The organism is Chryseobacterium sp. L12 (assembly GCF_056133985.1).
In genome coordinates, this window is the sequence record NZ_JBVYOF010000001.1 from 338,382 (window position 1) to 531,962 (window position 193,581).

The window sequence follows — 193,581 nt, forward strand, 5'->3', positions numbered from 1 at the left end:
CAGAAGTTCTTACATCAAACTAAAAATTAAGACAGGCTTTGTTTTTCTTCAAAAATTAAAGATTAAAAAGTTAGTGGGAAAATATTACTCATTACCAATTACTTATTACTCATGAAAAAAGGGAAGTACGCCGAAGCTGGAGAGTCGGGGCAGACTGTAAATCTGTTGCTTCATTGCTGAGTAGGTTCGAATCCTACTACTTCCACAACACCGCTGATAATGTAATGGCAGCATGCAGGAAATGTACTCTTGTTGTTCAGGTTCGACTCCTGGTCAGATGGTCAAAAAAAGTGAATGGTGAATTTTGCTCCGCAAGTGAATTTAAGAATTGACTACGAAGTAAATTGATGATTAACAATTCACAACAAAACGCTCTATTCGTCTAACGGTTCAGGACGCCTGCCTTTCGAGCAGAAAACAAGGGTTCGATTCCCTTATAGAGTACAGGAAAGTGAACAGGTAAGTGGTGAATTTGCTCCGCAAGTGAATTTAGGAATTGACTGCAAAGTAAATTGACGATTGACAATTCACAAATAAAAAAGTTAAATGGAAAGAGAAAAGTTTGTCGAGCGCAGAAGATCTTTAAAAAACATTACAGGCATAGTTTATAAATATAGACAGGCTTTTCTCGGACCTAATTTTATTAATGATGAATGATAGATTATAATTGATGAAAACATTATGTTTTAAATCATTTATCTCTTAATCAATTATCATTCATAAAAAATCCGCGGGAATGGTGGAATTGGCAGACACACTTGATTTAGGCTCAAGGTTTTGGGGGTTCGAATCCCTCTTCCCGTACAGAATATGAGTAATCGGTAATAAGCAATGGGTAATAAATTACAGGCAAAAGACATTACTGATTACCAATTACTCATTACCTATAAAATTGGAAGAGTGGTGTAGCAGGTCTGCACGTTAGTCTGAAAAACTAAAGGTACAGGTTCGATTCCTGTCTGTTCCACAAAAATATAATTGATAAATCATCAATGATAAATGATTAATCTGGGAAATAGAATCAATTATCACTCATCATTTATCAATAATAATTAAACTGATTCATAGTGTAATTGGTCAGCACACAAGACTTTGACTCTTATTGTTCAGGTTCGAGTCCTGATGAATCAACAAAAACTACTCCGATAGTGTAATGGCAGCATCTCAGTCTCCAAAACTGATGGTATTGGTTCGAGTCCGGTTCGGAGTGCAAGAATGTTAATGGTCAATGGTGAATTTGCTTCACAAGTGAATTTTAAATTGACAATACAATGAAGTGACAATTTACAATTGACGTAATTAATAAAATTTAAACAAAACAAAAAACATGTAGAAAAAATGGAAACGCAACAACAAGTATGGCAGAACATGACAGGAAAAATTTTCCAAAGCTCTATCACACAGCTGGTAGAAGAAGCCATCATCCGCGAACAGGCAAATGGACACCGACTGAAGGTTTGTGTAGGTTCAGACTCCCATGTATACGGGGATGCCATTAATTATGCTACGGCAGTAGTGTTTATTCGTGAGGGAAAAGGAGCGTTTACCTTTATCAGAAAAGAAAGAGAAATACAGACTATCAGTATCAAAGAGCGTATGCTGAACGAGGTAAACAAATCCGTAGAAATTGCTTACGCTATTTGCGCTGTTCTGGATGCTTATGGAGTGGAAATGGAGGTACACGCAGACATTAACACCGATCCGGATTTCAAATCCAATGTTGCCTTAAGAGACGCAATGGGATATATTCTGGGAATGGGATATGTGTTTAAAGCAAAACCTTACGCCTTCGCAAGTTCCAATTGTGCTGATATGATGGTGTGATAAAGCTGGAAGTGGAATGATAGGAGATGGAAGTTTTTTAATTTTCTACACTTATTTTAAAGCTTTCAGAAACCTCACAGGTTTTCAAAACCTGTGAGGTTTAATTAATAACAAATTAAAAATAAGCAATGGAAATAACAAAAAGATTGCTGTTTCTGGACGATATAAGATATCCGATTGAAGCGTATCATTATACTAAACAGGATATTTTCCTCAGAAAAGATTGGCATATCGTTCGAAATTACGAACAGTTTGTCAACAGAATTTTGGAAAAAGGACTTCCCGAAATGATCTCTTTTGACCACGACCTTGCCGATGAACATTATTTGGAACCGGATTCTCAGGAATTTGTTGAAAAAACAGGCTACGATTGTGCAAAATGGCTGGTAGAATATTGTATGGATAATTATTTGGATTTGCCAGAGTTCTATTGCCATTCCATGAATCCTGTCGGAAAAGAAAATATTGAAAGCCTTTTAAAAAACTTTAAAAATTTATCATGAACATTTTCATATTCATTCAGGACATAAAAATGCATTTGAAGCGCAGTTTTGATGAGGTTGACAAGTGGTTTGATAAAGACAATAAAACGTTGAATTTTCAGCCTTCAAATGAAGGTTGGACAGTTCTGCAGATTTTGGAACACATTTATCTCACGAACTTTTATCTGTTGATACTCATTGAAAAAGGCTCAAAAAAAGCAATGCGGAATTCTCTGCATCTTGATTTGAATCTTGAAATAAAAAATTACCGTTTCAATCAGGAAAAGTTTGAAAAAGTAGGTGAATACGAAGCTTTTGAATGGATAAGACCAGAACATATGGAGCCGAAAGGAGAATTAAATTTAACTGAAATAAGAAGTTTAATTACTCAGCAATATCATCAATGCTTAAGTTATTTAGACCTGATGAAAAACGGCGAAGGTCTTCTCTGCAAAACTACAATGACAGTAAATGAACTGGGGAAAATCAATGTATACGAATACATTTATTTCCTTTCTCTTCATGCTCGGAGACATCTTACTCAGATGAAAAATAATGAATTAGAAGCGATTTGAATACTTGGATTGTCTTTTTCAGACAGTAGTGAAACCTCACAGGTTTTCAAAATCTGTGAGGTTTAAGTAAAAACAAATTAAAAATTAAAAAAATGATTTTCAAAACATATAACTCAATAGAAAACGCTTATCAGATTCGCGTGATCGATCAGATCAGGATTCAGGGTTTTGGGGATGAGGTTTTCATCGTGCAGGAAAAAGTTCATGGGGCTAATTTCTCTTTCTTTACCAATGGAAAGGAAATTAAAATCGGGAAGAGAACCGCTTTCATCGAAAAGGATGAAAAATTCTTCAATGCACATCAGATTTTAGAACGTTACAGAAAAAATGTAATGGAAGTTTTCGAGAAAGTGAAAACTATTTTTCCCGATATGGAAACTGTAGTGATCTACGGTGAATTGTTCGGCGGCGGTTATAAACACAAACAAGTAGAACCTGTAAAAGATGCGGTAAAAGTGCAAAAAGGTATTGAATATGCACCTCACAACGAATTTTACGCATTCGACATCAAGCTAAACGGAACTACTTATCTGGATACCGATGTAGTTAACCAAATTTTCGAAGAAACCGGATTTTTCTATGCAAAAATTCTTTTTCAGGGAACTTTGGAAGAAGCTTTGAAGTTTCCGAATGTTTTCGATTCTAAAATTCCGGGCTGGCTTGGACTTCCTGAAATTGAGAACAATATGTGCGAAGGAACCATTGTGAAAACTTTGAAAACCAAATATTTTGGCAACGGCTCAAGAGTCATTTTGAAAAATAAAAATGAAAAATGGATCGAGAAATCTAAAGTGGTAAGAAAACAGGAAAAAACCGTTCAAAAGCAGATCAGCTTTAGCGAAAAAGCGCAGAATATTTGGGAAGAAATCCAAAAATATGCAACCGTAAACAGGCTAAACAACGTGGTCAGCAAAATTGGTGAATTTGAACCCAAAATGGTCGGTAAAGTCATTGGTCTTTTTGCGCAGGATATTTTAGAGGATTTTGAAAAAGATTTTCCGAATGTTTTCACTACCATTGAGAAAGAAGAACAGAAAAAATTAATAAAAAACTGAATTCTTTGGTGATTGATGTGATAAAAGAAGAGTTGATGATCGTTAAAGTCTAATATTAAAAGTTTTAATTCGGAACTTATTATGAACATTTAAAAAAATGAAACCAAAAATCTTGTTCATAGCAGACCGCCTTTTGTGCCGAGAAATTAATAAGCTGGAAGTCTGAAGTCGGGTACCGGAAGTATTTCCGTGCTCTTGAAACTTCCATCTTCAAACCTTTAAAACAAAAATCATGAAAACAACAAACAAAATATTAATTATAGACCTTGAAGCCACGTGTTGGGACGACCGCCCGCCGAGAGGACAGGAAAGTGAAATCATAGAAATTGGTGTTTGCATTATGGATGCAAAAACCGGAAAGATTTCCAGAAATGAGGGTGTTTTAGTAAAACCTCAATACTCAAAAGTGAGTCCGTTTTGTACGGAACTGACTTCCATTACGCAGGAAATGCTTGATGAGAAAGGCGTTTTGCTGGAAGATGCATTAGATATTCTGAGAGCTGAATATGATTCTGAAAATCTTACCTGGGCAAGTTACGGAAATTACGATCTGAATATGCTTCAGAATCAGGCAAGAAAATTCAAGGTTGATTATCCATTAAGTAATGATCACATCAATGTGAAAACATTATTCGGAGAACTTCATCCAATAAGAAAAAGTATAGGAATGGAAAGAGCTCTTAAAGAATTGAAACTCCCGCTGGAAGGAACCCATCACAGAGGAGTTGATGACGTAAAGAACATTGCCAAGATTCTATTTTGGTGTTTGCAGAGAATCTGATTGAAAAAAAAGAAAATTTATAGCAATTAATTTTACTACGCAAAAACATTGCGCAAAAGCATTCTTACTTTGCATCAGAAATCAGAGAGGAAGTGATAATCTTCCAAAAATGTTTAACAAAAAACAGTAACCATGAAATTTAATTTTTTAAGAAAAGAGAATAAAGTAGTAACGAACTACGAAGGTGCAAAAGCTTATACGATGACACCTGCAGAAGAATTGTACAGTGCTGTTGTTACAACAGGATTATCCAATACCACCTACGAAAAAGGAAATGAAAGACTCACAAGAATTCAGTCCCTGATTCAGAAAAATGATCCGGAATTCGTTGCAAAATTGGCAGTTTATGCAAGAAAAGATATGTACCTGCGTTCCATTCCGTTGGTTTTGACGACTGAATTGGCAAAACAGACTTCAGGTACAGATTTGGTAAGCAGAACCGTTGACGGTGTAATCCAAAGAGCAGACGAAATCACAGAATTGCTGGCTTATTACCAATTGGCAAATGAAAGAACAGATCTTAAAAAACTGAACAAATTGTCAAAGCAAATTCAGAAAGGTTTGGTAAAATCTTTCAATAAATTTGATGAATATCAATTCGCAAAATACAACAGAAAAGCTGAGGTTACCTTGAAAGACGCATTGTTTCTGGTTCATCCGAAAGCAAAAGACGAAAATCAGCAGTCAATTTTTAACAAAATTGTTAATGATTCATTGGAAACTCCATACACTTGGGAAGTAGAACTTTCGGTTTTGGGTCAGACCAAATTTGCTGATGATGCCGAAAGAAAATTGGCTTTCAAAAACAAATGGGAAGAACTGATTTTCAGCAACAAACTCGGTTATATGGCAACGTTGAGAAACCTGCGAAACATCTTAGAAGCCAACATTTCTTCAGATGCCATGCAGAAAGTTTGCAGATATTTGTCAGACGAAAAAGCCGTGAGAAACTCGAAACAATTGCCATTCAGATTTTTGGCTGCGTATAGAGAATTGAAAACAATCGATTCAAAATATATTTCATCAATTCTGGAAGCATTGGAAGATGCTGTTTTGGTGAGTGCCAAAAACATCAAAGGTTTTGGTTTCGATACTTCGGTGGTAATCGCGGCAGACGTTTCGGGTTCCATGCAACAGCCGGTTTCTCCGAAATCTAAAGTATTGTTGTACGATATTGGCTTGCTGATGTCGATGATGTTGCAGTCACAGTGCAAAAACGTGGTTTCAGGTATGTTTGGTGACCGTTGGAAAAGAGTTCCGATGCCTAAAAACGGTATTCTGAGAAACGTAGATGCGTTCTACAAAAGAGAAGGTGAGGTAGGTTACTCCACAAATGGTTATCTGGTAATCGAAGATTTACTGAAAAGACGTGAAAAAGTGGATAAAGTAATGTTGTTTACCGATACTCAAATGTGGGATAGCAACGGCGGTAGAAATTCCTTTGAAAACTCTTGGAATCAGTACAAAAGTATCAATCCAAACGCAAAATTGTATATTTTTGATTTGGCAGGTTACGGAAAACAACCGTTGGATGTGAGAAAAAATGATGTCTATCTTATCGCAGGTTGGTCCGACAAAATTTTCGATGTACTGAATGCTTTAGAAGACCGAAAATCTGCAGTAGAAATAATTAAAAAAGTAGTGCTGTAAAAGGCACTGCTTTTAAAAATAAAACTAATAACCAATTTTTTTAGGAGCTTAATCCCGCTTTCCGCTATATCTTTTTCGCCAACGCTTTTTTTCAAAGCCATTTTAGAAAAAGGATGCCGCTGCAATAGGGGCTAGGAATAAAAACTGCATAAAAATGATACAACTTTTTAACGTTATTGAAATTGATCCTTTTGGATTTTCAAAAGAAGGATATGAAATTCCTGAACTTTCATGTTCATCAAATCCTGAAGATCATTATGAAAGATGGCAAAAAGCTATTAAAACATTAAATCTAGATTTGAATCCAATTGAAAAAGGTTCTTATTTTGTGGATATTGAACACATAGATGATAAAAACTTAAAAATTATTTTAAAAGTTATTTTTGAAGATGTTGAGATAGAAGGAACTGATTTTCTGGCATCATTTAATGGAGGTCTTATTTTAATGGAAAACAATGAAATTTTAATTGAACCCACCTGCTGCTGCGATCTTGAAAATCTAAAAAACTGGGAATATGTTTTTGAGAATGACTCATCAGAATGGTCACAATTATGGATTGGTCATCCGTGGATTTTCTATAAAAAAGAAAATGGTAAAATTCAATTTTCCGATTATACCGAGAATCTGTTAAGTGAATTAGAAAGTATACAATCTGTTTGTGAAGTTGATGAATTAGCTTTGCAAATTGAAATTAATAAAATGAAAGAACGACAAGTACATTTCAATAATAGAGTTATTAAGCTTTTGACAGAAATATAATTTCAAATTTTGAGATTGTGCTTCGTCACTTCACTTCTTGCAATAACTAAAACAATAGTTGTGAAAACGACACAGGAAATGTAGATGTTAAGAAAATAAGCTATGCGAACGTTTAAAAAAATTCTACTATTCGAAGCGCATCACAAATTCAGAACCGAAGAACAAATATTGAATTCGCGCGAGTTTTAGAATTTTTAGAGAGTATAGATTATTTTTAGCCGGAGTTTCCAAGTCTTGAATTTTTGGTTCTTTTGCTTCAAGGCAAAAGAACAAATATAAAAATGAGATTGCTTCGTCATTTCCTTCCTCGCAATGATAAAAAAGATAAACCGGTGCCGTAAGAAAAGAATTCCTTCGACTTCCAATTGAAAAATGAGTCTTTTCGTTAGATTGCTCGGTTTTTATAACCAATGTCGTTTTTAAGAGTTCCATCGTCAAACTTAAAATTTGAACAGTATTCTAAAACTCTTATAACTTGTTACTTGGTTTAAAATAAATTTAACTGCGTAAAAAGAATGCGCACTAAGACGATAACTTTGCATCAACAAGACATATAACTATGAATTATTACAAAAAATGGCTTAAAGGAACATTGTATTGAAGTTAAATACTCAATACTTATGAAAAAATTTAAAACATTAAAAAAGTCTTTCGGAATCAATGAATATGGATTAATTGACCTTCCGAAGAAAATTTCAAATATCCGGATTTCCAGAATTTTATATGGAAATGAGATGGGATGCTCTTATTGTTTTCCGCATGGTTTTGAAACCATTAATTCAAAAGAAATTAAGTTTCAGAGAAACTGGAAAAAATACAGAAAAACCCAATGGAAAACTAAAAAAGTAAGTGTCGTAAAACAGGATTTCTTGGTTAAAGGGCGGTTTTGCGGGTTCGAGTTCTGCTTCCAAAGTGAATAGAGTAAATGGTAACGTACCGTACACAAGTTCTGTTTGAATTTTTCACCTTGCTTATAACTGATTCCGTAAGAAAGAGCTCCTTCGGCTTTCCATTGAAAAAAGACTCTTTTTGAAAATTGCTCAGTTTGTATTACACGCAAGTGCTGTAGATAAAAGTAACTTCGATTTTTTACAGAGGTTCGAAACCGAAGATTCGACGGAGTCAATCCTTTCGCCTGACAAAGGCTTGGTCGAGTGGCTAGACAAATTTTAAGACCGCTTTTATCAGAATTTGCCTTGTTTTTTTAAATATTAAACACAAAAATCAAGTGTCGTTTTAGAATCATACTTCGGTTATTAATCATTGGGACGCAGGTTCGAGTCCTGCCTTTTCCCAAAAGGAAAAGTAGCTCAGTTGGTAGAGCAAATGCACAGAAAGATTCTATATTTTTTACCTTGATTTAATAATAAAGAGTGTCGTAGAAAAGACTTACTTCTTGGTATAATTTTGGTTCGAGTCCAAACGATCTGAAAAAGATCGGGAAGTCTTTTGATTGTAACCTCTTTGAAAACAGAGTGCCGTTAGAGAAAACTTACTTCGGTTAATCTTATGATGTTGGTTCGACTCCAGAATAAATCTGAAAATGATTTATATAATGTTTTCTCGCTTTTTGCCTCTTTTTAAATGAGTATTACAAAATTTTAATGCCATATTTATTAATACAAAAGCCAAAAAAATGAACTTTTTTTGTTATTATTACATTCTTAAACATAAAAGATCAAAATAAAATGTCTACAAAAAAACTCGGTGAATGGTACGCTACAGCGATATGCGGAAATGATATTACCTCTTCTTGTCTTTACGTTTCTGCTTTGGCAATAGTCGCTGCAGGACAATATGCCTGGATTGCTCTTCTCATGGTTGCAGCAATACTTTTCTTGTTCCGTAAAATTTATGGTGAAGTGGTAGGAGCACTTCCTCTTAATGGTGGTGCTTACAATGTATTGCTCAATACAACAACAAAAAGCAATGCTTCAGTGGCAGCCTGCCTCACCATTCTCTCCTATATGGCAACAGCCGTTATTTCTTCAAGCGAGGCAATGCATTATCTGCACCACATTCTGCCATATTTTGATGTAAATATTGCAACCTTTGTTCTGTTGCTGATCTTTTTGGGACTTACTGTTTTGGGTATCTCAGAAAGTGCTGTTGTAGCATTGGTAATATTTATTTTCCACCTTACAACAATGGCATTATTGATAGGTTCCTGCATCTATTTCGTAATGAGTAATGGTTTTTCTATACTTACATCCAATTTTCACCTGCCGGTAAAAAACGGAAGCATTATGACGGCCATATTTTTTGGTTTTTCTGCTGCAATGCTCGGTATATCTGGGTTTGAGAGTTCATCAAATTTCGTAGAGGAACAAAAAAGAGGCGTTTTTGCGAAAACTCTCAGAAATATGTGGATTGCAGTTTCTATTCTCAATCCGCTGATTGCCTTTTTGGCAATTTGCATTATTCCGATTGCTGAGGTTGGTGAGCATCAGAATTCTTTTCTCAGCTATATCGGAAGTTTAACAGGTGGAAGCTGGTTGGCGACAATTGTTTCAATTAATGCTGTTACGGTTTTGAGCGGAGCAGTACTTACTTCGTTTGTTGGGGTTAATGGTCTTATCAAGAGAATGACCTTAGATAGGATTCTTCCAAATTATTTTCTCAAAGAAAACAAAAGAGGCAGTACATACAGAATCCTTATTCTGTTTTTTCTTCTGTGCTGTTCTGTTTTGCTGGTTACAAAAGGCAAATTAGGACCTTTAGCTGCAGTATATGCACTTTCATTTTTAACAGTAATGGCATCTTTTGCCTTAGGGAATATTTTATTAAAGTTAAGACGCTCCCGGCTTCCAAGACCGGAATATGCCAAACCCGGCGCTGTATTGATAGCACTTTTTGCTATTATTATTGCATTGTACGGAAATGTGAAAGCAAACCCGCAGTATCTGGTTACCTTTTTACAGTATTTTGTGCCTTCAGTTTTACTTATTCTGGGAATGCTGATGAGAAAAGATATTATGCACTTTATTGTAAATATTCTGGAATCGGTATCTAAAGGATATAAACGATACACCGTTACAAGACAGCGTTTCTTAAACAGAAGCCTGAAAAAACTGTATGAACAGAATTTTGTATTTTTTTCTAAAGGTGATGATATTTCTACCCTCAATAAAGTAATGATGTATCTGCACGAAAATGAGGTGACCAACAAAATGAAAATTGTTACTATTCTTGATAAAAATAAAGAACCCGATCCCAAATTTCTTTCAGATTTTGATACGTTGGACAGAGCTTATCCTGAGGTTGATATGGAATATATTACAATGGTAGGAGAGTTTACTCCTGAGCTGGTAGATCAGCTGAGCAAGGAATGGAATATTCCCAAAAATTTCATGTTCATCAGCAGTCCTGGTGAAAGATTCAGCTACAGGGTTGATGAGTTGGGCGGTGTAAGACTTATACTATAGCAATCTTTAAAACAGATTCAATCTAAACTTTTTTGCTGCGCTGTTTTCACTTTATTCAATCTTATTATAAGCCTGTTTAGTGAAAATGGTGCATTTGCCCTATTTTATTGCCTTGTTGTTTTAAATAATATTGCATAATATCAATTTAAAATAAACAGCAATGAAAACTAAATTACTACTTTCGATGGCGGTTTTAATGGGGATTTCTACCATTAATGCTCAAACTTTAGGCGATTTTAAGCCGGGAAAAGCCGGTCCTGCAAGTCTGGAAAAACCAAAATTAGATAACAAAAATGTGTATATCGCTGATTTTGCTGTGCATTATCAGGTATATAGCGAGAAATCTGCTTCCAAGAAAGGCGGTTCGGGAATATTTGGAGCGGTGATGGGTGCTGCAAAAGCCTCCTTGGCGGTTGGTTTGGATATTTCAGAAAAAACCCTGCAAAACATCACAAATGATGCGTATGCACAATTCATATCAGATTTAAAATCAAAAGGCTTTAATGTAATGGCAGCAGAAGAAGGAAAAAACACAGATTTCTATAAAGGATATCAGTACAGTACCAACTTAAACATGACTCCTTCAAATATTCTAGAAGGTGCTGTTACTGTCCATCCGCAAAACGTAGGTTTCTTCTACAAAGAAAAAGGCTCGACTGAAAATACCACAAAACTTTCTAAAGAGCTTAATGATGCAGCTGTGGTTCGTGTAGATTTATACGTAGAATTTGTAAACACCAGAGCTTCAAGCAAAAGCGGTATCGGAGCCAATGTAGTAGCAAAAACAAATCTGGTATTGTCAGAAGATAATACAATTGCCCATTTCATAGTTGGTCGTAATAAAATCGGAGGTTCTCCTTTGGCAGAATATCAGGGTGTCCTGAAAAAAGATTTAGATATTGACGGAGTAATTAAGGAAGAAAAAATCACCAATTACGTAGCTTCTGATTACGACAATTGGGGAACAAAAACGGCTTTTGGAACATTGTATTCGGCAAAAAACAAAGCCACAGCTAAAGCTGCAATAGTTCCGGCAGATGCTCAAAAATATCAAAAAGGAATTGAGCAGGCTATTGATGTATTCCTAAAACACCACCTCAACGAATTTCAATCCAAATATTATAAATAAAGTTTTGATTTCTTAAATTTAGGTTAAAAACTATTTATAATGTCATTGCAAGCTACCTTTCGTAATCAGATAAAAAACTATAGAAAGTGGGATTTTATCATCTTTTTAAGTCTTACTTTACTGTCTGTGCTGAATGGTCAAACCACGGTTTTTTATCTGATTTATTTCTTTTGGTGGAATGCTTTGGTACAGTTGGCAGTAGATTTTTACTTCAGAAACCGAAACGAAAATGCAATTTGCGAAAACAATGAGCGATTTGAATTTGGTAGTTTATTTCTGATGGGAATTTACTGGGTGTTTATCGTTGTGTTTTTCGGGTTCATCGCCGGATCAGGCAATCACGAAATCATCTTTACCAATATGGAAGTTTTGTTTTTTCAGAATTGGTTTTTCAATGGCAACCTTATTTTTATTTTAATTGAAAGAATACTTATTCATAAAACAAAGCAGCCGATACAAATTTATTTGAGTGCTTTCAGCCCAAATGCTGTTGTAATGCATATTTCAATTATTGTTGGAGGTGTTGTAATGTTTTTTGTAGTAAAAAATTATCCCGAAATATTTACACCAGAAAATCGTTGGGGTTCTGCACTAATAGTGCTTCCGTTTCTGCTGCTGAAAATAATGATACAGTCTTTAACAAAATCAGACAATCAAATTCAAAAAAACTAAAACAATGAAAACAACGATCATATTATTGCTGATTTTTTTCAATCTATATCTTTCAGCACAAACTATTGACTGGAAAAATGCCCCGCTCAATCCTGCCGCTGTTTTTTATACTACCAATCATTTCAACGTTAACGGACCTATCAAGGAACTTAGTGCTAAAAGCATAGGTGGTGAGATTTTTTATTTGCATTTTAATGAGTCAGGAAAATTGGTGGAAAAAATTACCTCGCAAGCTGCGGGAACAAGCAAAATACAATTCACTTATCAATATGATGCCAAAGGGAAACTGTTGAATGAAACCACAGCGTTTCTTGATAGTAAAGGGGCAAAAAGCTATGAAAGTACAACTTCAATTACAGTAAATGATAAAGGTTTGGTGACCAAAAAAGGTTCAATGATTTGCAGTTATGACAATAACGACCGTCTGATTTCAGTTATAAATAAAGACAAAACCGGTAAAGTAATTTACAAACAGGAATTTGTTTACAATTCACTCGGTCAGCTTATCTCCGAAAAAATTACTGAACCTCACGTTGCTACAGGCGTAATGGAAACCGAAGAGTTCAAGTTTACATATACAAAAAATAACCAAGGAGGTTGGGATGTTGCGATGCACATTTATAAAGAAGGAAAACTGGCAACTAAAGGAAGTATTCCGCTGATTACGTCTTCATTTGTGCGCCAAAAAAGAGAACAGATATCTAATAACCCGAAGAAGTTTTCTTTTGATGAAGCCGGTTTGGAGGCATTTGATCCGAATATTGTCAGAGTAATGGTCGATCAATATAATAATCTAAGAGGTCAGTTGGTCATTCGGTTGCGAAAGGATTTCTATCCGGTAAACGTCACATATTACAATAATATTCTGAGTCTTTCTAAGCCCAAGAAACCAAAGGGAAATAATACTCTTCAAACTTCTTCTACGATAAAAACGACAGAATTGCCTGGTCAGACTACCGAAACGAGATTGTATAACGGAAAATACAACCAGGAAACCGCTCTGCAAAAAGTAAATAATTACATTGATGTATTAAAAGTAGAAGGGAATTTTAGTTTTAAAAAAACAGATGAACTGTCGAAATATCATTTTACAGCAAATTGGCAGCAAAATTTAGGCGAACCGAATAAGAAGCTGGTAGTAGTAATAGAATATATCGTTGGTGATAAAGATCTCACATTGAAATTGAAAAATGCTACCTATTTTCAGTCCAAAGAAAAGTTTATTATTCTTACGAAAAATGATAACAACGAGTCGGTGAGAAAACTCTACAGTAACCAGGAAGGAATGTTTATCAATGCTTTGTTTGGCTATCTTGACATTAAAAACAATCTTAATCAAAATAATTATGTTGATAATAAGCCGGTTTACAACAAAGACGAAATGACTTCAATAACCAAAAATTATCAGGATCAACTCAAAAAAAGCAAAAGTGATGGGGATCAGGTAATTTATAAAGTTATCAAAGACCAAAAAGCAGTAAACAAAACCGAAGATCAGATAGCTGCATATTTCTATGAGATGTATAAAAGCTTGTATTCTAATGATAAAGAAAGCGCATTTATGTTAGTATATAGAATCGGAACGGTAAGCAGTTATTGGGGTATTCGGAAAAAAGTTAAGCAAATGATGACGCCGGAGCAATATAAGCATTTCATTAAACAGGCACATGATGTGATGGATAAAAACAACTAATAATTTGGTGAAAAGTCATCAACATTTTGGGGAAATGCAGAAAGAACTAAATCTACGATAATCTGAAATCATTGAAAAAATATATCAAATTTATTTTCACAATAATAGTCTTTTGTTGGCTGCTTTTACCGCAGAAAACCTTTGCCAATGCTGCGCAACCGGGCATTTGGAACGCCGGAGGAACGGTTTTTACGATGTTGTATCCCGAAGACAGCCTGAGTTTTAAGAAAGTGCAGATGCAGCAGGAACGCATTTACATTCAGCTTTACAAAGGTTTTGCCGTGGTGAAAGGAACCTATATTTTTAAGAATACGAGCAACAAAAACCTGCAATTTAAAATGGGTTATCCGGTAAACGGCATCTATTCGGGTGGCGAAAAGGATCTCAACCAAATTACCCTCGACAGTTTAAGTCAATTTAAAATCAAAGCCAAAGAACGTTGGTTAGATTTAATCAAAGAAAATCATCCGGAACTCAATCACAACGACCGAAATGTAAATCCGTTCAGCGACAATTGGATGGTTTGGCAAATGGCTTTTACACCGAATGAAATTCAGACAGTAGAGGTTTATTTCATCGTGAACACCAATGATGCGCAGGTACGTAAAGGCTATAATTTGGAAAACCGAAATGCGTTTATCTATCTTTTGGAAAGCGGCAGTGTTTGGCATCAACCCATAGAAAAGGGAGATTTTTATGTGCAGCTGAAAGACGGATTAACACTGGAACATCTACAAGGTTTGTCGGGTGGATTTAACTTTAAATTCAATGAAAAATACCAACTATTTGCCGGAAGCAAAAGCAATTTTTCACCCACTCCCGCCGATAATCTCGTGGCATCTTATTACGAAAAAATAGAGAATTTCGATTTTGCAAAACATACCGCTCAGTCTGAGAAACTATTCATTGCTATTGATGAAATGAGCCGAATTTCGTTCAATGAACTTACTTACACCGAAGCAGAATTAGGCAATCCATACGAAGTAAATAGCACCATTGGCGGAGCTTTGCCAGGTTTGCTCACGATATTTATGATTGTGGCGCCCATTCTTATCGTAATATTGTTTGTAGGCGTTTTAATTTGGGGATTTGTGAAATGGCGGAAAATAAAAAAGCAAAAAGGACAATAAAATGATGGCATTGGCTTTGTTTTTTATACTGATTATTGGGTTGATATTGCTGCTCATTCCTTTATTGAAAAAGGTTTTAAACGATTATGCGCTTACGCTAGAAAGTCGTTCAGAAAAATTTACAGAAGAAAGACCAAACGCGCTTCAACAAGCGATGAACCAATCGGTAGAACAACGTTGGCAAGAACTGGACGAACTTTTGACCCAATCAGAAAACCCGTCCTCCATTTCGCCAAATTCAATAGAAATACTGCAATCGCTTCAGATTTATTTGCAATCCATCCTGAAAATTTTCAAATCCGAAGAAAGTTCTACCTGATTTTTTTATTAATTTAACAGCTTATAATGAAAGGAGTGAATTTGATGAGCAATTCAATTCTTAATTAAGCTTTCGCAATATGAAACAAATTCTACTTTTAATACTGTGTTTTTATATTTTTTTGTTCAACAAAACATACGCCCAAACCCAAAAAACGGTTGACAGCATCCAGCAAATTGTGGCACAGCAAAAAGCCTATCCGAAGAAAATTTCGGTGTTGCAGGATCATTTGAAAAAGATTTACCAAAAAGATTTTGATGCAACCATTCAGCTTTCGAAATGGGGTTTGGAATTGGCAAAAGCCGAAAACGACAAAGTGAATCAGGGTGACTTTTTACGCTACATCGGGCTTTCTTATGGGAAAAAAGGGAAAATAGACAGTGCATCGGTTTATTATTACCAAGCACTTCCGTTGCTGGAAAAGTCGGACAACAGCGAAAAATTGGGCTTGCTCTATGATGATATGGCGAGAATGTACCGCAAATTAAAACAACCGAAAAGATCATTGGAATTTTACGACAAAGCTTTGAAATTGTATGAAGATGAAAACGATCTCGAAGGAATTGCCCGCATCAACAATGAAAGTGGCGTGGTTTTCAGGGATGACTTTCAGGATTATAAAGAAGCAAATATTCGGTTCGAAAAATCATTACGCATTCAGCAGCAGCGGAATGACAGCGTGGGAATTGGCTACGCATTGGAGTTTTTGGGTTACAATCAATTGCTGATTAAAGACTATAAAAAATCAGAAAATTATCTGAAACAGGCGCTCGAAATCCGTAAAAAACTGGACGATGATTTTGCCTTAATGTTGAATTATACGGCTTTGGGTGAATTTTACAAAGAAACCAAACAACACCAGCTTTCGAATGAATATTTTGAACAAAGCAATGTTTTAGCCCGAAAAATTAAATTTACCGACATTCAAAAATACAATTACGAACAGATTACCGGCAATTACGAAGCGCTGGGCAATTATCAAAAAGCTTTTGAGAGTTTGAAATCGTTTAACGTGCTGAATGACAGTTTGTACACGGCTCAAAAACTGAAAGATGTAGAAGAAATTTCCACCAAATACGAAACGGCAGAAAAAGAAAATCAAATCCTGCAACAACAGGCAAAATTGACCAACCGTAATTTCTGGATTTTTGGTTTGGCTGCTTTGGTAGTAATTATTGGGTTAATTGGTTTTTTATTGTATAAACAACAAGTACTGAAAAACCTCCGTGAAAAACAGGAAAACGAGATGAAATTGGCACTCCAAAAAATTGAAAATCAAAATAAATTGCAGGAGCAACGTTTATCGATTTCTCGGGATTTGCACGACAATATCGGGGCACAATTGAGCTTTATCATTTCCGCCATCGACACCATTAAATATTATGTGAAGGACAAAGACGAAAACCTGATCGGACGATTGAGTAACATTGGTTCCTTTGCCAAAGAAACCATTCAGGAGCTGCGGGATACCATTTGGGCGATGAACAAACAAGGCATTACCATCAAAGATTTAGAAAGCCGGATTGCTAATTTCATCGAAAAAGCGAAACAATCGCAAAGCGATACCCAGATTGAATTTCAGATTGCCAATGATGTGTCGGAAGAAGAAGTTTTTACGGGCATTCAGGGCTTGAATATTTTCAGGATTATTCAGGAAGCTACGAACAATGCATTTAAATATGCAGACGCAAACCGGATTGAAATTCTCATTTCCAAAGAAAATTCTGCCCTACAATTTCAGGTAAAAGATGACGGAAAAGGATTTGAAGAAAGTGAAATTGAACCCGGAAACGGCTTGTTAAATATGCGAAAACGAGCTCTGGAATTAAACAGCGAACTGGAACTGCAATCGGAAATTGGGAAAGGAACGAAGGTGTGGTTTAAAGTTCATAATAATTAAGAAATGTATGAAGACAAGAATCGCCATCATCGAAGACAATAATTTTCTTATCAAAAGTGTAAAAGATAAATTGTCACTTTTTGAAGATATACAACTTTCCTTCACGGCAAATGACGGCGTGCAATGTATAGAAAAATTGCAGACCGATAAACGTACCGACCTCATTTTGATGGACATCGAAATGCCCAATCAAAACGGCATTGAAACGACAAAATTGGTCAAACAAAAATATCCGCAGATCAAAATCATTATGCTGACGGTTTTTGACGATGACGAAAATATTTTCAATGCCATACAAGCCGGAGCCGATGGTTATTTATTGAAAGAAACACCGCCAAAAGACCTCTACGATGCCATTGTACAAACTTTGGAAGGTGGCGCAGTAATGACACCATCCATTGCGATGAAAACCTTAAAATTACTGCGCCATCCACTGATCACGCCACCCGAAAATCAAGAGGAAATTACGCTGACTGCTCGGGAAATTGAAGTATTGGAACAACTTTCCAAAGGGCTTCCTTACACCGCCATTGCTGAAAATTTATTCATTTCACCGTCCACCGTTCGGCGTCACACCGAAAATATTTACCAGAAACTGCAGGTACATTCAAAAATTGAAGCGGTGGAGATGGCAAAGAGAAATAGGTTGATTTAATTGCTTCAAAATATTTTTTTTCATTTTTTGAAGGTAAAATTGTCGGCTGTTGAGTAATCAACTTATCTTCTCATCTTTTAACACTTTTTTAATTTTACATATTTGTAAATAAGATTAAAGTTTGGTTACCTTTGCCATCAGAATGTCAAGTAGATTTTATCAGTTTTTATATAGTTCGCTGTTTGCTTTGCTTACCGTTTTAGGTATATATGACGGGCAACTGCAGCAGTATATTTCTCAGGATACATCTTTTGATCTTCAATATAGCAGTGGTTTAAGTCAAAATGAGCATCCGGTTTTTTACATTGGTAAAGAAGACCGGAAATTTTGTTTGTATACCGCTGATCATCCGCATTACATCAATATTTGCGCTGACTTCTCGGAAATTGATTCTGAAAATGACGATAATGTTGAGACTTCTCCAGAATTGCTTACGCTTTTCAAGGAAGATTTCCGGCATCTGATCTCAAATTTTGTTACGAAATTTCACGACAAAAAAGTTGCTGTTTCTCTGGCTCATTCAGAGCTTTTACATCCTTCTCAGGATGATCTGTATATTCAGTACAGGGTCATCCGGCTGTGATTTTATAATAATTTTTCCGGAAAAAATTAAAGCTTTCATTGGTTATCCTGAAAGCTGAAAAATCTATTTCAATTTTAAAAATTATTATAAAATATTATCATCATGGTCAAGAAAAGTCTCATGTATATCAGTCTGTGTCTTGTTTTTTGGAGTATAAGCTGCCAATCAGAGAAAAAGGAAAAGACAGAAGAGGCATCTTTTAATGTGACAAGTCCAATCGTAAAAGATACATTAATCAATAAAGATTATGTAGCTCAAATTCGTTCCATCAATCATATTGAGCTTCGTGCTCAGGAAAAAGGATATATTCAGTCTATCTATGTAGATGAGGGGCAGTATGTTCAGAAAGGACAGCTTTTATTCAAAATAATGCCCAATTTATATCAATCTGATGTAAATAAAGCTAAGGCTGAAGCCAGGTATGCCGAAATTGAATATCAGAATACCAAAAATCTTGCAGACAAAGATATCGTAGCTCCACAGGAAATGGCGATGGCAAAAGCCAGATATGAAAAAGCCAGAGCAGAGCTTTCTTCTACAAATATTCATTTAGGTTTTACTGAAATAAGGGCACCTTTTTCTGGAATTGTAGGAAGACTTCATGTGAGAAAAGGAAGTCTTGTGGATGATGGCGAATTAATCACAGAACTTTCGGATAACAGTAAAATGTGGGTATACTTCAACGTTCCGGAAGCTGAATATCTGAATCAGATGAGTGACAGAAAAACAAATGATCCTTTGCACGTTCGTCTCAGAATGGCAAACGGGAAAGAGTTTCCTCAGGACGGAATTGTAGAAACTATTGAGTCTGATTTTGATAATGAAACAGGAAATATCGCTTACAGAGCAACTTTTCCCAACCCAAAAGGTTTATTAAGATACGGTGAGACAGGAAATATAGTCATCACTTCACCTTACGCCAATGCATTAATAATTCCTCAGAAAGCAACTTTTGAAGAATTGGAGAAAAAATATGTATATGTAATTACAAAAGATAATAAAGTAAAAGCAAGAGAAATAAAAATTGCTGCTGAATTGCCGCATATTTATGTAGTAGCCTCAGGTCTTGGAAAGAATGAAAAAATTCTTCTTGACGGTCTTAGAATGGTTCAGGAAAACCAGAAGATTAATGTCAAATATCAAAAACCTGAAAAAGTGATGTCGAATCTGGATCTGTATGCCGAGTAATTTAAAAGCAGAATTATGTTTAAAAGAGTTATACACAGACCGGTTTTCGCTATTGTATTATCGGTAGTTATCTTATTTATCGGAGGTCTTGCCATTAAGCAGCTTCCTACCGAGCAGTTTCCCAAAATTGCTCCTACTACGGTTGCTGTTACCATTGCTTACCCGGGCGCAAGTGCAGATGTATTGGTAAAATCTTCTTTAATTACCATAGAAAATGCAATTAATGGTGTTCAGGGAATGCGGTATATCACAACCGATGCAACAAGTGCAGGAGAAGCCACAGTGAATGTAGTTTTTGATCCCGGAACCGATGCTAATGAGGCTGTTGTTCTGGTAAAAACAAGAGTAGATCAGGTAATGCCTCTGCTTCCCGAACTGGTACAGAAGGAAGGGGTTGTAGTAAATCCTATTCAGCCAAGTATGTTGATGTATGTAAATTTATACAGCACCAATAAAAGCATGGACGAAAAATTTCTGTACAATTATGCAACAGTTAATATTATTCCGGAAATCAACCGTATTCATGGGATTGCTAAATCTCAGATTCTGGGAAGCCGCAGATATGCAATGCGTATCTGGCTAAATCCGGACAGAATGCGAGCATACTCAATTTCTGTAGATGAGGTGATGAAAGCAATTGGTGAGCAAAGTATTATCGGCCGTCCCGGTAGAATAGGGCAAAGCTCTGGTATTGCAGCACAGTCGCTGGAATATGTGCTTACTTATAAGGGACAATACAATAAACCTGAAGAATACGAAAATATTATTGTTCGGTCCAATTCTGAAGGAGAAAATATCAAACTGAAAGATATTGCCAATATAGAATTGGGAAGTGAGTTTTTTGATATTTATTCGAATCTTGACGGTCACCCTTCGGCTTCTATTGTATTAAAACAGAACTATGGAAGTAATGCGAATGATGTAATTAAAGATGTGAAAGCCAAATTGGAAGAAATGAAAGGAAGCTTTCCTCCGGGAGTTGATTATAAAATCAGTTATGATGTTTCACAATTCCTTGATGCTTCTATTGAGCAGGTAATGCATACTTTAAGAGATGCTTTTATTTTGGTAGCGATTGTTGTATTTATATTCTTAGGAGATTGGCGGTCAACATTAATCCCGATTATTGCTGTCCCGGTTTCTTTGATCGGAACTTTTTTCGTCATTCAGCTTTTTGGGATGTCAATTAATCTGGTAACACTTTTTGCGTTGGTTTTAGCCATCGGAATTGTAGTAGATAATGCAATAGTGGTAATTGAAGCTGTTCACGCCAAGATGGAAGAAAATAGTACTATTACCCCTTATAAAGCGGTAAAAGAAGTAATGGGAGAAATTGCAGGTGCGATCATTGCCATTACTGCGGTAATGGTTGCAGTATTTATTCCGATTTCGTTTATGACGGGTCCTGTTGGTACTTTCTACCGCCAGTTTTCGATTACTATGGCAAGTTCGATTGTAATTTCAGCGGTTGTAGCTTTAACATTGACTCCGGTTTTGGCAGCTATGTTATTAAAAAATCACCATGGAAAACCAAAAAAATCTAACATTTTCGTTAAATCTTTAGATTCTTTCAATAAAGGATTTGATAAGATAACAGGAAAATATGCTTTATTCCTAAGAAAAATAGTAACCCGAAAAGTAGTTACCTGGGGAATTCTCGGCGCTTTCTGTGTAGGAATTTTTATTGTCAATAGATTGCTTCCGGGCGGTTTTATTCCCAACGAAGATCAGGGAACAATTTATGCGATTGTTCAGACTCCACCGGGATCAACGCTTGAGCAGACCAATAAAGTATCAAGAGAATTACAAAAAATCTGTGAAAACGTAGATGGTGTAGAATCGGTTTCATCATTGGCGGGTTACGAAATTATGACAGAAGGCCGTGGATCCAACGCCGGAACATGCTTAATTAATCTTAAAAGCTGGAATGACCGTGAGCATAACGTGAAAGAAATCATGGAGGAGCTTGAAGAAAAATCAAAAGATCTTGGAGCAACCATTGAATTTTTTGAACCGCCTGCAGTTCCGGGCTTCGGATCTTCGGGAGGTTTTTCTATGAGACTTCTTGATATGAACAGAACCACCAATTATCAGGATTTTGATAAAATAAATAAAGATTTTATCGCTCAACTAAAAAAACGTAAAGAACTTACCGGAGTGTTTACCTTTTTTGCAGCAAATTATCCGCAATACGAGTTGGTTTTCGATAATAATGCAGCGATGCAGAAGGGTGTATCTCTTGGTACTGCAATGGAAAATCTCAATATTTTAATCGGAAGTACTTACGAGCAGGGATTTATCCGTTTCGGGCAGTTTTTCAAAGTGTACGTGCAGTCATCACCGGAATTTAGGAGGCTTCCTACTGATATTTTAGGGTTGTACGTGAAAAATGACCATGGTGAAATGGTTCCCTATTCAGCATTTATGACCATGAAGAAGACTCAGGGTCCGAATGAGATTACACGGTATAATATGTACAATTCGGCGGCAATCCGTGGACTTCCGGCGGAAGGATATACAACAGCAGATGCCATTCAGGTAATCAACGAAGTAGCAGAAAAGACGCTTCCTCACGGTTACAAAGTAGCTTGGGAAGGACTGTCTTATGATGAAGCACAGCGTGGTAATGAAGCAATTTATGTCTTTCTTGTTGTTTTAGTATTTGTTTATCTGGTATTAGCAGCACAATATGAAAGTTTTATCATTCCGTTTGCGGTTTTATTCTCATTGCCGGTCGGAGTTTTTGGGTCATTTTTATTATTAAAAGCGATGGGACTGGAAAATGACATTTACGCACAGGTAGGATTAATTATGATCATCGGATTATTAGGTAAAAATGCTGTTCTTATTGTAGAAGTTGCGGTAAAAAGGCGGCAGGCAGGAGATTCTATTGTTGATGCTGCCATTGAAGGCTCAAGAGCACGTTTCAGACCTATTTTGATGACCTCATTTGCATTTATTGCAGGTTTGGTTCCGCTCGTTTTTGCAGGAGGAGCAGGTGCGGTGGGAAATCATACCATCGGAGCCTCTGCTTTAGGGGGAATGTTGGTAGGAACTCTGTTCGGAGTGATTGTAATTCCGGGGCTCTACTACATTTTTGCTAAATTATCGGACGGCAGAAAAATGATCAAAGACGAAGATGAATCACCATTAACTGAAGACATGATCCATTATGAATAAGAATAAATTATATCAATACGCAGGAGCGGTAGTCTTTTTTATAAGCCTTACTGCCTGCAAACCTGTAGAAATACAGCAGCGTGCCGAAAACAAAACAGTTCCTGAAATGTATGAAGCTGAGCAAGATGATTCTTCCAATTCAGGAAAAATAAAATGGAATGAATATTTTAACGATCAGAACCTTCAGACATTAATTAGCCAGGCACTTCAGAATAATCAGGAATTAAATATTGTTCTTCAGGAAATTGAAATTTCTAAAAATGAAATTAAAGCCAGAAAAGGAGAATATCTGCCGACAGTTGGGCTGAAAGCAGGAGCCGGAGTTGATAAAGTAAGCCGGTATACCAATATCGGTGCAATGGAAGCTAATACTGAAATTGAACCTGGAAAAGAAATGCCGGAGCCATTATTTGATTTCGGAATAGGAGCTCAGGCAAAATGGGAAACCGATATCTGGGGGAAACTTCACAATGCAACGAGAGCTCAGGTTCAGCGTTATTTAGCGACTGTAGAAGGTAAAAACTTTATGATTACCAATCTGATTTCTGAGATTGCGGATTCTTACTATGAGCTTCTTGCGCTGGATAATGAACTGGTCATTTTAAATCAAAATATTAAAATCCAGAATGATGCTCTGAATATTATAAAAGAACTGAAAAAAAATGCACGCTCTAATGAACTTGCTGTGAAAAGATTTCAGGCTCAGGTTCTGAGAACGCAGGGAATGCAGTATGAAATCCAGCAGAAAATTGTAGAAACCGAAAATAAAATAAATTTTCTGGTAGGAAGATTTCCTCAGCCGGTGGAAAGAAGTCATGGATTTGACTCTGTAATTCCACAAACGGTTTTTGCAGGAATTCCTTCTGAGCTTCTGGAAAACCGTCCTGATATTAAGCAGGCAGAGTATGAACTGGCTGCATCAAAGCTGGACGTTAAATCTGCAAAAGCAAGATTTTATCCTTCTCTTGATATTGGAGCAGGAATTGGTTTGCAGGCATTTAATCCGGTATATTTAATAAAACCTGAGTCGTTTTTGTTTTCTTTAGCCGGAGAACTTACTGCACCGCTGATTAACAGAAGTGCAATAAAAGCAGCATATAAAAATGCAAATGCAAAGCAGATTCAGGCAGTTTATCATTATGAACAAACGGTTTTAGGAGCTTACATTGAGGTGGCAAATCAACTTTCGAAGATCAAAAATCTGAATAATAGTGTCAGTATTAAAATGCAGGAAGTTGATGCTTTAACAAAATCTATTGATATTTCTAATGATCTTTTCAAATATGCAAGAGCAGATTATATGGAAGTTCTGCTTACACAAAGAGATGCTTTAGAATCAAGGTTTGAACTTGTTGAAAAGAAAGTTGATCAACTGAAAGCCAGTGTTGCTGTTTACAGAGCACTTGGCGGTGGATGGGATCAGAACCTAATAAATCAGGAAAATTTAATAAAGAAATAAGAATTGTTTAATTAATCAGAAAGAGACTTATCGGTTGGTAAGTCTCTTTTTGATTTGTGGTTGAAGATCTTGCGGCAATAATTCTTCTGAAAGAAGCAAAGACAAAATCAGATTAAGCTTTGAGTCAACTTTTAATTGATCTCTATGAATCTGAAAGTACTTTGTTACATCTTTTTTGACTGACTACAGCATTACTGCAACTACGGAATACAGAGACCAAAAAACTTTCAGATAAGTCCAAAAAAGAGGAATTTTGCAAACGGTAATTACAAACGAGATCATCCTGTTTTCATAAAAGTAAAGACTACTGCAACTACAGGATGAGAGGGTGAAAAAACTTTTATAAGAAAAAAATAATGATCAAATTTGAACTCTCAAAATTCGGATAGTTATTGACTGCAAAAAGTATTTAAGTTAAGAGATCAGAAAGAAGTTATTCAGATAAAATTTAAGTTTTGCTGTTGATCTCAAAATAATTTTTAAAAAACAGGGTTGCCTGATCATAACTCTGTAATTAATCCAAAACCATAAAGAAAAACTTTATTCATAGCGATTGGCTTATGAACAGGGAGAGAATTTTCTCAATTATCAATTTATCAAATCTAATTTTCAAAAAGCAAATGAGTACACCTACACCATTAAATACGATCTTCAGTTGGTTTGAAGAAGGCGATATGCCTACGGAATATCAATTTAAGCAGACCTTCTCTTCATTCCGTCATTTGGATGATAAAATTAAAATGACTGATGTGACAGGATTAAATGAAGCTTTTACTGCAATTTTTGCCAATCATCTAGAAGATCAGAACGCGCATCATTCGGTACTGGCAAAACTTAATGCATCAAATCTCACTGCAGCCAATGTAGAGGAATGGAAAGAAAAATTAAAAATACATTTAACAGCAACTGTTGATGGTGACCAAGAGACAGGAAATGTCTATACAAAAGAGCAGATCCGGGAAATTCTGAATACATTTCAAATAAAAGATGATGAAATGCTTGCCGATATTGCCAGAATTAATGCAATGCTGATTTCCAATGATGTAAATCTTGATGAATTACAAAAAATAGTAGACTATATCAAAGAAAATAGGCAGCAGATAGAATTGCTTAAAGAAACTGGGATCGGAAATAGTTCAGATGATACAATCAATCTTATTGGAAATTATTCAAACTGGGGTTCAGTTACTTATCAAAATCAGTTTAACGATTTGGTGTATGATAAGATTAAAAAAATAGAGACCGCAGATCCCGAAAAAATTAAACACGAAGAAAGAGTGAGGGGAGACTCCCGAATAAAACATGATCTCGATACATTAAGTTTTGTCATTGATGCTTACGATACCGTTACCATGTTTACAACACCTCTTAAAGTGAAAAGAATAGACACAAATACTATTGACGTGCTATTCGATTCTATCCCACCAAATATGATTCAGTTAACCATTAAAAAGATATAATTATGGACATTAAATACGCTTATTACAGCAGTTCTGTCGGTTACAAAATTGAAGGAAAAACAGACAGCGAAGTTTTAACAGCCGGCGGCGGCACAAAGTCAATCAGTACGTTTTGGCATGACGGAAATTTAAATCCGTCAGATTTTGTACCCAAAACACGAACATTAACCATTAACGGGACAGCTTATGATTTGTCGGCAAACAGATCATTCACAACGCCCGATACGATTACCCGTTTAAAAGGAGGTGCATCTGGTTCTCTGGTTTCGGGAGATGTTACGCTTGCTGCAGGTTCTAATATGGCAATAAGTCAGGCGGGGAATACCATTACTTTAGCTTCCACGGACACTACTTACAGCGCAGGAAATGGTTTGACATTGTCGGGAACCACATTCTCTTTGCCGGTTACCACTTCAGGGACAGGAAATGTAGTTACAGGAATTACTCAAACTGCTAACGGAATTACGGTATCTTTAGGCTCTTTGCCAACAGCTGCAGATCTGACAAATTATATTCCGGCATCGCAAAAGGGTACAGCGAATGGAGTGGCTACATTGGATGCATCGGGACAGGTTCCTGCAACGCAATTACCATCGTATGTAGATGACGTTTTAGAAGGATACTATAAAGTTGCAGACGGAAAATTTTATAAGGAAGCTGCGTATACAAACCTTCTTGCTGTTGAAACAGGCAAAATTTATGTTTCGCTCGATACCAACAAAACATACCGATGGACGGGAACTACGTTTGTTTATATCACTTCCGGAGCTGTAGATTCTGTAAACGGATTAACAGGTGTTGTGGTTTTAAATAAATCTCATGTAAGTTTAAGTAATGTTGATAACACGGCAGATGCAGCTAAAAGTGTTCTTTCTGCTACAAAATGGACTACAGTAAGAACCATTGCTATTTCGGGAATTACTTCCACAGCACAAAACATTGATGGATCCGGAAATGTTACCATTCCTGTCACTGCTGTTCCGGCAACATTATTAACGGGAACTGCAGCAATCAATACCACCGGATCATCTGCAAAACTAACCACTCCCAGAACAATTTCTGCTACAGGTGACGGAACTTGGAATGTTTCGTTTGACGGTTCTGCCAACGTTACTTCAGCTTTAACATTAGCTGCAACAGGTGTAACAGCCGGAACTTACGATGAGGTTACAGTAGATTCTAAAGGTAGAGTTATCGCCGGAAATAATTCTGTGAAATCATACAGTACTTCTATTTCAGGAACAGCATCTGTGATACACAATTTAGGTACCAGAAATGTAGATGTTGCAATGTACGATACAGTAACATTTTACAAAATCGACGGCAGAATAAAATTAACTGATCCGAATAAAATCGATATTGAATTTGATTCTGCTTTACCAAACACTGTAGCTATAACAGTAACCCGTAAACATATTTAAACATGGATATTAAATATGCATACTATAACACCTCGAAAGGCTATAGGGTATTGGGCGGTACTGCCGCCCAATTTTTAAAAGCGGATGGTAGTATTGACAGTAAAGAATATATTGATAGATATTCAGTACAAAATATAGACTCTACTAAAACTATTGGTTTTCAAAATACTATATATTCAGGATGGGACAGATCATCTGTGGTTAATCCACAGATGGGTCCTTTTTCTTTACTTAATATAGCATTGCAAGGAGCTTATCCTTTATATGGAGATGAAGAATTTAGAAATGGAACCAATGGAATAGGAATTTACAATAACTATGGTAACGGTAATGTTACTATGACTAGAGAAGCTGCTTCCAATCTTCCAAATAAATCTGGATTCCAGCTGAGATTCAATTATAATGGTAATGGTGCTACTCCTGGTTTAGGCGGATTTATACTAGGGTTTAACGCACGAGCTAATGCCGTTTTTATTCAAAAGTTTACAGCTAAACTTCCAGTTGGATATTCATTTTATAATGCTGAAAACTACATGGGAGAAAATGCTTCCGTTAACTGGTTAACGTCAAGAGCAGGAACAGGAAAGTGGGAAACTTATGTTCGTGCAGTTATGTGCGGAACGGGAACCAGTTTTGGAAATGGAGGTCATGTATATATTTCAGGTCCGAATACTGCAGTGGAATTTTATTTAGCTTTTGCTGAAATTTATGAAGTTAACAGTTCTGTATTTTCTAGAATAAAAGAAGCTTTTTATGCTAAGAACGAAACGATTCATTTTAATGGGGCAATATCTGATTTAATTACTGTTGGAGATTCATACACCCAGAAAAAATTACTTTCTACATCATGGGATGGAACTAATGGAGATCAGATTCTATTAAGAGTGCCGGGAAGTCAAAACAATGGAGCGTATCTCAGGTTTTCTCAGAACGGAACGTTAAATGGAAGTTTAGGATTATTAGGTTCGGACAATTTAACTGGAGGTCAGATATTAAATTCTCAAGGTGATACTCTGTATCTGGGAAATTCAACATTGCCTAATATAGCACTTCAAACTACTACTAATACTCATTTTAATTTTGCTGGAATTGGTAATCTCTATACATTTAACGTAAATGGAGCTTATTTAAATAGAAATATTAATTTTAATCAAGATAATTCTGGTGTTAATTTCTATGAAGGAGGTAAGATTTATAAGAAATCTGGGGGTGGAGTTTATATTAATAGAGGAACTAATGGACTTGATCCGAGAATTGAAAATGCTGACGGATCCCAATCATGGACGATATTTCATGAAGGAAATCACAATCCTTTTAAAAATTTAAAAACCGGCATTGCTTTAGAAGATGTTTCAGAATCAGGTATTTACAGACAGGAAAGCCCAACATCAGGATTTAATTATACTACTACTTTAAATCTAAACTCTTCTGATGGAAGACAGCAACTAACTATTGAAAGGGGTGGAAAAGGAATGAAATTCAGGGGGGCTACTACTGGCTCAGGTAATTCTGGCTGGTCGGGATGGAGAGAGATTTACCACACAGGAAACTTCAATCCGGCAAGTTATGTAACACAGTCATCTTTAAATTCTCAACTTACTGGAGTATATGCTACACTAAATGGTGTTCAGACTTTTAGCAATACAAACACTTTTCTTCAGAGCCCTGTAGTTCCAAACGGAACTTTAGGAACTCATGCGGTGAATGTCAATCAGCTAAGTGGAAAAGCTAATGGTCAGGAAAATGCTACAGCAGTTGGTTTTTCTTTAGGAAATACACCTACTGCAGATGGAAATTCGTTTCCATATATGTATCATAATTCCGGAGTATATGTAGCATTGGCAACACAGTCTTATGTGCAGTCAAACTTTTTAAGTACACCAAATGGTACATCTGTTATTATATCAGGTTCAAATTTAAATAATTACCTTAAAACAGGCTTTTACAGAGGTTCAGGATTAATTAATGCACCCTTAAATAATAGTGGTTGGTGGTATGTGACTATTGAAACTCACGATTCTACTTGGGTAAAACAAACGGCAACTTCATTTGGTTCAGGGAATACTCCTAATGTAACTTATCAAAGAACTATTAGTGGAGGAAATTGGTCAGCTTGGGCACAGGTTTGGACATCTCAGGATTTTAATATAGGAAGCATTCAGCAATGGAATTATATGGCTCAATATGGGTTGCAGCTTAATTCAGACTTTACTGTAAATACGGGCACAGGTTTACTCATTGCAGATGATTATTTCGGAGGTGAATCCGGGATGATCGATCGTAACAATGAAAGATTCGTCTCAGCCAAGCAAGAGAGTTTTTATAAATATGGTTCACGTTACGGTAATTTTGACGGGCTGAACTTTAATTTAGATACAAGACTCTTCGGAATGGGAAGAGAATCTAACAAGGAGGATAAATTGACAGTAGAAGGTTCGGTTAAAGCCAGTAAAAACTTCAAATCCGAAGAGGAAAGACCCGACACCATCTTTATTCCCAATGGTAATGTAGCAAGTCTCAGAGATGAAATTGTGAACGATGAATCTGAATATGCAATCAGATTAGATCCCCACGAATATGAGATTGATCCTTCTGGTTATCTGGATGTAGATGATAGAAACCGACTGATTCATATTGTTGGAGAGCAGGTGAAAATGGTTGTCAATTTCAAAGAAATTTATCCGAAACAACTGATCGTTATTTATAATTTTGATAAATATGGCGGGACAATGGCGGTTAAAATTTATGATAAAGATATTTATCATATTCCGGGAGGATCTTTTCTGAGGCTGTATGTAACGAAATCACGCAGAGTAATTGCAGAAAGAGATTTTCCATGTGAATTTGTCTGGTAAAAAAAATACTATTTTAATTTGATATAAACCCACAGTCGAAGAATGAAAGTCTTTTGATTGTGGGCTTATGTATTTCTGTAGATTTTTTTAAATTAATAACGATGTAAAATATATATTAATGATTTATTGTATGGCAAAAATTACAATGTACTGAAAATTAATAAAACCAGATGCTTCATTTTTAATAAATTGTGAGATGTTTTTCAAGGTATTAATTAATAAACATGTTAATATCATTAAAGACTGCAAATCACAGAATTAGATTCAGTTTTAGAGCATTGTTTTGAAAAGAAAATGCCTTAGATATAATAAAAATCCGCCTCACAATTGTAAGGCGGATTTCATAAATATTTTATCAGTCAGCACTATTTTTTTTCGACGATAGTATCTTTACGGCAACGGTAGTGACTACTGCTGCTGCAAAAATCTTTAGCAGAAAGTTCTTTCTATCGTGTTTCCATTCGGCTCCCCAACCACGTTCGGCAAAAATGTTTGGTAAATGACCTTTTTTTAAGTCGTCAATAATTCCTTCCAATGCACCCACACGGTCTGCCAGTACAAGAGGTAGCCATCTTCCGTAGCTGGATTCACTATATTTAAAGGCAAATTTTCTAATTTCTCCATTGAGACCTTTTGGTGGTGATGCAGTTCCGAAAGCAGCGGTTAGATTGGGGCGCTCTACGGACTTCAGAATCTCAACATTTTCAGATTGCTGTTCGGGTCTTTCCCAGGCATATCCTTCGTGTTCTTCATCAGTACGTTTTTTCATAGGGTAGACGGGATCATTTTCAGGATCGGCATCAATTCCCCAACCTTTTATATGACTGTAATCTGTCTCTTCACTTTTTTTAAAATCGGAGGGTTTTGTTTCGTCTGTAAGCATGTTGTTCAATTTTTAGTTAAAGTTTATTAAGCCGTTGGCGGAATAAGCACGGTCTTTATGCAGCCATCAAGTTTGCGTGAAAATATATGATAGGCTTCTGCTACTTCTTCCAGTGGAACCCTGTGAGTAATGATTTGCTTAGGGTCAAGAATACCGTTTTTTACATGCTCAATAAGCTTTGGCAGATTACGTTTCACAGCTGCTTGGTTAGCCCGGATCGTAATACCCTTATTTACTACGTTTCCTATCGGAACCAAAGCGTCTGTAGGACCGTAAACGCCTACAATAGAAACAATGCCGCCTTTCTTTACAGAATTAATTGCCCAATGAAGCGCCGTTGTAGAACCACCCTGTAAAAGTAACTTTGTTCCCAAAACTGTATTCATCAAATTTCCTTTTGCTTCACAGCCCACGGCATCTATGCAAACATCAGCACCCAAAGAATCCGTTTGTGTTTTTATAAAAACTACCGGATCGCCGATACTGTTAAAATTATACGCTTCACATTGGGCATATTTTGCTACGAAATCAAGTCTATATTCCAGATGATCGATGACAATTACTCTTCCTGCGCCAAAAAGCCATGAACATTTGGCGGCCATAATACCAATCGGTCCTGCACCGAAAATTACTACCGTATCTCCTTTTTGAATACCTGCCATTTCTGCTGCCTGATAGCCAGTAGGTACAACATCAGTAAGAAGTACTGCGTCATCGGGATCCATCCAGTCAGGAATTACGGTTGGGCCTACATCTGCGTAGGGAACACGTGCATATTCTGCCTGTCCGCCCTGATAGCCTCCTGCCGTGTGGGAATAACCAAAAATGCCGCCTACTGCTGTTGCCATTGGATTAGATTCATGACAGTTGCCATAAAGTTCCTGTTTACAAAAAGCACACTTACCACATGAAATGTTGAAAGGTACCATAACCTTGTCGCCTACTTTCAGTTTTTCTACTGACGAGCCAACTTCAACCACTTCTCCGATGAATTCATGTCCAAAGATAGTGCCTGTACGTGTATCAGGAACAAGCCCATGATAAAGATGGAGATCTGATCCGCAAATGCATGATCTTAATACCCGCACAATGGCATCTTCAGGATGTTCTATTTGAGGTTCGGGCACGCTACGGTCTGCGCGAACGCGGAAAGGTCCGCGGAAATTCATTGCTAACATATAATATTTTTATTTGGTGATGTTGTATATAAAGCAAAACAAATACCGATATAAAAAGGTTTAATACAATACATGCTTTTTTCTATAAAATAAACTGGAATTTGGAAGTCAATATAAAAGGTGTTTCTTTGTAATAGAAGCTAACACACATTAATTTATTTTGGTCAGAGTTTTTTTACTTTTTTTATCAATCATAGCAGGAATTTTAATTAAATATTTGAATTTCAATACCTTAAATATACTAATTTTTATGCTTTTTGTATCATGAATTTATTTATTCTTATCCCGAACTCATGTTAAATAAGATTATAAATTTTAGTTTTATCAAATAAAGATTTCTGATTTAATATCGTAATATTATTTTGAAATTCCAGCAAGACTGAAAGACTTTCCTTATGAATTTTTCGCTCTAAGGTTTCGGGATCGGGAATGTCCCAAAGTCCACTGTGATGCCAATTGCTCGGAAAATCCCAATCAGGACGGTCTATTATTGGATAAATGCAGCAACCGTATAATGGTAACCGCTTTTAAGAATGGTTAAGCATTCTTCTGTAATCATTTTCAGCCAATCGTATCTGTCATCTTCAGGAATGCTGGTTTCCGACAATACAATTGGTTTTTTGTAATTAATAAATACTTCTTCAATTAATGAATGAAGACTTCGCCAGTATGGGTTAGCCGGTGTTTCGTTCCACGGAATAAATTGATGGACTGGAAATGTCCACTGATTATTAAAATAAAAATTAACTCCAATAATATCCAGGTACTCTGGTTTTCCTCTCAGTTCAGGACATATTCTTCCTGTCAGAATCTCTAAAACCTGGAATTGTTCCTGATTTTTTTCGTTTGCTTTCAGCACTGAGATTAAATTTGACGGATCTTGCGAAGCAATATTAATTAAAGGCTCCGTTGTCATAATTTTAACTGTAGGATCTACTTCTTTCATCATCTCTATTCCTTCAATATAGGCTTTCATTAGCATATACTTCACTTCCCAACCTTGATTAACGCAGTAGGGACTTGTGCCATTGGCTTCACCACCCAGCCACGAAAGAAAACTGACCTCATTAATGGGCGTGATAATTAATTCGCCTTCAGGAACTAAACTTCGATATTTAATGACAAAAGCCCTGCACAAATGTGAGAATCTTCTGGCAAACATCGGATGCAAAGGGGTCAAATCGTCCGGAAAACCAAAATGGCAAATATCCCAAATAATCTGGATGCCGTTATTTTTGGAAGCGGCAATGATCTCTTCAACTTGTGTCCAATCATACTTGAATGGCATCTTTTCTATAAAACTCCATCGTATTCCTTCCCGAACCGTTTTAATATCAATCTTAGAAAGTCTTTGGTAGTCTTCGTGTATGAAACGGTTGTGACCTGTCAGTTCAATAAGGTCAATACGTTCACCAAAAGCATTTTGATGATCCGCACATTCAAAACCGCCCATAAGAAAGGATTGAAAAGGATTTCTAAAGTTGGTAGAATTACTGCTGTGCTGCATCTTCTTCTTTGATGATCTTTCGGAATAATGCCAATGATTGTGCTACAACCTGATCCATATTGTAGTATTTATAAGTTCCCAACCGACCTGTGAAATAAACATTCTCTGTTTCATCAGCCAATTTTTTGTACTGATTATAAATTTCTTGATTTTCTTTTCTTGGAATTGGGTAATAAGGATCACCATCCGCAGTCGGATATTCGTAAACAATAGCTGTTTTGTGATGTTTTTGTCCGGTCAGATGTTTGAACTCCGTTATTCTTGTGTAAAGATTGGATGTGGGATAATTGATGGTTCCGGTTTGCTGATAACCTTCCTGATCCAGAGTTTCAAATTTAAAATCAATTGATCGGTAAGGCAATTTCCCAAACCGATAATCAAAATAACCATCGATTGGTCCTGTATAGATCAGCTTTTTATGAGGTATAATATCCACAATGTCTTTATAGTTTGTATTCAACATAATGTGAATATTCTCGTGCAAAAGCATTGTTTGAAACATTTCAGTATAGCCGTTTTTTGGCATCGCCTGCAAAGAATCAGTAAAATAGCGGTCATCACTGTTAGTCCTTGTCGGAACTCGGGCGGTAACCGAAGCATCCAATTCTGAAGGATCCAGGTCCCATTGTTTTTTGGTGTAACCACGGAAGAATTTTTCATAAAGTTCTTTTCCGACAACATTCAGGACGACATCTTCTGAAGTCAAAACAGGTTTGCGTAATTCTGCTTTTGAAGCTAAGAAATCTACAACCTCATCAGACGTGAGATTTTTTCCGTAGAGCTTATTGATTGTTGTGAGATTGATCGGAATCGGGACGAGCTGTCCGTCAACACTTCCTAAAACCCGGTGTTCATACGGGCGCCATTCTGTGAATTTGCTTAGATATTTAAAGACATCTTCGGAATTAGTATGGAAAATATGCGGTCCGTACTTATGGATCAGTATGCCTTCTTTGTTATAATAATCGTACGCATTCCCTGCGATGTGATTCCTTTTGTCAACAATCAGAATCTTTTTTCCTTCGTTAGCTAATCTTTCTGCCAAGACCGAACCCGCAAAACCACAGCCAATAATTAGAAAATCATACATATATTCCGTTGTTTTTTTTAACATTGTTAATTAAATGATTCATTTTTTCAAATGTGCTATCCCAGGATTCATTCGCAAGAAAAAGGTCGACTTTTTTCATCCAATCTTTACGTGATGTTTTAGCCAATTCTTCCTCTCCGTAATTAATGAAAGTTTCAGCATCTTTGGCAATGTAAACCAGATTTTCTTCCCCGTATGGTTTTACAACATCTTTTATCGGGGTTGAGATCACAGGAAGTCCCGCTGCGAGATATTCTGGTGTTTTTGTAGGACTAATGAACTCGGTAGATTCATTGATGGCAAACATTATCATAGCAATATCCCATTGGCTGATATAATCTGGAAGCTGTCCGTATTTTTTTGATCCTAGATAATGAATGTTTTCTGCTCTCGGAAGATCGTTGGCATCAATTTTCACAACCGGACCAATGATCACAAATTGCCAGTCTGGTTTTTTTGTAGAAATTTCCCTTAACAATTCGATGTCGAACCTCTCATCAATGACGCCAAAAAAACCAAACCTGGGATTGGCAATGTGCTTCTGGTCGTCAGGATCTTCCGTATAATATCTTGCTGCTTTGAAATGCTGTTTGTCTATACTGCTTGGAAAAGGATGGATGTTGTGGTGGCGGTTTTTCTTTGCCTGATAAAGGGTATGACCTCCGGTAAACACCACATCAGCTTTTTTGAACAGTTTCTCTTCCAGATCCAGCAATTGAGGCGGTGCAAAACGGAATGCAGAAAGCTCGTCCATAGAGTCATAGATAGTTACTTGGGGTTTAAGATGTGACGTGTATTCCAAAGCCATAGGTGTGTAATACCAACACAAATATGTTTTAATGTTGTGATCTGTAAGAACTTGGCTAACCAGCTTTTCCAGGCGTAGATTAATATTGTCTCCTTCCTCGTTGAGAAAGATTTTAATTATCGAAACGCCATCCTGAAGATCTATTTCGTAAAAATCCGAATTTGCTTTTCTTGGTTCTTCAAAATAAAAAACCCGATTTTTCTTGGCAAATCTTGTTAACAGATGTTGAGGGCGCTGGTACACGAAATCCCAGTGTAAATGGCTGAAACATATAATATTTTGCATAAGTTTGGTCACAAATTGAAATGGAAAATTTTTCCAGCTCTACTAAAAGAAATATGATCTGATTGAATGATGAGCAGTTGTGATTTGTAAAGCTAGACTTAATAAAATAATATGGATATGATTTAAGTCATAACACATATAGTGCAGTCTGTTTTTACAAATTGGTTGCATATAGACAGGATTAATAATCTGTTGTTTGCACAATCATCAAAAATCAAGAGCAGTGTGTAACCTGTCAGAACAGTTACGGTAATTTAGTATCATTTTTGATAATGTTAATTAAATCTGAATAATCACCGTAGTATAAAGATATATGACAGAAAAAAAATTGAAACTCAGACAGCAAGCATTTGCATTAACGATCTGTACACTTACATTTATGGTTGTTTACAATTTTTCTACCTGGTATGCTGTTTCTTTAGATCAGGTTCCGTCATTTACTTTTTATTTTGAAAGGTTCATTCCTTTTGTGCCTCTGTCGATTATTCCTTATATGGCAAGCGGTTTGTTTTTCTGTGTTGTATTTTTTTCTTGTAAAAGTACATACCAGCTTAAAATATTAACATGGCGCATGCTATTTGTAACTTTTGTAGCAGGAATATTTTTTATAGCGTTGCCATTGCAATTTTCGTATGCGAAACCAGAGGTATCTAACCGCATTTTACAGCTGCCTTTTTCTTTCTTAAAGGCATTTGACTCCCCCTTTAACCAATCACCATCACTACATATTGCTTTTGCATTTATATTTTGGACGGTATTTAAAAATCTGTCCAAATGGCGAATTCACCTTATGATCTGGTTGATTCTTTTGGGAATTTCAACTCTGACTACCTATCAGCATCATTTTATTGATATTTTAACAGGTTCAATTCTTGCCCACATCAGTTTTATCGTTATTCCTTACAGAAAGAACGATCCTAAGTACAGAAATTTATATTTGGCAAATTATTACTTTCTATCCGGATGGATATTTTTTTCTGCTGCTTTATTGCTACAGTATTTTGTTGGTAAGGAAGGTCTTATCCTTTTTGTGCCTTCATTGGCAAGTATGATTCTTGGTTATTATTGTCAGCTTAATAAAAATTTTTTATTAAGGTATGTTTTAACAATACAACAGAAATACTTGTTATGGATTGATAGGAAGGAATCTGAAGTAATAAAATAAATGATTGATGAAGAAATTCCGATAAGTAGAAGTATAGTCAAAACTTTGGAAGTATTACCACAATAGTAAACATTTTCTTCAATTAAGCATTACGTAAAAGGTGTTGCTTAAAAGTGTACTTTTCCATTCAGCAAATTTAAAATAATGATGTTCTGTCGAGTTCGATCCAGACAGGTGCATGGTCACTGATTTTTTCCCAGCCACGAACTTCCTTATCAACACCTCCTCTGAGCAGGCTTGATTTCAAATAAGGACTCAACAAAATATGGTCAAGTCTGATTCCTGCATTTCTGTCGTAAGCTTTGTACAGATAGTCCCAAAATGTATAGATCGTTTCATCGGGAAATAAGGTACGGATAGAATCTGTCCACCCATTTTTCATAAGCTGGCTGTAAGCTTTTCTGACTTCCGGTTGAAAAAGTGCATCATCTTTCCATCGTTCAGGTTTATAAACATCTTTTTCAGTCGGAATAATATTAAAATCACCTATCAGAATGGCAGGAAGATCCATATCAAATAAATTGTTTTGTTCTTTTTTGTAAACGCTTGATCCATTCCATTTTGTATTCAAACTTTGGTCCCGGAAAAGGATTTCCATTCGGTAAGTAGAGACAGCAGATCACCATCTGGTCAATAATCGCTTCAAGATAGCGGCTTTGGGTATCGTCTGTATTACCAGGAAGTGAACGCTGAACTTCTGTCATATCAAGATCTTTAGACAGGATTGCTATTCCATTCCATTGCTTCTGACCATGCCATATTGCCTGATAGCCTGCCTGGTTAATTTCAGCAACAGGGAATTTTTCCTGTGACGCCTTTAATTCCTGAAGACATACGATATCGGGCTTTGCATTTCTCAGCCACTTTAGAAGCACGGGTAAACGGCTGTTGATGCCGTTCACATTGTATGTTGCTATTTTCATCAGTATGATCTGTATTTAAATTTTCTTTAAAGCTGAAGCTTTATGAACAGCACTTTTGCCCGTCTTTTCACTGATCACCTCATATTGCGGACTGTCATGAGAAGCTCTTCTCTGCCTGTTCATAAAAATAAAATCGCTGGTATGAATTTTTGTGATGATTCCATGGGTCTCTCCATAACGAAATTTCCATTTGACCTTATCTCCTTTTTCCAACATTATTTTTTATTTTACCGGTTTTCGATACTATCTGATCAACCGATATAAGACAAAAACCATACCTTATAAAAAGATTCTTTTTACTTTGAATAGAAGGATTAAGCTTGACGATAAAATCAATTGAGATATTTAAATGACGAAGAATATCATCCTATATCAGATCTAACTTCATGAAAAAGTTTTAACCCATAAAGTCAATAGTTTTGTACAGAAAAGAATTAGAAATAAAAAAACCGACAAAGAAGTAAAAAAACTTCAAATGTCGGTCTTGTGACCTCGACAGGATTCAAACCTGTAACCTTCTGAGCCGTAATCAGATGCGCTATTCAGTTGCGCCACGAGGCCGTTCCTTTCTCCTTGTTTAAAGGTTTGCAAATATAGCACTTTTTTCTTTTCTTTGAAAGATGAAAGCAAGATTTTTAATGCTCATTGCAATTTTTATTTTAATTGCCTGTAAGAGAGAAACAAAAAATATAAATACAAAAGCTGTTTCCATATCCAAATTAGTCAAATTTAAAGAAGAAGCAGATTTTTTACAATTATCATCAGGGAATTTTAATTATTCCATCAAAAAAGACCAGCTGCCATTTAAAAAAATTATTTTGCTAAATGCAAGTATGGCAGGGTATGTCACAGAACTGAATGCTGAAAATCTGATTACCGGAATTTCAAGTCCCGAATATATTTATTCAGAAAAGATTAGAAAACTTATTCAGCAGGAAAAAATACAGAATGTAGGAAGCGAACAAAAATATGATATTGAGAGAATCATTTCGCTGAAGCCGGATGCTGTTTTCACCAACTATGTCGCTAATTTTGAAAATGCCTATGAAGTTTTGAAAAACAATGGTATTCATGTGATTTTTTTAGATGAATTCAACGAAGAGAAACCATTGGAAAAAGCTGCGTATATTAAAGTTTTTGGAAAACTTTTGGATAAAGAGCAATTGGCTGATACAAAGTTTAAAGAAATAGAAAAAAACTACAATAACCTGAAAAAACTGGCACAAACTTCTAATTCAAAGCCAAAAGTTTTAGCTAACGAAATGTATGGTGATGTTTGGTATCTCCCGGGAGGAAAAACTTCTTTTGCCAATTTTATTTCTGATGCCAATGCGGAATATATTTTAAAAAATAATTCTGATACAAAAGCTGTAACAATGAGTTTTGAAGAAGTGTATATCAAATCAAAAAATATTCAGTTCTGGCTAAATGTTGGTAATCATCATTCAAAAAAAGAATTATTGTCAATCAATCCGTTTTATGCGCAGCTGGATGTTTTCAATCAGGGAAAAATATACAGTGTTTCGGGAAAGGAAAAACAAAAAGCCAACGATTTTTTTGAACAGGGAATTGTGCGCTGCGACTGGGTATTGAAGGATTACATTAAAATCCTTCACCCCGAACTTTTACCCGATGATAAAATTACTTATTTACATGAATTAAAGTAACTCGCAGTATTTTTATATTTTTGCATCAAGTTTATGCTTATGTGGAAAAAGATAAAACAATTTATTTTTATAATTCTTTTGCTGAATGTGGTTTTTATCGTTTGGGGAAGATTTTTTAATCCTCCAATTACCATTACACAGATCGGCGGCATTATAAAGTACGGAAAATTGCAGCGTGATTATATTTCCTATGATGAAATGGGAAATAATGTGAAAAAAGCGGTCATTGCCTCGGAAGACCAGAAATTTTTTATGCATAATGGCTTTGATTATACAGCGATTGAAAAAGCCATGAAATACAATGAAAAAGGTAAAAAAATCAGAGGCGGAAGCACAATTTCTCAGCAGACCGCTAAAAATGTATTTCTTTGGCAGGGTAGAAGCTGGATCAGGAAAGGACTGGAAGCAATTTATACTTTCATAATAGAAAAAGTCTGGAGTAAAGATATAATTCTTGAGCGTTATCTCAATTCTATAGAAATGGGACAAGGAGTTTTTGGAGTGGAAGCCGCAGCACAGTATTACTTCGGCAAATCCTCAAAAGATCTCAATACATCTGAAGCAGCGTGGATTGCAGCCGTTCTGCCCAATCCTAAAAAGTACGATCCCAAAAATCCGTCTGCGTATCTTAGAAAAAAACACAGCTGGATTATGAGACAAATGAGAAATGTGAGCCTGAAATAGTATCTTTGTACTAATGAAATTTTTTAGTTCAAATACGGGGAACTTTAAATCTGTTCTTAAAAAGTATTTTTCTTTTAAGAACGAAACTGCTTCTTTAGAACCTTTAGCCGATTTTTTGGAAGCAATAAAGAAGGCTGACTTTACGGATGTTCTCAATTTTTTTAAACAAAACCAACATTTTGCAGATAACTTCAACTACTATCTATACAGAGTTTTTTCTGAAAGACCTTTTAATCTTTCATTGACGGAGGCAAGTATTTTATCTGAAAATGCTTTTTTTCCCGAACTCAAAAAGAGAATTCTTAATAAAGTTTTACCTCCTGTAGAAAATGAAAATACGGTTTGGTATCTTATTGACAATGTAAGCTTCAGACCAAAGCAGGATTTGGAATATTTTCATAATCTGCCGGAAAATGAAGTCGATGAAATGATGCAGATTCTTGGAATTTCCGATTTTATTCAGAGTTCTAAGGTGAAAAATGAACTGATATTTTCTATGAACATTCTTTCCTGGAGGGTGACCGGGATGGCTCTTGAAGTGGAAGTGGTGAGAATGGCTCCCGAATACCGAAATTTTGATAATCCCTTTTTGGCACTGCAAAATGAGCTGGAATCATTACGGGAAGAGTTTGAAGAAGATTCTGCTATACAGCTTCATTCCAAAGACAGCAGATATAAACAGATTAAAATTTATCTGCAGCAATGTCAGGATTTTGTAGGAATTGCATTTAAAAATTCTTCGAAATACGGAATTTCCGGTAAAATAAATCAGTCTTTGCTTAAAATCCGCCAACAGACCAAACGGATTTCTGAGATTCTTAATTTACTAGTTATAGACAACGAAAGAGATATTATCGTAAAATCAAAACAGTTGATTTTTAATATTTTAAAATATAAATCTTCAAAAAATAATATTTCTGATCTTTTTAATGACAGTACCAGATTGCTTTCTCATCTGATTACCAATCATACTGCAGAAGCAGGAACGCATTACATTACTTCCAATAGGTATCAGTACGTTAAGATGTTTTATAAAGCAAGTGGCGGCGGAATTATCGTAGGTGCACTCTGTGTATTGAAAATGCTGTACGGCTTTATGCCCGGAAGCGACTTTTTTCATGCATTTTTGTACTCGCTCAATTATGCAATGGGATTTGTGATGATTTATCTTATGGGTTATACTTTGGCTACCAAACAGCCTGCAATGACAGCGGCAACAATGACAAAAGTATTGTCTGAACAGGAAAAATCAAACAGTAATTATACAGAATTTGCAGATCTGGTGTCTAAACTCTTCAGAAGTCAGTTTATAGCTTTTGTTGGAAATGTTTTGCTGGCTTTTCCGGTTGCTGTTGCGATTATTTACGGGCTGGATGTATTTTTCTCACAAAATCTTGCCGTTGAAAGATCAGATAAGCTTTTAAGAGATTTAGATCCTTTTAAATCGAAAGCAATTCTGCATGCTTGTATTGCTGGTTTTTATCTTTTCATTTCCGGCATTATTTCAGGAAATATTGGGAATAATTCGGTTTTCTTTCAGATTCCGCAAAGGATTGCTAAAAATCAGTCAGTTAAAAGGTTATTCGGAGACCGGTTTGCTCAGAGTTTATCAAGATATTATGCTAAGAACTGGCCCGGAATAATTTCTAATTTTTGGTTTGGGGTTTTTCTTGGAGCAACAGCGCCTATAGGGCTTTTTTTCGGGTTAGATCTGGATATCCGTCACATTACTTTTGCCGCAGGGAATTTTGCTTTAGGCTTGTACGGAAAAGATTTTACCATAGATTCTTACACATTCTGGATTTCTCTGATTACTGTTTTTCTTATAGGATTTTTCAATTTCCTGGTGAGTTTTAGCTTATCTATGTTTTTAGCGTTTCGTTCAAGAAAAATGAATCTTGGTGAGGTGCGGGAGATTTACCGCGCTATTTTCAAGTATTTTCTGAGACATCCGCTGAAGTTTTTCCTGCCCATCCGTTCTAATTTTGATTCTAAAGTGACGGCAATGGTCAGAAGCAAAAGTTCTATAAAACCAGAAGGTCAGTAAATTTGTCTTCACCAAATTGATCCTGAAATTTTTTCAGGTAAAAGCTTTTACGCATTTTAAAATCATTTTTCAGTAGAGGTGAGTTGATTCTGATCTGAATAATTTTATTGTCCAGATTTACACTCTCAATTTCCTGAAATAGAGATTCGTCCAAATAGTCTTCCAGATAATCTTTAATTTCAAAAGCAACCAGTTTATCTTCAAATCCATAAATTCTGGCAAAAGATTTCACCAGTTCTGAAGATTGAAATTCACGTTTTTTATTTCGTTTCATGATGAGATATGGGTTTCGGGATTCGCATATTCGAGGTTTAAATAGGTTTTGAGTTTAAGATTTGTTTTCATTCCAATTTTCTTTCACCCATTTTTTGTAATTGTTAATTTTTCCACCTAACAAATCATATTGATGTTTCAAAACTTCAAATTCCGTAGAAAACTCAGGATATAAAACCATAATTTTTTCTAAATGATTGATTGTTTCATCATTACTTGCATGACTGAATACAAGAAATCTGTAATATTCATTTTTATAAATTGAACGTCCGTAACCTTCAACAATATTAGTAACAACTGAATCAGCAGACCTTCTCAATTGACTTCCTAATTCGTATAATTCAAATTTAGGAAGAAGAAAAGATGCTTTATGAACCTTTGGAAATAAATCAAAAGCCATTTTATAAATATCTAAATTTCTATAACTCATTGTATTTGTGTTTTTATAAAATTAAAAAAGAAATTTCAAACTCGTATACAAAATACCTATCCCAAAACCCGTATCCCAATTTCAAAACCCCGGATTCAGAATCCCGCACCTCGAATCCCGCATCTAAATCACACCTCAAAAATTATACTTTCCTCATTAATTTTTTTTACCACACTTTCTGTACGTTCTCGGTGAGTATCTGTAATGAAGATCTGCCCGAAGTTTTCCTGATTTACGAGTTTTATCAACTGCGCAACACGGGTATCATCTAATTTGTCAAAAATATCATCTAACAGAAGAATAGGAGTTTTCGCGGTAAGTTCTTTTACCAGACTCATCTGTGCTAGTTTTAATGAAATTAAAAATGATTTCTGTTGTCCCTGTGAACCTATTTTTTTGATCAGAACCGAATCCATATCAAACAAAAGATCATCTTTATGAATACCTTTCGAAGTGTAGGTAAGCATTCTGTCGCGATCCAGACTTTCTTTCAGTAAATTTTCAAATGAATCTTCCAGTAAGTGAGATTCATAAACAACAGATACGCTTTCTTTTCCGCCTGATATTATTTCATAAAAACTCTGTACAATCGGATTGAGTTTTTCAACAAAACTTTTTCTCTTCTTATAAATCTGAGTTCCGGATTTGGTGATGGGATCGTCATAAATTTCTAAAGAATCTTTGTCCCATGTCCTGTTTTTGGCGAAATATTTTAGCAAAGCATTTCTCTGCTGAATGGTTTTCTGATATTGTATTAACCCAAAAAGATACTCAGAATCGGTTTGTGAAATCATGGCATCCAGAAATTTTCTTCTGCTTTCTCCCGAATCTGAGATGAGGTTTGAGTCATAAGGCGAAATCATTACACTCGGCAGATAGCCAATATGATCTGCTAAACGATCATACGTTTTATCATTTTTTTTGATGATTTTCTTGGCTTCTTTCGGTTGGGAAATTTTAATAATATCCTCAGAATCATCATTTTGAATTTCTGCGTTGATGGAGAAAAAATCTTCATCTTTTTTGATGTTATTAAGGTCTGTATTTCCCAAAAAACTTTTCCCTACAGAAAGATAATGCAGAGCATCCAGTATATTGGTTTTTCCCACACCGTTGTTTCCCACAAAACAGTTGATTTGCGGAGAAAGATCAAACGTTTTTTCTGAATGATTTTTGAAATTGTAAAGGGAGAGCTTTTTGATGATCATAATCCCAAAAGTTTTTTCAGTTTTTCAGGATTTTGACGATTATCCCAAAAGGAAATGATATAAATGACTGATTCTGATTGTCTGTAAACAAGACTGTAGTTTCCTAGATGTAAAATTCTAAATGGTTTTATACTACCAAGTTTACCCATCAAAGGATTTATTTTTAAAAGATCTAAATTTTTATATATTTCTGTATTGATTTTTTTTGAATAGCTATTGCTTTTATTTCGGTGATTCCAATATTCAAAAACCTTATTTCTTTGTGAGATTGCGATGTTTGACCAAATGATTATTATCTCATCCATTCTTCATCAAGTTTTCTAAGTTCTTCATCGGTAGTCACTCTTCTATATTTAATATCCTCTTCTCCGATCATAAGAAGTTCTTTCTGAGATTCAGAAAAAATATATTCATCTTCATCTTTTGCTTTTACAGATTCTAATAAATCGTTTACAGCTTTCAAAACACCTATGTTTTTAGTAGAAAAAATTTTTTCCATCAACTGGCTTCTCAATATTTCAATATTTTCCATCTCTCAAAATTTTAAGTAAAGATAAATAATCCAAAATAAAAACGGCAAACCGCAGCAGGTTTCAACTCCGAAAGAAAAATAAGCATCATCCCGTTTGCTTTCAGAAAAGTAAATTAGAATAAAAGTAATGATTGCAGTTAGAAATATACTTAGTCCGTATTGAAATTTCAGATAAAAAAGAGATAAAAGGACAGATATAAAAACCAAAAGGTAAGCGAGGTATTTGGTGTTTTGTACCCCAATGAGTTTAGGAAAAGTCTGAATAGTATCGTTTTCCATATCTCTGATGTCAAAAGGTAAAACCATAGCTGTAATAAAAAAGAAGCTGATAAGAAATACAGGAATATTAAATTCTGGCAGCGTAAGCCAGCAATTCACCAATCCCCAAACCAATCCGACATAAAATACTTTCAGTAAGGGGATTTTCCGAATGTATGTTTCAAGAAAAAAACTGTTGTAAAGCAAGCCTAAAATCACAATAATAAACCATTTTAGCAATCGTATTTCATTATGATTAAAAATAATTAAAACAGCTGATACGATTCCCGCAAAAATGTTAAGAACAAGAATTTTGTAAAAATGCTTTGTTTTTTGATATTTGGTGTAAAGATAGCCGCTGAAATAGGTGATAAATATTAAAAGTACCGAAGGAAAACGGAATGTATTTTGCTCCAGCATGAAAAAAACCGCAAAAAAAGTTCCCATTAAAGAGACGTATAATTGGCTATCTATAACGGTTTTTTTCAGTACTTTTAAGCAATTCATTTAGTAAAAATAACACTTATGCAAAGATATTCCAAGATTTCGTTCTTATTCCTGCTTTTACTTAATTTTTCGACGGTTTTTTCACAAAATTACTACGATCAGCAATGGAAAAAAGTACAGGTAAATTCATCCAAAGGAAATTTTAAATCTAGTTTGCCTCTTATTTTAGAAATACAAAACCAGGCTATGAAAGAAAATAATGCGCTGCAGTTGATCCGTTCTTTGAAAGCGGAATTCAGTATCGTCAATCAGACTTCTGATGATGAAAAAAACGATTCAGCTTCAAAGTTTTTTGCAAAGCTTCAGAATTCAGAAAAAAAACTGAAAGGTGAGGATCTTTTGGTTTATAAAGTTCTGTTATCGGGATTTATGTTAGATTATTATAATGAGCATTCATGGGAAATAAACGGAAGAACCAATATGAATTCTCAGGATGTTTCACAAATTGAAACGTGGAGCAAACTTGATTTTAAAAATTATTTAAATAAAAATTTTAAAGAGCTTGATCAGCAAAGCGAGGCGATGAAAAAAGTTTCTTTTGTGAAATATAAAGATGCTTTTTCAAATACAGATGATGTTTTTTATTTTCCTACGTTGAAGGATTGGTATTCTTTACGAAAAATTAGTTTTTTATACAATAACGAACTTTTTACCAAAAATGAATTGACGGAAAACAGAGCCGTAATCAATACAGTTTTTGACGAATTGATTGCTCAGAATTCAGGAAATTCTAAATTGTATTTCATGCATCAGAAATTGTCTGAAAACTGCGAGTTTACTCAATGCAAAGATAAACTGGAGCAACTTCAGGCAATTGTGAAATCTGATATTAACGGTGATTACAAAGTTCTTGTGATGGAAGAAATCATGAATGAATTAATCATTAAAAACAGACAAAAGGAAGCTTTAGAAATTGCCAATCTTGCAAAAACTCAATATCCGAAGTCTCTGTTTTTAGAAAATATTAAAAATAAAGAAAATCAGATTACCAATCCTTATTTGGGTTTGAAATATGAAGAGCAAACACAAAGTAACAGACCGATTCATCTGGTTGCAGAATATAAAAATGTTTCCGCTTTTTCGATTAATATTTACGAGGTGAAAGATGATTTGACATCGTTTTTACAATATGCAAAAAATTCTTACTCCAACAAATTTGATAAGATTAAAAAAAGCCTTGTTAAAAAAGAGGTTTACAAATTAAATGATCCTAAAGATTTTCAGAATCACAAAACATCTTTAGAAATAAAACCGCTTCCATCAGGAATTTATCTTGCCGAATATTCTGTTGTTGGAATCAGTGCCAAAGATGCCGAAGCAGAAAAAGATTTTTATTTTCTGGTTTCAGATAACAAAGTTATTTATCAGACTAAAACAGAAAGAGATCAATTATCAAATGAACTGAAATTGGTTAACAGTGAAAACGGAAAACCTGTTATCAATGAAAATCTTACATTTTATGAATTTGTTTCTAATAATACTTTAGCAAAAATAGAAGGTAAAACTAATGATAAAGGAATTTTTAAATTTCCCCAGTCAAAGAGTACAGATTATTACAGAACTTTCTTGATTCAACAGCCAAAAACGAACAACTTTCAGATGATGGAAGTCTACGGAAACAGAGGTTACAACAATAGTGAAAATAAACAAATCACACGCACTAAAGCCCAGATTTTCACAGACCGAGCAATTTACAGACCCGGACAAACTGTTTATTTTAAGGTAATCAATACCAGAATTGAAAAAGAAATTGAAGGAGTTGCTTTTGGATTAAAACAGAAAATTACTTTATACGATACAAATAATCAGGAAGTTTCTTCTCAAAATTTTACAACCAACGAATTTGGTTCCTATCACGGAAGTTTTATTTTGCCTAAAGGAAAATTAAATGGAAATTTCCGTTTTGTAACAGATGGCGGAACGGACGGATATAAATATTTTAGAGTTGAGGAATACAAACGTCCGAAATTTGAAGTGACTTTTGAGCCTGTAAAAGAAGAATATAAATACGGACAAACCATCGAGCTGAAAGGAAAAGCAATAATGTTTTCGGGAGTCGCCTTAAGCAACACCAATGTAAATTATGAGATCAAAAAACAAAATATAAGATGGAGATATTTTCCGTGGTATCCCAATGATAATGATAACGAGAACTCAATTTTAGGAGAAGTAAAAACCAACGAAAAAGGAGAGTTTACCATAAAATTAGATCTGAAAAAAGATGAAAAACTGGAAGGGATTCAGATTGACAATTATTCAATCAACGCCTCTGTAACCGATATTAATGGTGAAACACAATCTGCAGATACAAATCTGAAAGTTTCTTCAGTTTCACATTACATAAAAGCAGATCAGTTGAATAATGTATTTGCAGACGAAAACGTAAAACTGAAAGTAGAAACGAAAAATTATAACGAACAAAATTTAAAAAAATCTTATCAGGTTAAATTATCAAAGCTGGAAACTCCAGACAGGATTTTCAGAGATAATTTTAAATCGGAAGTTCAGAACTTACCACAACTTTCAAAAGAAGAATTCATCAGTAAGTTTCCGCATGATCGATTCGATAAAAATGATGAAGTTAAGAACTGGAAACCTTCAGTTGTTATTCTAAATGGAGCAAAACGAAATGAAGAATCTCTTGATTTAGGAAAACTGGAAGCAGGCAATTACCAGCTTGAGTTGTACAATATTGAAGGTAAAGACACAATCAAAACTTCTCAGAATTTTAGTGTTTGGGATAAAAAATCTCTGAAACCCAATCAGAAAACATTCTTAACTGTTTTAGAACCAAAAGATGAATTTTCAAGAGGTGAAAAAGCGAAAATCTATGCTTATACCGCAATTCCTGATGCATTGGTCAACGTTTTTGTTCAGGATGGTTCTGGCAAAACAGTTTTGGAAGTTCGTCAATTTCAAGGCGGAGTTTTAACATATGAAATTGATATTCCAAAAGAGAAAAATGTGAATAGTTTGAATATTCAGTTTCAGGTTGTTGCATTTAATGATGTTCAGACTCAAACTGTTAATTTAAACATAAAAAACTCCGAACAACCATTAAAGATAGAAACCACAACTTTCAGAGATAAAATTGAGCCTAATGCTAAAGAAAAATGGTCAGTAAAGATTTCAGGAAACGAAAAAGAAAAAATCAACGCAGAAGTTTTAGCCAATATGTATGATATGTCTTTGGATCAGTTTACTTTGAACAGTTTTAACTGGCAGAAATTATATACACCTTATGAATTTTTTAATTCTTATGATATAAGGGAAAATCTGGCTCAAAAATATTATCAGAAAAGAATGGAATATTCTAATGAAAAATATATTGATGTCCCCCAATTTAACTGGTTTGATCATTATGGTTTTTTAAATTCTATACAAGGAGAATTGGCTGGAGTTTTGGTTCAAGAAGGAGTAAAATCAGCAGAATATTCTGCGCCACCACCACCGCCAATTGCAGAATCAAAATCAAGTATGTTTAAAAGAGAAGCAATTGCAATTGCGGAAGATAAAGTTGAAGTTATTCAAAATGTTGTTCCTGAACCTGTAAAAGCTCCGAAAGTTGAGAATTTTCCTCCAGTTGAAGAAGCTTTGAAAAGTATTCAGGTTCGCCAAAATCTTAACGAAACCGCATTTTTCTACCCAGATTTAAAAACCGATTCCGAAGGAAATGTCAATTTTGAATTTACTTCTCCGGAAGCTTTGACAAAATGGAAACTGATGTTTTTAGCTCACACAAAAGACGCAAGAGCAGCAACATTGGAAAAAGAAGTGGTAACGCAAAAAGAATTTTCGGTAACACCAAATTATCCGAGATTTTTGAGAGAAGGCGATGAACTGAATCTGCAGTCAAAACTCTCTAATTTAACATCGAAAAAACTAAGCGGTTCTGCAAGTTTGCAGATTTTGGATGCTTTTACCAATGAAGATATTTCGCCTCAGTTTGGTTTACATTCAAACATTCAGAATTTTGATTTAGATGAAAACGGAAATTCGGCTTTAACCTGGAAAATAAAAGTTCCTAAGAATGTTTCTTCCATTATTTTGAAAGTCGTAGCAAAAGCCGGACAATATTCTGATGGCGAACAAAAAGCTGTTGCCGTTCTTCCCAACAGAATGTTGGTGACCGAAGCTGTTCCTGTTTTTGTGAAAGAAGGTGAAACGAAGACGTTTGTTTTAGATAATCTTAAAAATGCCAATTCTACAACAATTTCTAGTGTTTCAAATACGCTGGAACTGACAACCAATCCGATTTGGGAAATTATGTTTGCGCTTCCAAGCCTTAAAAACGATCAGAATAATTCTGCCGATGTTATCTTTAATAAATGGTTTGCTGATGTTCTGGCTTCAGAAATTTTTAAAGCCAATCCGAAATTGAAAACTGTTTTTGAAGAATATCAGAATAAAGGATTACTAACTTCAAATCTTGAAAAAAATCAGGAGTTGAAACAGCTTTTACTGGAAGAAACTCCGTGGGTTTTGGAAAGTAAAAATGAGACAGAACAAATGGAAAAATTAGCCTTGTTGTTTGATGCCAATACAATGAAAAATTCAATGAATCAGGATTGGGAAGATTTCAAAAAACTCCAGAATCCGGATGGTGGTTTTTCTTGGTACTCCGGTTACCCGAGTTCATATTCTACTTCGTTGTATATTCTTAAAAATTTAGGGAAAATCAATTCTTGGTTGAAAGATAATGTGAAGGATTATCAAAGTTCAGAACAGAAAGAATTGGTTGCCAATTTGGTGAAATATGTTGATAATGAAATTGATAAATATTATGATGTAAAAAAAGAAAACGTCTGGACAAACTGGAGTTTAGATTATCTAGATACAAGAAACTACTGGGAAAAACAATATCCTTTGAAAGGAAAAGGAGCTACCTTAAAAACATTGGTGGAACAGAAATCAAAAACTGCAAAAATAACCGATTTTACCTTCTTCGGATTGCATCGTGCAGCGTTATTGATGAATGATTATGGTTTAAATGATGTATCGAATAAATTATTAAATTATTTAAAAGAAACTTCTGTAGATTCAAAAACTCAGGGTGTTTACTGGAAGCAGAATCTGGATGATTGGGGTTGGTTCAGCTCAAAAGTAGTGAATCATGCAGGAGCTTTGGAAGCTTTCAATAAACTGAAACCAAACGATCAGGAATTTATTGAAGATATGAAAATCTGGTTGATTACGCAGAAAGAAGTCAATTCATGGGGAAGCTCAAGAGGAACTTCGGAAGTCATTTTTACAATTTTAAATTCAGGAAAATCGTGGACGACATCAGAAAGCGACAAAGCAACCATCATTTGGGGCGGAAAAGAACTGAAGCCGGAAACTCAGGCAACAGGTTATGTAAAATCTGCTGTAAAAACAGATGTTTTAGATAAAAATTTAGCGACTGTTACCGTAACAAAACCGGGTGCAGGAATTGTTCAGGGAGGTTTATTCTGGCAATATTATGAGGATTTGGATAAAATAAGATCTTCAGAAAATTACATTTCAGTTATTAAAGAATTATATAAAAAAATAAAAACTGTAAATGGTGAAGAACTGCAGAAAATATCTTCCGAAACACCATTGAAAGTGGGTGATAAAGTGACGGTAAGAATGATTCTGAATACCGACAGACCAATGGAATTTATTCATATCAAAGATATGAGAGCTGCAGGATTTGAACCTCTGGATGTTATTTCAGGTTATCAGTGGAAAAACAATCTGGGATATTACCAGTCTACAAAAGATGCATCTACCAATTTTTATATTCAATATATGCCGAAAGGAAAATATGTTTTTGAGTACGATTATGTGGCGAATGCTTCAGGAAAATTCTCTAACGGCATTACTACGATCCAAAACTATTATGCTCCGCAGATGAATAGTCATACAAAAGGAACAAATATTGAAATTGCGGAATAGTTTTTCCAGAATGAAAAAGCCGGCTCATGAATTCATGAACCGGCTTTTTTTATGATCTCTTTTATTCAATTACGACAGATTGGGTATAATTGGCAAAGGCCTCTTCAAGACTTGAAAATTTACCTTTAAATTCTTCAATATTAGAATCCTGAATGATATTTCCTTTATGAATAAGGATCACTCTTGTACAAAGTGCTTCAACTTCCTGCATAATGTGTGTTGAAAGCAAAACCGTCTTTTCTTTTCCAATTTCTTTTACTACATTTCGTATTTCAAGAATTTGGTTAGGATCCAGTCCGTTTGTTGGTTCATCCAGGATCAGCAAATCAGGCTGATGAATGATGGCCTGTGCCAAACCTACTCTCTGCTTGTAGCCTTTAGAAAGCTGACTTATTTTTTTGAATTTTTCAGGCGTAATTCCTACAAGGTCAATAACTTCATCTATTCTGGAATGGGGAATTTTATGAATATCAGCAACAAACTGCAGATATTCTTTTACATACATTTCCAGATAAAGCGGATTGTTTTCGGGAAGAAAACCTATACTTTTTTTAGATTCAATTTCATTGTCGGAGATGTTTTTTCCGTTAAAAATAATTTCACCTTCATCAATTTTCAATGCGCCAACAATAGATTTCATCAGGGTAGATTTACCTGCTCCGTTGGGACCCAGAAGACCAATGATTTCATTTTTGTCAATAGAAATATTAATATTGTTAAGAGCGGTCTGCTCACCAAATTTCTTTGTTAGATTGATAACCTGAAGTGACATATTGTAAAAATATTTTAGCAAAAATATAAATAAAAAAACTCATTCCGGCAGAATGAGCTTATTATACTGGGAACAAAAACTTTTATTTTCTTGTTTTTTTTGTTTTTACAGGGGTTTTTGCAGGCTGAGACTGCTCAGAAGCTGTATTCTGAACCGTATTATTAGGAGTACTGGTTACCGGATTTACAGCAGGTTGCTTTACAACAGCTTTTTTGTACATGTTTTCCTTTGAAGTACCGATACCGAAAATTTTATCTACTTGCTTTTTATTCAGAAACTGAGATTTGCCTACATACTTTTTATTCTTGTTAATATACTGTATAAACTGCATGGTGGGCTGTCCGTAATTTTTTTCAAAGTGCAGTTCGATAATATCATTAGGAAGTTCCAGAGTTATATTTCCGGTTGGCTCATCAATAAAACCATCGCTGATCATTTTATAGAGATCGCTCACATCGCCATTCACATCATTAAATGAAAAAGACCTGAAAGTATTAAGATTGCTGGTATTAATATCCTGATAATTGAATGTAAATCTATTTTCTTTTTTATAAAGACCTACAGAATTTTCTTTGCCAATCTCTACTAAAGTTTCATTTTTAAGTACTTTTATTTGAGAAAAAGCCAGAAACCCTATACAAAAAGTGAAAAGTAAAATTATTTTTTTCATGTGGTTTTAAATTTAATCGTTTGGTATATAATTGCCAATGTACATATAAAAACAGCAATCTACCAATTTTCTTGTTGCAAAAATAGTCTTTTTTTTAATTTAAATTTAAAACGAACCTTGACGCTAAAGTTAATTTTCAGTAAAAAAGTTGCAATAATATCTTAAATAAAGTGTGTAATTTAAATTTTCTTTAAATACAGTAAGTAATTTTTGTTTTTCTTCAAAATTGCATCTAAATACGCAACATCGTTTTATTGATGATCACCGGCTTTTATCATCTGTAGTGAAGATTTTATTTTTTTGTTTTGACTATTGCTGAAACCAAGCATATAGACAGTGATCTTAAAGTCTTTTTTTCTGCTTGTATTAATTCTTAAGGTAAGTTTTGTTATTCCGTAGTAAGAAGATACTTTGTAATTGCAGATACTTGATTGAGGCAGTTCGATATAAGGATGATAAAACTTCTTAAATGTAAACGGATGATATTTTCTTATCGTTAAACAACTTCCGGATACTTCATAGGTGACACTCTGAATACGCCATATTAAAAACATCATTGCTGCACAAAATGCCGCAATAATAATATACGAGGTTGATTCGCAAGAAATGAATACAACTGCTAATGAAAGCAAAAAAGTGAATAAAATCACAGCGCATACTAAACAACGGGTAAATCCGTAATTGGTAATTTTCATATTCAAGATCAGTTTTTTGGTTTAATTAAATAAATCAAATAATGAATTTAGGTTGAAATTATAAATTCACTTTAAGTTATTAGATGTACAAATTTAACTATTTGTTAACAATTTTGTTAATATGCGACTGTGAATTAATTATACGGTAGTAAAAATTTAAAAAATTTTACGTGATTATATTTTAAGTTATTGTTTATTAGGTGTTTGTTTTTTTTTATTTGTGTCTATAAATTTGTCATAAAATGTTTTTTGAAGCTTTATTATGATAGAAAAACTCCAAAATTCAATTTTTTGGAGTTTTAAAATTTATCCAAACACTTTCTTGGTATAAACTTTAAAATAACAAATTTTGAATCTTTTCTCTATTCCTTGTCATAGAAAGATTTCTGCTTCTGTTTTTGCGCCAATTCTTTTAAAGATGTTATAAACAAATATGCTGTCTCAGTTAGATCTCATTTTTGATAATGATCTAATTATTTGATAAATTTCGTGGGAATGGTTATTGGTTGGGAATATGGTATCAATGGGAAACGGCTTTGTGAAGGCGGAGCTTTGATTACCAAATGGTTATATAAAAACTACCCTGAGAAAAAACCATTTTCATTTTTCAAAAATGACAAAAAGTTCAACGAAAGGGAACTTCAACCCTGCTTTTGCAAAACCGATGCTATCTGCAGGCATATTTTTTATACTTTCGTAACAATTATGAAAATAAAAAATGTTTTTTGCGGATAAAAATGCGAAAATCTTTTAATTTATATCTTTACCACTGCTTTTGCAAACCGATGTTATGTGTAGTATTTTAATTCGGATTGAACTTAATATTAAAATTCTTTAAATAATCCTCTATTGGTTCCAATTCCATTTCTTTTCTTCTTTCGTTCACAGTTTTAGGATTTTCTAATTCATACAATTTACCATTTTTTATTTGTGAACCATATATTTGAGGCTTTCCTTCGTCCATTAACATCCTATCTTTCATCAATGTGTATTGTTGTTTAGATAAGTCTCCATTTTCAACCGCTTTCTCTATTTGTGGAAAATACTTTTTTCTGATTTCTTTAGTACTATGTTGCAGCCCCAGCCAGATTGCATCCATTTGTTTTTGACCTACCTGCTTTAATGTTGGCATACCACACTTTTCAATAATACTAATCACTAATTCTTGATTCCTATGATCTTCTTTAGCGTATTTGATGAAGTCATTTGATTTTCTTATACGTTGGTCACTTTCTAAAACTTCGCTCAAAATTTGAACTTTTTTGCTGCAATCGACTTCAATAATATCTACTGAACCTACATACACAAACTTATCCTTATTCATGTAAAGGAATATTGATATTATTAAAACAAGTGCGGTTAATATGTTAAATAAGATTTTTTTCATTAAATTTAAATTCTGAGTTTTTGTTTAGTTTTTATTATTGCTATGATTTTCAGTGTTTTATGTGGTTTTTTGGATGTGCTTGCAGGTAGCATCCAAATTTACGCATAGCGTCAATTTAATTTATATGACATTCGTCAATACAATCTGTGTCTTTTATTTTATTATAATTATTGTATATTGATTGTTAATGTTTTATGAAATGTTTTGAAGAAAATTTTTTGAATTAACGAATGTTGTAAGTTTTTGGTTATAATATACAGTGATGAATTATTCTCAAATTTTACCATAAGAAAATTCAAAGTCCCCTTGATTTTAAGCAAGGGGAACTTTAAATTTGTTTATCCAAATGCTCTCTTCAGGAGGCTCTCTACCTTCGGTTCGCTGCCTCTGAAATTCTTGTACAATTCCATCGGATCTTTGGTACCGCCAGAAGAAAGTAGAACTTTATATTTTGCAGCAATTTCCGGATTGAAAATTCCGTTTTCCTTAAAATATTGAAATGCATCTGCATCCAAAACTTCTGCCCATTTATAAGAGTAGTACCCTGCAGAATATCCACCCTGAAAAATATGTGAAAAACTTGGGCTCATTGCGGTTTCAGGATTTGCAGGATACAATTGGGTGGCTTTTGTATATTCATCCTCAAATTCTTTTACACTTTTATTCTCCAGCTCTTCAACTTTGGTGTGGTAATTCATGTCCAGCAATCCGAAGCCAAGCTGTCTTAATGTCTGATAACCTTCCATAAAGTTTTTCGACTGTGCGATTTTCTCAATTTTTTCGTCCGGCAAAACTTCTCCTGTTTTATAATGTTTTGCGAAGGCTTTTAAGAATTCAGGTTCGTAGCAGAAATTTTCTAAAAACTGCGAAGGCAGTTCCACAAAATCCCATTTTACAGAAGTTCCTGAGAGGGTAGGGTATTGTGTATCTGCCAACATTCCGTGAAGGGCGTGACCAAATTCATGAAATAAAGTTGTTACCTCCTGAAACGTCAATAAGCTTGGAGTGTCTTTTGTAGGTTTGCTGAAATTACAAACAATGGAAATATGAGGACGGGAATTTTCGCTGTCTTTCTGATACTGATTTTTGTAGCTCGTCATCCAGGCTCCGGCTCTTTTGCCTTTTCTCGGGAAATAATCTACATAAAGTAAAGCTTTGTAGATGGTTGATGATTGTTGGCTGTCAGTCTGAGCGGAGTCGAAGACTTCTTTCACTTCATACACCTTTACCTCTTCATGATATTTCGGGATGTCGTTTCTTTCTTCAAAAGTTAATCCGAAAAGTTGTTTTGACAATCCAAAAACAGCATCCTGAACCTGATCTAAAGGAAAGTAAGGTTTTAATTCCTCATCATTAAGATCATATTTTGCTTTACGCAGTTTTTCAGCATAAAAAGCGTGATCATAACCTTGCATTTCTTCAATTCCGTCTGCTTTTGCCAGAGATTTTAATTCTTCAATTTCTTTATCAGCATAAGGTTTTGCTTTGGTTAAAAGTTCGTTCAGAAAATCAATAACTTTTGTCGGAGATTTTGCCATTCTTTCTTCCAGAACATACTCTGCGTAGTTTTTGTAACCTAATAATTCAGCTTTTTGCTGCTTTAGATTCAGCAATTCTTTAATTAGATTCTGATTGTCAAATTCACCGCCGTCAAAAGATTTTTTTCCGTTTGCCAAAGCAATTTCCTTTCTCAGCTCACGGTTTTCAGCGTAGGTCATAAACGGAATATAACTTGGATATTGTAATGTTACAACCCAACCTTCCAGATTTCTTTCTTTGGCTTCTTCGGCATATTGTTCCAGAATGGCTTCCGGAATTCCTGCAAGATCTTCTTTGTTCGTAATATGTTTAAAATAGTTGTTGGTAGAAGCCAGAACATTCTGCCCGAACTGAAGTGATTTTAAAGACAAATCCATATTAATTTTCTTTAATTTTTCTTTGTCTTCTTCATTCAGTAAAGCACCGCTTCTTACAAAACCTTTATACGTTTCGTTCAAAAGCATTTGCTGTTCTCCGTTGAGGTTGTATTTTTCTCTTTCGTCGTATACTTTTTTGATTTTATTGAAAAGCGCTTCGTTTTGAGAAATTTTTGAAGAATACTCTGTTAAGATCGGGGAAATTTCCTGTGCGATCTGCTGTATCTCGTCGCTTGTTTCTGCCGAATTTAAATTGAAAAATATATTGGAAACCACATCCAGTTGTTCTCCTGAGTAAGCCAAAGCTTCGATTACATTTTCGAAAGTTGGTTCTTCCGGATTATTGATGATAGCATTGATTTCTTCTTCCGATTTCTGAATCAATTCCTTAAAAGCAGGAAGATATTTTTCGTTTTTAATCTGGTCAAATGGTGCTGATTGATATGGTGTGGTAAATTTTTCAGTTAAAATATTCATATGCTGAGTTTTATTTAATGTAAATGTAAAAATTCTGATGAATCGACAGCGATATTGTTCAAAAATAATACCCTAAAGATAAAATGTGACAAAAATGCTTTATCTTTAAAATCTTGTCATAAGCGAAGTGGAAATATGGCTGGAATGGCTAATTTTGAACAGATAAATGATAATGATTTAAAAATAAACTAAATTTCTATAACCATGAAAACAATTTTAAAGGTTTTTGGCATAATTGCTCTTTCAATCATTGTTTATGTCGTAATTGCTTTATTGGCTTTCGGCAATAACTATCATTATGAAAAATCTATGGTGATAAATGCACCCAAAGAAAAAGTGTGGCAGCAAGTCAGTTCTATGAAGGCTTTCAATCAGTGGAATCCGTGGATGAAGCTGGATCCGAATATGAAAATAGTATATTCGGGAAGTGAAGGTCAGGTTGGTGATAAATATTGTTGGGACAGCAAAAATGATGATGCAGGAGCAGGATGTCAGGAAATCAGAGACTTGATTGAAAATCAAAAGCAGAAAACAGAAATGATTTTCCAAAGACCCTTTGCGGGACAGGCAACATCAGAAATCATTCTGTCATCCGAAGGTAACGGAACCAAGGTAACTTGGACGATGGATACAGAACAGGAAATCTGGATGAAAATCATACGACCAATGATGGATTACCAAATGGGGAAATCTTACGAAGAAGGTTTGAATAACCTCAAAACCTTAGTCGAAAAATAAGATTAACATATTATTTCAAAGAACTGTTTTCAAATTCTAAAAGCAGTTTGTGTTTTCATTTAAATTAAAATATTATCTTTATGTAAAGATTACGATACATGGAGAAGACGGCATATGAAAAAAATAACATAAGAAATTATGTAAAAAATGTGATTGCTGAAAAGATTGAGAAACTAAAAAACTTTATAGAATTTACATTAGAAGCAAGTCGCGACATCAAAAAAACTCCGAAATATGACAGCATGAGAGAGGAAATGCAGGAAGAAATTTATCAGATGCAGCGTCAGTTGGGAGCTTTAAATGATTTAAAAAGAAATATGGCTAAGGTTCTGAACAATTCTACTGAAAGAGTTCAGCTGGGGTCTTTAGTGATTACCAATAAAGCAAGATTTTATATTTCTGTTTCTTTGGGGGAATTTTTCTTTGAGGGAGACCGTTTCTATGCGATTTCCTCCGAAAGTCCAATGGCAAAGAAAATGATGGGAATGAAATCCGGTGACGAATTTACATTGAATAAAATCCATCAGAAGATTGTTGAGGTTTTGTAGAGTGAAAAAGTAAGATGTGAAAGTAAGTTTTTAATAAACATCCGTATATAGTTTTCGTAATCTGGCTTTTTCGCTATTTTTGTTAGATGAATAAAGCAGAAGTTTTAAAACAAATCATAGAGCAAAGAAGAAGTATATTTCCGAAAGATTATTCAGATACGGCAATTTCGCAGGAAATTCTTAATGAGATTTTGCATTCCGCCACTCTGGCTCCGAATCATAAGCGTACCAAACCTTGGCGTTTCAAAATATTCCGTGGAGAAGAAAAAGCAAAACTGGCTTTGGAAATGCAGTCGATTTATAAGGTAACGCAGCCCGAACAACTTTTTTTAGAAAAAAAATACAATGATATTGGTTTTAAAATCAATAAAGCAGATGCTGTTTTTTCCATCGTTGTCAATTTCAGCGGAATAGTTCCGGAATGGGAAGAAATTGCCGCAGTTTCCATGGCGGTTCAGAATATGTATCTTACCTGTACAGCAAACAATATCGGCTGCTATTGGAGTTCTCCAAAGCTTGTTGACCACTTAAAAGAATCCTTAACAATTCAGGAGAATCAGAAATGTCTTGGGCTTTTTTATATGGGGAATTTAGATTAATCTATTCAGGCAATATTATTTTGCAAAAAATTACCTTTAAAATATTAAATTTGCCAATCAAAAGCGAATAGCCATTTGCTATGCGCCAAAAGCTATATACAATGACTTCACAAGAAATAAGACAGCAATTTTTAGACTTTTTTGAAAGCAAAGGACATTTGATTGTTCCATCTGCGCCCATCGTTTTGAAAGATGATCCGACACTGATGTTTTCCAATTCGGGGATGACGCAGTTCAAAGATTATTTTTTAGGATATAAAGAGCCAAAAGCCTCAAGAATTGCCGATACGCAGAAATGTCTCAGAGTTTCCGGAAAGCATAATGATCTGGATGATGTAGGTCGTGATACTTATCACCACACGATGTTTGAGATGCTGGGAAACTGGTCATTTGGTGATTATTTTAAAAAAGAAGCAATTGACTGGGCTTGGGAATTGCTGACGGAAGTCTATAAAATCCCAAAAGAAAATCTTTACGTGACCATCTTTGAAGGTGATGAAAAAGAGAATCTTGAACGTGATAACGAAGCCTATAATTACTGGAAAGCACACATTTCTGAAGACAGAATCATCAACGGAAATAAAAAAGATAATTTCTGGGAAATGGGAGCGAGCGGACCTTGCGGACCTTGCTCTGAGATTCACGTTGATCTGAGAAGTGAAGAAGAAAAAGCGAAAGTTTCAGGACTGGAGTTGGTAAATGATGATCATCCTCAGGTTGTAGAAATCTGGAATCTGGTTTTTATGCAGTTCAACAGAAAAGCAGACGGTTCGCTGGAGAATCTTCCTGCCAAACACATCGACACCGGAATGGGATTTGAGCGTCTTTGTATGGCGTTGCAGCAGAAAGAATCCAATTACGATACGGATGTTTTCACGCCTTTGATTGCTAAAGTTGAAGAACTTTCAGGTAAAAAATATACCGGAATTTTAACTGATGAGAAAGACATCGCCATTCGTGTGGTGGTAGATCACATCAGAGCAGTTTCTTTTGCGATTGCAGACGGACAGCTGCCTTCCAATGGAGGAGCAGGTTATGTGATCAGAAGAATTTTGCGAAGAGGAATTTCGTACGCTTATCGTTTTTTAGACCGGAAAGAGCCGTTCCTTTATCAATTGGTGGCTGTTCTTCAGGAGCAAATGGGGAAATTTTTCCCGGAATTGGAAAAGCAGGGAACTTTGGTTACGGAAGTGATTAAAAGTGAAGAAGAATCTTTTTTAAGAACCATTGAAACAGGTTTAATCAGAGTAGAGAAACTGATTCAGCAGACGATTGCTGATGGTAAAAAAGTATTGCCAACCGAAGAAGTTTTTGAATTATATGATACGTACGGTTTCCCGGATGATTTAACGAGAATTATTGCTGAGGAAAAAGGATTAACGATTGATGAAGCAGGATTTGAGCAGGCTTTGAACGAACAAAAACAGCGTTCAAAAGCAGATTCAGCTCAGAAAGTGTACGATTGGGTAACTTTGGAAGAAAAACCGGAAAACTTTGTGGGTTATGACAAAACGGAGTCTGAAACCTACATTACAAGATACAGAAAAGTAGAAAATAAAGACGGAGAATTTTATCAGGTCGTGTTGAGCGAGTCGCCTTTTTATCCTGAAGGTGGTGGACAAGTCGGAGATAAAGGCGTTCTTGAAAATGCCGTTGAAAGCTTTGAGGTTTTGGAAACCAAAAAGGAAAACGGATTGATTATCTCTTTAATCAACGGGCTTCCAAAAGATGCAGGTGCAATTTTTTATGCTAAAGTCAATGCTTCAGAGAGAAAAAATTCTCAGGCAAACCATTCAGTGACGCATTTATTGCACGAAGCTTTAAGAGAAGTTTTGGGAACCCATGTGGAGCAGAAAGGTTCATTTGTGGGTCCGGATTATCTTCGTTTCGATTTTTCACATTTCAGCAAAATGACGGAGGAAGAATTGAAGCTGGTTGAAGATAAAGTGAATGCGAAAATCAAGGAAAGTATTGCGTTGCAGGAATTCAGGAATATTCCGATTCAGGAAGCTTTGGACAGAGGGGCAATGGCTTTGTTTGGCGAAAAATACGGCGACAATGTAAGAATGATTCAGTTCGGAACTTCAATGGAATTGTGTGGCGGAACGCACGTAAAAAATACCAGCGAAATCGGTCATTTCAAAATTGTATCCGAAAGCTCTGCAGCAGCCGGAATCCGAAGAATTGAAGCGATTTCAGGAGATAAATCCGCTGAATATTTCAAAAACTTAGAAAAACAGATCACCGAACTTTCTCAGTTATTAAAATCTAAGGATATTGTTAAATCTATCGAGAAATTGATCGAAGAAAACACTTCACTGAAATCTGAAGTAGAAGCGTTCAAAAAAGAGAAAGCAAAAGGTGAAATCGGCGACTGGAAAAATGCTTACGAACAAAAAGGCGATAAGCAGCTTTTGGTTAAGAAAACGTCGCTGGATGCCGCTTCGGTAAAAGATATTGTCTTCCAGCTGAAAAGAGAGATCCCGACTTCGGTTACCGTGATTCTTTCTGATGCAGACGGAAAACCGATGATTACGGTGGGCGTTTCCGATGATTTGGCTGCGAATTACCAAGCCGGAACGATTGTAAAAGATCTGGCAAAAGAAATCCAGGGCGGTGGCGGCGGAAATCCGGGCTTCGCAACGGCAGGCGGAAAAAATCTTGACGGTCTGGAAAATGCGTATCAAAAAGCGTTGACTTTGTAGGTGTAGGAGAGATTTACAAGAAATTTATATACATAATCCCTTTCAGTTTTGGAAGGGATTTTTTGTTTATAAATTTTAGTGATTGTCTGTTTATTAGCCTAAGACTTGGATAGACTTAGCCTGACATCGTTAAAAATTAAACTCTGGGTATTAGAGTTGTCACACTGAGCTTGTCGAGATGGTGGAAATCGAAGCACAAATGTTCAGTTTTGCATAAAAGTTCAATCGAAGAACTGAACTTGAATGTAGCGCTGGACCCGCCATTTTGCCAAACTGCTGTTGTGTGACTGCCTTTATTTATTCGGTTAATATTTTCCATAATCCTAAAATAAAAATTATAATAAAAAAAGCTAAAACACGACTACTTGAACTTTTTTCACCTTCATTGAAATTGTCCTCATTGAATACGATGTCTGATTTATTGTTTTTTAAGTAATAGATCGGAATAACTTCATTTTCTTTATTTAATTTATTCTCGTTGCTTTCGTGAATTCTAATTTTTATTTTTGCGTTTTGCTGAAGTGTCTGTGTCACTTCAGTCCATCTTCCATAAATTCCACCAACATAAATCCCAAATCGATTAGAATACTCTTTAACATTAAAGTAGAGTTTTATTGGATTTCTATTTCCTCCACTTTTCCATTCTTTATCAACAGTAACACTTAATTCGACTAGTTCATTTTTCTCAATTTCAAATGGTGTATGTGTTATATAAAACAACCAACCGAAAAATGTAAAGAAACAAATTAGTTTAAACCACCTCTGTTCATAGAACTCTAATTTAATTTTCTTTTTATTATCCAAGTTTGTCATTTTAGCTTTTTCAAGGTATCGCATAACGGTTCTTTTATTATATAAGTATCTGATTTGTAGTTACTTACCTTTATTTTAGTGCTAAACTTCATTAGAAACCTGAATGTTCAACTTAGCACTGAACCCTCCATTTTGCCAAACGCCTGTTAGGTGCAGTTTATTTAAATATAGCGGATTCAAAATCATTTTCAGATATCATTTTATTATTCTCAATCATATAATTTACCAACTCCGAAAGTAATTTAAACGAACCTACCAAAGCATTTTCGATTTCAACTTCTTTAATGTTACTTCCATGAACTACTTTTGAGCGAAGATTATATAGTTTTTTAATTTCTTTAAATTTCTCAATTCTTTTCTCTCCTCTGTCGTGAAGTAATGAAGATATACTTAATGAAAGACGATAAGTAATTTCAGAAGAGACATCAACAATGCTTTCAATTGCTGCCCAAATTATTGCAATAGCACTTTTTAAATCAACGCAATATCGCCAAGAGTTTAAAACTTCCAATGAATATCTAAACTTTTCATGTTTAAAAGCTAAAATATTTGCTATTTCAAAATGTTTATTAAGCCATTTAATATCGTTGTCTTCAATTTTAAGTTCACTTAAGCTACTTATTTTTAACATTTTTATATGATAATCGCAAAGATTTGCTTTAACATCATTTATGTCTTTAAGATTATTCCATGATTGATTTAATAATGCAATTGAATTTATAGTTGTTTTGTTTCTTAAAACTAATAACGTATTTAACAACCAAGCACGGTTTAAAATGTCATAACCAAAAGTAGAATCATTTTCAGAACTAATAATTTCAAAGTTGTTTTCAAGATAACAAAAAGGTTCTATTAATGACCATTGTTGAAAACCCTTTGCTCCTAAACCAGCTAATTCGAAAACTGATAATTTATTTATTTTTCTTAGCTTTAAATATGGTAAAATTTCAACTTCATCTTTTTCAAAATAAATTCCATTTCCTAAAATAAACCATGTTTCTTTAATTGTCATTTGAAATTGAGTGTTGTTTTAAATTGCACCTAACATTTAGATTCACGCAATTCGTCAATCCAAACAATAGCTATGTTAAAAATAAATAAATATTTAATTTAAAACTAATCAAAAGTCTAAAGTTTCAACATTTTTAGCATAAAGTTATTCACTAATAATTTTGCAACAGGAGAAAACCTTAAAATCTCTTAAATAAAATTTAATTTATCAATTATTCGGGAATTGAATAAAGTGAAAATCAGCAGTATTCGATTGATAGCCAATAGATTTAATTTTTAACAAAAGTTTATATTTTCTGCTGTAGTATTGTAACTTTCTTATCAATAGTTTTGTCTTATTAATAAAAACTATATGACAAAACTTTTATCTCCATTATTTTTACTGTTGGGTATTGTGATCTTTGGTCAGAGTCAGATTAAAGTAATCAGCAAAAACAGTAAAAAGCCGGTAGAAAATGCAGCGATTTATTGTGAGGATGAGCTTTTGGGCAAAACCAACTACGAAGGCGTGCTGAATTTTAAAACCAAATGTAAAAAGGTTGAAATTTTAGCCAACAATTTTGAAGATGAAACAGCAGATGTAAAGAAAGCCATGGAAGTGATGCTCAAACCATCGTCCGAAAAAATGAGCAACATCGACAAAATCATTATTGCTGACAAAAGCGATCCTAAAGCGCTGAAAATTCTGGACGAATTCAATAAAAGAGAAAAAGAAAATTCTCCCAAATCATTAGATTCTTATCAGTTTAAATCGTACACCAAATTTTCTATTGATGTAGACAAAGATTCTGTAGATATTTTCAAGAATTTCATTGTCAGCCGGAAAGATTCTCTTTCAAAAGTTGAAAAGAAGCAGGAATTTAAAAAGAAAAGTGAAGAAAAAGATTCTTTAATTGGTGAAGATTTTCTGAATGCGGCAAAAGACAGCCAGATGTTTTTGTGGGAAAAAGCGACAGAATACAAATATTCTCAAAAGTTTGGTGATAAAACGAATATCATAGACAACAGAATGTCAGGTTTTAAAAATCCAATCTATGAAGCTTTGGCAATCAATATTTCTAACCTCAACAGAACGCCGAGGCAGCTGAGACCCGAAAACAGAAAGCTGTTTAATTTTTATGTTACAGACACGATCCAGATTGACGGACGAGATACTTTCGTGATCAAGTTCAAAGAAATTACCGACAAAAAAAGGCAGAACCCGAGAAAATTTAACGGGAAAATTTATATTGACAGTCAGACTTTTGCGCTCAAAAAATTTGAAAGCATCAGTAAGAAAATCAATGAAGGAAACATAGTCTCGGTATGGAAACCAATTAACAACAAATGGTTTCTTGCCTATGAAGATATGAAAGTAAAAATGGGTGACCAGACTTTTAATATTTCCAAAAAAGACAGCGTAAAAACCGATACTTTAAAGAAAGGTCAGTATCTGAGCGATAGGAAAAAATACCATCAAAAGACATTCGGAAATTATCTTTATGTAAAAAACAGGTTTTTTGATTACGAAATCAATCCCGAGCAAAAAGCTTCCGAATTTAAAGGTTATTCGCTGGAAATGAGAAATTCTGACGGCAGTCTTTTGCAGCAATACAGAACCGACAGTCTTACGGCAAGAGAATCCGCAACCTACACCAATATTGATAATTTTGTAGAAAAGCATGAGTTTGAGAAAAAATTAGGATTTTTAACTCAGCTGGTGCGTGGAAACATCCGCTATAAAATGATTGATTTTGATCTCACTAAACTTATTAGTTATGATAAATACCAAGGTCTGCGTTTAGGAGCAGGAGTAAAACTGAATGAAAAATTCAGCAAAACCTTTTCTCCGGACGGATATTTCGGATACGGTTTTAAAGATCACCGCTGGAAATACGGTTTGGGACTTGATGTAAAACTGTCTTCCAAAAGAACTTCAGTTTTCAGAGTAGATTATGTGGATGATGTTTTTGCAGCAGGCAGATTCAGCAATACGATGTGGGATATGATGATGAAACTTTCGGATATCAATCTGGATCTTCACAACGCCAATTTTTACAGAAATCAAAAATGGGGAGCATCTTATCTGTATGATATTTCCAATTCACTCACGATGAGAGTTGCTGTGAATAAAGAAAAACAGAAAGTGTTGTTTGATTATCAGTATAGAGACCTGGGAAACAGTTTTGATAATGTAAGCACGACGTTGTCTTTCAAGTATTCTCCTAATGATAAAAACATTATGACGCCTAGCGGAAAATATACCTATGAAAAAAGATTTCCGCAGTTTTTTGTGAATTTTGAAAAAGGATATAATGCTTTAGGCGGTGAGCTGGATTATCAGAAACTGGATGCCTTAATCGTTCATCAGTTCAGAACTAAATTAGGTTATACTAATTTGAAACTTTTCGGGGGAATATCATCTGGAACAGCTCCGATCTGGAAAAACTTTGAAATTGCGGGACAAACCGAAAGAGGTCTGGATCATTGGTATTCGAGCATCAGTACGCCATCCAACTTAGGATTTGCCACCATGCCTTCAGGAACTTTCTTTGCCGATAAATTTGTGGCGTTTAAAGTTTCCCAATATCTTCCTTTCAGATTCAGAACATTAGGAAAAAGATATTCTAATATTGAGCTGGAATATCAGGCGGCTATCGGAGATTTCAAAAACAGAGGAGATCATCAGTTCGATTTTATACCGCTGGATCATTACTATCAGGAAGTGGGACTGATTTGGAACCGGTTTTTGGGAAGAAATTTCGGAGTAGGCTTTTCTTACCGCTTAGGACATTATCAGACATCAGAATTTAAAGAGAATTTTGGCGTGAAACTACGCTTTAATGTTCTTAATTAAATGATAAAAACAGAGACTGCGGTTTCTGTTTTTTATACATGCTTTGAAGAAGTTCGGGTTTTTAAATCTGAAAAGAACGGATAAATTATTCTTGATTTGTAAGTCTAAATAATTTTAAGAAAGATTAATTAAAAAAAATAACAGGCTCTTAGTTTCGCTAAACTTTTATGACAATATAAATATTACTACTTTTGACAAGCATTTTTGTATGAAAAAGGGAATCTCTGTCATATTTCTGTTGATTTTTATTTTTGGTTTTTCACAATCAAGAATTACCGTTTTCAATGAAGATGATTATAAACCGATTGCTGATGCAGAAATTTTCTGTAACAATATTGTCTTAGGTAAAACTGATGCTCACGGATTTTTGGAGTTTAAAACAAAATGCAGAGATATACAGATCAAAGCCGACGGATTTTACACAGAAAATATTGAGGTAGAAAAATCAATGAGCGTTTCCCTGATCAGGAATTCATCCAGAATTACGGCAATAGAAACCGTGATACTTCACGATAAAAGTGATCCTGAAGCGCTGGAAATTTTAAGAAAAGTAGAAAAGCTTTTCAAAAGTAATTCTCCCGAAAGCTTAGATTCTTATGCCTATAAATCTTACGAAAAATTATCTTTCGATATAGATCAGGACAGTATTGCAGCCTACAGAAATATATTCAGCAGAAATCTCAGTTTTTTCAGAAAAAATAAAAATGGTGATTCCATTAGCGATCTGTCATCAAAGAAAATTCTTTCCCAAAGCAAACTTTTCCTGTGGGAAAGGGCTCAGGAATTTATTTATTCAAAAAAATATGGCGAAAAAATCAATATTCTGGACAATAAAATTTCCGGTCTGAAACAGCCAATTTATGAGCTGATCGCATTACAAAGCAACAGAAATAAGATTCCTGAACAGATCAAACAGCAAAACCGCGGTTTGTACCGATTTTTTCTTACAGACAGCGTTCAGATTGACGGACGGAAAACTCTGGTGATCAGATTCAGGGAAGCTAATTACAAGAAGCCGATGAAAAGGAGAAAATTCAGCGGATCTATTTATATTGATGTAGAAACTTTCGGAATCAAAAAAATTGAAAGCACCAGTAAAGAAAAAAATGAAGGATATATTACAAGCAGCTGGGCGTATTTCAATGGCAAATGGTTTTTGACGGAAGAAGATGTGAAACTCAGACTCAGCCGTCTGAAATTGGGGCAGGAATACACCAATAATGAAGAAAACAAAGAAGAAAAAAGAAATTTCGGAACGTATGCATTTCTGAGCTCAAAATATTTTGATTATATTTCTCCCATAGAAGAAAATTCAGCGGACTTTAAAGGATATACTTTTTCCGTAAAAAACACTTCAGGTCATACCTTGGATCTTTATCGTCAGGAACCGCTTTCTCTGAGAGAAGAGAATACGTATACAACCATCGACAGTTTAGGAAAAATATATAATATCGACAGAAAAGCCCGCGTTTTGACTGGTTTAATCAACGGTCAGGTTCGTGTAGGAAGTTTTGATTTTGATATTGGTGAGATTGTAAATTACAATTTATCAGAAGGTTTCAGAGTAGGTTTGAAGGGCAAGCTTAATGAAAATTTCAATGCGTATTTTTCACCGGATTACTATTTTGCTTACGGTTTTAAAGATGACCGATGGAAATACGGAATTGGTCTTGATATGAAAGCTTCTCTGGAAAAAAACAACTTTTTCAGGATTGAGTATTATGATGATGTCAATTCTTCGGGTGAATTTTACCGCAGGCTATGGACATTCAGAATGCGGATGATGAATTACGGAAACAATATCAACAATGACAAATTTTACCGGTACAAAGGCGTTTCTTTATCATATCTGAATGACATTAATAATGGTTTGACACTGGCTTTTGCTGCCCGAAGAAATTTTGAAGCGGCGCAGTTTGACTATGATTTCCGGGGAAGAGGAGATGCTTTTGAAAATTTTAATACGCTGGTTACTCTTAAATATTCTCCCAACTCTACCAATATTATGACGCCGCAGGGAAAGTCTTTAATTGACCAGAATTATCCAGAGCTTTATTTTAATTATGAGCAGAGTGTAAAAGTTTTTGGCGGAGATTTCAATTACACACGTTTTGATGCTCTTTTTGCACACAATTTCAAAACCAGATTGGGAAGAACAGGATTGCGCTTATACGGAGGTGTAGTTTTTGGCGAAGCACCTATATGGAAGCATTTTACAATGAACGGACTGGCTTCCCCGAGCCGTGATATTAATTTTAATCTGACTTCCTATCTTGGTTTTGCAACTCTGGAAGGCGGAAAATTTTATAATGACCGCTTTATTGCCTATTATTTGACCCATAAAATACCGTGGTACTTCAAAAGTATAGGGCAGAATGTATCCAGCTTTGATTTTGTGATCCGTGGAACCATTGGTGATATGAAACATCCGGAATACCATGATTTCAGATTCAGAAAACTGGATCGTCTGTATCAGGAAGTAGGTCTGGAATGGAGTAATTTTTTATCTTCGTACTTCAATCTCGGATTTTTTTACCGGGTAGGATATTATACAACCAATAATTTTAAACAGAACTTTGCTGTACAGTTTAAATTAAAACTTCTGGAGTTTTAAAATTCCCCTCCTTTTGACGGGGTGGTTAAAGCCAAACCATTAATCTTAAAATTAGTTTATGAAAAAAATAGAAATAAAAGCCGAGCAGTTTTTTGAATTATTAAGACTTAAAGATACTTCAATGTGGTCTGTATTTGCTCAAATGATTGATGGCGAAGAAAAAGAAATCATTTTTCTGGATGTTGAAGATAAAATTCTGTTCAATTATATACTTCCCGCAAATGCAGAACAGCTGGAAGAAGACAGGAAAGAATTTTCTAAACAGTTTGCCGATAAGATGGCACGTTTCAACTAGCGGTCTGTAATTCCTCATAAACCATATCATTTGCGGCACTTTTTTTGTCAGAAGAAACCTTTGTAAGCATGATGAATGTATGCTTATGAAAAAAGGTTTCTATGAAAAATATTTTTACAATCTTATTTTCTTTATTATTCAGTATCGTTTTTTCGCAGTCAAAAATTGTGGTGAAAAGTGCAGTTGATGAAAGTGCGGTTTCCGGAGCGGTGGTGAAATGCAACAATCAGTTGATTGGAAAAACCGATCAGTCGGGAACTTTAGTTTTCAAAACGAAATGTAAGAAAGTGGAAGTTTCTGCAGCAGGTTTTTACCATGATGATGCGGTAGTAGATAAACTGATGGAAGTTTTTATGACCAGAACAGATGTAAAAACCCGCGAAATTCAAACAGTGGTTCTTCAGGATAAAAGTGATCCGAGAGCATTGGAAATTCTAAGGAAAATCAATGATAATTATAAAGAAAATTCCCCACAAAGTTTAGATTCATATTCTTATAAATCTTATGAGAAAATATCTCTGGATTTTGATGAAGACAGCATTAAGGCATACAGTAATTATATTGCCAACCGGATAGATTCGTTAAAAAATTTACCTCAGCAAGCTATGAAAAAACAGGAGAGACAAGATTCTCTGCAATCAGTCGGGCTGATGAAACTGATGGGCGAAAGTAAAATGTTTCTTTGGGAAAGAGCATTGGAGAATTTATACTCAAAAAAATACGGCGAAAAAACCATTGTTCTGGACAATAAGATTGCCGGTCTGAAAGAGCCGATCTACGAATTGATGGCTTTCCGATCCAACAGAAATCATATTCCGAAAGAAATAAAAGAAGAAAACAGAAATCTTTACCGCTATTATCTCACAGATTCTATTGAGATTGACGGACGTGAAAATTATGTGATCCGTTTTCGTGAAGTTAATTACAAGCAGCCAGTCAATAAAAGAAAGTTTAACGGCTATCTCTATGTAGATAAAGATACCTACGCATTAAAAAAAATTGAAAGCAACAGTAAAATTAAAAGTGAGGGAAGCATCACCAGTATCTGGAAACCCATCAATAATAAATGGTTTCTGATAAAAGAAAATTACAAAATTAAATTAGGTGCAGCCTCGTTTGCAAACAAGGAAGAGTCTGGAAAGAAAACAAAAGAAGAAAAAGAAGCTGAAAAACAGACCAGAAGCCAATTTGGAACGTATGCTTTTGTAACAGCAGATTATTTCGATTTCAAAACTCCTATTGAAGAAAAGTCCCAGGATTTCAAAGGGTATTCTATGGAAGTCGAAAACTCCGACGGGAATATTATCAATCAATACAGAACAGAAAGTTTAACCCAAAGAGAAGAGACAACATACCTAAAAATCGACAGCCTGAGCAGCAGATACAAACTTGATCAGAAAGCAAAGGCATTAACAGGATTGCTGAAAGGTAAAATCAGACTGGGAATGCTGGATTTTGATCTTGCCAGAATTGTTGGATATAACAAATATGAGCATTTCCGTTTAGGTGCAGGCGTGAAACTGAATGAAAAATTCAGCAGATATATTTCCCCGGATGCATATTTTGCTTACGGTATTTATGATAAAAAATTCAAGTTTGGAGCAGGGGTTGATATCCGTACTACGACAGAGAAAAATTCTTTTTTTCGTGCAGAATATTTCAATGATGTAATGGCTGCAGGACGTTTCTCAGAAAATTTATGGAATTTCAGAATGAGAATCATGAATTCCGGTGTTGCACTCAACAACGGAGTATTTTACGGTTATGAAGGCTTTAAACTAAGTTATGAAAATGATCTTACCAACGGATTGACCCTGAATATTGCAGCCAGAAAGTCAAAAGAAGATGCAAAGTTTGATTATAATTATAAAGGTCTGGGTAATGAATTTGATATTACATCATCTATTATCACTCTAAAATATTCTCCTAACTCAAAAAATATTATGACTCAAAATGGTAAATATACTTATGAGCAAAATCTTCCTGAGTTTTATTTTAATTACGAGCAGGGATTCAGGTCTTTAGACGGAGATTTCAATTTCAGCAGGCTGGATGCACTTTTTGTACACAATTTTAAAACCAAATTAGGAGTTACAGGATTGCGTGCCTATGGAGGAATCGTGTTTGGAGACGCACCGTTATGGAAAAATTTTACAATGAACGGATTGGGAAAAGCAAATAGCAGACTCAATTTTAACCTTACTTCCTATCTTGGTTTTGCTACCATGGAAGGCGGAAAATATTATAATGACAAATTTGTGGGAGCGTATCTCACCCACAGATTACCGTGGTATTTTAAAAGTTTTGGCAAAAATGTTTCAAGTTTCGATTTGATCTATCGCGGAATTATCGGAGATATGAAAAACCCTGAATTTCATCAGTTTGATTTTAAAAAATTAAATCATCTTTACAATGAGGTGGGACTGGAGTGGAATAATTTTCTGTCATCCCAGTTCAATCTTGGTTTTTTCTACAGAGTAGGGCATTACAACACAGCCAAGTTCAAAGACAATTTTGCTATTCAGTTTAAACTGAAGTTATTGGGATTTTAGGTTAGAAGCCATTATAGAAACCTTTCGGATTAAGTTATAGTTTTTTTTACTTAAGTTTCAAGAACTCATCAACCGTTTTTCTTGCTTCTGCTACATCGTGTACCCGTAGAATTTTCGCACCTTGTTTTAAAACTTTTAGATGAAGTTTTTGAGTTTCTTCATTGATGTCTAAAGGGGATTTTCCCAATGGTTTATAAATGAAAGATTTTCTCGAAATCCCAATAAGCAAAGGGTACTGTCCGAAACCAAAAAACTGTGTTTCATCTATCATTTTCATCTGGTCTTCAACTTTTTTTCCGAAACCGAAGCCGGGATCCAAAATAATGTCTTTGATACCTCTTATTAGTAATTCCTGAATTTTTTTGGTGAAATATAGATTGATCCTCAATGCAATATCATCAAAAATAATTTTCTCGTGCATTGTCTCATAAGTAGGATTTATATGCATCAATATATATGGAAGTCGGGTTTCAGAAACAGCATCCAGCATATTTTCATCAAACTGACCGCCGGAAATATCGTTGACAATATCAATTCCTTCATCATGACCAAAACGTACGGTTTCGGCATAAAAAGTGTCCAATGAGATTAAAGCTTCCGGAAACTTTTTTTTGATTTCAGAAATCACTTTCCCGATTCTTTTTATTTCTTCACCACTGGTAAGAAATTCTGCTTTTGGTCTGGTAGACTGTGCGCCAATATCAATAATTTCTGCACCCTCTTTCAATAATTTTTCGGCGTGCAGCAAAGCAGATTTTTCATTATTAAACTTACCGCCGTCTGAAAAAGAATCAGGAGTGAGATTCAGAATTCCCATAATTTTTGGAGAAGTCAGATCCAGCAGTTTTCCATTGCAGTTGACGGAATGAAAATTAGAAGATAAAAAAGAATGATTATTGTGAGACATCAGTTCAGATGATTTTATTGAACAAAATTAAGCTAAATAAGGTTATCTCTCAACCAGCTTTTATATTTTAATATTTTTGATGAATTAATTTTAATTTAAAGATTAATTGTATACCACCCCGTCAAAAATTTCCTTGAAATTTTCGCCACCCCTCCAAAGGAGGGGAATTTTAAAAACTCCAAATGCTTAGGCTCTCAAATTTTAAATGATCTAACTCTGTAACCCAATCTCCTGTCTTGAAAAACAAAATTTTGTATCTTTGAAAGATTAAGGAAATGTATGTCAAAAACTTCAGAACAATTTGGTGAAATTATCTCGGAATGCAGAGATTTATTCAGTAAAAAACTTCAGGATTACGGTGCAGCATGGAGGGTTTTGCGCCCAAGCTCGATTACTGACCAGATTTATATTAAAGTCAACAGAATCCGTACTTTACAGATGACGGATGTGAAAATGATTGATGAAAGTGAGGAAGGGGAATTTGTTGCAATCGTCAATTATTCTATTATCGGGCTTATTCAGCTTGAAAAAGGGCTTTCGGATGATTTTAATGAAAATAAAGAAGAAATATTGCAGCTTTACGATAAATATGCCTTTGAAGCTAAATCTTTGATGGAAAAGAAAAATCACGACTACGGCGAAGCGTGGCGGGATATGAGAATTTCATCTATTACGGATTTAATTTATCAAAAAGTTTTACGAACCAAGCAGATAGAAGACAATAAGGGCAAAACTCTGGTTTCTGAAGGTCTGGATGCCAATTACTTTGATATGCTGAATTATGCAGTTTTCTGCCTGATTAAATTTTCGGAACAGACACAAAAACCTGAACCTAAAACCATTTAAAAATGATAAAAAATTTACTACGCTTTATTATTGCTGTTATTTTCATTCTTTCGGGATTTGTAAAAGCGGTAGATCTGGTTGGCTTTTCTTTTAAAATGGAAGAATATTTTTCGCCTTCTGTTTTCAATATGCCTTTTCTGGAAAAATTTGCACTTATTTTTTCTGTAATTGTTGTGGTTTTGGAACTTTTTCTGGGACTTATGCTTTTGTTGAAAATGAAGCTCAGATTTACACTCTCTGCATTGATTGCCTTATGTATTTTCTTCGGATTTCTCACCTTTTATTCAGCCTATTATAATGTAGTCACCGATTGCGGATGTTTTGGTGATGCTATAAAATTTACACCTTGGGAAAGTTTTGTGAAGGATATTGTTCTTTTAGCAGGCTTAATTGTTTTATTCGTGCTCTATAGAAAAGATTTCGTAAAAAAGGATTCATATGGTGCTTACACCGAAAAGCCTGAAAACAATAAGTTTAAATCTGTATTTTTCGGAATTTTCACAGGAATAATGATCTTCATTATGGCTCATGGAATTATCAATGAGCCAATTATTGACTTCAGAGATTACAAAGTAGGAACAGATCTGAAAGCTGAGAAAGAAAAAATCAGCAGGAACCAGTCGGTCTACAAAACTTTTTATTCCATGAAAAACACAAAGACAAATGAAATAATCAGAGTGAATCAGGATGATTATGTGAAAGAATCTAAATATTGGGAAGAGGGTACACCGTGGAAAATAGAAGAAGGGAAAAACGAATCGGTTTTGGTAAAAGAAGGTTACAAATCTGAAATAGCGAAATTTAAAATTGAAGATCCGACAGGAGTAGATTTAACACAGGAGATCATCAATGCTCCAAAAGCAATTCTTGTTTTTTCATATCATCCAAAAGAAGTATCTAAAGAGCTTTTGAATAAAGTAGAAACTAAGGTAAAAGCTCAGAAAGCCAATGTGGTCTACGGAATTTCTACCAATCCTGCTACTTTCAAAACGATCAAAAATACATTGATGGATGGTACGGCTATAAAAACCATTGCCAGAAGCAATCCGTTTGTAGTTGTCTTGGAAAATGGTAAAATTGTAGACAAACAGCCTGCAAAAAACTATGTTGACTAAACGGTGGCTGAATGATAAATTCTCAGTTTTAACTGCGTAAAAATATTAAACATAAAATTTAAGCTAAATATAAAACAATGCATAAATCAAATAAATCAATAGCCGGTTATCATTTGTTAATGATTCTATCTTCTGTAGACGGAGAATTTGCGCCGGAAGAAGGAATGATGGTTCAGCGTTATCTTGCTGATGAATTTCCTTTCAAAATGAATTTGGATAATGAGCTGGAAACAATAGCGTTGCTTCAGCCTGAAGAATGGAAAGACCATTTTGAATTTCATGCACGTTGTTTTCTGGAAGATTCTACGGAAAACGAACGTATTAAGTTTGCTGAGTTTGCAAAATCCTTAATAAAAGCAGATGAGATAGTAACAGATGAAGAACACACTTTCTACAGACTTCTGAAAAATCTTTGGAAATTGGATTAAAGAAAAAAGCAGGATTAATGTCATTTAAAACAACAATACAATAAACTATGAGAAGAAAAATAGTTGCAGGAAACTGGAAAATGAACAAAAACGTCATTGATGCTCAACAATTGATGATGCAGTTATTAAGCTATAAAAATAACAATGCTGCCAATTGCGAAGTTTGGATCGCACCGCCTTCTTTGTATCTGATGATGGCAAAAGATATTTTTGAAAAAGATGAAGTCGGAGTTTTTTCTCAGGATATGAGCGAACACGAAAGCGGAGCTTACACAGGCGAGATTTCTGCAGATATGCTTGAATCTATTGATGCAACAGGTTCTCTGATTGGTCATTCTGAAAGAAGACAATATCATGGCGAAACTGATGAAAGCTGCAATAAAAAAGTAAAATTGGCTTTAGATAAAGGTTTGATTCCTGTTTACTGCAATGGGGAAACTTTAGAGCAAAGAAAAGCAGGGCAGCATCTCAATGTGGTAAAAACCCAGACAGAAACTGCACTTTTCACACTTTCAGCTGAAGAAATCAAAAAAGTGGTGATCGCTTACGAACCGGTTTGGGCAATCGGAACCGGTGAAACAGCAACTCCGGAACAAGCACAGGAAATTCATGCACATATCAGAAACTGTATTGCTGAAAAATACGGACAGGAAGTTGCGGAAGAAATTTCCATTCTCTACGGAGGTTCTGTAAAACCGGATAATGCTAAAGAAATTTTCTCTCAACCGGATATTGACGGTGGTCTTATTGGTGGTGCAGCTCTTAAAGTAGAAGATTTCTCTAAAATTATTGAGGCTTTTAATTAATTCTAAAATAAAAATTACATCAGACAAAAGATGAAAAAATTTTCTCTGCTTTACCTCGCAATTCTTTTGTTTGATGTAATTTATTCTGTATTATATAACGCTTTTCTTACAGATTTTGAGAACGAATACCTTAGGTATCCGTTCTATTTCCTTCACTATATAATAAGCACTCCGGCAGTTTTTTTCAATAAGCTTCTGCCGTTTTATCTGCCTTTGCCTGTATATCAGCTGATTCTTATATTTCTGGGAAATGTCTTCTTTCAGACATTATTGATGTACAGTCTTTTTTTTAGAAAAAAGGATCAAAATATAATTAACTGATCAGTTTCATCACTTCAAGAGCTACTTTCAGAGCTTCGGTTCCGTCTTCCAGAGAAACTTCTACATTTTTATTTTCAGTAATAGCTTTCGCAAAAGAATTTAGTTCATCCAAAATAGCATTATTAGGCTGAATGTTTGGATATTCAAATAAAATCTGATTTTTTTCACCTTCCGCATTTTCAATAATCATATCAAATGGAGTTGGATTTTCGGGTGCTTCTTTCATGCGGATTACTTCAGATTTTTTTTCTAAAAAATCAACAGAAATATAAGCGTCTTTTTGAAAGAAGCGGCTTTTTCTCATGGCTTTCATAGAAATTCTGGAAGTAGTAAGGTTGGCTACGCAGCCATTTTCAAATTCAATTCTTGCATTCGCAATATCAGGTGTTTTGCTTACTACACATACGCCGCTTGCGTGAATGTTTTTCACAGGAGATTTTACAACACTCAGTAAAATATCCAAATCGTGAATCATGAGATCCAAAACCACAGAAACATCAGTTCCGCGAGGATTAAATTCAGCAAGACGGTGAATTTCAATAAACATCGGATTCTGAATATAATCTTTTGCACCAATAAAGGCAGGATTATATCTTTCAACATGTCCTACCTGAGCTTTAATAGCATTTTTTCTGCAAAGAGACACAATTTCCTGAGCCTGCTCCAGAGTTTGTGTAACCGGTTTTTCGATAAAAAAATGAAGACCTTTTTCAATAGCTTTTAATGCATAATCATAATGGTAGATTGTAGGAGTTACAATATCCAGCATTTCAATTTCATTCAGAAGATCATCAAAATTTTCAAAATACCTGTAGCCAAGTTCGGCTTCCAGTTTTCTTCCGTTTTCTGCATCTTTATCGTGAAATCCAATCAGTTGATATTCTGTAGACTCATTCAGAAGTCTTAAATGTATTTTTCCCAAATGTCCGGCTCCTACCAAACCTGCTTTTAACATAGTTTTCAAATTTTTGTAAAGATAATAATTTGTTGATTGTTGTTGGTTGACAGTTATCAGAAATTTGAAAACCGTCAACTAAGGGCAGTCAATAAATAACAAAATTTCTTATTTTTGTGATATGGTAGATTCATTTGTACACAAGGGAAAAAGAAAGAACTTGATTGAATATCTCAGACGGAAAATCGGGATTTCTGACGAAAATGTTCTTGCTGCAATGAATGCTGTTGCGAGGCATCTTTTTATCGAAAGTATTTTTGAAGATTTCGCATACGAAGATCGTGCTTTTCCTATTTTGGCGCATCAGACAATTTCACATCCTTCCACGGTGGCAGAGCAATCAGAACTTCTGCAGCTTAAACCTGGAGAAAAAGTCTTGGAAATCGGTACAGGTTGCGGTTATCAGACGGCAGTTTTAATTGCAATGGAAGCTTTGGTTTATACAGTGGAAAGACAAAAAGATTTGTTTGATTTTTCTAAAAATAAACTTCGTGAAATGAATTTTTACCCAAAGTTTCAGAGTTTTGGAGATGGTTTTGCTGGTCTTCCTACTTTTGCTCCTTTTGATAAAATTATTGTGACCTGCGGAGCTTCAGTTTTACCTACAGAGCTTTTAAAACAACTGAAAGTGGGCGGTAAAATGGTCATTCCTTTAGGACCTACAGATGAACAGGTTTTGTACAGATTTACCAAAATTTCGCCAACGGAAATTGAAAAAGAAGAATTCGGAGCTTATAAATTTGTTCCGATGCTCAATAATACGAATCAGTAGCGATGATAGATCCTGAAATTAATCAATATAACGAAGGTCAGCAAAGTTCAGACAAAGAGATTTGTTGTTTTCTTGCCGAATTGATTGGTGATGAGCTTCACGAAGCCGAAAGCAAAATCTGGCATTCGCATCCGGTCTGGTTTTTAGATGAAAATCCTATTGTCGGTTACAGTAAACAAAAAAATGGAGTTCGTCTCATGTTTTGGAGCGGAAAATCTTTTGATGAAGAACAATTGAATAGTAAAGGAAATAAATTTCAGGATGCATCAGTATTTTATAATGATCTGAATGAAATTAATAAAGAAGATGTTGTCCGCTGGCTTAGAAAATCAAAAGAAATTCAATGGGATTATAAAAATTTAGTGAAAAGAAAAGGAGAGCTGATTCGTTTAAAATAAAAACTTGTAGGTAATTGGAATCATTTTTGTCTTGTTACTTTCATACCAAAAAAATAGCATTATGGAAGATAATATTAATGAGCAAAACAGAAAACTAAAGGAAATGGATTATAATCCGGGAGAAGATATTTTCAACAGAGAAAAACACATTCCTTTAGATGGAAACGGTAATCCTATTACCAATCCCAATCATGTAAATGATGAAATGCCTTACGGATTGGATGTTCCGGGAGCCGAAGATGACGATAACTTTGAGCAGATCATCAGTCAGCTTCCTGATGAGGAAAACAAGCTGTACAGCAGAAGCGACAATGAAGATGATCATGAAGAAGAAAACGAAGAAATTATTTTTTAATATAATCCCGCAGTTGTAAGCGGGATTTTTCATTTATAGTTTTGTAATAAGTGATTTTTAGGTAGATTCCAGAAATTAAATTCATTTAAATACTCAAATAGCAGATTTGAAACGAATTTTCTATTTTCATTCGTATAGTTTTGTATTAAATATTAACTTTGGCAATCTTTGAATTTGTTAATTCAAAATCTAAAAAATGTATGTAATATGAAATTGAAACATAGTCTGCTGGCTTTGGCAGCTCCTCTTCTGATGAATGCACAACAAGTAATGACGCCCGAAATTCTTTGGACTTTAAAAAAAGTCGGAGTTCAGGCAGTTTCTCCGGATCATGCTGCGCTTATTTATAAAATAGGACAAACTGATTTAAAAACAGAAAAGACAAAAAATGAAAATTATTTTTTAAATATTGTTAATCATCAGTCAGCGAAAATTGATTTAGGAAAAAGATCTTTGATTCAATGGGATAAAAACGGACTTTATGCTCAGGAAGGCGAGAAAATTCATCTTTCAAAAGATAACGGAAAAACCTGGACCGAATTTTATACTATTGGTGAAGCTGATAATATTGTTGTTTCTCCGGACGGAAAGAAAATAGCTTTCAGCAAGCAGGTTTTGGTAGAAAAAGTAATGGGTAAAGACAAATATTCTGATACTCCAAAAACTACAGCGCAAGTTTATACCGATTTGAATCACAGACACTGGGATTATTTTAATGAAGGAAAATACAATCATGTTTTCGTGGTTGATGTTTCTTCAAATGTAGATTCGGCAAAAGATTTACTGGAAAATAAAATGTGGGATTCTCCGCAAAGACCTTTCGGAGGAGCAGAAGATTTTATCTTTAGCCCGGATTCTTCACAGCTTTTATTTGTTACAAAACCAAAAAGTGGGAAAGAATACTCAACAAGCACAAATACAGATATTTTTGCTTATGATTTAGCTTCAGGAACCACTAAAAACTTAACTGAATCTAACAAAGGCTATGATGTTAATCCAAAGTTTAGTCCGGACGGAAAGTCTTTGGTTTGGCAAAGTATGGAAAGAGACGGCTACGAAGCCGATAAAAATGACATTAAGCTGATGGACTGTAAGTCTGGTAAAACTTCAAATCTCACAAAAAACTGGGATGAAAGCGTTACCGGTGATGTATTCTGGAGCGGAGATTCTAAATCTATTTATTTTACGGCAGCTTTTAAAGGAACTAAACAATTATTTTCTTTAGATCCTAAAAGTTCAAAAATTCAGCAGATTACGAAAGGGAATTTTGATATCAATGAAATTTTTGCTGATCAGAAATCCTCACTTTTAGTCTCAAAAACAGACATTAATCATGCTTCAGAAATTTATTCTGTAAATCTGAAAAATGGTGAACTGAAGCAGGTTACCGATGCAAACGGAGATGTTTATGCGAAATTAGCTCAGGGAAAATCTGAGCTCAAAATGGTGAAAACTTCAGACGGAAAAGAAATGGGTGTATGGTTCCACTATCCGCCAAATTTTGATCCGAATAAAAAATATCCTACCCTTGTCTATTGTCAGGGTGGTCCTCAATCTGCATTAACGCAGTTTTTCAGCACAAGATGGAATTTCTCTTTGATGGCAGCAAACGGCTATATTGTAGTGGCGCCAAACAGAAGAGGTATGCCGGGTTGGGGAACAAAATGGAACGAAGAAATCTCAAGAGACTGGGGCGGACAACCCATGAGAGATTATTTGGCAGCTACAGATTTTGCAAAAACATTACCTTATGTAGATGGTGAACGAGTAGCGGCAGTAGGAGCGAGCTATGGTGGTTATAGCGTATTCATGTTGGCAGGAATTCATAACAACAGATTTAAAACATTTATTGCTCATGATGGATTATTTGATATGAAATCATGGTATTTAACGACGGAAGAGCTTTGGTTTGCCAACTGGGATTTGGGTTCACCTTGGGAAAAACCACTTCCAAAAGCTTATACAGAATTTAACCCAAGCAATTTTGTAGATCAATGGAATAAACCAATCATGATTATCCAGGGTGGAATTGATTTCAGAGTGGGCTATGAACAGGGACAGGAAGCTTTTCAGGCAGCAAAACTGAAAGGATTAAAATCTAAATTTGTGTATTTCCCGAACGAAAACCATTGGGTTTTACATCCTCAAAATGGTTTGGTTTGGCAAAGAGAATTTTTTGACTGGCTGAAAGAAACTTTATAATTAAAATTAAACGAAAATTCCCCTCCTTTGGAGGGGTGTCAAAAATTCGTAGAATTTTTGACGGGGTGGTTAAAACAATTCGAACAGGCAAATTAATATTAATAAGGCGGGCTTTAGCCCGCTTTTTGTTTTCAGAATTTCAGGTTTATACCAAATTTCGTATTAAATTATGCAAAACCGGATCTCATCATTTCCTCCAATTATAAACACTAGTTCTAAAATTTTAATTTTAGGATCAATTCCCGGGGTAAAATCTTTGGAAAAACAGCAATATTACGGTCATCCTCAAAATAAATTCTGGAAAATTATTTTTGAGTTGTTTAATGAAGAATTTACAGAAGATTATGTTCAAAGGATTAATGTTCTGAAGAAACATCACATTGCATTATGGGACGTTATTGATTCCTGCGAAAGAAAAGGCAGTTTGGATTCTGAAATTAAAAACGAGGAAGCCAATCAGATCCCGGAACTTCTTCAAGAATGTCCTAATATTCAAGCAATATTCTGTAACGGAGGCAAATCTTACAAAAATTTGCAGAAAATGCTAGGTAAAAGCCCTCTTATACCATTTTATTTACTGCCGTCAACAAGTCCGCTGCACACTATTTCTTTTGAAAAGAAATTAGATGACTGGAGGAAGATATTGGAATTTGTTTAGAACCCATTTATTCTCAAAAAACAAAAACTTGACAAACCCTTCAAAATATCGTATATTTGCACCTCCAAAAATTACAGTCTGTAATTTTACATAATTTTTAAACCGTAATTTAAAAAATGAAGACATCCGATTTTAATTTCGACCTTCCTGCTGAGTTGTTGGCAGAACATCCTTCAGAGCACAGAGATGAAGCAAGATTAATGGTTCTTAACAGAAAAACTGAAACCATTGAGCATAAACTTTTTAAAGATGTAGTTGATTATTTCGACGAAAAAGATTTGTTCATTTTCAATAATACCAAAGTTTTTCCTGCCCGTCTTTACGGAAACAAAGAAAAGACAGGAGCAAAAATTGAAGTTTTTCTTTTAAGAGAATTAGACAAAGAAACCCGTGTTTGGGACGTTTTGGTAGATCCTGCAAGAAAAATCAGAATTGGCAACAAATTATTCTTTACCGAAGATGAATCTTTGGTAGCTGAGGTAATTGACAATACTACTTCAAGAGGTAGAACATTAAGATTTTTATTTGATGGGTCTTACGAAGAATTCAGAGCTAAATTGAAAGAGCTGGGAGAAACTCCGCTTCCTAAATATATCAAAAGAGAGGTTGAGCCGGAAGATGCAGAAAGATATCAGACTATTTATGCAAAAATTGAAGGAGCTGTTGCGGCACCTACTGCAGGTCTGCATTTCTCAAAACATTTGATGAAAAGACTTGAGATAAAAGGAGTTGACTTTGCTGAAATTACTCTTCACGTTGGTTTGGGAACATTCAACCCAATTGAGGTTGAAGATCTTTCTAAGCACAAAATGGAATCTGAAGAAGTGATTATTGATGAGAAAAATGCTGAAATCATTAACAGAGCCGTGCAGGAAAACAGAAGAGTATGTGCTGTAGGAACTACAACAATGAGAGCTATTGAAACATCAGTTTCTTCAAATAAAAAAATATCTGCATTTCAAGGCTGGACAAATAAATTTATTTATCCTCCACATGATTTTGGAATTGCTAATTCTATGATTACAAATTTCCATACGCCAAAATCTACGTTAATCATGATGATTGCTGCGTTTGCAGGTAAAGATTTTGTTATGCATGCATACGAAGAAGCTGTAAAAGAAAAATATAAATTCTACTCTTACGGAGACGCAATGTTAATTCTATAAAAAGATAATAGGTACAGGTTGCAGGTATTAGTTTAGTTGCAACCTGTCATCTACAACCGATCAACTGAAATGAAAGACATAAGAACTTTATCACTAGATCAGCTCAAAGATTACTTTGTTTCTTTGGGAGAAAAACCTTTTCGTGCGAAACAGGTTTATGATTGGCTGTGGAGTAAAAATCTTCATTCAATTGATGAGATGACCAATCTTTCAAAACAGCTTCGGGATAGAATTTCTGAGGAATATATCATTAATCCTGTTTCAGTAGATTTACTGCAAAAAAGTACAGACGGAACCATAAAAAATGGTGTAAAACTTCATGACGGATTATTGGTAGAATCTGTTTTGATTCCGACGGAAACCAGGACAACAGCCTGCGTTTCTTCACAGGTAGGATGTTCTTTGAACTGCGAGTTCTGTGCTACAGCAAGACTCAAAAGAATGAGGAATCTAGAAGTTGCCGAAATTGTAGATCAGGTTGCTTTGATCGACAGTCAGAGCAAAATGTATTTCAACAGACCGCTTTCCAACATCGTTTTTATGGGAATGGGAGAGCCGATGATGAATTATAAAAATGTGGTGGAAGCCATTAGAAAAATTACCCAGCCTGAAGGTTTGGGAATGTCACCACGAAGAATTACCGTTTCTACATCCGGAATTCCTAAAATGATCAAAATGTTGGCAGATGAAGGACTGAAGGTGAAGTTAGCGTTGTCTCTTCATTCAGCCATTGAATCTAAGCGTAATGAAATTATGCCTTTCTCTGATAAATTTCCACTAACGGAAATTATGGAGGCTCTACAGTATTGGTATAAGCTGACAGGTTCTGTTGTTACCTTTGAATATTGTGTATGGAAAGGAATTAATGACGGCGATGAAGATATTAAAGCATTAATTAAATATTGCAGACAGGTTCCTTCAAAAGTTAATTTAATTCAGTATAATCCTATCGGTGACGGAAAATACGATCAGTGCAATAAACAGGCTGAAGAAAACTATATCCGTCAGCTTGAAAATGCAGGTATTGTCTGTGTAGTAAGAAAAAGCCGTGGTGGAGATATTGATGCTGCGTGCGGACAATTGGCAAATAAATCCGCAGAGTAATGACTTTCTTTTAGCTGTGCTTGTTCTATTTCAGCGTAGTTTTCATAATATTTTCATTTATATACTTTATTTACGACAAGATTAAAAAGAAAGACAGCTTAAAGAGTGTATTCTTTTTCTTAGGCTTTCCATTATTCTTTTTTGCTGACAACAGACTTTGTCATTCAATTGCTGATGAAATCTGTTCGGATTTGAAACATAACCGTCTTAAACTGGAGAAAAATAATTTTATCACTACATCTGATCTTTTAACTTTAACAGTTTCTTCTCAAAAATATTATTTTGAGGGAAAAACGTATGGAGTTACTGTTTTACCTTCTGGTGATGATCTGATATTTAAAAAGGATCGTATTACTGGAAAATATTGGGTTTTCTACACTAAATATCATCTTAGCACAAAGCGTGCAGTCGAATACATTGAGTCAAAGTAATATAAACTTTGAGAAACGTTAGGAATATTAATACATTTTGAAATCTCTTCGATCAATTTTCGATTAAATTTTCATTAAAATAGTAAAAAAGAATTTATGGTATTTCCATAAAATTCTACATTTGTAAAAATAGCGAATAATAATGATGGATTTTTTTATGGGAGAAGATGGTCTGGAAAGTGTTTATGCCTGGTCAATTCCCATTCTTGTTACTGTAATTTTGGCTGAGATGATTTATAGTCATTATTCTGAAGCTAAATTATACAACGGGAAAGATGTTGCAACAAGCGTTTGTCTTGCTGTGATGAATTTTGGGTTAGATCTTGTCATGAAAGTCTTCGCAATGACAGTGATGTTCTTTTTTTATAATCTAAGTTTTTTTACTTGGGAATTTACCATCTGGTATTGGCTGATCTGTTTTGTACTCACTGACTTTGCCTATTATGTATTGCATTATGTAGACCATCATTCGAGAGCCTTTTGGGCAGTTCATATTACTCATCACAATTCAGATTATTTCAATCTTACGACGGGTTTCCGAAGTCCGGTTTTACAGCCTTTATACAGATATTTATATTTTTGTCCGTTAGCGTTTTTGGGTTTTAATCCTTGGCATATCATGGTTGTTTATGCTATCGGTCAAGTATACGGAACATGGGTTCATACACAAACGGTAAAAAGTCTGGGAATCTTAGAGTATATTTTGGTAACACCTTCACATCACAGGGTTCATCACGCATGCAATATCAAATATCTCGACAGAAATATGGGAATGTGCCTTATTGTTTGGGATAAAATATTTGGAACTTTTGAGAAAGAAGATCCTCAAACTCCTGTAAAATTCGGGATTTATCCTAAAATGCCCGACAACAAGCCGGATACTGTTCTTTTTTATGAATGGCGCAAAATATGGAAAGATCTCAGACAGCCGGGATTAAAGTTTTCAGACAGAATTAATTACATTTTTAATGCTCCGGGATGGAGACATGACGGGAAAGGGAAGACGGTAAAGGAATATCAAAAAAATTACGGTCAGAAAAGTGCTTCAGGAAAATAAGTTTAAACAAAAATAAAAGAGACTGCAAAAGAACAGTCTCTTTTTTGTTTATTAACTTTAATCTAAGACTGTATCCGTCACAAGCTGAGATTAATTTGTTGCCTAAAATATTTACTTTAAAACATCTGCTTCAATCATGCTGTCTTCAAAAATCTTAACAAAAGCCTTTGTATAATCTTCTTTGGTAGCAAAATTTGGATTTTCCATAAACTTTTGCGGATTTATCGCAAATAAAGGAAACCATGTTGAGCTGATCTGAATCTGAATTTTATGCCCTTTTTTAAAGGTATGAACAACATCCTGTAACCTGAAATTAACGGCTGTTTTTTGGTTTGGAATAATTGCTTCTGCTTTTTCACGGGAGTTTCGGAATCTTGCAGGCATAATTTCACTTCTTACCATCTGATGGTAATTTCCATAGATAACACCTTCTTTCTTTTCCGCAGGTTTGAAATCTTCAGGATATACATCAATCAGTTTTACCGCAAAGTCTGCGTCTGTTGATGTAGAGGCAATATTCAGTTTTGCCATAATTTCTCCGGCAAAAGTGAGATCTTCTGTAAGAACATCAGTAGTAAAAGTGAGGACATCGGGTCTTCCCACAGCAAATCTTTGATCTTCAGACATGTAATTTTTCGGAGTGAAGCCATTGAAATCTTTTAGACTGACCGAGCTGAGAACAGGGTTTTCAGGATCACTGTAGTACTCTGAAAAACCTGTTCCGGATTTGTTTCCTAATGTTTTTCCCGCTAGATAAAACTGTAGTTTTTTTGATTCTTTTGGCGGATAAACCGAAAACTCACGCCATTCTTTTGCTCCGGTGTCATACATTAAAGCTTCAGGTAAACCCGCATCTTGTTTCGTATTTCCTTTCAGATAATGAGTGAAAAATTTTGTTTCGATGTTTTTCTGATAATAGGTTGCGATGCTGTCGCCAAAATAAATTTGATTATGAAAATGTTTTCCATCTTCTCTGGACCATCCTCCGTGAGAGAAGGGACCCATTACGATAGTGTTTTTGGCTTTTGGACTTGTTTTTTCAATGGTTTTATAAATATTCAGCGGTCCGGAAAGATCTTCGGCATCAAACCATCCTCCCACAGTCATCACCGCATGACTGATGTTTTTCAGGTGGGGCAGCAGATTTCTTTTTTGCCAGAAATCGTCGTAATTGGGATGATTCATAATTTCTGTCATGAAAAAATTATTTTTGTAATATTTTTCATATCCATCTTTTAAAGTTCCCATTTCTCTGTAAAATTTAAGACCGTCTTCAGAAAATGTTTTAATCATTGAATCGGTGTACCAGGCTTTATTTTCAGGTTTTGTTTTCTGAACTCCGAATACAGGGAAAGTCCTGAAATATCCCAGCATAAATCTGCCATTGTGAAGAAAATCATCATTCCAGAAATCAGAAATCGGAGCCTGAGGTGATGATGCCACCAAAGCAGGATGCTGAGAAAGAGTTCCTACGGCTGTATAAAAACCAGGATATGATGTTCCGTACTGACCAATTTTTCCGTTATTATCTTTAATGTTTTTTAAAAGGTATTCTATAGTATCGTAAGTATCTGTGCTTTCGTCAACATTTTTTTTAGATGTGCGATCTACCTGCGGAGTCATGTTGGTAAAAGTTCCTTCACTCATGTATCTTCCTCTTACATCCTGAAAAACAAAAATGTATTTATCTTTCATAAGAAATTGATTAGGACCCAGTTTTGTTTTGTATTCGTTTTCACCGTAAGGTGCAATGCTGTAACAAGTACGCTGCATCAAAAATGGATATTTGTTTTTATTTGAAATGTCTTTCGGGATGTATACTGAGGTAAAGAGCTTAACTCCGTCTCTCATTGGAATATAAAACTCTCTTTTAGTGAAATTATCCTTTACGAATGTATCGTTTTGGTTGTTTTTTATCTGAGATTTGCCAAGAAACCAGAGAAAAATAAATAGGATGGAAAATTGAATCTTCATAAAATCTTATTTCTAATTTTATATAATACAGTTAAGATTGCTGAAAAATGAAATTTATTATGCCTGAAATTGCAATATTAATTGATATTTAATTTTACTGGAGTTATTTAAAAAACGGATTGTACTCCTTCTCAAACCCGATTTTCGTAGGATTTCCATGTCCGGAAAAAACTTTTGTTTCGTCATCTAAAACAAAAAGTTTAGACTTGATGCCTTCAATAAGCTGTTCATAGTTACCCTTGTATAAATCTGTTCTTCCGATACTCCCTTCAAACAGAACATCACCGGAAATAATAAATTTCTGAATTTTGTTATGATAAACAATACTTCCCGGCGAATGTCCAGGAACGTGATACACCGTAAAAACTTCTCCTTCAAGCTCAAGCTCATCTCCTTCTTCAATGTATTGAAGATCTACATTGATGTGTTCAAGATCAATTCCGAATCTCATGCCGCTGATCTGAAACATATCCAGTACTTCTTTATCTTCTTTATGCATCAGAACAGGAACTTTATAAGTGTCAAAAGCCCACTGCAGTCCTAAAATATGATCAATATGAGCATGTGTAAGCAGAATTTTTTGAATATTCAGTCCGTTATCCAAAACGAATTTTTCAATTGTCTGAGTTTCTTTTGCATTCATATTTCCGGGATCAATCAACCATGCATTTTTATTATCATTATAAATAATGTATGTATTCTCACTGGCAAAATTGAAAACGAAACTTTGGATATTCAACATATTTTTTTATTTATTGCAAAAATAGAAACAAATTGATTTTATATAACGAACTTCTGTATAAATTTTTGTGATGTAATACAATATTGCTTTTTGAATGACCAATATTGGAATTACCATTTCTCCGTAAGATATTTCCAATATCTTTTCGGAACATGCTGAATGTGAAGCTTTGTATTTTTTCGTTCTTTAATATTCGTTTTAGTAAAATAACTTTGCCAAAGGGTTTGGTATTTTTTTTCTTCTTCGTGGAATTTTTGCTGGTATTGGTTTAAATCTAACCTTTCATCAGGATAAAAAAAATCGCAGTTTTCCAAATCGTAGAACAATCCGTAATGTCGTCGCAAATCATAAATCATCCATTTTTGATCCGCATATCGGTCTTTAAAATGTTTTCTGATTAAAGGTAATACATTAAAATCCGGATCAATTTTTGCGAAATAAATATCGTCTTGCATTTTCTCAAACCTAACGAAAGCAGTCATTCTGTGTCTTTCTCTGCTTACAGATTTGCAGATTTTAGCAATTTTCAAAATATCATCATTCGCAAAATTTTTCAGAACATTTTCTTCCGGGAATGTCACAGATTGCTTCACCACAGATAAAATTAATTTCTCTAATTCATTATCCTCAGAAAGGTAAACACGCAGCAAATCATTAATTCCCGATTTTCCGATACTTTTTTCCAGTTTATTGAGAACTCTTTCAGATTTTTCCTGCTGTGTTACAACCTCGTGGATCTCCGCAAACATATTTTCCTGAACAAAATTTTCCCGGTTTCGGATTTCCACGTCTTTATAACGATATTCAAAAACTTCAAATATCGCTGTAAAAAGTCCATCGAAACTGCCGTCGTAGAGAAGGGTTGTCATTGTTGAGTTGTAGAGTTGGAGGATTTGAGAGTTGTAGTGTTTGAAAGATTTAGCGCTGTCAGGCTAAGCGGAGCCGAAGCCTTCTGTCTAAGAAATCACATTATTAAAAATATTTTGGAACATCCCGGCTTCCGTGAAGCACTCTAACAATTCTGATATGACTATCCAAAATCCGATAAAAAATAATATGATTATCTTTTGGCAAACTGTATAAACCTTTTTTTATTTCATCCCGCTTTTTCCATAATTGCGGATTTAGAATTAACTTTTGAAAAATTTCTTCGATTTCTAAAATATATTTTTCCGCCTGGTCAAAACCGAATTCTTCCAAAGTATAATCAAAAATGTCTTCCAAATCTTTATCAGCAGCTTCAGATAAAATATAGAATTCTTTAGACATTACTTTTCTTTTGCTTTTTGGCTTGGATTATATCTTTTACAGAACGGGAACTCGATTCATTATTCCAGCCTTTTTCGATCTCAAGTTTCAAATCTTGAATTACTTTATGCCGATAAACTTCGTGAAGGCGTAAAGCATCCCGCACAACTTCACTTGCATTTTGAAAATCGCCCGATTCTATTTGTTTTGAAATATATTCTTCCTGCTTTTTTGTAAAACTGACATTCATTACAAAATCTTTTTTCGAAGTTACAAATTATGTCTAAATTTAGCAAATATGAACAATTGATTTGAACACTTCGACTAAGTTTACATTGAGCGAAGTAGAAACACTCAGTGTAACATTTCTAATACTATTTTTTTAATCTACGAATTGTCAGGCTGAGCGGAGTCGAAGCTTTTGTATTCTAAAATAAGGTCAATTGCTGAGAAAACTGATTCTGAAATTTGGACTGACTTCCGCCAATAATCAACTTTCTTAAATTTAAGTCCGTTAAATGCTTTAAAAATGGATTTCCGTAAGTGAAATCAATGAAATATTTTGCACGGTTAACGGCTGCTCCCAGTTTTTTAAGATGATCAATATTCAAAACCTGAAACTGTCTTGCGCTCACAATTTTTTGCGCAGTTTTTACACCAATTCCAGGAATCCTAAGAATCATTTTATAATCTGCTGTCTGCAAATTAACAGGAAATTGTTCTAAATGTCGCAACGCCCAACTTAATTTTGGATCTACTTCCAAATCCAGAAAAGGCATATTAAAATCCAGAATTTCATCTGCTTTAAAACCATAAAACCTCATCAGCCAATCTGATTGGTAAAGACGGTTTTCCCTCAAAACAGGAACTTCCGAAGTTATTGCAGGCAAACGATTATCAACCGTTACAGGAATATACCCCGAATAATAAACCCGTTTCATTCCGTAATTTTTATAAAAATGATCGGCAACTTTGATGATTTGCAAATCATTTTCGTTGGTTGCACCTACAATCATTTGTGTGGATTGTCCTGCCGGTGCAAATTTCGGAGCGCTACGGATAATTTTTTTCTCGTCTTTATATTGCTGGATGCCTTTTTGAACAATTCGCATTGGCTGAAGCATATCTTCGCGGTTTTTATCAGGAGCCAACAATTTCAATCCGGATTCTGTCGGAATTTCAAGATTGACAGACAGTCGGTCTGCATACAGAGCCGCTTCATTCATCAAATCATCACTTGCTCCGGGAATCGATTTCAAATGAATATAACCATTAAATTTATGTTCGGTTCTCAATTTTTTTGCCACCCGAACCAGACGTTCCATAGTTGTATCCGCATCTTTGAAAATCCCTGAACTCAAAAATAAGCCTTCTATGTAATTTCGCCGATAAAAACTGATGGTCAAATCCACAACTTCTTCTACTGTAAAAGCTGCACGTTTGATGTCATTTGATTTTCTGGAAACGCAATAAATGCAATCGTAAATGCAATGATTGGTCAATAAGATTTTCAGAAGCGAAACACAACGTCCGTCTTCAGTATAAGTATGACAGATTCCGCTTGCAGAACTGTCTCCCAGACCACCGTTATTTTTTCGTTTTCCACCGCTGGAAGAACACGAAACATCGTACTTGGCAGCATCTGCAAGTATTTCAAGTTTTTCTTTTATGCGGTCGAAATTCATAATGGCGTAAACGGATTTTAATTTTAATTACAATTTGTCAAATTTAGTTCCAAAATTGATAAATGTCAATCTTTTTTGATAGAAGTTATCAACGCTTTAAAGAGACAAATTAGTATATTTACACGTATCAATTTTATGTTATGAAATTGCGGGAGCATTTACATATTACTTATTAAGAAAAAACAAAAACAACATATGAATCATAAACCCGTTGAAGGTTTTTCCAAATTAACGAAGCAGGGAAAAATCGACTGGCTCATAAACGAGTATCTCGAAGGAAACAAAGAATATCAAAATATATTAAACCAATACTGGAACGAAAATGCTGATTTGCAGAAGCTCCACGACGAGTTTTCCGAAAATACCATTTCCAATTTTTATATGCCTTACGGAATTGCTCCGAATTTCCTGATTGACGGAAAGCTGTTTGCACTTCCGATGGCAGTTGAGGAAAGCTCCGTTGTAGCAGCAGCCTCAAAAGCAGCAAAATTCTGGATTGATAAAGGTGGTTTTAAAACAACGATCATCAACAATGAAAAACTGGGACATACCCACTTTATTTTTGATGTGGAAGCTCATAAACTTCTTCATTTTTTCAATTTTAAACTAAAGAAAAAACTGCTGCAAGCAACAGAAGATATCACCGCAAATATGAGAAAACGCGGCGGCGGGATTCTGGACATTAAGTTGGTTGATAAAACCTCCGAAATGCCAAACTATTATCAGCTGAAAGCAAGTTTTGATACGGTGGATTCGATGGGAGCTAATTTCATCAATTCCTGTCTGGAGCAGTTTGGTAAAACATTGAAACAGGAAGTGGCGGTAAGCGAAGATTTTTCTCAGGAAGAAAAAAATTCTTTGCAAATTGTGATGAATATTCTGTCCAATTTCACTCCGGATTGTATTGTAAGAGCTGAAGTTTCCTGCAAAATTGAAGATCTGAAAGATGACAGCGGAATTTCTAATGAAGAATTTGCCTGGAAATTTAAACAGGCAGTTACAATTGCTGAAATTGAACCTTTCCGTGCAACAACTCACAATAAAGGAATTATGAATGGAGTAGATGCCGTTGTCATTGCTACCGGAAATGATTTCCGAGCAACTGAAGCTTGCGCACACGCATACGCAGCGAGAAACGGAAAATATTCATCTCTCACACATTGTACCATTGATAACGGAATTTTCAGATTCTGGATTGATCTTCCGATTTCTGTTGGTGTTGTTGGCGGATTGACCAATCTTCATCCGTTGGTAAAATTTTCATTAGCACTTCTTGGAAAGCCTTCGGCTCAGGAGTTAATGAGTATTCTGGCGGTTTCCGGACTGGCTCAGAATTTTGGAGCATTACGTTCTTTGGTTACAACGGGAATTCAGAAAGGACATATGAAAATGCACCTTTTCAATATTCTGAATCAGTTTAACGCAACGGAAGAGGAAAAGCAATATTTTGTGACCTACTTTAAAGATAAAACGGTGAGTCATCACGAAGTGATTGCGGAATTGGAAAAGTTGAGAAGTAGATAATAACGTGAAAAGAATAATCATCATATTAGTTCCTGTTTTATTTAATTTTTCTTTTGCACAAAGTGATAAGGAAATATTGGATGTAAAAGGAGAAAGAGAAAAAATATACACTCAATTTCAGGAGAATAAATCGGAATTGTATAAAAAGTACATTCTTAAACACCCTGTTATATTCGAAAAACAAAGTAAAACTGAGAAAAAAGTACATGATTCCTTAGCGAGGTTAGATTACGGTAAGTACAAAAAAGAATTACAATTATGTAAAATAAAAAAAATAGAAGAACTGAAAAAATTGTTAAATACACTAAACAATCAGCATCCATTAATTGGAAAAAAAATGGCCTATTTGAAAGATTATCCAAACGAGGTTGAAAGAATAAATAAACTTAGAGATAGTGAAGATTTTTCTGGAATTGAATTTTTAGGAATTCCAAACGATCAAAGAGGTAGCTATGAAAATCTATCTGCCGGTAGAAATGAAATTAACCAGAATTTTCTTAGCTATTTTCAGTCACTTAAGTTAAAAGAGTTCAATGAAATTCCTTTGTCTGCAAAAATTTATTTTATTTTGGATACAGATGGATACTTAAAAAAAAATAAAACCAATATCTGGAGATGAGGAGTTTTCTTATCTGTCCGCTATAGTTTTATATGAAATGAATAAAAAATATTTTAATTACATTCTAATCACAGAACATATATTGCCAATAAAGACAAGTACAGAATAAAGAATTTAATAATGAAAACAATCACTTTAGTCTTCGGAGCTGTTTACGGAATGCTATCTGTCATTCTAGGCGCTTTCGGAGCACACGCTTTGAAAAAAATACTATCTGTGGAAAGACTGGAAAGTTTTGAAACAGGCGTAAGATACCAAATGTATGCTGCTTTTTTTCTATTAATTGTAGGCTACATTTTGAAATTTGAAACCAAAACCGAAAACTGGATTTCCTGGTTGATGATTTTCGGAACAATTCTCTTCTCTTTCAGTATTTACGGATTGAGCATGCAGGATTATTTCGGGATGAATCTGAAATTTCTCGGACCAATCACTCCGCTTGGAGGATTATTGATGATTCTGAGCTGGACGTTGCTGATTTTCTATTTTGTTAAAATGAAAATGTAATATTCTCAAGATAAATGAAGAATTTATGCGTTTCGGCGCGGCGGCTTTGCCGCCGCGCCGAAATTTTAGTCAAAGATCAAATTTAATTATATTTCTTCCATAGGATTCCAAAAAATATTTTTAAAATTCCTGATTTTTAAATTTTCCACTTCTATACCTTCTTTTTCCAATCTTGTTTGAAACTCAGGAACCGACAGTAAACCTGATGATGAAATGACCCGATGCGCCGGAACATCATCAGGGCATCCTCCCATTGCTTTTCCTACATGGCGGGAGTGATTTGGAAAACCAACAGCTTTTGCGATAGCGCCGTAGCTCGTTACTCTGCCTTTCGGAACCAGTTTTGTAATTTGCCATACCTGTTTTTTAAATATTTCGTTCATAATATTTATAGCATAATTTTTGGATAATTTTTATTCTAAGCAGTTATTCCGGCAATCAGACAATTTTGAATATTGTTTTCATTAAATGACTCTTTCATATCTTTAATTATAATTAAAGATATGAAATAAGCGTGATTTAAGATACACATACGGATGAAGATAGTTTTTTAAATAGAATAAAATTTACTTATGAAGAAATCAGTTTTTAAAATTTTAAATAAGATTAACAAAGCTATTCTGCCAAAACTAAGTGATAAGGATCCGGCCAAGCTGACCAAAATCCAGAAAGGAATATTGGCTTACCGCTACTTTGTATTGGTAAATTCATTAGACTGACTTAACGAGAAGTTTTTGTTAATTTATAGAGTATAAAAGCAAAATACAATTGCGTATCTTTGCAGCATGATACGTATTACAAAAATTTTTACATTCGAAACTGCTCATGTTTTATATAATTATGATGGTAAATGTAAAAATATGCATGGACATTCTTACAAACTTTTCGTAACGGTAAAAGGAAGACCAATTAATGATCTTGATCATCCTAAAAATGGAATGGTGGTAGATTTTGGAGATATAAAAACGATTGTAAAGTCTGAAATTGTAGATGTTTGGGATCATGCTGTACTCATCAACGGATTGTCTCCTCATAAGCAATTGGGTGAGGATCTCGAAGAAAAAGGGCATAAAGTAATTTATTGCACCTTTCAGCCAACCTGCGAAAATATGTTGTATGCTATTGCAGCCAAAATAAAATCTAAACTTCCGGAAGGAATTTCTCTTGCCTATCTTAAACTTCACGAAACCGAGAACTCCTACGGAGAATGGTTTGCTGAGGATAATTAATACGAAAGATTTAAAACGTTAAGTCGTGCTTAAAACAACCATTCATTTAGAGCCCGGAAAAAAAGTATATTTTGCTTCTGACCAGCATTTTGGAGCTCCTAATCCTAAAGAAAGTAAAATTCGCGAAGAAAAGTTTATCCGTTGGATGAATGAAATTAAAGAAGATGCGCAGGTTTTATTTCTCATGGGTGATCTGTTTGATTTCTGGCATGAATGGAACCACGTAATTCCTAAAGGTTATGTACGTGTTTTAGGAAAAATTGCTGAATTGAAGGATAGCGGAATCCAGATTTATTTTTTTGTCGGAAATCATGATTTGTGGATGAAAGATTATCTTGAAGATGAGATTGGCTGTACTGTTTTCTACAAAAAACAGTATTTTGAAATGGGAGGAAAGCAGTTTCTCTTGGCTCACGGAGACGGTTTGGGACCGGGAGATAAAGGTTATAAAAGGATGAAAAAGGTGTTTACCAATCCTGTCGCTCAGTGGTTTTTCAGATGGCTGCATCCGGATATTGCAATGAAAATTGCTTTGTATCTGTCTCAGAAAAACAAAATGATTTCGGGAGACGAAGATAAAGAGTTTTTAGGAGAGGATAAAGAGTTTTTAATTATCTACTCTAAAAAGAAACTGGAGAAGGAAGATATAGATTATTTTATCTATGGTCACCGTCATTTACCCATGGTTTTAAAATTGGAAAAGAATTCAAAATACATTAATTTGGGTGACTGGATATCTTATTTCACCTACGGAGTTTTTGAAAATGAATTTGAACTGAAAACTTTTGAGGCTGTAAAATAAAAAATTACCCCTAAAAGAGGTAATTCTCAATAAAGGCTATAAACCCCTTATTATTAATCCATATTCTGGTACGAATATACACAAAATATTAAACCAAATTTTTATTTACTTCTTAAAGTGTGAATTATTTTTGATTGGAAGATATAATTGCCTCAAAATGAGTAATTAAATTTATATAAAGCAGTGAATTAAGTTGAAAAATATATTTAATATAAAGAACGAACAGGATTTTTTGGAAGCTTCGTTGTCAGCGTTTACATTTCAGTATCATCATGTAGAGGTGTACAGGAAATTTGTAGATTATCTCAATATCAATCCTGAGAGTGTTGATTCTTTGGACAAAATTCCGTTTCTGCCGATAGAGATGTTTAAAAATCATAAAGTTCTCAATAAAAATATTTCTTCAGATCTGTATTTCCAGAGCTCAGGAACTACGATGATGAATCTTTCTAAGCATTATATTGCTGATGAGAGTATTTATCAGGAAAGTATTGTAAGGAGCTTTGAGCAATTTGTTGGCAAGCCGGAAGATTTTATTTTTCTCGGACTTTTGCCCAGTTATCTTGAACGCAAAAATTCATCTCTCATTTATATGGTAGACTATCTGATGAAGAAATCTGGTGAAAAAGAGAACGGATATTTTTTGTACAATCATGAAGACTTGCTTCATCTGTTGAATTTTCTGAAAGGTAAAAAAGTAATTCTTTTCGGAGTTTCTTTTGCACTTCTGGATTTTTTAGATTATTGTCTGCAAAGCACTCAGAACCTTGAGCATTCTGATACACTTACTGTGATTGAAACAGGAGGGATGAAAGGAAGAAAAGAAGAAATGACAAAAGATGAATTACTGAAAATTCTGCAAAATGGTTTTGGAACCGATAAAATATTTTCAGAATATTCTATGACCGAATTACTTTCTCAGGCATATTCTTTAGGAAATAATGAATACCAGTGTCCGGACTGGATGAAAATTTTAATCAGAAACACCGAAGATCCTTTCAGTTATGAAAAGGAGGGGAGAACAGGAGCAATTAATATTATTGATTTGGCAAATATTCATTCCTGCTCATTTATTGCAACTCAGGATTTAGGTAAAATAGAGAAAGATAAATTTCAGATATTGGGAAGGATTGATCATTCCGATATTCGCGGTTGCAGTCTGCTTGTAAGTTGATGACAATTGGTTTATTATATAAATTAAATCGTGTTAAAAATAGAAGAACTCGTTCATGCATTCATTTATTCTCAATGTGATTTTGAGAAAGAAATTGTTCTTACCAATCATTTTCAGGCAGATTGGGAAGCAGATATTCTAATCATTAATTCTGAGGGTTTTAGTCACGAAATAGAAATAAAACTTTCTAAAAGTGATTTCAAAAATGATTTTAAAAAATCGTACACCAATAATTCTACAGGAGAAAAATATCTGAAACATGACAAGATATGCTGCGGTGATTATATCTGCAACACATTCAGTTTTCTGCTTCCGATGGGAATGATAGAACACTCTTCAATACCTTCACATTGCGGAATTATTGAATTTTACCACAATGTAGATTCCTGGGAAACTGAATTTTATGAAATCCGCAAACCCCCGAGAGTGCATAATGATTCTTACTGGAAACTTACAGATAAGGATTTGTTCATCAGAAAAATGGCACTCAATCTTCTTTATCGTAAAATGGAAATTAAAGGAAAGCACGAAGAACTTATTTTTAAAAATCCTTTTGATTTAAAAAATAAAAAATAAAAAAAATCCTGCCTCAATAAAAAATGAAGCAGGATTTATCTCATAAAAAGCCGCTGATCTATAATACTTTATGTTCAGGCTTTTCAATCAGTAAATTGTAAGTGAAAGCGGCAACAATACCGCCCAAAACCGGAGCAACAATAAATAGCCAAAGCTGCGAAAGTGCTTCTCCACCTGCAAAAATAGCAGGACCAATACTTCTTGCAGGATTTACAGACACTCCTGTTATTTTTATGCCTACAATATGAATAAGGACTAAAGAAAAACCAATTGCTAAACCGGCAAATCCGCCATTGATGTTTTTCGTTGAGGTTGATCCTAAAATAACCATCAAAAAGATAAAAGTAAACACAAACTCTGCAACAAATGCAGCAGTCATATTGTAAGCATCCAGATAACCGGTTCCCCAACCGTTAGAACCCAATGCCCATTCTCCTATAACAGCACCGGGATGATTGGTGAAAATTATGTAAAGAACTCCTGCTCCTATTATCGCACCTGCGATTTGTGCAACAATATAAAGAATCGCTTCATCCAGTCTCATTCTTCCGGCGGCAACCATTGCTATTGAAATTGCAGGATTGATATGACACCCTGAAATATGTCCGATTGCGTATGCCATTGCGATTACACTCAGACCGAATGCAAAAGAAATTCCCAGAAGTCCGACTCCTGTTGTGCCATCTGCACCGGCAATTACTGCGCTTCCGCAGCCCATGAGAACAAGTACCATTGTGCCAATCATTTCGGCAGCAAATTTTGATGTTTTTGAAATCATTTTAATGTTTTTTAATTTATTAAATGCTAATGTACAAAAATTAATTATTCAATTAATTAGATTATTTGGTGGTTTTTAATAAATAATCTGATGTTAATTTTAAATTATTAACAAAAAATAACTATATTTAGACACATTTTCATTTTTCACGTACAATATCATGTATAATAATTCTAAAATAATTAATTATGAGTTTAAAATCTACTTTTTTCAAAATGCTGTTTTTTCTGACCGGAATATTTATCTCTGCTCAAAACAGTATTCTTTTGGTGTCTTCTGCTACAGGAGCTAAGAAAATTCTCCGTTTGAGTTCGTCAGACGGTTCAGTCATCAATGCGAACTTTATTGATATGACGGCACAAAATCCCGGAACGGTAAAAGGTATTGCTCAGGTAAATGATAGGATATGGGTTACAGATCAAACGGGTGATAAAATTTACATCTACGATTTATCAGGAGCTTATGTGTCTACAATCTCTTCAGGATTAGATAATTTACGCGGCATTAATGTCGTTAATAATGAGGTTTGGGTTACTAATGCTGGAAGTGCAAATGGTGCAACCGCAAACTCAATCGTCCGCTTCAGTTTAACGGGAACTCTTTTAGGAACTTATCCGGCTCCGAATACATCAATATTTGATGTGCTGGATAACAATAACGGGACGGTGTATGTTTCGGGTTTAGACATCAATGGCATTCAGAAAATTAACTATTCAGGAGTTTCGCAGGGAAATCTTGTTCCTTCGGGAGTTTTTCAGAATTTACAGCAAATAAATTTTACATCCAATGGAAATATTATTGCAGCGGTTTTCCAAAATAATTCTACCTCCGGAAATAATGCCGGAGTATATGTAATTTCATCAGCAAACGGAAGTATTCTGAATTATTATCCGGTAAGTAGTGGGAACCTTAGAGGTGTTATTCAGGCTGACAACGGAAATATTCTTTATACTACAGGAAGCGCATTATTTTCTATTAATACAGCAACTGGCGTTCAGACACAATTGGTTACTGGTCAGTTTCAGTATCTTACAAAAGCCACATTGCCCAATCTATCAGTGAATGATGTGCAGAAAGATTTTGCTAAATTTTTTCCAAATCCGGCAACCGATTTTATCATTATTAAAAGTGACAAGCCTTTACAGCAGATACATATTTTTGCGTCAGACGGAAGATTAGTAAGAAAACAAGCGGTAAATAATGAGACAAAATACAGGCTGAATATATCAGACTTATCCACAGGAAATTATTATCTCCAGATAGAATCAGAATCCAAAATGATGAGACATCAGTTCATCAAAAAATAGTTTCTGGTAAAAATTCAATCTTACAGGCTTTATATAATTAAAGCCTGTTTTTATGAGAGCTATAATGTATAAATGCTGAACTTGTTTAAAGTAAAAGAAAGAATGAAAACTTTATGAAAAAGTTGTTTCATTCTTTCAAAAAAAAGTTTGTTAAGCAAAGATATTATAAAAAAGAGATTTGTCCGTATTTATCATTAGGAGAAAAGAAAAATAACTCCAAAGTATTGTTGGAAGATGTTGTAAGAGCTATTCTATATCGTCTTAAAACAGGCTGTCAATGGCGGGAACTTCCTATGAAACAGTTTTTTGAAGTAGAATATAGCTGGAACAGTGTTTACCAGCATTTTGCAAGATGGAGTAAAAATGGAAGCTGGGAAATGATCAAACAAAGACTCTTAGAAAAGTACAAAACACTTTTGGACATGAGCTGTATTCAGTTGGACGGATCCCATACAATATCAAAAAGAGGAGGTGAGAATGTTGGCTGTCAGGGAAGAAAAAAAGCAAAGACGAGCAATATGCTTTTTATTTGTGATAATAATGGTCTTCCTTTAAGCTGTTCGGAAGTTACTTCCGGAAACCATCATGATGTTTTTGAAATCGAACAACAATTGCATATGATGTTGAAAGACATAAAGAAATCCGAAATTAGGACAGATTACCTTTTTCTAAATGCTGACGCAGGCTTTGATGCTTGGGAATTGAGAAACTTTTGTATAAAAAATGATCTGTTTGCCAATATTGATTTCAATAAAAGAAACGGCAATATCTCAGATAGAGAAGAAATTTTTGATAAAGAACTTTACAAAAGAAGAATCGTCATTGAGCGAATGAATGCATGGATAGACGGATTCAAAGCACTATTAATAAGATATGAGACTAAGGAAAAACATTGGAGAGACTTACACTTGTTAGCTTTTGTCTGCATTCTAATTAGGAAACTTTAAACAACTTCGCTAAAAAATATTAACTGAAAATTTGTTATATTTGAAAAGTTTACAGATTAAATGAAGTTTAAGTTGAAATTATTTTAATGAAAAAGCTGCTGTATTTTTTTCTTTTTTTATTAGGTCATGTTTTTTATTCTCAGTCATCACAGAAGATTAGTCCGTGCTACGATTTGAAAGAGGTGTTGAAAGTTCAGCCAACTTTTCTTTATCAGCCTCATCTGGACGCTTCAAGAAGTTTTAATGTGAAAATCCTGGAAACTACAGCTCACGTTCAGAGATATATCAATAAAGGTAAATTCCATACTGTTAAAAAAAGTGGTAAAGGTTTCAGAGTGCAAAAACTGGATTACAGTAGAGCATATTTGGTCTCAAAAGCGAAAATTACATTAGAAAACATCGGAGCAAAATTCAGCAAAGAGACCAAAGGTCAGACTTTTACCGTTTCGTCACTCACAAGAACGCTTGAGGATCAATGCAGATTGCGAAAAGTCAACAGCAATGCGTCGTTAGGCATCAGTTCCCATAATTATGGAAATTCTTTCGATATTTCTTATGTGAGATTTAATAATGTTCTTCGAACCAATCCTAAACTGGAAGCGGCATTAGAAAAAGTCTTAAAGCATTACGCCAATCTGGGGCGTATCTATTACATTAAAGAAAGGCAGCAAAGCTGTTTTCATATTACCGTAAGAAATTACTGATTAGATGAGGAGTATTTGATATTCTACAATTATCTTCAAGTATAAATAATTAAGACAGAAGTAAGCTGACTGAAAAGGTTACTATATTTATATGTTGCGGATAATCAATTTTCAGCCGTTAATTTGGAAATTATCAAGGGAAAGGCATTACAAAACACTACAAAACCACACTTTCTCCATCTTCCGGAACAAAAACTTTTTCCAGCAACTGATGATTTTTAAGTTCATTGCGAAGTTGAATTCTCGTGGTTGGGCAATGATTCAGCGCTTCCAAATGATTGGCAAAAACTTTTCCGGGTGCATTTTTGATGAATTTTAAAATATCATCCATCGTCATCAAAAGCGGTTTTCCAAAATCCAGTTGAGCGCTTCCGCACGCCAAAACCGAAATGTCGGGTTTCAGTTCCTGCAAAACCCGATCTACGTGTTCTGTATAAACAGTATCTGCACTGATGTAGATGGATTTTTCATTTGGAAATTCCACATAAAAACCCATCACATTTCCCATTGGTTTTGCAATAAATCCGTATCCGTGAATGGCAGGAATTCCGATGATTTTCCCGCCCAAAAAGCCGTATTCTTTCCAAAAATCTAGACTTTCAGCAATGTTTAATCCTCTTTTTTGGAGTGTTTTTTCATCATTTTTGGAGCAAATAACAGGAATGTTTTTCTCTTTCAAAAACGCTTCTGCGTCTTTGTCCAAATGATCGGGATGCAAATGCGTAATCAAACAATGCGTCACTTTTTCTAAAACGGAATCGCTGTTGGAAGGTAAATCTACCAAAGGATTTTTCCTCGGTTTGAAACGGAAAAGCGTGAAAGGCAAACTCGAACCTTTTTTGCCCAACATAGGATCGACTAAAATAAATTTTTCTTGTGTTTCTATAACCAAAGTGGCGTTACGAAGATGATGTAGTTTCATTTTTTTTAAAATTTTAAATTTTTGTAAATATGAAACGACGGAGCGATGCAAGTCATTGATTGGAATCAAGAAATTTCTTTTTTTCGAGTTTTTTTGCGTGAGGGATTGCAGTGGAAATCTTTTTTGTGAGGAACGAACAAAAAAATTGGAACGAAAAGCCCGACCTGACTGAAGAATGAAGGAAGGGCACGCCCAAATTTTAAAAAATCCGTTTCCGAATTCTACTCAATGTTTCGGGCGTTATTCCCAGATACGAAGCAATGTGATACTGCGGAATCTGTTGCAGCCAATTCGGTTGATGTTGCAACAAAATTTTGTAATTTTCTTCGGCGGTATTAATGAATTGGCTGAATTCATCTTGTTCTTTTTTCTCAATAATCCGTTGAAAAATTTCGTCCACAAAGAGTTTTCCGCAACTGTATTCCTTCAAAAAATGAAGGAATTTTTCTTTGGATAAGGTTCTGATCTGTACATCGGTCACACATTCCTGATTTTTGCGGGTCGGTTTTTCGGAAACAAAGGAATAGAAATCGGTTACAAATTCTTTGTCAAGAAAAAAATCAATGTTTTTCTCCTTTCCGTTGTTGGCATAAAATTCCCGAATAATTCCGCTGTCCAAAAAACGAAGTTCTTTTTCTGTTTCCCCAAAATGCAAAATGGGCTGGTTTTTTTTGTACATTTTGGTTTCAAAAGAATGCACAAAAAGCTCCAACTCTTCTTTGTTAAAAGGAAATTCGGTAATGAAAAACTGGTACAGTTGGTCGTTTTCGGGCTTCATCTTGCAGGCAAAATTAAGCAAAAAACAACCCCGAAAGCAACGTTTATCGATTGCCCACCAAAACTTTTTTCAAATCGCCTTTTTCTTTAATGAGCAATAGCAATACATAAGGTGCAAAAACAATAATCCCGATTACACCAGCAATAATGGCGATAACGATAGATGATCCAGAAAAATGATTACGCCACATAATCCACAAAGCCGAAAGGGTAAGGTAAGAACTAAAATCAAGGTTAAACTGCCCATTCCAATCTATGTTTTTGATGTTGGCGATAAAAACACTTAGTAAATCAGCGCCTTCTTTTTGAAACACCAAAATGGTGTACACCAAAACAGCCAAAGCTTGTAGAGCTAAAAGAACCTTTAGAAAATTAGAATTGTTCATTTTTTATTTTTTTTGAGTTAATTAAATTCCTAATACATTATTTAGTATGCTTTTCAGGCGAAAAATCGGCAGGAAAAGCTTGATGGTATATTTAGTTGTTTAAAGTGAGTTAAAATTTAAAATTCACTTTGCTGTAAACTCCTTCGGAGTTTTATCTGTGTAGTAATAATGTTCAAAATCATTCTGCGTTCCGTAGGAATGCTATCTATAAGTATTGAATTTGGAATATTTTTATTGCAATCCTACGGATTGCGCTTGGTCTAATTGCTATTATCTCTACACAGATTCTGCTCCTAAAGGAGCACTTATGATTTTTTGCAACGATTTTTTTACTTTAGACAAGCTTATTTTCGGGAAAAAACCTGTGAAAATCAGAGTTTTAAATGTGCAAAAATCTGCGTGAACACTTTTTTGCAGAAAATCAAATCTATGAATACCTTTTCAAGCTTTTGCAGCTTTCCAGAGCGGCCCAACTGCAATCAGCAACACCAAAATATTAATAAACGCATTACTCGTATTTCCCGATGCTACAGAACCCGCACTATCCAAGAAAAACCACGCCAAAAGTCCCGCTAAAACTGCTTTTCTTACTTCATTTGGTGCTTTATCGTAGACCCATTTTTGCAAAAACCAGATGCAAACACCCCAACCAAACAAAAATCCGCCCGTTAAAGCACTCAAAAATCGGGTGGTTGGTGCTTCGTAATTCTGCAATCCGTCCAGCGGAAGACTCAGCAAATCCAAAGACCAGCGTGCCGGTTCCGAAGTTGGCAACATTGTTCCCAAAAAGAAAATCGGACCAAAAGAACCCACGACAATTGCGGTAATTTTCAGGTAAAACTTGTGAAATTCTTGTGTCATTATCTAAATTTTTTGCAAAATTAGTCCTACAAAAGTTCAGATTGTAGACGCTTGCGTACAAAATGATAGATTAATTTTTTTGGGCGCCTTTTTCCGCCCTCTGTTCCCGCTTTTTTGTAAATCCCCCAAAGCTTTTGCCATTCCGGAATTTACAAAAAGAGCTCCACTCAGGTCGGGGCGCAACAGCAACAAAGTTTAGTACCTTGGGTATAAAACAGGAGATTATTGAAAATGTCACTCAAAATTTTTAGCAATTCTTTTCAAATTTTCAAAATAATGCGAAATCCATTCAAAACTAATATTCTCGGGGTTTATTTGAAGGAAAAAATTTTCCAAAGCCAGTTCAAAAATACTTTCCAACTGCTTTACCGAAAGTTTCAGTTGCAAATCGTTTGCCCAGACTTTTACAAATTCATTTCCTATAATTTGGTTCGATTTTTCCAGCGTTTCCCGAAATTCTTTTTTCTGTTGATTAAACCGAAGTTGGCGGTTAAAAAGTAAATCGGTTTTATGTTCCACCAAAATTTCTATCAACTCAGGTTGTATAGTTTGAGCCAATTTCTCTTTTTCGGCAATAATCTTAGATTGTTCCAAATGATAATTCAGGAGTTCTTCTACAAAGAGTTGCATATTCGCAAAATGATGATAAAAGGAAGACTTGCTAATCCCGATTTTTTTGGCAAGCGTTTCTATTTTCAAGGCATTTTCGCCCTGCAACGCCAATATTTCGTAGCCAGAGGTTATCCAAATGGATTTTGTTTGGGTCATTTTTTACTAGGTGTAATTCTTTTTTATAACTTATTCCTGATGATTTTCTGCGTGCATCGGAGAAAAATTCTGCGAAAATCTGTGGAAATTATTGCTCCCCAATCACTTTCTTTCGGTGTTCCAATCCCCATTCGATGATTTGATAAATCAGTTGTTTGATGGACGCTCCGTGATCCGTCATTCGGTATTCCACGGCAATCGGCGATTCTTGGATAACGACTCTTTCTATCATTTTCAGGTCTTCCAAATGGCGTAATTCTTTGGTTAAAGTAGAAGAAGTAATGTTTTTTAAATCCAATTTCAATTCGTTAAACCGTTTCGATCCATCGCAGAGTTTTGCCAAAATCAATCCACGCCATTTTCCACCAATAATTTCCAATACATCGGCAACTACTAATGCGCCTTGTTCTTTTGAAGTGACTTTCAGCATAGGTATCTTTTTATATACTTGTATTTTTTTACTACTAGGTAGCAAATATATACTTAATATTTATCTTTGCAAAAAAAATAAGACAATTATGAGCATTTTATTGAATCCTTTTTCGAAAGGAAACTTTACCCTAAAAAATCATATCGTAATGGCTCCAATGACCAGAAGCAGAGCCATTGATAATATTCCCAACGATTTGATGGCAACCTATTACGCCCAAAGAAGCGGCGCCGGACTCATCATTACCGAAGGAACGTCGCCATCGGCAAATGGTTTGGGTTACAGCAGAATCCCCGGAATTTTTAGCCCAGAACAAATAGAAGGTTGGAAGAAAACAACCGCTGCCGTTCACGAAAACAACAGCAAAATTTTTGTACAATTGATGCACACCGGTCGTGTTGCCCACGATATTAATTTACCAAAAGGCGGAAAAGTAATCGGCGTTTCGGACATTAAAGCAGCAGGAGAAATGTATTCCGATGGTGTAGGAATGAAGGAACATTCGCAACCAGTGGCTTTAACCACCGATGAAGTGTATGACGTGATGAACGAATACGTTTCGGCTGCGAAAAACGCTGTGGAAGCGGGTTTTGACGGTGTAGAACTGCACGCTGCAAATGGCTATTTGTTGGAACAATTCCTGAATCCGAACGTAAACAACCGAACCGATGAATTTGGCGGAAGCATCGAAAATAGAGTGAAATTTTTAATTGAAACGGCTCAAAAAGTCGCCAATGAAATTGGTAAAGAAAAAGTAGGATTGCGAATTTCGCCGTTTTCTACGTTCAACGATATGCAGCCGTACAGCGAAGAAGAAGTGAATGCAACCTACACCTATTTGGCGGCGGAACTGAACAAAATCGGGATTGCGTATTTGCATTTGAGTTATAATCCGCAAGTTTCTGAAACATTGATGAAGGGTTTAAAAGAAAATTTCGATGGTGTGATGATTCTTTGCAACGGACTTACTGCTGAAACCGCTGAAACGGCTTTGCAAGAAGGTTTTGCGGATTTGGTAGCGTTTGGAAGAAATTACATTGCTAATCCAGATTTCGATCAGCGTTTGGCAAAAGACGCTCCGCTAAACGAAATAGATTATAATACGCTGTACACACCGGGAGTGGAAGGTTTTACGGATTATCCTTTTTTGAATAACAATTAAAATGTGATGAACAGGTCGCTCCTACGGAGCTGAACTTGCGGTATGAATGAAAGTTCTATTAACAGTTTGCTCCTACGGAGCTAAATGGAAAATAAGTAGGATTTAGTTCGTTTATCAAATTGAAAATTACACAATCAAATGTATTGTAAAAATCCCGTAGGGATTTACTGTTAGTAGAAAAGATGAATTCGTGAAAAACGAAGCTCCGTAGGAGCGACCTGTTAAGAACGACAAGCAAACATTAATTTAGCATTGTTCTAAAAAAATCCTATAGGGATTTAATGTTAATAGAAAAGATAATTTTGTTAAAAGCGAAGCTCCGTAAGAGCGATCTTCTTTGTATAAAATAGAAATATTGAAAAGCTAATAAAGCAAAAAAATCGCGAAGGGATGCACTGTTAATAGAAAAAGTAAAATAGGCGAAGCGAAGCTCCGTAGGAGCGACCTATATATTGACGCTTCAAAAATTAATGTGTTTCGATTCTGATAATTTCTTCGAATGGTTGCAGCCCGACCTGAGTGGAGCTCTTTTTGTGAGGAGGAACGACGAACAAAAAAGCGGGAACGGAGGGCGGAAATAGCTGCCATAAAAAAATAAAAAACGTGCTATTCGATGAAATCAAATAGCTGCCCAAAAAAACAAGAAATAAAAATTTAAACAATGAAAGCAATACAATACACGGCATTTGGAAATGCAGACGTAGTAACAGAAAATGAAGTGCCAAAAGCGGCGATAACCCAAGAAAATCAGGTGTTGGTAAAGGTAAAAGCATTTACCATCAATCCTTTGGATATGAAAATCCGACAAGGTTATATGCAACAAGTATATCCGGTGCAATTTCCTTTCACACCAGGTTTGGATGCTGCGGGAATCGTAGAAGCGGTAGGAAGTGAAGTGAAAAACTTCAACATGGGCGATGAAGTAATGGTGTCGGCAATGGGCGGAACGTATGCCGAATATTGCGTAGTTCCGGAGCAAAATGTAGCGAAAAAACCTGCCGAAATTTCGTTTGAAGAAGCGGCTGCATTGGTGATTCCGATGGCAACGGCTCAGTCGCTTTTGGTGAATGTAGGAAACGTACAAGCTGGGCAAAAAGTGTTTGTTCAAGGAGCTTCTGGAGCGGTTGGTGCAGCGTTGATTCAACTGGCGAAAGCGTTGGGAGCGTATGCAATAGGTACAGCTTCGGGCGAAGGCGTGGATTTTATTAAAAATTTGGGTGCCGATGAAGCGATTGATTATAAAACGCAGGATTTTACGCAATTGGTAAAAGAAGCGGATTTGGTGATTGATTGTGCGGGTGGACCGTCGCAAAATGCCTTGTTTGAAGTGCTGAAAAAAGGCGGAACATTGTTGAGCATCACAATGCCGCCATCGCAAGAATTGGCGGAACAATTTGGCGTGAAAGCACAGTTCGTTTCATCGGATTTATCGGCAAAAAATATGCAATACGGTTTGCAATTGCTTGCCGAAGGAAAACTGAAACCTTCTGTAGCCCAAACTTTTACGATGAGTCAAGCTGCCGAAGCTCAAAATTTAGTTTCCGCAGGCGGCGTTAATGGGAAGGTGGTTTTGACGGTGGGATAAGTGATTTAATCTCCAAAAAAAAATTCCAAGAAGCAGATGTTTCTTGGAATTAATTATAAGAATCAGTTTCGTTTATATTTTTTTGAATAATATAAATGCATTTCTTTTATATATCCGTGACACTTATAAATTGCATTAGTGATTTCAAAAAGAACCAGAACACTTGTGAGCTTTGTAAATAATTATCTAGAAACGGAATAACTGATTTACAATTCTTTTATTTTGCTTACTTTTGCACCCGAAAAACATTCACATACATTATTCATCATTAATATTCATAAAAGATGCTTTCGGTTCAGGGTTTAGGTTTACATCATTCGGGAAATTATTTGTTTCAGAACGTTAATTTCACTATCAAAAAAGACGATAAAATTGGTCTTGTAGGAAAAAACGGAGCAGGGAAATCTACGCTGCTGAAAATGCTTTCAGGAGAAATTTCTTTTTATGAAGGAAATGTTGTGCCGGAAGGAAATATTACGATTGGCTTCCTTAAACAGGATCTTGATTTTGTAAAGGGAAGAACGGTCTGGAACGAGACCATGCAGGCTTTTGAGCAGATCAATGCCTGGAAAGAAGAATTGGAGGAAGTAAATCATCAGATGACGGTAAGAACGGACTACGAAAGTGATTCTTATACTGATCTTATCAATAAAATGACTGAACTGAATGATCTCCTGATGCATCACGATGCCTACAATCTGGAAGGAGATATGGAGAAAGTGCTTTTCGGTCTTGGCTTTAAAGCAGATGATTTTCAGAAAATAACAGATGAATTTTCCGGAGGATGGAGAATGAGAATTGAGCTGGCTAAGCTTCTTCTTCAAAAGAATGATATTATGCTTCTGGATGAGCCTACCAATCACCTGGATATGGAATCTATCATCTGGCTGGAAAACTTTTTGAAAGATTATCCGGGAGCAATTGTTTTGGTAAGTCACGATAAGCAGTTTATGACTGCGGTCTGCAACCGAACGTTTGATATTAATAATAAAAAGGTTGATGATTATAAAGCCAACTATTCCAAATATCTGGTGATGCGTGAAGACCGCCGTGAAAAGCTGATTCAGGCAAAAAAGAATCAGGATGCGGAGATCAAGCAGATGGAAGATAATATCAATAAATTCCGTGCAAGTGCTACAAAAGCTTCTTTTGCCCAGTCACTGATCAAAAAATTAGATAAAATCGAAAGAATTGAGGTGGATAATGAAGACGTTTCTAAATTTAATATCCGTTTCGTACAGTCTGTAGTTCCCGGAAAAGTTATTTTTGAGGCAGAAAACCTGGGGAAATCTTACGGAGAAAAGAAAATTTTTGATAATGTAGATTTTATGGTTCAGCGAGGAGACAGAATTGCGCTTCTCGGACAAAACGGACAGGGTAAAACTACATTAGCTAAAATTCTTGCAGGAGATATTAAAGATTATTCAGGAAGCTGGAATTTAGGACATAATGTCAATATTGGTTATTTTGCTCAGAATCAGGAAGAGGTTCTGACTCCGAATAAAACGGTGCAGGAAGAAGCAGAAGATGCGGCTACCGAAGAAACCAGACCGAGAGTAAGAGATTTATTAGGTTCATTCCTTTTTCAGGGTGAAGCGGTAAATAAGAAAACGAAAGTGCTTTCCGGAGGTGAAAGAAACCGTTTGGCGCTGTGTAAGTTATTGTTACGTCCGTTCAATACATTGATTATGGACGAACCTACCAATCACCTTGATATTCAGTCAAAAGAAATCATTAAGCTTGCTTTGCAGAAGTTTGAAGGAACGTTGATTGTGATCTCTCACGACAGAGAATTTTTACAGGGACTTTGTGATAAAATTTACGAGTTCCGGGACGGGAAAATGAAGGAGTTTTTGGGCGACATCAACGAATATCTTGAATACAGACAAAAAGAGTCCATCAGAGAAATTTCAGCCGAAAAAGCTAAACTTCATGGTGAAGAAGCTAAAGCTGAAGTAAGGGTAAAGAAAGAGGAAAAGACATCCGGCAATGGCAGCGAGCAATCAACATCAGGAACTCTAAGCAAAGAACAGAAAAATATTCAGAACAAGCTGAAAAAAGTGGAAGAGCAAATTGCAGAGCTTGAGACCGCTATAGAAAAGTTTGAGGCTTCTTTTACTAAAGAAAATCCTTCTGAGGAAACCCTCGAAAAATACAATAAAACCAAAGAAAATCTGGATCTTGCTTTGCAGGAATGGGAATATTTGGGAACACAGCTTGAATAATTTCAGCATAAGGATTAAGATGGACTTTTACAGTTCATCTTTTTTTAGCTCATTCCGTTACATCACCTTCTAAAGTGAGCGTTAAATTTTCCTGTTCAAAATTTCCTTTCACGAAAACGGTTACTTTATTTTTCCCTATGTCTTCTTTTGTAGGTTTAAATTTCGCTTTTATTGTCAAAAAATCTGCGGGTTGTATAATATTGTTTTTATATTCTAATGAAGTGCAATTGCAAGACGGTGAAATTTTGCTCAGTATAACGGGAGTTTCACCAACATTCATAATTCTGAAATCATACGCAACAGAATCTCTATAAGAAATTTCACCAAAGCTGTACTTAGATATAGGGATTTTTATAATACCATCGTTTTTAGTGATATTAATGGAAAATTTGTTGTTTGATAAAGTTTTAATAATCACAATTATTATAACGAATAGGGAAAACAATGTGATGAGAATTGTTTTTAATATCTGGTTCATTTGTGTTTTAAGATTTATTTGATGATGTCTAAAGTGTAGTAAAACTCTTTCATATCAGTTGTATGCTTCCAAGAGTTTTCTTTTGGAAAAAACCACCAGTAAAAGTTTTTTTTATTAGCTATTAAAAAAATATATTCAGACTTAGGTGCAACATATTCTATGACTATAAAAATACCCTTTTGTGGATATTTTAATTTTTTTGGAAACTCTATTTTTATTTTGGATAATAAGTAATTATTGAATTTTAAGTTAAAATCTGAAAGATTTTTCTCAAACTCCATCAGTAAATTATTATCATCAGGAAAATCTTCCTTATTTTCCAAAATTTGAATTTTAAGCTTACCTAAATTTTTGTCAAAGTTTTTTCTTTCATATACTGTAAGATTTATAGCTTTTATGAATGTATTATCCTTAGCATCAAATTTAATTGGAAAAGCGGTTCTACAGTTAGATAATAATGTAGTTATTCCATCCTTTTTATTATGGTTTTTATGAATCTTTAAATTATCTACTTTCTTTTTATTTCCTTCATCAATTACTACTTCATCAATTTCTTCGACTTTGTCAAAAAAAGTAAGAGTACCATTGTCGAAAACAAAATCTGATAGTTTATTATTATATAGTACTTTGCTATTTTTTTGAAAATGGGATTTGAAAATGTCGTTTTTGTGAATGACACTTTTTTTATCACCATCCACGATGACAATTGAGTCAAACTCTTTGTTGTCAGAAAATCGTGTAATTTTCTGAAAAAAATACAAATTGTTAATTAAAAAAGGAGGAAATATGACAATTGTTTTTAATATCTGGTTCATTTGTGTTTTAAGATTTATTTGATGATGTCTAAAGTATAATAAAATGAAGGATATTCTTTCATATATTTCCATTTGTTTTCATTTGGATAAAACCAAAAGAAATGTTCTTTCCCAGCACGTAACATTAAATATTTAGACTTAGGAGCAATATATTCCATCATAACAAAGAAACCATTTTTAGGATATTTTAATTTTCGGGGAAATTTAATTTTCATTTTTGCCAGTTGATAATTATTAAAATCTAAATCAAATTCGGAAAGGTTTTTCTCAAATTCCATCAATAAATTAGTATTATCTGGCAAATCGGTTTTATTTTCTAAAATCTGAATTTTAATTTTTCCCAAGTTTTTGTCAAAATCTGTCTTATCTTGAACGGTAAAATTAATTGAATTTATAAAAATTTTGTCTGAAGCTTTTAATTTAACTAAAAATGCTGTCTTGCAATTAGCTACTAATGCCATAGAGCTTATTTTTCGCTCATTTTTAACTGGCTTTTTTATTTTTTTACCATCTTCAATTACTACTTCATCTATTTCCTTAATCTGATCAAAAAAAGTAAGTGTATCGTTATTAATAACATATTCAAATGTCTGATTATCATGAAATACTCTGCTGTCTTCTGAAAAATGATAAGTGATAATTTCGTTTTTTTGAAGATTTTTTTTTTGGTTACTGTCTAATATCACAATAGAGTCAAACTCTTTGTTGTCGGAAAACCGTATAATTTTTTGAGAAAAAAATAAATTGCTGATGAATAATACGGAAAAGAGATAAACTCTTTTCCGCAATAATATTTTTCTTACCATTGTCCTGGAGATATTGGATTTTGTCCACAAGGCATAGATTCACGGCTCTCTCCTTCAAAACCTATCCAAAAAATATATTGTGTATAATGTTGTGTGCACATACACATTTGAGATCCATCTGGATTGGTACTACAAGGTGTACAGTCAGAAACATAAGTTTCAACCTTCCCAAACATAGGTCTTCTTGCATTTTCAGCATATTCATCTGTAGCAGAAGTCATTGCAAACACTGATGCTAATCCTAAAGCACCAATCAAAAATTTCTTTTTCATAATTGTTTAAGTTTTTAAAATTAATTAATATTTTTTAATCACGATGCTAAGATATTTTTGTTTTAAAAAAGTATCGGTACAAAATTTTACCATTTTTCTGCAACTGTTTACCCAAAATAAAATTTATTACATTTGTGGAAAAATCAGACTATGAGTGTAGGAACAACCATCAGAAGACTAAGGGAAAGCCAGGGCAAAACGCAAAAAGAAATTGCCGATCTGCTTAATGTAGACAGAAGAACGTACGCAAAGTGGGAAGAGGAAGCTACCGAAGTAAAAAGCAGTTTGGTGCCTAATTTGGCAGAAATTTTAGGGGTAGAAATAGCCGATCTGTACAAAAGTGACAAAAGCATCGAAATTAAAGACAGCTTTAAAGATAACAACAATAATAATACAAATACTGTTGTAATCATACTTACCGACAAAGAATTAACAGAAAAGTTTTTAGATTTGTTTAATAATTCAATTAAAAATAACAGCAAAGAATAATTTTTCTGCTTATCTTTGCACTATGATTTGTACTAAAAGCAGACATTTCAAAAATTTTATCTCCAGACTGATGTTTGGTGTATACTTTTTTGCGCTGTTTTCTCAGACATTTCATGAGCACGACTTTTCTGATACATTGAAAACATTCAATCTTAAAAAGTCAGAAAACACGCTTACAAAATCTGATGCTAAAGAATCTAAAGGAGACTGTTTGGCCTGTCATTTTATATCGACCGGAAACACACTTATGCCTGAAGAATTTACTTTCAAAGCAATTCAGCATTCAGAGAAAACAGAACAGATTTTTATTCTTCAGGAAAAAATTTGGGCTCAAACCAAATATTCTTTCCAGCTTCGCGGTCCGCCCGCAATTTCTTAATTCTTAATTATCTTTTTGGATTTTTTTGTTTAAATCTTAGGATTTAAATCATTGATTACTTTGAAATAACACTTTGAAGCTATTAAAACGGTCATAATCGGTTATTTTAATGTACTTGAATAATTCACGGCAATTATTATAATGATGTAAGTCAAAAATTGAAGCATTCCGGAATGAATTGTTTCATATTAAGTATTACATAAAAATCCAATCTAAATTTTTAACGACAGATATTTTTGATCTTTTACTGATAAAAGATTCAATGATATAGCTCAATGTATTTACAATGAAATTTATACTAAGTTTTTTATTGGTTCTTATGGAACTGGTAAATATCAATGCACAGAAAACCTACACCGTAAAAGGAAGTGTACAGGATTTTCATGATAAAACAATGCTGGAAAATGCGGAAATCCGAATAGGAAATTTTTCTGCGAAAACAGATAAAAAAGGTCAGTTTTCTCTGGCTGGAATTCCTGCTGGGAATTATGATCTTATTGCCAAACATCCCGAATGCAACGACTATACTGAAAATATACGGGTTGACAGAGATTTGCATTTAGCTATAAGACTGGAACATCATGTAGGTGAAATTCAGACCGTAACGATTCACGGAACTCACAAAGCAAAAGGTGCTGTCATCATGACAACGCTTGACAGAGCAGATATTGAAAGGAATTCTACCGAAAATCTTGGAAATCTTCTGTCGCAGCTCTCAGGAGTTACTGCTCTGAAAACCGGAAATAATATTACAAAGCCGGTAATTCATGGTTTATACGGAAGCCGTGTTTCAATCTTAAATAACGGAGTGAAAATGGCGGAACAGGAATGGGGAGTAGAACACGCGCCCAATGTGGATGTGAATGATTTTGAACATATTGATGTCATCAAAGGTGCATCTGCTCTGAAATATGGTAACGAAGGAGTGGGAGGAATCGTGATTTTAGAACCTGCACTTATTCCTAAAAAAGATACTTTGATGGGTAACGTAAAACTTTCCGGAATTTCCAATGGAAGAGGAGGAGAAATTTCTGCTAATCTTTTAAAATCATGGAAAAACCAATGGTTTGTAAAAGCAGGCGGAAGCTATAGGAAGCTGGGAGATTTGTACATTCCGCATCATATTTTGCAGAATACGGGTGCAGAAGTTAATTCTTTTAATTTCTCTTTCGGAAATCACAGTTTTCTACAGGGTTTTGATGTTTCTTATAGCGGAATCAGACAGGATTTTGGAATATATAAAGGTGCACATTTGGGAAGTCCTTCAGATTTTTACAAAGCAATCAATTTGGGACAGCCTTATTTTCTGGATGATTTCAGCTACGAAATTGGAAGCCCGAAACAGGAAGTTGAGCATCATATTGCTAAAATTTCAGCTTACAAACGGTTTGCAGATTTTGGAAAACTGACTTTTCAGTACAGCTTTCAATTAAATCAAAGAAAAGAATTTGATATCAGAAGAGGAGATTTGAATGCACTGCCTTCTATGGATTTGCGACTCATTACTCATTCTGCGAGTTTAGTTCATCTTATTGAGCGTACAGACTGGAGTTTAGAAAGTGGTATTTCCGGAGTTTTTCAGGATAATTACCCCAATCCTGCAACCAGAGCAAGACGTTTGATTCCCGATTATTACCGTTATGATGCAGGTGCTTTTTCTGTTTTTAAATACAGATTTAATTCAAAACTGAATGCTGAAGCAGCTGTAAGATATGATTTCAGCAGATATGACGCTTATAAATATTACGACGAATCTGACTGGAATAACAGATTTGCAAAGGTCTTCCCTGAATTTTTCATTCAGAAAAGCGACAGCAGAATTTTGGCAAGACCTATTTTAGATTATCATAATTTTTCGGCTAATCTGGGGTTAGATTATAAACCTTTTGATAATGTTGAAGTTAAATTTAATTTATCAAGAGCCGACAGAACTCCCAATCCTGCAGAATTATTTGCAGACGGACTGCATCACTCTGCAGCAATCGTGGAAGAGGGTGATATGAGAATTAAAAGAGAGACGCTTTATCAGGCAAATCTCTCTTTAGTTTCTAATTTTAATATACTGAAGGGACTTCGTATTGAAGCATCTCCATATATAATGATCTCTGATAATTTTATCAATCAGATTCCTACAGGGGTTGTGAATTCTAACCGAGGTGTTTTTCCGATTTGGAGTTATCAGCAGATTAAAGCCAGAATTTTTGGAATTGATGCAGATGCACAACTTAATATTCTTGATCGGTTGAAATGGAATACAGGATTCAGCGCATTGAAAGGAGATGATTTGTCTAATAACGAACCCCTGATTCTAATGATGCCATCCAATCTCAGAAATTCAGTAGAATGGAAAATCGATATTCCTAATAATTTCTATCTGCAACTGGAGAATGTAAGCGTATTTAGGCAAAATCGTTTTCCGATCAGAAATCAGACGGTTGACTTTATAGATAACGGTACTTTTTTCAGGGAAGAATTAGATTTGAGTACTCCTCCTCCTGCTTACTCGGTATTTAATGCTTCTGTAGGTGCAGATGTGGCTAAAAACTTTAATGTCAATTTCAGAATCAACAATATTTTCAATACAGAATATCGTGAGTATCTCAACAGACTCCGGTTTTTTATGCCTGAAAATGGCAGAAACTTTATTATAACTTTTAAATACAACTTTTAATTATTAATATTTTAAAATTTTAAAAAATGAAAAAATTCTTAAACATTACACTGGTAATTTTTGCAGCACTTTTAGTTTTCTCATGTAGAAATGATTCTACCGACATTCCGGAAGATATTCATGATCATGATGAAATAGAAAAAATGGTGGTGAGATTAACCAATGCAAATGATCCTACAGATGTACAGACGATTAGTTATATCGGTGGGGTTGCTGATAAACATATTCATGCAGAAGCAGGAGATGTGTTCAATGTTGATCTGGATTTTCAGGTAAAACATGATGACCATTACGACAGTGTAAATGGCGAAATTATGGAAGAGAAAGATGAGCATTTTATCACATTTGGTTTTTCAGGGGCAAATGTTATCGTAAAAAGAGCAGCTAATGATGTTGCAAGAACAGATGGTAATAAACTGGGGCTAAAAACTCAATGGACTGTTGTAAGCACAACTCCAACAGGAAAAGTAAACATTAAGCTGGTACACGCACCAACTTCAGTAAGCCAGAATTCTCCTTCAGCAGACAATCAGCTTGGAAGCACAACAGGCGGAGAATCTGATGTAGATGCATTGATTGATCTGCATTAATACCATTCTTCAACAAATTTTAATATTATAAAAAGACATCATTTTGGTGTCTTTTTATGTTTTTTACCTAAAAAAGATTAGTAAAAAGCAAAAGTAAGCAAAACGATTAAAACCTTTGCTATACAATGTTTTATAAAATAGTAGTCGTAGTTTGGAACTCTGTGTCTGATAAGTTTTGGGCTTAAAATGACAAGGTTAGGTTACTAATTCGTTACCGATTGATAAAGGTAATGATATATATTAACTTGTTATATTTCAGTCTTTTGCACCTCTTTTTACATTTCCTTGTAACTCAATGAAAGTTAATTTTAAACATTAAACATTTGAGTTATGGAGCAGACAAAAAAATCGACGTTCAAACTGCTTTTCTATTTGAAAAAGAACGAACTGAAAAAGAATGGTAACGCACCAATTATGGCACGTATTACCATTGACGGAACACCGAAAACTTTGGGGACAAAGTTAGAAATAAACCCTAATAATTGGAATTTAAAACACGGAAGAGTTGAGGGTAAAAGTGCCGTTGCATTGAATATTAACCAGAAACTGGATAACATACGTGGTCGTATCGACAAGATATACGAAGACATGCAGAAACATGAAGGTTTTGCCACCGCACAGAAAGTAAAGCTTTCTTTTCTTGGTGTCGGTGTGATGGATGATGCAATACTAAAAGTATTCAACGATCAAAACGAAGATTTTAAAAGATTGGTCGAAAAAGAAGAACGTTCACAAAGCACTTACAACAAGTATATCACGGTTTACAACCATCTTACCAATTTTATTAAAGAACGTTATCATCGTGATGATATGGCATTCCGGGAATTGACTGCCGAGTTTATCAGGGAATTTGATTTTTATCTCCGATACGATTTACAGTCTTCTCACAATACAGTTTGGGTTTACACGATGCCGGTGTTAAGTCTCGCTGAATTGGCTATCAAAAAAGGCTTGATACGTGATAATCCCTTTCAGGATTATGAGATAAATATGCAGGAAACCGACAGAGGTTACATTTTGAAAGAAGATGTTGAGAAGCTGATGAAATGCGTACCGTCACACCCAAGATATGAGCTTGTAAAAGATCTCTTTATCTTTAGTTGTTTCACCGGACTTGCTTATGCAGACATTAAGAAATTAACTCGGAATAATATCCAATCATTCTTTGATGGTCATCAATGGATCATCAGCAGGAGAAAGAAATCGGATATTGCGTCCAATGTTAGGTTGATGGAAATCCCAAAACGTATCATTGAAAAATATCAAGGTACGACGAGGAACGAAATTATCTTCCCGGTTCCTACAAATGTAACCTGTAACAATCACGTCAGTAAATTGATTGAAACAGCGGAGATCATTACAGAACAGAAAGTAACCTTTCATACGGCAAGACACACTTTTGGTACGATGTTCTTAACCGAAGGCGTACCGCTTGAAAGCCTTAGTAAAATGATGGGACACAAAAACATTTCCACCACACAGATTTATGCTAAAATAACCAGCCAGAAAATCAGTAAGGATATGGATTTGGTGGCTCCGAAATTTCAAGAAATGGAAGAAGCATTTTTAGCAATCGTCTGATTAGATTATTACACTTCCTTTTAACAGAGCAGAACTTTATAGGTTCTGCTTTTTTTATGCCCGTACTTTTTTACAGCCAAAGCACATTTATCTCCCTGCGTTTTGTTTCCCTCTCTCATAAAAGAGCTTTTTAAGGCTGTTTTCTAAATAGAAAATTGAAAAACTAACTCCTTATCCATTCCCTTTCAGTTTCATTTTTCAAATCTCTCTTATAGGCTTTAATAGCCTGGTCAATTACAACAAAAATTTAGGACAGAATATTTCCATAATCAACCGGTAAAAAGGCAGCCAAAGTACGGCGGTCACCCCAAGCTCAATCCCAGCCAAAAGACTACGGCATAAACGGTTTCCTCCCTAAAGGTACCCTCCAATTATTCCGTTTCCTTTTGGCTTTTCCTCTTGACCGCCTTGATAGTCTGCTTTCTTTTTTCCGGTTTTTCTTTTGGAAAAAATTATGCGAAGCGAAGCGGAGCAAACCACAACAGGAAGCAGGAAACGAGAAAAGCGAACGTAACAAAATGTAAAACTTTTAAAACAGGAACGATTATGAACATCATCGGAAGACTGACAAGGGATGCGGAAGTACGCACAACGTCACAGGACAAACAAGTAGTAAACTTTTCAGTAGCGACCAACGAAAGCTACAAGAACAAACAGGGCGAACGCATTGAGCAAACAACCTACTTCGACTGTGCCTATTGGCTGTCTGCAAAGGTAGCATCACTACTGACCAAAGGCACTTTGGTAGAACTCACAGGCAGGGTAAGCACAAGAGCGTGGACAGGCAAAGACGGAGAGCCGAAAGCAGGTCTGAATTTCCATACCTCAAACATCAAGTTTCACGGAGGTATCAAAAGAACCGAAACCGCACAGGCTACTGCACAATCTGAAAACAACGGATTTACAGCACAGGGAACAGAGGACGACCTCCCATTTTAATCAAGAACATTCAATCATTTTTTAACATCAAAATTTTATCAAAATGGCACATAATATCAATTTCAACGAGCAAACAGGAAAGCACAGTTTCTTTTCAGTACAGCAAAAAGCGTGGCACGGTTTAGGGCAAATCGTGGAGCAATACCCAACGAGTGAGGAAGCTATCCGACACGCAGGGTTAGATTACGAAGTCATAAAATCCCCACTGTTTACCAAAGGTTCGGGTATTATCGAAACAGCCAACGGCATCGAGATAGGCAGTAGCGAATTGGAAGTACCTAACTATTTCGCCAACATACGCACTGATAACAATGCAGTTTTGGGCGTAGTCGGTAAGGATTACCACATTGTACAGAACCGTGAAGCCTTTAATTTCTTTGATGCCATTGTAGGTGGTGGCGAGGGTATTCTCTACGAAACCGCAGGAGCATTGGGTAACGGAGAACGCATTTTTATCACAGCCAAACTACCCGATTATATCCGAGTGGGCAATGGCGATGATGTTACGGAAAAGTACATTTTCCTAACCACTTCGCACGATGGTAGCGGAAGTATTACCGCAGCGTTTACACCTATCCGTATCGTGTGCCAAAACACCTTAAACGCTTCGTTACGCAATATGACCAATGTAGTCCGTATCAAACATACTTCGGGAGCAAAACAGCGTATTGAGAACGCTCACAAGATTATGGGACTTGCCAATACGTTGAGTAACCAATTAGAGAACATTTTCAACAATTGGACAAAGGTAAAAGTATCAGACCGAGAAGTAAGAAAGCTAATCCAATTGGCACTTTGCCCGAACAAGGAAACTTTAGAGCTAATCAACAAAGGTGCGGAAGATGAAATTTCCACCGTGTTCAAAAACGTGGTTGATAATGCTTTTACCTATGCGATGATAAGCGACACACAGCAAATGGACACGACCAAAGGTACATTGTTCGGGGCATATAATGCCGTAACAGGCTACTATCAGAACGTAAGAAATTACAAAGATGATGAAGCCAAGTTGCAGAGCATTGTATTAGGTGGAACGGCTCAACAGAAAACGCAGAAAGCATTTGAATTGTGTACCGCCTTTGCAACAGACGGTGCGGAAATCCTAAACCTTAATTAAATAACAACAGGCTACCGCCTTAATCGGTGGTAGCCTACTATAAACAACAGTTATGACAATAGAGATATATGAAGCAACGCTAAAGCACGACACAGGTACAACAATGCTAAGAGTAATATCACTAAGCGGAAAGCAGGGAGCAATACAGCAGATAACAACCGTAGAGGGTTGTCCCGAATGTGCCATTGTGGATATAGTAGAAATTTTTAACGATACAAGACAGCAGGATATGAAAGCAAAAACCATAGAGGAAGCAAAAGAATTGGCTAAAGGCAAGAGCCTTAAAAAAAAGCACAAGGACGAAACAGTACATATTATCTACTGCAATCGTACAGAGTATTTCTACATAGACACGGACGGTTTAATACGCCTTTGGGAGCAGTCATTCGGCTACTATGTGAATGGCGTTTATACCGCTGAAAAATCACATTCATAACCTTAAACAATAAACGATTATGACAAATTGGTGCAGTAATACGGTTGTTTTCGAGGGCAAACCCGAAGCAATCGAACAGATACAACAGCTATTCAAATCAATGGTTGAAAAGGAACAGAAAGAAGAATGCGGACAGTTACCCGAATTTGTTTCGGAGCATAACGGTGGTTATTTCTTTGAAATCTATCAAAACGATGATGTAACAGGCGTATTCCAATATGAAACAAAATGGTCGCCCAATATTGTAGAAGTACAAAAGATAGCAGAACACTATAACGTGAATTTCACACAGGACTATCTGGAATTGGGTAACTGTGTATGTGGCAGGGCAACATCTGCTGACAAGCTACTCACAGATGTTTTTTTGGAGTACGAAGATTTTGAACAGTTCGAGTTTGACGAAGAAACTGACACCTACCATTTTGAGGGCGAAGATTACGACAGCGAGTACGAAATTTTAGAAACCTTATTGGAACGTAAAATCGAAAATCAATTTACCAACACTAACATTCAGAACGATGAAATTATCAGATAAACCAACAGCATACGTACTGCTCAAAGCAGGAACCAACAGCGAATGGGACAATTGCAATTTTGCCATTGTCCACATTACCGAAGATTGGAAAAAGGAGCAGCAAAAAAGGCTTGAAATGGTTAAGCCGTTTGAAGAAGATTACTTTTTACAATCACTGAACTATTACGATACGGCAGTAGATTTTTATACCGCTGACGAAGACGATAACCCCGATTTATACAAATGGCTTGAAAATAAGCCTATGGCATACGTGGATATTGACAAAGAAGAACTCCAAACATTATCCGTACCCGAAAATCGCTTGGACTGTTACAGGCTTGTACTATATAAGACAGGAACAGCAATGTATAAAGCCTACGGAAAGCACACGAGCGAAGAATTTTGGTCAGAGGAATTTCCATTATCACAATTAATTACAGAGGTATGTATATAACCGATTTGAACGGTTGTGAAATTGAAATAACCGACTTAAAAGAAGCTATCAAAATAGCCAAAAGAAATACAGGGTACAGCCACGAGGACAAAAGTTTCTCGGAGTTTGACAAACGACAAAAAGCCTATTGGGTGGACATACACGAGAAACTCACAGCAATCAAAAAACGAATAGTTAACAATTAAAATTTCAGAACGATGAATACCAATTTTTTCAATCAGATACAAGCTTTGGACTTTACAGGGGTACTGCAACTCAACATTTCCAAAGGAGCAGAAAACAACCTTATCGTATCGGTATTGCTCAACAACGAACAATGTGGAGATAGTGCCAAAAATCTAATTCCCCCCTTAACGTTTAACGCCACTCCGCAGGAATTTGACGAGGGATTTTTTGAGCAGATAAAAGCACCTGTTAAAACCGTTTCGGGCGTAATGGTGGATATGGAAAAATTCTTAAAACAAATGGAGGAAGTCAAAAAGCAATCGGCAATGGAAAAAGAAAAGACCGAGAAAGCCAAAAAGGAAAAAGAAGCCAAAGACAAAAAATTTAAAGACGGAATGGCAAAGGCTGACGAACTCGAAAAAGAGGGCAAATTCCGTGAAGCGTGGATGAAAGTTCCCGAGATAACCGAATTTCCCGAAAAAGCGGACGAGATACGCAAACGCAAAACATCATTGTCAGACAAATTCGCCACACCGAGCCTTTTTGGAACAATTGAGGAAACAGCACCCGAACTGCCACAAGCAGAAGAAGTTATATCCGACTATCCCATTGATGAAACGGACGAAGAAGAAACAGAGTATTAACCATTAAAAACGAGCATTATGTTATTAGCAACGCAATTGGAAAGAGTTTTTATACTCAAAGATAAAGGACAGGACATCAGACTGACCGACCCCGAACCACGTTGGAGCGTGGAAGCGGTAATGAATTTTTACGCCAATATGTACCCCATACTGACTACCGCAAAAGCATCTGCACCGCAGATAAAGGACGATGCAGTCGAGTACAGATTTGAGAGCGTAATGGGAACGAAAGGGTAAACCAAAATTTTAAAGCGATGAACTATGCACAGACATATCCTATCGGGAACGATTACAATACCCGAACAGCAACGACAAAGACAATTGCACCGCCAGTTAAACGAGTTCGCCAATTGGATGCAAAAGCCAAAGGATGCAAACGAAGTACGGAAAGACAAACGCAAATCAGTACCAACAGCGATGTTGCCAATGGTTTTCTAAAATGTTCGTTTCTGCCTAAACTGAAAGAAACGAAAACCGTACAGGCTTGCAGTAAATCAGACAAAACGGAAAGGGATTTTTTTCAGTCCCTTTCCAAATTGGCAGAACATTACAATATTGAACCTGCACAGACCAAACAATTTGACTATCCCTATAATATGGCATTGGCTATGACTGATGTAGAGGAAAAGTTAAAGAGCAAGGTTTTGGATTGGGAAGAAATCCGTTTGGTACAGGACAGTAAGAAAACCTATTTCGTAAGTGAAGAACGCTACAATACAGGAGCAACACTTTTTTACATTCCTGTTTCGCCATTGTACCGCCTTTTGCACGATAAAAAGAGAAAATCCAACGCACATTTATTATTGTCTGTTTGTGCTTATCTGTATCATATAGCCGACATTCCGTATTACAGGCAGGAAGCAAGCTATCTCTATTGGATGTACGAAATGATGAACGATTGGGTTGAACAGGACGATTATACCGAAGAAACCGAAGTTTATTTATCAGAAATCAAACAAGCCGAATTTATCGGTGATTTTATTGAACAACGGATTTATAACCGTATCAATCTGACCGTATTTGAACAGCGTATTGAAAAGTTCAAAGTAAGAAATGTTTTTGACAAGGAATGTTTAACCGTAGCAAAAGAAGCCTTTTCCCTGTATAAAACCTATCCGAATGAAAATGTACTCCGCAATGCCAAACTCAATGGAGAAGCATCTGGAGACGATATGGAAAATGTTATCGGAATGGAAAAGTACATTTCATTTTACGCAGACCATAAAGGTTGGCTGAATGAAACCTTGATAGAATCCGTAAACACCGATATACAGGAATACGGACAAATGGAAGAACCCATTATACTAAAACAGTTTGACGGCAGGGATATAACCGCCAACAATCTTTGTTTTGAAAAGAGGTTATTTCAATTATTACACAACCTAAGCGATATTTTACACCAATGTTAAACACAAGAATATGGAAACGATTAACGATATAACACAGGACTTCGGGACATTATACCACCCCAAATCGGCTTTGGTATTCTACGAAACCAAAGAACGGACAACCGATGTGTATGTAGAGCATTTTGATATGGATAAAAACGGAAATCCAATCAATGCCCACCCATTGACCGTGAGAGAAGCAAATATATTGGCAAAGTCACTTCGCACCGAAAAAGACAAGGACAAAGCCTTTTTAAAACCAAACGGAATTTTACCGACAAACATTTTGCACCTTAATCCGAGTGCAGAAAAAGCCACGGTAATCTGGTACACCAAAGCACAGCAAAGAAAGTTGTTTTTTGTGGACGGTCTGAAAATTCCCAATGGTAAAGCCTTTGTACCGCCAATGCTTTGGAAAGCAAGCAAAAACAGTCTTGCCGTTTATTCCCTTTCGAGTGACAGAAGACCGAACGATAAGACTAAACTGCATTACGCTCCGTTTTTCAATATTTACGAAGATGGTAAAGTTTGTATGGGTACAGTAAGCGTTGATATTAAAAAATCGGCTTCGGTGGAAGAATTTATACAGGCTTGGGAACACTACTTTTTCAATAGTTATTTCAGCCACTTATTGGGCAAACACAATCCCATAAAAGGCGATTGCGTAAAAGTTTGGAAAGACCTTATCAATACAGATAAACCCTTTCCGAAAGAAGTATTGAAACCGTATAACAAAACCCTTAAAAATCTATTGTAATGGAAACAGTAAAAACAGCCGTTCATTTTACGGACAACTATTTGATAAGCCCTACTAACCCGATTGAAGTCAATTTGATTGGTGCAGGTGGCACAGGTTCAAAGGTGCTGACCGCCTTAATGGAAATGAACCACAGTTTAACAGAATTGGGACACGCAGGATTGCATGTTCGTTTGTGGGATGATGATATTATCACGGAAGCCAATTTAGGCAGACAGCGATTTGCACCGAGTGAAACAGGCTTGTACAAATCGGTAGCACTCATAAACCGTGTTAATCGGTTTATGGGAACAAATTGGAAAGCAGAAACCCAAAAGTTTGAACGCAATTCTTTAGGAGGACTGCCCGAAAATGCGAAAGCTACGATTTATATTACTTGTGTGGATAATGTAAAGACAAGGTTTGATATTGCAGAAATGCTCAAAGCAATGAGTAAACAACGCAGAGCCAACCGTGATGAACCAAAATATTGGTTGGATTTTGGAAACAGCCAACATACAGGGCAAGTGTTACTATCTACCATCGGAAGTATCAAACAACCCGACTCTGAAAAGTATGAAACGGTGGCAAGCCTGCCAATGGTTACAGATGAATTTGGAGAACTGCTAAACCAGTCCGAACAAACGGACGATACGCCAAGTTGCAGTTTGGCAGAAGCTTTAGAAAAACAGGATTTGTATATCAATGCAACATTGGCTCAAATGGGTTGTTCGCTGTTGTGGAATATGTTTCGCTACGGAATGACCGAAAACAGGGGATTTTTCATTAATCTGAAAAATTTCCACACCCAACCCCTGAAAGTCGCCTGACCCCAAAAGGTCGGGCGGCGAAAAGACGCATCCTTCCTTTGGTCGGAACCGCCTTTTCGCATTTAAAAAGGTGCAACCACTTTACTAAAATGCACCGCTATGCAGTTCCCTTTCTCTACATTTTACCAAACAGGTTGCGACATTCTTTTCATGGGATATTCATTATCCCATTTGTTGTTTTTGGAAATGACTTCTTTTCTTTTCACATCTGCGACCAAAGAAAAGAAGCAAAAGAACGTCGCTTGATTAGAAATAATACTTTGAAAGCAATTTATTATACAATACCATTTTTTTTATAAATTAGCCAAAGGCTTGAAGTATTGTTTGTTGCTCAACGAGATTGTAAAACTTATTTTCAATTTAATTGATTCTATACATACCATTATAGCTTTGTTTATTTATTTCTAACCAAGAAAAGCAAATGTATTTATCCTATATAAAAGTTGAGAATTACAAAGGAATCGAAGCAATTGAAACAGAATTTGACCCCAAATTAAATATAATTATTGGTGAAAATGGGTGTGGAAAATCAGCAATCATTGACGCTATACGTCTGTTATATAATATTGGAGAGCCTATCAGAGAGATTTCTGTTACATCTGATGACTTTCATCAAAAAACAGTAGAGAACGGAGGAATCAAAACTATTCAAAAGTCTTCACTCATTACTATAACATATGTTTTCAAAGGGCTATCTACAGCGCAAAAAGGAGCTTTTTATGAATATATGGTAATCGATCCTAATAAAATCGAAGAAGATTATGCTAAAATATCGATTTCTTACGAAGAGAAAGATGGGAAATATCCGAACTTCTCATATAATACAGGAAATATTGATGGGCAAAAAGCCGATTATAAAACATTTGAACTTTTTCAACATTACTATTTAGGGGCATTGAGAGATAGTACTAAAGATCTACTGAGCACTCGGAATAATATTCTTGGAAAAGTTATAAGACGATTTGTAAAGAGAGAAAAGTCTGAGTCTGAAATTGAACAAATTATTAAAGATGCTAATTCTCAATTGTTGAGCCGTGATGAGGTAAAAAATACCAGAGACGGGGTGAATACAAATCTCGAAAGTATTTTTAAGAAAGTTATTGATAATAAAATTGGGGTTAGAATTGAAGAAGCAAAAACAGAATATATTGTTAATGCTATTAAACCCTATCTTCCACATGATAGATCAACCCTAACGGATGAAGGATTTCATTTATGGCAAAATAGTTTAGGGTTAAACAATCTGATATACATAGCAGTAGTTCTTGGTGATATAAAAGAGCAAATTAAAGATAATGGTCTTCCTCATTTCGCCTTATTAATTGAAGAGCCTGAATCTCATCTGCATCCCCAATTGCAACTAAGCCTTTATAACTTTCTCAACAATGCAAATGCTACCGAAAATAGTCAGCTATTTATAACTACTCATTCACCGACTTTAACTTCAAAAGTCCCCCTAAAGAATCTTATCCTTTTGGATTGTGGCAAAGCGACAAAACTTGATAAACAATTTCAAAATAGAGAGTCTGAAAAATTAATCGAAGATACCACCAAAAATAAGGAATTGTTAGATCCTGATTTGGAAAATAGAATGAAGAAGCTTCAGAGATATATAGACGTGACCAAATCTCAACTTTTATTTGCAAAATCAATTTTGTTCATTGAAGGTATTTCAGAAGAACTATTGATTTCAGCGTTTACTCTTTTGGAGGACTATAAATTGGAGGATTACAGAACCGAAATTGTTAACGTAAAAGGAACATCTTTCTATCCATTCCTCTATCTTTTTAATCATTCAAATCTATTAGAGAGAATTAACAAACCTATTTCCATCATCACAGATGATGATAGATTTACAGATTCGAAAAAAACTGAATATAGTTTTGATAGTTTGATAAATGATACCACTATTCTCGATCTGTTAGATGATTCTATTCAAAAAGGTAATGCAGTATCGAGAATAAAAAACTTGAATTCTGTAAAGAATAATGCAGATAACATTCAAATCTTTGAGTCATTCAAAACATTAGAATACGAAATTGCATTGCATAACATAAATGATGATAGGAGAAATTTTAAAAGCAACTTTTTAGTACAATATTTAGACCTTGTAGAAAGTGCTAAAATCATTAAAATTGTTGCTTATATGGCGACATTTGCTACAGATTTAATGACAGATGAGCAAAGAAGGAAAGTTGCAATTCTCCTATGGAAAACTTTTCCCGCTAAAGCTGAATTTGCACAGGACTTCTCAATTCATTTGCTGGATAATTTGGAAGATGCAAAAGCATCATTTATGGTTCCAAAGTATATATTAAATGCATTAACTCATTTAAAAAACGGATTATAATGTATTTTGAAAATGAGGAAAGATTAGCTTATCTACAAGCTAGGGGGAAAGTTATTCTAAGTGCCTGCCCAGGTAGTGGAAAAACAACCACTATTGCGAAGAAGATTTTAAATTTAGAAACTTCAAAAGAAATCGGAGGTCATTCTGGTGTAGCTTGTTTATCGTTCACTAATTCTGCTAAAGACGAAATTAATGAAGCATATAGAAAGCTAAGCGGTAAATCACTTCAGTTTCCTAACCACGTATCAACCATTGATAGTTTTATAAATAAATTTATTACACTTCCTTTTTATAATTTGCTTAATCGTGATTTCAATAGACCAAAGATACTTGATCATACAAATATCTTAGATGACATGTGGAAAACGACCTACGTAAAAAATGGAAAGACACTAGATGGTTTGTTACGACCTTTGAATAACGCAGAATATAAAGCAAAAAATAATCGCAGTATTTTTCATTTATATCCTCCGAGCGAAATAAGAATTGAGCCTGATGGTACATTTTCAATAAATGGCAATCAACCATCTCTGGATAAAGTAGATAGAGAGAATTTTAATAAGTATTGTCAGCTAATAAAAAATAGACAATTTACAAAAGGTCTTATATCAACTGGAGACTCTGCATATATTGCACTACATTTATTAAGAAATAACCCCAAAATTTGCCAATGGCTTAGTCTAAGATTCCCTTTTGTTATAATTGATGAGGCTCAGGACAATTCTTTAATACAGCACGCCATATTTGAGGAATTGGTGAACCAAGGCCTGAAAAACATTGAATTAATTGGAGACCCTTATCAAAGCCTGTATGAATGGAGAGACGCAAAACCTGATGAATTCTTAAGAAAATATGAAAGCGATCAAACTTGGCAATCTTATGACTTGACCGACAATAGACGTTCGCCTCAAAGTATCATTGATGTTTTTTCTAAAGTTAGACGTTCAGACGACTTAGCAATTAATAGTGTTGACTGTGAGGAGCAAAATAACTCTGTTAAAGTGTACAAATATTCAAGCAATAATCACCAATTAATAATTAAACATTATGACGATTATTGTTCAACAAAGAAACACCTTAATAGCTGTATTGTAGTTAGGGGAAATTCGTTAAAAGATTCGTTGCTGGGAAAAAAACTAGAACAAAGACCTTGGGGTACAGAACTACCTAAAGATATCATTTATGCTAAAAATCTCTACATCAGCGGTGATATTAAAAATGCAATAAAAGAAATACGAGCAATAAGTATTCAGCTCATTTATACTGATACATCTGATTATCATATACTAAAGGAAATTGAAAAAGAAAAGAGTGTTGATGCTCATTTTAATTCTTTAATGATTACCATCTTAAATGAATTACCTGATTTTAGCAAAACTGTACAAGACTGGACAACAGAAACTCAGCTTTTTCTAAAAAACAGATTGAAACTTAATTATGACGTTGACTTTAATTTACGAAATAGAAAATCAAAATACTTCGAAAAAACTACATTATTGGAAACCGTAAGCCAGCATTTCAAGAAGTCTTTTTCTGCTTTTAATATTCCCATTACAACAATACACCAAGTCAAAGGTCAAACCTTGGATTCAATTCTTGTTTTCTTCAATGAAAGAAAGCATAAGGATAACATCTTATTTGAAAACATATCAAACAGCGGAAATATTTTTCCTGATGAAACGAGGAGATTAATATATGTAGCCCTATCCAGACCAAAATATCTATTAGCAATGGCATTTCCGGATAGTATAAAAGATATTGATCTCAAAAAGAAATTTGGTGAAGCCATAAAGATAGTAACACAAGAAGAATTGATATAACTGCTGACGTTTCGAAAAGATTGTGAAAGGGATAGTCAAAGAATATATTTACAAAAAAAGTATGCACCAAAATGGTGCTTAAAAATTAGTAAAAGCAAATGCTAACCTATAACGAACTTATAGAACTAAGAGACCAATTAGTAAATAGCGAAATTCAGTTGGAACTTGCAAAAGCACAGTATTGGAATGGGTCCAAAGAGGAACAGCGCTCCTGGCATACAAAAGACTGGAAAGAAAGGAGGTCAGAATTTATTAAAGATAAATGCGAAATTTGCAGTAGTACTGATACATTAACTATACAACATAATTCTCATCCAAGAAAATATTCCGATTATTTAAGAGAACTAATAAGAGGATATACTAAAGACTACATAGATAGCAATCAAGAAGTTAGTAAGTCTGATTTTACAGATTATGTGCTAAAAAAATATAATTATGAACCCGTTCCACTTTGTTCAAATTGCAATAACAAAAATCCAAGCGTAAGGGTAAGGAAAACTCCAAAATATCGCTGTGCAGATTGTAAGCATGAATTTGATGAAGCAATTTTCAGAACGGCAAATGAACTCATTTCTATATTTTACGAAAATGAAGATGCTTACGAGGTTCAAGATAAATGTTTTGTTTCAAAGGATAAATGGGCAAATAAGAACAATCTATCTAATATCCGATATTGGTTACAAAGAGAACGTGCTAAAAATAAGGATGCAGAGCAGATTGAGAAAGAAGCTTTTTTACTTCATGTAAATGACTGTATCAAATATCTTTCCTTTGAAGATGCAATAACTGCGTGCAGAAAATGCGCTTATAATCTTGATATCAAAAAGATGGAACTATGTCCTCAATGTAAGCAAAATTATAAAGGACTTCAGTATCCAACCTGTATCGATTGTTTGCCCGAAGAAAAGCGAAAAGCTGCACTAAAAAGTATACAATTCGGAAAAGAATGGCATGAAATGCATAAAGGGTTGGGGATTGACTAAATATAATAATTAATTTTCTACAACTTTTTCAATCGCTTTTTTAAAATCAGCAACATCACTGCCAACCAATAAACAACTCGAAAAACCAATATTTAAAAGAGCCTTGCCAACTTTCTCATCATCAATATCACTATGGGCAATCAATTTAATACGTGGATATTTTTCTCTTAATTCCTGAAGCTGTACCAGCACATCATTATCGTAAAAATCTAAGTCTATGATACAGACTTCTGGAAGTGCTTTTAAAGCGGATAATTGAGTTATTCCATCTTCGACATGCTCCAAGCGGAAGAGTATTTCAAATCCTGAACCAGAGAGGTCATTGCAAATACTATCTAAGATGAGGCTTTTATCATTGATAAATGCCAGAGATTGTTTGGGTCTGTTTATTGTATCCATAATGCCATTTTTTCTTTTTCATGAACCCTACACAAAAAAAGAAAGCGTAGGCAATCACACTTACCGGCATTAAGGCACTGGTACGCCATCCCCCAAATAAGCGGACGCCCACGCCTATGACGTGAGCGTTCTTACTTATCTGTTCCGGGGATTTAAAAATTACCAGTTTCTAATGCGGAACCTAAAGCAAAAACACTTTAAGTATTTTCTATCTTCTACAAAGATACAAAACTCATTTCGATATAGAAATATGCCCTAAACTAAATTTGATCATAGATTATTTGATTTTTTGGCTACAATAGTTTTGCTCCAATACACTCAATAAATCTGTTTCTTTATAAATGATTTTGCCTCCTATTTGAATATACGGCAGAATATTGTCATCACGATATTGTTGCAAAGTACGTTTACTGATGTGTAACAGCTTGCATACATCTTCGCCCGACAGGTATATTTCTCCGTTCATTACGGGGCGGTAGTTTTTTAATATTTCTTCAATACGGCTTCGCAACCGCATTATCATCTCCTGTTGTTCGATGATTTCTTCGGTTTCATTCGTCAGTAAATCCATTGTCATTGGTATTATACGAATGTTTGCCTTTTAGCAAAGCCTGCACATCCGAAAGTTTATAATAATTTTTGCGGTTGAGCTTGGAGTAAGGCAATAAGCCTTTATCCTTATAGGTCTGCAAAGTCCGTTTGGTAATGTTCATCATCAGGCACACTTCCTGGTTATCGAGCCATTTCTCTTCTTTGAAAATCGGGGTATATTTCCGAGTAGCGTTTTCGGTCAGTTCCAAAAGTGCTTTCAGCTCTTTTTTCATTCCATCCAGTAGGGATTTTTGTATTGCGATAACTTCCATATTCTGCTCAATTTTTCTGTGGAAGTCTAATTTATAATGGCTTATTACATAACTGGGAAATGTTGTAGTCATTGGCGTTGAGAGGCAGTGTTTGGCTGTTTTCTTTTGCCGTAAACAAAAAATCGGATAGCCTTTTGGGTTATCCGATTCGTTAATAAGTTTATAGGGAAATTTCTATCAACGTTTGGTAGGCTGTTCAATTTTAACTTCCTGTTGTTTTTTCTCCCTTTCTTTTTTCATCTGTGTATAAGACCAAAGAATAACAACGCCAAGAATAATTAAAGCATAGGCAATCCATTTACCAACACGTTCTATAAAACGGATAAATACAGATGCTTCAAAACTCGAAAAGCCCTCTGCACCCATCGCATTACGTCTGTAAAATTTCCTCCGGCTTATCCAGTAGATAAGACCTATACCGATAACAAGCGGAATAATTCCCATTACCAATTGAGAAGTAACTGCATCCATATTGTCAAAATTATATCAAATAAATTTAAACAAAACATCCTTGGTTGAAAATCAAAAGCAAAAAACCGACCTATAAAGTCGGTTTTGTCGTTGTCAAAGTTGTTGTTCTTAATCACTACTATTGAACTGAAAACTTAATTGCTTTTCATTCCCGAAGCTGTCCGAAATCCAAACCTCAAAAGATTGTGAAACAGCAGATGTTGAAGTGTAGTACAAGCGAAACTGCTCTGTTGGTAATGAATACAAATCGTTCGGGAGGTACGGTGGTTCATCGTAGTATTGCAATGTTCCTGTACCGTCAAACTGAAAATAGCGAAGAAAATACTGAGTGTTCGTGTAGTTTCCTGTTCGATGTATGGTAATGCGGATCTCTACCGTCTGCCCATCGGCAACATCTTTGGGTACCGGCATTACATTTACCTCAAAAGGAAAATCGTTCTGTATTTCGAGTTCATCATCTTTGCTACAAGATACCAAAGAAACCGAAGCTGCGAGAATTGCCAACATTAAGTATATCGGCAATAAGCCTATTCTGAATTTATTGAATATTGCTATCATTGTTTTTACATTTTAAAAGTTAAACCTTAATCCCACACCTGCGGAGGGGCGGAACTGTTTCATATCCGTACCCCATACGACCTTAGTACGTCCTTGCAGAACTAACACAAAACGATCTGACAGGTACGTTTCAAAAGTGAGCCTTCCACCGGCTCCGTAGATGAAGTTGTCTTCATTCAAAACCTTTGCTCCATCATACAACATTGTTTCGCCACGGTTGATTGTTTCATAACCCAGTACGCCTGTTATAGCTGCATTCAGCGTGATGTTTTTACGGGCATCGCCCAAAAGAAAGAAACTATAACCTCCCTCAGCTGTGTAGGTTTCCTGTGGTATGCGAAGATCTTTGTAGTTGTGGTATTGATGGGTATATTCCAACGCCCATAGCTGATAATTGCCGTTTTTGCCGTTTACAGTCATACCAAGGCTGATGTAATAATCGTTGCCGATTTTATCATCGGATAATACACCAACATTTACTTCCAATCCTTTTTGTTTAGGCAACATTCGTTGCGCTTGGCTGGTTGTGATGCCTATCAGTATAAGCATCACAGTATAGATATACTTTTTCATATTATTGCTTTAAAGGTTTATTAAAATTTCAGATGCATATCGTTGATCAATCGGGCTTTTATCAAATCCGAATTTTCTACCTGAAGTGTTTGATGACGACCACCGTTCTTCTCGAAAATCTCAACCAACAGTACCTTATCATCGGCAATAGTGAATTGGTCTAACAGGAAAACATTTTGTTCGGTGGTTTGTCCCGAAATTTCTGTAAGTGGTTTATAGGTACGAAGCGGTATCATCGGGCGTTCCTGTACTACGGTTCGTTTGGCAACCTTTTTATCAACTACCTTGAAATTCACAAAGTCGATATTGAACGGTACATTGCTGCGATTTCTCAATTCCGTATGGAAATAGTATTTACCATTGTGTATGTAAATTCCTTTCAGAATAAACTGAATGCCGAAACTCTTAGCCCCAATATGCTTTACAATGCGTTTGTCCTTTTTGTAAATAGTTTCCAAAAGCAAGCCCGCCAATGAGGGAGAATTGTTGCCCAATTCTTCAAAAAGCACATCGTTACCGTTGGCTTTGTCCACTGCTTTTTGCATTGTCAAAAGGTCATAGCTCAATGCTTCGGGATACCCGCTGTAATACACATTGAAACTGTAAAAACGTCCGTCATTCGTGATAACGGAAAAATTGGTTTCCGCTTCAAAATCCCTTACCGATGCTTTTACACGCAATACATTTTCGGCATCTTCCGCTTTTCCTGCAATTAGGTATTCACTTCCCAAATCCACGTAACGAATGGCAGTCGGGAAAATCAGGTGCGAAGTTTTATCGTAGGTCAATTCCATACGGTACGGTTCTATCTTGCCCAGGGCAAGCGGTGTTCTAATGCTGTCCTGTGCATAAGATTGTACGGCAAAGCCAAGTATGAGGGCAATTGCCCAAAAAGTTTTAAAATGATTTTTCATTGTTTTATTATTTGAATTCAACATTATTTTTTAGATACCAAGAAGACCTGATGTCCTGCTTTCAGTGTTACCTTTGGCGTTCTTACTTTTTTGGCGAAATAGCCCGAAATACCCTGTACTACGCCACGGCTAAGGTCTGCGGCAACTTGCTGTCCGGCATTTTGAGTAAGCATCAAGCTTGTTCCTGATTGTTGGCTCATATTGCCTGCCATTTCTGTAAGGGCATTCATTTCAGGCGAATACGGAACATACAATCCTTGCTGTCCGTCCAAATCGTAAATGGTAATATCCACAGGGATGATGTTGCCCTCCAGTTCTATCGAAGTAATCTTTAGCTGTAATCGCCCTCCCTGAAATTTGGCATTAGCTGTTACAATCGTTCCTTTGGGAATGGTTCGTTGTGGTGTTTGGGCTGGCTCCAATAAACGAAGACGTACACCTGTTTCGCCAACTATTGTTTGTGTTTCGTGTACGCTTGCTTTTATACTGTTTTTCGGTTGTACCACCTGCTCAATGGAACCTGCGGTATAAAAGCCACGATTTTTGGTCTGGCTCCAATCGGCTAAAAATGCACTATCGCTGGGTTCACGGTATAAGGCAGAAACAGTGTTTTTCCTCATAGACGTAAATGCTACAAAATGCTCTTTTTGATTAGTAGTAGCAGTTCCTGAAGCATTGCTGTTATTGACAGGTAGAGCTTCTGAAGTACTCGTACTACCTTGGGGAAGATACTTTGCTGCCATCTGATAGGATTTTTCCATCAGTGCAAGCTGGTCATCTATAGTTGCAGCTTTGGGTACATCTTTTTCAGCCAATTGCTCTTTCAGTTCGTCCAATTGCCTGCGGAGTTCTATTGTTTCCAAATTATCGTCCTGATAAAACGAACCCAATGTACTTTGTGCATTGCGGTAACTGTTTAAGATAGAATTTCCATATCTGCCGGAATTTCTTTCAGAACCATAACGATAGCTTTCCTCTTCTTCAGGTATTTCTTCTTCCATACTCTGGGAGCTGTCTGTATTCCAGTAATCTGAAAGCGTTGTCAGGGCATTTCGTTTTTCTTTATCCTTTTGTTCCAGCATTTCCTGTTCGTATGCCTTTTGCTTGTCCGACTGTAATCCTGCTTCAGTAGCCTGCGGAACTGCATCGTTCAGTCCAAGACTTTCGATTTCGTTCTTATCTTCCGATGGTTTAAATATGAGATACATACAGCCTACAAAGACAATTCCCATCAAGCCGAATATGAGTGGCTTTTTCAGTTTATCGGCTTTGCTCTGCGTACTGTCTTGCAGCACATCAGCGGTTTCTTTCGGATTACCCTCGGTTACCCGAACCACCGTCTTTTTATTTTCATTTTCTTTCATAAATCTTATTTTTAAAAATGGTTGATAATGTGTCCTGTAAGCTTGCAGGGCTTTCTCCTTTTCTGAGTACAGGGTTTTCCATATGCCTGATTTTCATATCGTTTTCAGACTTTCCCGTGTCGTACCAAACTTTGGCAATCACGCCTGCGGTAAGCATCAGATAACCCAAGAAAAAGTATAGGGTATATTTGTGCTGTTTGCGTACAGGCAGTTCACGCCAGCGATCATCCAATTGGTCAAAGTGCCTGTCCATCTTTGCTCTTAATTTTTTCATATTGTAATGATTATCGGTTATCGCATTCGGAACCGTCTGTTTTGGTTAGACAACTGTTCTCTGGGCTTTTCGGAAACTTGTGCAATCGCTTCTTTTCTTGTCGGAACCGAATTTGTAGTGAGATCCGTTAATTTCGATTGCTTCAATAATTGCCCATACTGGTCTATTCTGTCAATATTCATTTTCTGAACATCGAAAAGACCGTCTTTGTACTTTATCCACATATTGCATTCAACCTTTGGCTTATCATCGCCATTCCATTCCAGGTAGGTTTTCAGCATCAGAATGTTTGGCAACATCGGTTTGTCTGTTCCATTATTACAAGCCTCCAAAAATCTGCTGATGCTATCTTTGATTTTGTCGGCATAGGCCGCTTCTGTTTGGAAATAGCCGTCATACCCTTTGTTCGTGAGGGTTTGTGCGAATGTGTCTAAGTCAAGTAACTGTTTCATAACTTCTATTTTTAGCGTTCAATTACTTCAATGTCCCTGTTTTCCGTTACGGCAAACTTTTCGATATTAAAACCTTGTGGGTTATTATCGGAACGGACAGAGTTCACGAGATAGCAGGACGTGATCAGGTTCCGTCTGGTTACATTGCTCGAACGGATGATGAATTGTTTGGCATAGGTTCGCACGGCATACGGATAGGTATCGAAGTTGCAGACAACGCTATCCACCTCAATACGCTGCTGTACGTTTCCTGAAATGATACGGTTATAGTATCCTTTTTCCGAAAGGTCTTTGTAATAATCAAAGGCACTTTTGTCGGCAAGGTTGAACGCCCGTTTCATATTGCTTTCAATGGCATTCTTATCGGGAGCCAATGTGAAGAACAGTTCGTGAAAACGTCTTACGTGTTCCCTCGCTTCAACAGGTCGGTTAATACTTGCATCCTGCGATAAGGCAAGCATTAGCGATTTTCCGTTGTCCAATACATAAACCTTTTGGCGTTGTTCCTCCGCAAAACGGTAGGACTGCCATACGGCATATCCTACCACACTAATGCAGAGAACGGCAAATACGATGGCATAAAGCCTGATCTGTCTGAAGCTGTTTTCAATATTTCTTAGTGTTTTAAATTCCATTTTTTAGATGATTAATTATTTTACATTATTTCATTAGCTGACCACCTATATTACCTGTGGCAGAACCTGCTCCGGCACTTGCTACATTTCCGGCTTTCATTGCTGTCTGATTTACATTTCGTGTAAAGTTTCCTGCACCTCCGGCCTGGATAATCCAACCTGTTACGGTAGGTATCGTAAAGTATCCGATAATGCCGATGATCATAAATATGATGTACACGGTATTACTGGTGTCGGGGATATAACTCGGATCGGCGAGCATCTCAATATCCCGCTCCAATATGAGTGATTGTATCCTTGCAAGCATGGAACTGAACAGATCTGAAACCGGTAGCCAGAGATACACACTGACGTACCTAGTGAGCCACTGTGTGAGCGTACTCTGAAAGCCATCCCATACGGAAATCGCAAAGGCGATTGGTCCGAGTATGGAAAGGACGATCAGAAAAAACGTTCGGATGGTATCTATGACTAATGCGGCTGCCTGAAAGAGTATTTCCAACAGATTGCGAAACCAATCTTTAAGGGCTTTCTCTAGCTGATAAGCGGTTCTGTCCATATACATTCCTGCCATTGTTCCAATGTCGGAAGGCGACCAGCCCAATTCATCCAGTTTTTTATCAAACTCTTCGTCCGATACCATAAAAGCTGTTTCTGGATTTCTGACCATTGCTTCATATTCCAATTGGTCTTTCTGCTGTTGCAATTGGTTCAGGTCGAGTACCTGGTTTTCGAGTATGGCGTGGGTTCCCGTTACCACTGGACTTAGTACCGCATTGATGGTTCCCAATACAATTGTCGGGAAGAACATAATACATAGTCCTAAAGCAAACGGTCGTAGCAATGGGAACATATCTATAGGTTCGGCACGGCTCAGAGCCTGCCAAACCTTTAACGCCACATAGAATAATGCACCCAATCCCGCAAGACCTTTTGCCACTGCTGCCATATCGCCTGCAAGCGGCATCATATCATCGTAGAGCGACCGCAGGACTTCGTGAAGATTATTCCATTCCATAGCTTACCAGTATTTTTGGTTGGAAGTTCCGTAGAGATCAAGTACTCTTTTGGCATCATCTTTCTTTTTCGCTCTCAAATAGCTTACGGAAATGTTCTTGTTGGTGTAATAGCGTACAAGGCTGTGGTATTCCTTGACTTCTTTGTACACACGGTCGATAATGTCCATACGCTCTTTATCGTTCAGCGATAGGCTTGATGAGGTTATGATCTGCTTTAGTTCCTTCAGTAGCTCGGTACTTTCGCCCAGTAATGCCGAATAACCATTGCCAATTGCAGTCAACTCCTGAGCTGTGAAATTGGGATCGTTCATCATCTTGCCGAAATTCTGTACATACATTTCGGATACATCACCTACCAGCAAAACCGTTTGTTGCACTTTACGGGCGTCCTTTACTAAGTTGTTGATGGCTTTCAGTTTGTCGTAATACTCTTTGCCTTGCTTATAGACTTTTTCAACCTCCTTAAAATTCTTAACCACATTACTTACTGTGGAGGATGTTTGTACAATCTCATTGGCGGAGTTGAGAATACCGGATGCAAGATTTGCAGGATCGGTTACTACAAACTGTGCTTTTGCGGAGGGTGTAACGGCAAGCATAATTGCCGTACACACCAGTAACATTACTTTTTTCATTGTTTCTAAATTTTTAAATGATTAATAATTATTGATTTACTTGTTCACGCCTTTGCATAGCGATATGCTTGATGGCGAGTTCGACGTTGCCGTCGAGTTCCGATGCGAGCTGCATCACTTCCATTTTTTCGGTTTCTTCCGTGGTATATGCCAAATACTCTTCAAGACTAACTTCGGTGGCATAGACTGCCGAGTGCGTACCACCTAATCCAATCCACACTTCTTTATAAAGCCGTGACGGATCGTTGTTCATATTGATGGAGAGTACCTGTCCTTTTTCTTTATCGGTAAGCCCGAGCATTGCCTGTATATCATCAAACTTGTTCATATACTTGCGTTGGTCTAAAAGGATTTTACAATCACTGTTGTTAATGATACTTTCCTTAACAATGGGCGACTGGATGATATCATCCACCTCCTGCGTTACCACGATGGCTTCACCGAAAAACTTCCTAACTGTTTTAAACAAATACTTTATATATTCTGCCATACCTTCCTTCGCAATCGCTTTCCACGCTTCTTCAATCAGGATAAGCTTTCGGATACCTTTCAGCCTCCTCATCTTGTTGATAAAGACCTCCATAATGATAATCGTGACGATGGGAAAAAGAATTTTGTGATCCTTGATGGCATCAATTTCAAACACAATAAAGCGTTTGGAAAGCAAGTCTAATTGCTTGTCCGAGTTCAACAGATAATCATACTCTCCACCTTTGTAGTAAGGTTCTAACACATTGAGAAAATTAGCAATGTCAAAGTCTTTTTCACGAACCTGTTTTTCTTCGAGTACCTTGCGGTAATCACCTTGGACATATTCATAAAAACCGTTGAATGATGGGAAAATCCCTTCCGTTTTGATACGCTCAATGTATCCACTCACGGCATTGGAAAGGGCGACCTCTTCAGAACGTGTTGGCGGCTCATCATCACGTTTCCAAAGGGTCAATATCAAAGTCTTGACACTTTCACGTTTCTCGATGTCGAAAACGCCATCATCGGTATAGAAAGGATTAAAGGCAATGGGATTGTCTTCTGTGTACGTGAAATAAACCCCATCTTCGCCTTTGGTTTTTCCTTTAATCAGTTCGCATAATCCCTGATAGGAATTACCTGTATCCACGAGCAATACGTGAGCACCTTGCTCATAGTACTGCCGAACCATGTGATTTGTAAAAAAAGATTTACCACTTCCTGACGGACCAAGTATAAATTTGTTCCGATTTGTGATGATACCACGCTTCATTGGTAAATCCGATATATCCAAGTGGATAGGCTTTCCAGTAAGCCTGTCAGCCATCTTAATCCCGAATGGCGAAGGTGAATTATGATAATTCGTTTCTTCGGTAAAGAAGCATAAGGCAGGTTCAATGAACGTGTAAAAACTTTCCTCACTCGGAAAATCGCCTGCATTGCCCGGCATTCCTGCCCAGTACAAAGTAGCTACATCCGTAGTGTTGTGGCGGGGTTTACATTCCATCAATGCCAATGCACCACCACAATCGTTCTTCAACTGTTTCAGTTCCGCTGGATCTTCTGACCAGGCTATGATGTTGAAGTGTGCCCGTATAGATGAAAGACCGAAAGAATGGGCTTCGTTCAGATACCTTTCTATCCACTCCTTGTTGATCTGGTTGGCACGGCTGTACCGAGCCAGCGAGTGCATATTCCTTGCAGACTTCTCAAACTTTTGAAGATTAGCATCGCTGTTGTCTAAAAACAAGTATTGGTTGTAGATATGATTACAGCTTAACAGCAATCCTACGGGTGCGGCAAACGATAAACGACAGTCGCTTCGGTCGGTCGATAACTTTTCAAAACGTGTATCTGCCGATACCGTTCCCGGCAGATCGTCCGTATCGGACAAAGTATGCAATGATAATCTTTTGTTTCCGATACGTACTTCTTCAGACCCCAAACCGATGTCCTGCATCGGAGTTTCGGCTTCCCTCGAAAGGGTAAGGTATTGTTCCAGCAATCCTTGTTTTTCGTCCGTCCCTATGATGTCGTCTTCGGTCAGGCGTTGCAGGCTTATGAAACCGCTATCGTTTACGATACGCTCAAACTGGGCGACTGCCTCCATAAAGCGGTGTATCGTTTCCTTGTTCCTGATTTCCTTGGGTATCAGCGAACCTTTGCAAAGCGAACTGAAGTTGCTTTGCATACGCATTCTTTCCTTGGTAGTTTTGGTCAGGAACAGGTAGCAATAATGGTTCAGGAACGGTCGCTCATTAAAATGGCGCTGGTAGGATTTAGCCAAAAAGCTCTGGTCTTCCTTTGCCAAATCGGGAGCGTAGTTTTCCTTGATGTACCAATCCTGTTTGTGAACGATTGTAAAATCCGGTAAAGTTTTGATAGCCTTATGCCACGCTGCGTGAATGGCTTCATATTCCGCAGAAGCTACCGTAAACAGTTCCGGCAAACGAACGGCAAAGCAAGCAGTTATGTCTGCATCTTTGGAAAGAATGCAGTTGTTTTCTACTGCCAGCAGAGGGAATTTGCTTTCCAATGTAGTGGTCTTAGATACATTTCTCATACAGCACTCTTTTTAGGTGTGAATTTTAAATAGCGCCTTACGGGCTTGCGACAGATGATGTAATGGGGATGCCTTTTTATTGCGCCGATTTTCATCAATCCGTGTTCACCATACTTTTGATTGAGTGAAAAGGTCTGCCATACAATTAGCGAAGCACCACCAATTCCTAAAGACAGACAGATGTAAGAATTAACCCCAGCCATGTAAAGTATCATGACCAGGATCAATGTCCCAAGTAATCCGCCGGCGAAGATGAATAGGTACTGCGCTTTCAGTCCCTTAAATTCTACTGTTCTTCCAATGCCTTTGTTGATGTTGTAATTACTCATAGGGCAAAGGATTAAAGGAAAAATGAACGAAGAATGGTAGCAGCTACAATAAGGAAGATACAGGCACCGAACCACGATGCCGCCGTTTTACTGGTATCGGGATCTCCGCTACTGAACTTGTTGTACACTTTAACACCTCCGATGAGTCCTACTACGGCACCAATAGCATAGATAAGCTGTGTGGCGGGATCGAAATAAGAGGTGACCATTTGGGTAGCTTCTGTGATACCTGCTGTACCATTTCCCTGGGCGAATGCACCGATTCCTGAGAGCATCAATGTAGCTGCCAGCAAAACTTTTTTTCTTTGTTTTTTCATGATTAAACACATTAATTTGTTATTGTATTCCCACTTCTCGCGGGCTTTCTGAACAAAGGTGTTTCAGAAATCAAGGCGTTATAATAAAGTGACAGTCAAAGGAATGATTTGGCAGTGAGTGACGTTATAGTTGATAATGGAGCATGAAAAAATGCCAAACATTTCGATACAGAATAGCTGATAAAATTTCTCCCTTATGATTTTATAAGTTTTCCATTATCCTAAAAAGACACTGGGTATTTATTTATCCCCTTAACAAAGTCCCAAGAGACCCACCGCTTAAAAAAAAGATTTATTAAAATTATCATTTAAGTATTTGCTTAAATAAGAAAACTATTTGTATTTTTGCTGCGTTATTAAATCCTAAACAAGGAAATTATGGAAAACAATCAATCGTGTATCCGTGTGTTTGCCGACAAGGTTCAAATAGACAATTGTAGAGAAATACTTCAAACCAACGACAAGGCATTCAGTCAACTGAGTGGACTTTTAGCATTGGCAGGAAACGAAGTAAGGTTAAAAATCTTATTTCTCTTAGAAGAAGAAAACGAACTTTGTCCTTGCGACCTTTCAGACATTCTCGGAATGAGCATCCCTGCCGTTTCGCAACACCTCAGAAAACTAAAAGACGGAAACGTCATTGAAGGTAGAAGAGAAGGACAAACCATTTTCTACTCTTTGAAACAGGAGCAACTTACTTTACTTCGTCCATTTTTTAAACACATCATAAACAATTCAAAAAAGGAAACAGTATGAACAAGAAAAACAACAGACTTGTCGGAGCGGGTGTGCTTTCGGCAGTAGCAGCATCACTTTGCTGCATTACACCTGTATTGGCTCTTATTTCAGGAGCTTCAGGAGTGGCATCTACCTTTTCATGGATGGAACCAGCAAGACCTTATCTAATCGGTATCACCGTTTTGGTATTGGGCTTTGCTTGGTATCAGAAACTCAAACCACGAACAGCCGAAGAAATCCAATGTGATTGCGAAGAAGACGAAAAAAAACCCTTTATGCAGACCAAAACATTCTTGGGAATTGTAACCGTGTTTGCAGCCTTGATGCTCGCTTTTCCAAACTATGCACACATTTTCTATCCTTCAAACGACAACAAGGAAGTTGTAATCGTCAATGCTTCTGACATCCAAACGGTAACTTTTGATGTAAAAGGAATGACTTGCAATGGTTGTGCTTCACACGTAGAAAATGATGTGAACAAATTGCCAGGCATTGTTAAGGTAGATGCGATTTATGAAGAAGCGATTGCCAAAGTAGAATTTGACCAAACCAAAGTGAGTATCGCTCAAATTGAAGAAGCCATCAACGGTACAGGTTACAAAGTGGTTGGCAAGAAATAGTATTTTTTTGCCTTTTGTATTTAAGAACTTAATTAAATAATTACACAATGAAAAAGAATTTAATTCTATTGAGTGCTTTGTTCCTAATTGGAATTGCTCAGCTCAATGCACAATGTTGCAAACCGACTGACAATAAAGCACAAACAGCAAATACAACACAGCAAGAAGGTAAGACCCTGCAACTGAAAATCACGGGAATGACTTGTGCAGGTTGTTCCAACCATATTTCAAATGCCCTCAAAGAAGTGGACGGCATTATTGAACACAAAGTGGAATATCCGGGCGATTTGGCAACCATCCAATACGACCCAAAGAAAACAAATCCTGACGCTATCATCAAGGTTATTGAGCAGACAGGCTATAAAGCCGAAATCATTAAGGAAAATCAAAAAGAGAAATCATTATGAACAAAGAAATAATAAAACTTGACATCATAGGAATGACCTGCGACCATTGTGCAACAAGCATTGAAAAATTACTTTCCAAAAATGAAGGTGTAAAAGAAGCTAATGTGAGCTATCCAAAAGCTACTTGCGAATGTTCTTTTGACCCTACCAAAACCAGCAAAGAAGAAATCATTAATACCATCAACGGCACAAAAAACTATCGTGTAAAAAGTGAAATCCCTGATAATGGAAACAGCGGAATTAATCAATTTGATTTAATCATTATCGGTGGCGGTTCGGCTGCATTTTCGGCAGCAATCAAAGCCGAAAGTTTAGGATTATCGACCTTAATGGTAAACGGTGGTTTGGACTTTGGCGGTACTTGTGTCAACGTGGGTTGTGTGCCTTCTAAAAATCTTATTCGTGCAGGCGAGTCGGCTTATCACGCTACACATTCCAACTTTGAAGGCATCAAGCCAAAAGGAGTTGATATTGATTTCGCTCAAATCATCAAAGACAAGAAAAAATTAGTAGCCACACTTCAAGAGAAAAAATATATGGATGTGGTAAGCGATTTTGAAAACCTGACTATGCTAAAAGGTTGGGCAAAATTCAAAGACAACAAAACCATTTTGGTTGATGGCAAGGAATACAAAGCCTTCAAATTTTTAATTGCTGCGGGAGCTACGACCAACATTCCGACTATTGAAGGATTGGACAAAATTGACTACTTGACCAACGTTTCCCTTTTCGACTTGGAAGAAAAACCCGAAAGCTTGACCATTATGGGAGCAGGTTACATAGGTTTGGAAATTGCAATGGCGTACAATCGTTTAGGCGTTAAAGTCCGAATCATTGAATTTACCGACCGTGTTCTACGGACACAAACCCCAGACATCAGTGAAGCATTGGAAACCCAAATGCGAAAAGAAGGCATTGAAATCTTACCTAATTTCAGAGCCGTGAAATTCGAGAAACAAGCGAATGAAACCATCATTCACTGTAAATGTCCTGACGGTTCATTTACGCAAATTATAGAAAAAGGTAAGGTAGTAATTGCCACAGGCACAAAAGCCAATACAAGCCAATTAGGGTTAGATAACATTGGTTTGGAACTCACCAAAAGCGGACATATCGCTGTGAATGAAAAAATGGAAACCAATCTACCTAACATTTACGCAGCAGGTGACGTAACCAACACCCCTGCATTTGTTTATACAGCCGCTTTTGAAGGTAAAATTGCCGTTGAAAATGCGTTCTCAGGAACAGATAATAAAGCCGATTATTCTTCTTTACCTTGGGTGGTGTTTACTGACCCACAAATTGCAGGGGCAGGTTTAGATGAAGCACAGGCAGAATCAAAAGGCATTCCATTTGAAGTTTCAAAACTGGAACTTAAAGACGTACCGAGAGCCATTGCAGCAAACGACACAAGGGGTTTTATCAAACTCATTCGCAATACCGAAACTGACAAACTGATAGGTGCAAGAGTAGTTGCACCCGAAGGCGGGGAACTTATTCAACTATTAAGTATGGCTATCAAATACGGTATTACAGTAAGGGAATTGGCTGAGAGTTTCTATCCTTATTTGACATTAGGAGAAGGCATAAAATTAGCAGCCATAACATTTGGAAAGGACGTCTCAAAGTTGAGTTGTTGTGCGAGTTGATGAATAGGTTTGTGCTTTTAGCCCCTAATTTCCACCGTTTTCCAAAATTGATAGTGAGAGGAATTACTTGGCAGTGAGTGCCATTTTAATTGGTAGCTATTAGTAAGAAGCACATCGAACAAAATGATGTTCGACGTGCTTCTTACTAATCCTCTTTTAAAGAGGTTACATTTTTCGCCCTTTGCTTCCTTGCTCTTTTTTTGAAAAGGAAACAGACTTGTTTTGGAGTTTTTTCTTGATCGTTTTTTCTTTCAGCACCATCAGATTTTCTGTTATTATTTGTGGTAGGAATGTTTCCTTCCAGGGAATTGTCTTTGCTTCAAAATGAGATTTTAGACCTATACGCTTTAAATCTTCTTTGATATTCCAACCTCCGTTTCGGTTCCAACCAATTGGATCAAGATCTCTTTGAAAAGGAAATTGAACGGCGATAAGGTCTTTTGGAAATACCAGAATACTATCATAATCTAACTCTTGAAATTCGCGTGTTTTAGGGTTGTAGGGAATGATGTAAGCATTCGCTTCCTCGGAGAAATAATGATCTATTTCATCAAAGACAATTCCTTTTGACAAGAAATCATCTTTGGGGCGAAGCATATCCATGCGTATATCAACATAAAATGTATGACCTTGAATGTCGATTGTAGGAAGCATTCCCTTTTGGATTCTATCATTGAATGCCGTTTGATCGACCATTAAGTCGAAGTCTGTTTTGTTTTTCAGTTCTTCGAGACTTAGCTTATACTTTTCTGCCATTCCTGCTGGATCAAGCACAACTAGTTCGGATATCTTTATCAAAGTTTCTTCTCCGTTACTTATAAGGTTCGGAATGTTCTTCTCCTGTAAACTATAGTTAAAAGCGTAGCCATCTACTACATCTCTCATTTCGTAAATTGAAATGGTATTGACTGGATTCTCTTTTTCCCTTAATTCGACCTTATTTATATCGACCAAGAAATCTGTTCCCTCGATATTTATACTAGGCAATTCTCTTTCCATACTTCGTTATTTTAAAAAACAAAGGGAAGCCTATACAAACTCCCCAATATCAAAATCCTCTAAATCATTTTTCCGCAAAATGGAAGAACTGGTTTCCGTTTCAGATGAGAGCGAACTATCCAATAGCTCAGCTATTTTTTGAGAAGCACCCTCTATGGAATTTTCCAGCAGGCTGAATAATTCAGTTCCTTGTATTTTCTGAACTATGGCTATCGCTGTTTCCTTTTGGGCTGGTTCCAATTCTTCTTTTTGGAGCAACACCCCCACGGAGTTTAGTTCTTCAAAGGTAACCCCTTGGGCAAAACCGTCATCACCACCGGATATTCCGTACCTGTTCCATTCTTCTTCCTCTTCTTCCAAATCAGGTATCTTTCTGAAAACTTCGTCCAGCTCTTCCTGCGGAATTTGAATACCTACGTTTTCATTTTCGTCGTATTCAATGTCTAAATTAGCAGGGTTTATCTCCGGTTCCTGAATTTGGCGTTCAGTGGCAGTGTTTGGCACTGAAAGGCGTTCTACGGGTTTTGGTTGGCCCATAATATCGGGCAGGTTCGGATTGATTTTTTCCTGTTTTGGTTTTTGTTCCGACCTTTTTTTAATGACAATCTTGTCCTGTAAAAGCAGGGCGATGACTATCAGCAGGCATATCACAATAATTATTTCCATAACCTCTAATTTTTAAAACAGTCCTTTGTATTTTTCTTTGAACTCCTTTGTAATGGCATCCTCATACACGTTAAAATGATGTTCGAGGATTTTATTGAGATAGGCAAACAAGGGTATCTTATCGTTGCCAATGATTTGAACTATTCGTGTTAGTCGTTCGTGATATTCAGGACTTAGGTATATGCTTTTACTGCCTCTTTTCTGCTCAATATCCATTTGCAGAAATGCCTGTTCATAGCTGTTTTGCGCTTGATCTCTCATTACTTCGGGAATACCATTGTCTGTAACAACATTCCTTTTTTTATTATTTTTCTTCATTATAAAATGGGTTTAAAACGTTCATTGAAATAATCGGTAATATCATCCCCAAATTCTCTGAAGTGATGTTCAAGAATATTATCGATGTACGAGTAGAGTGTTGTTTTTTCTTCCCTCGTTAATTGCACAATGCGGAGCAATCTCTCGTGGTATTCAGGACGTATGTAAACTACCTTACCGTTACGCCCCGATGGAAACCGATTGACCAAAAATGTTTCCTCGTAGTCCGCTTTCTTTGATGAACTGTTACGGGCTTTTTCCCTGGGCTTTGTTTCCTTTGGTACATCCTGCTTTTTGTTATTGCTCGGTGGAGCAACAGGCTCATCGCCGCTTATGACGTTCATAAGGTATTCCTCATCAACATTGGGCTTTTCAAAATCGTTGTTTTTGTTATCTGAAGCCATACTTTACTATTTTTATAGATGAGTGATTTTTAAAAATTCCTCGACAAACAAATCCATTTTAGTTGCTTTCATTAACTGTGGTTCGGCAGGCAGCAAACTTGACCGGAATACATAACTACCTGTATCGTCTGTTTCCTTTCGGAAACGCTTGCTATCCATTATCCTTGTTTCCATTATGGGCAGGTTGAGTTCCTTGATGACACTTTGATACGCATCATACAAACCTGTTTTTTCCCTGCCGTCCACCTGGTTCCAAAACAGCCACATCTCTTGTTCGGGATTGCCCTCGTCCGTTTGGGGAAGTCCGAGAAAGGCTTTGGTAAAGCCCAATGTACTTTCCACTACCAAACGGTCGGCAGTAATGGGCGAAAAGATGAAGTCCATTTTTTTTAAAGTGGTCAAAACGCCTTTAGTATTGGCTGTTCCCGGCAGGTCGAAGAAGATCACATCTGGCACAACCGCCGACTGGCTTCTGTATTCCGATGCTTTCTCCAGAGCCGTTTCAGCTTTACATTTAATAATCGGGTACGCTTTTTTGTTGATTGCTTGAAACTGCTTCATTGCCGCTTTTTTATGGTAGTCGTTCTGCATTATGGTTCTCTTATCCCGTTCACGCATATTGGTCAGGCTGTGTTGCGGAAAGTCGCAGTCCATCACCAGCACATTAAAACCTAAACGGTAGTGAAGCACACTTGCCAGTAAAGTGGTCATTGTAGATTTTCCCACACCGCCTTTTTGGGTGGAGAAGCTGATTTTTAAAGTTTTCTTTGTTGTTTCCATTATTTAAAAATTTATTGTTACACACTTTATTTGTTTGCAGGATTGAATATTGGTTTATCTGATTATTACCTCATTCCTATATTCCTGCATTCCCTTTTGGGTACTTTCCTGCACAGGTATCTGCTTTCATTTTTGCCTTGTAAGGCACATTCTTTAGCAAGTGGCAAAACTTGCAACAGGTAAATTGCTTTACCGCTTTTATGCTTTTACACTTTTATTGTTTTATGCTTTTAAAACCCTATGCTTTTATTCCAAACCGCTTGTTTGCAAACCTGATTTTCTTCTTTGTTTAGATACATTTTTTACTACCTGCACTAAAATTATACGGCAAATAAAGCGATTGATTTGCCCGCTGATTGCGGTGTGGCAGTGTTTGGCGTTCAAAGGCAGTGTTTGGCACTGCTATACAGTACAATGCTTTCGTAAACAGGGCTTTACTTTGTACAATGATTTTTATTAATGGATTTATGCAAAATTCTTTTGACAAATCGGAGGGCAACGGGAACGGCATCGAGCCGTTTTTCCCTGTTACATTTAATCCGTCCCGCAGGGCGGATTTTTGTGTTCGACAGAACACGGCAAGTTGTGTTTTGAGGCACTCTAAACCGAGTTTAGTGCCTCAAAACAACTTGCCCTTTGCAGGGGGCAGAAAAAGCCTCCGAAGTCGGCTTTTCGTGTAGATTATAAATGGATTAGTGATGAACGAGAACAATAACAGTAAACAGAACAAAGGCGGGCGTAAGCCGAAGCTTGATCCCAGCACGCACCGCCACGTATTCCGATTGACAGATAAGGAAAATGCCAAACTTTTATCGCTTTTTGAAGCATCGGGAATGTCCAATAAAGCCAAGTTTATCATTTCACAGTTGTTCGGAAAGGAAATGAAGTCGGTTAAAATTGATAAGGGAACGGTTGATTTTTATATGCGATTGACTTCGTTTCACACTCAGTTCCGGGCAATAGGTGTAAACTATAACCAGATTGTGAAGCTGTTGTACCGCCATTTTTCGGAGAAAAAAGCCGCAGCATTTCTTTACAAACTGGAAAAACAGACGGCAGAAATGGCAATGTTGTGTCAAAAAATCATTCAGATAACCGAAGAATTTGAAGCCAAACATCTCAAAAATAGCCGTAGAAATGATAGCTAAAATCGGAAGAAGTGAAAATTTATACGGTGCGCTGGCGTATAATAACCTGAAAATCGAAAAGGAAAACGGACAAATTTTGTTCGCTAATAAGATGATTGAAACCGCAAACGGACAATATACCGTAGCACAATTAGCCCAATCTTTTGCACCTTATCTGTTGGCAAACCGCAATACGGAAAAACATACGTTGCATATTTCGCTCAATCCCGACCCGAATGATACTGTAAACGATGACAAATATCGGGAAATGGCAGAGCAGTATATGCGGGAGATGGGCTACGGCGAACAGCCTTTTGTAGTCTTCAAACACACGGATATTGACCGTTCACACATTCATATCGTTTCGGTTTGCGTGGATGAGCAGGGCAAAAAGATTTCGGACAAATTCGAGAAAATGCGGTCTATGAATGTATGTCGTGAACTGGAAAGAAAACACGGATTGATACCCGCAACGGACAAAGAGCGCAACCAAACGGATAAGGTTTTCCGTCCGGTAGATTATCGGGCAGGCGATGTAAAAAGTCAGATTGCTTCGGTCGTTCGCCACCTGCCGAACTATTACCGATATCAAACGTTGGGCGAATACAATGCTTTGCTTTCCCTGTTTAATATTACTATTGAAAAAGTGGAGGGCGAGTTACACGGTAAGGCACAGCAGGGCTTATTGTATATTCCCTTAAATGAAAAAGGAGAAAGAGCCGGACATCCGTTCAAGGCTTCGCTGTTCGGAAAGAGCGCAGGGCTTCCGGCTCTGGAAGTGCATTTTGCGAAATGCAAAACAAGCCTTAAAGATACCCCGACCAAACAGACCTTACAATCTGCCGTTACCATTGCCCTGCAATCTACGAACGATGAACAGGCTTTTAAAAAGCAGTTAGGGGAACAGGGCATTAATGTAGTGGTACGCCGGAACGATGCAGGACGGATTTACGGAATGACATTCATCGACCACAATTCTAAAACGGTATGGAACGGCTCACGCCTGGCAAAAGAACTTTCTGCCAACGTATTTAATGATTATTGGAACAACAACATAAAGCCCGACATTAAAGAGCCTGATGAGTTAAAACCAAAAACAGCAAGAACAAATGATGCAAGTCTTCCGCAGGAAAAACCACACCATTTGTTTGATTTTATTAATACCGATAAAAATGAAGACGGATTGGTTGAAGCATTGGGCGGTTTGCTTATTCCCGAAGCACAGGGCGAGGATTACGAGGAACAGGATTTTGCCAACCGGATGAAGAAGAAGCGCAAGCGCAAGCGAGGTCAGTAATAAGTTTTTATTTGCCTGTTATGTAGAAACTTTCAGCCCCAACGCATAGCTCCAGTGTAAAATCTTAGGTGCAGTAGGTGTTTTGAATTGGTTAATACCGTATATGTATAATGCAAAAAGTACGAACGCTCCCCAACTAAGCCCGATACACCAAATACTTTCCCGTTCTGCAATACTGAACATTCCGGCTACTATTGATTTAATAATAAATGCAGGAACAATACAGCATAATAGTACACAGATTGCCCAGGGCAATACCCATAGCTTGCGGTTCTTTCTCCGCAACCCGATAATGGTTCCTTTCAAAAAGTAAACGATGCAGAAAATAAAGTAGGCAAATAATAGGGAGAAGCCCCAAATCTTAAAGTTTTCGGTTCCTTTGCCCCACAACTTTTGCGACAGTAAAAATCCAGCATAAAAGAACACACCGAAAATCGCCCCGATTTTTAGGACGAAAAGAAGAAACTTTATTATCCCCGACATTAATCCGGTGGCAGCTTGGCTTTCTCCGCTTTTCCGAATTTCATATTCCTGTTCAGTTTCTCCGGGATACGCATCTGGATTATTCCAACTCATAGCATTCTCCTTTAAATCTTGCTTGTTCCAACTAAGAAAAGCAAAATGATTTTCACAACTATAAATTTATAAAAAATGATTGGATTATCTGCAAAGGATTAGAGCCACTTACAGCCAAACACTGCCACGTAACGCCGCTTACTGCCATTGTAATTTTAAAACCTAACTATTCATATCAAATGATGCAGATCTTCCTGCGGAAGAACCACACCATTTGTTCGACTTCTTAACTACGGAGAAACACGAAGACGGTTTGATTGAAGCATTGGGCGGCTTAATTCCTGAAGCACAGGGAGAAGATTACGAAGAACAGGACTTTGCCAATAAGATGAAAAGAAAAACAAAGATAGACTGTTCATTCAAACACGTTTTGTAATTTAAAGTGGTTAGAAATTTGATATAAATACCAAAGGTTAACGAACTAAAAAGTTTAAAGGATGAATAAAATTAGCTTTCAGGACACGCACATATATCCGGGATGTCTGGCAATATTTAATTTCAGGATTTCCTTGCAAAGTGCTATAATGTTAGCCGTAGCCGAGTTTAGCGATGGAGCTGTAACAAATGCCGAGATTGAGCCATTGAATGCCGAAGAAGTAGTAGTCTATATTGATGGATATACGACAACTAAAGGCACTAACATTTCAAAGAAAAACTGGCTGCTTAAATATGATAACGCACAGGATATTTGGAAAGTAGTTAAGAAAAAATAACACTTTTATTGTAGCAATCTGTAAAATTTTAAAGAGTGCTTTCATTTTGGAAGCACTCTTTTCATTTTAGAATGATTGGCATTCAGCCAAACACTGCCACAGAACGCCACAGGCTGCCATATTCTTACAGCCACTCCACACAGCCTTTAAATTCACGCCCGAACATTAAAACTGAAAAATAATGCAGGGAGAAGACGATTTAAGAGGCTTAGCCAAAATAATGGCTTTTATGCGGGCAGTGAGCATCATCATAGTGTTGATGCACTTGTATTGGTTCTGCTACGGTTTCTTTTTAGAACGTGGCTGGACGTTGGAAGTAATCAATAAGGTATTAGGCAATTTCGACCGAACGGCAGGGTTGTTTTCGCACACCTTATATACCAAAGTATTTGCTTTGGTTTTGTTGGCTTTAAGCTGCTTAGGCACAAAGGGCGTAAAGACCGAGAAGATAACCTGGTCTAAAATTTATGTGGCTTTGGGCGTTGGGTTTGTATTGTTTTTCCTCAACACGCCGTTTCTAAAACTACCTCCGGCAACAGGCACATTCCTTTATATGCTTACTATCTCGTTAGGTTATATCGCTTTGCTGATGGCGGGTGTATGGATGAGCAGGTTACTGAAAAACAATTTAATGGACGATGTTTTCAATAACGAAAATGAGAGTTTCCAACAGGAAACAAAACTGATGGAAAATGAATACTCCGTCAATCTGCCTACCAAATTTTACTACAAAGGGAAATGGAATAACGGCTGGATCAACATCGTAAATCCATTCAGGGCATCCATCGTGTTGGGTACACCAGGTTCTGGAAAATCTTATGCAATCGTAAACAACTACATCAAGCAGCAGATAGAGAAAGGTTTTTCAATGTACATCTACGATTTTAAGTTTGACGACCTTTCCACCATAGCATACAACCATTTGCTGAAGCACCGGGATAAGTACAAAGTACAGCCAAAATTTTACGTGATAAATTTTGACGACCCACGCAAGAGCCACCGTTGCAATCCACTCAATCCCGATTTTATGACGGATATATCCGATGCCTACGAAGCGGCATATACCATAATGCTAAATCTCAACAGAAGCTGGATCCAGAAACAGGGCGATTTTTTCGTGGAAAGCCCAATTATTCTTTTAGCTGCCATTATCTGGTTTCTGAAAATTTATGATAACGGTAAGCATTGTACATTCCCACACGCTATTGAATTGCTGAATAAAAAGTACGCCGACGTGTTTACGATACTTACTTCATATCCCGAATTGGAAAATTATTTGTCGCCCTTTATGGATGCTTGGCAAGGCGGCGCACAAGACCAATTACAGGGACAAATCGCATCGGCAAAAATTCCACTATCCCGTATGATTTCACCGCAGTTGTATTGGGTTATGACAGGCGATGATTTTTCGTTGGACATCAATAACCCGAAGGAACCAAAAATTTTATGTGTAGGCAACAACCCCGACCGTCAAAATATTTATTCCGCAGCTTTGGGTTTATACAACTCCCGGATTGTAAAGCTCATTAATAAAAAAGGGCAATTAAAGAGTTCCGTTATCATAGACGAATTGCCCACGATTTATTTTAGGGGGCTGGACAACCTTATCGCAACGGCGAGAAGTAATAAGGTGGCTGTATGTTTGGGCTTTCAGGATTTTAGTCAATTAATACGGGATTATGGCGACAAGGAAGCTAAGGTTATTCAGAATACAGTCGGTAATATTTTCAGTGGTCAGGTTGTAGGCGAAACCGCAAAGAGCCTTTCGGAACGCTTCGGGAAAGTATTGCAAAAACGCCAGAGTATGACCATTAACCGCAACGATAAATCTACTTCCATATCAACGCAATTAGATAGCTTAATACCTGCTTCCAAAATTTCAACGCTTACACAGGGTATGTTTGTCGGTTCTGTATCAGATAACTTTGATGAACGTATCGAGCAAAAGATTTTCCACGCCGAAATTGTAGTAAATAATGAAAAGGTAGCGGCTGAAACCAAAGCCTATCAAAAGATACCTCAAATCTTATCTTTTATAAATGAGCAGGGCGAGGATAAAATGAAGCAGGAAATTGAAAGCAATTACAAACAGATAAAATCCGACATCCTGGATATTGTTGTAAGTGAAATGGAGCGTATCAAGAATGATCCGAACTTACAGCATTTGGTACAAAATGAATAATTTCAAAATGACATAAGTTGCCTCAGAAATAAGGTAGCTTCTACTTCTTTTACCTAACTTTGATAAATGTTTTTTTAGAATGGAACAACTCGGACAAATTACAGAATTTAAGTCATCGCCCGAATTGGTGGAGAAACTTTATCAATACAGTATAACGAAAGAATACACCGCAGGAAGCGTTATACTGAATGAGAATTCATCTATACGCTCTATCCCTATTGTTACAAAAGGTATCCTTAAAGTTATCCGCACAGAAGAAGACGGCAGAGAAATTTTGCTGTATTATATCAAAGCCGGAGAAAGCTGCATTATGTCTTTTTTGGGTGGTATGCACAATGAAACCAGCAAGGTTAAAGCCGAAGTGGAAGAGGATGCAGAAATCCTTTTTCTGCCTATGGATAAAGTAGCCTTGTTTATCAAGGAATACCCGCAATGGCTGGATTATATTTTTCGTTTGTACCACAAGCGTTTTGAAGAATTGCTGGAAATAGTAAATGCCATTGCCTTTAAAAAAGTAGATGAACGTTTGTTGGATTTGCTACAAAAGAAAAGAAATTTAACAGACAATAATACCTTAAATATTACCCACGAGCAATTAGCCAACGAATTAGGAACAGCCCGTACCGTTGTATCACGCCTTTTAAAGCAGTTGGAAGAAAACGGAACAGTTAAGTTGGGCAGGAACAAAATCATCCTTATGTGACTAAAGTAGCTGTATAGGATTTGGAATTGATACAATTTTGCAGTATCAATTTCAGAAGTCAATGGACATAGCTGGTTATTTAGCATCAATTTTTATAGGCATAGCATTAGGCTTAATCGGTGGCGGTGGCAGTATCCTTACCGTCCCGGTATTGGTTTACCTGTTTAGCCTCGATGCAGTATTGGCAACCGCCTATTCTCTTTTTATCGTTGGCGCAACGAGCGTTGTCGGTTCATTTTCCTATTTCAAAAAAGGATTGGTCAATATCAAAACAGCTATTGTTTTCGGTATTCCGTCCATTGCCGCCATTTTTCTGACACGGGAGTATCTGCTTCCCGCAATCCCGCAGGAGATTTTCACAATTGGGAGTTATACGATAACCAAAAATATTTTCCTGATGCTGCTCTTTGCCGTACTAATGGTTGCAGCATCGTATAGTATGATAAAAGAAGAGAAACAGACTAATGATGAAGCCTTGCAAAATCGACAATTCAATTATTGGGAAATTCTCTTTCAGGGAATTATCGTAGGCGCTATTACAGGAATGGTTGGCGCAGGTGGCGGCTTTCTTATAATTCCTGTTTTGGTAAAACTATTGAAATTACCAATGAAAACAGCCGTAGGCACATCATTGGTTATTATTTCCATCAATTCTTTAATGGGATTTCTGTTTTCCTTATCCCACACCTCCATACAATGGGGCTTTTTACTAACCATTGCCGCTATCGCCATTATCGGCATACTGATAGGTAGTTATCTTTCTACTAAAATAAAGGCTTCCAAATTAAAACCAGCTTTCGGTTGGTTCGTTTTGGTAATGGGCATTTATATCATCATCAAAGAAACCCTACGAATATAAATAGCTCTTGTGTAACTAAAGTAGCTGTACGAAACAAATAAGTAACAGAAATTTGAAGTATTAATATGATTGATTTACGAAAACAGATAAGATAAATGTTAGAATTTTTGAAACAACCCTGGGCTTGGTACGTTGCAGGCCCATTAGTGGGGCTGACCGTACCCTTACTTTTAATCGTCGGTAACAAATCATTTGGTATCAGTTCCTCACTACGGCATATATGCGCATCCTGTATGCCTGCGGGTATCCCGTTCTTTAAATACGATTGGAAAAAAGAAGTATGGAACCTGTTTTTTGTGTTCGGGATATTCTTAGGTGGGTTAATTTCTATTAATCTGCTGTCAGATCCTGCGCCCATCGAAGTCAACCCAAAGTTAGCGCAGGAATTGGCAGGGTACAGTATTACCAATTACAACAATCTAATCCCTGAAGATATTATCAACTGGCAATCGTTGTTTACGCTGAAAGGATTTTTATTGATGGTTGTCGGCGGCTTTCTGGTAGGCTTCGGAACACGCTATGCGGGAGGCTGTACAAGTGGACACGCCATTATGGGCTTATCCAATTTGCAGTTGCCCTCACTTATTGCCACCATTTGCTTTATGATTGGCGGCTTCATTATGGCAAACCTGATTTTACCTATTATACTTTCACTTTAACCTCGACAAGAAATGCAACAAAATAAAGATACAGAAAAAGATTTACAGCTTCGTGAACTGGATGCGATGTGTGTCAACGAAAGCCGTTTAGAACACAAATGGTATCATAACATCAAATACCTGATAATCGGTATAATGTTCGGTATCGTATTCGTGAAATCGGAGGTTATAAGCTGGTTCCGCATACAGGAAATGTTTCGCCTGCAATCGTTCCATATGTACGGTATCATCGGGAGTGCGGTCGTAACAGGTATGATTTCCATTTTCCTGATAAAGAAATTCAACATCAAAACCATTTACGGCGAACCTATTAAGATTGCTCCCAAAACATTCCATAAAGGTCAAATCTATGGCGGTTTGATTTTCGGTTTAGGATGGGCAATGACAGGAGCCTGCCCCGGTCCCTTGTTTGCACAGATTGGGACGGGTGCAACCGTTATTGCCGTTACATTATTGAGTGCTGTTGCAGGAACTTGGGTTTACGGCTTGCTAAGAGAGAAGCTGCAACACTAAAAAACGGTTATCTATCGGTTTAAAAGATTGCCGATAACAGCACTTTTCTGAATTTAATCACTCAACAAAAATTACAGCAAGAAAAACATCAAATTAATCGGGTTATGTAACAAAAGTAACAGTACATAAAAACCGAATAGTTTAAATTTGCAGGTTGTGAACTTTTAAAAAGTGATTAATTATGTTGTCCAAAACAAACTTAACAATTTCAATAATATTCTTATTAATTATGTCAATATTACAAGGAAATAAACTACAAGCTCAAAGCTATTTTTTCGAGCGTGTGTATGATGAAACACTTTCACAGGCAAGTTTCGTAATAGGCGATTTGCATACCAAAGAAGCCATAGTTATTGACCCCAAACGGGATATAGATACTTATTTGGAAATAGCCAAAACCAACAACATCAAAATAACCAAAGTAGCCGAAACACATATACACGCAGATTTTTTAAGCGGTTCCCGTGAATTGGTAGCCGTTACCAATGCGGAGTTGCTACTGTCCAATGAGGGCGGAACGGATTGGCAGTACGAGTTTCCGCATACAGGACTGAAAGACGGGAACATTATCCAAATTGGGCAGGTAGAACTGAAAGTAATGCACACGCCTGGTCACACGCCAGAAAGCGTTACCTTTTTGGTAAGAGATACGAAAGTTCCTGCCACACCTCAAAGAGCTATTACGGGAGATTTTATTTTCGTGGGCGATGTCGGTCGTCCTGATTTATTGGAAAAATCAGCAGGACAAATCGGTTCGCAGGAGATTGGAGCAAAACAGCTTTATACCTCTATTCAAAAATTCTCCAAATTGCCCGATGATTTGGAAATATGGGCAGGACACGGAGCAGGCTCGTTTTGTGGCAAAAGTTTAAGCACTATTCCGCATTCTACATTAAAGGAAGAAAAGCAGAACAGCGAAGCATTTCAATTTACAAATGATGAAAAAGGCTTTATAAGGTTTATTCTTGACGGACAACCGACCCCGCCTAAATACTTTGCCGTGATGAAGCGGCTGAATAAGATTGACCGCCCTTTTTTAATAGAAGTTCCCATTCATCCGAAACTAAAACAGGCGGATTTACAAAAATCAATAGATAACAATCTTCTGATTATTGATACCCGAAAAAAAGGCGATGTTGCCAAAGGGCATATTGCAGGTAGTCTGCATATCGAAAACGGAAAAACATTTTCTACGTGGGCAGGCTCTTTAGTAGATTACCAACAGCAATTAATATTAATAACTGATGAAGCGCATACAGAAGATCTGACCCGTAAGCTGATGCGGATAGGAATGGATAATATTTACGGGTTTGTAACCGATTTGAATAAAATGAATATGGTACTGGAAAAATCAGACCTTGTTAGCATCGAAGAACTGAAAAAACATTTGGATAAAAAAGATGTACAGGTTATAGATGTCCGCACAGAAAGCGAATACAACAATGGACACATCAAAGGCGTGGAAAATATCGTTTTGACTTCTTTGGAAAACAACTTGGATAAAATCAGTAAGAACAAGCCTGTTATTGTCCATTGTCAGAGCGGTGTACGTGCTGCAATGGCATATTCTATTCTCAAAAGAAACGGCGTAAAGAACCTTAAAACATATTCAGGCGGCATCAATGAATGGGAAGAAAAAAAGAATGAATTGGTAAAATAAAAGACTTCTTAATTATTACAAAACTTGAGAAGAGATGTTTACAGCATCTCTTTTCGCTTTATTGCACAATTCATAGAAATGCTTGACCCTATCGGTAAAACATACCAGACTTCACATCTTTTCGTGTTAAAAAACACTAAAATACCCATTTCTTCTTGTATGCTTAAAGAATTAAAAGTATTTTTGTAAATTGATGAACAGGACTGTACCACATATTTCAGCAACTTACAGGCGATACTTCTTTGTATTCGCCACGTTCTTGTTGGTATTGCTTACATCCTGCCCAATCAAAAGCAGCATTAAAATTTTTGCAGGTCTGCCCACACAAACAGAAAGCGGCGTTCCTAAGACCAATCATAGTTTTCCGGCAAGCTCGCTGGAAAAATGTAGCAAGATTGAAACTGCCGACAACCAGATTGTCCAAAACTTTAATTTTAAGGCGAACGATTTATTACCCGTTCTTCTTTTTACGGCTTCGCTTCTTTTCCTTATCGGCTTCCGTCCGTTAAATAAAGAAAACAAGCATCCACTTTATAGCGGTAGCAACAAAATCCGTAGTTCTATTCCTATCTTTTTGGAATACCGGAAGCTCATCATCCACTTTGCCCGCTAATTCTTTTTTCCTATTGACTGTGATGCAGTTTCAATAGGCTTTCTATTGTTTTCATTTTAAAATAATCTTAGGTCGTATAAGCGACCTCTCCAAAATTGTATCGTAATATGATAAAACATATTATGGCAACCATATTATTATGGTTAGCCATTGTTGCTGCGCTTCCACTATATGCACAGCAACAACAGGAATATACTTTAGGCAGCTTGTGGTCTAAAGTCGAAGAAACCTATCCCGGCGTTGGGGTAAAAACATCGGCGATAGATGCCGCAAAGTTCAACCAACGGGCGGTTAAGGGCAATATGCTCCCACAGGTAAACGCACAGGCACAGAATACCTACGGAACGTATGAGGGAAGCGCAGGAGCGTTTTTTCCGCAGGCAGGCTTTTTCAATGTTAGCGGTTCGGCAGTACCACTGGACGGTAGTTCTACGGCTGCCAATACTTTTAGCTCCGCCATTGTTCAATGGGAAGTATTTTCTTTCGGAAAGTTGCGCAAGCAGAACGAGGCTGCGGGTGCTTTATATGATAAATCGGTAAGTGATAAAGATGCTTACATACTCAACCTTAAAAAGATACTATCAGAAAGATACATTACACTTTTGTACAACAATGCCAAGCTGGACTGGACAGCGAATAACGCAGGACGTTTGGATGATATTCGCAAAATAACTTCGGGCTTATCCGCTTCGGGTTTAAGACCGGCAGCAGACAGCCTGCTCGCTTCCTCATCCTATGTACAGGCATTGGGCGAAAATGATAAATGGAATGGATTTAAAAATGCTTCCCTTATCAAATTGCTGGAATTGTACGGTAATGACAGCGTTAATTATACTGCATCTGCCAACCGCTTCGGTAATCCCGCCGAAAATAATTTCAATAGAGTAAATAGTATAAGCCCATCGCATCCAATTTTAGATGCTTTGGATAAACAATCAGCCTATTATACGTTAAGCGGCGAAGCACAGAAAAGGTCATCCTTGCCATCCATTAACCTGTTAGGCGGTTACGCTTATCGGGGTACAGGTATCAACCCTAACGGAACAGTATCGGGAGCGTGGAAAAACGGGTTCAGCAATACGACCAATAACTTTTTGGCGGGCATTGGTATTACGTGGAATTTGACGAGCCTGCATACCAACCGTATGAAAGGGGAACAATTGTTCAAAGAAGCGGAAAGTACCAAATTGCTGCATTCACAATACGAACAGGCAATGCAGGCAGATCTATCTGCTTCGCAGGCAAAAATCATTCAGCAGTACGAGCAACTCAGGAAAACGAAACTTGCTGTACAGCAATCGCAGGACGCTTACAATATGTATCTGGCAAGGTACAAAAGCGGTCTGATCACTTTAAGCGAATTATTACAGATACGCATTTTGCTGGAACAGGCAGAGAATGCCCACATAGAGGCTTCCCGTGATTATTGGATGCTCCTTGCTTACGAGGCGGAACTGACCGCCAACTTCGATTTCTTGTTTAACAATCTTTAATTATTGCGTATGAACCTGATAAGATTTGCGTTAAGGAAACCGATTGCTATTATGGTAGCAGTGCTTACGATAGCTTTCTTTTCCTATAACACAGTAAAAAAAATAAACGTAGATATATTCCCCGAAGTGGAATTGCCTGCGATATATATTGCTATGCCTTATGGTGGTTTGTCGCCAGCCTATATGGACGGGTTTATGGCAAATGAGTTCCAAAAGGTACTCCTGTTTGTAAGCGGTGTAAAGAACATCGACTTCAAAAGCGTACAGGGATTAACACTGATGAAACTAACATTTTATCCCGGAACGGATATGGCACAGGCAGCCGGAGAGGTTTCTACCTTTACCAACCGGGCAATGGGCTTCCTGCCGCCCGGAGCCGTACCGCCAATGGTAGTACGGTTTGACGGTAGCTCACTCCCTGTCGGGCAATTGGTATTTGAAAGTGAACAGCGTTCGGTAAACGAATTGCAGACACTCGCCATTACGAAAATCAGACCGATGTTTACCGAAATTCCCGGTATCACTTCTCCAGCACCGTTTGGCGGTAATATTCGTTCGATTATCGTAAACATCAATCCCGAAGCAATGCAGGCGAGCGGGCTAAGCCCCGAAGAAATAACAGCCGCCATTACTAAAAACAGTCTGCCTTCGCCTGCCGGAAATATCCGCATAGGCGATGAAAACCTGATGGCTCCGATTAACTCCATTGCCAAAAATCCCGAAGAATTTTTGAACACGCCTGTAAAAACAAGTGATAACCGAACTATTTATGTGCGTGATGTGGCAAGCGTGTTGGACGGTGCAGATCAGACCGTGGGCTATGCGGTGGTTAATGGCAAACGGTCGGTTTACCTCCCTATCATCAAAAAAGCAGATGCCTCCACTTTAGATGCCGTAAAGAACTTAAAGGCTTCTATACCGATGCTCAAAAGCCAGTTGCCTGAAGATGTTGATGTCCGTTACGAATTTGACCAATCGACCTACATCGAACGTTCGCTTTCCAACCTGATACACGAGGGCATATTGGGAGCAGTTTTCACAGGCTTAGTGATATTGCTGTTTTTAGGCGATACTCGGGGAGCGATTATTGTGGTACTGACTATCCCGATTGCTATCCTATCAGCCGTTACAGCACTGCATCTTTTCGGGCAAACCATTAATATTATGACATTGAGCGGGCTTGCCCTTTCCATCGGTATCCTGGTCGACGAAGCCACGGTAACGATAGAGAACATACACCAGCATATGGAAATGGGCAAATCCAAACAGCGGGCAATCGTAGATGCCTTGCTCGAAATCTCTATTCCTAAATTACTGATATTGCTCTGTATCCTTGCGGTACTTACACCTGCCTTTATTATGACAGGTATTCCGAAAGATATGTTTATGCCTTTGTCTATGGCGGTGGCATTTGCAATGGTCGCTTCCTTTTTGGCTTCGCAAACCTTTGTGCCGATTTTGGCAAACTGGATGATGAAGAACAAGCATAATGATGAAGCCAGCACACCAAGAAAACGGGCATTCTTTGACAAGTTCCGTGTCAACTATTCCTACCGGATGCGTAAATGGTCAACAAAGGCAACCCCGCTTTTTATAGCATATGTTTTGGTTGCAGGATTGGTTACCGCTTTACTGCTCAACGTAGTGGGTACAGACGTAATGCCTGTTTCCAATAACGGCGATTTTCAGCTACGACTGCAAGCCCCGCAGGGAAGCAGGCTCGAAAAAACGGAGCAGCTTGTAAGAGATGTTACTGATGATATTCGTGAAATAATACCTGAAAACGGTATCAAACTGACTTCCGCATTTGTAGGAACACACGCCGCAGGAACGCCTATCAATCCGATATTCCTATTTACAAGTGCTTCACACGAAGCAGTATTGCAGGTATCGGTCAATCAGGATGTGTATGAGGGTTCTATGGAAGAACTGAAAGAAAACATACGCAAAAAGATTGCCGAAAAGCACCCGGGTGTCGCTTTCAATTTTGAGCCGATGGAACTTACCGAAAAGATTATGGGACAGGGTGCAATGACACCTATCGAAGTAAAAGTAGGAGCCAATCAGATAAAAGGAGCATTTGCACACGCATCAAAAATTGAAGCCAATCTTAAAAAAGTGCCTTACCTGCGTGATGTCCGCATTGCCGAAGCTATCGCTTATCCTACATTGGAAATAGATGTAAACCGTGACCTTGCAGGACAGTTCGGGCTTACGATGCAGGATGTTACCCGAAGCCTTGTTGCCGCTACTTCTTCTACACGATATACCGATAAGAACCTGTGGATAGACCCGAAATCGGGATTGGTATTCCAAACACAAGTGCAGATACCTGAAGCAATTATGCAATCCGAAGAAAAGCTGCGGTCGCTTCCGCTGAAAAAAGGAAGTCTTCGCCCTGTGTTGGAAGATGTGGCTACCATACGCAAAGTTACATCGCCTGCACAGGTAAACCGTAAGGGACCTAATCGATACGTTACCGTGGTTGCCAATGTATATGGCAAAGATTTGGGTACAGCTTCCAAAGCGGTTAAGCAAGCCATTAAAGATGCCGGAGAACCGCCACGTGGTACAAACGTTTGGACGGAGGGAACATTACAATTATTGGATGATACATTAGGAAGCCTGTTAGCTGGTTTGGGCGTAGCCATTATTGCCATATTCCTGATGCTTTCGGCTTATTACCAATCGTTCAAAGTACCGTTGATTATACTTTCTGTTTTACCAGCCGTGATTGCGGGAAGCCTTATCATCCTTTTTCTTACTGGAAGTACACTTAACCTGCAATCGTATATGGGTATCATTATGTCGCTCGGTGTATCGGTGTCCAATGCGGTATTACTGGTTAATCAGGCAGAGTTCTACCGCAAGAAATTAGGATTAAAACCGAAGAATGCGGCAAGGCTCGCAGCTTCATCCAGGTTAAGACCTGTAATAATGACTGCCGCAGCTATGCTGGCGGGTATGTTGCCAATGGCAATGGGCTTAGGCGATGGAGCCGAGCAGGTAGCACCATTGGGCAGAGCCGTTATCGGGGGGCTTATCGCTTCTACGGTAACTATCCTTTTGTTGGTTCCGCATTTCTTCTCTTCCCTGCTGTCGAGAACAAAAGTGATTAGCCCGTCATTAGATCCTGATGATTGCGAAAGCAGATATTACAAGGAGCCATCGGCACAACAAACTATATCATAACTCTTAAAATATTAAATACAATGTATCAAAGCATTTCAATAAATAAAAAATCAGGTATAGGACTGGCAATGGCGGCAGTGCTGACAATGGTTTTCGCTTCCTGTTCAAATAAAACGGAAGAAAAAGGACAGGGGCAAAAAAAGCAGGAAGTAAAGGCTGTTAACTATCCTGCCAAACCTGTGCAGTTCATCAATCCCGAATACGAAATATCTGTACCCGCAGAATTGAAACCGTATGAGCAGGTAGCCGTTTATGCAAAGGTTACAGGTTTTGTAAAACGAATGTACGTAGACAGAGGGGATCGTGTGCGTAGAGGTCAGCTTTTGGCGGTGCTGGAAGCTCCTGAAATGAACCAGCAATATCTTTCTGATAAGTCCACGGAGCAAAAAGTATATAGTGATTATCTGTACGCAAAACAGGCTTATGACAGATTGGTAACCGCTTCCAAAACAACAGGAGCGGTTGCGGATATTGAGCTGGACAGGGCAAAAAGCGCAATGCAAAGTGCCAAATCAGCTTATGATGCTTCTAAAGCAGGTACGGCGCATTCTTCGCAATTGCAGCAGTATCTCCGCATTACAGCACCGTTTGACGGCGTAATTACCGACAGGAATGTTTCGGTAGGTGCATTGGCAGGAACTGGAAGCAATACGCCCTTATTTATGATGGCTCAAAGCAATAAGCTAAGATTGACCTTATCGTTGCCTGAAAAACACGCTTCATCCGTAAAACAGGGTATGCCTGCCACCTTTACCGTCAGTTCACAACCAGGTAGAACATTTGATGCCGTACTTTCCCGTACATCGGGCTTGCTCCATCAGCAAGACCGCTCCCTTACATTGGAGTTTGATGTAAGCAACCCCTCCGGCGAATTGCAGGGCGGCGACTATGCGCAGGTAAAGCTAAAATTACAGCGCAAAAATCCTACTTATTGGGTGCAGAGCAAAAGCGTGTTGAACACGCAGTCGGGAACGTATGTGCTGACCTTAAACGACAATGAGGTAAAACGTATAGCTGTAAGTGAGGGCGTTCGTTTGGATACGCTGACCGAAGTGTTCGGTAATCTTTCGCAACAGGATAAAATTATTGTAAAGCCTTCGGAAGAAATCAAAGAGGGCAAAATTAAAAAATAGGGATTATGAAGTTGAACATAAAAAAAATAGCCCTGCTCCCGCTAATAGCGATTACGGGATGGGCATACGCAGCAATCAATAGCAATGGTATTGATGGAAGTATGAATAAAAATCAAAACACTAATGGCTTTTCGCCATTAGTGTCAAATGCGCAACCAACGCCTGATTTAAAGTTCAAGGACGAAAACGGAAAAACCATTTCGTTACACTCCTTAAAGGGCAAGGTTGTCTTTATCAATCTTTGGGCAACGTGGTGTCCGCCGTGTATTCACGAAATGCCCTCTATCAATGAACTGCGGAAGACCTTTAAGGATAACAAGGATCTGGTATTCCTGATGGTCGATGTGGACGGGAAAATAGAAAAGTCAAAAGAGTGGATGAAAAAGAAAAAATTTGACCTCCCTGTACACGTTCCCGACGGCGACATACCCCGTGAGCTATTTACGGGTTCTATCCCAACCACCATTATTGTAGATAAGCAAAACAACATCATCGGCAGGCAGGTGGGCGGCGCAGACTATTCGTCTAAAGAAGTCATTGACCTGATGACGAAACTTTTAAACGAAAAATAGTTGGTAATAAATAAGAAAAATATTCAGTAACAATTAAAAGATAAAAACAATGAAAAGGATAATATTTTTTGTCGCATTCTTATTCATAAGTGCCGCATCATTCGGACAAATACTAAAGCCTGTAAAATGGTCTTATGCTTCAAAACGTATCAACGATAAAGAAGCTGTACTGCTTTTAAAGGCAACCATAGAAGACGGCTGGCATATCTATTCGCAGACGGTTCCTAAAAACGGTCCGCAGCCGACAAGTTTTTCGTTCCAATCGTCGAAAGCCTACCAATTGAGCGGAAAGGTATTGGCAGCTAAACCTATTGTAAAGCACGACCCGACTTTTGATATGGAAGTGGGTTACTACAAAAAATCTGTGGTGTTCCAGCAAAAGGTAAAACTAACAGGAAATTCGCCTACGGTAAAAGGTACGCTTACCTATATGGTTTGTAACGACAAGCAATGCTTACCGCCTGAAGAAGTAGCGTTCAGCATTCCTGTAAAATAAAGGATATAATATGAGATTAATAGCGAAAATATTAATGGTACTATTCATCAGTGGTTTGATGGCTGTTACTGCAAATGCGCAGACGGACAGTCTTGTATCGTATGATGATGTGGAGTTTACAGAAATAACGGAGCAGCAGCCCGTTCAGCAGGATAGTATCGCAGCATCAAAAGAGCCGGAAACTTCGTTAACAAAAGAAAACGGGACTACCTTGCAAAAGAATGGAGCCAAAACGGATAAAGGTTCCTTATGGGCAATTTTTATTGCGGGTTTCATTGGCGGTTTTGCAGCACTTTTAATGCCCTGCATTTTCCCGATGCTGCCCTTAACCGTGAGTTTCTTTACCAAAAGCGGGCATACCAAAGGCAGAGCCGTAATGCAAGCAATGATGTATGGCTTATCCATCATACTCATTTATGTATTATTAGGCATTTTGATAACGGTTATTTTCGGGGCGGATGCACTTAATAGCCTGTCCACAAACGGGATTTTTAATTTCGCTTTCTTCGTTCTTTTAGTGGTTTTCGCTTTTTCATTTTTCGGTGCGTTTGAACTTTCTTTGCCCGCTTCGCTGGCGAACAAATTAGACCGTAAAGCAGACCGAGGCGGTTTGTTGGGGCTTTTCTTTATGGCGGCAACATTAGCGGTCGTGTCATTTTCCTGTACGGGTCCGATTATCGGAACCTTGCTGGTACAGGCTGCCACAATGGGCGAACTTTTAGGTCCCGCCATCGGGATGCTCGGCTTTGCATTGGCATTGGCAATACCGTTTACACTTTTTGCAATGTTCCCAAGCCTTTTAAAAAGCCTGCCGTCTTCGGGTGGCTGGCTGAACAGCGTTAAAATTACGCTCGGCTTTTTGGAACTGGCTCTTGCACTGAAATTTTTAAGCAACGTTGACCTTGCCTATCATTGGAATTGGTTTGACAGGGAGGTCTTTTTAGCACTGTGGATTATTATTTTCGGGTATTTGGGCTTTTACTTATTGGGCAAGCTACGCTTTCCCGGCGATAGTCCTGCGGTAGATATAAGCCTGCCAAGAATGGTGCTGTCAATGGTGGTGCTTGCATTTACCCTGTATATGGTTCCGGGATTATGGGGCGCACCCCTTAAATCCATTTCAGCATTTTTACCCCCACAGGCTACACAGGATTTTGACCTTTATACTTCGTCATTAGGCAGAACACAAGCAAGCTATTCAACGGATGGCAAAGCCCATAAATATTCCGATATATTCCACGCTCCGTTAAACCTGAACGTATTTTTTGATTACGACGAGGGAATGGAATATGCTAAAAAAGCGGGCAAGCCCGTGATGCTCGATTTTACAGGACACGCCTGCGTGAACTGCCGTAAGATGGAAGCATCGGTATGGTCAGACAAAGATGTACTCCGGCTATTGAACGAAGAGTTGGTTATCATACAGCTTTATGTGGATGACAAGACCGCCTTACCGGAGGCAGAGCAATTTGTATCATCGTTCAGTGGTAAAAATATCCGTACCATAGGCAACAAGTGGAGCGATTTTCAGGCGAGTAAATACAACGCCAATTCGCAACCCTTTTATATGCTTTTAAACCCCGCCAACGAAGAAATTTTGGTAAACCCTATCGGAGCAGATTATGACCCGAAAAGCTATTACAGCTTTTTGCAATCTGCGATAGACCGATACAAGAATAAAAAATAGAATTAGAAACAGTAAAAAATCACAGAATATGAAAACGCAGTTTAGAAATTTGGCAGTTCGTTCCGGGATTTTCATTATTACAGCTATCTCGCTGGCAGCTTGTGGAAATACGGATAAGAACAAAGAGAACAAGGTAGAAAGCGGAAATACCCCGACGGAAGAAGTTGCAACAACGGAAGCCCCTGCTCCGGCAGCTTCGGATATTTCTTTTAAGGACAAAAGCGGTAAAACGGTATTGTTAAGTTCCTTAAAAGGCAAGGTGGTATTCATCAACTTTTGGGCTACGTGGTGTCCGCCCTGCATCCACGAAATGCCCTCTATAAACAAACTCAAACAATCTTTTAAAGATAATGATGACATCGTGTTTTTAATGGTGGACGTGGATAACAAGATAGAGAAGTCCACTGCCTTTATGAAAGATAAAGGATATGATTTGCCTGTTTATGTTCCGGCAGGAGATATACCCCAAGACTATTTAGGCAGTGCTATCCCGACTACGGTTATACTCGATAAAAGCGGAGATATGATAGCCCGTATGGAGGGCGGCAGGGATTATACAAGCCCCGAAATTATCAAAGCCCTGAATGAATTGGTAGAAAGTAACTAACAGATAAAAATAGGATTATGCTGAACAATAAAGAGGTTTCCAAAAAAAAACCGCCTGCCAGTAAATGGCAGTACATCAAGAAAAATGCCTTTACCATTGTAATGGTCATTTTTGTAGGAATAATGTTTGTCAGCCCCGATGCAAAATCATTCGTGCTGCGGCAGCTAATGGCAACAGGGCTTTTTAATGCAAGTATGGATAAAAAAGATGCGGCTACGGCGAGCCAGGCGAACACGGATTTTGACTTTACGGATGAAAAAGGCAATGTACAAAATACCGCATCATTAAGAGGTAAAGTTGTGTTTATCAATTTTTGGGCATCGTGGTGTCCGCCTTGCAGGGCTGAATTTCCCTCAATCGAAACACTTTATACCCAATTCAAAAACAACCCTGATATGGTCTTTCTGACCATCAACGAAGACAATGACCCCGCAGCAGGAAAGGCGTATTTGGAAAAAGAGAAATTTTCAGTCCCGATGTATCAATCCAATGGTAATGTTCCGGCAGAAATTTACTCTGGTTCATTGCCTACTACCGTTGTATTGGATAAAAAAGGAAAAGTCAGATTGCACCACGCAGGATTTGCCAATTACGCCTCAGACAAGTTCGTAAAGCAGATAGAAGAGTTAATAAATGAATAACGAAACAAAAGGAGTTTTTAAAATGAAAAGATTACAAGCCTTGTTTATAGTGGTATTGTGTTTTACATCTGTCAGCATTTTTGCACAGCAAAAAACCGATGCAGTTTTTGAGCCTGCAAAAGCATATAAAAAACATTACAACGCTCTATACATCTTGAACGAAGCAGAAGATAAAAAAGTAAGGGGCATACTTCGCAATATAAATAATGTATTGACTGACCCACGACTGAAAGGCAAGCTACACATAGAAGTCATTGCATTTTCTGACGGGGTGGAAATGTATAAAAAAGCGAACAGCTATCAGGAATTATTGATTGCGCTAAAAGACAAGGGCGTAGTATTCGCTCAATGTTCAAAAACGATGGAGGAACGAAAAATTGAAAAAAAAGAACTGTTTGATTTCGTGAATTATGTTCCGAGCGGTAACGGAGAAATTATATTAAGGCAATATGAGGGTTGGGCGATTGTTCATCCTTAATCAAAAAATGTTTCAAACCCAAAATTCAATATTATGGAATTATCAATAGGATTTATAAACGATGTACACGGCTATCTCGAACCACATCCCGAACTGTTTTACAACAAAGACGGAGAATATATAAAAACAGCGGGCGGATATGCAAGGATTGCAACCATTTTTGAGAAGATAAAAAGCGAAAATGAACACGCTTTATTTTTCGATGGTGGCGACACCTTTCACGGAACCCTGCCAGTAGTATCTTCAAAAGGCGAAGCAATTGTACCTATTCTAAACCAGCTCGGTCTTAGTGGGATGGTTGGACATTGGGATTTCGCTTACACACCCGATCATCTGCTCTCGCTGGCAGAACAGCTCAATTACCCTGTACTGGCGATTAATGTTTTTAACGAGGACGGCACACTATTCCTAAAGCCCTATTCATTTATCGAAACTGGCAATATCAAAGTAGCCGTGATAGGTATTTGCGCCAACATTATAGATAAAACAATGCCCGATAAATTCAGCAAAGGAATATATGTAACCGATGCAATGCAGGAAATAAACGGCTACGTGGACGAAGTGAAAAATCAGGGTGCTGACCTTATTATACTTCTTTCACACAACGGCTTTCCGCAGGATATTGAGTTGCTGAAACACACCGTTGGGATTGATATTTGCCTTAGTGCGCATACCCATAACAGGCTGTATGAACCTGTAAAAGTGAATGATACTATTGTAATTCAATGCGGTTGCCACGGCTCTTTTGTGGGACATTTGAAGCTATCTGTTTCAGACAATAAAATCACACACCACGAATATGAGCTTATAGAAGTCAATGAGCAAGTTGCCAGCGACAGATCTGTGGAGCAGATGGTAAACGATATTATGGTTTCATACAGAAGCCTGCAAAAGCAGGTAGTCGCAAAGACAGACAACATTCTGCACCGATATTCTACGTTTTCATCGTCAATGGATGATTTATTATTAGAAGCTGTCCGTAAAGCGGCAGGTGTAGCTATTGCATTCTCAAACGGCTGGCGATATGGTGCGCCTATTGACAAGGGGGATATCACCGTGTGGGATTTGTACAATATGGTTCCGATGAACCCTGTAATTACCACCGTAGATATGACGGGGCAAGAAATAATTGATATGCTGGAAGAGAACTTTGAACGAACATTTGCAACTAATCCAATGCAGCAAATGGGCGGATATTGCAAAAGGCATATAGGCTTACAAATTAAATTCCATATCGAAAACCCCTGTGGCTACCGAATAGAAGAAATCTTATTCGAGGGCGTACATCTTAATAAGCAAAGCATCTATAAGGTTGCCTACATCACCCAACAAGGTGTTTCGGATAAATACGGCAGTAACAGAATAGATTTAGAAGTAACTACCGTACAAGCCCTAATTACTTACTTGAACGAAAGTAGCGTTGGCTCGGATGCCAATTTTTCGGGAGAATGATCCTGCGGGAATACGGGTTTTACTCGTAATTATTTTAACATTAAGCTGCAAGCTATGGATAAACAATATGAAAATTACGTACAAAACTTAGAACATAAGATTGAAGAATTGACAGCCGAAGCGGAGAACCCGATTGGCTTAGCTCATCAATTAATAGAACTCCTATTAGGTTGTATGGCTGAACTAAAATCTTATGTAATGGAAAATGGTTTTAAAAATGTTGACGAAGAGATCTATTTCTTCAAACATATAAAACCAGTTTTTCTTTCCAAGCTCATTTATCACAATGCCATCTATAAAATAGAAACTAAAAAGCCTTATGGCAATGGCAAAGCCATAAAGAAATATATCGGTAATGAACTTGCAAAGCTGAAAAGGTATTTTGATAACAACCTCGACTTTTACAAGTATTACAGAACAAACAATACCTATCTTGATGAAAAATATTTTATCAGGGGCAAGTACGATATAAAATTGAGCTTAGATACCTACTACTTTGAAACAGACCATAATTTTACCACTTCCCACGATTATAAAGTGGCTAAAATAATTGCCAATGATTTGATACAGGTCTATCTCGAAGACCAGCTTAATTGCAGCAATAAGAAAAAGGCTTCTGAAAAATCGCCGTTGAACTGGACGGGAAGCAAAACAGCATTAACCGAACTCATTTATGCGCTGTATGCACAAGGGATATTTGACAACGGAAATGCCGATATTAAAATAATCGCCAAAACCTTTGAAACCACCTTTAATATTGATTTAGGCGACTTCTACCATACATTTATGGAACTGAAAGCCCGAAAGATAAACCGCACCAAATTTCTTGACAGCCTGCGTGATGCGCTTATAAAACGGATGGATGAGCAGGAAGAAGAATAAGATTATAAATTCGAACAAAAAGAAAACGGGGATCTGCAGACCCCGTTTTCTTTTTGTTCGTTCTCATTACAATTATAGCGCACCCCTCGGAAAGTGAACACCTTTTGTGCGTACAATGCTTTCCGAAGCCTCGTGATTTTCTTGCTTTTTTTCGGCTTGTTCCGCAGGTTCTTCTTGTGTTTCGGGTTTTATAGATAAGTGTATTTTACGTTCAACAGAAGCCAGCTCTGTTTTGAGTTCGCTCAATCGGTTCTCTTTGCTCCACGTACCGTTCAGCACTTCCTGAAGAACAGGTACATCCTTTTGTATTTCGGCTATTTTCTTTTGCTCCTGTTCAATGTAGGCGGGTAGCTTCTCCAAAGCATTAAGAAAATTAGCAGATGCCAGCTTTTCATCTTTAGCGATAATACCGTTGTTATACGTGTATTTGATATTGCCCTCGCCCTGTATCAGAAAACGGTTTACCCGAATATCCACACCGTCTTTTTGCGACATTTCCGTTTTTACCAAAATCTGAAAACCGTAAAGGCTGCCAATTTCCTCATAATCTCCACCTGTACGGGAATTGTCCGCAAGCTGGTTGAGCTTTGCACCGATCTGTTTTATATCCGCATCGGGCGGTAAGCCGTCCAGCTTGATAAGGTTTGCAACAGTTCCGTCAGGCAGTTTTTGGATACGCCCTTGCAGGTTATTCCAGTCAAGGCTCATACAGTCAAAGCGGGATTGGGCTTTCTCCATATCTGCCGTGTAGTCGTCCAACTTGTATTTGGCACTATACTTAGAACGGTTGAACGATTGCCTTTCGCTTTCCAGCCCGGCAATCTGTTTTTCAATTTTGGCTTTATCCAAAAGGTCGGTATTTCCCATAAGGATAGCCACATATTCGGAGAAGTTCATACCCGATTTTTCGTCCATACTGCCCTCGTCAATCGTCCGTTTGCCGAGATTGTTGGACTTTAATTGGTTTATGAATAGCTGTTTGTTGTACAGCAGGTTGAACTTATAGCTGTCCAACGATTTTTCTACTGCATAGATAATTACGTCCACTTTGTTATTATTAAAATGTTTAGCGATTTCGTTGCCTTTTCGGATAGCCCGACCGTCCCTTTGGGCAAGGTCAGACGGTCGCCACGGCGTATCTAAATGATGTACAGCAATGGCTCTTTTCTGTGCGTTTACGCCTGTACCGAGCATACTTGTAGAGCCGAACAGCACACGGATTGTACCGTCGTTCATTCCATTGATAAGTGCCTTGCGCTGCTTATCGTTTTTGGCTTCCTGTATAAAGCGGATTTCGTGCGCAGGTATGCCGTGGTCTTCAACGAGCTTGCGTTTAATTTCAGAATACACATTCCATTCGTTTGGTTTGTACGTCCCCAAATCCGAGAAAACGAACTGTGTACCTTTCTGTGCATTAAACTTGTTGTAATACTTGGCGATGTTTGCTGCGCAATGTGAAGCCTTATTGTCAGGATGGTCTTTGTAATGGGGGCTTACCATTCGCATATCGAGCGACATCTTACGGGCATAGTCCGTAGCGATGAGCATCTTGGCTTTTTCTTCCTTTTTAGATAGCGGTTCTCTGCCTAACAATTCGCCCTTGCCAGTTTTGGCAAACTCCATCAGTTTTTGGATAAAAACTTCCTGGTCAGGCGTAGGCGGTATGTTATAGAATATCTCGTTCTTTTCGGGACGATCGATACCAATCATTTCCGCAGTACGGTAATCCGTGATTTCGGAATAGAATTGCGCCAGCTCAGGCACTTTGATAAAGTAGCGGAAACGCTCTTTTGCCACGATATTGTTAGCCACCGAAAACTCATAATCGGTTGTTTTCTTCGCATAGATTGCCGCCCACGCATCAAATGAATTGATGCCCTGTTTTGCCAACGCCCGTGGTCGCAGGTATTTAAAGAGCAGGTATAATTCGGTAAGCGAATTGCTGATAGTAGTACCCGAAAGAAAGGTTGCGCCCATATCCGCATCAATACGCTCCTGTATGGTACGGACGGCAAACAAAAGGTTCATTGCCTTTTGGCTTCCCTGCTGATTGCCCAATCCCGCAACCCTCGAATGCCTTGTATTAAACATCAAATTTTTGAACTGGTGGCTTTCGTCCACAAACAAATGGTCTATGCCCATCATCTTGAAATCCACTATATCATCTTTGCGGTTTTCAATATCGTGTTGCAGGGTTTTGAGCTTTACTTCGAGGTTTTCTTTCTGTTTTTCAACTCCTGTAAGCATCCATTTGGTTACATCATCGCCCTGGCTTCGTAATACATCGAGGTTTTCCTCTACACTGTCCAATTCTACTTGCAGAATTTCCTTTTGTATTTCGGGCGATTGGGGTATCATTCCGAATTGGTCGTGGGTCAATATCACACAGTCCCACTCGTTGTTTTTAATATCGCCGAAAATCCGCCTGCGTTTTTCGGGCGTAAAGTCATCTATGCCCGGATAGAGGATTTTAGCGTGGGGATAAGCGGTGCGGTAGGCTTCGGCTATTTCGGGTACATTCGCTTTCAGCCCGATAATCATCGGCTTGTGGGCTAAGCCCAACCGCTTCATTTCCTGTGCGCCTGTACACATAATCAACGTCTTTCCCGCACCCACTTCGTGGTCGCAGATAGCACCGTTATTCAGCTTTATCATCCAAACCGCATCCTTTTGGCTCGAATACAGGTCGTCAATCTTTAATCCCTTGCGATCTAATCCCGGAAACTCCTGATGTGTGCCATCATAATTCGGGCGGACAAAACAGTTAAAGGTATCGTTGTACTGGTCTGTAAGCCTTGTTTTGAATTCATCGTTCTGGGCGTGAAGCCAGTCGGTAAAGGCGGTTCGGATTTCGTCAATCTTGGTGTTCGCCATTTGTATGGCTTCCATATCCCGCACCTTGACATCTTTTCCATCTATCTCTACTGTTTTTGAAATGTCGGGTGTGGTATTGACAAGGGCGTGTTTGAGCAGGGCAATCCCGTCATACGTCCGGCTTTGGGCTTTTACCGCATATTTATCCCAAATATGTACGTTCTTCTGTTTACAGGTTACGGAAAAGTCATCGGCACTATCCGAATAATGTACACGTACTTCTGCATCGAAAAGGTGCGATGCAAACCGTGCATAAATGCCCGTGGGTATCCAGCGTTCGCCTAAATTGAAATCGAGTTCTTCAAATTCAATCTTTGTCGGTCGGGCTTCTTCCAAAACGCTAAGGCTTTCTTTGGCTTCGGCATTATCAGGATTATTTTCGAGGTAGCTTCTTACTTCCACCGCTTTTTCAACCACGTTGCCGGCAACCCAGCGTTCCGCTATTTCATATTCCTTTTGCAGTGGATTATAGTAAATGCGACCGTGTAAGGCTTCTTTCAAAGCATCGGTAGGCATACTACTTATTTCGGACATATAGCCCAAATCCACGCTTCCGTATTTGTTCAGCGAAGCCGATAACGCTTCTTCGGGGTTGTCCGTCGCTATGGTTGTGTTAGAAAAACTTACGGGACGGCTGAATATATCTGCCTTATGGATTACACCGCCAACGACACGCTCCAAATAGGGCATTTCTTTACCTGCACTGTCCGTTTTAATCAGCTTGATATTATCGGCACTGTTGAGGTTGCCGTATCTTTTGACAAAGGCATCGTACAGGCGGTTAAGGGTTTCCCTTTCTTCCTGATGTTCGGTTTGTTGCTCCGCTTCTTTGATATAAAGCTGCTGGTAAATATCACGTACCCCGATATACGCTTCGGCTCTTGCTTTTTGTAAAGTGGGTAATTGCAATGGGTGGAACGTTGCCTGCTTCTTGCCGTCGTCATCCTGGTAAAAATCTTTGAGATAGCCCACCCAACCATTATCCACCACAAGACAATCGTTTCGGTGGAACGATTGCAGTTTGCCACTGTACGGCGCAGGTTCGGGAATGGCATTAACAACGGTGTTAGGAATGGCTGGCTTATCAGCTTGGCCATTCCCGTTGGGTTGCGAAAATAAATCGCCAATTATTTCCTGTTTTTTGCCGTTGGATGATGTATTACCGTTGGCAGAACTGTTAGAAACAGGAGGCACATAAGGTTGTTGCATTACAGAAGTGAACAGGTCGGGCTGGCGACCAATAGGCATCCGTTTTTTTCGGGTGGTCTGCCTTTGCGTTGGTGTTGCTTTCTTTGGCAGGGTAAGAACAGCTACGGGTTCTTCCGCATTTTCAAACAGGTCGAAAATGCTTAGCTGTTTTAATTCCTGTGTACTTTCCTGATGAATTACCGGAGTTGCGGCGGGTTGCGGCTTTTGTTGGATGATAACAGGTTCAATAACCGGAGGCGGAAAAGGTGGTGTAACCGGAATTTTGATAACAGGCTCATCGTTCCGTTCGCCTTTGTATAAAGAAACATTCAGATGCTTGCTAAAATCAGCAGAAAGCATCTGCTTCAAATCTTTGGCGATACCGTCTAAACCGTCTTTATGCGTGTAGATGAATGAGGGTTTTCCGTAAGGGTCGGTGTCTATTTTTTTGTCGGTATGAACCACCCTTTCAAGGTTGCCCAACAATACATTAGTAGAGAAGTTTTCCGCTGTTATATATGTATCACAGAACTTATTTTCTCTCCAGGAATTTTTTTGCTTTTGTGTGTCTTTTTGTAATATAATTAAATCACTGCCAACCTCTGTGCCTGCATAATCTGTGAATAGGTTATTAGGTAAGCGGATGGCTGAAACCAGATTGTTATCCTGCATTAAAGCCCTGCGTATCGGCTCATTCTTTGGGCTGTTTAAAATTCCCTGTGAGGTAATGAAAACCTGTAAACCGCCCTCACGGAGCATATCATTACCTTTCAAAAAGAAATAATTATGGATGCTTCGGGCAGCCTGCTCTTTTGCAGGGTTGCGGCTTCGGGAATAAGAAAGGTCGAAAACCGAAGTATCGCCAAAGGGGATGTTACTGGCAACGACATCGTAGCTGTTTTGTTCCTTTTCGGGTATTTCCTCAAAACCGCTTATGCGGATATTGCTTTGCGGATAGAGCTGTTTTAAAATCTTACCTGTGAGCAGATCCTTTTCGTAAGCGGTTACACTTGCCTGTTGGTTTTTTGAAAAGGATTGTATGAACGAGCCGATACCTGCGGACGGTTCGAGGAATTTATCAATCTTCAGACCGCTGTCACGTAATGCGTTAGAAACAGCATCTATAACCTGCGGCGGTGTATAGAATGCCGTGAGTACAGAACTGCGCATACTGTCCACATAAAGTTTGTATTGCTTTTCGTCTGTGGCATTCTCTTTTAAGACCTGATGCAGTTCCTGTGTAATCGGGAAAAGGTCGTGTTCGGTTTTTCTCCAATTATTGATGTCTATTTCATTCTCTACGGGGTTCAGAACGAATTTAAGACCGCCAAATCCGCTGTATTGCATCATTAGCAGTCTTTCGCCTACGGTGGCTTGTCGGTTCTCCTTTTCCAGTTTAAAAGCAATTCGCAGGGCATCAATATTCTCTTGGAGATGTTGGCGTTTACTGAAGCCCATTTTCGGCTATCCATATTGCGATTGCTCCGGTTATTTCGGTATAGAGCAGGTCAAACTCTGTGGTATAAGCGAAATCATCAGTTAACTTGTATTTGGCAAAAACAGGTTCGATAACACGGAACATTTTCAGGGCAAATGGTCGCAGTTCCTCATCTGCCATCAGGGTATCAAACTCATTGCAGACCACTTGGAAAATGGTATCGAAACGGGAGAAATGCAAGCCCTCAAACAGAATGTAATTGGCTATCTCGTTGCACTGCTCAATAGCGTTTCCCGAACTGAAAGCACCCTCGTAAGCATTGGCAGCCCACGAAGAACGCTGGTCTATAAATTTCTGATCGCCTGCTTTTTCGGGAAAGCCGGAATTAAGGTGTTCTTGAAGTCGTAATCTGTAATACGACAAGTCTTTTTGCTGTGTACTCATACTATAATTTTGTTTAGAATTTTGCTTTAAGACTAAAATTATAGCGGTAGATAAGAGCCTTTAATAATGTGGCAGGGTTTGGCTTTGAGAGGCGGGATTTGGCGTAACGGGAAACAAAAACCCTCTGAAATTTCAGAGGGTTTATTTATTGTGTGTTTAAAATTTGTAGCATTATGCCGACTTCAATATCCATTCGGGAAAAGGCAAACCACTTTTTGCCCAAATCTTTGAGCGATGCCCCGATATGGTACAGTTCTGTATCGTCTATAATCAAAAAGCGGTCGTGGGCATCGGCGAAAAGCTCAACTTCAATCGGGGCATACTGGCTGTTGTACCTTTGCACATCCAGCCGTAGCTGGTTGCTGATAGTTTTGGTATAGATTGTTGCGGTTACATTGTCGCTGCGCTTGCCCAATAGGGTCAGTACCGTATCGTCCACATAATTATCAAGCAGGATAATGGAGCTTTCGGCACTTCGGATAATGTCGGCAACAAAAGTATAGGCATCGAAAACCTGACCCTTGTAAAAGATACCTTTTTCGCTGTGGAGCTTGTCGCTTTCCAAAGCCTTAAAGATTTGCTCAATTTTTTGGTCGGCTTGTAATTGCTTCAATTCGATGTTGTCCAAACGATGAAACAAGGAGGCGTTACTGATAAGCATACGCCGCATTTCTACGAAAGCATCTATTATCTCAATACTTACTTTTACGGCAACATCCGAGCGAAGCACCGCAGACAGCATCGCTATTCCCTGTTCGCAAAAAGCGTGGGGCAGGTAACGTCTTCCGCCTCGCCCCACGTTTGAGGTTCCAATTTGGAACCTCAAAAAATCACTTTCCTCATCGGTCAGTTGGAAGCAGAATTTTTCGGGAAACCTGTCTAAATTCCTTTTTACCGCTTTGTTCAGTATTTTAGTTTCCACTTGGTACAATGTAGCGAGGTCGCTGTCCAGCATTACCTGTTTACCACGAATGGTATAAATCAGGTTCCTGATTTCTTTAGGTATGATAGTGGGCTTATTTTCCATTACTTTTTGTAGCTTTTATTTTTGGCAAACTCAAAAGAGGTTTTAAAATCCTCGTTCAATACGATGTAGGCATCAAACTTTTTTCCTGCTTTGCTTTTCATTCCTTTGAGAAGATTAGTTTTTCCTTTGTTTACAAGGTTTTCAATATCGGCAACACTGATCTGTACTTCGCACACATTGCGGAACTGTACCCAATTACATTTTTCATCGGGACATTTGACAATCTTATCACGGATAATAAGTTGCTGGCTCTTACATTTAGGGCAGACCAATTTAGGCAGGTTGTTTTGGGCAATGGAAGTTTGCAGCAATTCATCAGTAATTGTTTTTGCATACACTTCCATTTCCTTTTGAAAACTTCCGGCATCTGCTTCGTTGTTTTCAATTTTCTGCAAAGCGAGTTCCCATTCGGCGGTCATTGCCACGTCTGCAATTTTTCGGTTTTTGACCAGCTCATAGACCTGCAATCCTTTTTCTGTTGGGATTAGGGATTTCTTTTCTCGTTGGATATAATTGCGGGTAAACAGGGTTTCGATAATCGCTGCTCTTGTGGCAGGTGTACCAATACCGATGTTTTGAAGGACTTTTCGTCCTTCCTCGTTTTCGATTTCTTTTCCTGCGGTTTCCATTGCCGACAAAAGCCCTGCTTCGCTATAAAGCACAGGCGGTTTGGTTTTCTTTTCGAGAATGGCAGCTTCTTTTATTTTGAGTTCATCGCCTTTTTTCAGTTCGGGCAAATCCTGTATGGGTTCTGTATCATCTTCCGAAAAGTTACCTTTAATCATACGCCAGCCAGCTTCTAAAATTTTACAGCCCTTTGCCGTAAAATCGTAGTGCAATGCCTGTAAGGAAACATCGGTTATTTCTTTGATGCAGGCTTGCGAAATGGCTTCGAGCAAGCGAAAGGCAATCATATCATACACCGCATTTTCGTCTGCACTCAATACGGACGGGATTTTATCTGTAATCAATAATCCGTGGTGGTCGGTAACACGCAAATCATTCACGATACGTTTATTGAAACGCCCCCATTTAATTTTGGATAAAGCAGTTTTGCAGGTTTCCCTGTTTTGTAACGCTCTAACAAGATTGGGAATTTCAGCCCACATATCTTCAGGAATGTACTTGCTCCCGGTACGTGGGTAGGTAATAAATTTCTTTTCGTAGAGGCTTTGGGCGATATTCAACGTTTTTTCGGCAGACAGGTTCAGCTTTTTGTTGGCTTCCTTTTGCAAGCCTGTAAGGTCAAAAAGCAGGGGTGGTTGCTCCGTTACGTTTTTACTTTCTACGGCGATAACAGTTATAGTATTTCCGTTTCTTTCAATAGAATTTAATGTATCGTCCGCCAGCTTTTTATCCTGCCATTTGGTAACGGAAATGCTTTTAAAATTAATCTGTTCTTTGTTATGCAAGAGCTGTATCTGCCAGAATTTCTGTATGGAGAAATTTTTGTTGTCGAGGTAGCGTTTACAGATCAAAGCCAATGTCGGCGTTTGCACCCGACCGAGCGAATAAATGCCGTTGCCTGCGGCTATGCTTAACGCCTGCGTAGCATTGATGCCTACGAGCCAATCGGCACGGCTTCTGCCTTGTGCCGCCTGATACAATCCGTCAAATTCCTTTCCGTCTTTCAGGTTGTCAAAGCCCTGTTTAATGGCTTTTTCGGTCAGCGAGCTTATCCAAAGACGTTCAAAAGGCTTACGGCATTTTAGGTACTCATAAATGTACCGGAAGATGAGTTCGCCCTCCCGACCTGCATCGGTGGCTACGATAAGGCTTTCACTTTGGTTAAACAGCTTTTCAATGACTTTTAACTGCTTCAATGCTCCTGCATCGGCTTGATAGCCTTTGTCCTTTTTCACTTTCCGGACGGTCAGCATAAAAGGGTTTGGAAGTATCGGCAATGATGCTTTGTCAAACCCCGAAATCCCGTAATCTTCGGGCATTCCCAATCCTATCAGATGTCCGAATGCCCACGTAACAAAATAGCCGTTACCTGTAAGGTAGCCGTCCTTTTTATCGGATGCTCCCACAAGTCCGGCTATTTCCCTTGCTACGCTTGGTTTTTCTGCAATAATTGTTTTCATATTGATTTACACTTTTCTGCCCTTGGATTTTGCAGGAGCTTTGGGTTTGTTCTGTTGCTCCTGCTGTTTTTCATTTTTCGGTCTTTGCTGTCCCGATTTCAAAGGCTCATTCACATTCTTAGTCGCTTCATTAGTTTTACCCTCCGAATTAACCGCAGTCTGCGTTTTGTGGCTTTCGGCAGTTTCTACCCGTGCTTTATACTGACCGGGAAACTCAAAATTGGTCTTTCCGGTATCTTTGTCAAAAGTGATATAACCCTTGTATGGCTGGTCTTTTTTATCTTTCAGCTCAACATAGATAGTTTGCCCGGCTTTGAACTTGTTGTACTGCTCATCATCCAGTTCTTTACCTCTGAAAGTTCTCGGAGCTTCCTGCGGTTGGCTTTGCTCATTACCTTGCTGATTGTTTTGTTGGGTGCTTTGGGCTTGCTGATTGTTGTTGCTTCTGTCAAACAGAAATTCAACATATCTTTTGTCCGCATTGAACTGAACATTCGCACTAAACTCATCGCCTTTTTTAGAAATCATCCCTTCTAAATAAAGCGGCTTGCCATCCATTAAGGTTTGCTTTTGCTCATCGTTCAGTTTCACGCCCTTAATCTCATCAGGAATTTTGATAAACTCGGTCTTTAGCGCAATCAGCTCATTGGTCAGCCTGTCCACGCTGATAATGGACGGCATCAGTTCGCCTGTTTTGGAATTTACCAAATTTACCACACGCCCCATATTGCCTGTTTCGAGCAGGTTTTTCTTGTCCTCATCGGTAAATTTGTGTCCGAAAAACTCAAAGTTCAGGTTAGGCTCTTTCCTGATGCCGTGTATTGCTGCCACAACGGTTCCGTCCGGTGCGGTCTGTAAAGATAAACGGGCATCCGTGCGTACAATAGCACCGCCGAGATTTACGCTTACAGGTACAAGGTCATTGGTTTTGTAACCCCTTAGCAACGGGTCTAAAAGGTTCAGTTTTTCAAGGCGTTCTTTGCCTATTCCCAGATTGTTCATTGTTTCCCAATCAATCTGTTCCGGCTTGAAGCGGTATTCGCTGTTGTCCGTGGTTGTCTGTGTTGTTGCCATATCATTTTTATTTTCTTGTTTCTGTTCACTTTGTTCATTTTTGGGTTCGGCTTTTACTTCGTTCTTTTTCATTTCCTTTTCGCCTTCAGGTGTGGGATTATCTACCTGCTTTTGCATTTCCTTAGCCTTTTCTATGGCTTCATCAGCAGATACTTTGAAGAATGAAAAATTGGTTGGATTTTTTAACTGTCTCCAAAAATTGGAGAAGAAATTGGAGAACAAATCGCCGTGCTTGTCCACCCGCATAAACTGGCTTTGGTTTTCCTTTGTAGGGTAGGAAGTTTTTAAGTTGCCGTTTTCATCTATGCCAGTTACCGCCTGTATTTTGTTCTTTTGCTTATCCAATACCAGCAATATATCCGATAGCTGTTCGGGGGTTACTTGTTTGTTTTCTGTTTCTTCGCTCATAATCTGAATATTTTAAAGTTCAAATGCCGAATGTATAGGTAGCGTTCGCTCCCTTGCCCGATGTGGCAGTCAAAGGCAGTGTTTGTCATCCATTGGCGTTCAGTTTAGGCAGAGGCGGATTAAAACTTTCCCTGATGAACTGATGCACGTCTGATAGTTTGTAATACAGTTTCCCGCTTATCGTGTAATAGGGCAGCTTGCCGATGGAGCGATAACGTTGCAGGGAACGGTTGCTGATTTTCAGCATTTGCAGTAAATCCTGATTGTCGAGCAATTCCTCTCCATCAATGCTGTTACGTTTCTTTTGTAAGCTGTCTATATTGTCGCCCAGCATATCGAGGCGTTCCATTAGGCGTTCCATCCACGCCAAAAATTCCATTCTGTCAATGTTCATAACCGCACGTTTTAAGATTTACCTGATTTCAGCTTTCTTCCTTTCTCGATATAGCTTTTGCCTTTTGCCATAAGCTCCTGTACATATTCATCACTGCTTTGTATGGCATTGGCATTGAGCATATCCTTGATTGCTCCAATTGTATAGAAGTATTGCCCGTAGAGTTTTGAATAAGCTATTTCGCCTTTGGTGCGCATACGCCACAAAGTCTTTTCGCTGATGTGCAGGTATTGGCATACCTCGTGGTTATTCAGCCACAGGTCATCATAGCTTGTATCATTTAATCTTTTGAGATAATCGGCAATCGCATTGATACGGCTGTTGATCTGTTGCCACGCTTCTTCTTCGATAGTGATTATTTTCATTGCATTGCTATTAATGTTCACAATGCAAAATTGCTAAGTGTGGCAGTGTTTGTCTGCCAATGCTTGCCAATTGGTTTGGCGGTTTTTTGAAAATTTTTGTAATTGAGTGAAACCCTTGTCTAATAAGGTTTTGAGGTTTTTAGCTTTACTTATTACATCATTTTGCTTCCATTTGCCAATGGGCGGATATGGGCAAAAAAAAGCAGTACACGGAAATGTACTGCTTTGAAAAATGTCTTTTGATAGTCAAAGGTCTTTATCCATATATTCTTCCAACGAAATTTTAAGCTGATCTAAAAATGTCGTTCTTGAACCTGCACGGGTTTTCATCCTATGAAAAGCGTGGTGTATATCGTTTACAGGAGTTCGGAACAGGATTTGGAAAATCAAAGCCAGTTTTCGGATGCCTATATTTCCGTTTGAAACAGAACTGGAGGCATACAGGGCGTATATCAGCTCAATAAGTGCGTTTTGTGAATTTGTCCACGAAATGTCCTTACTGATTTCATCATTCAGATTTAATAGAACCAGGTCAGGGTTTTCTTCGGGATTTATTTTGTTTAGTAAATAAGTATAGAGTAGTTCATTGGCAATAATATGGGCTATTTTGTTATCGTAATAAGTGGAAAAACTAAGGTCTATTTCAAAAACCCCGCTATTCAAACCATCGTGGTAGTTAATTTTCCCGAGCATAAAATAGCTGTGGTCACGGTCAGTTCTTCCTGCACGGTAATACCTGTAAAAATAGGTATTACAAATACTCTCCTTATATTCTGATTTGAGAGATTTTAATTCATTCTCGACAAAGCTCTGATGTATTTCGCCTATATTGACAGGGCAGGTCGTTTCTATGCGGAAAACTTTGTTATAGTAAATGAGCTTCCCTAAGATTTGTGGTTTGATGTTCTTGAAAAAGTCAATTTCCTGTTCCTCATTTTTAAATCCGTCTTTTAATACTTTGGCTTTTACATTTTGCATCATTTCATTTAGGAATAAGGTCATTTGGTATGCCTCTTCCGCTGTGGGCATTAATTCGGAAGCGAGTTTGTCTTCCTGATGCCTAATCTGCGATAATATTTTACTCAACAGGATTTCCATAGCACAATCGTTTTATAATTATCACTATCTTTCTTGGAATACATCTATTATTGATAATCCAAAATTTGGAAAATATAATGAGTTAAATATCACAGGTTCCCCACAGTGGGGGGATTTTTTTTGATATTTTTTGTATGGGAGGGAACAAAAAAAGGGTAACGCAGCAATGCACTTTACCCATTATTTTTTTATATTTGCAGTATTGATTTACAGGGTAATCAGATGAAAGCGAGTGCAATAAGCACCATTACTAAATCGTTACCGATTGGATTTTCCACTCTTGTAAACTACTCTTTATTAGCCACTTTGGGCTGTATTAATCTTTTTCTTAAAAAATAATTTCTAATAACTTAAAGAAAAAGCAAATGATCTGTATTGCATATCTGAAATAAAATTGTAATTTTGCACAACTTTTTGTGGGAGGGTTTGTAAAAAGTAAATTATTAATAATTAATGACTTCCGTATTTTTTAACGCCACAGTTATTCAAACCATTAAAAAAGAAGGAATACAAATTTTTAGAAAATGTCAAAAGAGACAAATTCAGCAGAGGTTTTATTAAACCAAAACGTAGCACCGGAACAATTTGATTGGGATTCTTTCGAATCTGGTCTTGATGCAGACGCAAGAAAAGAAAAAAGCGATCTTGAAGAAATCTACAACGGATCTTTAAACAACTTAGACGATAATGACGTATTGGTTGGGAAAGTTGTAAGATTGACTGACAAAGAAGCTATCGTAGACATCAACTTCAAATCTGAAGGTGTTATTTCTCTTAACGAATTCCGTTACAACCAAGGTTTGAGCGTAGGTGATGAGGTTGAAGTAATGGTTGACAGAAGAGAAGACAAAACTGGTCAGTTACAGTTATCTCACAGAAAAGCAAGAACATTGAAAGCTTGGGATAAAGTAAATGAACTTCACGAAACAGGTGAAATCGTAAACGGTTTTGTAAAATCTAGAACTAAAGGTGGTATGATCGTAGACGTACACGGAATCGAAGCATTCTTACCAGGTTCTCAGATCGACGTTAAGCCAATTAAAGATTACGATCAGTTTGTAGGAAAAACTATGGAGTTCAAAGTTGTGAAAATCAACCCTGAGTTCAAAAACGTAGTAGTATCTCACAAAGCATTGATCGAAGCAGATATCGAAGGTCAGAAAAAAGAAATCATCGCTCAGTTAGAAAAAGGACAGGTTCTTGAAGGTACTGTTAAGAATATTACTTCTTACGGTGTATTCATCGACCTTGGAGGTGTTGACGGATTGATTCACATTACAGATCTTTCTTGGTCTAGAGTGAACCACCCATCTGAAATCCTTGAGGACGGACAAACTGTAAAAGTGGTTATCCTTGACTTTGATGATGAGAAAACAAGAATCCAATTGGGTATGAAGCAATTAGAAGCTCATCCTTGGGATGCTCTTTCTGCTGACATGAAAGTTGGAGATAAAGTAAAAGGAAAAGTAGTAGTTCTTGCTGACTATGGTGCATTCGTAGAAATCGCTCCAGGTGTAGAAGGATTGATCCACGTTTCTGAAATGTCTTGGTCTACTCACTTGAGAAGTGCAGGAGATTTCGTAAAAGTTGGTGATGAAGTAGAAGCAGAAGTATTGACTTTAGATAGAGAAGACAGAAAGATCTCTTTAGGTATGAAACAATTATCTAAAGATCCATGGGAAAATATAGAAGCTAAGTATCCTGTAGGTTCTCAACACGTTGGAACTGTAAGAAACTTTACAAACTTCGGAGTTTTCGTAGAATTGGAAGAAGGTATTGATGGATTAATCTATATCTCTGATCTTTCTTGGACTAAGAAAATCAAGCATCCATCTGAATTCTGTGCAGTAGGTGATAAACTAGATGTTGTAGTTCTTGAGCTTGACATCCAGGCTAGAAGATTATCTTTAGGTCACAAGCAATTAACTGAAAACCCTTGGGATAAATTTGAAACTAAATATGCTGAAGGAACTGTACACGCTGGTAAAGCGGTAGAAGTACACGATAAAGGTGCTTCTGTACAATTTGAAGATGCTGAAGTAGAAGCTTTCTGCCCATCTAGATTATTAGAGAAAGAAGACGGATCTAAAATCAAGAAAGGTGAAGAGGCTGATTTCAAAGTAATTGAGTTCAACAAAGAATTCAAGAGAGTAGTAGTTTCCCATACAGGAATCTTCAGAGACGAAGAGAAAAAGAATGCAAAAGAAGCTTCTAACAGAAATGTATCTTCTTCTTCTAACAATGAAGAAAGATCAACTCTTGGAGATATTGATGCTTTAGCAGAATTGAAAAAGAAAATGGAAGGGAAATAATCCTGAACATTTTTTATATAGAACCACTCGAAAGAGTGGTTTTTTGTTTTATAAGTGTTTATCAACAATCCATAAAATAATTGCAGTCGTATATTAAAATTCAGCAATGAAATTAAGAAATAGTTAGTAAATTTATCAATCAAAACGATTAATCATGGATAGCAATACTGTTTTTTTTACTAAATCTAAAAAAAGAATTCTTTTGGCTGCATTTTTTGCTGTTCTTCCGATAAGTCTTTTTGCACAGGAGAATGAAAGATTGATAAAAGATTATATCCTGAAAAATAAAATCAGCGAATTTAAAAAAGCCGATCTGACGAATTTTAAAATAGATAATAAAGATTTTTCACAGTCTTTGAATGGAGAGATTATCAAAATACAGCAGACCTTTAAAGGGATTCCTGTTTACAATTCTTTAGCGACTGCTTTTATTAAAGACAGAAAGATTACTTATTTTAATGACAGTTTTGTAAAAAGTTTCACATCGTCTTCTGATGATGTAACGGTTTCTCCAAAGAATGCGTTAGAAAAAATTGCAGCTTCTTTTAGCAGAAATGAAATATCAGATTATATTATACTAAATGATTCAGATAAAGAGCCTGATCACAAAAACTTCGCAAAACAAAATTTTGTATATACTCTTTCAGGGTCTGATTTAAAATTATGTCATCAGTTTTTGTTCCATGATCCGGAAAATTCAAAATACTGGAATGTTTTAGTTGATGCATCTTCGGGAGAAATTATTTCAAAAGAAAACCTTACCTTAGAATGTCATTTTCATAAAGATGCGTATTCTCATGATTCCACGCATCAGAATAATATCATAAAAAATTCTCTAAAAAAATACCCATCAACATTTTTGGCTGATAATGCAAATTATAATATTTTTCGTTTACCGGTAGAAGCACCTACGTTTGGCAGCAGAACGCTGGTTTCAAATCCGTGGATCTTATCTTCATCTCCCCAAGGTTGGCATTCTACAGGAGCCGAAAAATATACGATTACCAGAGGTAATAACGTCTATGCATATGAAGACAGAAATGATAAAGATCAGCCGGGATATTCTCCGGATGGCGGATCTTCCTTAAATTTTAATTTTCCTTTTTCAATCAACGGGACTCCGGATTTCAATCAAAATGCAGCAATTACCAATTTGTTTTATACCGCAAACAGGGTACACGATATTTTCTATCAGTTTGGTTTTACAGAATCTGCAAGAAATTTTCAGCAGAATAATTTTGGAAAAGGCGGTATCGGAAATGATTATCTTCTGGCTGAATCTCAGGATGGAGGCGGATTAAATAATGCCAATTTTACTACTCCTTCTGATGGAAAAAAACCTGTAATGCAGATGTATCTTTGGTCAAGAGTCAACAGGTATTTTTATTATAACGCTCCTGTTTCTGCAATTCCGCGTGTTCCGCAGGCAAGCGCAGCTCAATTTGGACCGCAGCTGAATGGTATAGGTGTGACGGGAGATGTGATGCTGGCAAATGTGATTGATGGCTGTACTCCGTTAACTGCAAATTCTTTAACAGGAAAAATAGGTCTTATAGAAAGAGGAGGCGGAACCAACTGTACTTTTGCCCTGAAAGTGAAAAATGCTCAGGATGCAGGTGCAATTGCAACGATTATTTACAATAATCCGGGAGCTATTAATTTTCCTGCATCAATGGGCGGAACAGATGCTTCAATTACCATACCTTCAGTTTTGATTAATAATGCTGAAGGAGAATATATTAAAACACAGTTGAGTAATTCATTAACGGTAAATGTTACTCTCAAAAGTGATCCGGCAACTGCAGTAACTCCTGACGGAAGTTTTGATAACGGAATCATCACCCACGAATATGGTCACGGAATTACCAACAGATTGACGGGGAACGGATTTAGCTGCCTTTCCAAAGTTCAGAGTAAAGAACAAATGGGAGAGGGATGGTCAGATTTTTTTGCTTTAATGTTGACCAATACTCCAAATGCTGATGCTTCTGTTCCACGAAGTATAGGATCTTATGCGAGTGGTCAGTCTGCATCAGGTTTAGGATTCAGACCTGCAAAATATTCTCCGGATTTTTCTGTAAATGATTATACTTATGCAGATACTAACGGAATGGAGTTTGAGGAAGACGGTGAAATTGTTCCGGATGTGCACAGAATAGGATTTGTATGGGGATCAATGCTTTGGGATCTTCATTGGCAGTATGCTGCAAAATATGGATATTCTTCTGATGTTACCGCCAACAAAAACAGCGGAAGTGCAAGAGTTCTGCAACTGGTGACAGATGCTTTGAAATTACAAACCTGCAATCCTACATTTATTGACGGAAGAAATGCAGTGCTGAATGCCGAAATGCTTACCACTGGTGGCGAAAATCGTTGCATGATATGGAAAACTTTTGCTAAAAGAGGTTTAGGTTTAAATGCTTCCGCTGGAAGTAAAACAAATATTAACGATCAGGTAGAAGATTTTTATGTTCCGGCAGACTGTAGAGAAGGAAATGCAAATGCTGCAATAGATAGAAGTTTGATTAAAATTTATCCGAATCCTGCTAAAGATGAGTTCTTTATTTATCTGAAAGATAATACAATTGGAAAATTATTTGTTCAGATGTATGATATGTCAGGAAAATTAGTGCTTTCTGAAGATAGGTTTTCACCGGATGCAAGAATTCCTGTTTCTACAAAAGATCTGCAAAATGGAGTATATGTTGTAAGTGTTCAGGGAATAGGAGTAGATTTCAGAACAAAAATTATTATCAAAAAATAACTTCCATTTAAATATTTTATCAGGATAAAAGATGATTCGTTGAATATCAGTTATACTTTACTACTTTTTTGCAGACAATCAGAAATGATTTAAGTAAATTAAATAATAGCCTGAATGATTTCAAACAATCAATGTTTATATGGTAAATAAGTATTGAAACGGTACAAACTATCAGATTCATTGATAAAAAGGCACCCCTGTCAATGTAAAATATTGTATATTTGCCGGCTTTTTAAAAAATATGAAGAAGAATATTGTTAAAGGAATTTTATTTGTGGCATTGGGTGCAAGCGTTTACGGAATGTTGGCAACTTTCGTAAAAATGTCTTATAAAGAAGGATATACAACAGCGGAAGTCACAACATCACAATTTGTTTTGGGAATTATAGGACTTTTGATTCTCAATTTTGTTCAGACAATCACTTCAAAAAATAAACTTTCTTCGCCGTCATCGGGAGAAATGAGACGCTTGCTGATTGCAGGAACTTCTTTAGGCTGCACAAGTCTTTTTTATTATATTTCGGTACAGTATATTGCTGTTTCGGTTGCTATTGTCCTATTGATGCAGTCGGTTTGGTTTAGTGTTGTAGCAGAAAGCTTTTTGACAAGAAAATTACCAGGTTTAAGAAAAATTTTTGCCACAGGAATTGTATTGAGCGGAACAGTATTAGCAACCAACCTCATTAATTTAGATATAAATCTGGATTGGAAAGGAATCTTTTGGGGATTGTTGGCTGCAGCCTCATTCACCGTGACAATGTTTACTTCCAATACTATTGCAACTCACTTGCCTGTTTTACGCAAAAGTATGATCATGTTGAGCGGTGGCTCTGTAATAATCTTTCTTTTTCTGTTTTTTGCGCAGATTGGTCCGTTATATTCAGAGAGCCTAAAATCATTTTATCTGAATTTTACAGATAATACACAGCATATCAGACCCTTCGATATATCTATTTTTTGGACCTATGGTTTTATTTTAGCATTATTCGGAACCATTATTCCGCCAGTGTTATTTAATTTGGGTTTTCCAAATACGGGTTTAGGTTTAGGAAGTATTATTTCTTCTTTAGAACTTCCTGTTTCTGTGACGATGGCATTTTTTCTTTTAAACGAAAAAGTGGCTCTGATTCAGTGGATCGGGATCATATTGATTTTAATGGCAATTATTTTAATGAACTTACCTTCACGGAAAAAAGTTACTACTGTCGAATTAGATTTAAAATAAAAAAATAAAACCGTTTCTCTGAGACGGTTTTTTATTTACCATTGTTTCCGTCTTGCGTAGATAAATGTAATGATGACTATGGTAACCATTATGCCTATAGTTATAAAATAACCGTATTTTGTATGCAGTTCCGGCATATTGTCAAAATTCATTCCGTAAAGACCGGCAATAAAAGTGATAGGTAAAAAATAAACAGAGTATATTGCCAGAACTTTCATCACCTGATTGGCTTTTTGGTCAGATAGGGCGAGAAACATAGAAATCAGGTTGGTAATCTGTGCATTGAGATGATCAAAGTCAGCAATTACATCTTTGTGTTTGTCTTTCAGATCAACAAACTCAGCATCCTGGATATTAAGAAACTTAAATTTATCAATTGCATCGGTTGATATAGTCATTACTCGTGCGTTTAGACCAGATTTCCTTTTCAGACGGTAAAGTCTTCGTATTTCATTGGTATGATTAGTATTTTTCAGAAAAATTTCATTCTCAATATTATCCATGGTTTCAAATAAATTCAGAGATTCATCATCAAAACTTTTCATAATGAGTAAAGCAATCATTAAGGCAATTTTATCAGACGAACAGTCTTCCTGCTCTATAGAAAGCCGCTTTTTGGTTTCCGAAATACTTTTGGTTTTCATCCGGTGAACCGTTATAATTGTTTTTTCAAGAATGAAAATGCCGATTTTGGTACTGATGTCACTTATTGTATTAAGATTTTTACGTTCCAGTTCAGTACTTTCCCGAAGAAGAAAAAACTTTACGTTGCCATCTTCCTCATATTTTGGAAGGTGATTGGGATCCAGCGTGTCTTCCAGAAGAAGATTGTTAATCTGATATCTTTCATGAAGAAACTGTATGTCTTCGGAAGTTGGAGCTTCTACGTCTATCCATTCGCAGTTCGAATCTCTGTAAAATGTATTAATCGGCATAAAGTAAAAATACTGATATTTTAAAATAGTATGTATTCAATAAGTTTTATATTTGCCAAAATTAAACAAACTATATGATTAAAAGTACAATAAAAGGAATAGGTTTTCATGTCCCTGATCATGTTGTTACCAATGATGATTTAGCAAAATTAATGACCACCAATGATGAATGGATTACAGAACGTACAGGAATAAAAGAAAGAAGACACCGTATTAATAGAAATGATTCTCAGGAAACGTCGGCATATTTAGGATTTAAAGCCTCTGAAAAAGCTCTGCAAAATGCTGGTCTCACGGCAAAAGATATAGATTATATTGTTTTTGCTACGCTTTCACCAGATTATTATTTTCCGGGATGCGGAGTTTTGCTTCAGGATATGCTGGGCTGCGATACGATAGGAGCTTTAGATGTTAGAAACCAATGTTCCGGGTTTGTATATGCAATGAGTGTAGCCAATGCTTTTATCAAGTCAGGAACTTACAGAAACATTTTGGTCGTTGGAGCTGAGATCCATTCTTTCGGATTAGATTTTTCTGATGAAGGAAGAGGTGTATCAGTAATTTTTGGAGACGGAGCAGGTGCTGTCGTGCTCTCAGCAACCGAAGATGAAAATGCAGGAGACATTCTGGCAATGAATATGCATTCAGAAGGGAAATATGCAGATGAGCTGTGCACACAGTTTCCAGGATCTAAGTTCGGCTGGAGTGACAGGATGCGTAAAGAACCGGACAATGTTACCAACAAAGAAGTTTATCCTATTATGAATGGTAATTTTGTATTCAAGCATGCTGTAACAAGATTTCCGGAAACTATGCAGGAAGCTTTATCTAAAGCCGGAAAAACTATAGATGATCTGGATATGTTTATTCCACATCAGGCAAATTTAAGAATAGCGCAGTTTGTACAGCAGAAATTCGGGCTTCCTGATGATAAAATTTACAACAATATCCAAAGGTATGGAAATACAACTGCAGCTTCTATCCCTATTGCTTTAAGCGAAGCAATCGAAAAAGGAAAAATCAAAAGAGGAGATTTGGTTTTACTTTCCGCCTTTGGAAGTGGTTTCACTTGGGGAAGTATTTTGTTTAAATACTAATTCGTTTTAATAAGAAACAATTAGCCTCTGAAATATTTCGGAGGCTTTTCTTTTATCTCTCTTGCGTTTTAGGTTGTATCTTTTTGGGTGCTGCTTTTTAGGGTATTTGAGAAAATGATGCTGTTTCACTTGGGTCTATTTGGTGAGATGTCAGGAGTTAGGGGTTAGGAATTAGGAGTTAGTTAGAGTTATAAATAAGAAGGTAAGAGGTAGGAATTTCAATAACTGAGCTTGTTTGGATAAGTAATCATTAGGTGCCTTAAGTGTAAAGTAAATCAAATTGACATTTTCAATATAG

At 36.8% G+C, this 193,581-nt stretch carries 185 protein-coding genes, 7 tRNA genes and 1 pseudogene; 120 read left to right on the forward strand and 73 right to left on the reverse strand.

Translation table 11 applies throughout. The annotated features are described in order from the left end of the window. Positions 1 to 121 precede the first annotated feature (121 nt). From AC0NBN_RS01640 to AC0NBN_RS01780, 29 genes are all read left to right on the forward strand, one after another. Positions 122 to 205, forward strand: a tRNA-Tyr gene (locus AC0NBN_RS01640). 166 nt (positions 206 to 371) lie between these two features. Next, positions 372 to 444 (forward strand) — tRNA-Glu (locus AC0NBN_RS01645). 286 nt (positions 445 to 730) lie between these two features. Then, positions 731 to 804: transfer RNA gene (locus AC0NBN_RS01650), tRNA-Leu, on the forward strand. Between the two features lie 90 nt (positions 805 to 894). Next, positions 895 to 967 (forward strand) — tRNA-Phe (locus AC0NBN_RS01655). A 91-nt stretch (positions 968 to 1,058) separates the two neighbouring features. Continuing rightward, positions 1,059 to 1,131, forward strand: a tRNA-Gln gene (locus AC0NBN_RS01660). 8 nt (positions 1,132 to 1,139) lie between these two features. Continuing rightward, positions 1,140 to 1,210: transfer RNA gene (locus tag AC0NBN_RS01665), tRNA-Trp, on the forward strand. A gap of 128 nt (positions 1,211 to 1,338) precedes the next feature. Beyond that, the gene (locus AC0NBN_RS01670; RefSeq protein ID WP_160811819.1) at positions 1,339 to 1,824 is read left to right on the forward strand and encodes a ribonuclease H-like YkuK family protein; all 486 of its coding nucleotides are present in this window, start codon (positions 1,339 to 1,341) and stop codon (positions 1,822 to 1,824) included. Between the two features lie 128 nt (positions 1,825 to 1,952). Beyond that, positions 1,953 to 2,327, forward strand: coding sequence for a cyclic-phosphate processing receiver domain-containing protein (locus AC0NBN_RS01675; protein ID WP_160811818.1), 375 nt, complete (start codon positions 1,953 to 1,955; stop codon positions 2,325 to 2,327). Next, positions 2,324 to 2,881: a DinB family protein gene (locus AC0NBN_RS01680; RefSeq protein ID WP_160811817.1), complete on the forward strand. Its 558-nt coding sequence runs from the start codon at positions 2,324 to 2,326 to the stop codon at positions 2,879 to 2,881. The genes AC0NBN_RS01675 and AC0NBN_RS01680 overlap by 4 nt, the downstream gene beginning before the upstream one ends. A 92-nt stretch (positions 2,882 to 2,973) precedes the next feature. Further along, entirely contained in the window at positions 2,974 to 3,936 is a 963-nt protein-coding gene (locus AC0NBN_RS01685; protein WP_160811816.1) for an RNA ligase, Rnl2 family, read from the forward strand. A gap of 232 nt (positions 3,937 to 4,168) precedes the next feature. Continuing rightward, on the forward strand, positions 4,169 to 4,717 hold the full coding sequence (locus tag AC0NBN_RS01690; protein WP_160811815.1) for a 3'-5' exonuclease: 549 nt from the start codon (positions 4,169 to 4,171) through the stop codon (positions 4,715 to 4,717). 132 nt (positions 4,718 to 4,849) lie between these two features. Continuing rightward, the gene (locus AC0NBN_RS01695; protein ID WP_160811814.1) at positions 4,850 to 6,367 is read left to right on the forward strand and encodes a TROVE domain-containing protein; all 1,518 of its coding nucleotides are present in this window, start codon (positions 4,850 to 4,852) and stop codon (positions 6,365 to 6,367) included. Between the two features lie 154 nt (positions 6,368 to 6,521). Continuing rightward, positions 6,522 to 7,127, forward strand: a complete 606-nt coding sequence (locus tag AC0NBN_RS01700; protein WP_143883956.1) for a hypothetical protein — start codon at positions 6,522 to 6,524, stop codon at positions 7,125 to 7,127. Between the two features lie 620 nt (positions 7,128 to 7,747). Then, complete coding sequence (locus AC0NBN_RS01705) at positions 7,748 to 8,047, forward strand: phosphate ABC transporter substrate-binding protein (RefSeq protein ID WP_474466696.1); 300 nt, start codon at positions 7,748 to 7,750, stop codon at positions 8,045 to 8,047. Between the two features lie 768 nt (positions 8,048 to 8,815). Continuing rightward, a complete protein-coding gene (locus tag AC0NBN_RS01710; RefSeq protein WP_160811813.1) occupies positions 8,816 to 10,552 on the forward strand; it encodes an APC family permease in 1,737 nt (578 codons plus the stop codon). A gap of 160 nt (positions 10,553 to 10,712) precedes the next feature. Continuing rightward, positions 10,713 to 11,681, forward strand: a complete 969-nt coding sequence (locus tag AC0NBN_RS01715) for a hypothetical protein (protein WP_160811812.1) — start codon at positions 10,713 to 10,715, stop codon at positions 11,679 to 11,681. Between the two features lie 39 nt (positions 11,682 to 11,720). Continuing rightward, positions 11,721 to 12,353 carry a hypothetical protein gene (locus AC0NBN_RS01720; RefSeq protein ID WP_160811811.1) on the forward strand — a complete coding sequence of 211 codons (633 nt, stop codon included), beginning with the start codon at positions 11,721 to 11,723 and terminating at the stop codon, positions 12,351 to 12,353. Between the two features lie 4 nt (positions 12,354 to 12,357). After that, the gene (locus AC0NBN_RS01725; RefSeq protein ID WP_160811810.1) at positions 12,358 to 14,046 is read left to right on the forward strand and encodes a hypothetical protein; all 1,689 of its coding nucleotides are present in this window, start codon (positions 12,358 to 12,360) and stop codon (positions 14,044 to 14,046) included. A gap of 71 nt (positions 14,047 to 14,117) precedes the next feature. Beyond that, complete coding sequence (locus AC0NBN_RS01730) at positions 14,118 to 15,176, forward strand: hypothetical protein (RefSeq protein ID WP_160811809.1); 1,059 nt, start codon at positions 14,118 to 14,120, stop codon at positions 15,174 to 15,176. Between the two features lies 1 nt (position 15,177). Beyond that, positions 15,178 to 15,495: a hypothetical protein gene (locus AC0NBN_RS01735; RefSeq protein ID WP_160811808.1), complete on the forward strand. Its 318-nt coding sequence runs from the start codon at positions 15,178 to 15,180 to the stop codon at positions 15,493 to 15,495. Between the two features lie 79 nt (positions 15,496 to 15,574). Next, the gene (locus AC0NBN_RS01740; RefSeq protein ID WP_160811807.1) at positions 15,575 to 17,395 is read left to right on the forward strand and encodes an ATP-binding protein; all 1,821 of its coding nucleotides are present in this window, start codon (positions 15,575 to 15,577) and stop codon (positions 17,393 to 17,395) included. Between the two features lie 7 nt (positions 17,396 to 17,402). Then, the gene (locus AC0NBN_RS01745) at positions 17,403 to 18,050 is read left to right on the forward strand and encodes a response regulator transcription factor (protein WP_160811806.1); all 648 of its coding nucleotides are present in this window, start codon (positions 17,403 to 17,405) and stop codon (positions 18,048 to 18,050) included. 142 nt (positions 18,051 to 18,192) lie between these two features. Then, positions 18,193 to 18,633: a hypothetical protein gene (locus tag AC0NBN_RS01750; RefSeq protein WP_160811805.1), complete on the forward strand. Its 441-nt coding sequence runs from the start codon at positions 18,193 to 18,195 to the stop codon at positions 18,631 to 18,633. A gap of 102 nt (positions 18,634 to 18,735) precedes the next feature. After that, on the forward strand, positions 18,736 to 19,821 hold the full coding sequence (locus tag AC0NBN_RS01755; RefSeq protein ID WP_160811804.1) for an efflux RND transporter periplasmic adaptor subunit: 1,086 nt from the start codon (positions 18,736 to 18,738) through the stop codon (positions 19,819 to 19,821). A 15-nt stretch (positions 19,822 to 19,836) separates the two neighbouring features. Beyond that, positions 19,837 to 23,001 carry an efflux RND transporter permease subunit gene (locus AC0NBN_RS01760; protein WP_160811803.1) on the forward strand — a complete coding sequence of 1,055 codons (3,165 nt, stop codon included), beginning with the start codon at positions 19,837 to 19,839 and terminating at the stop codon, positions 22,999 to 23,001. Continuing rightward, positions 22,994 to 24,460, forward strand: coding sequence for a TolC family protein (locus tag AC0NBN_RS01765; protein WP_160811802.1), 1,467 nt, complete (start codon positions 22,994 to 22,996; stop codon positions 24,458 to 24,460). Before AC0NBN_RS01760 ends, AC0NBN_RS01765 begins: the two co-directional genes overlap by 8 nt. Positions 24,461 to 25,080: 620 nt before the next feature. Then, positions 25,081 to 25,920, forward strand: a complete 840-nt coding sequence (locus AC0NBN_RS01770; protein ID WP_160811801.1) for a hypothetical protein — start codon at positions 25,081 to 25,083, stop codon at positions 25,918 to 25,920. Positions 25,921 to 25,922: 2 nt separating this feature from the next. Continuing rightward, a complete protein-coding gene (locus AC0NBN_RS01775; RefSeq protein WP_160811800.1) occupies positions 25,923 to 27,341 on the forward strand; it encodes a phage tail protein in 1,419 nt (472 codons plus the stop codon). Positions 27,342 to 27,343: 2 nt separating this feature from the next. Beyond that, positions 27,344 to 30,196, forward strand: a complete 2,853-nt coding sequence (locus AC0NBN_RS01780) for a pyocin knob domain-containing protein (RefSeq protein WP_160811799.1) — start codon at positions 27,344 to 27,346, stop codon at positions 30,194 to 30,196. A gap of 355 nt (positions 30,197 to 30,551) precedes the next feature. Here AC0NBN_RS01780 and AC0NBN_RS01785 read toward each other — a convergent pair whose 3' ends face one another. The 5 genes from AC0NBN_RS01785 to AC0NBN_RS01805 all read right to left on the reverse strand — a co-directional run bounded on the left by AC0NBN_RS01785 (position 30,552) and on the right by AC0NBN_RS01805 (position 35,947). Beyond that, on the reverse strand, positions 30,552 to 31,079 hold the full coding sequence (locus AC0NBN_RS01785) for a hypothetical protein (protein WP_160811798.1): 528 nt from the start codon (positions 31,077 to 31,079) through the stop codon (positions 30,552 to 30,554). Between the two features lie 26 nt (positions 31,080 to 31,105). Next, a complete protein-coding gene (locus AC0NBN_RS01790; protein ID WP_474466715.1) occupies positions 31,106 to 32,206 on the reverse strand; it encodes a zinc-dependent alcohol dehydrogenase in 1,101 nt (366 codons plus the stop codon). A 538-nt stretch (positions 32,207 to 32,744) separates the two neighbouring features. Beyond that, complete coding sequence (locus AC0NBN_RS01795; protein WP_160811797.1) at positions 32,745 to 33,764, reverse strand: amine oxidase; 1,020 nt, start codon at positions 33,762 to 33,764, stop codon at positions 32,745 to 32,747. Continuing rightward, positions 33,748 to 34,878 (reverse strand): UDP-galactopyranose mutase, encoded by a 1,131-nt coding sequence (gene glf / locus AC0NBN_RS01800; protein ID WP_474466720.1) that lies wholly within the window; start codon positions 34,876 to 34,878, stop codon positions 33,748 to 33,750. The genes AC0NBN_RS01795 and glf overlap by 17 nt, the downstream gene beginning before the upstream one ends. After that, on the reverse strand, positions 34,847 to 35,947 hold the full coding sequence (locus AC0NBN_RS01805) for a glycosyltransferase (RefSeq protein WP_160811796.1): 1,101 nt from the start codon (positions 35,945 to 35,947) through the stop codon (positions 34,847 to 34,849). Before AC0NBN_RS01805 ends, glf begins: the two co-directional genes overlap by 32 nt. A gap of 313 nt (positions 35,948 to 36,260) precedes the next feature. Here AC0NBN_RS01805 and AC0NBN_RS01810 point away from each other — a divergent pair, with 313 nt between their 5' ends. Further along, positions 36,261 to 37,112 carry a phosphatase PAP2 family protein gene (locus AC0NBN_RS01810; protein ID WP_160811795.1) on the forward strand — a complete coding sequence of 284 codons (852 nt, stop codon included), beginning with the start codon at positions 36,261 to 36,263 and terminating at the stop codon, positions 37,110 to 37,112. Between the two features lie 136 nt (positions 37,113 to 37,248). Here the strand turns inward: AC0NBN_RS01810 and AC0NBN_RS01815 are convergent, their stop codons facing one another. From AC0NBN_RS01815 to AC0NBN_RS01830, 4 genes are all read right to left on the reverse strand, one after another. Continuing rightward, complete coding sequence (locus tag AC0NBN_RS01815) at positions 37,249 to 37,623, reverse strand: exodeoxyribonuclease III (RefSeq protein WP_474466727.1); 375 nt, start codon at positions 37,621 to 37,623, stop codon at positions 37,249 to 37,251. Position 37,624: 1 nt separating this feature from the next. Continuing rightward, entirely contained in the window at positions 37,625 to 38,035 is a 411-nt protein-coding gene (locus AC0NBN_RS01820; protein ID WP_474466731.1) for an exodeoxyribonuclease III, read from the reverse strand. A 15-nt stretch (positions 38,036 to 38,050) separates the two neighbouring features. After that, entirely contained in the window at positions 38,051 to 38,251 is a 201-nt protein-coding gene (locus tag AC0NBN_RS01825) for a hypervirulence associated TUDOR domain-containing protein (protein ID WP_160811794.1), read from the reverse strand. Positions 38,252 to 38,522: 271 nt separating this feature from the next. Then, positions 38,523 to 38,596 (reverse strand) — tRNA-Arg (locus AC0NBN_RS01830). Between the two features lie 59 nt (positions 38,597 to 38,655). On the opposite strand from AC0NBN_RS01830, the gene AC0NBN_RS01835 reads away from it, so the two are divergent. From AC0NBN_RS01835 to AC0NBN_RS01845, 3 genes are read left to right on the forward strand one after another with little or no spacing between them, the layout of a single operon-like run. After that, complete coding sequence (locus tag AC0NBN_RS01835) at positions 38,656 to 39,702, forward strand: ABC transporter substrate-binding protein (RefSeq protein WP_160811793.1); 1,047 nt, start codon at positions 38,656 to 38,658, stop codon at positions 39,700 to 39,702. Between the two features lie 39 nt (positions 39,703 to 39,741). Continuing rightward, positions 39,742 to 40,386, forward strand: a complete 645-nt coding sequence (gene mtgA / locus AC0NBN_RS01840) for a monofunctional biosynthetic peptidoglycan transglycosylase (RefSeq protein WP_160811792.1) — start codon at positions 39,742 to 39,744, stop codon at positions 40,384 to 40,386. 13 nt (positions 40,387 to 40,399) lie between these two features. Beyond that, complete coding sequence (locus AC0NBN_RS01845) at positions 40,400 to 42,433, forward strand: site-specific recombinase (RefSeq protein ID WP_160811791.1); 2,034 nt, start codon at positions 40,400 to 40,402, stop codon at positions 42,431 to 42,433. On the opposite strand, the gene AC0NBN_RS01850 is transcribed toward AC0NBN_RS01845, so the two are convergent. The 6 genes from AC0NBN_RS01850 to AC0NBN_RS01875 form a co-directional block, all read right to left on the reverse strand. Next, the gene (locus tag AC0NBN_RS01850; protein WP_143883898.1) at positions 42,411 to 42,707 is read right to left on the reverse strand and encodes a hypothetical protein; all 297 of its coding nucleotides are present in this window, start codon (positions 42,705 to 42,707) and stop codon (positions 42,411 to 42,413) included. The genes AC0NBN_RS01845 and AC0NBN_RS01850 overlap by 23 nt on opposite strands. Before the next feature lie 54 nt (positions 42,708 to 42,761). Further along, positions 42,762 to 43,136, reverse strand: coding sequence for a four helix bundle protein (locus tag AC0NBN_RS01855; RefSeq protein ID WP_160811790.1), 375 nt, complete (start codon positions 43,134 to 43,136; stop codon positions 42,762 to 42,764). A 128-nt stretch (positions 43,137 to 43,264) separates the two neighbouring features. After that, positions 43,265 to 44,344: a DNA replication/repair protein RecF gene (recF, locus tag AC0NBN_RS01860; protein WP_160811789.1), complete on the reverse strand. Its 1,080-nt coding sequence runs from the start codon at positions 44,342 to 44,344 to the stop codon at positions 43,265 to 43,267. Further along, entirely contained in the window at positions 44,341 to 44,649 is a 309-nt protein-coding gene (locus AC0NBN_RS01865; protein ID WP_160811788.1) for a type II toxin-antitoxin system RelE/ParE family toxin, read from the reverse strand. The genes recF and AC0NBN_RS01865 overlap by 4 nt, the downstream gene beginning before the upstream one ends. Then, positions 44,637 to 44,876, reverse strand: coding sequence for a hypothetical protein (locus AC0NBN_RS01870; RefSeq protein WP_160811787.1), 240 nt, complete (start codon positions 44,874 to 44,876; stop codon positions 44,637 to 44,639). Before AC0NBN_RS01870 ends, AC0NBN_RS01865 begins: the two co-directional genes overlap by 13 nt. A gap of 3 nt (positions 44,877 to 44,879) precedes the next feature. Then, complete coding sequence (locus AC0NBN_RS01875; RefSeq protein WP_160811786.1) at positions 44,880 to 45,641, reverse strand: UbiA prenyltransferase family protein; 762 nt, start codon at positions 45,639 to 45,641, stop codon at positions 44,880 to 44,882. An 18-nt stretch (positions 45,642 to 45,659) separates the two neighbouring features. Between AC0NBN_RS01875 and AC0NBN_RS01880 the strand changes: the two genes are divergently transcribed. After that, a complete protein-coding gene (locus AC0NBN_RS01880) occupies positions 45,660 to 51,560 on the forward strand; it encodes an alpha-2-macroglobulin family protein (RefSeq protein WP_160811785.1) in 5,901 nt (1,966 codons plus the stop codon). 61 nt (positions 51,561 to 51,621) lie between these two features. On the opposite strand, the gene AC0NBN_RS01885 is transcribed toward AC0NBN_RS01880, so the two are convergent. From AC0NBN_RS01885 to AC0NBN_RS01895, 3 genes are all read right to left on the reverse strand, one after another. Continuing rightward, positions 51,622 to 52,332: an ATP-binding cassette domain-containing protein gene (locus tag AC0NBN_RS01885; protein ID WP_160811784.1), complete on the reverse strand. Its 711-nt coding sequence runs from the start codon at positions 52,330 to 52,332 to the stop codon at positions 51,622 to 51,624. 82 nt (positions 52,333 to 52,414) lie between these two features. Further along, positions 52,415 to 53,002: a hypothetical protein gene (locus AC0NBN_RS01890; protein WP_312344823.1), complete on the reverse strand. Its 588-nt coding sequence runs from the start codon at positions 53,000 to 53,002 to the stop codon at positions 52,415 to 52,417. A gap of 251 nt (positions 53,003 to 53,253) precedes the next feature. Then, positions 53,254 to 53,697, reverse strand: coding sequence for a hypothetical protein (locus AC0NBN_RS01895; RefSeq protein ID WP_160811783.1), 444 nt, complete (start codon positions 53,695 to 53,697; stop codon positions 53,254 to 53,256). Between the two features lie 477 nt (positions 53,698 to 54,174). Between AC0NBN_RS01895 and AC0NBN_RS01900 the strand changes: the two genes are divergently transcribed. Continuing rightward, positions 54,175 to 54,432, forward strand: a complete 258-nt coding sequence (locus AC0NBN_RS01900) for a hypothetical protein (protein ID WP_160811782.1) — start codon at positions 54,175 to 54,177, stop codon at positions 54,430 to 54,432. Positions 54,433 to 54,499: 67 nt separating this feature from the next. On the opposite strand, the gene AC0NBN_RS01905 is transcribed toward AC0NBN_RS01900, so the two are convergent. Then, entirely contained in the window at positions 54,500 to 55,084 is a 585-nt protein-coding gene (locus tag AC0NBN_RS01905; RefSeq protein WP_160811781.1) for a DUF6624 domain-containing protein, read from the reverse strand. A 338-nt stretch (positions 55,085 to 55,422) separates the two neighbouring features. Next, positions 55,423 to 57,477: a M3 family metallopeptidase gene (locus tag AC0NBN_RS01910; RefSeq protein WP_160811780.1), complete on the reverse strand. Its 2,055-nt coding sequence runs from the start codon at positions 57,475 to 57,477 to the stop codon at positions 55,423 to 55,425. A gap of 204 nt (positions 57,478 to 57,681) precedes the next feature. Between AC0NBN_RS01910 and AC0NBN_RS01915 the strand changes: the two genes are divergently transcribed. The 4 genes from AC0NBN_RS01915 (at position 57,682) to alaS (ending at position 62,067) form a co-directional block, all read left to right on the forward strand. Then, positions 57,682 to 58,215, forward strand: coding sequence for an SRPBCC family protein (locus tag AC0NBN_RS01915; RefSeq protein WP_160811779.1), 534 nt, complete (start codon positions 57,682 to 57,684; stop codon positions 58,213 to 58,215). 98 nt (positions 58,216 to 58,313) lie between these two features. Next, positions 58,314 to 58,763, forward strand: coding sequence for a GreA/GreB family elongation factor (locus tag AC0NBN_RS01920; RefSeq protein WP_143883886.1), 450 nt, complete (start codon positions 58,314 to 58,316; stop codon positions 58,761 to 58,763). Between the two features lie 86 nt (positions 58,764 to 58,849). Then, the gene (locus AC0NBN_RS01925) at positions 58,850 to 59,362 is read left to right on the forward strand and encodes a nitroreductase family protein (protein ID WP_160811778.1); all 513 of its coding nucleotides are present in this window, start codon (positions 58,850 to 58,852) and stop codon (positions 59,360 to 59,362) included. A gap of 101 nt (positions 59,363 to 59,463) precedes the next feature. Next, complete coding sequence (gene alaS / locus AC0NBN_RS01930; protein ID WP_160811777.1) at positions 59,464 to 62,067, forward strand: alanine--tRNA ligase; 2,604 nt, start codon at positions 59,464 to 59,466, stop codon at positions 62,065 to 62,067. Between the two features lie 297 nt (positions 62,068 to 62,364). Here the strand turns inward: alaS and AC0NBN_RS01935 are convergent, their stop codons facing one another. Both AC0NBN_RS01935 and AC0NBN_RS01940 read right to left on the reverse strand, forming a co-directional pair. Then, entirely contained in the window at positions 62,365 to 62,904 is a 540-nt protein-coding gene (locus tag AC0NBN_RS01935; protein WP_160811776.1) for a hypothetical protein, read from the reverse strand. Between the two features lie 133 nt (positions 62,905 to 63,037). After that, positions 63,038 to 63,892 (reverse strand): HEPN domain-containing protein, encoded by an 855-nt coding sequence (locus AC0NBN_RS01940; RefSeq protein WP_160811775.1) that lies wholly within the window; start codon positions 63,890 to 63,892, stop codon positions 63,038 to 63,040. A 351-nt stretch (positions 63,893 to 64,243) separates the two neighbouring features. On the opposite strand from AC0NBN_RS01940, the gene AC0NBN_RS01945 reads away from it, so the two are divergent. The 4 genes from AC0NBN_RS01945 to AC0NBN_RS01960 all read left to right on the forward strand — a co-directional run bounded on the left by AC0NBN_RS01945 (position 64,244) and on the right by AC0NBN_RS01960 (position 72,188). Next, entirely contained in the window at positions 64,244 to 66,727 is a 2,484-nt protein-coding gene (locus AC0NBN_RS01945) for a DUF5686 family protein (protein WP_160811774.1), read from the forward strand. Positions 66,728 to 66,935: 208 nt separating this feature from the next. Beyond that, positions 66,936 to 69,341, forward strand: a complete 2,406-nt coding sequence (locus AC0NBN_RS01950; RefSeq protein ID WP_160811773.1) for a hypothetical protein — start codon at positions 66,936 to 66,938, stop codon at positions 69,339 to 69,341. Between the two features lie 58 nt (positions 69,342 to 69,399). Next, positions 69,400 to 69,636: a hypothetical protein gene (locus tag AC0NBN_RS01955; protein ID WP_143883879.1), complete on the forward strand. Its 237-nt coding sequence runs from the start codon at positions 69,400 to 69,402 to the stop codon at positions 69,634 to 69,636. A gap of 101 nt (positions 69,637 to 69,737) precedes the next feature. Next, on the forward strand, positions 69,738 to 72,188 hold the full coding sequence (locus AC0NBN_RS01960) for a DUF5686 family protein (protein WP_143883878.1): 2,451 nt from the start codon (positions 69,738 to 69,740) through the stop codon (positions 72,186 to 72,188). A 46-nt stretch (positions 72,189 to 72,234) separates the two neighbouring features. Here the strand turns inward: AC0NBN_RS01960 and folP are convergent, their stop codons facing one another. Further along, positions 72,235 to 73,095 carry a dihydropteroate synthase gene (folP, locus tag AC0NBN_RS01965; protein ID WP_474466789.1) on the reverse strand — a complete coding sequence of 287 codons (861 nt, stop codon included), beginning with the start codon at positions 73,093 to 73,095 and terminating at the stop codon, positions 72,235 to 72,237. A 279-nt stretch (positions 73,096 to 73,374) separates the two neighbouring features. Between folP and AC0NBN_RS01970 the strand changes: the two genes are divergently transcribed. The 4 genes from AC0NBN_RS01970 (at position 73,375) to tpiA (ending at position 76,290) form a co-directional block, all read left to right on the forward strand. Continuing rightward, on the forward strand, positions 73,375 to 73,941 hold the full coding sequence (locus tag AC0NBN_RS01970) for a DUF1599 domain-containing protein (protein WP_143883877.1): 567 nt from the start codon (positions 73,375 to 73,377) through the stop codon (positions 73,939 to 73,941). Between the two features lie 2 nt (positions 73,942 to 73,943). After that, positions 73,944 to 75,056 carry a BT_3928 family protein gene (locus AC0NBN_RS01975; RefSeq protein WP_160811772.1) on the forward strand — a complete coding sequence of 371 codons (1,113 nt, stop codon included), beginning with the start codon at positions 73,944 to 73,946 and terminating at the stop codon, positions 75,054 to 75,056. Positions 75,057 to 75,133: 77 nt separating this feature from the next. Further along, positions 75,134 to 75,484, forward strand: a complete 351-nt coding sequence (locus AC0NBN_RS01980) for a tellurite resistance TerB family protein (RefSeq protein ID WP_160811771.1) — start codon at positions 75,134 to 75,136, stop codon at positions 75,482 to 75,484. A gap of 47 nt (positions 75,485 to 75,531) precedes the next feature. Next, entirely contained in the window at positions 75,532 to 76,290 is a 759-nt protein-coding gene (gene tpiA / locus AC0NBN_RS01985; RefSeq protein WP_160811770.1) for a triose-phosphate isomerase, read from the forward strand. A gap of 313 nt (positions 76,291 to 76,603) precedes the next feature. Here tpiA and AC0NBN_RS01990 read toward each other — a convergent pair whose 3' ends face one another. Then, positions 76,604 to 77,566, reverse strand: coding sequence for a Gfo/Idh/MocA family protein (locus tag AC0NBN_RS01990; protein WP_089743228.1), 963 nt, complete (start codon positions 77,564 to 77,566; stop codon positions 76,604 to 76,606). Between the two features lie 121 nt (positions 77,567 to 77,687). Here AC0NBN_RS01990 and AC0NBN_RS01995 point away from each other — a divergent pair, with 121 nt between their 5' ends. From AC0NBN_RS01995 to AC0NBN_RS02035, 9 genes are all read left to right on the forward strand, one after another. Beyond that, positions 77,688 to 78,338, forward strand: coding sequence for a protein-L-isoaspartate(D-aspartate) O-methyltransferase (locus tag AC0NBN_RS01995; RefSeq protein WP_160811769.1), 651 nt, complete (start codon positions 77,688 to 77,690; stop codon positions 78,336 to 78,338). A gap of 2 nt (positions 78,339 to 78,340) precedes the next feature. After that, positions 78,341 to 78,736 (forward strand): DUF1801 domain-containing protein, encoded by a 396-nt coding sequence (locus AC0NBN_RS02000; RefSeq protein WP_160811768.1) that lies wholly within the window; start codon positions 78,341 to 78,343, stop codon positions 78,734 to 78,736. Positions 78,737 to 78,797: 61 nt separating this feature from the next. Continuing rightward, positions 78,798 to 79,091, forward strand: a complete 294-nt coding sequence (locus AC0NBN_RS02005) for a hypothetical protein (protein WP_160811767.1) — start codon at positions 78,798 to 78,800, stop codon at positions 79,089 to 79,091. Positions 79,092 to 79,298: 207 nt separating this feature from the next. Further along, a complete protein-coding gene (locus AC0NBN_RS02010) occupies positions 79,299 to 81,293 on the forward strand; it encodes an alpha/beta hydrolase family protein (RefSeq protein WP_160811766.1) in 1,995 nt (664 codons plus the stop codon). A gap of 169 nt (positions 81,294 to 81,462) precedes the next feature. Next, complete coding sequence (locus AC0NBN_RS02015; RefSeq protein ID WP_160811765.1) at positions 81,463 to 81,951, forward strand: DNA-deoxyinosine glycosylase; 489 nt, start codon at positions 81,463 to 81,465, stop codon at positions 81,949 to 81,951. Positions 81,952 to 82,067: 116 nt separating this feature from the next. After that, a complete protein-coding gene (gene queA / locus AC0NBN_RS02020; protein ID WP_143883868.1) occupies positions 82,068 to 83,117 on the forward strand; it encodes a tRNA preQ1(34) S-adenosylmethionine ribosyltransferase-isomerase QueA in 1,050 nt (349 codons plus the stop codon). 69 nt (positions 83,118 to 83,186) lie between these two features. Further along, positions 83,187 to 84,221: a dual-specificity RNA methyltransferase RlmN gene (rlmN, locus tag AC0NBN_RS02025; RefSeq protein ID WP_160811764.1), complete on the forward strand. Its 1,035-nt coding sequence runs from the start codon at positions 83,187 to 83,189 to the stop codon at positions 84,219 to 84,221. A 191-nt stretch (positions 84,222 to 84,412) separates the two neighbouring features. Continuing rightward, complete coding sequence (locus AC0NBN_RS02030) at positions 84,413 to 84,652, forward strand: hypothetical protein (RefSeq protein ID WP_143883866.1); 240 nt, start codon at positions 84,413 to 84,415, stop codon at positions 84,650 to 84,652. A gap of 142 nt (positions 84,653 to 84,794) precedes the next feature. Beyond that, complete coding sequence (locus tag AC0NBN_RS02035) at positions 84,795 to 85,709, forward strand: sterol desaturase family protein (protein WP_143883865.1); 915 nt, start codon at positions 84,795 to 84,797, stop codon at positions 85,707 to 85,709. Positions 85,710 to 85,820: 111 nt separating this feature from the next. On the opposite strand, the gene AC0NBN_RS02040 is transcribed toward AC0NBN_RS02035, so the two are convergent. The 6 genes from AC0NBN_RS02040 to AC0NBN_RS02065 all read right to left on the reverse strand — a co-directional run bounded on the left by AC0NBN_RS02040 (position 85,821) and on the right by AC0NBN_RS02065 (position 91,358). Beyond that, complete coding sequence (locus AC0NBN_RS02040; RefSeq protein WP_160811763.1) at positions 85,821 to 87,683, reverse strand: CocE/NonD family hydrolase; 1,863 nt, start codon at positions 87,681 to 87,683, stop codon at positions 85,821 to 85,823. Between the two features lie 103 nt (positions 87,684 to 87,786). Continuing rightward, entirely contained in the window at positions 87,787 to 88,425 is a 639-nt protein-coding gene (locus AC0NBN_RS02045) for an MBL fold metallo-hydrolase (protein ID WP_160811762.1), read from the reverse strand. A gap of 110 nt (positions 88,426 to 88,535) precedes the next feature. Beyond that, on the reverse strand, positions 88,536 to 89,294 hold the full coding sequence (locus AC0NBN_RS02050; protein WP_160811761.1) for a TIGR03915 family putative DNA repair protein: 759 nt from the start codon (positions 89,292 to 89,294) through the stop codon (positions 88,536 to 88,538). 103 nt (positions 89,295 to 89,397) lie between these two features. Continuing rightward, the gene (locus tag AC0NBN_RS02055) at positions 89,398 to 89,694 is read right to left on the reverse strand and encodes a type II toxin-antitoxin system RelE/ParE family toxin (protein ID WP_160811760.1); all 297 of its coding nucleotides are present in this window, start codon (positions 89,692 to 89,694) and stop codon (positions 89,398 to 89,400) included. Next, positions 89,687 to 89,923: a type II toxin-antitoxin system ParD family antitoxin gene (locus tag AC0NBN_RS02060; protein WP_160811759.1), complete on the reverse strand. Its 237-nt coding sequence runs from the start codon at positions 89,921 to 89,923 to the stop codon at positions 89,687 to 89,689. The genes AC0NBN_RS02055 and AC0NBN_RS02060 overlap by 8 nt, the downstream gene beginning before the upstream one ends. A gap of 178 nt (positions 89,924 to 90,101) precedes the next feature. After that, the gene (locus tag AC0NBN_RS02065) at positions 90,102 to 91,358 is read right to left on the reverse strand and encodes a putative DNA modification/repair radical SAM protein (protein WP_160811758.1); all 1,257 of its coding nucleotides are present in this window, start codon (positions 91,356 to 91,358) and stop codon (positions 90,102 to 90,104) included. Positions 91,359 to 91,553: 195 nt separating this feature from the next. On the opposite strand from AC0NBN_RS02065, the gene AC0NBN_RS02070 reads away from it, so the two are divergent. From AC0NBN_RS02070 to AC0NBN_RS02080, 3 genes are all read left to right on the forward strand, one after another. Then, positions 91,554 to 92,882, forward strand: a complete 1,329-nt coding sequence (locus tag AC0NBN_RS02070; protein ID WP_160811757.1) for a hydroxymethylglutaryl-CoA reductase, degradative — start codon at positions 91,554 to 91,556, stop codon at positions 92,880 to 92,882. A gap of 4 nt (positions 92,883 to 92,886) precedes the next feature. Continuing rightward, complete coding sequence (locus AC0NBN_RS02075; protein ID WP_143883857.1) at positions 92,887 to 93,501, forward strand: hypothetical protein; 615 nt, start codon at positions 92,887 to 92,889, stop codon at positions 93,499 to 93,501. A 120-nt stretch (positions 93,502 to 93,621) separates the two neighbouring features. Next, positions 93,622 to 94,008 carry a DUF423 domain-containing protein gene (locus AC0NBN_RS02080; RefSeq protein ID WP_160811756.1) on the forward strand — a complete coding sequence of 129 codons (387 nt, stop codon included), beginning with the start codon at positions 93,622 to 93,624 and terminating at the stop codon, positions 94,006 to 94,008. A gap of 86 nt (positions 94,009 to 94,094) precedes the next feature. Here AC0NBN_RS02080 and AC0NBN_RS02085 read toward each other — a convergent pair whose 3' ends face one another. Then, on the reverse strand, positions 94,095 to 94,391 hold the full coding sequence (locus AC0NBN_RS02085) for an MGMT family protein (RefSeq protein ID WP_160811755.1): 297 nt from the start codon (positions 94,389 to 94,391) through the stop codon (positions 94,095 to 94,097). Positions 94,392 to 94,580: 189 nt separating this feature from the next. Here AC0NBN_RS02085 and AC0NBN_RS02090 point away from each other — a divergent pair, with 189 nt between their 5' ends. The 5 genes from AC0NBN_RS02090 (at position 94,581) to AC0NBN_RS02110 (ending at position 97,789) form a co-directional block, all read left to right on the forward strand. Further along, on the forward strand, positions 94,581 to 94,727 hold the full coding sequence (locus tag AC0NBN_RS02090; RefSeq protein ID WP_474466819.1) for a hypothetical protein: 147 nt from the start codon (positions 94,581 to 94,583) through the stop codon (positions 94,725 to 94,727). Positions 94,728 to 94,793: 66 nt separating this feature from the next. Beyond that, positions 94,794 to 95,237: a 6-pyruvoyl trahydropterin synthase family protein gene (locus AC0NBN_RS02095; RefSeq protein WP_143883854.1), complete on the forward strand. Its 444-nt coding sequence runs from the start codon at positions 94,794 to 94,796 to the stop codon at positions 95,235 to 95,237. A 25-nt stretch (positions 95,238 to 95,262) separates the two neighbouring features. Beyond that, on the forward strand, positions 95,263 to 96,039 hold the full coding sequence (locus tag AC0NBN_RS02100; protein ID WP_160811754.1) for a UDP-2,3-diacylglucosamine diphosphatase: 777 nt from the start codon (positions 95,263 to 95,265) through the stop codon (positions 96,037 to 96,039). 193 nt (positions 96,040 to 96,232) lie between these two features. Beyond that, on the forward strand, positions 96,233 to 97,213 hold the full coding sequence (locus AC0NBN_RS02105) for a LuxE/PaaK family acyltransferase (protein WP_160811753.1): 981 nt from the start codon (positions 96,233 to 96,235) through the stop codon (positions 97,211 to 97,213). A gap of 30 nt (positions 97,214 to 97,243) precedes the next feature. Continuing rightward, a complete protein-coding gene (locus AC0NBN_RS02110) occupies positions 97,244 to 97,789 on the forward strand; it encodes a hypothetical protein (RefSeq protein ID WP_160811752.1) in 546 nt (181 codons plus the stop codon). A gap of 58 nt (positions 97,790 to 97,847) precedes the next feature. On the opposite strand, the gene aqpZ is transcribed toward AC0NBN_RS02110, so the two are convergent. Further along, positions 97,848 to 98,567 (reverse strand): aquaporin Z, encoded by a 720-nt coding sequence (gene aqpZ / locus AC0NBN_RS02115; RefSeq protein ID WP_160811751.1) that lies wholly within the window; start codon positions 98,565 to 98,567, stop codon positions 97,848 to 97,850. Between the two features lie 188 nt (positions 98,568 to 98,755). On the opposite strand from aqpZ, the gene AC0NBN_RS02120 reads away from it, so the two are divergent. The 3 genes from AC0NBN_RS02120 (at position 98,756) to AC0NBN_RS02130 (ending at position 101,525) form a co-directional block, all read left to right on the forward strand. Beyond that, positions 98,756 to 99,874, forward strand: a complete 1,119-nt coding sequence (locus AC0NBN_RS02120) for a T9SS type A sorting domain-containing protein (RefSeq protein WP_160811750.1) — start codon at positions 98,756 to 98,758, stop codon at positions 99,872 to 99,874. Between the two features lie 113 nt (positions 99,875 to 99,987). Then, positions 99,988 to 100,821 (forward strand): IS5 family transposase, encoded by an 834-nt coding sequence (locus AC0NBN_RS02125; protein WP_474466827.1) that lies wholly within the window; start codon positions 99,988 to 99,990, stop codon positions 100,819 to 100,821. A gap of 86 nt (positions 100,822 to 100,907) precedes the next feature. After that, positions 100,908 to 101,525, forward strand: coding sequence for a DUF5715 family protein (locus tag AC0NBN_RS02130; RefSeq protein WP_143883848.1), 618 nt, complete (start codon positions 100,908 to 100,910; stop codon positions 101,523 to 101,525). 157 nt (positions 101,526 to 101,682) lie between these two features. Here the strand turns inward: AC0NBN_RS02130 and AC0NBN_RS02135 are convergent, their stop codons facing one another. From AC0NBN_RS02135 to AC0NBN_RS02160, 6 genes are all read right to left on the reverse strand, one after another. Next, positions 101,683 to 102,447 carry an MBL fold metallo-hydrolase gene (locus AC0NBN_RS02135; RefSeq protein WP_160811749.1) on the reverse strand — a complete coding sequence of 255 codons (765 nt, stop codon included), beginning with the start codon at positions 102,445 to 102,447 and terminating at the stop codon, positions 101,683 to 101,685. Positions 102,448 to 102,646: 199 nt separating this feature from the next. After that, complete coding sequence (locus AC0NBN_RS02140; protein WP_160811748.1) at positions 102,647 to 103,225, reverse strand: Crp/Fnr family transcriptional regulator; 579 nt, start codon at positions 103,223 to 103,225, stop codon at positions 102,647 to 102,649. A 43-nt stretch (positions 103,226 to 103,268) separates the two neighbouring features. Next, positions 103,269 to 103,610 (reverse strand): hypothetical protein, encoded by a 342-nt coding sequence (locus AC0NBN_RS02145; RefSeq protein ID WP_160811747.1) that lies wholly within the window; start codon positions 103,608 to 103,610, stop codon positions 103,269 to 103,271. A 441-nt stretch (positions 103,611 to 104,051) separates the two neighbouring features. Continuing rightward, on the reverse strand, positions 104,052 to 104,471 hold the full coding sequence (locus AC0NBN_RS02150; protein ID WP_143883843.1) for a hypothetical protein: 420 nt from the start codon (positions 104,469 to 104,471) through the stop codon (positions 104,052 to 104,054). Positions 104,472 to 104,705: 234 nt separating this feature from the next. Beyond that, positions 104,706 to 105,239 carry a TetR/AcrR family transcriptional regulator gene (locus AC0NBN_RS02155; protein ID WP_160811746.1) on the reverse strand — a complete coding sequence of 178 codons (534 nt, stop codon included), beginning with the start codon at positions 105,237 to 105,239 and terminating at the stop codon, positions 104,706 to 104,708. Positions 105,240 to 105,327: 88 nt separating this feature from the next. Beyond that, the gene (locus AC0NBN_RS02160) at positions 105,328 to 105,669 is read right to left on the reverse strand and encodes a winged helix-turn-helix transcriptional regulator (RefSeq protein WP_143883841.1); all 342 of its coding nucleotides are present in this window, start codon (positions 105,667 to 105,669) and stop codon (positions 105,328 to 105,330) included. An 88-nt stretch (positions 105,670 to 105,757) separates the two neighbouring features. Between AC0NBN_RS02160 and AC0NBN_RS02165 the strand changes: the two genes are divergently transcribed. The 3 genes from AC0NBN_RS02165 (at position 105,758) to AC0NBN_RS02175 (ending at position 110,641) form a co-directional block, all read left to right on the forward strand. Beyond that, positions 105,758 to 106,831 (forward strand): alkene reductase, encoded by a 1,074-nt coding sequence (locus AC0NBN_RS02165; RefSeq protein WP_160811745.1) that lies wholly within the window; start codon positions 105,758 to 105,760, stop codon positions 106,829 to 106,831. Between the two features lie 661 nt (positions 106,832 to 107,492). Then, positions 107,493 to 108,416 carry an NADP-dependent oxidoreductase gene (locus AC0NBN_RS02170; RefSeq protein ID WP_160811744.1) on the forward strand — a complete coding sequence of 308 codons (924 nt, stop codon included), beginning with the start codon at positions 107,493 to 107,495 and terminating at the stop codon, positions 108,414 to 108,416. A gap of 284 nt (positions 108,417 to 108,700) precedes the next feature. After that, positions 108,701 to 110,641 (forward strand): ATP-binding cassette domain-containing protein, encoded by a 1,941-nt coding sequence (locus AC0NBN_RS02175; RefSeq protein ID WP_160811743.1) that lies wholly within the window; start codon positions 108,701 to 108,703, stop codon positions 110,639 to 110,641. A 49-nt stretch (positions 110,642 to 110,690) separates the two neighbouring features. On the opposite strand, the gene AC0NBN_RS02180 is transcribed toward AC0NBN_RS02175, so the two are convergent. The 4 genes from AC0NBN_RS02180 to AC0NBN_RS02195 are packed head-to-tail and all read right to left on the reverse strand — an operon-like array spanning position 110,691 to position 113,012. Further along, on the reverse strand, positions 110,691 to 111,119 hold the full coding sequence (locus AC0NBN_RS02180; protein ID WP_160811742.1) for a DUF1573 domain-containing protein: 429 nt from the start codon (positions 111,117 to 111,119) through the stop codon (positions 110,691 to 110,693). Between the two features lie 14 nt (positions 111,120 to 111,133). Next, entirely contained in the window at positions 111,134 to 111,934 is an 801-nt protein-coding gene (locus tag AC0NBN_RS02185) for a hypothetical protein (protein WP_160811741.1), read from the reverse strand. 14 nt (positions 111,935 to 111,948) lie between these two features. Next, entirely contained in the window at positions 111,949 to 112,740 is a 792-nt protein-coding gene (locus AC0NBN_RS02190) for a hypothetical protein (RefSeq protein WP_089743309.1), read from the reverse strand. Further along, positions 112,734 to 113,012: a hypothetical protein gene (locus AC0NBN_RS02195; protein ID WP_160811740.1), complete on the reverse strand. Its 279-nt coding sequence runs from the start codon at positions 113,010 to 113,012 to the stop codon at positions 112,734 to 112,736. Before AC0NBN_RS02195 ends, AC0NBN_RS02190 begins: the two co-directional genes overlap by 7 nt. 150 nt (positions 113,013 to 113,162) lie before the next feature. Between AC0NBN_RS02195 and AC0NBN_RS02200 the strand changes: the two genes are divergently transcribed. From AC0NBN_RS02200 to AC0NBN_RS02295, 20 genes are all read left to right on the forward strand, one after another. Then, positions 113,163 to 113,501, forward strand: a complete 339-nt coding sequence (locus AC0NBN_RS02200; protein ID WP_160811739.1) for a helix-turn-helix domain-containing protein — start codon at positions 113,163 to 113,165, stop codon at positions 113,499 to 113,501. 22 nt (positions 113,502 to 113,523) lie between these two features. Continuing rightward, positions 113,524 to 113,880 carry a hypothetical protein gene (locus AC0NBN_RS02205; protein WP_160811738.1) on the forward strand — a complete coding sequence of 119 codons (357 nt, stop codon included), beginning with the start codon at positions 113,524 to 113,526 and terminating at the stop codon, positions 113,878 to 113,880. Between the two features lie 286 nt (positions 113,881 to 114,166). After that, the gene (locus AC0NBN_RS02210; RefSeq protein ID WP_160811737.1) at positions 114,167 to 116,551 is read left to right on the forward strand and encodes a TonB-dependent receptor; all 2,385 of its coding nucleotides are present in this window, start codon (positions 114,167 to 114,169) and stop codon (positions 116,549 to 116,551) included. 26 nt (positions 116,552 to 116,577) lie between these two features. Next, positions 116,578 to 117,141 (forward strand): hypothetical protein, encoded by a 564-nt coding sequence (locus AC0NBN_RS02215; RefSeq protein WP_143883835.1) that lies wholly within the window; start codon positions 116,578 to 116,580, stop codon positions 117,139 to 117,141. Positions 117,142 to 117,471: 330 nt separating this feature from the next. Continuing rightward, complete coding sequence (locus AC0NBN_RS02220) at positions 117,472 to 118,722, forward strand: site-specific integrase (RefSeq protein ID WP_034871438.1); 1,251 nt, start codon at positions 117,472 to 117,474, stop codon at positions 118,720 to 118,722. Between the two features lie 546 nt (positions 118,723 to 119,268). After that, entirely contained in the window at positions 119,269 to 119,661 is a 393-nt protein-coding gene (locus tag AC0NBN_RS02225) for a single-stranded DNA-binding protein (protein ID WP_034871542.1), read from the forward strand. A 43-nt stretch (positions 119,662 to 119,704) separates the two neighbouring features. Then, positions 119,705 to 120,778 (forward strand): DUF932 domain-containing protein, encoded by a 1,074-nt coding sequence (locus AC0NBN_RS02230; protein ID WP_034871437.1) that lies wholly within the window; start codon positions 119,705 to 119,707, stop codon positions 120,776 to 120,778. Between the two features lie 52 nt (positions 120,779 to 120,830). Next, a complete protein-coding gene (locus AC0NBN_RS02235; RefSeq protein WP_223200182.1) occupies positions 120,831 to 121,214 on the forward strand; it encodes a hypothetical protein in 384 nt (127 codons plus the stop codon). A gap of 19 nt (positions 121,215 to 121,233) precedes the next feature. After that, positions 121,234 to 121,749 carry a DUF1281 family ferredoxin-like fold protein gene (locus AC0NBN_RS02240; RefSeq protein ID WP_034871436.1) on the forward strand — a complete coding sequence of 172 codons (516 nt, stop codon included), beginning with the start codon at positions 121,234 to 121,236 and terminating at the stop codon, positions 121,747 to 121,749. Next, the gene (locus AC0NBN_RS02245) at positions 121,733 to 122,182 is read left to right on the forward strand and encodes a hypothetical protein (protein ID WP_034871435.1); all 450 of its coding nucleotides are present in this window, start codon (positions 121,733 to 121,735) and stop codon (positions 122,180 to 122,182) included. Before AC0NBN_RS02240 ends, AC0NBN_RS02245 begins: the two co-directional genes overlap by 17 nt. Further along, positions 122,173 to 122,367: a hypothetical protein gene (locus tag AC0NBN_RS02250; protein WP_034871434.1), complete on the forward strand. Its 195-nt coding sequence runs from the start codon at positions 122,173 to 122,175 to the stop codon at positions 122,365 to 122,367. The genes AC0NBN_RS02245 and AC0NBN_RS02250 overlap by 10 nt, the downstream gene beginning before the upstream one ends. A 12-nt stretch (positions 122,368 to 122,379) precedes the next feature. Then, positions 122,380 to 122,991: a PRTRC system protein E gene (locus tag AC0NBN_RS02255; protein ID WP_059344610.1), complete on the forward strand. Its 612-nt coding sequence runs from the start codon at positions 122,380 to 122,382 to the stop codon at positions 122,989 to 122,991. A gap of 18 nt (positions 122,992 to 123,009) precedes the next feature. Beyond that, entirely contained in the window at positions 123,010 to 123,228 is a 219-nt protein-coding gene (locus AC0NBN_RS02260; RefSeq protein WP_019976352.1) for a PRTRC system protein C, read from the forward strand. 17 nt (positions 123,229 to 123,245) lie between these two features. Continuing rightward, positions 123,246 to 124,400: a hypothetical protein gene (locus AC0NBN_RS02265; protein WP_088161972.1), complete on the forward strand. Its 1,155-nt coding sequence runs from the start codon at positions 123,246 to 123,248 to the stop codon at positions 124,398 to 124,400. A 10-nt stretch (positions 124,401 to 124,410) separates the two neighbouring features. Further along, on the forward strand, positions 124,411 to 125,136 hold the full coding sequence (locus AC0NBN_RS02270; protein ID WP_034871431.1) for a PRTRC system protein B: 726 nt from the start codon (positions 124,411 to 124,413) through the stop codon (positions 125,134 to 125,136). Continuing rightward, on the forward strand, positions 125,136 to 125,945 hold the full coding sequence (locus AC0NBN_RS02275; RefSeq protein ID WP_034871430.1) for a PRTRC system ThiF family protein: 810 nt from the start codon (positions 125,136 to 125,138) through the stop codon (positions 125,943 to 125,945). Before AC0NBN_RS02270 ends, AC0NBN_RS02275 begins: the two co-directional genes overlap by 1 nt. A 99-nt stretch (positions 125,946 to 126,044) precedes the next feature. After that, complete coding sequence (locus AC0NBN_RS02280; RefSeq protein ID WP_160811736.1) at positions 126,045 to 126,191, forward strand: hypothetical protein; 147 nt, start codon at positions 126,045 to 126,047, stop codon at positions 126,189 to 126,191. A 175-nt stretch (positions 126,192 to 126,366) separates the two neighbouring features. Next, positions 126,367 to 128,295, forward strand: a complete 1,929-nt coding sequence (locus tag AC0NBN_RS02285; protein ID WP_059344612.1) for an ATP-dependent nuclease — start codon at positions 126,367 to 126,369, stop codon at positions 128,293 to 128,295. Further along, positions 128,295 to 130,115 carry a UvrD-helicase domain-containing protein gene (locus AC0NBN_RS02290; protein WP_160811735.1) on the forward strand — a complete coding sequence of 607 codons (1,821 nt, stop codon included), beginning with the start codon at positions 128,295 to 128,297 and terminating at the stop codon, positions 130,113 to 130,115. The genes AC0NBN_RS02285 and AC0NBN_RS02290 overlap by 1 nt, the downstream gene beginning before the upstream one ends. 98 nt (positions 130,116 to 130,213) lie before the next feature. Continuing rightward, entirely contained in the window at positions 130,214 to 131,098 is an 885-nt protein-coding gene (locus AC0NBN_RS02295; protein ID WP_034871425.1) for a hypothetical protein, read from the forward strand. Positions 131,099 to 131,107: 9 nt separating this feature from the next. Here the strand turns inward: AC0NBN_RS02295 and AC0NBN_RS02300 are convergent, their stop codons facing one another. From AC0NBN_RS02300 to AC0NBN_RS02375, 16 genes are all read right to left on the reverse strand, one after another. Beyond that, positions 131,108 to 131,497 (reverse strand): ANTAR domain-containing protein, encoded by a 390-nt coding sequence (locus tag AC0NBN_RS02300; protein WP_034871424.1) that lies wholly within the window; start codon positions 131,495 to 131,497, stop codon positions 131,108 to 131,110. A 277-nt stretch (positions 131,498 to 131,774) separates the two neighbouring features. Further along, on the reverse strand, positions 131,775 to 132,068 hold the full coding sequence (locus tag AC0NBN_RS02305) for a helix-turn-helix domain-containing protein (protein ID WP_034871423.1): 294 nt from the start codon (positions 132,066 to 132,068) through the stop codon (positions 131,775 to 131,777). Beyond that, on the reverse strand, positions 132,049 to 132,360 hold the full coding sequence (locus AC0NBN_RS02310; protein WP_034871538.1) for a helix-turn-helix domain-containing protein: 312 nt from the start codon (positions 132,358 to 132,360) through the stop codon (positions 132,049 to 132,051). The genes AC0NBN_RS02305 and AC0NBN_RS02310 overlap by 20 nt, the downstream gene beginning before the upstream one ends. 177 nt (positions 132,361 to 132,537) lie before the next feature. Beyond that, positions 132,538 to 132,831 carry a hypothetical protein gene (locus AC0NBN_RS02315; protein WP_019977033.1) on the reverse strand — a complete coding sequence of 98 codons (294 nt, stop codon included), beginning with the start codon at positions 132,829 to 132,831 and terminating at the stop codon, positions 132,538 to 132,540. Positions 132,832 to 132,939: 108 nt separating this feature from the next. Next, entirely contained in the window at positions 132,940 to 133,389 is a 450-nt protein-coding gene (locus AC0NBN_RS02320; RefSeq protein WP_034871422.1) for a DUF3872 domain-containing protein, read from the reverse strand. A 12-nt stretch (positions 133,390 to 133,401) separates the two neighbouring features. Further along, positions 133,402 to 133,962 carry a conjugal transfer protein TraO gene (locus AC0NBN_RS02325; RefSeq protein ID WP_019977031.1) on the reverse strand — a complete coding sequence of 187 codons (561 nt, stop codon included), beginning with the start codon at positions 133,960 to 133,962 and terminating at the stop codon, positions 133,402 to 133,404. Between the two features lie 20 nt (positions 133,963 to 133,982). Then, a complete protein-coding gene (gene traN, locus AC0NBN_RS02330) occupies positions 133,983 to 134,876 on the reverse strand; it encodes a conjugative transposon protein TraN (RefSeq protein ID WP_034871537.1) in 894 nt (297 codons plus the stop codon). A 23-nt stretch (positions 134,877 to 134,899) separates the two neighbouring features. Beyond that, the gene (traM, locus tag AC0NBN_RS02335) at positions 134,900 to 136,240 is read right to left on the reverse strand and encodes a conjugative transposon protein TraM (RefSeq protein WP_070562255.1); all 1,341 of its coding nucleotides are present in this window, start codon (positions 136,238 to 136,240) and stop codon (positions 134,900 to 134,902) included. Beyond that, entirely contained in the window at positions 136,227 to 136,514 is a 288-nt protein-coding gene (locus AC0NBN_RS02340; protein ID WP_034871420.1) for a hypothetical protein, read from the reverse strand. Before AC0NBN_RS02340 ends, traM begins: the two co-directional genes overlap by 14 nt. A 17-nt stretch (positions 136,515 to 136,531) precedes the next feature. Then, positions 136,532 to 136,966: a hypothetical protein gene (locus AC0NBN_RS02345; RefSeq protein ID WP_034871419.1), complete on the reverse strand. Its 435-nt coding sequence runs from the start codon at positions 136,964 to 136,966 to the stop codon at positions 136,532 to 136,534. An 11-nt stretch (positions 136,967 to 136,977) separates the two neighbouring features. After that, entirely contained in the window at positions 136,978 to 137,601 is a 624-nt protein-coding gene (gene traK / locus AC0NBN_RS02350) for a conjugative transposon protein TraK (RefSeq protein WP_026357722.1), read from the reverse strand. Between the two features lie 25 nt (positions 137,602 to 137,626). Then, positions 137,627 to 138,619 carry a conjugative transposon protein TraJ gene (gene traJ, locus AC0NBN_RS02355; protein WP_160811734.1) on the reverse strand — a complete coding sequence of 331 codons (993 nt, stop codon included), beginning with the start codon at positions 138,617 to 138,619 and terminating at the stop codon, positions 137,627 to 137,629. Between the two features lie 3 nt (positions 138,620 to 138,622). Next, positions 138,623 to 139,255 carry a DUF4141 domain-containing protein gene (locus tag AC0NBN_RS02360; protein WP_019977024.1) on the reverse strand — a complete coding sequence of 211 codons (633 nt, stop codon included), beginning with the start codon at positions 139,253 to 139,255 and terminating at the stop codon, positions 138,623 to 138,625. 28 nt (positions 139,256 to 139,283) lie between these two features. Next, positions 139,284 to 141,788: a TraG family conjugative transposon ATPase gene (locus tag AC0NBN_RS02365; protein ID WP_059344615.1), complete on the reverse strand. Its 2,505-nt coding sequence runs from the start codon at positions 141,786 to 141,788 to the stop codon at positions 139,284 to 139,286. Then, positions 141,785 to 142,117: a DUF4133 domain-containing protein gene (locus AC0NBN_RS02370; RefSeq protein ID WP_034871416.1), complete on the reverse strand. Its 333-nt coding sequence runs from the start codon at positions 142,115 to 142,117 to the stop codon at positions 141,785 to 141,787. Before AC0NBN_RS02370 ends, AC0NBN_RS02365 begins: the two co-directional genes overlap by 4 nt. Before the next feature lie 11 nt (positions 142,118 to 142,128). Next, positions 142,129 to 142,434 carry a DUF4134 domain-containing protein gene (locus AC0NBN_RS02375; RefSeq protein ID WP_034871415.1) on the reverse strand — a complete coding sequence of 102 codons (306 nt, stop codon included), beginning with the start codon at positions 142,432 to 142,434 and terminating at the stop codon, positions 142,129 to 142,131. Positions 142,435 to 142,812: 378 nt separating this feature from the next. Here AC0NBN_RS02375 and AC0NBN_RS02380 point away from each other — a divergent pair, with 378 nt between their 5' ends. Genes AC0NBN_RS02380 through merA form a run of 4 tightly spaced genes read left to right on the forward strand, consistent with a single transcriptional unit; the run spans position 142,813 to position 145,848 of the window. Then, positions 142,813 to 143,190, forward strand: coding sequence for an ArsR/SmtB family transcription factor (locus tag AC0NBN_RS02380; protein WP_027375684.1), 378 nt, complete (start codon positions 142,813 to 142,815; stop codon positions 143,188 to 143,190). After that, positions 143,187 to 143,792 carry a mercuric transport protein MerTP gene (gene merTP / locus AC0NBN_RS02385; protein WP_027375685.1) on the forward strand — a complete coding sequence of 202 codons (606 nt, stop codon included), beginning with the start codon at positions 143,187 to 143,189 and terminating at the stop codon, positions 143,790 to 143,792. Before AC0NBN_RS02380 ends, merTP begins: the two co-directional genes overlap by 4 nt. A gap of 47 nt (positions 143,793 to 143,839) precedes the next feature. Beyond that, positions 143,840 to 144,199, forward strand: coding sequence for a heavy-metal-associated domain-containing protein (locus AC0NBN_RS02390; RefSeq protein ID WP_027375686.1), 360 nt, complete (start codon positions 143,840 to 143,842; stop codon positions 144,197 to 144,199). Further along, positions 144,196 to 145,848 (forward strand): mercury(II) reductase, encoded by a 1,653-nt coding sequence (gene merA / locus AC0NBN_RS02395; RefSeq protein WP_160811733.1) that lies wholly within the window; start codon positions 144,196 to 144,198, stop codon positions 145,846 to 145,848. Before AC0NBN_RS02390 ends, merA begins: the two co-directional genes overlap by 4 nt. A gap of 165 nt (positions 145,849 to 146,013) precedes the next feature. Here the strand turns inward: merA and AC0NBN_RS02400 are convergent, their stop codons facing one another. From AC0NBN_RS02400 to AC0NBN_RS02420, 5 genes are read right to left on the reverse strand one after another with little or no spacing between them, the layout of a single operon-like run. Beyond that, entirely contained in the window at positions 146,014 to 146,847 is an 834-nt protein-coding gene (locus AC0NBN_RS02400) for a hypothetical protein (protein WP_034871413.1), read from the reverse strand. A 30-nt stretch (positions 146,848 to 146,877) separates the two neighbouring features. Continuing rightward, complete coding sequence (locus AC0NBN_RS02405) at positions 146,878 to 147,513, reverse strand: conjugal transfer protein TraD (RefSeq protein WP_160811732.1); 636 nt, start codon at positions 147,511 to 147,513, stop codon at positions 146,878 to 146,880. Positions 147,514 to 147,525: 12 nt separating this feature from the next. Beyond that, positions 147,526 to 147,831, reverse strand: a complete 306-nt coding sequence (locus tag AC0NBN_RS02410; RefSeq protein WP_059344617.1) for a DUF3408 domain-containing protein — start codon at positions 147,829 to 147,831, stop codon at positions 147,526 to 147,528. Continuing rightward, positions 147,831 to 148,235: a DUF3408 domain-containing protein gene (locus tag AC0NBN_RS02415; protein WP_059344618.1), complete on the reverse strand. Its 405-nt coding sequence runs from the start codon at positions 148,233 to 148,235 to the stop codon at positions 147,831 to 147,833. The genes AC0NBN_RS02410 and AC0NBN_RS02415 overlap by 1 nt, the downstream gene beginning before the upstream one ends. Before the next feature lie 12 nt (positions 148,236 to 148,247). Next, complete coding sequence (locus tag AC0NBN_RS02420; RefSeq protein ID WP_019974889.1) at positions 148,248 to 149,015, reverse strand: ParA family protein; 768 nt, start codon at positions 149,013 to 149,015, stop codon at positions 148,248 to 148,250. Between the two features lie 698 nt (positions 149,016 to 149,713). Here AC0NBN_RS02420 and mobA point away from each other — a divergent pair. Both mobA and mobB read left to right on the forward strand, forming a co-directional pair. Next, positions 149,714 to 150,163 carry a conjugal transfer protein MobA gene (gene mobA / locus AC0NBN_RS02425; RefSeq protein WP_160811731.1) on the forward strand — a complete coding sequence of 150 codons (450 nt, stop codon included), beginning with the start codon at positions 149,714 to 149,716 and terminating at the stop codon, positions 150,161 to 150,163. After that, positions 150,153 to 151,439 carry a conjugal transfer protein MobB gene (mobB, locus tag AC0NBN_RS02430; protein ID WP_160811730.1) on the forward strand — a complete coding sequence of 429 codons (1,287 nt, stop codon included), beginning with the start codon at positions 150,153 to 150,155 and terminating at the stop codon, positions 151,437 to 151,439. The genes mobA and mobB overlap by 11 nt, the downstream gene beginning before the upstream one ends. Before the next feature lie 18 nt (positions 151,440 to 151,457). On the opposite strand, the gene AC0NBN_RS02435 is transcribed toward mobB, so the two are convergent. Continuing rightward, complete coding sequence (locus AC0NBN_RS02435; RefSeq protein ID WP_160811729.1) at positions 151,458 to 152,015, reverse strand: hypothetical protein; 558 nt, start codon at positions 152,013 to 152,015, stop codon at positions 151,458 to 151,460. 175 nt (positions 152,016 to 152,190) lie between these two features. On the opposite strand from AC0NBN_RS02435, the pseudogene AC0NBN_RS02440 reads away from it, so the two are divergent. The 20 genes and pseudogenes from AC0NBN_RS02440 to AC0NBN_RS02535 form a co-directional block, all read left to right on the forward strand. Beyond that, a pseudogene (locus AC0NBN_RS02440) lies at positions 152,191 to 152,391 on the forward strand (hypothetical protein); the annotation flags it as partial. A gap of 61 nt (positions 152,392 to 152,452) precedes the next feature. Further along, a complete protein-coding gene (locus AC0NBN_RS02445; protein ID WP_160811728.1) occupies positions 152,453 to 152,728 on the forward strand; it encodes a hypothetical protein in 276 nt (91 codons plus the stop codon). Between the two features lie 181 nt (positions 152,729 to 152,909). After that, entirely contained in the window at positions 152,910 to 154,910 is a 2,001-nt protein-coding gene (gene mobC, locus AC0NBN_RS02450; protein ID WP_160811727.1) for a conjugal transfer protein MobC, read from the forward strand. Positions 154,911 to 154,989: 79 nt separating this feature from the next. Beyond that, positions 154,990 to 155,613, forward strand: a complete 624-nt coding sequence (locus tag AC0NBN_RS02455) for a Crp/Fnr family transcriptional regulator (RefSeq protein ID WP_160811726.1) — start codon at positions 154,990 to 154,992, stop codon at positions 155,611 to 155,613. Positions 155,614 to 155,674: 61 nt separating this feature from the next. Continuing rightward, positions 155,675 to 156,472 (forward strand): sulfite exporter TauE/SafE family protein, encoded by a 798-nt coding sequence (locus tag AC0NBN_RS02460; protein WP_160811725.1) that lies wholly within the window; start codon positions 155,675 to 155,677, stop codon positions 156,470 to 156,472. 95 nt (positions 156,473 to 156,567) lie between these two features. Continuing rightward, positions 156,568 to 157,131 (forward strand): YeeE/YedE thiosulfate transporter family protein, encoded by a 564-nt coding sequence (locus tag AC0NBN_RS02465; protein ID WP_160811724.1) that lies wholly within the window; start codon positions 156,568 to 156,570, stop codon positions 157,129 to 157,131. Between the two features lie 12 nt (positions 157,132 to 157,143). Then, positions 157,144 to 157,644 carry a DUF6691 family protein gene (locus AC0NBN_RS02470; RefSeq protein ID WP_160811723.1) on the forward strand — a complete coding sequence of 167 codons (501 nt, stop codon included), beginning with the start codon at positions 157,144 to 157,146 and terminating at the stop codon, positions 157,642 to 157,644. A 229-nt stretch (positions 157,645 to 157,873) separates the two neighbouring features. Next, positions 157,874 to 159,304: an MBL fold metallo-hydrolase gene (locus tag AC0NBN_RS02475; protein WP_160811722.1), complete on the forward strand. Its 1,431-nt coding sequence runs from the start codon at positions 157,874 to 157,876 to the stop codon at positions 159,302 to 159,304. Positions 159,305 to 159,572: 268 nt separating this feature from the next. Continuing rightward, on the forward strand, positions 159,573 to 159,917 hold the full coding sequence (locus AC0NBN_RS02480; RefSeq protein WP_474466889.1) for a hypothetical protein: 345 nt from the start codon (positions 159,573 to 159,575) through the stop codon (positions 159,915 to 159,917). A gap of 107 nt (positions 159,918 to 160,024) precedes the next feature. Continuing rightward, a complete protein-coding gene (locus tag AC0NBN_RS02485; RefSeq protein WP_160811721.1) occupies positions 160,025 to 161,410 on the forward strand; it encodes a TolC family protein in 1,386 nt (461 codons plus the stop codon). A 9-nt stretch (positions 161,411 to 161,419) separates the two neighbouring features. Beyond that, complete coding sequence (locus tag AC0NBN_RS02490; RefSeq protein WP_160811720.1) at positions 161,420 to 164,602, forward strand: efflux RND transporter permease subunit; 3,183 nt, start codon at positions 161,420 to 161,422, stop codon at positions 164,600 to 164,602. A 20-nt stretch (positions 164,603 to 164,622) separates the two neighbouring features. Then, a complete protein-coding gene (locus AC0NBN_RS02495) occupies positions 164,623 to 165,735 on the forward strand; it encodes an efflux RND transporter periplasmic adaptor subunit (RefSeq protein ID WP_160811719.1) in 1,113 nt (370 codons plus the stop codon). A 5-nt stretch (positions 165,736 to 165,740) separates the two neighbouring features. Further along, positions 165,741 to 166,307: a TlpA family protein disulfide reductase gene (locus AC0NBN_RS02500; RefSeq protein ID WP_160811718.1), complete on the forward strand. Its 567-nt coding sequence runs from the start codon at positions 165,741 to 165,743 to the stop codon at positions 166,305 to 166,307. 49 nt (positions 166,308 to 166,356) lie between these two features. Then, on the forward strand, positions 166,357 to 166,803 hold the full coding sequence (locus tag AC0NBN_RS02505) for a protein-disulfide reductase DsbD N-terminal domain-containing protein (RefSeq protein WP_160811717.1): 447 nt from the start codon (positions 166,357 to 166,359) through the stop codon (positions 166,801 to 166,803). Positions 166,804 to 166,813: 10 nt separating this feature from the next. Further along, positions 166,814 to 168,490, forward strand: coding sequence for a cytochrome c biogenesis protein CcdA (locus AC0NBN_RS02510; protein ID WP_160811716.1), 1,677 nt, complete (start codon positions 166,814 to 166,816; stop codon positions 168,488 to 168,490). 28 nt (positions 168,491 to 168,518) lie between these two features. Beyond that, positions 168,519 to 169,097, forward strand: a complete 579-nt coding sequence (locus AC0NBN_RS02515) for a TlpA disulfide reductase family protein (protein WP_160811715.1) — start codon at positions 168,519 to 168,521, stop codon at positions 169,095 to 169,097. Positions 169,098 to 169,114: 17 nt separating this feature from the next. Next, a complete protein-coding gene (locus tag AC0NBN_RS02520) occupies positions 169,115 to 169,738 on the forward strand; it encodes a TlpA family protein disulfide reductase (protein WP_141814661.1) in 624 nt (207 codons plus the stop codon). Then, a complete protein-coding gene (locus AC0NBN_RS02525) occupies positions 169,731 to 170,216 on the forward strand; it encodes a DsrE family protein (RefSeq protein ID WP_235904542.1) in 486 nt (161 codons plus the stop codon). The genes AC0NBN_RS02520 and AC0NBN_RS02525 overlap by 8 nt, the downstream gene beginning before the upstream one ends. Positions 170,217 to 170,249: 33 nt before the next feature. Next, entirely contained in the window at positions 170,250 to 171,668 is a 1,419-nt protein-coding gene (locus tag AC0NBN_RS02530; protein ID WP_160811714.1) for a bifunctional metallophosphatase/5'-nucleotidase, read from the forward strand. A 54-nt stretch (positions 171,669 to 171,722) separates the two neighbouring features. Further along, the gene (locus AC0NBN_RS02535; RefSeq protein ID WP_160811713.1) at positions 171,723 to 172,550 is read left to right on the forward strand and encodes an RteC domain-containing protein; all 828 of its coding nucleotides are present in this window, start codon (positions 171,723 to 171,725) and stop codon (positions 172,548 to 172,550) included. 72 nt (positions 172,551 to 172,622) lie between these two features. Here AC0NBN_RS02535 and AC0NBN_RS02540 read toward each other — a convergent pair whose 3' ends face one another. From AC0NBN_RS02540 to AC0NBN_RS02575, 8 genes are all read right to left on the reverse strand, one after another. Beyond that, entirely contained in the window at positions 172,623 to 178,070 is a 5,448-nt protein-coding gene (locus AC0NBN_RS02540; RefSeq protein ID WP_160811712.1) for an N-6 DNA methylase, read from the reverse strand. Beyond that, entirely contained in the window at positions 178,057 to 178,494 is a 438-nt protein-coding gene (locus AC0NBN_RS02545) for a DUF1896 domain-containing protein (RefSeq protein WP_160811711.1), read from the reverse strand. The genes AC0NBN_RS02540 and AC0NBN_RS02545 overlap by 14 nt, the downstream gene beginning before the upstream one ends. Before the next feature lie 145 nt (positions 178,495 to 178,639). After that, entirely contained in the window at positions 178,640 to 179,521 is an 882-nt protein-coding gene (locus AC0NBN_RS02550) for an ORF6N domain-containing protein (protein WP_160814106.1), read from the reverse strand. Then, positions 179,521 to 181,608, reverse strand: a complete 2,088-nt coding sequence (locus tag AC0NBN_RS02555) for a type IA DNA topoisomerase (RefSeq protein ID WP_160814107.1) — start codon at positions 181,606 to 181,608, stop codon at positions 179,521 to 179,523. Before AC0NBN_RS02555 ends, AC0NBN_RS02550 begins: the two co-directional genes overlap by 1 nt. A gap of 6 nt (positions 181,609 to 181,614) precedes the next feature. Further along, the gene (locus tag AC0NBN_RS02560) at positions 181,615 to 183,090 is read right to left on the reverse strand and encodes a DUF3945 domain-containing protein (RefSeq protein WP_160814108.1); all 1,476 of its coding nucleotides are present in this window, start codon (positions 183,088 to 183,090) and stop codon (positions 181,615 to 181,617) included. A gap of 85 nt (positions 183,091 to 183,175) precedes the next feature. After that, complete coding sequence (locus AC0NBN_RS02565) at positions 183,176 to 183,484, reverse strand: helix-turn-helix domain-containing protein (RefSeq protein ID WP_002996071.1); 309 nt, start codon at positions 183,482 to 183,484, stop codon at positions 183,176 to 183,178. Between the two features lie 11 nt (positions 183,485 to 183,495). Further along, complete coding sequence (locus AC0NBN_RS02570; protein WP_160814109.1) at positions 183,496 to 183,849, reverse strand: helix-turn-helix domain-containing protein; 354 nt, start codon at positions 183,847 to 183,849, stop codon at positions 183,496 to 183,498. A gap of 246 nt (positions 183,850 to 184,095) precedes the next feature. Further along, complete coding sequence (locus AC0NBN_RS02575) at positions 184,096 to 184,947, reverse strand: RteC domain-containing protein (protein WP_160814110.1); 852 nt, start codon at positions 184,945 to 184,947, stop codon at positions 184,096 to 184,098. A gap of 524 nt (positions 184,948 to 185,471) precedes the next feature. Here AC0NBN_RS02575 and rpsA point away from each other — a divergent pair. From rpsA to AC0NBN_RS02590, 3 genes are all read left to right on the forward strand, one after another. Beyond that, positions 185,472 to 187,259 (forward strand): 30S ribosomal protein S1, encoded by a 1,788-nt coding sequence (gene rpsA, locus AC0NBN_RS02580; protein ID WP_143883834.1) that lies wholly within the window; start codon positions 185,472 to 185,474, stop codon positions 187,257 to 187,259. A 154-nt stretch (positions 187,260 to 187,413) separates the two neighbouring features. Beyond that, positions 187,414 to 190,026 carry a T9SS-dependent M36 family metallopeptidase gene (locus AC0NBN_RS02585; RefSeq protein WP_160814111.1) on the forward strand — a complete coding sequence of 871 codons (2,613 nt, stop codon included), beginning with the start codon at positions 187,414 to 187,416 and terminating at the stop codon, positions 190,024 to 190,026. Positions 190,027 to 190,267: 241 nt separating this feature from the next. After that, complete coding sequence (locus tag AC0NBN_RS02590) at positions 190,268 to 191,251, forward strand: EamA family transporter (RefSeq protein ID WP_160814112.1); 984 nt, start codon at positions 190,268 to 190,270, stop codon at positions 191,249 to 191,251. A gap of 35 nt (positions 191,252 to 191,286) precedes the next feature. On the opposite strand, the gene AC0NBN_RS02595 is transcribed toward AC0NBN_RS02590, so the two are convergent. Next, complete coding sequence (locus AC0NBN_RS02595; RefSeq protein ID WP_160814113.1) at positions 191,287 to 192,186, reverse strand: magnesium transporter CorA family protein; 900 nt, start codon at positions 192,184 to 192,186, stop codon at positions 191,287 to 191,289. 74 nt (positions 192,187 to 192,260) lie between these two features. Between AC0NBN_RS02595 and AC0NBN_RS02600 the strand changes: the two genes are divergently transcribed. Beyond that, on the forward strand, positions 192,261 to 193,283 hold the full coding sequence (locus tag AC0NBN_RS02600; RefSeq protein WP_160814114.1) for a beta-ketoacyl-ACP synthase III: 1,023 nt from the start codon (positions 192,261 to 192,263) through the stop codon (positions 193,281 to 193,283). Positions 193,284 to 193,581: the final 298 nt, after the last annotated feature.

What these genes read in the sequence shown, in the direction of transcription:
- AC0NBN_RS01670 (WP_160811819.1), top strand. Translation starts at nt 1,339, where the DNA reads ATGGAAACGCAACAACAAGTATGGCAGAACATGACAGGAAAAATTTTC.
- AC0NBN_RS01675 (WP_160811818.1), top strand. Translation starts at nt 1,953, where the DNA reads ATGGAAATAACAAAAAGATTGCTGTTTCTGGACGATATAAGATATCCG.
- AC0NBN_RS01680 (WP_160811817.1), top strand. Translation starts at nt 2,324, where the DNA reads ATGAACATTTTCATATTCATTCAGGACATAAAAATGCATTTGAAGCGC.
- AC0NBN_RS01685 (WP_160811816.1), top strand. Translation starts at nt 2,974, where the DNA reads ATGATTTTCAAAACATATAACTCAATAGAAAACGCTTATCAGATTCGC.
- AC0NBN_RS01690 (WP_160811815.1), top strand. Translation starts at nt 4,169, where the DNA reads ATGAAAACAACAAACAAAATATTAATTATAGACCTTGAAGCCACGTGT.
- AC0NBN_RS01695 (WP_160811814.1), top strand. Translation starts at nt 4,850, where the DNA reads ATGAAATTTAATTTTTTAAGAAAAGAGAATAAAGTAGTAACGAACTAC.
- AC0NBN_RS01700 (WP_143883956.1), top strand. Translation starts at nt 6,522, where the DNA reads ATGATACAACTTTTTAACGTTATTGAAATTGATCCTTTTGGATTTTCA.
- AC0NBN_RS01705 (WP_474466696.1), top strand. Translation starts at nt 7,748, where the DNA reads ATGAAAAAATTTAAAACATTAAAAAAGTCTTTCGGAATCAATGAATAT.
- AC0NBN_RS01710 (WP_160811813.1), top strand. Translation starts at nt 8,816, where the DNA reads ATGTCTACAAAAAAACTCGGTGAATGGTACGCTACAGCGATATGCGGA.
- AC0NBN_RS01715 (WP_160811812.1), top strand. Translation starts at nt 10,713, where the DNA reads ATGAAAACTAAATTACTACTTTCGATGGCGGTTTTAATGGGGATTTCT.
- AC0NBN_RS01720 (WP_160811811.1), top strand. Translation starts at nt 11,721, where the DNA reads ATGTCATTGCAAGCTACCTTTCGTAATCAGATAAAAAACTATAGAAAG.
- AC0NBN_RS01725 (WP_160811810.1), top strand. Translation starts at nt 12,358, where the DNA reads ATGAAAACAACGATCATATTATTGCTGATTTTTTTCAATCTATATCTT.
- AC0NBN_RS01735 (WP_160811808.1), top strand. Translation starts at nt 15,178, where the DNA reads ATGATGGCATTGGCTTTGTTTTTTATACTGATTATTGGGTTGATATTG.
- AC0NBN_RS01740 (WP_160811807.1), top strand. Translation starts at nt 15,575, where the DNA reads ATGAAACAAATTCTACTTTTAATACTGTGTTTTTATATTTTTTTGTTC.
- AC0NBN_RS01745 (WP_160811806.1), top strand. Translation starts at nt 17,403, where the DNA reads ATGAAGACAAGAATCGCCATCATCGAAGACAATAATTTTCTTATCAAA.
- AC0NBN_RS01750 (WP_160811805.1), top strand. Translation starts at nt 18,193, where the DNA reads ATGTCAAGTAGATTTTATCAGTTTTTATATAGTTCGCTGTTTGCTTTG.
- AC0NBN_RS01755 (WP_160811804.1), top strand. Translation starts at nt 18,736, where the DNA reads ATGGTCAAGAAAAGTCTCATGTATATCAGTCTGTGTCTTGTTTTTTGG.
- AC0NBN_RS01760 (WP_160811803.1), top strand. Translation starts at nt 19,837, where the DNA reads ATGTTTAAAAGAGTTATACACAGACCGGTTTTCGCTATTGTATTATCG.
- AC0NBN_RS01765 (WP_160811802.1), top strand. Translation starts at nt 22,994, where the DNA reads ATGAATAAGAATAAATTATATCAATACGCAGGAGCGGTAGTCTTTTTT.
- AC0NBN_RS01770 (WP_160811801.1), top strand. Translation starts at nt 25,081, where the DNA reads ATGAGTACACCTACACCATTAAATACGATCTTCAGTTGGTTTGAAGAA.
- AC0NBN_RS01775 (WP_160811800.1), top strand. Translation starts at nt 25,923, where the DNA reads ATGGACATTAAATACGCTTATTACAGCAGTTCTGTCGGTTACAAAATT.
- AC0NBN_RS01780 (WP_160811799.1), top strand. Translation starts at nt 27,344, where the DNA reads ATGGATATTAAATATGCATACTATAACACCTCGAAAGGCTATAGGGTA.
- AC0NBN_RS01785 (WP_160811798.1), bottom strand. Translation starts at nt 31,079, where the DNA reads ATGCTTACAGACGAAACAAAACCCTCCGATTTTAAAAAAAGTGAAGAG.
- AC0NBN_RS01795 (WP_160811797.1), bottom strand. Translation starts at nt 33,764, where the DNA reads ATGCAGCACAGCAGTAATTCTACCAACTTTAGAAATCCTTTTCAATCC.
- glf (WP_474466720.1), bottom strand. Translation starts at nt 34,878, where the DNA reads ATGTTAAAAAAAACAACGGAATATATGTATGATTTTCTAATTATTGGC.
- AC0NBN_RS01805 (WP_160811796.1), bottom strand. Translation starts at nt 35,947, where the DNA reads ATGCAAAATATTATATGTTTCAGCCATTTACACTGGGATTTCGTGTAC.
- AC0NBN_RS01810 (WP_160811795.1), top strand. Translation starts at nt 36,261, where the DNA reads ATGACAGAAAAAAAATTGAAACTCAGACAGCAAGCATTTGCATTAACG.
- AC0NBN_RS01815 (WP_474466727.1), bottom strand. Translation starts at nt 37,623, where the DNA reads ATGGATCTTCCTGCCATTCTGATAGGTGATTTTAATATTATTCCGACT.
- AC0NBN_RS01820 (WP_474466731.1), bottom strand. Translation starts at nt 38,035, where the DNA reads ATGAAAATAGCAACATACAATGTGAACGGCATCAACAGCCGTTTACCC.
- AC0NBN_RS01825 (WP_160811794.1), bottom strand. Translation starts at nt 38,251, where the DNA reads ATGTTGGAAAAAGGAGATAAGGTCAAATGGAAATTTCGTTATGGAGAG.
- AC0NBN_RS01835 (WP_160811793.1), top strand. Translation starts at nt 38,656, where the DNA reads ATGAAAGCAAGATTTTTAATGCTCATTGCAATTTTTATTTTAATTGCC.
- mtgA (WP_160811792.1), top strand. Translation starts at nt 39,742, where the DNA reads ATGTGGAAAAAGATAAAACAATTTATTTTTATAATTCTTTTGCTGAAT.
- AC0NBN_RS01845 (WP_160811791.1), top strand. Translation starts at nt 40,400, where the DNA reads ATGAAATTTTTTAGTTCAAATACGGGGAACTTTAAATCTGTTCTTAAA.
- AC0NBN_RS01850 (WP_143883898.1), bottom strand. Translation starts at nt 42,707, where the DNA reads ATGAAACGAAATAAAAAACGTGAATTTCAATCTTCAGAACTGGTGAAA.
- AC0NBN_RS01855 (WP_160811790.1), bottom strand. Translation starts at nt 43,136, where the DNA reads ATGAGTTATAGAAATTTAGATATTTATAAAATGGCTTTTGATTTATTT.
- recF (WP_160811789.1), bottom strand. Translation starts at nt 44,344, where the DNA reads ATGATCATCAAAAAGCTCTCCCTTTACAATTTCAAAAATCATTCAGAA.
- AC0NBN_RS01865 (WP_160811788.1), bottom strand. Translation starts at nt 44,649, where the DNA reads ATGGATGAGATAATAATCATTTGGTCAAACATCGCAATCTCACAAAGA.
- AC0NBN_RS01870 (WP_160811787.1), bottom strand. Translation starts at nt 44,876, where the DNA reads ATGGAAAATATTGAAATATTGAGAAGCCAGTTGATGGAAAAAATTTTT.
- AC0NBN_RS01875 (WP_160811786.1), bottom strand. Translation starts at nt 45,641, where the DNA reads ATGAATTGCTTAAAAGTACTGAAAAAAACCGTTATAGATAGCCAATTA.
- AC0NBN_RS01880 (WP_160811785.1), top strand. Translation starts at nt 45,660, where the DNA reads ATGCAAAGATATTCCAAGATTTCGTTCTTATTCCTGCTTTTACTTAAT.
- AC0NBN_RS01885 (WP_160811784.1), bottom strand. Translation starts at nt 52,332, where the DNA reads ATGTCACTTCAGGTTATCAATCTAACAAAGAAATTTGGTGAGCAGACC.
- AC0NBN_RS01890 (WP_312344823.1), bottom strand. Translation starts at nt 53,002, where the DNA reads ATGAAAAAAATAATTTTACTTTTCACTTTTTGTATAGGGTTTCTGGCT.
- AC0NBN_RS01895 (WP_160811783.1), bottom strand. Translation starts at nt 53,697, where the DNA reads ATGAAAATTACCAATTACGGATTTACCCGTTGTTTAGTATGCGCTGTG.
- AC0NBN_RS01905 (WP_160811781.1), bottom strand. Translation starts at nt 55,084, where the DNA reads ATGAAAAAAATCTTATTTAACATATTAACCGCACTTGTTTTAATAATA.
- AC0NBN_RS01910 (WP_160811780.1), bottom strand. Translation starts at nt 57,477, where the DNA reads ATGAATATTTTAACTGAAAAATTTACCACACCATATCAATCAGCACCA.
- AC0NBN_RS01915 (WP_160811779.1), top strand. Translation starts at nt 57,682, where the DNA reads ATGAAAACAATTTTAAAGGTTTTTGGCATAATTGCTCTTTCAATCATT.
- AC0NBN_RS01920 (WP_143883886.1), top strand. Translation starts at nt 58,314, where the DNA reads ATGGAGAAGACGGCATATGAAAAAAATAACATAAGAAATTATGTAAAA.
- AC0NBN_RS01925 (WP_160811778.1), top strand. Translation starts at nt 58,850, where the DNA reads ATGAATAAAGCAGAAGTTTTAAAACAAATCATAGAGCAAAGAAGAAGT.
- alaS (WP_160811777.1), top strand. Translation starts at nt 59,464, where the DNA reads ATGACTTCACAAGAAATAAGACAGCAATTTTTAGACTTTTTTGAAAGC.
- AC0NBN_RS01935 (WP_160811776.1), bottom strand. Translation starts at nt 62,904, where the DNA reads ATGCGATACCTTGAAAAAGCTAAAATGACAAACTTGGATAATAAAAAG.
- AC0NBN_RS01940 (WP_160811775.1), bottom strand. Translation starts at nt 63,892, where the DNA reads ATGACAATTAAAGAAACATGGTTTATTTTAGGAAATGGAATTTATTTT.
- AC0NBN_RS01945 (WP_160811774.1), top strand. Translation starts at nt 64,244, where the DNA reads ATGACAAAACTTTTATCTCCATTATTTTTACTGTTGGGTATTGTGATC.
- AC0NBN_RS01950 (WP_160811773.1), top strand. Translation starts at nt 66,936, where the DNA reads ATGAAAAAGGGAATCTCTGTCATATTTCTGTTGATTTTTATTTTTGGT.
- AC0NBN_RS01955 (WP_143883879.1), top strand. Translation starts at nt 69,400, where the DNA reads ATGAAAAAAATAGAAATAAAAGCCGAGCAGTTTTTTGAATTATTAAGA.
- AC0NBN_RS01960 (WP_143883878.1), top strand. Translation starts at nt 69,738, where the DNA reads ATGAAAAATATTTTTACAATCTTATTTTCTTTATTATTCAGTATCGTT.
- folP (WP_474466789.1), bottom strand. Translation starts at nt 73,095, where the DNA reads ATGTCTCACAATAATCATTCTTTTTTATCTTCTAATTTTCATTCCGTC.
- AC0NBN_RS01970 (WP_143883877.1), top strand. Translation starts at nt 73,375, where the DNA reads ATGTCAAAAACTTCAGAACAATTTGGTGAAATTATCTCGGAATGCAGA.
- AC0NBN_RS01975 (WP_160811772.1), top strand. Translation starts at nt 73,944, where the DNA reads ATGATAAAAAATTTACTACGCTTTATTATTGCTGTTATTTTCATTCTT.
- AC0NBN_RS01980 (WP_160811771.1), top strand. Translation starts at nt 75,134, where the DNA reads ATGCATAAATCAAATAAATCAATAGCCGGTTATCATTTGTTAATGATT.
- tpiA (WP_160811770.1), top strand. Translation starts at nt 75,532, where the DNA reads ATGAGAAGAAAAATAGTTGCAGGAAACTGGAAAATGAACAAAAACGTC.
- AC0NBN_RS01990 (WP_089743228.1), bottom strand. Translation starts at nt 77,566, where the DNA reads ATGTTAAAAGCAGGTTTGGTAGGAGCCGGACATTTGGGAAAAATACAT.
- AC0NBN_RS01995 (WP_160811769.1), top strand. Translation starts at nt 77,688, where the DNA reads ATGGTAGATTCATTTGTACACAAGGGAAAAAGAAAGAACTTGATTGAA.
- AC0NBN_RS02000 (WP_160811768.1), top strand. Translation starts at nt 78,341, where the DNA reads ATGATAGATCCTGAAATTAATCAATATAACGAAGGTCAGCAAAGTTCA.
- AC0NBN_RS02005 (WP_160811767.1), top strand. Translation starts at nt 78,798, where the DNA reads ATGGAAGATAATATTAATGAGCAAAACAGAAAACTAAAGGAAATGGAT.
- AC0NBN_RS02010 (WP_160811766.1), top strand. Translation starts at nt 79,299, where the DNA reads ATGAAATTGAAACATAGTCTGCTGGCTTTGGCAGCTCCTCTTCTGATG.
- AC0NBN_RS02015 (WP_160811765.1), top strand. Translation starts at nt 81,463, where the DNA reads ATGCAAAACCGGATCTCATCATTTCCTCCAATTATAAACACTAGTTCT.
- queA (WP_143883868.1), top strand. Translation starts at nt 82,068, where the DNA reads ATGAAGACATCCGATTTTAATTTCGACCTTCCTGCTGAGTTGTTGGCA.
- rlmN (WP_160811764.1), top strand. Translation starts at nt 83,187, where the DNA reads ATGAAAGACATAAGAACTTTATCACTAGATCAGCTCAAAGATTACTTT.
- AC0NBN_RS02035 (WP_143883865.1), top strand. Translation starts at nt 84,795, where the DNA reads ATGATGGATTTTTTTATGGGAGAAGATGGTCTGGAAAGTGTTTATGCC.
- AC0NBN_RS02040 (WP_160811763.1), bottom strand. Translation starts at nt 87,683, where the DNA reads ATGAAGATTCAATTTTCCATCCTATTTATTTTTCTCTGGTTTCTTGGC.
- AC0NBN_RS02045 (WP_160811762.1), bottom strand. Translation starts at nt 88,425, where the DNA reads ATGTTGAATATCCAAAGTTTCGTTTTCAATTTTGCCAGTGAGAATACA.
- AC0NBN_RS02050 (WP_160811761.1), bottom strand. Translation starts at nt 89,294, where the DNA reads ATGACAACCCTTCTCTACGACGGCAGTTTCGATGGACTTTTTACAGCG.
- AC0NBN_RS02055 (WP_160811760.1), bottom strand. Translation starts at nt 89,694, where the DNA reads ATGTCTAAAGAATTCTATATTTTATCTGAAGCTGCTGATAAAGATTTG.
- AC0NBN_RS02060 (WP_160811759.1), bottom strand. Translation starts at nt 89,923, where the DNA reads ATGAATGTCAGTTTTACAAAAAAGCAGGAAGAATATATTTCAAAACAA.
- AC0NBN_RS02065 (WP_160811758.1), bottom strand. Translation starts at nt 91,358, where the DNA reads ATGAATTTCGACCGCATAAAAGAAAAACTTGAAATACTTGCAGATGCT.
- AC0NBN_RS02070 (WP_160811757.1), top strand. Translation starts at nt 91,554, where the DNA reads ATGAATCATAAACCCGTTGAAGGTTTTTCCAAATTAACGAAGCAGGGA.
- AC0NBN_RS02080 (WP_160811756.1), top strand. Translation starts at nt 93,622, where the DNA reads ATGAAAACAATCACTTTAGTCTTCGGAGCTGTTTACGGAATGCTATCT.
- AC0NBN_RS02085 (WP_160811755.1), bottom strand. Translation starts at nt 94,391, where the DNA reads ATGAACGAAATATTTAAAAAACAGGTATGGCAAATTACAAAACTGGTT.
- AC0NBN_RS02090 (WP_474466819.1), top strand. Translation starts at nt 94,581, where the DNA reads ATGAAGAAATCAGTTTTTAAAATTTTAAATAAGATTAACAAAGCTATT.
- AC0NBN_RS02095 (WP_143883854.1), top strand. Translation starts at nt 94,794, where the DNA reads ATGATACGTATTACAAAAATTTTTACATTCGAAACTGCTCATGTTTTA.
- aqpZ (WP_160811751.1), bottom strand. Translation starts at nt 98,567, where the DNA reads ATGATTTCAAAAACATCAAAATTTGCTGCCGAAATGATTGGCACAATG.
- AC0NBN_RS02120 (WP_160811750.1), top strand. Translation starts at nt 98,756, where the DNA reads ATGAGTTTAAAATCTACTTTTTTCAAAATGCTGTTTTTTCTGACCGGA.
- AC0NBN_RS02125 (WP_474466827.1), top strand. Translation starts at nt 99,988, where the DNA reads ATGAAAAAGTTGTTTCATTCTTTCAAAAAAAAGTTTGTTAAGCAAAGA.
- AC0NBN_RS02130 (WP_143883848.1), top strand. Translation starts at nt 100,908, where the DNA reads ATGAAAAAGCTGCTGTATTTTTTTCTTTTTTTATTAGGTCATGTTTTT.
- AC0NBN_RS02135 (WP_160811749.1), bottom strand. Translation starts at nt 102,447, where the DNA reads ATGAAACTACATCATCTTCGTAACGCCACTTTGGTTATAGAAACACAA.
- AC0NBN_RS02140 (WP_160811748.1), bottom strand. Translation starts at nt 103,225, where the DNA reads ATGAAGCCCGAAAACGACCAACTGTACCAGTTTTTCATTACCGAATTT.
- AC0NBN_RS02145 (WP_160811747.1), bottom strand. Translation starts at nt 103,610, where the DNA reads ATGAACAATTCTAATTTTCTAAAGGTTCTTTTAGCTCTACAAGCTTTG.
- AC0NBN_RS02150 (WP_143883843.1), bottom strand. Translation starts at nt 104,471, where the DNA reads ATGACACAAGAATTTCACAAGTTTTACCTGAAAATTACCGCAATTGTC.
- AC0NBN_RS02155 (WP_160811746.1), bottom strand. Translation starts at nt 105,239, where the DNA reads ATGACCCAAACAAAATCCATTTGGATAACCTCTGGCTACGAAATATTG.
- AC0NBN_RS02160 (WP_143883841.1), bottom strand. Translation starts at nt 105,669, where the DNA reads ATGCTGAAAGTCACTTCAAAAGAACAAGGCGCATTAGTAGTTGCCGAT.
- AC0NBN_RS02165 (WP_160811745.1), top strand. Translation starts at nt 105,758, where the DNA reads ATGAGCATTTTATTGAATCCTTTTTCGAAAGGAAACTTTACCCTAAAA.
- AC0NBN_RS02170 (WP_160811744.1), top strand. Translation starts at nt 107,493, where the DNA reads ATGAAAGCAATACAATACACGGCATTTGGAAATGCAGACGTAGTAACA.
- AC0NBN_RS02175 (WP_160811743.1), top strand. Translation starts at nt 108,701, where the DNA reads ATGCTTTCGGTTCAGGGTTTAGGTTTACATCATTCGGGAAATTATTTG.
- AC0NBN_RS02180 (WP_160811742.1), bottom strand. Translation starts at nt 111,119, where the DNA reads ATGAACCAGATATTAAAAACAATTCTCATCACATTGTTTTCCCTATTC.
- AC0NBN_RS02185 (WP_160811741.1), bottom strand. Translation starts at nt 111,934, where the DNA reads ATGAACCAGATATTAAAAACAATTGTCATATTTCCTCCTTTTTTAATT.
- AC0NBN_RS02190 (WP_089743309.1), bottom strand. Translation starts at nt 112,740, where the DNA reads ATGGTAAGAAAAATATTATTGCGGAAAAGAGTTTATCTCTTTTCCGTA.
- AC0NBN_RS02195 (WP_160811740.1), bottom strand. Translation starts at nt 113,012, where the DNA reads ATGAAAAAGAAATTTTTGATTGGTGCTTTAGGATTAGCATCAGTGTTT.
- AC0NBN_RS02200 (WP_160811739.1), top strand. Translation starts at nt 113,163, where the DNA reads ATGAGTGTAGGAACAACCATCAGAAGACTAAGGGAAAGCCAGGGCAAA.
- AC0NBN_RS02205 (WP_160811738.1), top strand. Translation starts at nt 113,524, where the DNA reads ATGATTTGTACTAAAAGCAGACATTTCAAAAATTTTATCTCCAGACTG.
- AC0NBN_RS02210 (WP_160811737.1), top strand. Translation starts at nt 114,167, where the DNA reads ATGAAATTTATACTAAGTTTTTTATTGGTTCTTATGGAACTGGTAAAT.
- AC0NBN_RS02215 (WP_143883835.1), top strand. Translation starts at nt 116,578, where the DNA reads ATGAAAAAATTCTTAAACATTACACTGGTAATTTTTGCAGCACTTTTA.
- AC0NBN_RS02220 (WP_034871438.1), top strand. Translation starts at nt 117,472, where the DNA reads ATGGAGCAGACAAAAAAATCGACGTTCAAACTGCTTTTCTATTTGAAA.
- AC0NBN_RS02225 (WP_034871542.1), top strand. Translation starts at nt 119,269, where the DNA reads ATGAACATCATCGGAAGACTGACAAGGGATGCGGAAGTACGCACAACG.
- AC0NBN_RS02230 (WP_034871437.1), top strand. Translation starts at nt 119,705, where the DNA reads ATGGCACATAATATCAATTTCAACGAGCAAACAGGAAAGCACAGTTTC.
- AC0NBN_RS02235 (WP_223200182.1), top strand. Translation starts at nt 120,831, where the DNA reads ATGACAATAGAGATATATGAAGCAACGCTAAAGCACGACACAGGTACA.
- AC0NBN_RS02240 (WP_034871436.1), top strand. Translation starts at nt 121,234, where the DNA reads ATGACAAATTGGTGCAGTAATACGGTTGTTTTCGAGGGCAAACCCGAA.
- AC0NBN_RS02245 (WP_034871435.1), top strand. Translation starts at nt 121,733, where the DNA reads ATGAAATTATCAGATAAACCAACAGCATACGTACTGCTCAAAGCAGGA.
- AC0NBN_RS02250 (WP_034871434.1), top strand. Translation starts at nt 122,173, where the DNA reads ATGTATATAACCGATTTGAACGGTTGTGAAATTGAAATAACCGACTTA.
- AC0NBN_RS02255 (WP_059344610.1), top strand. Translation starts at nt 122,380, where the DNA reads ATGAATACCAATTTTTTCAATCAGATACAAGCTTTGGACTTTACAGGG.
- AC0NBN_RS02260 (WP_019976352.1), top strand. Translation starts at nt 123,010, where the DNA reads ATGTTATTAGCAACGCAATTGGAAAGAGTTTTTATACTCAAAGATAAA.
- AC0NBN_RS02265 (WP_088161972.1), top strand. Translation starts at nt 123,246, where the DNA reads ATGAACTATGCACAGACATATCCTATCGGGAACGATTACAATACCCGA.
- AC0NBN_RS02270 (WP_034871431.1), top strand. Translation starts at nt 124,411, where the DNA reads ATGGAAACGATTAACGATATAACACAGGACTTCGGGACATTATACCAC.
- AC0NBN_RS02275 (WP_034871430.1), top strand. Translation starts at nt 125,136, where the DNA reads ATGGAAACAGTAAAAACAGCCGTTCATTTTACGGACAACTATTTGATA.
- AC0NBN_RS02280 (WP_160811736.1), top strand. Translation starts at nt 126,045, where the DNA reads ATGCAGTTCCCTTTCTCTACATTTTACCAAACAGGTTGCGACATTCTT.
- AC0NBN_RS02285 (WP_059344612.1), top strand. Translation starts at nt 126,367, where the DNA reads ATGTATTTATCCTATATAAAAGTTGAGAATTACAAAGGAATCGAAGCA.
- AC0NBN_RS02290 (WP_160811735.1), top strand. Translation starts at nt 128,295, where the DNA reads ATGTATTTTGAAAATGAGGAAAGATTAGCTTATCTACAAGCTAGGGGG.
- AC0NBN_RS02295 (WP_034871425.1), top strand. Translation starts at nt 130,214, where the DNA reads ATGCTAACCTATAACGAACTTATAGAACTAAGAGACCAATTAGTAAAT.
- AC0NBN_RS02300 (WP_034871424.1), bottom strand. Translation starts at nt 131,497, where the DNA reads ATGGATACAATAAACAGACCCAAACAATCTCTGGCATTTATCAATGAT.
- AC0NBN_RS02305 (WP_034871423.1), bottom strand. Translation starts at nt 132,068, where the DNA reads ATGGATTTACTGACGAATGAAACCGAAGAAATCATCGAACAACAGGAG.
- AC0NBN_RS02310 (WP_034871538.1), bottom strand. Translation starts at nt 132,360, where the DNA reads ATGGAAGTTATCGCAATACAAAAATCCCTACTGGATGGAATGAAAAAA.
- AC0NBN_RS02315 (WP_019977033.1), bottom strand. Translation starts at nt 132,831, where the DNA reads ATGGATGCAGTTACTTCTCAATTGGTAATGGGAATTATTCCGCTTGTT.
- AC0NBN_RS02320 (WP_034871422.1), bottom strand. Translation starts at nt 133,389, where the DNA reads ATGATAGCAATATTCAATAAATTCAGAATAGGCTTATTGCCGATATAC.
- AC0NBN_RS02325 (WP_019977031.1), bottom strand. Translation starts at nt 133,962, where the DNA reads ATGAAAAAGTATATCTATACTGTGATGCTTATACTGATAGGCATCACA.
- traN (WP_034871537.1), bottom strand. Translation starts at nt 134,876, where the DNA reads ATGAAAAATCATTTTAAAACTTTTTGGGCAATTGCCCTCATACTTGGC.
- traM (WP_070562255.1), bottom strand. Translation starts at nt 136,240, where the DNA reads ATGAAAGAAAATGAAAATAAAAAGACGGTGGTTCGGGTAACCGAGGGT.
- AC0NBN_RS02340 (WP_034871420.1), bottom strand. Translation starts at nt 136,514, where the DNA reads ATGAAAAAATTAAGAGCAAAGATGGACAGGCACTTTGACCAATTGGAT.
- AC0NBN_RS02345 (WP_034871419.1), bottom strand. Translation starts at nt 136,966, where the DNA reads ATGAAACAGTTACTTGACTTAGACACATTCGCACAAACCCTCACGAAC.
- traK (WP_026357722.1), bottom strand. Translation starts at nt 137,601, where the DNA reads ATGGAATTTAAAACACTAAGAAATATTGAAAACAGCTTCAGACAGATC.
- traJ (WP_160811734.1), bottom strand. Translation starts at nt 138,619, where the DNA reads ATGGAATGGAATAATCTTCACGAAGTCCTGCGGTCGCTCTACGATGAT.
- AC0NBN_RS02360 (WP_019977024.1), bottom strand. Translation starts at nt 139,255, where the DNA reads ATGAAAAAAGTAATGTTACTGGTGTGTACGGCAATTATGCTTGCCGTT.
- AC0NBN_RS02365 (WP_059344615.1), bottom strand. Translation starts at nt 141,788, where the DNA reads ATGAGAAATGTATCTAAGACCACTACATTGGAAAGCAAATTCCCTCTG.
- AC0NBN_RS02370 (WP_034871416.1), bottom strand. Translation starts at nt 142,117, where the DNA reads ATGAGTAATTACAACATCAACAAAGGCATTGGAAGAACAGTAGAATTT.
- AC0NBN_RS02375 (WP_034871415.1), bottom strand. Translation starts at nt 142,434, where the DNA reads ATGAAAAAACAAAGAAAAAAAGTTTTGCTGGCAGCTACATTGATGCTC.
- AC0NBN_RS02380 (WP_027375684.1), top strand. Translation starts at nt 142,813, where the DNA reads ATGGAAAACAATCAATCGTGTATCCGTGTGTTTGCCGACAAGGTTCAA.
- merTP (WP_027375685.1), top strand. Translation starts at nt 143,187, where the DNA reads ATGAACAAGAAAAACAACAGACTTGTCGGAGCGGGTGTGCTTTCGGCA.
- AC0NBN_RS02390 (WP_027375686.1), top strand. Translation starts at nt 143,840, where the DNA reads ATGAAAAAGAATTTAATTCTATTGAGTGCTTTGTTCCTAATTGGAATT.
- merA (WP_160811733.1), top strand. Translation starts at nt 144,196, where the DNA reads ATGAACAAAGAAATAATAAAACTTGACATCATAGGAATGACCTGCGAC.
- AC0NBN_RS02400 (WP_034871413.1), bottom strand. Translation starts at nt 146,847, where the DNA reads ATGGAAAGAGAATTGCCTAGTATAAATATCGAGGGAACAGATTTCTTG.
- AC0NBN_RS02405 (WP_160811732.1), bottom strand. Translation starts at nt 147,513, where the DNA reads ATGGAAATAATTATTGTGATATGCCTGCTGATAGTCATCGCCCTGCTT.
- AC0NBN_RS02410 (WP_059344617.1), bottom strand. Translation starts at nt 147,831, where the DNA reads ATGAAGAAAAATAATAAAAAAAGGAATGTTGTTACAGACAATGGTATT.
- AC0NBN_RS02415 (WP_059344618.1), bottom strand. Translation starts at nt 148,235, where the DNA reads ATGGCTTCAGATAACAAAAACAACGATTTTGAAAAGCCCAATGTTGAT.
- AC0NBN_RS02420 (WP_019974889.1), bottom strand. Translation starts at nt 149,015, where the DNA reads ATGGAAACAACAAAGAAAACTTTAAAAATCAGCTTCTCCACCCAAAAA.
- mobA (WP_160811731.1), top strand. Translation starts at nt 149,714, where the DNA reads ATGAACGAGAACAATAACAGTAAACAGAACAAAGGCGGGCGTAAGCCG.
- mobB (WP_160811730.1), top strand. Translation starts at nt 150,153, where the DNA reads ATGATAGCTAAAATCGGAAGAAGTGAAAATTTATACGGTGCGCTGGCG.
- AC0NBN_RS02435 (WP_160811729.1), bottom strand. Translation starts at nt 152,015, where the DNA reads ATGAGTTGGAATAATCCAGATGCGTATCCCGGAGAAACTGAACAGGAA.
- AC0NBN_RS02445 (WP_160811728.1), top strand. Translation starts at nt 152,453, where the DNA reads ATGAATAAAATTAGCTTTCAGGACACGCACATATATCCGGGATGTCTG.
- mobC (WP_160811727.1), top strand. Translation starts at nt 152,910, where the DNA reads ATGCAGGGAGAAGACGATTTAAGAGGCTTAGCCAAAATAATGGCTTTT.
- AC0NBN_RS02455 (WP_160811726.1), top strand. Translation starts at nt 154,990, where the DNA reads ATGGAACAACTCGGACAAATTACAGAATTTAAGTCATCGCCCGAATTG.
- AC0NBN_RS02460 (WP_160811725.1), top strand. Translation starts at nt 155,675, where the DNA reads ATGGACATAGCTGGTTATTTAGCATCAATTTTTATAGGCATAGCATTA.
- AC0NBN_RS02465 (WP_160811724.1), top strand. Translation starts at nt 156,568, where the DNA reads ATGTTAGAATTTTTGAAACAACCCTGGGCTTGGTACGTTGCAGGCCCA.
- AC0NBN_RS02470 (WP_160811723.1), top strand. Translation starts at nt 157,144, where the DNA reads ATGCAACAAAATAAAGATACAGAAAAAGATTTACAGCTTCGTGAACTG.
- AC0NBN_RS02475 (WP_160811722.1), top strand. Translation starts at nt 157,874, where the DNA reads ATGTCAATATTACAAGGAAATAAACTACAAGCTCAAAGCTATTTTTTC.
- AC0NBN_RS02485 (WP_160811721.1), top strand. Translation starts at nt 160,025, where the DNA reads ATGATAAAACATATTATGGCAACCATATTATTATGGTTAGCCATTGTT.
- AC0NBN_RS02490 (WP_160811720.1), top strand. Translation starts at nt 161,420, where the DNA reads ATGAACCTGATAAGATTTGCGTTAAGGAAACCGATTGCTATTATGGTA.
- AC0NBN_RS02495 (WP_160811719.1), top strand. Translation starts at nt 164,623, where the DNA reads ATGTATCAAAGCATTTCAATAAATAAAAAATCAGGTATAGGACTGGCA.
- AC0NBN_RS02500 (WP_160811718.1), top strand. Translation starts at nt 165,741, where the DNA reads ATGAAGTTGAACATAAAAAAAATAGCCCTGCTCCCGCTAATAGCGATT.
- AC0NBN_RS02505 (WP_160811717.1), top strand. Translation starts at nt 166,357, where the DNA reads ATGAAAAGGATAATATTTTTTGTCGCATTCTTATTCATAAGTGCCGCA.
- AC0NBN_RS02510 (WP_160811716.1), top strand. Translation starts at nt 166,814, where the DNA reads ATGAGATTAATAGCGAAAATATTAATGGTACTATTCATCAGTGGTTTG.
- AC0NBN_RS02515 (WP_160811715.1), top strand. Translation starts at nt 168,519, where the DNA reads ATGAAAACGCAGTTTAGAAATTTGGCAGTTCGTTCCGGGATTTTCATT.
- AC0NBN_RS02520 (WP_141814661.1), top strand. Translation starts at nt 169,115, where the DNA reads ATGCTGAACAATAAAGAGGTTTCCAAAAAAAAACCGCCTGCCAGTAAA.
- AC0NBN_RS02525 (WP_235904542.1), top strand. Translation starts at nt 169,731, where the DNA reads ATGAATAACGAAACAAAAGGAGTTTTTAAAATGAAAAGATTACAAGCC.
- AC0NBN_RS02530 (WP_160811714.1), top strand. Translation starts at nt 170,250, where the DNA reads ATGGAATTATCAATAGGATTTATAAACGATGTACACGGCTATCTCGAA.
- AC0NBN_RS02535 (WP_160811713.1), top strand. Translation starts at nt 171,723, where the DNA reads ATGGATAAACAATATGAAAATTACGTACAAAACTTAGAACATAAGATT.
- AC0NBN_RS02540 (WP_160811712.1), bottom strand. Translation starts at nt 178,070, where the DNA reads ATGGGCTTCAGTAAACGCCAACATCTCCAAGAGAATATTGATGCCCTG.
- AC0NBN_RS02545 (WP_160811711.1), bottom strand. Translation starts at nt 178,494, where the DNA reads ATGAGTACACAGCAAAAAGACTTGTCGTATTACAGATTACGACTTCAA.
- AC0NBN_RS02550 (WP_160814106.1), bottom strand. Translation starts at nt 179,521, where the DNA reads ATGGAAAATAAGCCCACTATCATACCTAAAGAAATCAGGAACCTGATT.
- AC0NBN_RS02555 (WP_160814107.1), bottom strand. Translation starts at nt 181,608, where the DNA reads ATGAAAACAATTATTGCAGAAAAACCAAGCGTAGCAAGGGAAATAGCC.
- AC0NBN_RS02560 (WP_160814108.1), bottom strand. Translation starts at nt 183,090, where the DNA reads ATGAGCGAAGAAACAGAAAACAAACAAGTAACCCCCGAACAGCTATCG.
- AC0NBN_RS02565 (WP_002996071.1), bottom strand. Translation starts at nt 183,484, where the DNA reads ATGAACATTGACAGAATGGAATTTTTGGCGTGGATGGAACGCCTAATG.
- AC0NBN_RS02570 (WP_160814109.1), bottom strand. Translation starts at nt 183,849, where the DNA reads ATGAAAATAATCACTATCGAAGAAGAAGCGTGGCAACAGATCAACAGC.
- AC0NBN_RS02575 (WP_160814110.1), bottom strand. Translation starts at nt 184,947, where the DNA reads ATGGAAATCCTGTTGAGTAAAATATTATCGCAGATTAGGCATCAGGAA.
- rpsA (WP_143883834.1), top strand. Translation starts at nt 185,472, where the DNA reads ATGTCAAAAGAGACAAATTCAGCAGAGGTTTTATTAAACCAAAACGTA.
- AC0NBN_RS02585 (WP_160814111.1), top strand. Translation starts at nt 187,414, where the DNA reads ATGGATAGCAATACTGTTTTTTTTACTAAATCTAAAAAAAGAATTCTT.
- AC0NBN_RS02590 (WP_160814112.1), top strand. Translation starts at nt 190,268, where the DNA reads ATGAAGAAGAATATTGTTAAAGGAATTTTATTTGTGGCATTGGGTGCA.
- AC0NBN_RS02595 (WP_160814113.1), bottom strand. Translation starts at nt 192,186, where the DNA reads ATGCCGATTAATACATTTTACAGAGATTCGAACTGCGAATGGATAGAC.
- AC0NBN_RS02600 (WP_160814114.1), top strand. Translation starts at nt 192,261, where the DNA reads ATGATTAAAAGTACAATAAAAGGAATAGGTTTTCATGTCCCTGATCAT.